Below are 228,525 nucleotides of genomic sequence, written 5' to 3' on the forward strand. Positions count from 1 at the left end.
CATACCCCCCCTGCTTTCACCCCGCCGCGCAGCCGCGGCCCCCGCCGCCCCGGCGGAAGCCCCTGCCCCCAAGGTCGAGGCGCCCGCTCCCGCGGCGCCCGTGGTGGAGGCCCCCGCCGCCCCGGCGCCTTCGCCCGCAGCCGCCCCCGTGGCGGCCGCGCCTGCCGCTGCCAAGCCCGCGCCGACCGCTTCAACCCCGCCGCGCGCCTCCGCGCCGGCCGCATCCCAGTCCCGTCCGATGGATAATCGCACCACATCCTCGGGCGCGTCGTCGCGCCCTGCCGGCTCGTCTTCATCGGGTCCGGCCCGCACGGCATCCGGTGGCGCCTCGCGTCCCGGCGCCGGCCAGGGCCAGCAGCGGCCTGGGCAGGGCAATAACCGCCCCGGCCAGGGTGGACCCAATGCCGACCGCCGCTCCGGCGGTCCCGGCGGCCGTCCCGGCACCCAGCGCCCCGGCGGATCGGGCGTGGTGCTGCGCACCCTGACCGAGGAAGAGCGCAACGCTCGCGCCAATGCGCTCGCTGATGCCCGCGTTCGCGCGGTCGAAGAGCAGCGGATGGCGGAAGAGCGCCGCGTCGCCGAGGAGGAGGCCCGTCGCCGCGCAGAGCGCGAGCGCGCCGAGCGCGCCGAGCGGGAAGCCGCCGAAGCGCGCAAGCGTGAGGAAGAAAGCCGCCGCGCCCTCGAGGACGAGAGCAAGCGCAAGGCCGAGCAGGAAGCCCGCAAGCGCTTCGGCGAGGAGCAGGGTGCCTCGCGCGGCACTTCTGCCACGCCGGCGGCCCGTCCGCTCACGCCCCGCCCGGCTGCCGCCACCACGCCCACGGAAGGTGGCGAGGACGAGGAACGCCGTCCCGCTCGCCGCGGCGCGACCCCGCCCCGGCCGGCCGCTCCGGTCAAGCTCCCCAAGAGCCCCGGCAGCGAGAAGAGCCGTGGCCGCCTGACCCTCACCAACGCCCTGTCCAGCGAGGAGGAGCGCCAGCGTTCCGTCGCCTCGTTCCGTCGGCGCACCCAGCGCATGACAGGCCATCGGGCGATGGAGAGCAAGGAGAAGATCTCCCGCGAGGTGATCCTGCCCGAAACCATCACCATCCAGGAACTGGCCAACCGCATGTCCGAGCGTGCGGTGGACGTGATCCGCATGCTGATGAAGCAGGGCCAGATGGTGAAGATCACCGACGTGATCGACGCCGACACCGCCGAGCTGATCGCCGAGGATTTGGGCCACACGGTGCGCCGCGTGTCCGAATCGGACGTGGAAGAAGGCCTGTTCGACGTGGCCGACGCGCCGGAGAAGCTGCAGCCGCGGCCCCCGGTGGTCACGATCATGGGCCATGTCGACCACGGCAAGACCTCGCTGCTTGACGCCATCCGCAAGGCCAACGTGGTGTCCGGCGAAGCCGGCGGCATCACCCAGCATATCGGCGCCTACCAGGTGACCTCGCCGCTCGGCGGCAAGATCACCTTCATCGACACCCCCGGCCACGCCGCCTTCACCGCCATGCGCGCCCGCGGCGCCAAGGTGACGGACATCGTGGTTCTGGTGGTGGCGGCCGATGACGGCGTGATGCCCCAGACCATCGAGGCCATCAATCACGCCCGCGCTGCCAAGGTGCCGCTGATCGTCGCGATCAATAAGATCGATAAGCCCGACGCCAAGCCGGAGCGCGTGCGCTCCGAGCTGCTCCAGTATGAGGTGCAGGTGGAAAGCATGGGCGGCGAGACCCTCGAAGTGGAGGTCTCCGCCACAAAGCAGATCAACCTGGACAAGCTGCTGGAAGCCATCTCCCTGCAGAGCGAAATCCTCAACCTGACGGCCAATCCCGACCGCGCCGCGGAAGGCACCGTCATCGAGGCCAAGCTCGACCGGGGTCGCGGTCCCGTGGCCACCGTGCTGATCCAGCGCGGCACCATGCATATCGGCGACATCGTCGTGGCCGGTGCCGAGTGGGGCCGCGTGCGCGCCCTCATTACCGACGTCGGCGCCAACACCGATGCAGCCGGCCCCTCCTTCCCCGTGGAAGTGCTGGGCTTCAACGGCACGCCGGAGGCCGGCGACCGTCTGGCGGTGGTGGAGAACGAAGCCCGCGCCCGCGAGATCACCGACTATCGCCAGCGCCAGAAGCGCGAGAAGGCAGCGGCCCGGTCCGCCACCGTCCGCGGTTCGCTGGAGCAGATGATGAGCCAGGTGCGGTCCTCGGGCCGCAAGGAATTCCCGCTCATCATCAAGGGCGACGTGCAGGGCTCGGTGGAAGCCATCATCGGTGCGCTGGAGAAGGTCGGCAACGACGAGGTTCAGGCCCGGGTGATCCATTCCGGTGCGGGCGGCATCAATGAGAGCGACGTGACGCTGGCGGAAACCTCCGGCGCGTCCATCATCGCCTTCAACGTGCGCGCCAACAAGGAAGCCCGCGAGGCGGCCGAGCGGGCGGGCATCGAGATCCGCTACTACAACATCATCTACGACCTGGTGGATGACGTGAAGCAGGCCATGAGCGGCCTGCTGGCGCCGATCAACCGCGAGACCATGCTGGGCAATGCGCTCATCAAGGAAATCTTCGCGGTCTCCAAGGTGGGCAAGGTGGCGGGTTGCACCGTCACCGATGGCATCGTGGAACGTGGCCAGCATGTCCGCCTCATTCGCGACAACGTGGTGATCCACGAGGGCAAGCTGTCGACCCTGAACCGCTACAAGGACGCTGTGAACACCGTCCATGCGGGCCAGGATTGCGGCATGTCCTTCGAGAACTACCAGGACATGCGCGCCGGCGACGTCATCGAGTGCTACCGCGTGGAAGTGGTGCGCCGCTCGCTCTGAGCCGCGGCGTCGGCGCCCTCCGGGGCGCTCTGGATGGAGATGGCGCGGGGCCAAGGCCCCGCCGCTTTCCCGAATGACCCTCCCTCGCCCCGGGCCATCCGCCCGGCGGCGGGGGCGTTTTTTTGAGACGCGGCGGTCCGATTCCGCCCGGTCTCGCGTGAGGAGCGACGGGCGCGACGCGCAGTCGAGTGAAGGACCATGAAACAACAGAACAAGACCGGCGCCGGCCCCAGCCAGCGCATGCTGCGCGTGGGCGAACTGGTGCGCCACGCTCTGGCCGACGTGCTTTCGCGCGGCGACCATATCGACCCCGTGCTTTCCGGGCACATCATCACGGTGCCCGAAGTGCGCATGTCGCCGGACCTGAAGATCGCCACCTGCTTCGTCATGCCGCTGGGCGGCAAGGACATTGCGCCGGTGCTGAAGGCCCTGAGCGACAATGCCCGCTTCCTGCGCACGGAGCTGGCGCGTCGCGTGGAGCTGAAGTCCGTGCCGGAGCTGCGGTTCCGGAAGGACACCTCGTTCGACGAGGGTGCGCGGATCGACGCCTTGCTGCGTTCGCCCGACGTGGCTCGAGACCTTGAGACCGATGGCGAGAACGAAACGGATCAATGATGCCCATCGTGGATGACCGCTCCGAGGAGCAAGTTGCCGGCAACGACGCCGCTCACGACACCGCTGTTTTGACCCCGGCCGCACCGCCGTCGTCGGACTATGACCGTCCGCGCTACAAGCGCGCCGGCGAGCCGCCGCGCCGCCCCCAGCGCGACCCCAACAAGCCGCGCGAGCCCAAGCGCGACATTGATGGCTGGGTGCTGCTGGACAAGCCCATCGGCATGACGTCCACCCAGGCGGTGACGGTCGTGAAGCGCCTGTTCGGCGCCAAGAAGGCCGGCCATGCGGGCACGCTCGATCCGCTGGCCTCCGGCTGCCTGCCCATCGCCTTCGGCGAGGCCACCAAGACCGTCCCCTATGTGATGGACGGCCGCAAGACCTACCGCTTCACCGTCTCCTTCGGCACCGAGATGGACACAGACGACGCCGAAGGCTCGCCGATCGCGACTTCGGATGTTCGGCCCGCCGATGCCGAGATCGAGGCCGCCCTCGACCAGTTCCGCGGCGAGATCATGCAGGTGCCGCCGGTCTATTCGGCACTGAAGATCCAGGGCGAGCGCGCCTATGATCTTGCCCGCGAAGGCGAGACCGTGGTGCTGGAGGCCCGCCCGGTCGTGATCCATCGGCTGGAAATGGTATCCCGGCCCGACGCCGACCACGCGGTGATCGAGGCCGAGTGCGGCAAGGGCACCTATGTGCGCTCCATCGCCCGCGACCTCGGCCGGGCGCTCGGCACGTGCGGCCATGTCTCGACCCTGCGCCGCACGGCCGTCGGCCCGTTCCTGGAGGAAGACCTCGTTCCCCTGGACGAGCTGCGCGACCGCGCCGATGCCGGCATGCCCGCTTTGTCGGAAGCCATGGCAGATGTGGGATGCGCCCTTGAGGAGCTGCCCGAGATCGCTGTCAGTCCGTCGGACGCCCACCGCATGCGCTGCGGCCAGAACGTGATCCTGCGCGGCCGCGACGCCCCGATCTATGAGGGGCATGTGGCCGTATCCTGCCAGGGCTCGCTGATCGCCATCGGAGATATGGCGGGCGGCGAGGTGCGGCCCCACCGTGTATTCAATTGGGCGAAATCGGCGCCCAAGCCCTTGCGCCGCTCCGCCTAGAACAGCGGACGGAAGGCACCGGGGCTTTAGCGCGAGCGCTCCCAGACCGAAAGAAGAGGCCGCAGGAACCCTGTTTCTGCGGCCTTTCGCTTTGGAGGCGCATGCGCATCAGGCCACGACCGACGGGATCTATCGGAACGCACTCGACGAAAGTTGTATACAAAAACGTGACCGAAGCAGGCGACTGCATCCCGAATACGGCATGCAACTTGCGAGGGGCGAGCCTTCCTTAACCCTGGAAAGCGAGCCCATGCGCTTCGGATTTTCCTTTCTCTCCTCCGCCCTCGTCTCGCTGGCCCTTGCGGCCGGCGCTCCCCTGGCCGCACAGGCCGAGAACGTGGTCCGGTATGGCATCTCGATGGCCGACATTCCCCAGACCACCGGCCAGCCCGATCGAGGAGCAGGTGCCTATCAATTCACCGGCTATACCCTCTACGACCCCCTGGTCGCCTGGGAGATGAACGTGGCCGACCGGCCGGGCAAGCTGGTGCCGGGCCTCGCCACCGAATGGAAGGTAGATTCGACAGACCAGAAGAAGTGGATCTTCACCCTGCGGAAAGGCGTCAAGTTCCATGACGGCTCGGACTTCACAGCCGATGCGGTGATCTGGAACCTGGACAAGGTGCTGGACGAGAAGTCCCCACAGTTCGACAAGCGCCAGTCCGCGCAGGTGAAGACCCGCCTACCCTCCGTCGCCTCCTATCGCAAGCTGGACGACTATACGGTGGAGATCACCACCAAGGACGTGGACAGCTTCTTCCCCTACCAGATGCTCTGGTTCCTGGTGTCGAGCCCCGCGCAATACGAGAAGCTGGGCAAGGACTGGGACAAGTTCGCGGCCAGCCCGTCCGGCACCGGCCCGTTCAAGATGGACAAACTGGTCCCGCGCGAACGCCTGGAACTGGTGCGGAACCCCGATTATTGGGACAAGAGCCGCCTGCCCAAGGCAGACCGGATGATCCTCATCCCCATCCCCGAGGCCGTCACGCGCACCAACGCCCTGCTTGCGGGTCAGGTGGACCTGATTGAGACCCCCGCCCCCGACGCCGTGCCGCAATTGAAGGCAGCGGGCATCAAGATCGTCGACAATGTCACCCCGCATGTGTGGAACTACCACCTCTCGGTCCTGCCCGGCTCGCCCTGGACGGACGTGCGCCTGCGCAAGGCGCTCAATCTGGCGGTGGACCGTGACGGCATCGTCGCCCTCATGAACGGCCTCGCCAAGCCCGCCAAGGGCCAGGTGGACCCACAGAGCCCGTGGTTCGGCAAGCCCACCTTCGACCTGAAATACGACCCGGCCGAAGCCGCCCGCCTGGTGAAGGAAGCGGGCTATTCCAAGGAAAAGCCGGTCAAGGCCACCTTCATCATTGCCACCGGCGGCACCGGCCAGATGCTCTCCTTGCCCATGAACGAATATCTCCAGGCCTCCTTCAAGGAGATCGGGGTGGACGTGGAGTTCAAGGTGGTGGAGCTGGAGGCGCTCTATACCCATTGGCGCAAGGGGGCGAAGGATCCCATCAATGCGGGCATCACCGCGAACAACATCGCCTATGTGACGTCCGACCCGCTCTATGCGCTCATCCGCTTCTTCGATTCCCGGCAAGTGGCGCCGGTGGGCGTGAACTGGGGCTTCTATTCCAACCCGAAGGTGGATGCGCTGATCGATGAGGCCAAGCGCACGTTCGATGTGACCAAGCAGGACGAGCTGATGGCCAAGGTGCACGAGCAGGTCGTTGATGATGCTGCCCTCGTCTGGGTGGTGCACGACACCAACCCCCATGCCCTCTCCCCCAAGGTGAAGGACTTCGTGCAGGCCCAGCACTGGTTCCAGGACCTGACCACCATCGGCATGAAGTGAACGCGGCGCTCCGCGACGCATTGCAACCAACGGGCGCACGACCCGGCGGGCCTCGAAGGCCCGCCGGACTTTGCGCTGGCTCGCACCCGGATTTTGTGTATAGTTCAGCCGCGCTTCCGAAAGGTGGCGCAACCCTTCCGTTCGACCTGGACCGCGCTGGACGACATCCCGGCCCGGCCCGTCGACGGTCTGGCAATCCCGGTTCCGCCTGAGATGGCGCTCGCGATTGCCGCCCTTCTCAACCGAAAGGACGATCCGATGTCGATCACTGCAGAGCGCAAGCAGGCGCTCATCAAGGACTATGGGGCCAAGGACGGCGACACCGGTTCGCCCGAGGTGCAGGTTGCGATCCTCTCCGAGCGCATCTCCAACCTGACCGAGCACTTCAAGTCCCATAACAAGGACAACCATTCCCGTCGCGGCCTGCTGAAGCTGGTGTCCCAGCGCCGCAGCCTCCTCGACTACCTGAAGCGCAAGGACGAAGGTCGCTACAAGTCGCTGATCGAGCGGCTCGGCCTGCGTCGCTGACAGGGCTCCTGGCCCTTCGGGCATCGGCGTGATGGCCGGCCTGAAGGGTCAAGGGTCCCAAGGGCTCGGAACGGTGCGGTGGCCCTCATCGCACCGGAACGCACCCAAGCGCGCCGCATGACGCGGCGACGCATCGTGGCGGACATGGGGTCCGCCGCGCGCCCGCGAAGTCTAGGGAAAGTCATGGCAGGATCGCCGGACGCTACCGTCGTGCATCGCCCCACACCGGGGACGATGAACGGGCGGCGCGTCCGGCCGTCTTGCACATGGCTCTCCCGCTTCGCGCAATAGAGAGAGACATTCCATGTTCGACATCCATCGCGAGGAGCTGGACTGGGGCGGCCGCACGCTGGTCCTCGAGACGGGCAAGATGGCCCGCCAGGCCGACGGTGCGGTGCTCGCCAGCTATGGCGACACCACCGTTCTGGCCACCGTGGTTTCCGCCCGTGAGCCCAAGCCCGGCCAGGACTTCTTCCCCCTGACCGTCAATTATCAGGAAAAGACCTACGCGGCTGGCCGCATTCCCGGTGGCTATTTCAAGCGCGAGGGCCGTCCGTCGGAGAAGGAGACCCTGGTCTCCCGGCTTATCGACCGTCCCATCCGCCCCCTCTTCGCCGAGGGCTACAAGAACGACACCCAGGTGGTGGTCACCGTTCTCGCCCATGACCTCGAGAACGATCCCGACGTCGTCTCCATGGTCGCCGCCTCCGCGGCCCTGACGCTCTCCGGCGTGCCCTTCATGGGCCCCATCGGCGGCGCCCGCGTCGGCTTCATCGACGATGAATATGTGCTCAACCCCACCCTGGAAGAGGTGAAGGAAAGCGCCCTCGACCTCGTGGTCGCCGGCACCTCCGACGCCGTGCTCATGGTGGAGTCCGAGGCCAAGGAACTGCCCGAAGAGATCATGCTCGGCGCGGTCATGTTCGGCCATCGTCACTTCCAGCCGGTGATCGAGGCCATCATCCGCCTCGCCGAGAAGGCCGCCAAGGAACCCCGCGCCTTCGAGCCCGAGGATCACTCCGCCCTTGAAGCCAAGATCCGCGAGATCGCCGAGGCGGACCTGCGCGCCGCCTACAAGATCGTGCAGAAGCAGGCCCGCTACGAAGCCGTCGCCCAGGCCAAGGCCAAGGTGAAGAAGTATTTCGAAGGCCTCGCCGTGGAGGGCCAGCAGGCCCCCGCCCCGCAGGTCCTGTCCGAAGTGCTCAAGGGCCTCGAAGCCAAGATCGTGCGCTGGAACATCCTCGACGAGGGCGTGCGCATCGACGGCCGCGACGTGCGCACCGTGCGCCCCATCGTCTCCGAAGTGGGCATTCTGCCCCGGGCCCATGGCTCGGCGCTGTTCACCCGCGGCGAGACGCAGGCCCTCGTGGTCGCGACGCTCGGCACCGGCGAGGACGAGCAGTTCATCGACAGCCTGGAAGGCACCTACAAGGAGCACTTCCTGCTGCACTACAACTTCCCGCCCTTCTCCGTGGGCGAGACCGGCCGCATGGGCTCTCCCGGCCGCCGCGAGATCGGCCACGGCAAGCTCGCCTGGCGCGCCATCCATCCCATGCTGCCCGCCAAGCATGAGTTCCCCTACACCCTGCGCGTGGTCTCGGAGATCCTGGAGTCCAATGGCTCCTCCTCCATGGCCACCGTCTGCGGCACCTCGCTGGCTCTGATGGATGCGGGCGTCCCCCTGCGCCGTCCCGTGGCCGGCATCGCCATGGGCCTGATCCTGGAAGGCGAGAAGTTCGCCGTCCTCTCGGACATCCTGGGCGACGAGGATCACCTCGGCGACATGGACTTCAAGGTGGCAGGCACCGAGAAGGGCGTGACCTCGCTCCAGATGGACATCAAGATCGCCGGCATCACCGAGGAGATCATGAAGGTCGCCCTCGGCCAGGCGAAGGATGGCCGCGCGCACATCCTCAACGAGATGTCCAAGGCCCTCACCTCGGCCCGTGCGGAACTCGGCGAGCACGCCCCCCGCATCGAGGTGATGCAGATCCCCGTGGACAAGATCCGCGAAGTGATCGGCTCCGGCGGCAAGGTGATCCGCGAGATCGTCGAGAAGACCGGCGCCAAGATCAACATCGAGGACGACGGCACCATCAAGATCGCCTCGGCCGCCGCCGAGAGCATCAAGGCCGCCATCAACTGGATCAAGTCCATCGCTTCCGAGCCGGAAGTCGGCCAGATCTATGACGGCACGGTCGTGAAGGTGGTTGATTTCGGCGCCTTCGTGAACTTCTTCGGTTCCAAGGACGGCCTCGTCCACATCTCTCAGCTCGCCAAGGATCGCGTCGCCAAGACCTCGGATGTGGTCAAGGAAGGCGACAAGGTGAAGGTGAAGCTCATGGGCTTCGACGAGCGCGGCAAGACCCGCCTGTCCATGAAGGTGGTCGACCAGACCACGGGCGAGGACCTTGAGGCCAAGGAAAAGGCCGAGCGGGAAGCTGCCAAAGAAGCCGCTGCCAAGGACGAGGCAGGCGCTGCCGAGTGAGGCGGCCCGCTCTCCCCTGAAATGAGAAGGGCGGCCGCGCGGCCGCCCTTTTTCTTTGCTCTTGCGCCTCCCTTGTCAGGCAGCGCGCACCGTCTGGACGAAGTCTCGCACCTGGCGGCGCAGGTGCTCCGCCTGTTGGGACAGGTCGCGGGAGGAGGACAGCACCTGCTGGGCGGCAGCCGAAGAGGCCTGGGCCGCACGTTCCACCGCCGCGATGCTGGCGGTGACCTCGGTGGTGCCGTTCGCCGCGCTCTGAATGCTGCGGGCCACTTCGCCCGTGGTGGCATTCTGTTCCTCCATGGCAGCCGCAATGGCAGCCGCTGCCGCGCGCAGCTCGGCGATGGTCTGGCTGAAGCCGGAGATGGACACCACCACGTCGCCGGTGGAGTCCTGGATCCCCGTAATCCGTGAGGCAATGTCAGCCGTCGCCTTGGCCGTCTGTCCCGCCAGTTCCTTCACCTCCTGGGCCACGACGGCAAAGCCGCGCCCGGCCTCGCCCGCACGGGCAGATTCAATGGTGGCATTGAGCGCCAGGAGATTGGTCTGGCCTGCAATGGTGTCGATCAGGCTGACGATGGTGCCGATCTGGTCGGCCGACACACGCAGGCCGTTGATCTGGCCGTTGGTGGTCTCCACCTCGGTCACGGCCTGCTCGGTCATCTGCGAGGAATGCTGGAGGCGGTCGCCGATCTCACGAGCGGAGGTCGACAATTCCTCGATGGCCGCCGCGACGGACTGCACGTTCGTGGTGGCAAGGCTTGCTGCCGCTGCAACGGTTGCGGCCTCGTTCGTGGCTTCGTCGGCCGTCGCATTCAGGCTTTCGGCGGCCTGCTGGAGCTCGGTGGCCGCGTTGGCCACAAGGTCCACAACCGCGCCCACCGCCGCCTCGAACGACTGCGCAAGAGCGTTCATCTCCTCCTTGCGCCGAGCCTGGGCGGCGACCTCCGCCTCCTGGCGTTCATGGCGCAGACGCTCCGCCTCCATGAGGCTATCCCTGAAGAAAGAGAGCGCGCGGGCTTGGTCGCCGATTTCGTCCAAGCGGGCGGAGTGGGGAATGTCGATATCGAGCTCACCGCTCGAGACGCGTTCCATGGCACCGGCCACATGCCTCAAGGGACGGGCGACGCCAGCGATGGAATAGGCACCTGCGGCGATGGATGCGAGAATCGCAACGATCGAAAGCAGCATGATCTGGGTCATGCCGGCGTCCAGCGCCTCGTTGGCAATGGACTGCGCCTCGACTGCCTGGTCTGCGCTTTCTTTGGTCACCGTGGCCAGAAGCTTGGCGGCCTCGCGGGAGGCCGGAAGGAAGCTATCCTGCACCAGCTTGTCCCGCGCCTGGATCTCGGCCAGGCCCTCGCGGACGGCATCCACATAGCCGTCGAACAGAGATTTCGCCGAGGCGAGCTCGGGGGACTTGCCCAAGGCATCCTGGAGGTCGTCGAGAAGACGCATCCCACGATCCTGCATAGCCGAGATCAGCACCAGCTGCTTGCGATCCTCCTCCAGCGTGAACGTCGCGGCAGCAAGGCTGATGCCTTCCAGCAATTGTTCAAGCTGATGGGCTGCGCTGACCGAATCCGGCTTGCCGGCAGCGGACGCCGTGCTGGCGAGCATGGCGAAACTGCCCCGGGCGCGGGTTCCAAGGGCCGTACGGCTGTCGACGGCCTGAAGCTGGGTGGTCTGGGTTTCCCGGATGTCCGCGACCGTCCGGGCGACCTTGGCGAGCCGCTCCTTCAATTGGCGGAAGGTCTCAAGATCGTCCTCGTGGGTCTCCAGCTCCATGAGGCGATTGAGGTCGCCTTGGGCGGAAGCGACGTCCACCTTTACCTTGCGCAGCAGATCGTCATTGTCGAGGCTGGCGAAGGACTGGCGCATCTCAGCCGCGTTGAGGCGGATACTGCCGAGGAGAAGTCCCACCTCCTCCGTCATCTTCAGGATATCGGCCTGGCGGCGGGAATCTGCGAGGGCGGCATCGATCCGGCCAATGGCAATCTGCCGGCTGACGATCACGCCCGCGGACATGAGGACCAGGAAGCCGGCAACCAGGCCAAGCTTCAGTCCGATACCCAACCGCACGCCGCGCATGCCACCTCTCCCGATGTCCAGATGCGCGGCAGCAAAACCTGCCAGACTTGCCTGGACCTTGCGGCGGGAAGCGGCAGGGACTCAGCCGGGCGGGGCGCAGCCTTGCAGCGCCAGGACATCCAGCACCCGCATCAGGGGCTTGGGCTGAACGAGGATAATGCCTTCGAACGGCCCGGACATTTCCATGATGATGAAGAGGGCGCAAGAAATGGAGAGGGAACACAGGAGCAAGGCGCCCACCACCACGATGTTCGAGGGGGCAAAAAGGCCGAAGCTGATGAAGATCAGGGTCAGCCAGATGAGCAGCACCAGCACGAACACGCCCGGTATGTTGGTGACCGCTTCCTGGCTGATGGTCCAGCGGCTGGCCAGCAGGGTTTGAAGCCGTTCGGCGACAGACGCGCGGATCGCCCGCTGATCCTCGCTCTGCGGCGTCCAACTGCGGACCGCTCCATCCAGATCCAGCAGAATCTTACCCGTCTTCAGGTTCGGGGTCCCACTGTCATCCCCGCCAGACCACGCCTCCTCGATCACACCTTCCGTGTATCTCCTGAGAAGGTCCCGCGCCCCGCAGGCGTCTGGCCCGTAATGGCGCATGTAGGAGTCCACGGTCAGGATGTTCAGGGCATAGGTGTGCACATCCTTGTCTGTGGTGTCGAAGCCGCCCTTCACCGACGCCGTCATCAGGCCGAGAATGAGCGAGGCCATGGCCGCAATCATACCAACCCCCAGCTTTACCGTGTCCTGCGTCTCCTTGGAGACGTGGTGCTCGGGAAGCCGGCGGGCCACGAACATGGCGCCAAGCGCGCCGCCAAACATGCAGATGAAGGCGATGAGCGACGTCTGCCAGGGCGCCATGCCTCTCCCACTCCCCTGTCGGCGGGCCGGACCGTCCACCCCGCTTTCGATTCTGGCCGCGCCCGCCGCGGGCGGGCAGATGGCGCGCCGCCCCTAGGCGCGCCGCGTGAAATGTTCACCCCGGGCAGCGCTGCCCATCCATGTAGGTGATGACCTCGGTCAGCGCGTCCGGCGCGACCTGGATGGTCCCGTCGAACGGGCCCGCCATCTCCACGATCAGGAACAGGGCCCCGGCGATGGAGATGGAGCACAGGAACAGCGATCCCACCACCACCGCATTCAGCGGTGCAAACAGGCCGAAGCTTGAGAAGATCAGGGCGAGCCAGAGAATGACCACCACGATGAAGGCGGTCGGGATCTGGGAGCTGTTGTCGCCCGACACCTTCCAGCGCTCGGTGAGCACCGTGCGCATCTCGCCCAAGATGGTGTCCTTCAAGGATTTCAGACTGTCCGTCTCCGGTGTCAGATCGCGCACCGCATTGTCCAGCTGCGCCAAGGTGACTTGCGCCGGCGTGCCGCTTTTGGGCTTGAAGGCGGCCGGGGCATCCGCCCAAGTCTGCACAAGGACGCCGCGCGCATATTCGCCGAGCAGAACATGGGCCGGGCAGGCGTCTTTCCCATAGTGCCGCAGGTCCACGTCCACCGAGAGCAACGAGAGCGCGTAGCTGCGCACATCGGAGCCCGTGGAACTGAAAGAGCTCTGAACCGAGGCCACCATCAGTCCCAGGATCAGCGAGGCCACGGCTGCGATCATGCCCACGCCCAGCTTCACCGTGTCCTGGGTCGCCGGTGACAGATGATGATCGGGAAGCCGGGACGCCAGCGCCAGTGCACCCAACGCGCCACCGAACATGCAGGCAAAGGAGAGAACCGCGACGGTCCAGGAAGTCATCTGCGGAGCTTGATAAGAGAGAGGACAACGGGGGCACCGCAACCGCGGCGGCCCGCACTCTAGTGAGGAGAGGAACGGCTGGGCAACTTAAAACGCGGCAATATGATGCCTGGCGCAAGGGCAATTCCGGCGCCAGTTCAAGCGGGGCAGCCCCCTCCCGCGGGATCGCAGGAAGCGTCCCGCCCAAGCCCCGCTGAGAGGAGCCGCGCGGCCGATCGGCTATTCCGCCGCGTCGGCCGGCACTTCGCTGGCGAGCTTGGCTTCCGCATCCTCTTGGGTCTTGAGGACATCGGGATGCGGCATGGAAATGATGTTGTAGCCGCTGTCCACGAAATGGACCTCGCCCGTCACGCCGGTCGACAGTTCGGACAGGAGGTAGAGGGCGGAACCGCCCACCTCCTCGATGGTGACCGTGCGGCGCAGGGGGGCATGGCGACGCTGATAATTGAACATCAGCCGCGCATCAGCGATGCCCGCGCCCGCCAAAGTCCGGACCGGGCCGGCCGAAATGGCGTTCACGCGAATGCCCACCGGGCCGTAGTCCGCCGCCAGATAGCGCACCGAGGCCTCAAGCGCCGCCTTGGCCACGCCCATGACGTTGTAATTGGGCATGACGCGCGTAGAGCCGCCATAGGTCAAGGTGATGATGGACCCGCCATTGGGCATCAGCGCCGCGGCCCGCTTGGCCACCTCTGTGAAGGAGAAGCAGGAAATCACCATGGTGCGGGAGAAATTTTCCCGCGTGGTGTCCGCATAGCGGCCCTTCAGCTCGGACTTGTCGGAGAAGGCGACCGCGTGAACGAGGAAGTCGATGCTGCCCCACTCATCCTTGAGCCGGCTGAAGGCCTCGTCCACGCTGGCAAGGTTCTCAACGTCACATGGCAGGATCAGGCTGGAGCCGAGGCTCTGGGCCAGCGGGCGCACCCGCTTGGCCATGCCGTCGCCCTGATAGGTGAAGGCGAGCTGGGCTCCCTGACCCGCGAGGGCCTTCGCGATTCCCCATGCGATGGAGTGGTCGTTGGCCACTCCCATCACCACGCCGCGCTTGCCCTTCATCAGGTCCTGCATCGCTGGCTATCCTTCGTCACACACTGCCAGGGGCGATAGCAGACCTTACAGGCCGGCGCCACCTGCGCACGCGCGCTGGGCCGTGCTTTCCGCACAATCGGCCCAAGGCTCTTAACGATTTTGCACCAATCCGCCGTCAGGCGTTGGGATGCTTGAGCACCAGGCAGGCATTGGCGCCGCCGAAGCCGAAGCCGTTGGACAGCACATGGCCGAGCGCCACATCATCCATCCGCTCGCGCAGGATTGGCATGTCCGCGAACGCCGGGTCGATCTCGTCGATATTGGCGCTCTTGGCGATGAAACCGTTCTGCATCATCAGGATGGAATAGATGGCCTCGTGCACGCCGGTGGCGCCCTGGGAATGGCCGGTCAGAGACTTGGTGGCCGAGATGGGCGGCGACTTGTCTCCGAACACGGCCCGGATCGCCTCGATTTCCTTGAGGTCACCGATGGGCGTGGAGGTGGCGTGGGGGTTGATATAGTCGATGGGCGCCTTGATGTCGGCGATGGCAAGCCGCATGGCCCGCTCCGCGCCCTCGCCCGAGGGGGCGACCATGTCGGCGCCGTCCGAGGACACGCCGTAGCCGACGATCTCGGCATAGATGCGCGCGCCGCGGGCCTTGGCGACCTCCAGATCCTCAAGCACCAGCACGCCGGCGCCACCGGAGATCACAAAGCCGTCCCGGTCCTTGTCATATGCACGGGAGGCGACCGCCGGGCGGTCATTATAATTGGAGGACATGGCGCCCATGCCGTCGAACAGGACGGAGAGCGTCCAGTCCAGGTCCTCGCAGCCGCCAGCGAACATCCGATCCTGCTTGCCGTAGGCGATCTGCTCATAGGCATTGCCGATGCAGATGTTGGTGGTGGCGCAGGCGGCCGAGATGGAATAGCTCGGCCCCTTGATCTTGAACCAGGTGGACAGCGTCGCGGAAGCAGTGGAGGCCATGGCCTTCGGCACCGCGAACGGGCCGACGCGCTTCGGGCCCTTGGTGCGGGCGGTGTCGGCGGCCTCGACGATGGTGCGGGTGGACGAGCCGCCTGAACCCATCACCATGCCGGTGCGCTCGTTGGAAATTTCGTGGGCTTCCAGGCCCGCATCGCGGATCGCCTGGTCCATGGCCACATGATTCCAGGCCGTGCCGCCGCCATGGAAACGCATGGCGCGCCGGTCCACGACCTCTTCCGCATTCAGGCTGGGCGCACCGTGCACGTGCGAGCGAAAGCCCAGATCGGCATAGTCCTTCGCAAAGGAGATCCCGCTCTTGGCCTCGCGCAGGCTGGCGAGCACCTCCTGCGTAGAATTTCCAATGGACGAGACAATGCCCATCCCGGTGACGACCACGCGCCGCATGTCACTTCCTCAGGTGGAAAACCGCACCCTGCCCCGCAAAGATGGCGATGCCTTGTTCAGCCGCCAACGGCCGGCGCCGCATCCTGCTGGAACAGTCCGACTTTCAGATCCTTGGCCCGATAGATGATCTCGCCATCGGCGGACAGCCAGCCGTCCGCAATGCCGAGAACGAGCTTGGAGCGCATCACGCGCTTGAAATCCACGCCATAGACCACCTTCTGCATGCTCGGCAGAACCTGGCCGGAAAATTTCAACTCCCCGAGCCCCAGCGCGCGACCACGGCCAGGCTCGCCCAGCCAGCCCAGGAAGAAGCCGACCATCTGCCAGAGGGCGTCAAGGCCGAGGCAGCCGGGCATCACCGGGTCGCCCTTGAAATGGCAGGGAAAGAACCAGAGGTCCGGCTTCACCGCCAACTCGGCGCGCACGAAACCCTTGCCGAACTCGCCACCGGTCTCGGAAATCTCCGAGATGCGGTCGAACATGAGCATGGGAGGCAGCGGCAGCTGGGCGTTGCCGGGGCCGAAAAGCTCGCCACGCCCGCAGGCGAGGAGGTCTTCATACTCGAAACTGGTCTGCCGGTCCGCCATTCTCGCTGGTATCGCCATGCTGCCCACGAAGGGATGATTCGTTGCGGCTCAAAGCGCGGCGCGATCACATCGCCACCGGCACCCCTCGCCGACCGGCGCACTCCCTAACATAGGCGCCGCCGCGCTCAAAGTCATGAAAGCGTCACGCCGGCTCTTTGGAGGGGCAAAAATATCACGCAGCCGAAAAGAAGCGGCGTGAGGCGACAATTGGCGCCATACAGGCCAAGCTGACGTTGGCACCAGAGCGGGGCGGGTGCGTTGTCATCGGGGATCATCGGCACTGGGAAGGGAGAGCCATGCTCAAACAATTCCGCGAATTCGCAATGAAGGGCAATGTGGTGGACCTGGCGGTCGGCGTCATCATCGGCGCCGCCTTCGGTAACATCGTGAGCTCTCTCGTGGCCGATATCTTCATGCCGATCATTGGCGCGATCACCGGCGGCCTCGACTTCACCAACTACTTCATTCCCCTCGCGTCCAACGTGACGGCGGACAATCTGGAGGAGGCGCGGCGCCAGGGCGCGGTTGTGGCGTATGGCCGCTTCATCACCCTGGCCATCAATTTCGTGATCGTTGCCTTCATCCTGTTCTTCGTGGTCCGCGCCATGAACGCGATGAAGAAGCAGGAGGCCGTTAAGCCGTCCGTGGCACCGACCCGCACGGAGGTCCTTCTGGAGGAGATTCGCGACCAGCTGGCCAAGCGTCAGGTCTGACGCGCCCGTCACCGCAGGTCCGCGCCAACCGCCTGCGTCAGCGACGTGAAGCCGTCCGCCTTCAGGCGGGCGGCAAGCTCGGTCTTGATGCGGCCGACCAAGCCAGGTCCCTGGAACACCAGGGCAGAGTAAAGCTGCACCAGGCTCGCGCCGGCTCGGATCTTGGCATAGGCGTCCGCACCCGAGGCAATGCCACCGCAGCCGATCAGGGGCACGCGGCCCTCAACCAGGCGCGCGAAAGCCGCCAGGCGTTCCGTGGACAGGCTCATCAGCGGCCGGCCCGAAAGGCCGCCCGCCTCGCCCTTATGGGCGCTCTTCAGGCTGGCGGGGCGCGATAGGGTGGTATTGCCGATGATGACACCGTCCACCTTTTCCTCCAGCACCACCTCCGCAATGTCGGCAAGCGCCGCGTCGTCAAGGTCCGGGGCGATCTTCACCAGCAAGGGGGGGCGCTTGGCCGATTCCGCGAGGGTCTCGTCGCGCGCGGTGCGAGCGGTGGCGATCACCGCCGCCATTTCGCTGCGCGCCTGCAGTGCCCGAAGTCCCGGTGTATTTGGCGAGGACAGGTTGCAAACCAGATAATCGGCAAGCCCGCAGGTCGCCCGGATGCCGGCGTCATAGTCGTCAGCCGCGTTGACGGTTTCCTTGTTCTTGCCGAGGTTCGCCCCGACGATCCCCCCGGCGCCTGCCGCCCGGCGCCTGGCGAGGCGCTCCACGAAGGGGCCAAGGCCCTCCGAATTGAAGCCGAAGCGGTTGATGACCGCCTCGTCCTCGTCGAGCCGGAAGAGACGCGGCTTGGGATTGCCCGCCTGGGGTCGGGGCGTCACCGATCCCGCCTCCACATAGCCAAAGCCCAGCCCCAGCACCTCGTCCACCACTTCGGCATGCTTGTCGAAGCCGGCCGCCAGCCCCACGGGATTGGGGAATGTCATTCCCCACAGCGTGGAGGCCAGCACCGGATCATCGGGTCCGGGACGCACCGGGCGCAGGCCGGCGGCAAGCGCGCGCACGGTCAGCCCGTGCGCCGTCTCCGGCGAGACGAGGGGCAGGAAGGGGCGGGCGAGGCCGTAGAGATCCATGATGCCGCCATCACTCGCTGGCGTGGGAGGCCCCGCCATGGGCCTTGGACCAGCCATGGGGATCGTGCAGGAAGGCTTCGATCTCGGCGATCTGCTGGGGCGGGAAGCGGTCCATCTTCTTCACCGCCGCCAGGATGTCCCACCAGGTGCACAGGCGATGCAGGGACAGTCCCGCATCATCCAGGATGCCCTGCGCCTCGGCGAAGATGTCGTAGTAGAAGAAGACGAAGCAGTGGCCGCATTCGCCGCCTGCATTGCGCAGGGCCTGGACGAAATTCACCTTGCTGCGGCCATCGGTGGTCAGGTCCTCCACCAGCAGCACGCGCTTGCCGGGCTCAAGGAAGCCCTCGATCTGCGCGTTGCGGCCGAAGCCCTTGGGCTTCTTGCGCACATACTGCATGGGCAACATCATCCGGTCGGCGATCCAGGCGGCAAAGGGAATGCCCGCCGTCTCGCCGCCCGCCACCGTGTCCACCTGCTCGAAGCCGATGTCGCGATAGATGGTGGAGACGCCAAAATCCACCAGCGTCTGCCGCACGCGCGGGAAGGAGATGAGCCGGCGGCAATCGATATAGACGGGGCTCGCCCAGCCGGACGTGAAGATGAAGGGCTCGCCGGTCGAGAAGCCAACCGCCCCCACCTCGATGATCATCTTCGCGGTCAGTTCCGCGATGGTGGCCTTGTCCGGAAAAGCTGTGACACTGGTCATGGGCGGTTTCCCCTCGTTCGACCCCGATCGGTTGGGCATATATCAGAGGCCGCGCGCGGCGCCATGGGAAATGACCCCGTGGGGTCTGGCTTGGGGCCTGCCTTGGGCATGGCAGTCCTGCGCAAAAGGCACGGCGGGCGCGGAGGAGGCACAGGCGTGGCGGGCGAGATCTGGCAGCTTCTGGACGCACGGGGGATCGGCGGCATCGAGCGGCATGTCATCGTGCTTGCGCAAGCGCTGGGCGAAGCGGGCTTTCCCTGCCGCGTGGTGCTGCTGGCCGACCATGGCGAAAGCCCCTTTCTCACCCGTCTGAAGACGGAAAAGGTCGCCTTCACGGTGCTGGAGGGAGGCTTCGGCACCCTGCTCGGCCGCCTCAAGGCGGAGCGACCGAGGCTGCTGCACACCCATGGTTATAAGGCCGGCATCCTCGGGCGCCTCGCGGCGCGCCTCGCCGGCATCCCCTGCGCCTCCACTTTTCATGCGGGCGAGCGAGCGCCCTTCCCCGTCTCGCTCTATCAGCGTCTCGACGAGATGACCGCGCGCCTCGCCACCCGTATCGCGGTGAGCGCCCCCATCGCGGCCCGTCTCCCCCCACCTGTCAGCATCCTCACGAATTTCATCCCTGTTCCCCCGGCGCCACCTCCCCCGCCCACATCGGGGGTGGTGGGCTTCGTCGGCCGGCTCAGCCCCGAAAAGGGTCCCGACCTGTTCTGCGCCCTCGCCCGCCGCTTCTGCGACAGCGGCGCTGCGTCCGATATGGCGTTCGAAATGTTCGGCGACGGGCCCCTGCGGGGTGAGCTGGAACGAGACTATGGGGACGTGGTGCATTTCCACGGCCTGGTGACCGATCCCACCGCCATCTGGCCGCGCATCGGCCTGCTGCTGATGCCCTCGCGCGCCGAGGGGCTCCCCTATGCCGCCATCGAGGCCATGGCGGCGGGGCGCCCGGTGGCCGCAAGCGCGCTCGGTGCCCTGCCGGACCTGATCCGGCCCGGCGAAAATGGGTGGCTGTTTCCCGCGGGCGACCTCGAACGGGCCCGGGCCGCCGTCGCGGCCTGGCGCGACGGCGACGCAGCAGACCGTGCGGCTTGGTCCCAGGCCGCCTGGCGCACGGCGCGGGACGGCTACGGCACCGAGGCGCGCCTTGGCGATCTCCTCGCCATCTATGCCCGCATCGCACCGCTCTGACCGGTGACAGGCGCTTGTCAGGTGCGCCGCCCCGGAGGCTGTGCTTTCCTCGAAAGCCGTGTGCGGTTATCCAAGGGGGCGAACCGCCTTCTTGGATGAGGCCCATTCACGGCAGGTGCACGCCCGAGACGATCGGGCGCGACACATCTGGCCCGTGCCCGCCGGCGACGAGACAATCACGCGATGGAAGGCCTTTACCAGCCGCCGCCCCTGAAACGCACCACCAGCCACTGGCGGGACATCCTGATCGCGCTCGCCGCCACGGGAACCATGTTCTACCTGTGGATTGGCGTGGAGGGCGTGGAGTATCCCGTGCTCCTCGGCTGCCTGGCCATCGTGGTGGTGATGGGCTTCGACCGGCCCGCCATCCCCGTCATCCTGTTCGTGATCTTCTCCTTCCTGCGGGTGCATGAGGCATTCGAGATCCTCAATCCCTGGAAAATCCCGCAGACCCTCGCCCAGGTGTCCATCATCCTGGTGTTCTGGCACCTGGTTCTGGCGCGGACCATGAAGCCGTTCTGGACCCGCGAACTCACCATCTTCGCCATCTTCTTCCTGATCGCCAGCGCGACGGTCGCCACCGCCGTGTCGCGGGAGCTGGCCTACAAGCAGTGGTCCGACCTGTTTTCGAAAGTGGGCCTCATCACGGTGATCGTCGCCTGGACCACGCGGACGCCGGGCGACTTCCACCTCATCAACCGCATGTTCGTGATCTTCGGCTCGGCGGTGGCGAGTGTCGCCATCTATAACAAGCTCAATGGCATCGGCCTGGTGGAGGGCACCCGCGTCACCATCGGGCGGGCCACCGGATCGGTACTGGGCGATCCCAACGACCTGGCGCTGGCGCTGCTCTTCCCCTTGAGCTTTGCCGGCTCGCTCATCATCGGGCGCGTCAACATCTTCGACCGGCTGCTGGGGCTGGCAGGATTTGCCACCATCTTTTCCGGCATCATCTGCACCCAGAGCCGAGGCGGCCTCCTGGGGATCACGGCGGTCCTCGCCGTGCTGGGCAGCCGGTTCATCAAAAGCCGGGCGCTGCTCATCACCATCGGGGTGGTGGGGGTCATCGGGCTATTCGCCGTGGCGGGCATTTCCGGCCGGCAATCGGGCGGCGCGGCGGAAGAGGGAATCGACGAGTCCTCCCAGGGCCGCCTCAATGCCTGGGAGACCGCCTGGAACATGGCCAAGGCCCGTCCCCTCACGGGCGTGGGGCTGGCCAATTTTGCGCCCAACTACTTCTTCTTCACCAATGACTGGGACGGAAAGCCCCATGCGGTCCACTCCACTTGGTTCGGCATCCTGGCGGAGACGGGCTTTCCCGGCGTGGCAGTTTTCCTGACGATGGTGGGGGCGACGGCCCTGGTGGCGCGGCGCTCCTTGAAGGTGGTGGACAGCCGTGAGGTGGATCCGCGCCTGAAGACCGCCGCCGTTGCGCTGGCAAGCGGGCTGGCGAGCTTTTGCGTCTCCGGGACCTTCCTAACCCAAGGCTTTTCCTGGCCCTTCTACATGATCTTTGCCATGACCGTGGCGCTGTCGCGGGTGCTGTCCCTGGAGCAGCAACAGGCGCCCCCCCTGGCGGACGACTTGCCGCCTCTTCCCCGGAGGACGCCTGAGCCCGACCCGCGCACCGGCGCCAGGGAAGAGGGTCTCGGCCCGCCGCCGGGGCTTCCGCCACGCCGGCCGACCTCCCTCAGTGCGGGAGCATCGCCCTCGTGAGCTCGGATCTGGTTGTCTTTGGCGAGGATTGGGGTGGTCACCCCTCCTCCACCCAGCATCTGGTCAGCCGCCTTCTGGCGCACCATCGCGTGCTCTGGGTCAACTCACTCGGCCTGCGCCGCCCCCGGTTGAGCGCGCACGATCTGGCGCGGGTCGCCCGGAAGGTGCGCGCCATGCTGGGACAGGGCGCCCCGCCTTCCGTGCCCGGGCAAGGCCGTGCTTTGCCAGACGGCCTCCAGGTGCTCTCGCCGCGTGTCGCCTCCTGGCCAGGCAATCCGCTGGTGGAATGGCTGAACCACGCGTCTCTCGCGCGGCAGCTGGGTGCCGCCCTCCCCGCCGCCGGCATCAGCCGCCCGATCCTGTGGGCCTCCCTGCCGAGCGCGGTGGCCGCCCTCGGCACCGCGGGAGAGCGCGCGGTGGTCTATTATTGCGGTGATGATTTCGGCGCCCTGTCCGGTGTGGACCATGCACCCGTGCTGGAGATGGAGCGGCGCCTGGTGGCGCGGGCGGACCTGGTGATTGCCGCAAGCCCCACACTCGCCGCGCGCTTTCCCTCCGCCAAGACACACCTCGTCCCCCACGGCGTCGACTACGAGCTGTTCGCCACGCCTGTCGCGCGCCCCGCCGATCTGCCTGACGGGCCGGTGGCGGGCTTTTACGGCAGTATTTCCGACTGGCTGGACATGGGGATGATCGTGCGGGCGGCGCAGGCGCTGCCCGGCTGGCGCTTCGTCTTCGTCGGCACCGTGCACACCGATGTGTCAGCCCTGGCCCGCCTGCCGAACGTGGACTTCCTCGGACCCAGGCCCCACCGCGACTTGGCCGGCTATGTGCAAAACTGGACGGTGTCCCTGATCCCGTTTCGGGACACGCCTCAGATCCGCGCCTGTAATCCACTGAAATTACGAGAGTATCTGGCAAGTGGGACGCCCATTGCCGCAACCCGCTTTCCCGCCCTTGAACCCTATGCGAACCACGTGAGCGCCATCGACCCCGGGGACGACCTGGCCCCTGTCATCCTGGCCGCGGCCGCCTGCGCCACGCCCCAAGCCGCGGCCGCCCGCCGCGCGGCGGTGGTCGCGGAGAGCTGGGATGTGCGGGCGCTTGAGGTGGATCGCCTGCTCTGCGGCCTGTGACCGCGCGGGCTATTGCCCCTTGCCAAGCACCATTGTGGTGAAGGTGCGCAGGATGATCCAGAGGTCGGTCTTGATCCAGTCCACGGGATCCAGCAACCGCATGGCGTAGGCGTGGTCGTAGGAGACCTTGGAGCGGACATCCTCGATGGAGGCATCATAGCCCTGATTCACCTGGGCAAGGCCGGTAATGCCCGGCTTCAGGCCGAAGGTGCGCTCCACATAGAAGGGGATCTCTGTCTCTAGCTTCTGGAAGAAGACCGGCCGCTCCGGCCGCGGGCCGACGATGGACATCTCCCCCTTCAGCACATTGATGGCCTGGGGCAACTCATCGATGCGGGTCTTGCGCATGAAACGGCCGATGGGCGTCACCCGTGGATCGTTTGCAGAGGCCCAGACCGCGCCGGTGCCCGCCTCGGCGTCCACGCGCATGGTCCGGAATTTGTAGAGATAGAAGAGGTGCGTACAGGTGGGCGTCGACTGGCCAACGCGGATCTGGCGATAGAAGATCGGCCCCTTGGAGGTGAGCTTGATGGCGAGCGCCACGGGCACGAAGGCGATGATCAGCACCACCATGGCGATGGAGCCGACGACGATGTCGAAGGCCCGCTTCCCCACGCGCACCAGGGGATGGGTGAAGTCTTCCCCGTCCAGATCCAACTTGCTCTCCCCGGCCCGCGCCCAGCGGCCCTTGTCCCGCCCTGTCAGTTGGCGGAACGCTCCGACCAGCCCCGCCGCATGGCCTTCCACGAAATAGGCCGCCAGCCGCGCCGGCCTCGGCAGCGCTTGGGGCCGCACCATGGCGGCCGCCGCGAGCCCATAGAAGGCAACCTGACAGGCCAAGGTGAGCACATACAGGGCAGGGCCTGTGAAGGCGAGCACGAGATTGGTCGCAAACGCAACCGCCAACAGGATCGGCGCCAGCGCCCGCAAAGCTTTGCCGGAGAGGAAGACGAAGGCGAGGCCGGGGCGGCGGGGATCGGCGAGGGCCGCGAGGCGCAGGGCCTGCTGCACATTGCCGGAGGCGATGCGCACCCGGCGGCGGAATTCCTGGCCGCGCTCGGTGCGCTCCTCCTCATAGGCCACCATGCCGCGGTCATAGATGGCGCGCGCCCCAGCGGCGACCATGCGCATGGGCAGGATCACATCGTCATTGATCGTATCGGCGGGAAGCGGGGTGAAGAGTTCGCGGCGAAACAAATAGAAGGCGCCGTGGACCCCGATGGGCGCCGCCAGCGCGGCCTCGTCCGCCTTGATCGCCGTCTGGTAGGCCCAATAGCGCGCTTCGCCGGCGCTCCCGGCTTGCCGCAGCGCATAGGTGGCGGCGACCACCCCAATACCGGGGTCGGCAAAATGCGCTGCGGCCCGCTTCAGGGAATCGGGCGAGAGGTGCGCGGACACATCGGAAAGTGCGACGATGCCAGGCGGAAGGCTGCCGATCACGTCGTTCAGCACCGCCACCTTGCCGCGATTAAGAACGAACGCCCGGATCTCCGCGTGCAGACCGGCACAGGCGGGGGAAGCGAGCGCGGCACGGGCGGCCTCCTCCGTCCCGTCGGTACAGCCGTCGCAGGCGACGATGACGGTGAGGAGGTGGCGGGGATAGTCGAGGCGGGCGCAGTCCTCCAGTTTCCCCGCGATGAAGCGGGCTTCCTGGTAGGCCGGGATTACCAGCGTGATGGGCGGCAGGTTCGCTTCCGCCAACGGAGCGGGGGCATTGGGCGGCGGGCGCCGGCGGGCCAGGGCCCGCAGCAGAAGCGGGTAGGCGGCGTGGTGATAGACCACACCGATCACGCTGGCCCAGAACAGGATTTCGAGGATCAGCCTCATGGGCGGGAGAGGTCCGTCAGCTCGGCATAGGCCGCAACCATGCGGTCCCAGGAAAAATGGTCGAGAACAAATGCCCGCAGACCAGCCGGGCGCGGCGCGGCCAGGGTGACATGCAGCGCGCCGGCGAGCGCGCCTGCATCTCCGGGCGGAACGAGGCCGCCCGTGTCCGGGCAGATGCCCTCCTCCACCGAACCCACCCGGCTCGCCACCACCGGCACCCCGCAGGCCTGCGCCTCCAGGACCGAAAGCGGCAAGCCCTCATTGCGGGAAGGCAGGCACATGACGTCGAAAGCGGGGTAGACGGCCGGCATGTCACCGCGATGACCAAGGAAGGTCACGCGATCAGAAAGGCCAAGCGCCGCCGCCTGCGCCTTCAGGGCCTCCTCGCGGCTGCCGTGACCCACCAGGGCCAGATGCGCGCCAGGAAGATCCGCCATGGCAGCGATCAGGACATCATGACCCTTCACCTCTTCCATGCGTCCCGCCGACCCCACCAGGGGGACCCTCGGAGGCAGGCCGAGGCGGGCGCGGGCGGCATCCTGATCGGCCGGTTGGAAGCGATCCGTGTCCACCGCATTGCGGATGACCAGCACCCGGCAGGCGGGCATAACCTCCCGCACAACCCGCGCCACCCCCTCCGACACCGCGACGACCCGGGGCCGGACCAGGCGGGACAGCATCCGCGCCAGCTGGCGGCGGCGCGGTGCGCCGTAATGCCAGACATCGTGCTCCACATAGGCGACCACCGGCACGCCCGCGAAGCGGGCGGCCAGCCCGCCATAAAGCAGGGGGCCGATATGATGGGTGACGACGGCGCGGGGTTTCAGCTCCCGCAGGCGGCGCGCGAGGCTGAAGACGAAGGTCGGCTGCAGGCCCTCCGGCTTCTGAAGCCCCTCGACCATATGGGCCGCGGTCGCGGGCCAATGGGCACGGATTTCGGTGGTGCTCCAGTCCAGGCTGAGCACCGGGTTTTCCCCCGGCAGCCGAGCGGCCAGATCGAGCGCCAGCGTCTCGATACCTCCCGGGCTAAGGCGTTGAACGATTTGCACCATTCCGCCCGCCACGGCCGTCTCCACCGGTTGCCGATCGCGGCCAAATCAGCCGATCTTTACCAGCTATTAAGGTAAATCATTTGTTGTTGCGAGAGCGAGAGCGCTGCGTCGCAGCGCTCAGGCGACGGCGCACCGGGACGCCGTTCGGGGGAGTGTCATGGCAAGGCTGGTGGAGATCACGGAAGACATGGACGCCGCGGCCATGACCCGCCTGAAGCCCCTCTTCGAGGAACTGGGCGGCGGCGCGGACGACGTGACGCTGGATCTGTCCGCCGTGGAGTTCATCGATTCGTCTGGCATCGGGGGAATCGTTTTTCTCTACAAGCGCCTGCGCATCGCCGGCCGCAAGCTCCGCCTGCGCGGGGCAAGTGGCCAGCCGCTCCAGCTCATCACCCATCTGCGGCTTTCGGATCTCGTCGAGAACGGGCGCAAGGCATGATCTCGCGCGCCACCACGCTCCTCCTGCTCCTGGTCGGCCTTGCCGTATCGGGCTGCGCCAACGTCTCCTTCACGCCCTGGCCGCCGGAAGGCACGGGAGGGCTCGCGGAGCGGCGACCCTCCAACGATGCGCGCATCGATGCGCTCCAGCAGCGTCTGTTCCGGCTCGCCGAGCGCAACGCCCGCTATTATGCCGCCGCGGCCTTCCAGGACGCCGAATTGATGATGATCCAGGTGCGCCGGCTTTCAGACGGCGGATTTCCAGAGGATGCGGAAATCGAGATCGCCAAGCTGAAGCAGCAATTGAACAAGGTCGAACGCCAGGTGGCGGAATCCTCTGGCTCTGGGAAGGGCCCGTGACCATGCAGGTGACTCGCCTCCCCCTGACCACATCCCGGCCGTGGCTCGCGCTGCGGCTTCTGGCCTTTGCCTGGTCGCTGCTCGTTCTCCTTCTCGCCGCGCCCAGTGGGGCCCTTGCACAAACCCCCGCCGCGGACGACGACGCACGTCTGCGCGTGGGCGACATCCTGGCCATCGCCTTGCCAGGCGAGGCGGCGCTCAACACCGACCTGCCCATCGATCGGCGCGGCCGCGTCACCCTGCCCGAGGTGGGGCAAGTGGAAGTGGCCGGCCGCACCGTGGCGGAAGCCGGGACCCTGATCCGCAACGCCCTCTCCAAGGCCTATCGCGACATCGGCCGCCTGGCCGTCACCCTAAAGGAGCGCCGGCTCTACATCACGGTGCTCGGCTATGTGGGCAAGCCCGGCGAGGTGGACCTGCCTGCCAACGCCACCGTGCAGGAAGCCATCACGGCTGCTGGCGGGCTGCTGCAGGGCGCCCAGCTGGACAAGCTGCAGGTGCGGCGCGGCAACCGGGTCACGGTCTTCGACTACAAGAAGTACCTGGACACCGGAAATCCCAAGGACATTCCCCAGCTCCAGCCCCTCGACGTGATTTTCGTGCCCGCCTCGCCCGCCACCGGCAACGTGCAGATCAATTTTGACGGCAGGACCCTGGCGGAGCAGGGCGATGCCGCCGAGAGCACGCAGGCCGTGAAGGTCTTCGGAGAGGTCAACCGTCCCGGCTCCTTCGCCTATAAGGACGGCCTGACCGTGGTCGACATGATCATGCGCGCCGGTGGCATCACCCGCTACGCCTCCATCGACCAGATCCGCGTCATCGAGGGCGGCGAGCCCGCCGTGTTCAACCTGCGCCGCTTCCTGGACACGGGCGACGCCAAGCTCATGCCGCCGCTGCGCCCCGGCGCCACCATCTTCATCCCCCGCCAGGAGGAGGAGATCCGCCGTTCCGTGCGCACCGTCTATGTGATCGGCGAAGTGAACCGCCCGGGCTCGCTGGAGGCCCCGCCGGATTCCAAGCTGCTGGAAATCATCGCCAATGCCGGCGGACCGACCCGCTATGCGGAGACCACGCGCCTGCGCATCCTGAAGGCGGACGGCACTGTCGTGCCGTTCAACCTGTCAGCCTATACCGAGGGCGACAAGAAGCCCTTGCCGGAGATCATGCCCGGCGATGCCATCTACGTGCCGGAGAAGATCGAATCGGCGGACCGTCCCTCCTGGCTGAAGATTCCTCCCACCCGGGCGGTGGAGGTGATCGGCGCCGTCAACAAGCCCTCGCGCTATGAATGGTCGTCGGAAATGAGCCTGATGGATCTGCTGGGCGAAGCCGGCGGTCCCAACCAGCGCGGCGACATCGCCCACATCCAGATCGTGCGGGCGCGGGGCGATGGCAAGCCGATGATCTTCGACCTGGGCGCCTTCCTGTCCAATGGCGGCAATGTCAACGACCTGCCGAAGATCCAGGCGGGCGACGTCATCCGGGTGCCCGAGCTGCCGGAATCGCCGGTCGACAACAAGGGCAAGTGGGTGCAGATGGCGAAGGAAGACGTCATCTACATCATGGGCCAGGTGGCGGTGCCCGGTCGCTATGCCTTCAACAAGAGCATGACGTTCCTGGACATCCTGACCGCCGCGAACGGCCCAACCTCGACGGCCGACCTGCGCAATGTCCGCGTCTCCCATCGCGGCCTGCCGGGCTCCAAGGTGACCCAGGTCAATCTGGCCCAGTATTTCGCCACTGGCGACGAGCGCCTCCTGCCAAAGGTCCGCAACGGCGACGTGATCTTCGTGCCCGACCGGACCAACAAGGACTGGTTCGAGGATCCCAAGGAAACCACGGTGCGCGTGCTTGGGGCTGTCAACAAGCCGGGTCGCTACCGTTTCATTGCCGACATGACCTTGCTCGACCTCTTGGCCGAAGCCGGCGGGCCCAGCAACGACGCCTATGCTCAGAAGATCGTGGTGGTGAATCTGGGCTGCTGCCGCGAGCAGGCACGGGTCTTCAACCTGATCGAATTTGCCCGCACCGGTGACATTACAAAGCTGCCTGTGGTGCGCCCCGGCGACACGGTCTATGTACCCAACATCAACCAGAGCGAATGGAAGATCTTCGTCGACGCTCTGCAGAACATCATACCTGTCGTCGCTCTGATCGCGGCCTTTGGCGGTTGACCGTCCGAAGAAGGAAACGGACACCATGTGGGGTAGAGGCCTGCGAGAGGTCGAATCGGTCTATCTCGCGACCTTCGGGCAAGGCTCGCGAGTGGTGGGCATTACCAGCGTGCGCAGCGGCAGCGGCGTCAGCGTGCTGGCCGGCGCCCTCGCGGAGCGGTGCCAGCGCCAGAACCGGGCCTTGCTGGTGGGGCTTGCCGATCCCACCGCGGCCGTACCCGCTCAGGCGACGCAATGGATTCCCACGGACGAGGCCATCGAAAGCTATACCACGGCCGATCTTCGCGGCTTCGACAGCCTGATTGCCGCGCCGACCCCCGAGCAGAGCTTCTCGTTCCGCAATGCCGGGGCGATGCGCGCCATGTTTGATCGGCTGCTTGCCACCTATGACATGATCGTGGTGGATCTGGCGGCGGTGGATCCACGCGAGCGTGTGGCGGTGCCCGTCACCACGGTGGCCGCCGCCTGCGAGAGCGTCATCGTGGTCTGCCTTGCCGGGCAGGACACGCGCCCCGCCATCACCCGCGCCGCCAACCTGCTGCGCCAGGCGGGTGCTCCGCTTCAGGGCGTGGTGGTGAATGACCGGTTCAACCAGACGGTCGGCGAAGAACTGATCTCGGGGGCCAATCACTTCTCGCGATTTGCCCCGGGACTCGTCCACAAATTCATCGACTTCGTGGAACGCACCAAGATCCTGAACACCAAGCCCTGACAGATCGCCCGGCGCCCGCTTATTGCATGACCGGCCGGCCCACCTGCTGGATGCGGGGAATGCGGGCGATCACGGGAACGCCGAACAGGCGCGAAAAGTCAGAGGGCCGGCGCAAGCGGTTGTCCAGCAGCTCTGCCGCCCCTGCCAACGCACCGCCCAGCGCGAAGCCCGCGATGATACCGGCCAGCAAGTAGAGCACATAGCCGGGTGTGACCTTGGGCGCCGGATTGCTCGGCGGCTCCAGGACCTTGACGCGCTCCGGCGCCTCGAATTGGCCGAGCGCCCCGGTCACGCGCGCCATCTCATAGCGCTTCGCCAGGGATTCATAGTTGTCACGCGCGGAATTGACCGCCCGCTCCAGGGTCTGCTGTTGCTGCTCGATGGGGCCGAAGGCGGCAATGTCCCGCTGGAGCAGGACTGCCTGCTCCTTCATCTGCTCCACTTCCTTCTGCAGCGCCACGCGCCGGGCCTGCACCTCCTGGAGGCGCTGGAGCTGGGAGACCAGGAGGGGCGCATTCTTGGGCTCGGTGCCGTCCTGGTTCTGGGTCACGCCCGCCGCCATGTTCCAGAGCCGGTCCAGGTCGCTGGACTCGATGTCCCGCGCCGAGGCGAGCAGATGCTGGCGCTCCTCCTCCAGCCGCGTCAGCTTGCGCATGGCCGCCTGCACTTCCGAATGCTGGTCCGTATAGCGCGCGCGGAGCGAGGCCAGCTCCGCGGACACCTGGACGATGGCTTCCTCAATGCGACCGACCAGAGGATTGGTGGTGGCGAGGCGCTTGCGGAAATCCTGGGCCGTGGCGTCGGCGCTGCCGAGGTCCATCTCCTTGGCCTCGATCTGCTGCTGCAGCGTGGCGAGGCGCCCGACGGTGGAATTGTAGATGGCCGGCAGCTTGTCGGCATTGGCGGTCTTGAAGTCGGAAAAGGCCTTTTCCGCCTGGTCCAGCGCCTTCTTGCGCAGGTCCATCTGCTCCTTCAGGAACCGCTCGCTGTCCTCCACGGCTGTGCGCTCGGGCGACACCAGACGCTCGATGAAGCGGCGGGACAGAGCTTGCAGCACAGCCGAAGGAGATGTGGGATCGAGCGCACGGTAACGCATCTCGATGATGTCAGTACCCAAGAGCTGGATGTTCACCGAGCCTGAGAGGGCGCGGACCATATTGTCCCGCTCCTTCGGGTCGGTCTTGGGGCCGATCCGCCCCAGGTCCTCCAGCACACGGCCCAGCACCACTTCGGAGTGGGCAAGCGCGATCAGGGCCGACATGCGCTCCTTGAGATTGGGGCTCACGGCGATGTCGTTCAGGATCGGATTGAGCTTGGCATTTTCCTGCACCAGCAGGGTCATGCGCGCCTCGTAGCGCTGTGGGGCCACGCTCGCGGCAATGATGGCCAGCGGCGGCAGGAGCAGAATCGGAATGAAGGCCAGGAACCGCCGGCGCCATGCCACCTGGACGATGTAGGCAATGGTATCAGCCGTATTGTCCAACATTCCGTCTTAATTCCTCGCACCGACGACGATGCTTACCGTGTCCGGTTCGCCGGCGGGGTCATAAACCTGGGTGCTCGACCAGTCTGCCGGCAACAGCGACTTTACCGCACGGGCCCGCTTGTTCGCCAGAAGGGCCTGATCAAAAGGCGTTGCGCCGCCGCCGGGCCCGGCGATTAGGGTTACTCCCGTCTTAGCAGGGAGCCGTGCCGCCTTCAGCGCCTTGGACAGTGCGGCGGCCTGGGCGGCCGAAGGCTGATCGTCTCCGCCCTCAAAGCCCACCTCGAATCTCTTTCCGGAGGCGCCAGGCGTTGTCACGGAGCCCGTGGACACAGGCCCCGCATCGCCCTGCGGCCCCTTGGGCAAACCGGCGACCATGGCAGCCGCTGCCTGCTGGCTGGAGCGGCCCGCTTCGCCGCCCCCGGGAGCGGGTGTTGAGCCTGCAACAGTTCCCGGCGGCCCCATGGCCGCAGGTGCGGCGGCGGGCGCACCCACTTCTGACGACGCGGCGTTCCGGGCGGCGGCGAGCATCTCGTCCACCGACACGGCGCCGCTCCCGCCATTGGGTCCCGCCATCCGGTCCTCGGTGACCACAGAGGCCTGGATGGTGGACGGGATAAGGGCAACAGGATCGGGATTGGTCGCGCAGCCGGTGAGCAGAAGGCTGCACAGGGCAGCCAGAACCACCCCATGGGCCCGGCTTCGGATGGAGGTCCGCCGGCTTCGGCGCGGCGGGTTCGGCATCGCGCGAATCATGGCGGCGAGCATAATGCCAGCGGGAAAAAATTGCGCCCCGGGCGCTTCATAGCGTGGTCCAGGGACGCGGCCCGACAAATTCACATCCTTCCGCTTCACCTCGCGGCGAACCCGCTTTAGACCTGGGGCCGAGGGCCGGCGAGCCACGAGGCGGGGCCGGTACGGCGGCTTCGTGGGCGCGCTTCCGGCTCTTCTTTGGGGCGGCGGCGCGAACCGGCACGGGCAGAAATCTGCCCCAGCGCCAGGTCATGCCAGAGGCTGCGGACTGGGGATGGGCATGGCGACGGGTGAAGCGGAACGTTGGACCGGCGCGGGGCGCCCGTTGCCGGCCTCGATGATGTGGGTGCTGGCGGCGTTCCTGGTGAGTTCCTTCGCCGTAAAGGTTCTCGTCTTCGCCCTCTGGCCCAACACCTCCTATGCCGACGTCACCATGCAATACCTGGAGCAGGCGCACCGCCTGCTCTACGGGCAAGGCCTGGTGCCTTGGGAATTCGCGGTGGGCGCCCGCTCCTGGCTGGTTCCCGGCCTCATCGCCCCCGCGATGAAGGTGGCGGAACTGATCGGCGGCGGTCCCCAGGCGCAGGTGCTGGCGGCCGCGATGGTGTGCTCGCTGTTCTCGCTGCTGATGGTCGTCCCGAGTTTCCTGTGGGGGTGGCGCTTCGTGGGCACGCTGGGCGCAGTGTTCTGCGGCGCGCTGGGGGCCTTCTGGTTCGAGACCATCTATTATTCCGGCCATCCGCTTCAGGATACGTTCGGCACCTTCTTCCTCATCCCGGGCGTGTACCTGGCCTATCCCAACGGCCCGGAGCGCGATTTCCGCCGCCTTCTCTGGGCCGGCGTTTTCCTGGGCCTCGCCGTAGCCTTCCGCATGCAGCTCGGCCCCATGGCGGCCGTGGCCGCCATCGGCGTTGCTCGCCTCCACATCCGCAGCTATGTGGCCCTGGCGCTGGGCGGAATAGCCTCCATGGCGATGCTGGGCGTGCTGGATTGGGCGACCTGGGGGGTGCCGTTCAATTCCATCCTCCAATATGTGAAGTACCAGGGCTCCAGCATCGGCGAGACCGGCTCGGGCAAGTTCGGCTACATTCCCTGGTATTCTTATCCCGCCTGGATCCTGGCCTATTATTCCGGGGCCTTCGCCTTGATGGTCGTGACCGCGCTGGTCGGCATGCGCCGCCTGCCGCTGCTCCTGGTTATCGCGGTGGCCAATGTGCTGGTGCTGGAACTCGTGGCCATGAAGTTCCCGCGCTACATGTATCCGGGCATTCCCCTCGTGCTTGTCCTGTGCGGCATCGGCGGGGCGGAACTGACCTTGCGGCTGTGGGGCGGAAAGGTGCGCACCGGCCTCCTGGCCACCTATGGCGTGCTCTTCATCCTGGTCACTTCGGGCCTGCTGGGTGCGTTCGGCTACTTCTCGTCCCACTTCGTGCTCGGCCGGGGCACCATCCTGGCGACACGCGCGGTGAACGCGGACCCCAATGCCTGTGGCCTTGCCATCGCACCGGCAAGCGCCTGGTGGCTGAGTGGCGGCTATGTCTTCCTGGATCGCCGCGTTCCGCTCTATGGGACCGATGCGGAGGATCCTGCGAGCCGGCAGCAGAACGCGGCCTTCAACTACATCCTCGCCACCCGTGAGAGCCCGGGCGAGACACTTCAAACCTTCTCGGACCAGGGCTACACCCTGGTGGAGTGCTTCGCCAACGGCACCCGCGGCCCCGCCTGCCTCTGGCGCCGGCCAGGCACCTGCACACCGGGCGCCGCCTCCGCTTTGAAGGCGTCTCTGCCCGACTGGCTTGAGGTTCCGAAAGGCGGCGCCAAATGAACCGCGCCAAATGAACCGCAAAGGGTGCGGCCGCCCATGCTGATCGTCACCAACTACAAGGAGATGCCCCTCCGCTGGCGGGCCGCCAACGGCGTGGAGGGCCGCACCGTGATTGCCCGCGAGGTGCAAGACTTCAAGGAAGAGGGCGAGGCCAAGGACGCGGTGTTCCTGGTCAATTGCGATCCAGACCTCACCATGAAGCTGGCGCTTGCCCGCATGACATTACCGGGCTATCGCCGCCCCCTCATCGCCTCCGACCTGGTGCTGCGGCGACCCGGCCCAGGACTGAAGGCCAAGCTGGTCTTCGCCGCCAAGCGCGTCCTGCTCTCACGGGCGGACCTCTATCTCAACCTGTTCAAGGACACGACAGGGCTCAGCGAGGCCTATAGCATTCCCGCCGAGCGCTGCGCCTATGTCCCCTTCAAGGTGAATCTCGACCCGGCGGCAGTCGCCGCGGTGGAAAAGCACGAAGACTATGTGCTCTGCTTTGGCCGCTCGCTGCGCGACTTCGACACCTTCTTCGCCGCCATGGAGCGCCTGCCCTATCCCGGCGCCATCGCGGCTGTGAAACCATCCGACCTCGTCGGCCATGGCGCGCGATTCTCCCGCACGCTGGAGCAACTGCCACCGAATGTGGTCCAGCTTTCCGATGACGGCAGCGCTCAAGCCCAGCTGCGCATGCTGGCAGGTGCCAAGCTGGTGGTGATCCCGGTGCTGAAGACCAGCATCGTCGCCTCCGGCATCAGCACGGCACTCAACGCCATGGCAGTCGGCAAGTGCGTAATCGGCTCGGAAGGGCCGGGCATGTCCGACATCTTCAAGGAAGAAGCGCTGTGCGTCCCGCCGGAGGACCCCGACGCGCTGGCCGCCATGATCGACCGCGCCTGGCGGGACGATCTGCTGCGGGTGCGGACCGCCCGCGCCGGCCGACGCCTCGCCGCGAGCCTGGGCGGGGAGGCCGAGCTGATCCAGCGCATCATCGACAAGGTGGCGCAGACCTATGGCTGAGGACAGCCGCCCCCGCCTCAGCGTCATCATCCCGACCCGGGATTGCCTGGCCTACCTTCCGGAAGCCATTGCCAGCATCCGCGCCCAGGAGGACGGATCCGCCATCGGGCCGGGCGAGATCGAGATCGTGGTGGTGGACGACGGCTCCACCGACGGCACAGGCCCCTGGCTTGCGGCCGAGGCGGCCCGCGATTCACGGCTCGTCGCCCTGGTCCACCAGCCGGCTGGCGTCGCAGCGGCGCGCAATGCCGGCATCGCCGCCGCCACGGCCGAGATCATCGCCTTCCTGGATGCCGACGACCAATACCTGCCAGGGGCCCTTGCGGAGCGTCTCCAGCTGATGGAGCGGGACCCCGCCATCTCGCTCACCTTCGCCGACGTCATGTCGGTGGATCCGGACGGCAAGCTGGTGGGCTATCAGTTCGATTATTGGCCCCTGTTCCGCGCCTTCATCGGCGGCCGCTCGGGCCTGCTGCCGCTGGGGCCGAGCGCCTTCGCCATGCTGCTGGCGGAAATGGTGTGCGGCACTTCCTCCGTCATCACCCGTCGGCGCGCGCTGGAGGCGGTCGGCGGATTCAACGCGGATCTGCGCATCAGCGAGGACTGGGACCTCTGGCTCAAGCTGGCCCAGGCGGGCGCGGTGTGGTGCTCCACCCGCCGCTCCACGCGCTATCTGGTGCGGCCCGGCTCCACCAGCCGGAACATGGAGGTGCTGGTGGATACTGTGGAGCGGGTGTTCCGCGCCCGTGTGCCGGATCCCTCAACCGTTCCCCAGCCCTGGCGGGGGGTGGCGCTGGCCCGCCTGCATGATGCGCGGGCCGAGCTTGCCCGCAGCCGGGGCGACTGGCTCGGGGCTCTGCGCGAGCATCTGGTTGCGCTCGCCAAGGCCCCCTCGCGGCGTCTCGCGCGGGAAGCGGCCTATGACGCGGCCCGCCTGCTCAAGCTGAAATGAGCCCTGAGGGGCGAGCGCCCGTCAGTCCTTGTCGCCGCCCAGCACCACCAACGCTCCGGCGCGGTCCGGCTCGCGCGCCTTGAAGGCACCGAGCCCGCCGAGGCACAGGGGCATGGTCTCCCGGCGGAAGAAGAGGTTCCGCCTCAGAAGGGCGCCGGCCTGCGGATCATTGGTGAACAGGAAGACCGAACTGCATCCGCGCCGCGATGCGAGCGCCACCACCGCCTTCAGCGCGGCGGTCTGAGCACGGGAACTGGTTGCCATCCACTCGGAAATGCGCAGGAGCGACGGGGCATCCCCCTCCCCCGCGACCTGATCGAAGATGACGAGGGCATCCGGCCGGTCCGGCGCCCCGAGCGTGAGCATCTCGTAATGGCCACCCGGCTCCGCGCCATAGCGCCACGCAAACCACTGCGCCGACTTGTCCACCACGCAGCGCGCCCGCGGCGGAGGGATGTCCGGCAGCACGACATGCGTTTCTGGTCTCACCGGCACGACCCGCGCCCGAGGTCCGAGCAAAGCCGCTGCCCCGGCGTGAAGCCCCAGCGCCAGATCCAGCGGCCCCGCCAGCAGGCGCGGCACGCGTTTTGGCACACAGAGCGGTCGCACATGGCGCACCACGTCATCGATATGGCGCCAATCCAGCTTCTTCATGAACATGGGGTACGAGTTCTCGTTGGGAACCCCATACACCAGCGTGAAACCGCGCCGCTCGGCCTCGGCATAGCAGAAGCGCGCGAGCGTCACCGACATGTTCTGCCGGCGGTAGTCCGGGTGGGTCATGGTGTCGACGGACTGGGCGCCCATGACCTTTGCCCCGTCCAGGATCAAGGGCGTGGAGATAACCGCATAGACGCCCGCGCACCGCTCTCCATCCATGGCCAGCATGGGCGGGATGGGATCGAACGGGGCGTCGAAGAGCTTCCACGCCAGGTGCTCCACGCTCCGTCCCACGCCCCAGACTGTCCGGTAGAGGTCATGGATAGCGGGCAAATCGGCCCGTGTGGCGAGCCGGGGGACCCAGCGCGGTGCGGTACCTTCTTCAGCCATCTCCGCCTCCCGCAGCTCTCACCGCCGGCCGAACCAGCGCGGCAGCGGCCAATTGGCTCGCAGGCGCCCGAGGGCCAGTTGGTAATGCCGCCCGTCCACCACCTCGAAGCGGCCGGCGGAATCATAAGCGTGGACGCCGTTCATGGCGAAGTCGAAGCTGTCGAGCACAGCCACCGGCTCCTGCCGATAGGCCCCCTCGGCGTCGCGTGTCACTTCGAACAGGCCGAGCCCTGAGCCGTAGCGGCCGGCGGAATCCTGCGCCAGCCGGAACAGGCGGCCGTCCTTCTCCCACATCCGCCCGCCCGGTCGCGCGGTGCGCACATCGGAGACCACGGGATTGTCAGGGTCCGGCGTCCAGGGACCGCACAAGGCATCGGCGCGGAAGACATGCAGCTCGTCCCAGCCAAGGCCGCCCTCATAGGCGACGGACGCCAGCATCAGCCAGCCGGCCGATGTGCGCAGAACGCAGGCGTCGGCAATGTCGAGACCGGTCAATGGCGTGCAGGCCAGCTCCCATCGCCCCGGAAATTCAAGGCAGCGATAGACCTCCACCTGCCGCGCCGCCATGGTCTCCGGAATCAGATAAATTTCCCCGCCGTCGGCGAAAACCAGTGGATTCGACAAGTGGTAGGGCCGCTCCAGAACCGGCACCATGGCACCGAGCGTGCCGTCCTCCGCCAGTGGCGCGGCGCTGATGATGGCCTTTCCCACCCCCCAGTCCCAGTCCTCCACGAACAGCCATGTCCGGCCCTCATGCACGAACAGGAAGGGATCGGCATAGAAGCGATCGAAAGGCGCCTCCAGGAAGCGGAAACCCCGCGCCCAGGCCGCGCTGCCCCACGGCGCGTCCGGCGCGCCGGCGGGCGGGCGCACGCGCACCCCCACACGCCATTGCTCCCGCACCACGCGATAGGGCGCCAGCAGGCGGCGGAACAGAAGCTTCGCCCGGAGGCACCGCACGCCCATGACCGAAACGGCAGCCGGCGGCGGCGGCACATCCCGGCCCTGGCGGGCAAGCGCACGGGCAAGGAAGGCGTCGGCCCCCAGACGCGCGAGGTCTGACAGGGTGCGCAGGGCAATGGCGCGGGCCTTCCAGAGAGTGGGCGCCCGGGTGCGCCAGAGGGAGGCGTCGTTCACAGGGCCGAAGCTCCGCGAGAGGACGAGGGTGCCCTCATCCCCCCGTTCAGAGATCAGGTCGAGCTGGCAAAAGGTGGCGCCACGCAAAAGCTCGGTTACGCCATATTCCCCGGTCTCATTCAGCCGCGCTCCGCCGAGCCGGAACGACCAGGTCCCCAGACGCGCGGCAGGAGATGCCCCCCCGCTGCCGAAGTCCAGGACCACGTCGAGCCCCTCCGCAGGCCCGTCGCCGCCCCCGGACACCCGGCCCGACAAAGCCGGATAACGCTGCAGCAAGCGCTCGAACGTCACATGGCCCAGCGGATCCGGTGAGCTCGCCACCCGGTCTCGATCCCAGGCGGCATAGCCGGCGACGTGAGAAAGAAGGGGCGGATTGTTCTCCCGCCCGATCCAGGTCACCTCGAACCGGCCGTCGGCGACGACATCGCCCAGAAGGCGCGCCACCCATTCCGGACAGCCGCCGTGCTCCAGGCGAAAACCAATCCGCCAGCGGGCAGCGGGAGTGAAGGGCGCCGTGCTCATGGACAACCGATCAAGACCAGAACGGCGCAGGAAGCAGGGGGCCGAACCGACGGCCAAGCCTCGTGGCGAACACGTTAAGCATTTGCCCCGCCCGCATTTTTCGTGATCGATATTGGCGATGGCGGCATCGGCAAGTCAAGACATGGCGCCCTGGGTCCGCCTGCGCGCAAATGCCACCAGCGCAACAATGCTTTGATCTTGGGCCGTTGTGGGTCTACAGGAGCCATCCGGCTTCGTGATCCCCATGACATCACCTTCTTCCATCCCCTCCCTCGCCGACCTGCGCGCCGAGATCGATCGCATCGACGAACAGATGCACCGCCTCCTCATGGAGCGCGGCGAGATCATTGACCGCCTGGTGGCCGTCAAGCGCAACCAGACCGAGGGCTCGGCTTTCCGGCCCGCGCGCGAGGCCGCCATGATGCGGCGCCTGGTGGAGCGTCATCACGGCCTCCTGCCGCTCGACACGGTCGAGAGCATCTGGCGGGTGATCATCTCCACCTTCACCTATGTGCAGGCGCCCTATGCCGTGCACGCGGACCTCTCCGTGGGCGAGCCGCTGATGCGCGACAGCGCGCGGTTCCACTTCGGCTTCACCACGCCCTTCGTCCCCCACATGGGCCCGCGCGGCGTGATCGAAGCGGTAGCGGCGTCCAAGGGCGATCTCGGCCTGCTGCCGGCGGCGGCGCCGTATGGCGGCGAAGCGTGGTGGACAGCCCTCGAACCGGAAAACGCCCCCAAGATCATCGCCCGCCTGCCTTTCGTGGACCGGGCGGACCATCCGGCGGCGCTGCCGGTGTTCGTGGTGTCCCACCCCATCAATGACGCGGCCGTCACCGAAGTGGAGGTGTGGAGCGTGCGGGTGTCCGAATGGAGCCCAAAGGCCGCCGGCGCAGTGTCCGCGACGGCCGAGGTGGTGGCCGCTTCCGACGGCTCTCTGTCGGGCGCCGCCTTGTTGATCAGCGTGCCGGCCGGTACGCGCGACCGGGCGTTGTCCGCCCTCACGGAGGCGGGGGCCGGAGTGCGCGGGGCGGTGCTCGCCGGCAGCCACGCCGTCCCCTACCGACATTGCGCGGACACGTCCGCCCGCCCGTGATTCCGGAGTGTTTCCATGACCGCTCGCGCACATAATCTGCGTGACACCTCCCGTCCCCTGCCCCGCCCCGGCGTGCTGGCCATCGACGCCTATGTGCCCGGCAAGAGCCAGGCGCCCGGCGTGGAAAAGGTGTTCAAGCTCTCCTCCAACGAGACGCCGCTCGGGCCGAGCCCCAAGGCCCGCGCCGCCTTCCTCGCCACGGCCGACTATCTCCAGGATTATCCCGACGGCGCCGCCACGGCGCTGCGCGAGGCCATCGGCGCGGCACACGGTATCGATCCCGCCCGCATCGTCTGCGGTGCTGGCTCCGACGAGCTGCTGGCCCTCGCCGCCAAGGCCTATGTGGGTCCGGGCGATGAGGCGGTGTTCACCCAATATGGCTTCCTGGTCTATCGCATCGCGACGCTTGCGGCGGGCGGCACGCCCGTGGTGGCTGAGGAGACCCAGCACACCGCCAACGTCGATGCGATCTTGGCGGCCGTCAGCCCCCGCACGCGCCTGGTGTTTCTGGCCAATCCAAACAATCCGACCGGCACTTGCCTGCCCTTCTCGGAGGTGCAGAGGCTGCACGCCGCCTTGCCGGCCAACGTCCTGCTGGTGCTGGACGCGGCCTATGCGGAATATGTGCGCCGGCCGGGCTTCGATTCCGGCCTCGATCTCGCTCTGTCGGCGCCCAATGTGCTGATGACGCGCACCTTTTCCAAGATCTACGGTCTCGCCGCCTTGCGCCTTGGCTGGGCGGTGGGATCCGCCGAGGTGATCGACGCGCTCAACCGGGTGCGCGGACCATTCAATGTGTGCGCCCCGGCGCTGGCCGCCGGCATCGCCGCCATCGGCGACCAGGCGCACGTGGACAAGGCGGTAAAGCACAACGACCACTGGCTGGCCTGGCTCACGCAGAAGATCGGCGCGCTCGGCTTGAAGGTGACGCCGTCGGTCGCGAACTTCGTGCTGATCCATTTCGACGCCGAAGGCCCGCACAGTTCGCGGGCCGCCGATGCCTTCCTCACCCGGCGGGGCCTGATCCTGCGCCCCGTGGGCGCCTATGGGTTGCCCCATGCCCTGCGCATGACGGTGGGTTCGGAAGAAGCGAACATCCTCGCCGTCCGCGCCCTGTCGGACTTCCTGGCGGGAGCGGAGCAGTGAGCAAGGTGGTGGAGAGGCTCGCGGTCATCGGAGCAGGCCTGATCGGCTCGTCTGTCGCCCGCGCCGCACGCGAGAAGGGCCTGGCGCACACTGTTGTCGTCACCGACCAGTCTCCAGCCGTGCGCGAGCGCGTGCGCCAGCTTGGTTTCGCGCATCTGGTCCCGAACAGCACGGCCGAGGCCGCGGACGATGCCGACCTCATCATCGCCTGCGTACCTGTAGGAGCTTCCGGCGCTGTGGCGGCGGAAATCGCCCCAGCGCTGAAGCCCGGGGCCATCGTGTCCGACGTGGGATCGGTGAAGGCGGCCGTCATGGAATTCATGGCGCCGCACATCCCCTCCCACGCCCATCTGGTGCCGGCCCATCCGGTGGCCGGAACGGAGTTCTCTGGACCGGACGCTGGCTTTGCCACACTCTTCGAGGATCGGTGGTGCATCGTGACACCACCAGCCGACGCAGACCCGGCCGCCGTAGAGCGGGTCACCGCGCTGTGGCGGGGGTTCGGCTCCAATGTTGAGACCATGTCTGCCCAGCATCACGACCTGGTGCTGGCCATCACCAGTCATGTGCCGCACCTGATCGCCTACAATATCGTGGGAACGGCTGCCCACCTGGAGCAGACCCTCACGTCGGAGGTCATCAAGTTCTCGGCCGGCGGGTTCCGCGACTTCACCCGCATCGCATCCTCCGACCCCACCATGTGGCGCGACGTGTTTCTCTACAATCGTGAAGCGGTGCTAGAGATGCTGGGACGGTTCACCGAAGACCTGTCGGCGCTTCAGCGGGCCATACGCTACGGGGACGGCGAAGCCCTGTTCGACCACTTCACCCGCACCCGCGCCATCCGCCGCTCCATCATCGAGCAGGGCCAGGAAACCGCCGCGCCGGACTTCGGCCGCCGGCCCGGCGCACCGCCGAGCCAGTAAGCGCCGGGCGCGGCCTCAGCGGCGTTCAAACCGCAGGTAGGTGGGCACCCGGCCAGCCTTCAAGGCCTTGGCCTCGTAGCGCGTGCCAGGCCAACCCTCATAGGGTGTGCGCCAATCCTGCGCCGTCTCTGCCAGCCAGCGGAAGGCGGGGTGAGCGCGCACCTCGCGCAGTGTCCAGTCGACATAATCGGGCACGTCGCTGGCGAAGCGGAACACGCCATGAGGCCGCAGGACGCGTGCGATCAGGTCCAGATTGTCCGGTCGAACGAAACGGCGCTTCCAGTGGCGGCGCTTCGGCCAGGGATCGGGATAGAGCAGGTCCACGCGCCCGAACGCCCCCTCCGGCAAGCGTGCCAGCAGAAGCGCGGCGTCCTTGTCGAACACCCGGACATTGCGCGCGCCGGACGTGGAAAGGTCCATCAAGCCCCGCGCCATGCCGTTGACGAACGGCTCAACCCCAATGAAGCCCACGTCCGGCGCGGCTCGCGCGCAGGAAATCAGATGCTCGCCACCGCCAAAGCCAATCTCCAGGCGAAGGTCGCTGACAGGCCCCTCGAACAAGGCTTCCGGCGCCGCGGCCGCCTCCAGCTCCATGCCGTAGACCGGCAGCAAGCGGGCCAGCGCCTCGGCAGGAATGGACCGCAAGGTCTTGCCGACCCGTCGCCCATAGAAGGAGCCTTTTTCAGCCCGATCAAAGGGCGCAGCGGAAGACGGATCGGTGGGCACGTCAAACCCGGAAAGTTCTGGTGGATCAGGCCGCACGGCGGCCGGCGGCGCCAGCCATCGGCCGGAAAGGTGTGCGGACACGCCCCATAACGCAAATGGCCGGACGAACGCAAATGGTTCGTCCGGCCATTCAAAGGGTTGCGAGGAGATCAGGCCAGCGCGGTCTTCAAGGTGTCAGCCAGATCCGTCCGTTCCCAAGAGAAGCCGCCATCAGCCTCCGGGGCGCGGCCGAAATGGCCATAGGATGCGGTGCGCGCATAGATGGGCTTATTGAGGCCCAGATGCTCGCGAATGCCGCGCGGACGCAGGTTCACAACCTCACGCAGGGCTTTCTCGAGCTTGGCCTCTTCCACCTGGCCGGTTCCGTGGAGGTCCACATAGACGGCCAGCGGATCCGACACGCCAATAGCGTAGGCGAGCTGGATCGTGGCGCGATCAGCGAGGCCGGCGGCCACCACGTTCTTGGCCAGGTAGCGGGCCGCATAGGCTGCGGACCGATCCACCTTGGTCGGATCCTTGCCAGAGAAGGCGCCGCCGCCATGGGGCGCCGCGCCGCCATAGGTGTCGACGATGATCTTGCGGCCCGTGAGGCCGCAATCGCCATCCGGACCACCGATCACGAACTTGCCGGTGGGATTGACGTGCCAGATGGTCTCGTCGGAGATCCAGCCGTCGGGCAGGGCCTGACGGATATAGGGCTCGACGATGTGGCGGACATCCAGCGAAGACAGGTTCTCGTCCAGGTGCTGGGTCGAGAGCACGATCTGGGTCACACCGACGGGCTTGCCCTTCTCGTAGCGCACGGTCACCTGGCTCTTGGCGTCGGGGCCCAGAACCTTGGTCTCGCCGGTCCGGCGAGCTTCGGAGAGGACCTTCAGGATGCGGTGCGCGTAATAGATGGGCGCCGGCATGAGCTCGGGCGTCTCACGGACGGCATAGCCGAACATGATACCCTGGTCGCCCGCACCTTCGTCCTTGTTGCCGGCGATATCGACACCCTGCGCGATGTCCGCCGACTGCGCATGCAACAGGACCTCAACCTCGGCATTTTCCCAATGGAAGCCGTCCTGCTCATAGCCGATATCGCGAATGGCGAGCCGGGCGAGATGAGTAACGAGGTCCTTCGTGATGACCGACGGACCGCGCGTCTCGCCCGCAATCACCACCCGGTTCGTGGTGGCGAGGGTCTCGGCCGCGACCCGGACTTGCGTCGGGTCGAAGCCATGTTCGAGGGAGGCGCGGAAAAAGGCGTCAACCACTTCGTCGGAAATCCGATCGCACACCTTGTCGGGATGTCCTTCGGAGACGGATTCACTGGTGAAGAGATAGGATGAGCGCACCATCAGCCCTTTTCCGCTGCTAACCGATGCCAAGGTTTTACAGAGCACCAGAAGCCGGTCAAGACCTTCACGTCGGATTCGTTCTACAAATCGAACGCTACCCTTCCGCCTCTTCCCCGGCGATGGACGCCACGAGATCCACGATTCGGCGACGAACCTTGGCATCGGAAATCCGCATGAAGCTGCGGGTCAGCGCAAGACCGTCCGACGTGGCCAGGAAGTCGGAAACATAAGTTGGAGACGCAGTCTCGGAGAAGCCTTCCGCCTCCGGCCCAACAGTCGGGACACCCTCGAAAAAGAACGCAACGGGAACGCCAAGTACCACGGAAATCTGCTGAAGACGGCTTGCGCCGATCCGATTGGTACCTTTTTCGTATTTCTGGATCTGCTGGAATGTGATGCCGAGACTTTCGCCAAGTTTTTCCTGGCTCATGCCTACCATCATGCGTCGCATACGTACCCGGCTACCGACATGCTTGTCGATCGGGTTCGGCGCCTTCTTGGCCATGGTTTCTCCGGTGACTCGGAAATGAGTGTCTCACTTCGCGAAGCGAAGGCTGCCCTGACACACGCCAAGATAAGCATACAACGTATCAGCGTCGATCAACTTCTACGTGTTTTCGCGGATGCACGGAAAGAATTGTTTTGCTGAGGCAAACACCCAGCAGGGCCAGATAGATAAGCAGCGGGGGCAACGCACCATGACGGGACGAGAAGGGCGGATTCCCCAACGGCTGGGGCAAGTTTGTATCCAAGACCCCCCGCTCCCCTAGACCCAGGGTTGCGACAATTCGACCGAGCGGGTCGACGATCGCGGAGATCCCGGTATTGGCGGCACGCACGAGCGGCAGCCCCTCCTCGATGCTTCGCAACCGCGCTTGAAGGAAATGCTGATAGGGGCCGGGGGTCAATCCAAACCAGGCATCATTGGTCACGTTCAGCAGGAAGCCCGGCCGGCCACCCTCGGGCAGCACCGCGCCGGGAAAAATCACCTCGTAGCAGATGAGGGGACCGGCAGTGGGTGCCCCAGGGATGCGCAAGGCCTCCAGCCTGGACCCGGAAGAGAAGCCGCCGCGGACCCGAGTGAGCTGCTCCAGGCCCAGGCTCTCGAGGAAAGACTGGAAGGGCAGGTACTCGCCAAACGGCACCAAGTGCACCTTATCTGCATTCTGCAGGACCCGCCCGTCATGGTCCATGACACGAATGGAGTTGAAGAAACTGGAGGTCTGCCCCGGGGGCGGCGGGCCGCGACGTGCCGCTCCCGTCACCAGGGTCACATTCTCCGGCAACGTCGCGGCGATGCGCTGGCGCGCCCAGGGCTCATATTCATAAATGAAGGGAAAGGCGGATTCCGGAAAGATGAGAAGCGTGACATCGGCCAGCCCACGAGGATAGTGCGCACTGGGCTCGGCGCTTAGCTCCAGATACTCCTCCAGCACCGCCTCGCGCCGCGCATAGACGAACTTTTCGTTCTGCGGGATGGCGGGCTGAACCAGCCGGAGCCGGACGCCGGGAACCTCCCCGATCTGGGTCGTGGCGAGCCGCCATGCCCCCCAGCCCCAACCCGCGGCGAGGAGCGCAGCCGCAGACAGCACCACCACCATGGAGGCAGGCCGCCGAGGGCGGTCGAGCAGGAGGACAGGGGTCGAGAAAATCCCGATGGTGAGGAAGGTCAGACCCCAGAGCCCCACGAGCGCCGCGCCTTGCGCGAGCGGCAGCACCTCGGTGACCGCATAACCGAACGTGTTCCAGGGAAACCCGGTCAGGACGTGGCCGCGCAACCATTCCGCGCCGCCAAGGCCGACGCAGAGGGCGGCGATGCGCTCCGGCCCGCCGCGCCAGACCAGGCGTGCAACCGCAAGCCCAGCAGCGGAAAACAGCGCGAGGCCCGCTGGCATGGACACCACGGCAAAGGGCAAGAGCCAGGCAAAAACATCGGCCTCCACCAGGAAGGCATTGCCGATCCACCACAGGGAGGCGAGGAAATAGCCGAAGCCGAACCACCAGCCGACAGCGCCCGCGGCACGGACCCCGCGCCATCCAGGCGCAGTGGTGCCATCCATCAGCAGCACCAAGGCGGGAAAGGTGAGCGCCAGGACCGGCCACAAGTCGAAGGGCGCCGTGGAAGCCGCCGAGACGACACCCACCATAAAGGCGCAGCCCCATCGCCGCCATCCGGTCAGGGACCGCAACAGGTCCGTCGCGCGCCCCAGCCCGACCGCAATGCGCCTCACGCCGCTTCGCCGGTCTCTCGCGGGCCGTCCGTCTCCGGCGGGGAGGGCGGAATGATCCGCAGGCGTTTCACACGGCGAGGATCGGCCTCCAGGACTTCAACCGTGAAACCACCGGGGGTGAGAACTGTTTCACCCACCTTCGGCACCCGGGCGGCCAGAGTGACCACCAGCCCGCCGAGGCTGTCCACCTCGTCGACCAGCTCTGCCGGGGCGAAGTCGGGGCCGAGCACATCGATCACATCATCCACAGGGGTGCGGGCGTCAGCCAGGAAACTGCCATCGGCCTGCTTTTGGACGTCTGAATCCTCTTCGTCGTGCTCATCCTCGATCTCGCCGACGATCTCCTCCACCACGTCTTCCATGGAGACAAGGCCGTCGGTCCCGCCATATTCGTCGATCACCAGGGCGAGGTGGACGCGGGCGGCCTGCATCGAGACCAGAAGGTCAATGGCCGGCATGGACGGCGGCACGTAGAGGATGCGGCGGATGAGGTCCGTATCGGCCAGCGACTGGCCAAGGTCGAATGCACCAAGATTAAGGGCGGCGGGCTCCACCCCGTTGGCTTCCACCTCCGCGCGGGGCCGGCCGCCGGACGCGATGAAGGTCAGCAGATCGCGGATATGGACCATGCCCACCGGATCATCCAGGCCGTCATCATAGACCACCAGCCGGGAATGGCTGGCATTGGCGAACGCCACCATGAGTTCACCCAGGGTCACGTCCTTCTGGACCGCGACGATTTCCGCGCGCGGGACCATGATGTCCCCGATCCCCACCTCCTTGAGGTGCAGGATGTTGCGCAACATCTTGCGCTCGGACGGCGTGAATTCGCTTACCTCCTCGGCGGTGTCCTGCTCATCCAGGATTTCCTCCAGATCCGTGCGGAGGGAGCCCTGGGGCCGGAAGGTGCCGAGGAGGGCACGCAATCGATCGAGAAAACTCTGCGGCTCCGAAGAGGCGGGGTCGCTCGATGAATCGAGATTGGACATGGTCTCCCTTTAGGGTCTCAGTTCAGGTTTCGGCGGGCAGCGCGTAGGGGTCGGTGATTCCGAGGCCCGCCAGGATGCGCCGCTCCATGTCTTCCATTTCCTCGGCTTCGTCGTCCTGCTCGTGGTCATAGCCGAGCAGGTGCAGCGTGCCGTGCACCACCAAGTGGCTCAAATGATCAAGCGGCGCCTTGCCCTCGTCTGCCGCCTCCGCGAGCACCGTCTCCAGGGCGACGATCACATCGCCCAGCGGCTCGGGTGTTACGTCGTCAGGCACTTCCGCGGCGGGGAAGGACAGGACGTTGGTGGGCTTGTCCTTGTCCCGCCAGTCCCGGTTGAGCACCTGGATGCGGGCATCGTCCGTCAGGGTGATGGCCAACTCCACCGGACGGTCGAACGTTTCCGCATGGGCGGTCAGGACCGCCATCGCAGCAGCCTCGCAGCGCGCGCCGGCCTCCGGCAGAACGGCCCAGCCTTCCGCTTCCAGAAGGATGTCGATCTCTGCCGCAGGCCCGGGACTTCGCGCCGATGCCATGGCTCAGGCCCCCTTGCCGGACTTGGCCGCATCGTTGGCCTCATAGGCGGCGACGATACGGGCCACCAGTTCGTGGCGCACCACGTCCTGTGCCGTGAAGTAGGACAGGCCGACGCCTTCCACACCCTCCAGCAGCCGCACCGCCTCCGCAAGGCCAGACGTCTGGCCGCTGGGCAGGTCGGTCTGGCTCGGGTCTCCCGTGATGATCATGTGGGAGTTCTCGCCGAGGCGGGTCAGGAACATCTTCATCTGCATGGACGTGGCATTTTGCGCCTCGTCCAGGATCACCGCGGCGTTGGCCAGCGTACGCCCACGCATGAAGGCGAGCGGCGCGATCTCGATCTCGCCGGACTGGAGCGCCCGCTCCACGAAGGAGCGGTCCATGAGGTCGTAGAGCGCGTCATAGATGGGCCGCAGATAGGGGTCGACCTTCTCGCGCATGTCGCCGGGCAGGAAGCCGAGCCGCTCACCGGCCTCCACCGCCGGGCGGGACAGGATCAGGCGATCCACCATCCGCCGCTCCAGGAGGTGCACCGCATAGGCGACCGCCAGCCAGGTCTTTCCCGTGCCCGCAGGCCCGACGCCGAACACCAAGGTGTGGCGCTTCAGGGCGCGGATATAGGCGTCCTGCGCGGCCGTACGGGCGCGCACGGGACGACGACGCAGCTGGATCTCGTCGAAGCTCTGGCGGTCTTCGGCGGGGTCGAAATCGAACAGCGAACCCTGGGAGACGGCCTCGCGAATGGCACCTTCCACGTCGCCCACGCCCACGTCGCGGCCCCGCTTGAGGCCGTCATAGAGGTGCTCCAGGACGTGGCGCGCCTGCTCGCAGGCATCGCGCGGGCCTTCCAGCGTCACATGGTTCCCGCGTGAATCAGCCTTCACGCCCAGCTTGCGCTCAAGAAGCGCCAGGTTGCGGCCATAATGGCCGAACAGCAGCGTGGCGAGGCGGTTGTCGTCGAAGGCGAGCACCACCTGGGTGGGCGCGTCCACCCCCTGGATTGCCCAAGGGTCGGATATGGCTGCGCGGGCCGGGCCCTGGGGCACCGGCGGGCGGTCTCGATCGACGCCAGATCTGCGCAAGCTCAGGCCTCCATTGCCGCAAGAGGGCGGGCCTCCCCGGCCGCCGCGCCCGTTTCGGGCCGGCCGGAGAGAGAATTGGGACCCGCCTCCAGAATGGTGACGGGAATGACATCGCCGATCCGGGCGCCGGGCGCTTCCACGACCACCGACTGGAGGTAGGGCGAGCGCCCGATCAACTGGCCGGCATAGCGGCCGGGCTTTTCCAGGAGAATATCGAACGAGCGGCCCACGCAGGCGCGGTCAAAGGCGCGCTTGGAGCGCTCGAGGGCCGCCTGCAGGCGGGCGAGACGCTCGGTCTTCACCTCTTCCGCCACCTGGTTGGCATGGTCCGCCGCCGGGGTGCCCGGACGGGCGGAGTATTTGAACGAATAAGCGCTGGCAAAGCCCACCCGTTCCACGAGGTCCAGCGTCTCCTCGAATTCAGCCTCGGTCTCCCCGGGGAAGCCGACGATGAAATCGGACGACAGCGCCAGGTCCGGACGGGCCGCGCGCATGCGGTCGATGATGTCGAAGAACTCTGCCCGGCCATGCTTGCGGTTCATGGCCTGGAGGATCCGGTCGGAGCCGGACTGCACCGGCAGGTGCAGATAGGGCATCAACACCGGCAGGTCGCGATGGGCGGCGATCAGGTCGTCATCCATGTCGCGGGGATGGCTGGTGGTATAGCGCAGGCGCGCGACACCTGGGATCTCCGCGAGACGATGGAGGAGGCGGGCGAGCGACCACACCGTGCCATCCGGGCCGTCCCCGTGGAAGGCATTCACATTCTGGCCGATGAGCGTGATCTCGCGCACGCCCTGGCCGGCGAGGCGCTCCGCCTCGACCACGATCTTCGCCACCGGCCGCGACAGCTCGGCCCCACGGGTATAGGGAACCACGCAGAAGGTACAGAACTTGTCGCACCCTTCCTGGACGGTGACGAAGGCGGTGGGGCCGCGCTTGCGTGTCGCCTCAAGGCTTGGAGCGGGAAGATGGTCGAACTTGTCCTCGACAGGAAAGTCCGTATCCACCGCCTGACCACCGGCTTTGACCTTGGCGAGCAGCTCGGGCAGGCGGTGGTAGCTTTGAGGACCCACAACCAGGTCCACCACCGGCGCCCGGCGCATGATTTCTGCGCCTTCCGCCTGGGCGACGCAGCCGGCCACGGCGATGATGTTCTTGCGGCCCGTCTCAGCGCGCGCCTTGCGCATGCGACCGAGCTCCGAATAGACCTTTTCGGCGGCCTTTTCGCGAATATGGCAGGTGTTCAGGATGACGAGATCGGCCTCCGCCGGATCGCTCGTCTCCACATAGCCTTCCTTGGCCAGGGTGTCCGCCATACGATGGGAATCGTAGACGTTCATCTGGCACCCGAACGACTTCACATAAAGCTTGCGGGGCTCGTCCATTGCATCTCTGCCGTCGTCACCCTCGCGCCGCGACGCGACGCTGCTGTGACGCCGACGCTGTCTTCCCCGTGTCTGTAAGAACCATCCTCAGTCTTACCGGCAATTGCGCGATTTGGAAACTCACGTCGCTCCGCCACGGCCGGTCAGGCTGTCCTGCAGGAGGCGCTTGACCTCCTCCTCGCACAGACGCGTCACGGCCTTGCGGTCCAAAGGGCCATCCAGGGCCTTGGCTTCCCCGAAGGTCACCGTCACGTCGATGGCGCCCTGGCGCAGCACTTCCAGCAGGTGCGGAGCAAGATCCAAGTCGCCATACCAGGCGGCCAGGGGGCGGTGCTGGCGGCCCATGGGGATGCCTTGGACCTTCACATAGGCCACGGAGAGCGGCTGCACCCGCGCCTCGCTTCCCGCCGCCATCACGTCGCGCACGGCGCCCACCAGGGCCGAACGGAACGGAAGGACGCGATTGCCGTCGCTGGAGGTGCCCTCGGCGAACAGGACCACCGGATCACCCTGCGACAGGCGCTCGGCGATTTCCTGGTTCACCGCCCCGGTCTTGGCGCGGCGCTGGCGATCCACGAACACCGAGCGCTGGAGCTTGGCCAGAAGGCCGATCAGCGGCCAACCCGCCACCTCGGACTTGGCCACGAAGACCAGAGGCACCACCGATCCCAGGACGCAAATGTCCAGCCAGGTGGAATGATTGGACAGAAACAGAAGCGGCCGCTCAGCCACTGGGGCGCCCTTCACGGTGACCCGCACACCCATCAAGGCCAGCGCCGCGCGATGAAACAGCATGGGGATTTGACGGCGTACCGGCAGATTAAGCTTCAGTGCCACCCATTGCAGGGGAATGCCCACCGCCGTCACGCCGGCCAGGGCGACGAGCATGCCGCCCATGCGCAACCGGTCGAGGATCCGGGAGGCGGCCGGCCATTCGGGCCCGAGATTGGGCATGGGTTCCTTGTCGAAGGAATCCACCCACGGCGCAGGGCCCGGCACGTTCATGGTCACGCCGGCTTCTCCTCAAGGGGAACCACATAGAGTTCGAGCCGGTGGCCGACGATTCGATAACCCAGCCGCCGGGCGATCTCCTCCTGGAGGCGCTCAATCTCCTCGGACCGGAACTCCTTCACCTCCCCGCTGCGCAGGTCGATGAGATGGTCGTGATGCTCGTCCGGCACCGGCTCGTAGCGCGAACGGCCATCGCCGAATTCGTGGCGCTCCACGATGCCCGCATCCTCGAACATCTTGACGGTCCGATAGACTGTGGAGATGGAAATCTTGTCGTCGATGGCGCTGGCGCGGCGGTACAGCTCCTCCACGTCGGGATGATCCTCGGCGGCGGTGAGCACGCGGGCGATCACCCGGCGCTGGTCGGTCATGCGCATGCCCTTGGCGTGGCAGGCTTCCTCGATGGCGCTGATCTTGTCGCTCAAGGATACCCTCCTTCTTCGCCGAGCCGGTTCCTGCTTATGGCGTCGGTCCCCCGTCCGCAAGCGGGAGGCGCGGGACGGTTTGCCCTGGCCTTCAGAAGTCCAGGCGCATCACGAGGGCGTCGCCGGAGCCACCCGAGCCCGCATAATAGCCCTTGCGGCGCCCCACTTCCCCATAGCCGAGGCTACGATAGAGCTTGACCGCCGCGACATTCCCCGCCTCGACCTCCAAGTGCGAGGAGGTCACGCCAAGCCCGGCGAGGCGCTGGAGATGGTGGGTCAGAAGCAGACGGCCCAGCCCCTTGCCGCGAGCGGCGGGGGCGACCGCAATGGACAGGATCTCCGCTTCCGGCGCCACCAGGTGCGAGAGCACGAAACCCAGCACGTCCCCTGTTCCCCGCCACACCACGTGGGCCCGCGCCGCCTGACTGGCGAGCAATCGCTCCAGTTCGTCCGTGCCCCAGCCGCGATGGAAGGAGGCGGCGTGGATGCGCGCCATGGCCGGCATGTCGGCCGTCCATGCGTCGCGCACGACCGGTGCCTTGGGCGCGGAGAAGCCGGGGAACGAAATCACCGCCGGGCGATCCGCGCCGCATCCTGCGGCTTGGCGTCGGGAGCCTTCAGATAAAGTGGGCGCGGTTCCGCCTGGGCGGGGTCCGCCACCGCGCCGAGACGGGCGACCCACGCCACGTCGGGGGCGGCCATGACCTCCACCGTCTCCGGCGTCGCTTCCCCCGGCGGCCACATCTGCGCCACGAGGCCAGCCCCCGACCCCACAAGGCGCACCGCGCCGATGGCGACCGAGCGCGCCGCATCCTTCGCCGACATCACCCGCGGCGCGATCAGGGTGCGCCCTCCCGAGCCAAACATCTGCAGGAACACATGGTCGTGGCGGGCATCGATGGCGCTCACCACGGGCACGCTGTCATCCATGGCGAGGAAAGGGGCGGCCAGGGCCGCGAGCGTGGACACCCCCACCACCGGCCGCCGCGCCACCAGCGCGAAGCCGCGCGCGGCCGAGAGCCCGACGCGCAACCCGGTGAAGCTGCCGGGACCGACGGTCGCCACCACGCGGTCCAGCTCGGAAAAGTCCAGCCCGGCATCGCGCATGACCTGTTCGACGATGGGCACGAGCGCCTCCGCGTGCCCGCGCTCCATGTAAACGGAATCGCCGGCGACAATGGTGTCGCTTTCCCCGTTCAGCACCGCGACCGAGCAGGCGGTCAGTGCCGTATCAATGGCCAGAACATACATGTGGTGTGACAGCCCGAATCCCGGCTGCACAATCCCCCGAAACCGGCCTCAACGGAAGGGGGGCGGGAAAATCGCCCCGCCCAAGCCCGAACTGCGGCGCTGGAGCTTGCCTTTAGACCGGGCGAACCTCGACCACTTCCGGCACGAAATGTCGCAACAGGTTCTCGATGCCGTTCTTCAGCGTCGCCGTGGACGAGGGACACCCCGAGCAGGAGCCCTTCATATTAAGATAGACGATGCCTTCCTTGAAGCCGCGGAAGGTAATGTCGCCGCCATCATTGGCGACCGCCGGACGCACGCGCGTCTCGATCAGTTCCTTGATGGTGTCGACGATTTCCTCGTCCTCGGCGGCGAAGAACTCGTCGCCGTCCTCACTCGCGGCCACCCCCTCGGCCAGCACGGGCGCACCGGACATGAAGTGCTCCATGATGGCGCCGAGAATGGCGGGCTTCAGGTGCGCCCAGTCTCCCCCCGCCTTGGTCACCGTGATGAAGTCGGACCCCAGGAACACGCCGTTCACACCGTTCACCTCGAACAGGCGCTGGGCCAGGGGCGAACGCTCGGCTTCGCTCTCGCTGCGCAGTTCGAGGGTGCCATCGCCCAGGACAGTCCGTCCGGGCAGGAATTTCAGGGTCGCCGGATTGGGCGTCGCCTCGGTCTGGATGAACATTTTGATCTCACATCCTTCAAGGGGATGGCGGCAGAACCGCACGTCACCGGGAAGATAGGCATGGCCGGGCTTCAGGGAAAGGGTCGTCGCACCATCCCGATCTTGTGCCAGCGCGGGACACACGCCGAGAGAAGGCGAGATCGAAGGGGGAACGGGAGCAGTCCGAATCGCTGCTTGCCCAGCGATCTTCTTTTGTTCCCGCTCAAGGCGTGAAGCCTTGAACCGCAAGAATGCGATCCCCATCCTTAACGGCGCGGCATCCGCTTGAGCCTTTGCCGCCGAAGGAGAGAGGAATGAATTACGTACGGACGGCCATCCTGCTTGCGGGTTTGACCGCCCTTTTCATGGCCGTGGGGTTCGCTATCGGCGGCAAGGGCGGGATGATGATTGCGCTGGTCATCGCCGCGGGCATGAACCTGTTCAGCTACTGGAACTCGGACAAGATGGTCCTGCGCATGTATGGGGCGCAGGAAGTGGACGAGCGAACCGCCCCCGATCTTGTCGCCATGGTGCGCGAACTTGCGCAGCGGGCCGAACTGCCCATGCCGCGCGTCTACATCATCGACAATCCGCAACCCAACGCCTTTGCCACCGGGCGCAATCCGCAGAATGCTGCGGTCGCGGCCACGACAGGCCTGCTGCGCACCTTGTCGCGCGAGGAAGTGGCGGGCGTGATGGCGCACGAGCTGGCGCATATCAAGCATCACGACACCCTCACCATGACCATCACGGCGACCATTGCGGGCGCCATCTCCATGCTCGCCAATATCGGCCTGCTGTTCGGTGGCGGAAACCGGGAGAACGGCTCGCCCTTTGGCGCCATCGGGACCATCCTGATGGTCATCCTGGCCCCTCTCGCGGCCATGGTGGTCCAGATGGCCATCTCCCGCTCGCGGGAGTATGAGGCCGACCGCGGCGGAGCGGAGATTTGCGGCGAGCCGATGGCACTGGCCTCGGCGCTGGCCAAGATCGCCGGCATTGCCCACCAGGTGAACAATTACGAAGCCGAGGCGCACCCCGCCACCGCCCACATGTTCATCATCAATCCCCTGTCCGGCCAGCGCATGGACGGTCTGTTCTCGACCCACCCCGCCACGGAAAACCGCATCGCCGCCCTGCAGGAGTTGGCGCGGCAGATGGGCCGGGGCATGGGAGGCGGGATGGGCGGCGGCTTCGGGTCCGCTCCCCGTGCCGCCGGCCCCTGGAATGGTGGCGGTCGACGCGGCCCATGGGGATGATCCGACCCCGCGAACGCCGCCCGTTTTCCAGCCGGGACGGGGACGGGTTTCGTCGCTCGTCCCGGCGCACATTAGCCCCCGATTTGCAAAACGCTCCGGCCTGGCTTACCTGCCGCCCATGAAATCCCCCTCTGCCAACGCCTCGCGGCGTCCGCCGCCCTCTGGTCTGCCTGCGCGTCTCGTCGCCGCCGATGCGCTCGACCGCATTCTGCGCGCCAACCTGCCGCTCGAGGAAGCCCTGGAGGCCGCTGCCGGCCTCGACCCCCGCGACCGGGCGCTGGCCTATCGCATCGTTGCTACGGCCCTCCGTCGGCTGGGAACCCTGCGCGCCATCTTCGGCATGTTGCTGGAGCGTGGCACCCCGCGCTCCGCCCCCAAGGTGGAAACCGTCCTCCTGGTCGGCGCCGCCCAGATCCTGTTCATGGACGTGCCGGACCATGCGGCGGTGGGACTGAGCGTGGAAGTGGCCCGGCACGACAAGTCCACCGGCGGCTTTGCGGGCCTTATCAATGCGGTGCTCCGCCGCCTGACCCGGGAGGGACAGGATCTGCTGGCGCAGGTGGCGCCGCAGCTTCTCGACACGCCGGACTGGCTGCGCACCCGCTGGACCGCGACCTATGGTGCCGATGCGACCCGCGCCATTTGCGAGGCACTCTTGAATGAACCGCCGCTCGACCTGACGGTGAAGGCGGATCCCGAAGGCTGGGCGCAGACGCTCGGCGGCACATTGACACCCACCGGCACCGTTCGGCTTGCCAATGCCGGCCCCATTCGTGCCCTTCCGGGCTTTGAAGAGGGGGCGTGGTGGGTCCAGGACGCGGGCGCCGCCTTGCCGGCGCGCCTTCTGGGCGACGTGCGCGGGCGGCGGGTGGCCGATCTGTGCGCCGCACCGGGCGGCAAGACCGCCCAGCTCGCCGCCGCCGGAGCGGACGTGACGGCCGTGGACCGCTCCGCCGACCGCCTGACGCGCCTGAAAGAAAATCTGGCTCGCCTCGGCCTTGCCGCCAGCGTCATCCAGGCGGACGCCACCACCTTCAAGGCCGAGCCGTTTCACGCCATCCTGCTCGATGCGCCCTGCTCGGCCACGGGCACCTTGCGCCGCCATCCGGACGTGGCCTGGAGCAAGAGCCCGGCGGACATCGGCACGCTCGCCGCGCTTCAGAGCCGGCTCATCGACCACGCAGCCGAACTTTTGGCGCCGGGCGGCGTGCTGGTCTATTCCACCTGCTCCCTCGAGCCGGAGGAGGGGGAGGCGCAGATCGAGGCCCTGCTCGCCCGCAGGCCCGACATGGAGCGTGCGCCCATGGACAAGAATGAGCATCCGGGCCTCGAAAAATTCATCACTCCTCAAGGGGATTTGCGCACACTTCCCTCGGACTGGCCCGCGCCGAGGCCCGAGCTTTCGGGTATTGACGGCTTCTTCGCGGCCCGGTTGCGCAAGCGCGGCTGATCCGGCTTTGCCCATGTCGGGAGCGAGCGGTCCTCATTCTGGACCGACCTGCCACCCTCCCATGGCTGCCGCGAGGCTCGCCTTCCGAAGGACGGTCCGCGGGCAGGGGTGGCAGGACGCATGACACGGGGAGCCTTGGCAGAACGCGTGCGCCTGGCGGGCTATCTCGTCGGGCGTTCCTGGCGCTCGCTCTTGGCCCGCGCGCCCGCCGCGCCTTTGGCGCTGGGCCAGGTGAGCGTGCCGGTGCCGGAGCGCCTGCTCATCGCGCCCCAGGACCTGCGCACCGGCGACCCCACCCGCGCCAGCGAGATCTATGCAGGCCGCTTCGCCTTTGCCGGCAAGATCGCCATGCTGGAGGGGCACACGCCGTTTGAGATCGACCCGCCCTCCGAGGAATGGGCGGAAGTTCTGCACGGCTTCGGCTGGCTGCGCCACCTGCGTGCGGCCGGAACCACCATCGCCCGCGCCAATGCCCGCGCTCTGGTGGGAGACTGGATCCGCAATTCCGGCGTTGCGCGCAATGTGGCCGCGCGGCCGGACGTGACTGCGCGTCGCATCATCTCGTGGCTCACGCAGGCCCCTTTCATCCTCCAGGACGCGGACCACGATTTCTATCGCCGGTTCATGAAGAGCCTGGCGCGGCAAGTGCGGCATCTGCGGCGTGCCTCCGGCGAGGCGCCAGACGGCTATCCCCGCCTCATTGCTCTGATCGCGCTGGTCTTTGCGGGCCTGTGCATGTCCGACCAGTCTCGCCTGCTCCGCGCCGCCCAAAAGCGGCTTGTGGAGGAGTTGGACCGTCAGATTCTCCCGGATGGCGGCCCGCTCACGCGCAGCCCGGGCATGCTCATCGCGCTGCTGCTGGACCTCCTGCCGCTCCGTCATGCCTTTGCCGCCCGCAACCAGCCCGCCCCACCGGCGCTGATGAATGCCATCGACCGCATGATGCCCATGCTGCGCTTCTTCCGGCACGGGGACGGTGCTTTCTCCCTCTTTCACGGCATGAGCCACACGGCCGCCGATCAGCTCGCCACCATCCTGGCCTATGATGATGCGCGCGGCGCGCCGGTGGCCAATGCGCCCCATGCGGGCTTCCAGCGCATGGAAGCGCGGGGCGCGGTGGTGATCGTCGATACCGGCACGCCTCCCCCTCTCTCCGCCAGCGAGGAGGCGCATGCCAGCTGCCTCGCCTTCGAAATGTCGTCGGGGCGGCACCGCATCGTGGTCAATTGCGGGATGACGGAGATCAACCGCGAGCGCTGGCGCCAGGTGGCCCGGGCCACGGCCGCCCACTCCACGGTCGTGGTCGGCGATACCTCCTCCTGCCGCTTCTTCGCAGAGGGACGCCTTGCCCGCATGGTGGGCATCCCCATCGTCTCCGGCCCCAAGAGCGTGCCCGTGCAGCGGGGAAGCCGCGATGGCACCATCATGCTGCGGGCCAGCCATGACGGTTATGCAGAGCCGTTCGGCGTCATCCACCAGCGCTCCTGGCGCCTGGACGCGGATGGCGGCCGCCTGGATGGAGAGGACGTGTTCCGCTCCACGGCCGGGCCGGAAGCGGCGCTTCCGGCGGTCGGCTTCGTGGCCCGCTTCCACCTGCACCCGGCCATCACCGTGGAGCGCCTGGACGACCAAAGCACTGTTCTGCTTACAGTTCCTGGCGGGGAGGCGTGGGCCTTCGTCGCACCGAACCAGATGGTGCACGTGGACGAAAGCGTCTATCTCGCCGCGCCCGACGGCCCGCGTCGCACGCTCCAGCTGGTGCTCTCCGGCAATTTGGCCGAGACGCCCCGGCTGCTGTGGACCTTCGTGCGCACCCGCGAGGCGCCCTCCGTGCGACCCTCGCCCATCAGGGGCCCCGCCGCGCGAGCTTGATGACGAGGCACCGCCGGACGTGATAGGGCGAGCCCCGATCCCGTTCGGAGTGCCTCCATGACCGTCGATATCCGCCCCGTCACCCGCGCCCTCATCTCGGTGTCCGACAAGGCCGGATTGATCCCGTTCGCCACCGCGCTGGCGAAGACCGGCGTGCAACTCGTCTCCACCGGCGGCACCCGCAAGGCGCTGGCCGAGGCGGGACTTGAGGTGCTGGACGTGGCCGAGCTGACCGGCTTCCCCGAGATGATGGACGGCCGCGTGAAGACGCTGCACCCCAAGGTGCATGGCGGCATTCTGGCCATCCGGGCCGATGCCGGCCACCAGGCCTCCATGGCCGAGCACGCCATCGCTCCCATCGATCTGGTGGTGGTGAACCTCTATCCCTTCGAGGCCACGGTCGCGCGCGGGGCCGACTTCGACGAGACCATCGAGAATATCGACATTGGCGGGCCGGCGCTGATCCGCGGCGCGGCCAAGAACCACAATGACGTGGCCGTGGTGGTGGATGTGGCCGACTACGAGGCCGTCATCAAGGAGATCGAGCTGCATGGCGGCACCACGCTCGCCTTGCGCCGGCGCCTCGCCCAGACCGCCTATGCCCGCACCGCCGCTTATGACGCCGCCATCTCCAACTGGTTCGCCGGCCAGGTGGATGTCAGCGCGCCCAGCTACCGCGCCTTTGGCGGCAAGCTGCTGGAAGAGCTGCGCTATGGCGAAAACCCCCACCAGAAGGCCGCCTTCTATGCCACAGGAGAGCAGCGCCCCGGCGTCGCCACCGCCCGTCAGGTGCAGGGCAAGCAGCTCTCCTTCAACAACATCAATGACACCGACGCGGCCTTCGAGTGTGTGGGCGAGTTCCATCCCGCCCGCTCGGCGGCGGTGGTGATCGTCAAGCACGCCAATCCCTGTGGCGTGGCTGAGGGGGCGAGCCTGGAAGAGGCCTATCGCAAGGCGCTGGCTTGCGACCCCGTCTCCGCCTTCGGCGGCATCATCGCCGTCAACCGGACCCTGGACGCAGCCGCCGCCCGCCTGATGACCGAGATCTTCACCGAGGTGATCGTCGCCCCCGACGCCACCGAGGAGGCCATCGCCATCGTCGGCGCCAAGAAGAATCTGCGCCTGCTGGTGACCGGCGGCCTGCCTGACCCGCGCGCCGAGGGCCTCAATGTGCGCACGGTGGCCGGCGGACTGTTGGTGCAGAGCCGCGACAATGTGAGCGCCGACGACCTGGAGCTGAAGGTGGTTACGCGCCGCGCACCCACCGAGCAGGAGCTTCTCGACCTGCGCTTCGCGTTCCGGGTCGCCAAGCATGTGAAGTCCAACACCATCATCTATGCCAAGGACCTCGCCACCGTCGGCATCGGCGCGGGCCAGATGAGCCGCGTGGATTCCGCCCGCATCGCCGCCCGCAAGGCGCAGGATGCGGCCGAAGCCGCCGGGCTCGCCGTGCCGCTCACCAAGGGATCGGTTGTGGCCTCCGATGCCTTCTTCCCCTTCGCCGATGGCCTCCTGGCGGCGGTGGAGGCGGGCGCCACCGCCGTCATCCAGCCAGGCGGTTCCATGCGCGACGCCGAGGTGATCGCCGCCGCCGACGAGGCGGGCCTTGCCATGGTCTTCACCGGCGTGCGCCACTTCAAGCACTGAACCGGCGGTGCCGATCGGCACCGTCTTGTCCTGAATCAAGGCCCTGCATCGGCGGGCGCGGCATGAAGAATTCATGACCGCGCTCGCCTTTGCCCCCCGCTCCGCGCCCGCCCTGCCGTCCGCACAGGATCTCCTGGCCCGTTATGGCGGCCCGGTGCCACGTTATACGAGCTATCCCACCGCACCCCATTTTGGGCCGCAGGTGGATGCGGGCGTCTACGGGCAATGGCTCGCAGCGTTGCCAGCCGACGTGGACGTCTCCCTTTACCTGCATGTGCCGTTCTGTGCCGAGCTGTGTCTCTATTGCGGTTGCCAGACCAGCGTCGCGCGCACCTATACCCCCGTGGCAGCCTTCACCGACCGGCTGCTGGACGAGATCGCCCTGGTGGCCGAGCAGCTGCCGCACCGGCTGTCAGCCCGACACATTCATTTCGGGGGCGGCACGCCCACCATGCTGTCGGACGCGGACTTCACCCGCGTCATGACGCGCCTGCGGTCCGTCTTCGACATCAGGGATGGCGCCGAGATCGCCATCGAGATCGATCCTAGGGTCATGGATGAAGCCAAGGCCGCCTCGCTGGCGCGCAACGGCGTGAACCGTGTCAGCCTTGGCGTCCAGGATTTCGAGCTCGACGTGCAGAAGGCCATCCGGCGGATGCAGAGCTTCGAGGAGACGGCGCAGGTCACGGCGTGGCTGCGCGCCGCCGGCATACCGTCCATCAATCTGGACCTCATCTACGGCCTGCCGCACCAGACGCTGGAAACCGTGGCGCGCACCGTGCGGTCTGCATTGGAACTGGAGCCAGACCGCATCGCCGTGTTCGGTTATGCCCATGTGCCCTGGATGAAGCGCCACCAGGCCCTCATCCCGGAAGACTCGCTGCCCGGCCCCTCAGCGCGCCTGGACCAGGCGAGCCTGATCGCCCAAATGCTGAATGACGCCGGCTATGTGTCGGTTGGGCTTGACCATTTCGCGCAGCCCCACGACAGCCTTGCCGCCAAGGCGGTGGTCGGGGCTTTGAAGCGCAATTTCCAGGGCTACACCACCGACGACGCGCCGGTGCTTCTGGGCTTCGGGCCATCCTCCATCGGGGCGCTCCCCCAGGGCTATGTGCAGAACATCCCCGCCACCCCCGCCTGGCACAAGGCGGTAGCCGAAGGGATCCTGCCGGTGGCGCGCGGACGGCTTGTCACGGCCGAGGATCGGCTCCGGCGGGACGTGATCGAGCGCCTGATGTGTGACCTCTGCGTGGACCTTGCTGCGGTCTGCGCCCGCCACGATGTGCCGCTTGGTCATTTCGATGCGGAGCGCGCGGCTCTTGCCGCCTTGGAGGCCGACAGCCTGGTCGAACTCAGCGGCAATGTGATTCGCATCCCCGAAGCGGCGCGCAGCTTCACCCGTGTGGCCTGCGCCGTCTTCGACGCCTATCTGCCGCAGGCAAAAGAAAACGCCGCCGAGCCTCGACGGCATTCGGCGGCGGTGTGAGGTGGGGAGGAAGTTACGCAGATACGCGGGTACACAGGAAATGGATCGGCGCCTTCAGGAGTCGAGGCGCCGCAGGGCATGACGGTCACGCAGCATGACGCGGCGCGAGGAGGGCAGGGCGATGATCGCAGCCTCTTCCAGCGAGGTGAGGGTGCGCGAGACGGTCTCGATCGTCAGCCCGAGATAATCGGCAATGTCCTGGCGGGACATAGGGAGGACCACTTCGGTGGCCGGCTCGTGGCTGTTGGCCGAGCGGCGGGCAAGGTCCAGGAGGAACGCGGCCACCCGTTCCTGCGCGGTCTTGCGGCCGAGGAGGAGCAGATGGTCTTGCGCGCGGTGCAGCTCCGCAAAGGTCAGCGCCCAAAGGGCCTGGGCCAATTCGGCATCGTCGGAGGCGCGGGCGAAGAGGATGGAGCGCTTGACGCGGGCGAGGCGGCATTCATTGACGGCTTCAGCCGAAAAGCGATTGAGCGATCCGCGCTCCCAGCCAAAGGCATCGCCCGGCAGGCAGAACGCCTCGATCTGGCGGCGGCCATCGCCCAGAAGCTTGCAGATGCGCACCACTCCGGACAACACCACGTAGATATATTCCGCCGGCTCGTCCTCACCGAAGATTTCGGAGTTGCGGGCAAGCTGGACGACGGTTCCGAGGCTGCTGACCAGATCAGCAGCGCGGGAGACATCGACAGTCTCTCCCCACCGGACTTCGCCGCGGGCATTCAGCGCATTATGCGAGGACAGGGGGGCGACATGGACGTTCATCGGAGCGGTCTCCATCTGGACGTCGAAAGGGATAGTCCGTTGCCTGCACAGGCGAAATTCGGATTGAACCCTTACGTCTGCCTCCTTAAGTAATATCCCCTAGCCGAAAAGTGCGTGCTAACGTGAACGTCGAGCGCACGTTGCGATTCAGCCGGGGCCGCATGAGTTTCAGATCCAGTGACACTTCGGACCCGCCAAGAGCGTTCGGCGTGATGCCTCCGACCGTTCTGGGTGCCGTCGTCGGGGTAGGCGCGGCCACCGTGGTGACTGGACTCATCGGCTTCCTGAAAATGCCACCTTTCGGCTCGCACGCCGCCCTACTGTGCACTCTGGCTGTTGTGCTCGTGGGAACGCGCGGCCTCGCGGCGGGGATCGGGGCGCTCGTGGTCAGCGCGCTGGGGCTGCTGCTGCTCGCCAATACCGGCTCGGACCCTGTCCCAACCGACTGGTCGGTGCTTGCGCTTCTTCTGGTGGCCGGCCTCGGCACTGCCGTCCTGGGGGAGCGGCTGCGCCGGACCCGCGTCGACGCCGCCGCCCGCGACCGCGCCCTGCTAGCGAGGGAAGCGCATCTGTCGTCGATCCTCGACACGGTGCCCGACGCCATGATCGTCATCGATGAGCGGGGGATCATGCAGTCTTTCTCCACGGCTGCCGAGCGCCTGTTCGGCTTTTCATCGGCGGAGGCTGTGGGGCGCAATGTGGCGATCCTGATGCCCAATCCACACCGGGACGCGCACGATGCCTATCTGGGGCGCTATCTCACCACCGGCGAACGCCGCATCATCGGCATCGGTCGCGTGGTGGTAGGCCAGCGCAAGGACGGCACCACCTTTCCCATGGAACTGGCTGTGGGGGAGATGCGCTCCTCGTCCGGCCGCTTCTTCACCGGCTTCATCCGCGACCTGACCGAACGCCAGAAGACCGAGGCGCGCCTGCAGGAGCTGCAATCGGAACTCGTCCACATTTCTCGTCTGACCGCCATGGGCGAGATGGCCTCGACGCTGGCCCACGAGCTGAACCAGCCACTGTCCGCCATCGCCAACTATCTGAAAGGCTCGCGACGGCTCTTGGATGCCAGCGAGGACGCAACCTCCCAGATGCTCAAGGGTGCGCTGGACAAAGCTGCCGAGCAGGCGTTGCGCGCCGGGCAGATCATCCGCCGCCTGCGGGATTTCGTCTCACGGGGCGAGACGGAGCGGCGGGTGGAGAGCTTGGCAAAGCTGGTGGAAGAAGCCAGCGCGCTTGCCCTGGTGGGCGTTAAGGAATACGGCATCCAGGTGCGGTTCCACTTCGATCCGACCTGCGATCAGGTGCTCGCCGACAAGGTACAGGTGCAGCAGGTGCTCCTGAACCTCCTGCGCAATGCCGTGGAAGCCATGATGGAAACCCCCGTGCGCCGCTTGACCGTGCAAACGGCCCCAGCTGCTGATGACATGGTTTCCGTGACCGTGTCGGATACCGGGCACGGCTTGACCGAAGAGGTGGCGCAGCAGCTATTTACGCCGTTCGTCACGACAAAGCCCCAGGGCATGGGTGTGGGGCTCTCCATTTCGCGTACCATCATCGAGGCCCATGGGGGCCGCATCTGGGCGGAGCCCAATCCGGAAGGGGGAGCAGTCTTCTGCTTCACCCTGCGCGCCGTGCGGGAGGAAGGGGAGGACGATGCCTGATTCGCAGCTCATTCACGTCATCGACGATGACGATGCGGTAAGGCACTCGCTGGCCTTCCTTCTTGCGACCAACGGCTTCGACGTGAAGCAGCACGATTCGGCGGCCGCGTTCCTGGAAGCCGGCATTCCCGCCAAGGCGGGATGCATCATCACGGACGTCCGCATGCCCGGCCTCAGCGGCGTTGAGCTGCTTGAGAAGCTCGATCATGCCGGCTGCCGCGTGCCGGTCATCGTCGTCACCGGCCATGCAGATGTGCCCCTGGCCGTGGAGGCCATGAAGCTCGGGGCCTCCGATTTCCTGGAAAAGCCCTTCGACGACGAGGCGCTCCTGGCAGCCATCCGCACCTGCCTGTCGCGCGCGCAGGAAAATCAGAAGGTCGATGCGGTGCGCGAGGATGTGGAAGAGCGCATCGCCACGCTCTCCCACCGCGAACACCAGGTGCTCGAATATCTGGTGGCCGGGCACGCCAACAAGACCATCGCCTACGACCTCGGCATCAGCCCCCGGACGGTGGAAGTCTACCGCGCCAATGTGATGACCAAGATGAAGGCCGCGAGCCTGTCGGAGTTGGTGAGGATGGCGCTTCTGGCGGGGATCGGCACAGACGTCGCACCGAAAGGTTGACGTTTGGTCATACGCATTTGCCCCATGGTCACCGGCAAAGTCCCGTTGATCTAGCTCAAGGCTCCCCTTACCGTCAGAAGGGATACTTCCGGTAGCCCGACTGCGCGATCCCACGAGCAGCTCGTGGGAGATGTTTCAGATGCCTTTGGTTCACAGCGAGAGCAGCACATCAGGCGGGGGGGTCGTTCTCGTCATCGACGACGATCCCGCCGTTCGCGGCTCGCTGAAATTCTCGCTTGAGATTGAAGGCTTTGATGTCCGCACCTATGCCAATGCGGACGAACTGCTCCGGGCAAACGATCTTCCCAGCCGAGGCTGCCTCATCGTCGACTATTACCTTCCCGGCGTGAACGGCCTCGACCTGCTGCGCGAGCTCAGCGACCGCCATGTGTCCCTTCCTGCCATCCTCATCACTACGCAGCCGACCGCAAACGTGCGCCGCAGGGCACATTCGGCGGGCGTTGCCATCATCGAAAAGCCGCTCCTGAACAACGCGCTCAGCGAGGCCGTGCGCGACAGCTTTTCGCGTGGTGGCGAAGCTGCGAGCGGAATGCCGGCCTGACGCGAGCAACACCCGGGCGCAGCGGGTTCCGGTAAATTTCAGACATCCAGAAACCGACACGTGCATGGCGTGTTACCTTGGGGCACGCCTGAAGGACCGCGTTTTCAATCGCGCCTTGCGCGACACAGACCAAGCGAGGCCGGCGCATGACCACCCGCAATCTGGACGCCCTTTTCAATCCTTCCGCCATCGCCCTCGTCGGGGCCAGCAACCGGCCAGGCTCCATCGGAGCCGTCATTGCCCGAAACCTGTTTGAGGCCGGGTTCGAAGGGCCGATCCTGACCGTCAACCCCAGGGAGCGCGCCATCCGCTCCTCCCTGAACTACAGTTCAGTGGCCGAGCTCCCCATTCCCATCGATCTTGCCGTGGTGGCGACGCCTCCCGCCGACATCCCGCAGGTGATCGCCGATCTCGGCCAGAAGGGCTGCCGGGCAGCGGTTGTCATCACCGCCGGCTTCGGGGAAGGGGACCGCGCCTCAGGCAAGGAACTGCGCCAGCGCATGCTTGACGCGGCGCGCCCAAATCTCCTGCGCATCGTCGGCCCCAACTGCCTCGGCTTCATCTCCACCGGCCCGCGCATCAATGCCAGCTTCGCCCATCTCATGCCGCGCAAGGGCGACGTGGCCTTCGTCACCCAGTCCGGGGCCATGGCGACGACGGTGCTCGATTGGGCCAATGCCCGGTCGGTGGGCTTCTCTCACATCATATCGCTGGGCGACAAAGCGGACGTGGATTTCGGGGACCTGCTGGACCACCTGGCCCTCGACAACACCACCCGGGCCATCCTGCTTTATGTGGAGAGTGTCACCGACGCGCGCAAATTCATGTCGGCGGGGCGGATCGCGGCCCGCGCCAAGCCGGTCATCGTCATCAAGGCGGGCCGCAGCGCAGCCGGGGCCAAGGCCGCGCTCTCCCACACCGGCGCGCTGGCCGGCGCCGACATCGTCTATGACGCCGCCTTCCGCCGGGCAGGAATGCTGCGTGTGTACGAACTGCGGGAATTGTTCGAGGCGGTGACCACCCTGTCGTCGGGCATCCGCCTCCAGGGGGATCGCCTCACCATCCTCACCAATGGCGGCGGCGCCGGCGTTCTCGCCACCGATGCCATCGAGGGCACGCCCGGGCGGCTGGCGACGCTGGCCCCCGAGACCATCGCCAAGCTGAATGGCGTGCTGCCCTCCACCTGGTCGGGGGCCAACCCCGTGGACATTATCGGCGATGCCCCCGGCAAGCGGTACGAGGACGCGCTTTCCATCCTGTTGGAGGATCCAAATTCCGACGCCACCCTGGTGCTGAACTGTCCCACCGCAGTCGCCGACAGTTCGGACGCGGCCGATGCGGTGATCCGGGTGGTCTCGAAGCGTCGGCGGGCACCGGTGCTCACCTGCTGGCTGGGAGAGACGGCGGTCGCCGCCTCCCGCCAGAACTTTGCCGCCTGCCGGGTGCCCACCTACGAGACGCCGGACGAAGCGGTTCGCGCCTTCAACCATCTGGTCTCCTATCAGCGCAACCAGACGACCCTGATGGAAACCCCTCCGGCCCGCACCTTCGACGAACCGGACCGGGACCGGGCGCGGCAGGTGGTCCAGGCGGTGATCGACGCGGGGCGCAGTGCGCTGACGGAATACGAGGCCAAGCAGGTCCTTAGGGCCTATGACATCCCCACCGTCGACACCCGCATCGCCCGCACCCCCGAGGAAGCCGGCCGACTTGCAGCCGAGATCGGCAAGCCGGTGGCGCTGAAGATCCTTTCCCACGACGTGACCCATAAGTCCGACGTGGGCGGTGTGCGGCTTGACCTGCGCACGCCGGCCGGCGTCGAGGAAGCCGCGCGTGGCATGCTGCTCACGGTCGCCGAGCGCATGCCGGCCGCCCGCATCGAGGGCTTCACCGTCCAGGAAATGATCAACCGCCCCCACGCCCAGGAGCTGATCGCCGGCATCGCCAATGATCCCACCTTCGGCCCCGTGGTCCTGTTCGGGGAGGGGGGCATCGCGGTGGAGGTGATCGCCGACCGCGCCGTGGCCCTTCCGCCGCTCAACGGCGTTCTGGCCCGAGAGATGATCGAGCGCACCCGCATTGCGCGGCTCCTGGCGGGCTATCGGGACCGTCCGCCGGCCGACATGGAGGCCATCTCGTCAACCCTGGTGAAGATATCCGAGCTGATGGGAGACCTCCCCCAGATTTCCGAGCTGGACATCAACCCGCTCCTGGCGGACGCGCAAGGCGTGATCGCGCTCGATGCCCGGATCGTCGTGCACCCGACCAAGGGCATCGGGACGGAACGCTTCGCCATCCGCCCCTATCCCACCCGGCTGACCAGTACCATGACGCTCACGGACGGGAAGGTGCTGCTGGTGCGGCCCATCCGGCCGGAGGATGAGCCGCAGCTGGTGGACATTGTGCGCCGATCGGATCCCCGCGACGTGCGGATGCGCTTCCTCGGCTCGGTGAAGGACTTCCCCCACCTCATGGCCGCGCGCCTCTCCCAGATCGATTACGACCGGGAAATGGCGCTGGTGGCCGTGGACAAGGAGGGGGAGGTGCTGGGCGTGGTCCGCATCATCGCCGATCCGGACAACGAAGCGGCGGAATATGCGATCATGGTGAGGTCCGACAGCAAGGGGAAGGGCCTCGGCTTCCAGCTGATGACCCGCATCCTCGACTATGGGCGCCAGAGGGGCCTGAAGCGCATCTTCGGCGACGTGCTGCGCGAGAACATGCCCATGCTGCACATGGCGGAGGACCTGGGGTTCAAGATCACCGCCGGGAGCGACGATCCCACCGTCGTGAGGGTCAACCTGCCTCTGCAGTGAAGAAGAGAGCCACTGGCCTCAGCGGGCCGGCGCGGCATCCGGAATGGGGCTCATGGGCGGCGGGGTGGTTGCGATCAGCTCGCCCCAGGCCGCGAACGCGTCCTGGAACGCCTGGTCGCCGGTCGGCCCCTTCTCGAACGCGATGATGCCCCGCTTGTTGTTGGTATAGACCACCGGCACATCGATCCAGGGACGCGTCTGCAACAGCTGGATGTTGCGCTGCTTGTCGGTGGGCACGGCGGACAGGCCCACCAGGAAATAAGTGGGATTGACGCGCACGGAGAGGCCGGCGAGGGGGGCACCTTGGGCACTCTCGGTCTGCTTCATGCGGATGCCCGGAACGTTGCTGATGCCGCCATAGGCAAAATCGGGAGGCAGGCCGAAACCGATCTCGATGGTATGGGAGGCTGGCAGGGCCTGGTCCAGGTTGCGACGGAGCGTGAAGCTGATGGAAATCCGCCGCTCGGGAATCTGGATGTCGCCGCGAATGCCGATGTCCGGGGGAAGGCCCGGCCCGGCATTATAGGTCTCGGTTTTCCAGGTGACCGTGCCTTCGTAGGATTGCAGGCCCTGCGAAGCGCCGGTGGTCTCTTCGAAGAGCACGGCGCGCTGGGCGGCCGCATTCACCGGACGCATCGGCGGGGGCACCGCACGCTTATTGGCATCGCCCGAAGCCTGCGCGATCCGGTCATTGGACTTGGGCTGCTCGGCAGCCTTGGCCGGCTCAGCGGGCGCCGGGGCCGGCGCCGGGGCCTGAGCAGGCGCGCCGGAAACCAGCGCCATCAAACGCTCGCGCTCCACGGCCGCAAACACAGCACCGACGACCAGAATGGCCACCAGGATCGTGATGAGAAGGCTGCGGGTCCAGCGCGGGGATCCGGACGCCTGCTTCTCTGCCGGAAGCCGGGGCCGCGCGGTCTTGGCCGCGACGGGCGCCTTGCCGAGGATCGGCCGGCGGTCCGTCAGGGTCTTTTCATCGTCGCTGGCGGCCGGCGTCTCCGGCGCATCATCAGCGGCCTCGGACACGTCTGGGGCGGGGTCTGAGGTCGCTCCGCTCGAAGCAGGCGCCTCGCTCTCCATTGCGACCTTGCCCGCCTCTGGCCCCACGGGTTCAGAGGCAGGGGCAGGCTTGGACGGCGCTGGAGGCGGGGGCGCCTCTGTCGATGCCGGCACGGAAGCCCCGGCGCCGGCCGGCGCAGTGGGCCGGACGGTCGGCTCAGCCACCGCAGGAGGCTCGGGGTATTCGGCCGCGATGCGCCGGATCGCGTCTTCCAGCGACTGCCGCTCGCGGCCGATCTCGCCCTCGGGCAAGGGGGGCTCGACGCTGCGCAATTGCTTGAGCAGGGCTGCCCGCGCGCGGTCGAATACGATCTTCCGGGTCTCGGCCGTGTTCTGGCTCAAACCGGAGATCGCGCGAACCAGGAGCGGATAATAGTCAGCCATCGGTCGCGAGCTTGGTCCCTGTCCGCAGGATTGAGATTAGGCCTGGAACGGATTTTGAACCAGGATCGTGTCGTTTCTTTCCGGGCTCGTGGAAAGCACCGCCACCGGGCAGCCGATCAGTTCCTCGATCCAGCGCACATACTTGACCGCCTCGGCGGGCAGGTCCGCCCAGGAGCGCGCGCCAGCCGTGGACTCCTTCCAGCCCGGGATGGTCTCGTAGATGGGCGTGGCCCGCGCCTGGGCGCCGCTCTCGGCGGGGAGATAATCGATCTCCTCGCCATCCAGCATGTAGCCAACGCACACCTTGATCTCTTCAAACCCGTCGAGCACGTCGAGCTTGGTCAGGGCGATGCCGTGAATGCCGCAGGTGCGCACGGTCTGGCGCACCAGGACCGCATCGAACCAGCCGCAGCGACGCGGACGACCGGTGACGACGCCGAATTCACGCCCCCGCGTTCCCAGCGCCTGTCCAACCTCGTCGGTGAGCTCGGTGGGGAAGGGACCTTCGCCGACGCGCGTCGTATAGGCCTTGGTGATGCCCAGCACGTAGTCGAGCGAGCCCGGGCCGACACCCGACCCACTCGCCGCCGAGGACGCCACCGTGTTGGAGGACGTCACATAGGGATAGGTGCCGTGGTCGATATCGAGAAGCGCGCCCTGCGCACCCTCGAACAGGATCTTCTTGCCCTCGCGGCGGGCGCGGTCCAGCAGGTCCCACACCCGGTCCATGAAGGGCAGGACCTTCGGAGCCACCTCTTCGAGCTCGGCAATGAGCGCGCCCGCATCCACCTCCGGCAGGCCGAGGCCACGCCGCAGAAGATTGTGGTGGCTCAGCAGCCGCTCGACCTTGGCCGGCAGGGACGCGGTGTCCGCAAGATCCACGAGGCGGATGGCGCGACGGCCGACCTTGTCCTCATAGGCGGGGCCGATGCCACGGCGCGTGGTGCCGATGCGCGTGCCGGCATTGGCATTCTCGCGCAGGGCATCCAGTTCGCGATGCAGCGGCAGGATGAGAGGGGTTGTCTCGGCAATGCGCAGACGCTCCGGGCCAACCACAACACCCTGCGCCGCCAGCCGCTCCAGCTCGGCCACAAGGGCCTGCGGATCCAGCACGACGCCGTTGCCGATCACCGACAGCTTGCCCGAGCGTACGACGCCGGAGGGCAAGAGGGAGAGTTTATAGGTCACGCCGTCCACCACCAGGGTGTGGCCGGCATTGTGCCCACCCTGGAATCGAACGACCACGTCGGCCTGCTCCGAGAGCCAGTCGACGATCTTGCCCTTACCTTCGTCGCCCCATTGCGAGCCGACCACGACCACGTTGGTCACGGTGTGGGGTCCTCCGCGAAGCGCCCTCCCGAAAAGGAGGCGCGAACAAAGCAAAGCCCCGGCTTTGGACCGGGGCGTCCCTGTGCCTCTTAAGGGATCGGCGTCCCGGAAGCAAGGCGCCGCATGTGCTTGCCTCTCACCGCGGGGCGTCCGCCACGCTCAAATCAAGGTGGTCCTTTGCCGGGAACGCAGCGGTTCCAAGGGGCGCCGCCTCCCGAGGACGCCTTCCCCTCTGTGCAGAAACATCAGCCGCTGTTCCGCAAGCCCGCGGAAATGCCATTGATGGTCAGCTGGATCCCGTGCAGCACATTCTCATCCGGCACCTCGGCCGCCTCGTTGCGCCGATGCAGCTTGAGGAGCTGGATCTGGACGTGGTTCAGCGGATCCAGATAGGGAAAGCGGTTCCGGATGGAACGGCTCAGGAGGGGATTGCCCTCCAGCAGCTTGGCCTGACCGGTAATGGCCAGGAGGTGTGAGATGGTGCTCTGATACTCGGCGTTGATACGGCCGAAGATGCGCTCCCGCAGGTCCTCGTCCTCCACCAGCTCGGCATAGCGGGAGGCCACCGCAAGGGAACTCTTCGACAGCACCATGTCCATGTTTGACAGCAAGGTGCGGAAGAAGGGCCAGTCGCGGTACATGGCCCGCAACTGGTCGAGCCCGTCTTGCGGATGGGCGGCCACATAGGCCTCGATGGCCGCGCCGAACCCGTACCAGCCCGGCAGCATCAGCCGGCACTGGGCCCAGCTGAACACCCAGGGGATGGCGCGCAGGGCGTTGATGGAGCGGGTTTTCTTCCGCGAGGCCGGGCGGGAGCCGATGTTCAGGGTGGCGATCTCGTTGATCACGGTGGAGGACCAGAAATAGTCCTCAAAGCCCTCGGTCTCATAGACGAGGTTGCGGTAGGCGGCGAAGGCGGTCTGGGACAGCTCCTCCATGGTGGTGAGGAAGTCGGCCCGGGGCGCGTTTTCCTTCGGCTGGAGGAGGCTCGCCTCCAGCGTCGCCGCCACCAGGATTTCCAGGTTCCGGCGCCCCACGTCGGGGGTCGAATACTTGGAGGCGATGATCTCGCCCTGCTCGGTCACGCGGATCTGACCGTTCACGGCGCCGCCGGGCTGAGCCAGGATGGCGTCGTAGCTCGGCCCGCCGCCGCGTCCCACCGAGCCGCCGCGCCCATGGAACAGGCGCAGCTTGATACCGTGGCGGCGAAACACATCGATGAGCCCGATCTCGGCCTTGTACAATTCCCAGCCCGAGGTGACGAAGCCGCCATCCTTGTTGCTGTCGGAATAGCCCAGCATCACCTCCTGGACGCCCCCGCGGCTGTCGACCAGTGCCCGATAGGCGGGAATGGAGAACAAGCGATCCATCACCTCGGCGCAGGCGCGCAGGTCCTCGATGGTCTCGAAGAGGGGGATGATGTTGATGTCGCTTGTGCCATCGGCCCGCACGAGGCCCACCTCCTTCAGCAGCAACGCAAGCTCAAGAAGGTCGGACACCCCTTCGGCCTTTGAGATGATGGCATTGGGGATCACGGCTGGCCCGAGGCGCGCATGGGCGTCGGCAGCCGTGCGCAGGATATCCAGCTCCGACTGGGTTTCCTCCCCATAGCCCAGATAGGGCGAGGTCAGCGGCCGGGCATTCGCCAGTTCGCGGGTCAGCAGGGTGATCCGGGCGGCTTCGTCGAGGGCGAGATAGCCGGTGCCGGGCGCCACCTTCTCAAGCAGCTCTGCGACCGTGCGCTCATGCACGTCGGAATTCTGGCGCAGGTCGAGACTGGTCAGGTGGAAGCCGAAACAATCCGCCGCCCGCCTGAGGTGGCGCAGGCGGCCGCGGGCCAGGATGCGCGAACCATTCTGCACCAGGGAGTGGTGGATCAGGTCGAGATCGGCCTTGAAAGCAGAAGCGGTCGGGTACGGCGCCACGTCGGTCGGGGCTGAGATCCCCTTCAGCTGGGCGGACGTGGCGCGAAGACGCGCGGCGACGAGGGACAAAGCGAGCCGATAGGGCTCCTCCCGACGGGTGAGACTGCGGTCCGGAGACGCGTCCATCAGCGACACAAGGCCCGGCGAGACCTTAACCAGGCGTCCAGCGAGAGAGAGTTCGCCGGCCAGCGCCTCTACCTGCTCTTCATAGAAGCGCAGCACCCGATCCCGCTGGAGCGCCACCGTTTCGCGCAGCACGCTGGCGGTCACGAAGGGATTGCCGTCACGGTCGCCCCCAATCCAGCTGCCGATGCGCAGGAAGGAGGGCACCTCGGCCTCTGCGGCCTTCGGGTCAACTTTCGCCAGCTGGTCCTCGATGGTGCAGAAGAGACGCGGCACTTCTTGCAGGAAGGTATAATCGTAATAGGAAAGGCCGTTCACCACTTCGTCGATGACCGTCAGCTTGATCCGGCGCAGAAGTGCGGTCTGCCAGAGCGTAAGAACCGCCCGCCGCAAGGTCTCTTCCTCGAGCTCGCGCTCTTCGGGCGTGGCGGACACCTGCTCCCGGCGGTCCAAAAGGTCCGAGATTTCCATTTCCCGGTTCAGGGTACTCTTGCGCCGCACTTCAGTGGGATGGGCGGTCAGGACAGGGCTCACCAGGGCGCCGGCGAAGAAATCCTTCAGGTCGGAGGCGGTGAGACCGGCGTCCACGGCTTTCGACAGTGCGTTGGAGAGGGTACCGCGACGGGGAGCGGAACCGGCAATGGCATGGGCCCGGTTGCGCCGAATGTGGTGCTGGTCCTCGGCGATATTGGCAAGGTGCGAGAAATAGGAAAAAGCGCGCACGATCTGGACCGCCACCTCAGGCGAGAGCTGGCCGAGGATGGTTTCCAACTCCTGTCGGGCCCCCTCGTCCGCGTCGCGGTGGAAGCGGATGGAAGTGCGCCGGATAATCTCCACCAGGTGATAAACGGGCTCTCCCTCCTGGGCGCGCACGGTATCGCCGAGCAGGCGGCCGAGGAGGCGGATGTCGTCCCGAAGGGGCCGGTCCTTCTCGCTGCCGTCTTCCTCGCTGTCCCCCACCACGGCCCACACGGCGCTCGACATGCCAGCACTCCCCCCTGCTTTCGTCTAAGGACGGCAGTTTAGACACGTTTTTTCGCAGCCGCGAAGAGCACATGCACCCAACGCGACGCCAAGGGCGGCCTCTGCGGGCCTGGCGCCTGAGGAAACGGCGGGCAAGCAGGGCGAGCGTCGTAAGTTTGAAGCAAGCCAAGGTCATTAGGAGTTCGCTTCATTAAAGTTCGCTCATCTCTCCGAGCGTCCTTGCGCGGCAGCGGTTTTAACGTCAAAACCGTTGCTGGAACTTATCTTCGGCGCCTCGCGGGGGGCGGCATCGAAACCGGTGATTCATGACCCAGACGCATTCCACAGCGCGTCCGACACCCAGCCTTGCGCCGACCGCCCTCGACCTCGCCCTGCAGGCCGCCAAGCCGGCCATGTGGAGCGTGATTGCGTTCAGCTTCTTCATCAACCTGCTGGGCCTCTCCGGCTCCATCTACATGATGCAGGTCTATGATCGGGTTCTGGCCAGCCGGAACATCCAGACGCTGATCGTCCTGACCCTCATCATCGCCTTCCTCTATATGATCTCGGCCGGCCTTGAGGCGTTGCGCACGCAGTTGCTCGTCCGCGCCGGGGTCAAGTTCGACGAGAGCATCAAGGAACATGCGTTTGACGCGGTGCAGCGCGCCTCCTTGCGCCGCCCGTCCGCGAACCACGTCCAGGCGCTCCGCGACGTGGACACGGTGCGCGACTTTTTCACCGGCGCCGGCCTCGTGTCGCTGTGCGACGTGCCCTGGGTGCCGATCTACATCGCCTTTGCGACCTTGCTCCACCCCTGGTATGGCATCCTCGCGGTGGTCAGCTGCATCATTTCCGGCGTGCTCGCAGTGGCCAATGACCGCGTGAACCGTCCGATCCTTGATCGCGCCACCAAGGCCAATATCAACGCCAACAACCAGGCGGTGACCACGTTCCGCAATGCCGAGGTGCTCCAGGCGATGGGCATGGTGCGCCAATTGCGCGAGCGGTGGCTGGCGCACCGGGCCCAGGCGCTGGGCTGGCAGGGCCTTGCCTCCGACCGTGCCGCATTCCTGGTGGCCGCCACCAAGTTCAACCGCATGTTCATGCAAAGCCTGGTGCTCGGGCTTGGGGCCTATCTCGCCATCAACCGCGAGATCACGCCCGGCATGATGATCGCCGCTTCCATCGTGGTCGGCCGCGCCATCCAGCCCATCGAGATGGCCATCGGCAACTGGAAGGGCATCGTTTCCATGCGCTCCGCCTATCGGCGGGTCCAGGAGATGCTGCGCCTCAGCCCGCCCCAGCCACAGCGCATGCGCCTGCCCGACCCCACCGGGGTGGTGCATGTGGAGAATGTGTTCGTCACCGCCCCGGGCCGCGAGGTGCCCGTGTTGCGTGACGTGACTTTCGCCCTGCCGGCGGGAACCACGCTCGGCATCATCGGGCCGAGCGCGGCAGGCAAGTCCACCCTCGCCCGCGCCCTCGTCGGCGTCTGGCCGACATCCGCGGGCTCCATCCGCCTCGACGGGTCGGACCTGACCCACTGGGATCCGGAGCAGCTGGGACGTTCCATCGGCTACCTGCCGCAAGACGTGGAACTGTTCGCGGGAACCGTGGCGGAAAACATTGCCCGCTTCGGCGCAAGGGACGAGGCCAAGGTGGTGGAGGCCGCCCAGATGGCCGGCGTCCATGACATGATCCAGCGCCTGCCCCAAGGCTACAATACGGAGATCGGCGACGGCGGCGCCTCCCTGTCCGGCGGTCAGCGCCAACGGATCGCGCTTGCCCGCGCCGTCTATGGTCGCCCTGCGCTCATCGTGCTGGACGAACCCAATGCCAGCCTCGACGCCGCCGGCGAACAGGCCCTTGCCCAGGCCGTGCAGGCCCTCAAGGCGGGGGGATCCACCGTCGTCCTCGTCACCCACAAGACCAACAGCCTCGGACTGTGCGACCTGATCCTGCTGATGAGCGAGGGCACGGTGCACAGCTTCGGCCCGCGAGACGAGGTGCTGGCCAAGATGCTCGGCCCCCGTCTGGTCCGCCCGCGAGATCCCGCCGGCGAGCCGCCCAAGGTCGATGCCGGCGCGAAGAAGGGCTGAGCCATGATGAACCATCTCCACACGGGCTTTGTCCGCCTGAAGGATTTCATGCTGCGCCTGAAGAGCCGCCTGCTCGGTTCCGTGCTCGGCATCCAGCTGCTGCAACGCATGCCACTAAAAGGCACCAGTGTCGCGGCCGCACCCAAGTCGGGGCCCCTGCCAGTCCCGGCGTCGGCTATCGCTGGCCTCCCCGGCACCGAGTTGGAAGCGCCCGTCCCCTCCAGCGACTATCGGCGCGTGGCCCTGATCGGCTACGCCGTGATCATCGGTGCGTTCGGCGTCTGCGGCGGCTGGGCGGCCATGGCCAGCATCGACAGCGCCGTGATCGCTTCGGGTGTCGTCTCGGTGGAAAGCAAGCGTCAGGTGGTGCAGCACCTGGAGGGCGGCATCGTCTCTGAAATCCTGGTGAAGGACGGCCAGGAGGTGAAGCAGGGCCAAGTCCTGTTCCGGCTCGATTCCACCACCTCCCGCGCCAATTTCGAATCGGTCCGCGCACAGCTCGACACCCTGGTGGCGATGGAGGCGCGCCTTGAGGCCGAGCGCGGCCAGGCCAGCGCCATCACCTTCCCGCCCGAACTGCTCTCCCGCGCCGGCGAGCCGACGGTGAAGGCCGCCCTTGCCGACCAGCAGGCTCAGTTCCGGGATCGCAAGGCTTCCATGGACGGCCAGATCGACATTCTCAACAGCCGCATCCGCCAGGGGCAGCGCGAGCTGGAGGGCCTGGCCCGTGAGCGGGATTCCGCCGACCAGCAATTGTACTTCATCGATGACGAGCTGGCCGGCATCCGCGCGCTCAACGACAAGGGCCTTGTCTCGAAGCCCCGCCTTGCCCAGTTGCAGCGGGAGAAGGCGCGGCTCGAAGGGACGGTCGGCCGCAACATGGCCGATGCCGCCAAGGCGGAGACCAATATCGGCGAGATGAGCCTCCAAATCCAGCAACTGCGCCAAAAGCAGCAGGAAGAAGTGGCCGCCCAGATCGCCGACACCCGCCAGAAGATCGCCGACCTGCGCGAGAAGCTTTCCGTTGCGCAGAACGTGCTGAAGCGCATTGACATCCGCGCGCCGCGGGACGGCGTGGTGCAGAACATCAACCAGAAGATCTACACGGTTGGCGCCGTGGTGCGGCCGGGCGACACCATGCTTGAGATCGTGCCGCAGAATGACGAGCTCATCGTAGACGCCCAGGTGCCCACCACCGACATCGATCGCCTCCACAATGGCGTGACCGGCGTGGAGGTGCGTTTCCCGGCCTTCCACTCCCGCACCACGCCACTCATTCTCGGCGAACTGCGTACGGTATCGCCTGATCGGCTGGTGAACGAGAGCACCCACGAACCCTATTACCAGGCGGTGGTTGCGGTGAACTCCACCGATTTGCCGGACGACATGAAGGCGCGCCTGCGCCCTGGTATGCCGGCGGAAGTGGTGTTCACCACCGGGGAGCGGACCGTGATGAGCTATCTGACGCGGCCTCTGACAGACGCGCTGCTGAAGTCTTTCCGTGAACGTTGACGCAAGCCTGCTGGATTGAGCTGCGTTGACTTAACGGCACAAGACGGCGAGGGTCGCCCGGCCATTACGGTGAGGCGTCCCTCGTGCCAGATATCCACCCGCCCGCCTTCGAGCCAACCATCTATCGCAACGCGAACGCGGATCTCCAGGCCTTCGACGATGCGGCGCTCCTGCGCCATTTTGTCGACCATGGCCGGGCCGAGGGTCGCGTTGCTTCGCGGATTTGTCAGCGGAGCGACTTCCTCGCCCTCGTCCCACCCCGGGATGATGTCCTTGAGATCGGTCCCTTCCTCAATCCGTGCCTGCGCAGGGACGACCGTAACGTATTCTATTTCGACGTACTGGACCGCGAGCAACTGATCGCGCGGGCGCAGACCCTCGTTGCTGCCGGAGCCTTCGATCCCGCGCAAGGCGCAGATTTTATCGCCGGAGCGCCGTTTATCGACTTCGTCCATCCCCAGGGGGACCTGTCAGGGATAGAGCGCACCTTCAGCCACATCCTCAGCAGCCATTGCGCCGAGCACCAGCCGGACCTCGTCGGCCATCTACAGAGCGTCTCGCGCCTGCTCGAGCCCGGTGGCAGCTATTTCCTGATCCTTCCAGACCACCGGTACTGCTTCGATCACTTCCTGCCGGAGACCCGCCTGGTGGACGTCCTTGCGGCCCATATCGAGGGCCGGAAGCTTCATACGCCCTTGGAGGTGCTGGAGCATCGTCTTCTGACCACGCACAGCGATCCGATCCGCCACTGGAACGGGGATCATGGCCGGCCGCTGATCGAGACTGACCCGCCGCCAGCCATTTCGCATATTGTCGAAGAAGCCCGGCTGGCGAGGACCGCCTATGTGGACGTACACAGCTGGAAGTTCACGCCCGACGGCTTCCAGGCGATCGTGACCGGGCTGAAGGCGTTGGGGCTCGTGGATCTCGATGTCGTCGAAATCTACCCGACCCTGCGCAATGCGCTGGAGTTCTTCGTGCTGCTGCGCAAGCCGTGAGGGCGCGCGGTTTGCCGCAGATGTTGCGTCGCCACAGGGGTTCCGTTCGACATTGACAGCTTTCCAGGCCACTCCTACGTTGCCGCCCCCAAGGTATGCTGCGCTGCGGACACCGCTGCGTCAGCGTCAAACGCGGGACATTGTCCCGCGGCCATACTTCAAGTGTCGGTCTGGGGGAGCGCGCGGTAATGAAAATTCTCGTCCCCGTTAAGCGTGTCGTCGATTACAACGTGAAGGTTCGCGTCAAGTCGGACGGCACGGGGGTTGAGCTCGCCAACGTCAAGATGTCCATGAACCCCTTCGACGAGATAGCCGTCGAGGAGGCGCTGCGCCTCAAGGAGGCGGGAAAGGCCACCGAGGTGGTGGTTGTGTCGGTCGGCCCCGCGCAGGCGTCTGAGACCCTGCGTACCGCTCTCGCCATGGGCGCGGACCGCGGCATCCTGGTGAAGACCGACGTGACCACCGAGCCGCTGGCTGTGGCCAAGATCCTCAAGGCCGTCGTGGGCGAAGAAGCGCCCGGCTTGGTGATTCTGGGCAAGCAGGCCATCGACGATGATTGCAACCAGACCGGCCAGATGCTCGCTGCCCTGCTGGGCTGGGGCCAGGGCACGTTTGCATCCAAGGTGGTCGTCGAAGACGGCGCGACCCTTGTGACCCGCGAGATTGACGGCGGCTTGCAGACGGTGAAGCTGACCCTTCCGGCCATAGTGACCACCGACCTTCGCCTCAACGAGCCGCGCTATGCTTCGCTGCCCAACATCATGAAGGCGAAGAAGAAGCCCATCGACGAGAAGAGCCCCGAGGCGTACGGCGTTGACGTGACGCCGCGCCTCAAGGTGCTCAAGACCGCCGAGCCCGCGGGCCGCAAGGCCGGCGTGAAGGTCGGCTCGGTGGCTGAACTGGTGGCGAAGCTCAAGGACGAGGCGGGGGTGATCTGATGACGACGTTGCTGCTCGCCGAACACGACAATTCCACCCTGAACGGCGCCACTGCCAAGGCCCTGACCGCCGCCGCCGCTCTAGGGGGCCCGGTCCATGTGCTGGTAGCCGGCCAGAATGCCGGCGCCGTCGCCGAGGCGGCTGCCAAGCTGGCGGGCGTCGAGAAGGTGCTGGTGGCGGATGACGCCGCCTACGCGCATCGCCTCGCCGAACCCTATGCGGACTTGATCGTCTCGCTGGCCGGTGGATATGACGCCATCGTCGGCCCCTCCACCACGGCGGCCAAGAACGTCCTGCCCCGCGTCGCCGCGCTGCTGGACGTGATGCAGATCTCCGATATTACCAAGGTGGCCGCGCCCGATACGTTCGAGCGTCCCATCTATGCCGGCAATGCCGTGCAGACGGTGCAGTCGGGCGATGCCAAGAAGGTCATCACCGTGCGCACGGCCTCGTTCGCAGCCACAGGCGAGGGTGGCTCCGCCGCCATTGAGGCGGTGTCCAAGGCCGGCGATCCCGGCGTGTCCACCTTCGTGGAGGAGAGCCTCTCGGCCTCCGACCGCCCCGAGCTCACCGCTGCCCGCATCATCGTGTCCGGCGGTCGCGCCGTCGGTTCGAAGGAGAAGTTCGCGGAAGTGATCGAGCCGCTGGCCGACGTTCTCGGCGCCGCGGTCGGCGCGTCCCGCGCGGCGGTGGATGCCGGATACGCGCCCAACGACTGGCAGGTGGGCCAGACCGGCAAGGTGGTCGCGCCCGAGCTTTACGTCGCGCTGGGCATCTCCGGCGCCATTCAGCATCTCGCCGGCATGAAGGACTCCAAGGTCATTGTCGCCGTCAACAAGGACGAGGAGGCGCCTATTTTCCAGGTTGCCGATTACGGCCTGGTGGGTGATCTCTTTGCCGTGGTGCCCGAGCTGAAGGCCGAGTTGCAGAAGGCCAAGGGCTGACGGGCCCGCACTGACGGAACCGGTCGGGCCCTCCGGCCGGGACCCCACGGGGTCGGACACCCGGTCCGGCCTCGTCAACCAAGTGAAAGACGAGAGCAAAATGCCGCTCGAGATCAAGAAGGTGGGTGTCATTGGTGCCGGGCAGATGGGCAACGGCATCGCCCATGTCTGCGCCATCGCCGGCTACGACGTCGCCTTGCACGACGCCGATGCGGACCGCATCCGCTCGGGCCTCGCCACGATCAACGGCAATATGGCAAAGCAGGTCTCGAAGGCCACCATCTCCGAGGAAGAGCGCCAGGCGGCCCTGGCCCGCATCCTCGCTGCGCCCGCCATTGAGGATCTGGCGGAATGCGATCTCGTGATCGAGTCCGCCACCGAGAAGGAAGAGACCAAGCGGAAGATCTTCGCCTCGGTCTGTCCGGTTCTGCGGCCCGATGCGCTGGTGGCCAGCAACACCTCGTCCATCTCGATCACCCGCCTCGCCGCCTCCACCGACCGGCCTGAGCGGTTCATCGGCATCCATTTCATGAACCCGGTTCCGCTGATGGAGCTGGTGGAACTGGTCCGCGGCATCGCCACCGACGATGACACGTTCGAAAGCTCAAAGCAGTTCGTCACCCGCCTGCACAAGACCTATGCGGTGGCTGAGGACTTCCCGGCCTTCATCGTCAACCGCATCCTGCTGCCGATGATCAACGAGGCCATCTACACCCTCTATGAGGGCGTCGGCTCCGTGGACGCCATCGACCGCGCCATGAAGCTGGGCGCCAACCATCCCATGGGCCCCCTGCAACTGGCCGATTTCATCGGCCTCGACACCTGCCTGGCCATCATGCAGGTGCTCCATGAGGGGCTCGCCGACAGCAAGTATCGCCCCTGCCCGCTTCTCGTGAAATACGTGGAAGCCGGTTGGCTCGGGCGGAAGACCAAGCGCGGCTTCTACGACTATCGCGGCGAGAAGCCGGTTCCCACGCGCTGAGCGCCGGCGGGGACGCCGGGCGTCCCCGCGCAAGTGTCGGATGCGGTTGATCCGGCTATGAGCCGGGCTGCAGCGCCGCCTTGATGAGCGCCTGCGCATCCGGGCTCGCCCATTCGGCGGGGCCTGCCAGGAAGCCAATCTCGCAGCCTTTTGAGTCCACCAGCAAGGTGGTCGGCAGACCAAAGCCGCGACCGGCGGCGCGCAGCGCCTGGAAGCTCTTGGTGCCGGAATCCGCGAAGAAGCCGAGGGAGGTCACGCCGATCTCATTAAGGAAGGCCTTGGGCTTTTCCGGGTCGCGCGTGTCCAGGTTGATGGCCACCACCTCGAAGCGGTCCCCGCCCAGGTCCTTCTGAAGCGTGTCGAGCGCCGGCATTTCCTTCCGGCACGGCACGCACCAGGTGGCCCAGAGGTTCACCAGCAGCAGCTTGCCCTCGAAGTCCTTGAGGCTCATGGGCTTGCCCTCGCCATTGGCGAAGGTGAGCGGGGGAATGCGCCGCGGCTCCTGGGCCAGCGAAAGGGCTGCGATCTCGCCTTTCGCATAGGGCTTCAAGCGCTCGGCCAGGGAGACGGCACCAGCGCAATTGGGATCCTTGACGGGGGCGGAGGCCTCGGCCGGAGCAGCGGAGGACTTGGCCGACGGCGGCAGCGGTGCATTGCCCGGAAGGCCATTCATCCCGTATAGGGCAAGCGCGCCGACGAGGGCGCCGGCCAGCATCGCCCCGCCCACCAGGAGCACGGCCCCTGCCTTGCCTTTCTTGGGGGCCTCGGCATCTGGGGTGTGCGGCGCGGTCGGTTCTGTCATCAGTGGAAGGTCCGATATGAGCAACAAGATGTGGGGCGGTCGGTTCTCTACCGGCCCGGACGCCATCATGGAGGAAATCAACGCCTCCATCGGCTTCGATCAGCGTCTTTACGCTCAGGACATTGCCGGCTCCAAGGCCCATGCCGCCATGCTGGCCGCCCAGGGGATTGTCGGCGCGGAGGATGTCGAGAAGATCACGCAGGGTCTAGACACGATCCTGTCAGAGATCGAGGCCGGCGGCTTTACCTTCCGGCGCGACCTGGAAGACATTCATATGAATGTGGAGCAGCGCCTCGCTGACCTGATCGGCCCCAGCGCCGGGCGCCTGCATACCGCCCGCTCGCGCAATGACCAGGTGGCCACGGACTTCCGCCTCTATGTGCGCGACACCATCGACGCGCTGGATGCCCAGATCGCCGACCTTCAGCTGGCGCTCGCCGAGAAGGCGCTGGCCCATGCGGCCACTGTGATGCCCGGTTTCACCCATCTCCAGACCGCACAGCCGGTGACCTTTGGCCATCACCTCATGGCCTATGTGGAGATGCTCGGGCGCGATCGCGGCCGCCTCCAGGACGCTCGCGCTCGCCTGAACGAATGCCCGCTGGGCGCGGCGGCCCTGGCCGGCACCTCTTTCCCCATCGACCGGGAGGCCACGGCCCGGGCGCTCGGCTTCGACCGGCCCACCGCCAATTCGCTGGATTCGGTTTCCGACCGCGACTTCGTGCTGGAGACGCTCTCTGCCGCCTCCATCTGTGCCGTGCATTTGTCCCGGTTCGCCGAGGAGGTGGTGATCTGGACCTCGCCCTCCTTCGGTCTGATCAAGCTGTCGGACAAGTTCACCACCGGCTCCTCCATCATGCCGCAGAAGCGCAATCCGGACGCCGCCGAGCTGGTGCGCGCCAAGGCCGGGCGCATCATCGGCGCGCTGACCGGTCTGCTGGTGGTGATGAAGGGTCTGCCGCTCGCCTATGCCAAGGACATGCAGGAGGACAAGGAAGGCGCATTCGATGCCTTCTCAGCCCTTTCCCTGGTGGTGGCGGCCAGCGCCGGCATGGTGCGTGACCTGGAGCCCGACGTGAAGCGCATGAAAGCGGCGGCAGGCCAGGGCTATTCCACCGCCACGGACCTCGCCGACTGGCTGGTGCGGGGCCTGGGCATGCCCTTCCGCGAGGCGCACCATGTGACAGGCCGCATCGTTGCGCTGGCCTCCGCGCGCAACATTCCGCTGGAGCGCCTCAGCCTGGAAGACATGCAAAGCGTGGACGGGCGCATCACCAAGGATGTGTTCGGCGTGCTCTCGGTGACCAAGTCCGTGGCGAGCCGCGTCAGCTATGGCGGGACGGCACCCTCCCGCGTGCGGGCGCAAGCGCGTCGCTGGCTGAAGAAGCTGGAGCCCAAGGGCGCCTGAGAGCGCCACCACGTCCCGGGCGCCTGAGGGCGCCTGAACCGCTGGAGGCGCCTGTGGCCGAGCCGCCCGACTTCGATTCGGCCTTTCAAGCCCGGCTGCGAGACCTCCTGGTCTGGCGGCGGGACGTGCGCGCCTTCAGGACCAAGGCCTTGCCTGCCGGCACATTGGAGCGGCTCGTGGACGTGGCGGCACTCGCCCCGTCCGTCGGCCTCAGCCAGCCCTGGCGCTTCGTGGCGGTGGATGATCCGGCCCGCCGGGCCGCCATTCGCACCTGCTTCGAAGCCTGCAACGCGGAGGCGCTGCGGCAGCAGGATCCGGAGCGGGCGCCCTCCTATGCGCGGTTGAAGCTCGCGGGGCTCGACGATGCGCCCTGCCATCTGGCGGTGTTTGCGGATCGCGACACCGTGCAGGGCCACAGGCTCGGCCGCTTGACCATGCCGGAGACCATTGATTATTCCGCGGTGATGGCGGTGCACACCTTGTGGCTCGCGGCGCGGGCGGAGGGCATTGGGGTGGGCTGGGTATCCATCCTCGATCCCGGCCAGATCGCCGGCATTCTCGGTGTGCCCGAAGCCTGGCGCTTCATCGGCTATTTCTGCATCGGCTACCCGCTGGAGGAGAGCGACACACCGGCGCTGGAGCGGCTCGAATGGGAGCGGCGACGGACGCAAGCGGGCCTGCTCCTGCGTCGTTGAAGGACTTTTCCCGCACGCAGACTGGGTCAGGACGGCGGCAAGGGGCTACCCGGTGCGGCGCGGATGCATCGCCCGGGCTTCTCTTGCAGTGCGGGGCTCGCCTTTGGCGGCGCCGTCGCTATATTGGGCCGTGAATTTCGCAGGATCATCGGACGTGCCATTGCGCCTTACCCTTCCCATGGTCGCCGCTCTCGCGCTCGCGCTTGCCGCATGCGGCGTGAAGGGCCCGCTGGAGCCGCCGCCCAATCCGCAGGCGGGAAGCAGCCAGACTGGCAGCGCCCAGGGCACCACAGGCCAGGCGACGCCGACCACGCCAGCCCGTCCCACCGCCACCAACATGCCCAATTCCCCCACCAGCGAGGCCAAGGAAGTCACGCAGGAGGGCGAGGTGGCCTGGGGTTCCAACCCGGCCGCCACCTACACCTATGTGCCGCCGAACACGCCTGGGGATTCGGTCTCCCGTCCTGCTCCGAAGGATGGCGCCACCAACCCGGCCACCGCCAAGAAGCCATTCTTTCTCGATTTCCTGCTCTGAGGGCGGGTTCGCTCCATGCACCATTTTGATTATCGCGACGGCCGGCTCCATGCCGAGGACGTCGACCTGACCGCGCTTGCAACGCAGGTGGGCACGCCCTTCTATTGCTATTCCACGGCGACCCTGGAGCGGCACTACCGGGTGTTCACGCAGGCCTTCGCCGGCCGCGACGTGCTGCTGTGCTATGCGCTGAAGGCCAATTCCAACCAGTCGGTGATCTCGACGCTGGCGCGCCTTGGCGCGGGCGCGGACATCGTCTCGGGCGGCGAGCTGAAGCGGGCGCTGTCCGCGGGGGTGAAGGCCGACCGCATCGTCTTTTCCGGCGTCGGAAAGACACGGCAGGAAATGGCGGATGCGCTCGATGCCGGCATCCTGTGCTTCAATGTGGAGAGCGAGCCGGAACTGGAGGCCCTCTCGGAGGTCGCCACCAGCCTCGGGGCCATGGCGCGGGTGTCGTTGCGGGTCAACCCCGACGTGGATGCCCGCACCCACGCCAAGATTTCGACGGGCAAGTCAGAGACCAAGTTCGGCATCCCCATTTCCCGCGCCCGGGAGGTCTATGCCGATGCCGCGCGTCTGCCGGGCATTCTGGTTGCCGGCATCGACATGCATATTGGCAGCCAGATCACCGACCTCGCCCCGTTCGAGAACGCCACCTTGCTGATGGCGGAGCTGGCGCGCGATCTGATGGGCAACGGCCACAAGCTGCACCATCTGGACCTCGGCGGCGGCCTGGGCGTGCCCTATGCGCCCGAAGACCCCCTCCCCCCGACACCCGATGCCTATGCGGCCGTGGTGAACCGGGCGCTGGGCGACATCAAGCTGCCCCTCATCTTCGAGATGGGCCGCATGATCGTGGCCAATGCGGGCATCCTCGTCACCCGGGTCCTCTATGTGAAGAAGGGCGAGGGCAAGACCTTCGTCATCGTGGACGCGGCCATGAACGACCTCATCCGGCCGACCCTTTACGAGGCCTATCACGACCTCGTTCCCGTTGAGGCCGCCTCCGAAGGCGCGCCGAAGGCGGTGGTGGATGTGGTGGGGCCGGTGTGCGAGACCGGTGATTATCTGGCCCTGGCCCGCGCCCTCCCCGAGCTGAAGTCGGGCGACCTGGTGGCGGTGATGACCGCAGGCGCCTATGGCGCGGTGCAGGCGGGCACGTACAACACCCGCCCGCTGGTGCCGGAGGTGTTGGTGCGCGGCAAGGATGCGGCGGTGGTGCGTCCCCGACTCAGTGCAGAGGACATCATCGCCCTCGACCGCACGGCGCCCTGGCTCGGCTGATCCCCGGCCCCCTCCCCTTCCTCGCGTCTGCCTCGTCATGGAACCCCGGCGGCTACCACCGTGTTGGGGTTTCAAAGGAGAGCGCGATGAACCATTCTGACGCGCAGCGCGAGCGCCGCCGGTCTGGCCCGTCCCTATCGCCAGCTCAGGGCGAGCAGGCCTATGGGCGGGGCAGTCCGGAGGGACGGCTTGAAAGCTACGGGTCTCTTGAGACCGACAGCTCCACCTCGGAGTTCGAGCCGTCCTGGCACCTGTGGTGTCTCATCGTGGCGGCCATGACGGTGTCGGCCATGATCCTGGCCGTCCTGACCTTCCAGGCCGCCTGATCCTCACCCCGCGCCCTGGCGCCGCAGTGCCTTGAGCCGATAGAGCGCGTCCAGCGCCTCCCGGGGCGTGAGGCCATCGGGATCGAGCGCGTCCAGTGCCTCATCCACCGCATCATCCTCGGCCACCGGCACGGTCGCCACCGAAACCGGACGCCGGGCGGCAGCGAACAAGGGCAGCTCATCCACCAGCTTCTGGGCCGGCGAAGCCCGGTCCGCCGCTTCAAGCTCAGCCAGCACCGCCTTCGCTCGGGCGATGACCGCTGGCGGCAGGCCGGCAAGCTTGGCCACCTGGATGCCGTAGGAGCGATCCGCCGCGCCGGGTACGACCTCGTGCAGGAACACCACATCGCCTTGCCATTCCGTCACCTTCACGGTGGCGTTGGCGAGGCGCCGGCAGCGCTGGGACAGCGCGGTCAGCTCATGGAAATGGGTGGCGAACAGGGCCCGGCAGCCATTGACCTCATGGAGATGCTCCAGGCTCGCCCAGGCGATGGACATGCCGTCGAACGTGGCGGTGCCGCGCCCGATCTCGTCCAGGATCACAAGGGAGCGGGGCGTCGCCTGGTTCAGGATGGCGGCGGTTTCCACCATTTCCACCATGAAGGTGGACCGCCCCCGCGCCAGGTCGTCAGCAGCCCCCACCCGAGAGAACAGCCGGTCGACGATGCCGAGGCGGGCTGCGCGCGCAGGCACGAAAGCGCCGGCCTGGGCGAGCACCGCGATGAGGGCGTTCTGGCGCAGGAAGGTGGACTTGCCGGCCATGTTTGGCCCGGTGACCAGCACGATGCGGCCCCGCGCGTCGCCCTCCACGGGGGGCGAGAGGTCGCAATCATTGGCCACGAACGGCCCGCCGGAGCGGGAGAGCGCCTGCTCCACCACCGGATGACGGCCGCCCTCCACCTGGAAGTCCACCGCCTCGCTCATGTGCGGGCGCACATAGCGCTCATCCACGGCCAGCTTCGCGAGACCCGCGATCACATCCAGTTCCGCCAGCGCCTCGGCGGCGGCGCGGATGGCGTCGGTCTGCTCAACCACGGCGGCGGCGAGGCGGTCGAAGATCTGCTGCTCCAGGGCCAGCGCCCGTTCCCCGGCGCTGGCGATTCGGCTTTCCAGTTCGCCCAGTTCCACGGACGTGAAGCGCACCGCCCCGGCCAGCGTCTGGCGATGCACGAAGGTGCCGGCGAAAGGGTCCTCCCGCAGCCGGTCGGCATTCTGGGCGGTTACCTCGACAAAATAGCCCAGCACCGCATTGTGCCGGATCTTGAGGGAGCGGACCCCCGTTTCCTCGCAATAGCGCTTCTCCAGCGCCGCGACCACGCGCCGGCTCTCATCCCGCAGGGCCCGGGTCTGGTCGAGGTCGATGTCATAGCCGGGGCGGACGAAGCCGCCGTCGCGCCGGTTGGGCGGGGGCTCGTCGACGATGGCGGAAGCCAGTTCCCCCGCGAGGCCCGAATCGCCCTTGGCGAGGCGGGCGGCGCAGGCGCGCAGGTCTGCGGGCGCGTCTGGCGGAAAGGCGGCGGCGAGGGCGAAGCCCTCTTCGAGCCCCTGGCCGATGGCGGCGAGATCGCGCGGGCTCCCGCGGCCCAGGGAAAGGCGCGACAAGGCGCGGGCGAGATCGGGCGCGCGGGCGAGGCGCTGGCGCAGCGCCGCCGTGAGGCCGGTATCCTCCACCAGGGCCTCCACCGCATCGTGCCGGGCGCGGATGGCGGCGATGTCGGTGAGCGGCTCGCCGATCCGCCGGGCGAGCAGGCGGGCGCCGGCGGCCGTGACGGTGCGGTCGACCGCCGCCAGCAGGGAGCCGCGCCGCTCTCCGGACGTGGTGCGGGTCAGTTCCAGGTTGGTGCGGGTGCCCGCATCGATGAGCATGGACCCGCCATCGGCTTCGCGACTGGGCGGGGCGAGGGCCGGGCGGGCCCCCAGCTGGGTACGCTCCACATAGGCGACAATGGCGGCGGCGGCGATCAGTTCGGCGCGGGTGAAGGTGCCGAAGGCCTCCAGCGTCTTGACCGCGAAGAAGGCGGCGAGGCGATGCTCGGCGCCGGCCCCCTCGAAGCTCTGGCGCGGAAGCGGGGTGACCGCTGGCAGCTCCCGCCACAGCTCCCGCAGATCCCCATCCTCGAACAGGGCATCCGAGACCAGCACCTCGGCCGGGTCGATGCGGGCGATGTCGGCGGCCAGTTGCTCCTTGCGGCTCGCCGCCACGCGGAAGCTGCCGGTGGAGACGTCGGTGAAGGCGAGGCCATAGGCATGCTCGTCCTCCCCGCCGGCACGGGTGCGGGCCACTGCCAGGAGGACATTCTCGCGCTTGGCATCCAGCAGCGCGTCCTCGGTGAGGGTGCCGGGGGTGACAAGGCGCGTCACGTCGCGGCGCACCACCGCCTTGGCGCCGCGCTTGCGCGCTTCGGCGGGGTCTTCCAGCTGCTCGCAGACCGCCACCCGGAAGCCCAGCGCGATGAGCTTGTGGAGATATTCCTCGGAGCGGGAGATGGGCACGCCGCACATGGGGATGTCCTCCCCCATGTGCTTGCCGCGCTTGGTGAGCACGATGCCGAGCGCCTGGGAGGCCTTCTCGGCATCCTCGAAGAACAGCTCGTAGAAGTCGCCCATCCGGTAGAAGAGGAGGCAGTCCGGATTGGCCGCCTTGATCTCGATAAACTGGGCCATGACCGGCGTGACGCGGCCCTCCTCGGCCCGGGCGGCGGCGGGAGGGGCTTCGTCCGGTGGGGTGTCCGGGGCGTCGGTGAGGTCGGCGGCCTGTGGGATCATGGCCGAAAGCTAACGGGGCGGGAGCGCCCTGTCAGCGCCGCCCGCCCCGTGTTCGACAGGAAAGTGCGACGGCCCGCTCGGCCGCCGCCTGGCCAGGTCAGAAAATCTGGAGCAGCAGGATGTAGATGCCGCCCGCCAGGACGATGGCCGCCGGCAGGGTGAGCACCCAGGCCATGGCGAGGTTGCGCACGGTCGACCATTGCAGGCCCGAATGGTTGGCCGCCATGGTGCCGGCCACGCCCGAAGACAGCACATGGGTGGTGGACACCGGCAGGCCGTAATGGTCCGCCGCCAGGATGGTGCCCATGGCCACCAGCTCCGCCGCGCCGCCCTGGGCATAGGTCAAATGGGACTTGCCGATCTTCTCGCCCACGGTGACCACGATGCGCTTCCAGCCCACCATGGTGCCCAGGCCCAGCGCGATGGCCACCGCCACCTTCACCCAGATGGGGATGAACTTGGTGGCCTCGTCCAGCGAGCGCTTGAAGGCCGCCAAATTCTCCGTGGTCTGTGCATCGAAGCTGGGGGCGTGGGTCCGCTGCATGATGGCGATGGTCTCGGACGCCAGATACATGTCGTTGCGCATGTTCGGCACCGCCGCCGCCGGCACCTGCGAGAGCGAATTGTGTGTCGCCACCAGCTGCGCGATCTCGCCGGCCACGGCGGCCAGGGCCGGAACGGTGTCCGGCTGAACCTTGCGGTCACGGACGAAGACCGTGAGGCTGGCGCGGGGATCGGCGACGGGCGCGGCGCCAGGCTGATAGGCGATCAGGGAGGCCTGGGTGGCCTGCGCCAAGGCGCGGAACTGAGCCACGTCCGCTGGGTCAACGGCGCGGTTGAGCGCATAGGCGGTGGGCACGATGCCGATCAGGATCAGCATGATCAGGCCCATGCCCTTTTGCCCGTCATTGGAGCCGTGGGCGAACGACACGCCGGTGCAGGTGACCACAAGCAGGCCGCGAATCCACCACGGCGGGGCATGGTTTTCCTTCGGCGCGCGATAAAGCGCGGGGTTCTTCACCAGCACCTTCATGGAGAGCAGCAGCAGGCCCGCGGCCACGAAGCCCACCACCGGCGACAGCAGAAGGGAATAGCCCACATTGGCGGCCTGCCCCCAATCCACGCCGGCCGTCCCATCGGCCGTGTGCATCAGCTGATTGGCGAGGCCCACGCCAATGATGGAGCCGATGAGGGTGTGGGAGGAGGACGCCGGCAGGCCCAGATACCAGGTGCCGAGATTCCACAGGATGGCCGCCACCAGAAGGGCGAACACCATGGCCATGCCGGCGCTGGAACCAACATTCAGGATCAGCTCCACCGGCAGCAGCGAGATGATGCCGAAGGCCACGGCCCCGGAGGAGACCAGCACGCCGATGAAGTTCCAGCAGCCCGACCAGACCACGGCAAAATGGGCCGGCAGGCTGTTGGTATAGATGACGGTGGCCACCGCATTGGCGGTGTCGTGGAAGCCGTTCACGAACTCGAAGCCGAGCGCGATGAGGAGGGCAACGAACAGCAGCAGGAAGGGCGCAAACGTCAGGACGCCCACGTCCGCGCGCTGCATGTCCGACCAGATGGACCAGCCCACATAGGCCAGGCCACCCAGCAGGATGGCAAAGAAGATGAAGACCTCGCGCAGGCTCTTTTCCCGCTCGAAGCGGGCGCCCGGTTTGGCTTTATGGGCGTGAGACTTGTGACCCGTCCCCTGGGTTGCAATATGCGCCACGCGGCCCCCCTCGGCACCTGACTTGCCTTATAGGCGCAGCATGCTTGGCTCAAGGTGGTGACGCGCGAATGACGCAGCGCACCATGTCGCGGCGGCGTGGCGGGCAAGGTGGCGCGAGGCGCACACGGCGCCCCGCGCGACAGGTTGAGGGCTGAAAGGCGCTGCCTTCAGGCCGCGCCCGTCACTCCGCCCCGAGCTTGCGGCAGAGGAGGTCCAGCTGGTCGAGGTCGGAATAGCGGATGCGCAATTCGCCGCCCTCCCCCTTGGTCTGGAGCTGCACCTTCAGCCCCAGGGCCTCGGCGATGCGACGTTCCACCGCGCGGGTGTCGGCATCCTTCTCGGCGGGACGGGACGAGCCGGCCACGGCGGTCTTCACCTTGGCGAGGGCCTCCACGTCGCGGACATTGAGGCCCTTCTCCACCACCTCGCGGGCGATCCGCGCCGGGTCGTCATGGGTCAGCAGCGCGCGGGCATGGCCGGCGGTGAGGCGGCCGTCCGCCACATAGGTCTTCACCTGCTCCGGCAGCTTCATGAGGCGCAGTGTGTTGGCGATGTGGCTGCGGCTCTTGCCGATGACCTTGGAGAGGTCCTGCTGGGTGTAGGAAAACTCGGCCATCAGGGCCTCGTAGCCCTGGGCCTCTTCCAGCGGGTTGAGGTCGGAGCGCTGGACATTCTCGATGATGGCGACTTCCAGCGCCTCCCGGTCGTTCAGCTCCACCACCACCACGGGCACCTCGTGGAGCGCGGCGCGCTGGGCGGCGCGCCAGCGGCGCTCGCCGGCCACGATCTCGAACGCGTTCGGGCCGATGGTGCGCACCACGATGGGCTGGATGATGCCCTTTTCCTTCACCGAGGCGGTCAGGTCCTCCAGCCCCTCTTCCAGGAAGGTGCGGCGCGGATTGCGCGGGCTGGGGCGGACGAACTCGATCGGCACCTTGCGCACGCCGGCGCCCTTCTGCACCGGGGCGGGACGGGCATCGTCCCCGCCCATGTCGCCGATCAGCGCCGCCAATCCCCGCCCGAGCCGCGAGCGGCCTTCTTCCGCCATGTTGAGGGTCCCTCTCCTGCCGCGGCCGAAACCGCCGCCGTCCCATTCACATCAAAGAGCGAGGCGGCCTCAGGCCGCCACCGCCCGCGCCGACCGTTCCCGCTGGATCACTTCCGAGGCGAGCCGCAGATAGGCCTGCGAACCCGCGCATTTCAGGTCATAGAGCAAGACCGGCTTGCCATAAGAGGGCGCCTCCGAGACGCGCACATTGCGCGGGATCACCGTCTGGTAGACCTTGTCGCCCATGAATTGCCGGACATCCTGCATCACCTGGTCGGACAGGTTGTTGCGGGCATCATACATGGTCAGCACGATGCCGTGGATGATCAGGTCCGGATTGAGCGCGCCGCGCACCTGCTCCACGGTCTTCAGCAATTGGGACAGGCCCTCCAGGGCGAAGAATTCGCACTGGAGCGGCACCAATATGGCGTGCGCCGCCGCCATGGCGTTCACCGTGATGAGCGACAAGGAGGGCGGGCAGTCGATCAGCACATAGGAAAAGCGCGGACCGTTGGCATCCTCGGCCAGCGCCTTGAGGGCATTGCGCAGGCGGAAGGCGCGGTCGCGCTCGCTGGCGATTTCCAGTTCGAGGCCGGACAGGTCCAGCGTGGAGGGCGCCACATAAAGCGAGGGCACGCCGGTTTCCTGCACCGTCTCGCGCAAGGTGGCTTCGCCGCACAAGACATCATAGGTGGACAGGCGCCGGCGCGAGCGCTCGATGCCGAGGCCCGTGGAGGCGTTGCCCTGGGGGTCCAGGTCCACCACCAGCACGGTCTCGCCGATGGCGGCAAGGGCGGTGCCCAGATTGATGGCGGTTGTCGTCTTGCCCACCCCGCCCTTCTGGTTGGCGAGGGCGAGAATGCGCGGCGTGACGCCTCCGGTGATGGGGGCGGTGGACGGATGATCAGTCATGTGGCGCGTTTCCGCGTGATGCCGCCCCGGCGGCCGAACTGGCGGATGGGGGCGTAGAGGCCGCTTTCTCCAGATGCCGGACCAGGAGGATTCGTCCCTCGGACTCGACCCGGCTCGGCTGGAGCTCGACGTCGAGTGTCCAGTCTTTGCGCGCCTCGGTCAATTCACGCTCCCAATCCCGGCCCTTGGGAAACAAGCCCACGGCCCCAGCGGCAAAAAAGGGCTCGGACAGGTCCAACAGCTTGGGCAAGGGGGCGAGCGCGCGGGCGGAGACCACCTGGCAGCCGGGCGCAAGCGCCTGCGCCACCTTCTCAATCCGCTGCGGATGGACGGTGACGGGCAGGTCCGCCTGGCGGCTGGCTTCCCGCAGGAAGGCGGCCTTGCGAGTGTCGCTCTCCACCAGCTCCACATGGGCATTGACCCGCTCGGCGAGCACCGCTGCGACCACAAGGCCGGGGAATCCGCCCCCCGAACCCAGGTCCGTCCAGGCGGAAATGGAGGACGGAACAAGGGAAACGAGCTGGAGCGAATCGGCGATGTGGCGGCGCCACAGGTCCGGCAGCGAGGCGGGCGCGACCAGATTTATCGTTTTCTGCCATTTGGTTAGCAGGTCGGCGAGGATGTCGAGCCGGGCCAATGTTTCACGTGAAACGCTCCCCGCCACCTCGTCCCGCCCGCTCAAAACCCGCTCTTTGGCCACCATGACATGCTCCGAACTGGGTCGGAGGATCGCAGATCACGGCTTAAAGATCGACCCTCCGCGCCCTTGTTCCTCCGCGCTGCCGCGCGGAGGCCAGCTAACGGTTACCGTCCCCAGGATTCACACAAGAGGTCCTACCCCTCCACCGCCCGGGCGCCCGCGCCTTGGCGGCGGGCATAAGTGACGAGCAGAGCGAGCGCCGCCGGCGTCATGCCTTCCATGCGCCCCGCCTGCCCCACCGTGCGGGGGCGGACGCGGGCGAGCTTCTGCTTCAGCTCGTTGGAAAGGCCCGGCAGGTCGGCATAGGTCAGGTCATCGGGCAGGATCAGGCTCTCGTCGCGGCGCAGCGTGGCGATGTCCGCCGCCTGCCGGTCCAGATAAACCGCATATTTGGCGTCGGTCTCCAATTGCGCGGCGATGGGCGCGGGGATGGCGGCGAGTTCCGGCCAGATGCGGGCCAGGCGCGCCAGATCCGTGTCGGGATAGGCGAGCAGGTCGAAGGCGGTGCGCCGCTGGCCGTCCTTGTTGAGGACGAGGCCATGGGCCGCCGCTTCGTTGGGGGTGAGCGACAAGGAAAGGGCCTGCGCCCGCGCCGCCTCCAGCGCCGCCATGCGGGCCTCGAACACCGCGCGGCGCTTTTCCCCCACCAGACCCAGCGCCAGCCCGCGCGGGGTGAGGCGCTGATCCGCATTGTCGGCGCGGAGCGTCAGGCGATATTCGGCCCGCGAGGTGAACATGCGATAGGGCTCGGTCACGCCGCGGGTGACGAGATCATCCACCATAACGCCCAGATACCCTTCCGCCCGGTCGATCACGATCCCCTCCCCGCCCCCGGCGCGGCGGGCGGCGTTGAGGCCGGCGATGAGCCCCTGGGCGGCGGCTTCCTCATAGCCGGTGGTGCCGTTGATCTGCCCGGCCAGGAACAGGCCGGGCGCGCGCTTCACCTCCAGGGTGGCGGCAAGCTCGCGCGGGTCCACATGGTCATATTCGATGGCATAGCCAGGCCGCTTCACCCGCACCTTTTCCAGGCCCGGAATGGTGGCGAGGAACAGATGCTGTACCTCCTCTGGCAAGGAGGTGGACATGCCGTTGGGATAGATGGTGTCGTCGTCCAGGCCCTCCGGCTCCAGGAAGATCTGGTGGCCGTCCCGATCGCCGAAGCGCACCACCTTGTCCTCGATGGAGGGGCAATAACGGGGCCCGGTGCTTTCGATGCGGCCGGAATACATGGCCGAGCGGGAAAGATTGGCGCGGATCACGTCATGGGTGGCGGTGGTGGTGCGGGTGATGCCGCATTCCACCTGGGGATTGGGCAGATGGGTTGTGAGAGCGGAGAAGGGCTCCGGGTCTTCGTCCCCCGGCTGCATGTCCAGGCTCGCCCAGTCGATGGTCGTGCCGTCGAGACGGGGCGGCGTGCCGGTCTTGAGCCGGCCAAGGGTTAAGCCCAGCCGCGCCAGAGCGTGGGACAGACCCAGCGCCGGCTTCTCGCCGATGCGGCCAGCGGGAATCTGCACCTCGCCCATATGAATGAGGCCATTGAGGAAGGTGCCGGTGGTCAGCACCACCGCCCCGCAGGAATAGCTGCGTCCATCCCCCAGGATGAGGCCGGTGACGCGGCCCTCGGTGACAACGAGGTCGTCCGCCTCCCCTTCCAGGATGGTGAGGTTCGCTTCCTCGGCGAGCGCCGCCTGCATGGCGCGGGCGTAGAGCTTGCGGTCCGCCTGGGCGCGGGGGCCGCGCACGGCCGGGCCCTTGCGGCGGTTCAACAGGCGGAATTGGATGCCGCCTTGGTCTGCCACCCGGCCCATCAGGCCGTCCAGCGCATCCACCTCGCGCACCAGATGCCCCTTGCCGAGGCCGCCAATGGCCGGATTGCAGGACATGGCGCCGATGGTGGCGGCGGTATGGGTGACCAGTGCCGTGCGCGCGCCGAGCCGCGCGGCCGCCGCCGCTGCCTCGCACCCCGCATGGCCGCCGCCCACCACCATCACGTCGAACATCATCGCAGCTCCCATGGAGCGCCGTCCCTTCCGCCATCCGCCACGCGCCGCGCCTTGGGGCGCATGGCTTTTCATCGCTTGCGGGAGGAGGAAACCCAGTTTCGCGGCGGGGTCAAGGCAGCATTCGCCATTGGGGGTGCGGGAGGAACTCGTTGGGCGCCCCCCCAACGCATGGGCAGAGCACCACTGAAAGATTTCATAACAAACATAGGTGGTGAACAAGATGAGCCGATTAGGTCATCGCCGGCTTCCTAACCGAACCTTCTACCAGACGGTTCATTTTGGCGAAATCGTAAGTCTCCGAAAGAAGACTTCTTGCCTTCTCCATGCTTTTGTCTTGAGAGCGTTGGGAAGTTGCCGCATTCTGGCGCGACAAGACCGGCCATTCGATCAGGCGCCAGCGAACCGGCGCCCCAAGCTGGAGACGGCGACCATGACCACCGATCCCGATCCCAAGGCCCTCTCCGCGCAGGGCGCCCCGGATGCTCAGACAGACACCGAAGCTGCGTCCGACGCCCGCCCCCTCACCACCGAGGAAGGGGCGGACGTGGCCGGTGGCTTTCCCATCAACCCGAAGGTTTTTCCCGAGGCCCAGCGCGCCACCATCATGCGCCTGAATGGGTGGGACGCGGACCACGGGAAGAAGAAATAGCCGCCTCATGACCGGGCTCTTCAGCTGAGCCATCCCTCGTGCCGGACACGCGATCGCAATCGCCCGCCTAGTTCTGAAGGAAACAGCCATGACCGAACCTGCACAGGCCCGCCCTCCCTTCCCCGGGGGACCCAACGCGGCAGCCCACGCGACCCCACTCTCGTCAGAGCAGCAGGAACGTGTGTTCGCCGGCAACGTCATTTGGGGCTGGACCGCCGAGCAGGCCCAGAAGGCGGCGCGCGAGCGCGAAGAGAGATGGCAGAACATCAAGAACTGGTTCAGCAACCTGTTCTGAGCCCGATCCCCCCTGCGCCGTCGACCGCTGCACCGCAAGCCCTGGCGCGCGCCTCATGCCCCGGAGACATTCCATGACCAACTCCCCCAACCGCGCCTCCAGCCCCTCCCCCGCCCGGCCCTTGACCTCCAGCCAGGAGGAACAGGTGGCGGGCGGCGTGCTCATCAATCACGGCCCCCGCACCCCCGAGCAGCGGGAGCGCGACAAGGAAAACCGGCAGGAGATGCAGGGCACCTGGCAAGGCATCAAGACCTGGTTCGGCAACCTGTTCTGAGAATCGGCCTCACAGCTTGCGCATCGACCCGCGATTTGCCCCCCATAGCAAAGGACGACGTGGCATGGCCAAGGCGACATCTACCCCAAATGAGACCGGACAGAATTATCCGCTGACCGCCGAGCAGGAGGACCAGGTGTCCGGCGGGCACCGACCGGCCAATCCGGTGGTGCTGGAGCAATGGAAGAAAGACCAACGCCGGAAGCAGGAGAATTGGGAGAGCGTCAAGAACTGGTTCAAGAATCTTTTCTGATTATCGGCATCACAGCCTGCGCCCCACCCCGCGCCGAGAGCGCCTGCCCCGTTCCTGAAGCGCGCCTGCCCACACGGTGGCCGCGCCGTGGACGGCTGCCCCTTACCGCCCTAGAGTCCGGCCAGCCGGACCTGCGGGTCGGTGATGGGGGCAAATGATGAAGAGCGGCATGGATTTGCGCGTGCGGAGCCTACCGCGCGCGGGGGGAGAGAGGGTTCCGGCCCGACAGACGTCACGCGGCACGGCGCCCGCCACACGGTCGGCTGCGTACCTGGCGCTCGGCGCGCTCCTGGCGCTGGGCCCCGCGGCCAACGTCCTCTGCAGCGGGACGGCGGCCGCGCAGGAAAAAGCAGCCCCTCCCCCCGCCACGTCCCCCATCAGCGCGCGCGGCATCTTCCTGCCTGACGCGCCCTTGCGCGATCTGGTGCGCCCCATCTTCGCCATCGACACCGGCCTCGTGGACGAGATCCGCGTGGAAATGGACGATATGGTGAAGAAGGACCAGGTGCTGCTGACCCTGCGCTCACCCGATCTGGAGCGCAGGATTTCCGCCGCCCGCAGCATCGTCAGCCAGCGGCAGGCGCATCTGCGCATCATCACGCAGGCGGTGGAGGAACTGGACGCCGCAGTCCGCCAGGCGGAAAGCACGCGCCGCACCCAGGTGGAAGAGGCGCTTGCCATCCTGCGCAAGCAGAAGGAGGAGTTCGCGGCCTTCGTGGACGCGCGCAACAAGCTGCTCGCCAAGGGCCACGAGACCAACCTCTCCAATTATGAGTTCCGCTCCCGCTACGACCAGATGATCCTGGACATCAACCGCCTCCAGGTGGATCTGGCGGATAGCCAGATGAAGACGGCGGATGCCCGGGAGGGCCATGTGCTCGACCTGGTGCGCGCCCGCGACCAGGTGGACGAGCAAGCCTCCCGCCTCGCGACGCTGGAGCGGCAGTATGAGGAGATGAAGGAGGTCCGCGCGCCGCGTGATGGGCAGGTGAACTCTATCTATGTGTCCATTGGGGCTTCGATCACCCCCCGCGACGTGCTGATGACCCTCTCCAACACAGCGCCCACCTTGAATGTCTTTGCACTGGTGGATGCGCAGGACGCCCCCCTCGTGCGCCCCGGCATGACCGCCCAGATCACCCCTGCCCACGCCCACCTGCCCGCCCCGCTCAAGGCAACGGTGAGCTATGTCTCGACCACGCCCGTGGCCCGCAAGGAGATCGAGGCGATCCTCTTCGATCCGGACCTCACCGCTTTTCTCACCGAGGGCCGCACCGTCTTTCTGGTGGTGCTGCGACCTGAACCGGCGGTGACGCCGACGGCCAATGACGCTATTCGGTCCGGCGTCGTGGCGCGGGTGACATTTAGCCGGTAAGCGGTCGGCATGCTCGGTGGCCGAGCCTCGCAGTGCGGGGCGGATGTTTCACGTGAAACATTGGCGCGCCAGCGCGCAAAAAAAGGGCCGGTCCCAGCCGGCCCTTTTCTGCAGTCCTTCGGCACCTCTATTCGGCTGGCACCACCCGCGACCGACCGAAGGTGAACCGTCGCCCGAACCGCTGGCCGGGCTGCTCCACCAGGAAGAAGGTCAGGCTCGCCAGCGCCACCGTCCCGGCGAGGATGAGCGCCGCCTTGGGCAGCGCCGCCGCCGGCAGGAGACCAGACGCCCCCAGCACCCCGATCACGGCGGGATGGCCGAGATAGATGGAAAAGCTGATGAGGCCCAGATACTGCGCCACCGCATTCCCCAGCAGCGCATTCATCACCACGGACCGCCGGCTGCCCAGCGTGACCCAGGCGAAAGCCGCCAGCGAATAGGCCAGGAACTCGGCCTTCAGCGCGCCGGCCTGCACGCCGGGAATGAAGGCCACGGCCACCAGGGCTGCCAGGCCGCCCACCAGCGCCGCATCCCCCGCCCAGCCCGGGGCCTTCACCACCTCCCGCAGGCGGAAGGCGGCCAGGCCCAGCGCGAAGCAGAAGGCATAAGGGATCGGACTCCAGATGAAGGCGAGGCCCGCATAGTCCCGCGGCACCGGCAGCCAATTCAAGTGCGACAGACCCAGCCGATAGAGGGCGAACCCCGCTCCCACCACCAGCGCCACCCGCAGCAGGGTCCGCGCCCAGACAAGCACCAAGGGCAGGACGAGGTAATAGACCATCTCGATGGGCAGCGACCATTCCGCCTCGATGAGCGAATTGGCGATGCGATAGTCGAGGAAGCTCAGGAAGCTCACATGCATGAGCACGTTGTAGAGATTGGCCGGGGCGTGAAACACCGCCGCCCATCCTGACGGCGGCACGAGCCCCGCCGCAACGATGGCGATCCAGGCGTAATAAAGCGGCGCGATGCGCCAGAAGCGCCGGCCGAGATAATCGCCATAGGAGCGCGCCGTCAGATAGGAGGCGCTGACGCTGAAGCCGGAAATGACGAAGAAGACATAGACGCCCCCGCGCCCCGCCATCTCCACCCACGCCGCCCCCGCGGGCCCCAACTCCTTCAGCCCGGCACCGCCCGCATGGAGCAGCACCACGGCCAGGGCCGCGAAGGCCCGCAGACCCGTAATGAAACGGGTCTCTCCGTAATCCTTGATCATGTCACTCTTCCCACACCGGGGAAGAGCTTAGACCGAAACACTTCAGAAACAGAAATCAACGTTGGGAAACGGATGTGTCATCCGCCCGCACGCGGATGTTTCACGTGAAACATTCCCGGCGGCGGGAGCGAGAGGGTGCCGGATGTTTCACGTGAAACACGCACCCTGCGCTGTCACTTCCCAATGCAGAAGGTGCGGAACAGCGCGTCCAGCACATCCTCCACATCCACCCGCCCCACCACGCCATCCAGCGCACGCGCCGCGAGCCGCAATTCCTCGGCCAGGATTTCCTCGGAGGCACCCTGCCCGCCCCACAGCAGCGCTCGGTCCAGATGCGCCACCGCACCGCGCACCCCCGCCACTTGCCGCGCCCGCACCAGAAGCGCCGGCTCGCCACCGGCCAGTGCAGATGCCCGCTCCGCGATGTCAGTCACGAGATCCTCGATCCCCTGCCCCGTGGTGGCGGAGATGGCCAGCGCCTGCCCCTCGGTCCGCTCGGGCAGAAGGTCCGCCTTGGTGCGCACCCGGAGCGCATCGGAAAGGTCCGCCGGCGGCTCTTCGTCATCGGAGGAGAGCCACAGCACCAGATCCGCGCTCCCCGCACGGGCCCGGGCGCGGCGGACGCCTTCGGCCTCCACCACATCCTGCGTCTCGCGGATGCCGGCCGTGTCCACCAGCGTCACCGCCTGCCCGGCGAGATCCAGATGCACCTCGATGGCATCACGCGTGGTGCCCGGCACGGGTGAGACGATCGCGGCCTCACGCCCGGCGAGGCGGTTCAGAAGGGTCGACTTGCCCGCATTGGGCGGACCGGCAATGGCCACCACCAGCCCGTCCCGCACCCGCTCACCCCGCCCCGCATCGGCGAGCGCCAAGGCCAGTTCGGCGCGCAGCGCGGCCGCCTCGCGCACGGCGGGGCCGGCCAGGTCCTCCGGCACGTCGCCTTCGTCGGTGAAGTCGACGCTCGCCTCCACAAGCGCCAGCGCCCGGATGAGCCGCGCCCGCCAGCCCTCCACCGCGCGGGAGAGCAGCCCGCCCGCCTGGGCGAGCGCCTGCCGGCGCTGGGCGTCCGTCTCGGCGGCGATGAGATCGGCAAGGCCCTCGGCCTCGGCCAGATCCATCTTGCCATTGGCATGGGCGCGGCGGGTGAACTCGCCGGCCTCGGCGGGGCGGAACCCATCGAGCCGCCCAAGGGTTTCCAGGAAGCGGGCCACCACCGCCCGTCCGCCATGAAGATGGAATTCCGCCGTGTCCTCTCCGGTGGCGCTGGCGGGGCCGGGAAAGACCAGCACCAGCCCCCGGTCCAGCACGCTTCCGTCGGCGGGATCGCGCAGCACCCCATAGCGGGCCATGCGCGGCGGGGGCACGATGCCCAGCAGCGCCTGCGGCGCGGACAAGGCGGCCGGCCCGCTGACACGCACCACCGCGACCCCGCTCGGCAAACGACCGCTGGACAGGGCGAAGATGGTGTCCGATGACCGTGACATATGTTCTCCTTCCGGCCGCAGCGCCGGCCAACCCCGGAGCCGACCATGAGCGAAAACCGCCTGGCCGCCGAAACCAGCCCCTATCTTCTCCAACACAAGGACAATCCCGTCCACTGGTGGGCCTGGGGTCCGGAGGCTTTCGCCGAGGCCCGCCGCACCGGCAAGCCCGTCCTGCTATCGGTCGGCTATGCCGCCTGCCACTGGTGCCATGTGATGGCCCATGAGAGCTTCGAGGATGAGGGCGTCGCGGCGGTGATGAACCGCCTGTTCGTGAACATCAAGGTGGATCGGGAAGAGCGCCCGGACGTGGACCAGATCTATATGTCCGCGCTCCACCAACTGGGCGAGCAGGGCGGCTGGCCGCTGACCATGTTCCTGGATGGCGAAGGCGCCCCCTTCTGGGGTGGCACCTATTTCCCCAAGACCGCCAAATATGGCCGCCCCGGCTTCACCGATGTGCTCACCCAGGTGGCGCAGGTCTATGCCGAGAGCCCAGACAAGGTGCAGCACAATCGCGACGCCATTCTCGGTCGCCTGGAGGCCTCCGCCCGCCCCAAGGAGGCAGTGACCATCGGCCTGAAGGACCTGGACAAGGCGGCGGGCCAGATCGCGGATCTGTTCGACCGGGCCCATGGCGGCCTGCGCGGCGCGCCCAAATTCCCCCAGTGCGGGCTGATGGAATTGCTGTGGCGCGCGGGGGATCGGACCGGCACGGAACGCTTGAAGGCGGTGGCCGCCTTCACCCTCAACCGCATGTGCGAGGGTGGCATCTATGATCATCTGGGCGGCGGCTTTGCCCGCTATGCGGTGGATGAGGCCTGGCTCGTCCCCCATTTCGAAAAGATGCTCTACGACAATGCCCAGCTCCTGGAGCTGCTGGCGCTGGCCTATCAGGAGACCGGGGACCCCCTCTTCCGTGCCCGCGCCACTGAGACGGTGGGCTGGCTGCGGCGGGAAATGACTACGGCGGAGGGTGCCTTTTCCGCCTCGCTGGATGCGGACAGCGAGGGCCATGAAGGCAAGTTCTATGTCTGGACGGCGGACGAGATCCGGCAGGTCCTGGGCGATGCGGACGCGGAATATTTCGCCGGCTTCTATGACGTGACGCCCGAAGGGAATTGGGAAGGCACCACGATTCTCAACCGCACCCGCGTCGGCGATGTGGAGGCGGAGGACGAGGCGCGCCTTGCCCCCCTGCGGGAAAAGCTCCTCGCGGCCCGCGCGCACCGCGTGCGGCCGGGGCTCGATGACAAGGTTCTGGCGGACTGGAACGGCCTCATGATCGCGGCGCTCGCCCGCGCCGGCGCGCTGCTGGGTGAGGCTGATTGGGTCGCCATGGCCGAGCGTGCCTTTGAGGCAGTGTGCCGCCTCATGGGCCAGGCCAATGGCGGGCTGCGGCTCGGCCATTCCTGGCGGGCGGGCAAGCTCGTCGGTCCCGGCCTTGCCACCGACCTTGCCGCCATGGCGCGAGCGGGGATCGCGCTGCATGAGGCCACCGGTCGCCCGGAGCCGCTGGCCACCGCCGCCGCGCTTCTGGAGGCGCTGGAAGCGCACCATCTGGACCCCGCCACCGGCACCTATTTCCTCACCGCCGATGACGCGGACGGGCTCATTCTGCGCCCCTCCTCCAGCCATGACGAAGCGCTCCCCAACCACAATGGGGTCGCGGCTGATGCCCTGGTGCGGCTGGCTGCGCTGACCGGATCGGACCAATTGCGCGAGCGGGCGGACCGCATCCTCATCGCGCTGTCGGGTGCGGCAGCGGCCAATCCGCTCGCCCATGGCGCCCTGCTCAATGCGCTGGATACGCGCTTGCGGCTGATGGAGGTGGTGGCGGTGGGCGCGGCGCGCGACGACTTCGCCCGCGCCGCGCTTGGCCAGCCCTTCCTCGACCGGGTGGTGATGCGCCTCGCCGCGGGGGCGGATGCGCCGCCCAACAGCCTCGCCCGCGCCCAGGCGGAGGCCGCACCCGCCACCGGAGCCGCCTTCGTGTGCGCGGAGGGGCGCTGCTCCCTCCCGGTCACCGACCCGGACGCCCTCCCCGCCGCCATGGCGGCAGCACAGGTCAAAACGGCCCGTCCGAGCGGACGCTGAAACGCCATAGCCCGCCAGATGGCCAGAAATGGCCGCTGGCGGGCGTTTGTGTTCGGATGAAGAATGGATCGGAAGACCACCGACTTTGCCGCTGGTGACCTTCCTATTTCATCAACTTTTCGGAGAGTCGCGGTTGTAATACGACTTTCAGATGTGACCCGCGGCGACCGGTGCCACGGCAGCCCCCGGGGCCTGCTGTACCGACCCCGTGCCATTGCCCACCGTCTCACGGGGCGCGCCGGCGAGCAGAGTTGCACCTTCCGCCCGGTGACCCTGCCCGCGCAGGATGTCGAGGGTCACCCGCTCCACCACCGTGGCCCAGCGGTACCATTTCAGCGCGGCCATGCGCGCCCGCTCCGCTTCCCGACGGCCGGGCACTTCGAGCGCCTCGATGCCGGCGGCCAGATCGATCCGGTCGGTGAAATAAAACCCGTCCTCGCCGAGAATCTCCCGCGCCACCGCCGTGTCGCGGGCCAGCACGGCCATGTGGTGGGAGGCGGCCTCCAGCACCGGCAGGCCGAAGCCCTCCGCCAGAGAGCCGAACAGCAAGGCGTGGCTGCGATCATAGAAGGCGGCCAGTCCGGCATCATCGATGTCGTCCAGCCAGAACAGCTTGCGGCCATACCAGGGCGAGGCGCGGATCACGTCCACCGGCTCCTCGCTCATCCAGCCGCGCCGGCCGATGACCACGAGAGGCCGCTCATAGCCGGCGTCCCACAGCATCTCGAAGGTGCCCACCGCATCCCGATGGCCCTTCTTCGGCTCCAGCGTGCCCACCATCAGCCATGGCTGTTGCGCCAGCAGGGTGGCCGCGTGCTCCTCCAGCCGGGCGAGCCTGGAGCCCACGCGCACGGGCGCTGGGTCGAAACCATTATAGGCGATGGAGCCGGTGACGGCCTTGCGGTGCCAGGCGGCGAAGGTGCTCACCTCGGCCAGGGTATAGGCGGAAATGCAGTAATAATGGCTGACGATGTCGAAGGAGCGGGCGAGCCGCTTCGCGAAGTCCCAGCGCCAGGGATATTCGTAGAAGGTGGGCAACGTCACCGGCAGGATGTCGTGGACCAGGAACACCACTTCGGCGCCGGCATCGCGGGCGGCCGCGTAGACCTCCATGTCCATCTCGTGCCAGTAGCCGGGAGCGAACAGCACGTCGCCCCGGCCGGGCACCACGGCCTCGCCCAGTTCGCGCTGGCGTTCAAAACTCTTGCGAGTGTTCGGCACCAGCTCGGCGCACCAGGTGGAAAAACGCTGGACGGCGCGCTTCACGGCCTTGGTGGGCACCAGGGCCGCCAGCAGGCCAGCCGCCTCCTTGAGCACCCGCGACACATAGCGCAGCACTTCCAGGAGAATCTTGCCGCGCTTGGGAATGTCCTGGCGAACCGGAACGGCCTGCGCGGGGTCTTCCTTGCGCACATGGAAGATCCCATCGGGCGCGACTTCCACGGCGAGGATCTCGACGCCGGCGGCGGCCGCCACGGCCCGTCCATGGGTCACGTATTTCTCGACCACGCGGGGAATGCCGGTGGGCGTGGGATCAGGGGAAATGTGCGAGCAATCGACGATGATGCGCCGGATCGTCGTTCCGGGCCCGTCACTCACGGCTCGCAGCGGCGACACATCCATCGATCGCACATCTCTCTCGATCAATAAGGTCACCCGCCCGCTGCATCCAAGCCGGCCCCCCGCCCGCCGAATGCCTCAGCTGCATTGCACTGCAACCCTCATCAGGGCTTACAGGAGCCGCTACATGCGGTCAAATGACCATGTCTTCACACAAGGGCCCACCAGAAGATTGAAATTGCCTTTCCGCACCAATGGCCGGCAGGCCGGTACAAAAAAGTCGGGGCAAGACCCGTAGGACTATACCCCGACCTGGGCTTTCAACTGGACAAGGCGCGCCTTCCCTTTCGGGAGGCCCTCAGGTGTTCATGGAATCGAAGAAGTCCTGGTTGGTCTTCGTCTGCCGCAGCTTGTCGAGCAGGAACTCGATGGCGTCCACGGTGCCCATGGGATTGAGGATACGCCGCAGCACATACATCTTCTTGAGCACGTCGGCCGGAACCAGCAGCTCTTCCTTGCGGGTGCCGGAGCGGGTGATGTCGATGGCCGGGAAGACGCGCTTGTCGGAGACCTTGCGGTCCAGGATCACCTCGGAATTGCCGGTGCCCTTGAACTCTTCGAAGATCACCTCGTCCATGCGCGAGCCGGTCTCGATGAGCGCGGTGGCGATGATGGTGAGCGAGCCGCCTTCCTCGATATTGCGCGCCGCGCCGAAGAAGCGCTTGGGCCGCTGGAGGGCATTGGCGTCCACGCCGCCGGTCAGCACCTTGCCGGAAGAGGGCACAACCGTGTTGTAGGCGCGGCCCAGGCGGGTGATGGAATCCAGGAGGATGACCACGTCGCGGCCATGCTCCACCAGGCGCTTGGCCTTCTCGATGACCATCTCGGCCACCTGCACGTGGCGGGAGGCGGGCTCGTCGAAGGTGGAGGAGACCACCTCGCCCTTCACCGAGCGCTGCATGTCGGTGACTTCCTCGGGGCGCTCGTCAATGAGCAGCACGATCAGGAAGCACTCGGGATGGTTGGCGGTGATAGACTTGGCGATATTCTGGAGCAGAACCGTCTTGCCGGTGCGCGGCGGGGCGACGATGAGGCCGCGCTGACCCTTGCCGATGGGCGAGACGATGTCGATGATCCGCGCCGAGAAATCCTTCTTGTTGGAATCCTCGAATTCCAGCTTCAGGCGTTCGTCTGGATAGAGCGGCGTCAGATTGTCGAAATTGATCTTGTGCCGGGTCTTTTCCGGGTCCTCGAAATTGATGGTGTTCACCTTCAGAAGGGCGAAATAGCGCTCACCTTCCTTGGGAGACCGGATCTGGCCGTTCACCGTGTCGCCGGTGCGCAGGCCGAAGCGGCGGATCTGCGAGGGCGAGACATAGATGTCGTCGGGACCGGGGAGATAATTGGCATCCGGCGAGCGCAGGAAGCCGAAGCCGTCCTGGAGCACCTCGACCACGCCTTCGCCGATGATTTCGGTTTCGCTGGCGGCCAATTGCTTGAGGATGGCGAACATGAGCTCCTGCTTGCGCAGGGTGCTGGCGTTCTCCACCTGGTTTTCCTCGGCGAAGGCCAGCAGCTCGACAGGGGTTTTGGACTTGAGATCCTGGAGTTTCACTTCCCGCATAAGGGAAAGCCTCGAAATCTTGAATTGCGCCGATGGCACCGCGCGGAGCGCCGTGGCGTGAGGGAAGGGACGGGGGATCGCAGGTCTTCAGGAAGGCCTTATGGCGTGGCCTTGCCTTGCGTACGGTCCAACTCTGTCGGTCCAGGTCTCATGACGTGACCGAAGGACGGATTGCACGTTTCGCCTGCGTTGGGGAAAGCGATCTCACAATACCGGATTGCCGGGCTCCTGCGCAAGTCCTCCGAAAGGCGCACATCTCATCCGAGTGGTCACAGATTGACGCAGCCAGGACGGGTAAGCCGAAAATCCAGCTTTTCGCTGTATTCTCAATACATTAGCCCATGCGCCCCAGGCGTTCGCCGGGCCTCGGCCCAGACGGGACCCCTTCCACGCCCCGCCCCGCATGGCCTCAAAACGGCTTCAGCACCACCAGGAGAACGATACCGATCATCAGGAGGGTCGGTACCTCGTTGGCGATTCGGTAGAAGCGCGGCGTGTGCTTGCGCTCGTCATTGGCGAATTCCCGCACCCAGCGGGCCAGCATGCCGTGAAAGCCGGAGAGGATGAGCACCAAGGTCAGCTTGGCGTGCATCCAGCCATCCGTGATCCAGCCGCCGTCCCACAGGAGATAGAGCCCGGCGAGCCAGGTGGCGATCATGGCGGGGTTGCAGATGGCTTTCAGCAGCCGCCGTTCCATGACCTTGAACGTCTCGGACTGCTGCGAGCCCACCGGCGCGTCGCAATGATAGACCATCAGGCGCGGCAGGTAGAACATGGCCGCCATCCAGGAGATGACCGCCATGATGTGGAAGGCCTTGATGGACAGATAGAGCATGGCGCGTGTCCCCTCCCCTGCCGAAGTCGGGGGGAGAGGCCTCCCTTGTTCACAGGCTTTGACGGACCTTTTCCACAAGCTTTTCCACATGGGCGACCGGGGTCTCCGGGCGGATGCCGTGGCCCAGGTTGAAAATGTGCCGCGCGCCCGCGAAATCCTTGCGAATATTCAAGATTTCATCCTCCAGCGCGGCCCCGCCGGCAATCATGCGCAGGGGATCAAGATTGCCCTGGACAGCGACCTTATCCACAAGACGCGCGCGCACCGCCTTGCGATCGGCCGTCCAGTCCAGCCCCACCGCATTCACGCCCAAAGCCGCCATGGCCTCCAGGCCCTCCAGGGACGCACCCTTGGGGAAGGCGATGATGCGGGCGCCGGGATGATCGGCCCGCACGCCGGCGACGATCTTGCGCAACGGCTCCACGCACCAGCGCTGGAAAGAGGCGGGATCCAGCACGCCAGACCAGGTGTCGAACACCTGCACCGCATCCGCGCCGGCCGTGATCTGGGCGGACAGATGGGTGATGGAGGCCTCCACCAGCCGGTCGATCAAGGTCTGGAACAGGTCCGGCTGGCGCAAGGCCAGCAGGCGCGCCGGCCCCTGGTCGTCGGTGCCTTGCCCGGCCACCATATAGGTCGCCACCGTCCAGGGAGCCCCGCAGAAGCCGATCAGGGCCGTCTCCCGTGGCAGGCTCGCCCGAACCTGCGAGATGGCCGCGTAGACCGGTCCCACGCGATTTTCATCGAGCCGGCCGGCAAGCCCGGAAATGCCCGCCGCATCCGTGACCGGCTCCAGGCGCGGGCCTTCGCCCACCGCAAAGCGCAGCGGCACGCCCAGCGCATGGGGCACCACCAGGATGTCGGAAAAGATGATGGCCGCATCGAAGGCGAAGCGGCGGATGGGCTGCAGCGTCACCTCGGCGGCCAGAGCCGGATTGTAGCAGAGGGTGAGGAAGTCGCCCGCCTTGGCGCGCACCTCGCGATATTCAGGCAGGTAGCGTCCCGCCTGGCGCATCATCCAGAGCGGCGGCGGGTTGCGGGGTTCGCCATCCAGCACCGCCAGGAAAGGCGAAGAGGGGGACGCCAGCTTCTGGGACGCAGGCTTGTGGCTCTCGGTCATCCAACCCCACTTAAGAAAACAAGATTCTTTTTTAAAAGAGAGAGTCTGTTGGGTATTAACGGTTGATTAACTATTCGCGCGCCGATCGACAACCGCTCCACAGGAAGACACGTCCGCGCACCCCGTTTCGCACCGCCCGCGAACGGCCTCCAAAGCCGGTTAACAAAACACTAACGGCCCGGGTGCGGCGCGGAAATCCCCACTCCTCAACAGGAGGGGGTCTCAAACTGTCCCATGAAGCTGAAATGTGGATGACGATGCCCGCTATCCTGATAGGACGCTTGCGTGGGCCTGAACGGCGTGCCTTCCTGCACCGGCTGTCCACAGGGCCGGGAGGGCCACCGCCGTGGTGAATGCATCCAAGGCTCCCAATCCGAACTATTTCCACCTGCACCTGGTTTCCGACTCCACGGGCGAAACGCTCATCAATGTGGGGCGGGCCGCCTGTGCCCAATATGCGAACGTGCTGCCGATCGAGCACGTCTATCCCCTCGTGCGCTCCATGAAGCAGCTTGAACGGGTGATGGCGGAGATCGACAGCCATCCGGGCATTGTCCTCTACACCATGGTGGACAAGGAGCTGCGGGACCGTCTCAAGCAGGAATGCCAGAATCTGGGCGTGCCCTATCTGTCGGTGCTCGCGCCCGTGGTGCAGCTGTTCCAGGCCTATCTGGGCGGCGAGCCGCAGCCGCGCGTGGGCGGCCAGCACGCGCTGGACGCCACCTATTTCAAGCGCATCGACGCCTTGAACTTCACCGTCATGCATGATGACGGGCACATGACCGACGATTTGGAGCAGGCGGACGTGGTGCTGCTGGGCGTGTCGCGCACCTCCAAGACCCCCACTTCCATTTATCTCGCCAATCGCGGCATCAAGACCGCCAATATCCCGCTGGTGCCCAAGGTGCCGATCCCCCCCAACCTGGAAAAGCTGAAGAAGCCGCTGGTGGTGGGGCTGGTGGCCAGTCCCGAGCGGATCGTGGAAATCCGCCAGAACAGGCTGCTGGGCCTCAACGCCACCTCCGCCAGCCCGTCTTATGTGGACCGCGAGGCGGTGGCGGAGGAGATCGCCTTCTCCCGCCGCCTGTGCGGACGCAATGGCTGGCCGCTGATCGATGTGAGCCGCCGCTCCATCGAGGAAACCGCCGCCGCCATTATCGGCCTCGTCAGCGAACGCCGCCGCCGGAGCATCGTGGAGACATGAATCTGTGGATGGGCGCCGCGCCCTTGGCGCTGGCCTCCAAGAGTGCCGCCCGCCGGGCGGTGCTGGAAGCGGCCGGCATTCCCGTCGAGCCCATCGCGGTCGCGGTGGATGAGCGGGCGGTGGAATGCGCCGCCCCCGCCGCCGAGGCAGCCCCTGACGATGTGGCCCGCCTCCTGGCGCGCACCAAGGCATTGGCCGGCAGCGCGCTGGCGCCCGGCCGGCTGGTGCTGGGCGCCGACCAGACCCTGGCGCTCGGCCCGGTGGCCTTTCACAAGGCGCCGGACATGGCGGCGGCCCGCCTCCAGCTCTCCCGCCTCGCCGGCCGCACCCACGCCCTCCATTCGGCCATCGCGCTGGTGAAGGATGAAGAGGTGCTGTTCGAAACGGTGGAGACCGCCTGCCTCACCATGCGGCCTTTGTCGGATGAGGCGCTCGACGCCTATCTGGAAGCGGCCGGGCCGGCCATCTTGTCCTCCGTGGGCTGCTATCAGCTGGAGGGCCTCGGCGTGCATCTGTTCGAGGCCATTGAGGGCGATCACTTCACCATATTGGGGCTGCCGCTTCTGCCCCTGCTCGGCTTCCTGCGTTCCGAGGGCCTTCTGCCGTGACCTCTCCCAAGCTGTGCATCATCGGCCAGCCCGTGGCCTATTCCCGCTCGCCCTTGCTCCATGGCTATTGGATGGAAAAGCACGGGCTGGCCGGCAGCTATGGCCGCGAGGAGGTGCCGCTGGATGGCGCGGCGGATTTCTTCGCCGGCTTCATTGCGCGCGGTTACACGGGCGGCAACGTTACCGCCCCGGACAAGGAAGTGGCCTTCCGCGCGGTGGCCCATGCGGACGAGACCGCCCGCGCGCTGGGCGCGGTGAACACCCTTTGGGTGGAAGACGGCCGCCTCATGGGGGGCAATACGGATGTCTATGGCTTCATCGCCAATCTCGACGCCAATGCCCCCGGCTGGCGGCAGGCGGACCGGCCGGTGGTGGTGCTGGGGGCGGGCGGGGCTTCGCGCGCCATTCTGTTCGGGCTCCTGAAGGCGGGGGTGGAGCGCATTCACCTCGCCAACCGGACGCTGGAAAAGGCCGAAACGCTGGCCGGCTTGTTTGGCCCCAAGGTCACCGCCCTCCCCCTCGCCGACGTGACGCGGCCCATGGCGGAGGCCGGGGTCCTGGTGAACACCACCTCGCTGGGCATGAAGGGCCATCCGCCGTTGGATCTCGACCTCTCTGTCCTGCCGGACGATGCGGTGGTGACCGATGCGGTCTATGTGCCCTTGGAAACACCGCTCCTGAAGGCCGCGCGGGCACGGGGGCTCAGGGTGGTGGATGGGCTCGGCATGCTCCTCCACCAGGGTGTGCCCGGCTTCGAGCGCTGGTTCGGCGTGCGGCCGGAGGTGGACGAGGCCTTGCGCGCCCGCCTGGTGGAAGACCTGCGCGCCAAGGGCCAGTTGGAGGCCTGATCATGTGGGTGCTCGGGCTCACCGGCTCCATCGGCATGGGCAAGTCCGCCACCGCCGGCATGTTCCGCGCGCTGGGCGTGCCCGTTCATGACGCGGATGCCACCGTGCACGACCTTTATGCCAAGGAAGCGGTGGCCCCCGTGGAGGCCGCCTTTCCCGGCGTGGTGAAGGACGGACGGGTGGACCGCCCGGCCCTCTCCGCGCGTGTGCTGGGTGATGCCGATGCCATGAAGCGGCTGGAGGCCATCGTTCATCCTTTGGTGCGGGCGCGGGAAGAGGCGTTTCTCGCCAAGGCGCGGGCCGCCGGGGCGCGGCTGGTGGTGCTGGACATCCCCCTTCTCCTGGAAACGGGTTCGGCGGGCCGGGTGGATGCGGTGGCGGTGGTGAGCGCTCCGGCAGAGGTGCAGAAGTCCCGCGTGCTGGCGCGCCCCGGCATGAGCGAGGAGCGCTTCGCCCTCATCCTCGCCAAGCAGGTGCCCGACGCCGAGAAGCGCCGCCGTGCCCATTTCCTGATCGATACCGGACGCGGCTTCGACGCCGCCCGGCATCAGGTGGCCGGCGTGGTGCGCGCCTTGAGCGGGCCGGGGCGGCGGGCTTAGGGAGAGACCGGGATTTCTGCCAAGCAACGGGCGGCCAGAAGACGTGCCGCTTCGTCTGTCATGGCCGGGCTTGTCCCGGCCATCCACGCGTGGCGCGCGCGGCGACCCAGGCTTCCGTCAGTCGGTTGGCCGTGGATGCCCGGGACGAGCCCGGGCATGACGGGCGTCCATGTGATATGGACGGCGTGATCCTCAAAGCCGCCCTCAGGAGGCCCCATGCGCGAGATCGTGCTCGACACCGAAACCACGGGCCTGGAAGCCAACAATGGCGACCGGGTGGTGGAGATCGGCTGCGTGGAGATGGTCAACCGCATCCTCACGGGCAATGTCTTCCACGTCTATCTGAACCCCGAGCGGGACATGCCGGTGGAGGCGTTCAACGTCCATGGCCTGTCCAGCGAGTTCCTGGCCGACAAGCCCAAGTTCGCCGAGAAGGCGGACGAGTTCCTTGCCTTCATCGCCGATGACACGCTGGTCATCCACAATGCGGCGTTCGATATTGGCTTCCTGAATGCGGAGCTGGAGCGGGCCGGGCGGCCGGTCATCGCCCGCGACCGGGTGATCGACACGCTGGCGCTCGCCCGCCGCAAGCATCCCGGCGGCCCCAATTCCCTCGACGTGCTGATGAGCCGCTATGGCATTGACAGCTCCAAGCGGGTGAAGCACGGGGCGCTGCTCGACGCGGAATTGCTGGCGGAGGTGTACAGCGAATTGCTGGGCGGCCGGCAGGCCATGCTGGTGGGCCTGGTGGACGAGGAGAATGCCGCGCCCCGCCTCATGTCCGCCGAGAAAATCATCGCCCGCCAGCGACCGGTCCCCCTGCCCCCGCTTTTGACCGCCGACGAACTGGCCGCCCATGCCGCCTTCGTCGCCGAGATGGGCGAAAAGGCCATCTGGGCCACCTATGCCGAGCCCACCGCCGAGGCGCCGCCGGCAGCCTGAAGCTACTCCTCCACCGGCGCGCGGATGTCCTTCAGGCGCGCCGCCAGTTCGGTGAGGTTCTCCAAAAGATGCTCGCAGGCAGCCACCGCCGCCGAGAGTTGGACGAGGCTTGCCCCATCTCCTGAAAAGGCGCCGGACTGGGCGAGACGGTCCATCTGGGCATCGAGCGCGGTGACCGCGCCGCTGGCGGTTTCCAGCGTGGCATCGATGTCGGTGCCCGTCTCGCCCCGCATGCTGGCGGCCAGCGCCCGCGCGACGGTGGCCAGTGCGGCGGCGGCGGCGGTGAGCGCCGGGCCGGCATCGCGGCCCAGCTCCTTGTCCATGGGGTGGGCCGACCCGCGCAGCAGCATGATGACCGTGTGCCAGAGCCGCCGGCCCCCGCGCACCAGGGGGGTCATGTCCCGGCTCTGGCTGAAGAAGAATCCGATCCTCTCGCGCTTGGCCTCCCCCGCTCGTGTGTCGGCGGCGCGCAGGGCGATGCGCACGCGGGTGTTGGTGGCATCGAGCGCGGAGGGGTCAAGCGTGCCCTCCACCAGCCCGCGCGCGCCGAGATCGATCAGTTCCGCGCACCCGTCCAGCACATCCGCCACATGGGGATAGAGATATTCCCGCGCCTTCGAGGGCAGCACCAGCAGCGCGCAGGCCAGCCCCACGGCGCCACCCAGCGAAATTTCCAGGATCCGCTCCAGCCCGGAAATCCAGGGATTCACATGGGAGGGATCCGCCAGCATGACCACGCAGACGGTCACGGGCGCCAGCTTGTAGCTGGCGCTGCGGGCGGCGAGCATAGCCGCCAGGAAGGTGCCCAGCACCAGGAAGCCCAACGTGAGGGAAAAGGACGGGCCGGCCAGGATGGCGAAGCCCACCCCGATAACGCCGCCGGCCAGGGTGCCCAGGCATCGGTCGATGGCGATGGCCAGGCTCGCCCCCAGCGAGGACTGCACCACCAAGATGGCGCTCAGCACCGCCCAATAGCCCTTGGGCAAATCGAGCCACTCGGCCAGCAGATAGGCGAGGAACGCCGCCACCGTGGCCCGCAGCGCGAGGCGGGCATCGGCCAGGGTGAAGCGGGGAAGGGCGGGCAGGCGCATGGGGCGGGGTCTCGCGCGGGGCCATTGGAGATCCTGTCTCAGAATGGGTCTACACTGGATTGCCCCGTCCGACCGGAGTGAATTTTTCCGTTCGCACGAAGACCGGCTATAGGAAAGCCGGCCCGCCCTGCGGGAACCTTCGCCGCGCCTGGGCCTTCACCGGGATGGATGGGTTCCCGGCGGGCCGGGATGACAAAGGCGGGGCTCGGGTCGAAGGTGAAGATCATCGTCAGATGCTATCGCGTCGTCATGGATGCCTTCTGGAGCTTCGTGGCCGATGACGGCTGGGCCATCGCCAGCCACATCGCCCTTTCCGCGCTCATGTCGCTGTTCCCGTTCCTGATCTTCGTCACGTCGCTGGCCGCCTTCCTGGATCTGCGGCCGCTGGCCAACGAGACCATCCAGCTCATCCTGGACACCTGGCCCCAGCAGGTGGCCGAGCCCATCGCCCGCGAGATTTACAACGTGGTCAACCATGTGCGCACGGACCTGCTGACCTTCGGCGTGGCGCTGGCGCTCTATTTCTCCTCCAACGGCATTGAGAGCCTGCGCATCGGCCTCAACCGGGCCTATCAGGTGGCCGAGCGGCGGACCTGGTACCAGCTGCGGCTGGAATCCATCGCCTTCGTGGTGATCGGGGCGGCCGGCATGCTCGCTCTGTCCTTCTTCGTCGTGCTCGGCCCCCTGCTCTGGGAAAAGACGGTGCAGCATGTGCCGGCCCTCAAGCCGTTCGGCAACGTCGTCACCCTCATCCGCATCGCCAGCACCAGTGTGATCCTGATCATCGGCCTGCTGGTGGCCCATCTGTGGCTGCCGGCGGGACGGCGCAGCCTGTTGCAGGTGGCGCCGGGCATCCTGCTCACTTTGATCCTGTGGCTGGTGGCGGCCACCGTGTTCGGCATGTACCTGGCCGAGTTCGCGGGCAATTATGTCACCACCTATGCGGGCCTCGCCTCGGTGATGGTGGCCCTGGTCTTCCTCTATCTCAGCGCCACCATCTTCATCTTCGGCGGCGAGTTCAACGCTGCCATCGCCCGGGCACGCGAAGCGGCGACCCAGCGGCATCTGGCCGCCCTCGCCAAGGCCCGCGAGTGACCATGACGGCCCCTCCGAACCTGCCTGTCCCAAAGCCCGACGGACGCCAATCCCCCACCGCCTTGGCGCTCCAGCGCGGCGTGCTGCGCCATTTCGCGGCGCTGGGGCTCATGGGCATTCCTGAATTCTGCCTGGCGTCGGGCCGGCGGGCGGACATCGCGGCCCTTGATGGCAAGGGCGAGATCACCATCGTGGAGATCAAGTCGTCGGTGGCCGATTTCCGCGCCGATGCCAAATGGCCGGACTACCGGGCCTATTGCGACCGGCTCCTGTTCGCGGTGACCGTGGATTTCCCGGTCGAGATCCTGCCCGAGGAGGTGGGCATCCTGGTGGGCGACGCCTTTGGCGCCCATGTGCTGCGCCCGCCGCCGCTTCATGCGCTGCCGGCGGCCACCCGCAAGACCCTGCTCATCCGCCTCGCCCGCGCCGCCGCCGCTCGCCTTGCCGCGCTGCATGATCCGGATCTGCGGCCTTATGCGGATCTGTGAGCGGTGCAGTGGACAAAGGGCGACGGCTAAGCCAGGCGCGGGGCCCGTTGGGCGCTCGCCCACGCTTTCCCGCTGACCCCCTCCCCAACCCTCCCCCGCTTCGCGGGAGAGGGAGTGGGACCCGCGAGCGGAACGGGTTGTTTGAACCTGACGGACGCTGCCGCTCCCGGCGCAACGAACGCCCTCTCCCGCGAAGCGGGGGAGGGTTGGGGAGGGGGCGAACCGGGAGCGTCGGGATGGACGCAGGGTGAGGAGCGGGCCTGCACCCTCATGCCGGGACAAGCCCGGCCATGACGGATGAAGTGGCCATGAAACAGCCTCAGCGCGGGGCGCGCTTGGCCAGGATGCGCTGGAGCGTGCGGCGGTGCATGGAAAGGCGGCGGGCCGTCTCGGAGACGTTGCGGCCGCACAATTCATAGACCCGCTGGATGTGCTCCCATCGCACCCGGTCCGCCGACATGGGGTTTTCCGGCGGCGAGGGCTTGTGATCCGCGTTCGCCATGAGGGCGGCGACCACGTCGTCCGCATCGGCCGGCTTGGCCAGATAGTCCACCGCGCCCAGCTTCACCGCCGTCACCGCGGTGGCGATGTTGCCATAGCCGGTGAGCACGATGGCGCGGGCTTCGGGCTTCGCCTTCTGCAAGGCGGAGATGACGTCGAGCCCGCTGCCGTCGCCGAGCCGCATGTCCACCACCGCATAGGCCGGGGCAGCAGTCTCCACCTTGGCGAGGCCATCGGCCACGCTCTCGGCGGTGCTGACGGTGAAGCCGCGCGTTTCCATGGCGCGGGCGAGGCGCTGGAGGAAGGAGCGGTCGTCATCGACGATGAGAACGGACGGGTCTCCCTCTGGGGCCATCTGGACGGGTTCAGTCATGGTCAAATTCCTTCGGACTCGGCTTTCTTTGCAGCGTCCCGTCACTTCAAACCATGCGCCGGATCAAAGGTTCATGGTCGGACGTACACCGGCTGTCCCTGGAGTGCGGGACCGCCGCCGTGCCGTTGCGGGCACGGCACCTACGCGAAGCCTTAAACGTTCCTCCGCAGCGACCATGACCCATTGGCGTCGATTTGTCGCGTGATGGCGCGCACAAACCGCCGTTTTCCCGCCGAAAAAGCCGGGAAGCGTCATCTAAGCCATTCAAATGTCGAGGGGAGCGCGGATCGGCCCGCGCGCCTCAGCTCTCCAGGGCCACGGCATTGCGCATCCAGGAGATGCGCACCTGCGCGCCATGGGCGGGGGCAGGGCGGTTTTCCACCCACAGGCTTGCGCCGGTGCGCTCCAGCAGGGTCTTGGCGATGAAAAATCCAAGGCCGAGCCCACTTTCCTCGTCCGCCGCCTCGCGGTCGCGGGCCCGGCTCGTCACATAGGGCTGGCCGATGCGATCGGAGACCTCCGGCGAAAAGCCCGGCCCGTCGTCGGAGACTGTGATCTCCATGCGGGTGGTGGTCCAGCGCGCTTCCAGCTCCACGCGGCTGTCGGCGAAGTCCACCGCATTCTCCACCAGATTGCCGAGGCCGTAGATGAGGCCGGGATTGCGGTCCATCACCGGCTCGTCGGTGCGGTCCTCCGGCAGGTGAACGGTGATGGTGATGCCGAAATCCCGATGGGGACCGACCACCTCCTCCAGAAGGAGCGAGAGGGGCATGCGGTCGAAGGGGGCATCGCCAGAGCCCAGCGAGGTCAGCTTCTGGAGGATGTCCCGGCACCGGCGCACCTGGTCGCGCAGGAGCACGATGTCTTCCGCATGGGGATCGTCGGGCGTGCAGGAGCGCTCCATCTCCTTCACCACCAGGGCGATGGTGGCGAGCGGCGTGCCCAGCTCATGGGCGGCGGCGGCGGCGAGGCCGTCGAGCTGGGAGAGGTGCTGCTCGCGGGCGAGCACCAGTTCGGTGGCGGCGAGCGCATCGGCCAGCTCCCGCGCCTCCTCCGCCACCCGCCAGGAATGCAGGCCGATGAAGCCGATGGCCACCGACAGCGCCACCCAGGTGCCGGCCAGGAACAGGTTCGGCAGTTCCGGCTCGCTCGGCCCCATCCAGGGGAGCGGCTGGTGCCAGAGCCCCACGATGCCGGCGCAGAACACCGCGAAGACGCCCAGAAGCACGGTGGTGGTCCAGGACAGGGCGGTGGCCGAGATCATCACCGGCGCCAGGAACAGAAGCGCGAACGGATTGTTCAATCCCCCCGTGAGGTACAAGAGGGCGGTGAGTTGCAGCACGTCATAGGCGAGGAGGGGTCCCGCGGCCACGTCCGAGAGCCGTCGCGCCACCGGAAAGCGCACCCGCAGCAGGATGTTGAGCACCACCGAGAGGCCCACCACCGCAAGGCACGGGGCGAGCGGCAAGGGAAAGCCCAGCAGCAGATAGACCACCAGGATGGAGAGCGTCTGCCCGGCCACCGCCAGCCAGCGCAGGCGGATCAGCGTGTCGAGCCGAAGACCGAGAGATCTTCCGTTGGGGAAGCTTGCAAAAGCCGATGGCATGGCGCGTGCGGGCCGTTTCACTCAGTGGTTGGTTAGTTTCAGGAAAGCAATCTTGTGCATCATGACGTGTCACGTCTGAGGGATCTTTGGCGGAGATTGACGGTTTGACACTTTGACGACACCTTCGACGGAACAACACAATCGAGGAACGACCATGGCCATCGGTGAGTTCAGCGGCCCGGCCCGTCTGCCCGGAAGTGGCAGCGCAGCGCTCTCGTCACCCCTGTACTGGATGTACGAGATGACGCACGCCGCGCTCAATCCATCGCGCGCCCTGGCGGATGCGAGCCGTCTCATTTTCGAGAACCCCCTCAATCCGGCCGCCCACACCACCATGGGCAAGTCCATGGCGGCTGCCATCGAGCTGTTCGAGCGCACGACGCGGCGCTATGCCAAGCCCGACTGGCGCCTCACCCATACCGTGGTGGGCGGGGAGCGGATACCCGTTCACGTCAATACCGTATGGTCCCGGCCGTTTTGTCGCCTGCTGCATTTCGAGCGCGCCTTTTCCCAGCCGCCGCGCCGCCCGCAGCCGCGCCTGGTGGTGGTGGCGCCCATGTCCGGCCATCACGCCACGCTCCTGCGCGGCACGGTGGAAGCCTTCCTGCCCACCCACGACGTCTATGTGACCGACTGGATCGACGCCAAGCTGGTACCCCTCTCGGAAGGCCATTTCAGCCTGTCGGACTATGTGGACTACCTCATCTCCATCTTCCACCGCATGGGCGGCGACTGTCATGTGCTGGCGGTCTGCCAGCCGGCGGTGCCCGTTCTCATGGCCATCGCGCGCATGGAAGAAGAGGGTGACCCGCTGGCCCCCAAGTCCATGGTGCTCATGGGCGGCCCCATCGACACCCGGCAGGCGCCCACCGCCGTGAACCGGCTCGCCGAGAGCAAGGGCATCGATTTCTTCCGCCGCAATGTCATCACCACCGTGCCCTGGCCCCATGCGGGCGCCATGCGGCAGGTCTATCCGGGCTTCCTGCAGCTGAACGGCTTCATGAGCATGAACCTGGATCGCCATCTCCAGGCTCATTACGACCTGTTCCGCCATCTCATCCAGGGCGACGGCGATTCCGCCGAGAAGCACCGCGAATTCTATGACGAGTATCTGGCGGTGATGGACCTGTCCGCCGAGTTCTATCTGGAGACGGTGGAGCAGGTGTTCATCCGCCATGCCCTTCCCAAGGGCGAGATGTTCCATCACGGCGCCCGCGTGCGGCCGGAGACCATCCGCAACGTGGCGCTCATGACCGTGGAAGGCGAGAAGGACGACATTTCCGGCGTCGGCCAGACCTATGCCGCCCACACCTTGTGCCCGCTGATCCCGGACGAGAAGCGCGCCCATTGGGTGCAGCCGGGCGTCGGCCATTATGGCGTCTTCAACGGCTCGCGCTTCCGCTCGGAAATCGCGCCGCGCATTTCCGATTTCATCCTGTCGAACAACTGGCCGCGCAACCGCGACAACGTGGTCACGCCCCGGTTCGGCGATCGGGCCGCGCCCGGCGCGGAATGAAAGCGGCCCGCGAAGTCTCGCGGGCGTCTTTCACAATCTTTCGCTGTTCTTCCCGCTTAAGCCGGTAAGGGCTGGAACCTTTTGGCCGATCCCCAGCCAATTGGCATCGAGGACTAGCGCATCTGAGCGAATTCCCCCACATTTCCTGAAATGGAAAGCGAGACGTCCCCGTCATGGGGGCGTGCAAGGTGGGGAATGCTGTTTCGGCGGCGCGACAGGCATCCGCCCCCGCCTCCCGGCGGAGAGTGGATCGAGCTGCGGCTGGACGATGAGGTGGTGAAGGTGGCGGTGCGCCGTCATCCCTCCGCCCGTCGCCTGACGCTGCGCGTGCGCACGGCCACCCGCGACGTGGCGCTCACCGCGCCGCCCCATGTCTCCTTCGCCACCGCCAGTGATTTCGTCGCCCGCCACGTGGACTGGGTCCGCGCCCGCCTGGTGCGCCTGCCGGAAACGGTGCCATTCGTGCCAGGCGAGACCATCCCGCTGCGCGGCGTGCCCCATCTCATTGTCCATCGGCCGGGTGCCCGTGGCACCTGCTGGGAGGAGGAGGGGGCGGACGGGATGCGGCTTCTGTGCGTGGCTGGCGAGGAGCCCCATGTGGCGCGCCGGGTCCTCGATCACCTGAAGCGGCTTGCCCGCGCCGAATTGAAGGCGGCGGTGGCCCGTCATGCGGTGTCCCTGAAGGTGACGGTGGGCCCGATCACACTCCGCGACACCTCCAGCCGCTGGGGCTCGTGCTCGGCGGACGGCAAGCTTTCCTTTTCGTGGCGGCTGATCCTCGCCCCACCCTTCGTGCTGGACTATCTGGCCGCCCATGAGGTGGCCCATCGGCTGGAGATGAATCACGGCCCCCATTTCTGGCGGCATGTGGAGCGCGTCTATCCCGACCGGCGCACGGCGGAAGCCTGGCTGCGCGCCCATGGCGCCGGCCTCCACCGCTTCGGCGCGGCGGGCTGAGACCCCCCATCGGGCGGCCCGGGACGCGCCCGGGCTCGCCTTCTTTCTGCAAGGATCAGCGCTTTCCGCCCAGCGCGAAACGGCCGGCGCCGGAGACGAAATAGAACATGGTGCCGCCGACGATGGCCATGTTCTTCAGGAACTGGATCTGCTGGCCCATGGCCATGGCCGGGTCGGCGATTTCCCAGAAACGGTGCGAGGTGAGCGTCGCCACCAGCACGAAGCCGCCGGCGAGCACCGCTGTCACACGCGGCACCAGGCCCAGCACGAGGAGGATGGGCGCCGCGGTCTCGGCAACGCCGGCCGCAATGGCCAGGATTTCGGGCATGGGCAGTCCCTTGGCGGCCAGCATCTGGGTGGTGCCGCCAATGTCCATCAGCTTCTTCACGCCCGAGGGCAGAAGCAGGGCGGCCATCAGGATACGGCCGGTCAGAAGGGCGAGATCGTCCAGGAAGCGCATGAAATCCTCGTCAGCAGGCTGAATCGAGGTCTTCTTCATGCTGCACCGCAAAATCTCAATGCGGGAGGGGCGCACGATGACGTGAGGACGGCGGGGTCCGCCCCCTCCTCGCCCCCATGTCCGCACACAAGCCCGTGAGCGCCTACCAGTGCCGGCCGAGGGAGAGCGAGAAGCGCCCCGGCCCGGTGACCAGATAGAACATCAACCCGCCCACGATGCCGAGATTCTTCAGGAACTGGATGAATTGCAGGTCCCACTGGGCAGCGGGAAAGGTCCAGAATTTGTGCGAGACGAAGGTCGCCACCAAGGTGAAGGCGATCAGCCCGAGGGCGGAGAGGCGCGGAAAGACGCCGAGCAGGATGGCCAGCGGGCCGGCAATCTCCACCGCAATGCCGAGCACGGTGAGCACTTCCGGATAGGGCAGGCCGCTCTTCACCAGGCTTTGGGTCAGCAGCGCATCGGGATTGGTGAGCTTGTGGACCCCCACCGGCAGGAACAAGGCGGTGATCAGAAGCCGCCCCAGAAGCAGAATGACATCGTTCAGCCGGTCCATGCGCCCCTCCCCGTCCGCCTCCGGGCGGAACGGGGAAAGCTTAGGCGTCGCCTTTGCGGGCCGGAAGCCCCGGGCGGGTGTTCTGTCCCTAGCGCCCGCCCTTGCGCCCGCGCCCCGCGCTGAACAGGAGATGCGCCGCCAGGGGCATGGCGATGGACAGGCTCGCGAAGCGGAAAATGTGGTGGGCGCTCATGAAGGCGGGATCGAAGCCCAGGGCAAAGCCCAGGACGCTCATGGTCTCCAGCGCCCCCGGCGCAAACGCCATGACCAGCTTGCCGATCTCGTCTCCGGTCAGCCAGGCGGCCAGCAGGGCGAACGCGCCGGAAATGGCCAGTGCGACGAGCACCGCCGCCAGCGCCGCCAGGGCACTTGCCCGAAGGTCGGCAAGCCGCGTGCCCTCGAACCGCATGCCGACGCCGGCCCCCAGGATGATGAAGCTGGGCACCAGCAGGGCGTCGGGCAGTTGCGCGTCCACGAGCCCGGTGCCGTGCAGCACGGCGCTTCCCGCCAGCGCGCCCACCAGCAGGCCGCCGGGCACCCGCGCCCGCGCCGCCGCCATGCCGGTGGCAAGGCTGACCGCCAGCATCAGCGCCACCTGCGGCCAGTCGGTCTCATGGGCGGGGACCGCGATGGTGCCATGCCCCACCCCGGATGCCCCGATGAGATGGGGCAGGGCGGCCACCAGTACGAACAGGCGCAGCGACTGGCCGAGCGCCACCTTGCGCATGTCGGCGCCGGAGGTGGCGGCCATGGCCATCACCGCCGAGAGCGCCCCGGGAATGGAGGCATAGAAGGCGGTCTCGAAGGGCCAGCGGGCGATCCAGCACAGGAAGGCGGTCACCCCCAGCACGACGGCCACCACGCTCAGCGCCAGGAGCGCCATGGAGACGGGCCAGGTGGCGGCGCGGGCCAGCATGTCCGGGGAGATGGCCGTCCCCATGGAGCAGCCGAGCACCAGGAAGGCGCAGAAGCGGATGGGGTCCGGCACGCGCGTCGGCGCCCCGCAGAGCGCGAGGACCGTGACCGCGATGAGGGCGCCGGAGATCCAGGGCGCGGGAATGCCGAGCGCGTGGCAGGCGAGCCCGCCGAGCGTGCCGGCCACCAGAGTGAGGGTGGCCGGAAGGGCGGCGGCCCGCGCGTCACGGCGCAGGCGATGGAGGGCGTTGGCCGGAAAGACGAACCGCATGAAAGATCAGGCGCGCCCCTTGATCCAGCGGGCGAGGCGCTGGGCGGCCTCGTCCAACTGATGGGCGCCGCGGGCGAAGCACAGGCGCAGGAAGCCCTCGCCGCCGGCGCCGAAGGCGGTGCCGGGCGCAAGGCCCACATTGGCCTCGTCCACCAGCTTCAGGCCGAGCTTGCGCACGTCGCTTTCGCCGGCGATGCCGAAGAAGAGGTAGAAGGCGCCGGGCGGCTTCACCAGGTCCACCTTGCCGGTGGCCAGCAGCGTGTCGGCGACCAGGTCGCGGCCGAGGCGGGCGCGGGCGATCTGCTCCTTCACGAAGGGCTCGCCTTCCTCCAGCGCCGCGATCGCCCCGCGCTGCATGAAGGCGGCGACCCCCGAGGTGGAATATTGCACGAGATTTTCGATCACCTGACCCAAAGCGGGGGGCGCCTCGATCCAGCCGATGCGCCAGCCGGTCATGGCCCAGTTCTTTGAGAAGGTCTGCACGAAGAGGATGTGGTCGTCGGGCGCCATCACGTCATGGAAGGAGGGGGCCCGCTCGCCCCCCTCATAATAGAAGCGCCCATAGATCTCGTCGGCGATGATCCACAGCCCCTTGGCGCGGGCCAGCGCCAGCAGGGCTTTCAGGTCGTCATGGGTGGCGACGAAGCCGGTGGGGTTAGCGGGCGTGTTGATGAAGAGGGCGCGGGTGCGCGGCGTCACGGCGGCGGCGATGCGGTCGATGTCCAGGGTGAAGCCCTCCGGCCCATAGGCCAGCGGCACCTCCACCGCAGTGGCGCCTGCCTTCTGGGCGGCCGCCGCCGCATTGGGCCAGGCGGGGGTGGGCAGGATCATCTCGTCGCCCGCGCCCAGCGCCAGGGCCACCGCCACATGGATGGCCTGCATGCCCGAGCCGGTGACGAAATAGCGGGTGGGATCCGCCGGCACGCCATAGAGCTCCGCATGATAGCGGGCCAGCGCATCGCGCAGCTCGGGAATGCCGCGCTGCCAGGTGTAGAAGGTCTCGCCCCCATGGAGCGCCTTGGCGGCGGCCTCGCAGATGAAAGCGGGGGTGGGCACGTCGCCCTCGCCGGCCCAGAGCGGGATCATGCCGGGGCGGTTGCGGCCGTAATTCATCACCTCGACGATGCCGCTCTCCGGCAAGGCGCGCACATGGTCGCGCACGCGGTCGAGGAAGGGGTCGGAGGCGGATTCGAGCGGCAAGGCAGGGGAGGGGGAGGCAGTCATGGCGGGTTCCGGGCGGGGCGGCGCGCACCCCTGGTCGGCGGGTGGACGGACCATACAGGCAGACGGGCGCGCCTTCTCATCAAAACCCGTGATCCAGAAATCAGGACCATTGATGCATTCCCCATGGGAAGCGCGATTTTTTGCATTCCTGCAACGGACTATTGCAAAGACGAGGCTTCCCGAATGCCCTGCGCCTGCCTACCTCTGGCGCCATAAGCCCATCCCTGCTTCGGAGGAAGCGCATGCCCTACACGATCGACCAGGCGGCCCTCGACACCCTCTTTCTCAAGGCCCGGTCCCAGAATGGCTGGACCGACAAGCCGGTGAGCGAGGAGGAGCTGCGCGAGCTCTATCATCTCCTGGTCCATGCCCCGACCTCGGCCAACACCCAGCCGGCGCGCTTCGTGTTCCTGCGTTCGGAAGAGGCCAAGCAGCGCCTCGCCCCGGCCTTGTCGCCCGGCAATGTGAAGGCGCTGGCCGCCCCGGTGATCGTGCTGATCGGCTACGACCTGGAATTCTACGAGAAGATCCCGCAGGTGTTCCCGCACAATCCCGGCTTCAAGGACCTGTTCCTGAACAATCCGGGCATGGTTGAGCCCCACGCCTTCCGCAATTCCTCCCTCCAGGGCGCCTATCTCATCCTCGCCGCCCGCGCGGTGGGCCTGGATGTGGGTCCCATGTCGGGCTTCGACGCGGCCAAGGTGGATGCGGAATTCTTCCCCGGCGGCAAGGTGAAGACCAATTTCATCGCGGCGCTCGGCCATGGCGACCCCACCAAGGTGATGGACCGCCTGCCGCGCCTCGCCTTCGACGAGGTGGCGCAGGTCCTCTGATCCCTCTTTCGGGATAGCGGGTGAAGGAGAGGCGGCCGGAAATTTCCGGTCGCCTTTTCTTTGTCTTCCGTGGCAGCATCCCGCCATTGCCCTGACGCCGGAGGAGGACCTGTGAATCCGAAGCGCCAGATCCATGAGGCCGGCCATCGGCGCAAATTCCTCGTCATCATCGACGAGACGCCGGAATGCGACCGCGCGCTCTATTATGCCAGCCGCCGCGCCGCGCGCACCGGCGCGGGCGTGGTCATGCTCGGCATCCTGGAGCTGGAGGGCGTGGCCCAGCAATGGTTCGGGGTGGGCGATCTCATGCGCGCCGAGGCGACCGAGGCCATGCAGGAGCGGCTCGACCATTTCGCCGCCCGGGCCAAGCGCGTCTCCGGCATCGAGCCCGAGCCCGCCATCCGGGAAGGCAGCCGCGCCGAGGCCATCCTCTCCTTGATTGCCGATGACCGCGACATTGCCGTCCTGGTGCTCGCCTCCGGCACCGGCAGCGAAGGGCCGGGACCGCTGGTGACCTTGCTGGCCGGTCCCGCCTCCGCCCGCTTCCCCATCCCCGTGACCATCGTGCCCGGCGCGCTCTCCGACGAGGAGCTGGACGCGCTGGCTTGACGGGGCGCCGGCCGCCCGCCCACCTTGCGCAAGGGGCCGGGCTGGTTCCTTTCAGCGGGGCGGGATGCGGTGAGACTGTTCGAGGCGCGGCGTCCGGCGACGCTGGAAGAAGTGTCCTGGCTGCGCAAGGCGCTGCGGCGGCAATTGCTGCAATTGCGGGTGGGGGCCGACATTACCGACGAGGTGGTGCTGGCCATCGCGGAACTGGCCGCCAATGCGGTGCGCCACGCCTGGCCGCGCCCCAGCGAGATCGCGCTCTCCGCCGAGCTGGACGGCATCGTCCTCACCTTGACCCTGGAAGAGGATGGGGGCCCCTTCGAGGCCTTTCCCAAGCGCTGGGCCGGGGCAACGCTGGCCGGCACCGGGGCGGACGGCACATCGGGCCGGGGCCTGGCGCTCGCCCGCAGCGCGCTGGACCGCGCCGACTATGTGCCCGGAACGCCCAACCGGCTCGTGGCAAGGCGCCAGCTTGCCCGCCGGCGGCCGCTGGTGCTGGTGGTGGAGGACGAGGAGATCCTCCTCGACACCTATCTCAACCTGCTGGAGCCCCATTATCGCGTGCTGGCGGCCGCGACATTGAAGGAAGCCCTGGCCCTGGCGCGCGAGACTCGCGTTGATCTCATCCTCACCGACTTCCATCTGGCCGGGGAGCCCGGCACCGCCTTGGTGGAGGCGCTGGAGGACGACACCGCCCGCCCGCCCATCCCCATTGTCATGATCACGGGCGATCCCAGCGTGCGGGTGCGGGCGCTGGAATTGGGGGTGGACACCTTCCTCACCAAGCCGGTGCAACCGGAGGCGCTGCTGGAGACGGTGAAGCTGGCCCTGGTGCGGGCCATGCGCCAGCGGGCGCGGCTGTTCCGCTATTTCGGCTCGGCGCTGGAGGAACTGGTGCGGCCCGCACTGCCGGAGCGGCTCGGCCCCTTCCGCGCCACCCTGCGCACGGACACCGCCGACATTGGCGGGGGCGATCTGGTGGTGCACCTGCCGCTGGAGGGGCGCGACCGGGTGGTGCTGGTGGACGTGATGGGCCACGGCATCAATGCCAAGGCCGGCGCGGTGGCGCAGGCGGCCATGCTGCGGGGGCTGAACGCCGCCGCCCTTCTGCCGCCGGCCGAACTGCTGGCGCGCTGGTCTGGCGTGATCTTTTCCGAGCCGGCCTTCGACGCGGCGCTCGCCACGGCGCTGGTGGCGGACCTTCATCACGACGGCACCATCGAGATCGCCTCCGCCGGCCATCCCCATCCCATGGTGGTGGGCGCGTCCGGCGCGCGCAGCCTTGCCGCTGACGGGCCTCTGCTCGGCTTCACCGATGCGGCCACCTATGAATCGGTCACGCTCCGCCTCGCTCCCGGCGAACGGCTGGTGCTGGCCACCGACGGGCTCGACCCGGCCGAACTGGCCAGCGGCGGGCCGTGTCCCGATTGGCTGATCGAGATCCTCGCCGCCCAGGCCGCCGCCCCGCTGGAGCGCGCCGCCAACCGGGCGGCGGGGCGCATCGCGGCGCGGCTGGGGCCAAGCCCCGAGGACGATTGGCTGCTCATCCTCATCGAGGCGGAGGCCGACGCCGTCCTGCCGGAGGAGGGGGGCGAGGGGGACGATGTCGGTCGCCCAGCAGATATGGCCGCGCCCGCGCCCGCGTCTCCGCCCGAGATAAGGGAGCCGGTGGGCGCGATCCCGGCGCCGGTGTTGCCGGCGTCGGCGGACACGGACGTGGATTTTTCCGGGGTCGCGGCGCTGCGTCGGGCCGTGGGCGAGGAGAATTTCCAGCGCCTTGCCGGCCGTTTCGTGGACGGGACGGCGCAGCGCTTCGCCGATTGGGGGGAATTGGTGGCGCGCGAGGATGCGGACGCGCTTATTGCGCCGGCCCATGCGCTGGCCGGGCTGCTCGGCCAGTTCGGTCTGAACGGCGCGGCTGCCCTGGCGCGGTCGGCGGAGCGGGACCCGGAGGCGGATGCGCGGCTTTCGGCGGCGCGCCGTGTGGTCGCCCAGGCCGAGCGGGAAGTGGCGCTGCTCAAGGCCTGGCTTGCGGTGCCGCTGGATTAAGAATGCCGGCTAAATATCTCAGATAGCCGGCAATTCAGCGTCCTTCGCCCTCCCGCAACAGCCCGGCGAGGCCCTCCCGGAAGGTGGGATAGGCGAGCGCGACGCCCAATTCGTTGCGCAGCCGGTCGTTGCGCACCCGCTTGCTGCTGGCCCAGAAGCTCAGCGCCATCGGGCTCATGGTGGCGGCCGCCTCCTCGAACGGCACCACGCGCGGCGCCGGCAGGCCAAGCAGGCGGGCGGCCTCCAGGATCGGCTCGGCGGGGGAGGCGGGCAGGTCGTCGGTGACGTTCACGATGCCATCGAATCGCCGGTCCAGGGCAGCGCGGATGGTGGTCACGATGTCATCCACATGGATGCGGTTGAACACCTGCCCCTCCTTGTGGATGGGCCGCGCCTCGCCGGCCGCGAGCGCCGCCAGGGCATTGCGGCCGGGACCATAGATGCCGGCGAGGCGCAGCACGGCCACGGGAATGCCCCTCAATTCCCCAAAGGCCCGCCACTGTGCTTCCGCATCCAGCCGACGCTTCAGGCGGGCGACGCCGGAGGCGGGGGGTGTGAACTCGTCCACCCAGCCGCCCTTGTGGTCGCCATAGACGCCGAGCGTGGTGAGATAGATGACCTGCCTCAGACGGGGCGCATCTTCCAGCGCCTGGAGCGCGACGGCCATCACCGGGTCGCCGTCCTCGCCGGGCGGGGCGGAGAGCAGAAGCACGTTGGCGGCTTCGATGGCGTCGAGGAACGCCTGGGTCAGATGGGCGCCGTCAAAGACCAGACCGTCCACCTTCAGGTCGGGCCGCGACAGGCCGGCGAGGCGCGCCGCGCCCTCCGCCGTGCGGCTGGTTCCGATGATGCGCGTGATGCCGCTGCCGCCCGTCTGCGCGAGGCGGCGGGCGCAATAGCCCATACCGATGGCGAGGATCGTGGTCATGCTTCTCCCTTCGGCTGCCATTTCCTTCGCCTACCATTTCCTGGCTTGGGCGTCCTTCAGCATCCCCGGCGCGGGGCCGGTCGCCCGCTCACGCGGGTGGCCGTGATAGAGCGTTCCCGCCCCGCGCGTCGAAGGCGACGGGGACGGCACCGCCGGTCAAATGGGGTTGCGCGCCGACGGTGCCAAGGCCGGCGCGTGGTCGCACGCTCCGCCAAGCTGCCATTCCAGGCGCACCTCCTCGTCGGCTTCGCTGCGCACATGCTGCGCAGCAAGATCTGCAAAATGGCGCGCCTCCAGAAGACGCGACAAGGCCCAGACCGCCGCCCCGCGCACCACCGGCTCGGCATGGGAGAGATGGCGCGCCGCGCTTTCCGACAGCGCCGGATCGCCGGAATTGCCCATGGCGATGAGGATGTTGCGCAGCATGCGCGTGCGCCCCGTGCGCTTGATGGGGCTGCGGGCGAAGCGGGCGCGGAAGCCCTCTTCATCCAGCGCGGCGAGGCCCGCAAGGTCTGGCGCCCGGTTCTCGTCGCGGGCGGCGAGCTTCGCCTCCCGGCCCATTTGGGCGAACTTGTTCCAGGGGCAGGCGGCGAGGCAATCGTCGCAGCCATAGATGCGGTTGCCCATGAGCGGGCGCAAATCGCGCGGGATCGGCCCTTTGTGCTCGATGGTCAGGTAGGAGACGCAGCGCCGGGCATCAATCTGGTAGGGCGCCGGGAAAGCCGCCGTGGGGCAGGCGTCGAGGCAGGCCCGGCAGGCGCCGCAATGGTCGCGGGCGGGAGCGTCGGCGGGCAGGTCCAGCGTGGTGGCGATGGCGCCCAGGAACAGCCAGGAGCCGCGTTCGCGGGAGACGAGATTGGTGTGCTTGCCCTGCCAGCCCAGCCCCGCCGCCATGGCCAGCGGCTTTTCCATGAGCGGGGCGGTATCCACGAACACCTTCACGTCGCCCTTCATCCCCTCCCGGGTCGCGGCGGCCAGCAGCGCGCGGGCGAGGCGCTTCAGCTTGGCCTTGATGAGGTCGTGATAATCCTCCGCCTGGGCATAGACCGAGATGGCGCCGCGGCTGCGGGCGGCAAGCACCGCCCGGGGGTCTTCGTCGGGGCCGTAATTCAGGCCCAGCATCACCACGCGCTTCACGTCCGGCCACATGGCGCGGGCATGGACCCGGCGATCCAGCGTGTCAGCCATCCAGCCCATGTCGCCCTGCCGGCCTTCCGCCACCCATTGGCGCAGGCGCGCCCCGGCGGGGCCGATGGCATCGGGATCGGCGACGCCGAACGCGTCGAATCCCTCGTCCTGCGCCAAGTCGCGCAGGTGGTCCTTGAGGGTGAAAAGGGCAGAGGGGGGCGCGTCGGCGGCGGCCGGAGTGCTCAGAAGTCCAGGTCCGTATAGGTCTTGGACGGCGGCATGCCCGGCATGGAATCCGCCAGCAGGCCGCGGAAGGTCGGCCGCGACTTCATCCGCGCATACCAGGCCTTCGCGTCCTCGTCCTCTTCCCACGGCACATCGCCCAGATAGTCGGCCACCGAAAGATGGGCGGCGGCGGCAAGGTCGGCATGGCTGAGGCGGGATCCGCCGAGCCAGTTCCGCGCCCGCGCCAGCCACCCGATATATTTCAGATGATAGCGGATATTGGAGCGCGCCGCGCGCAGCGCCGTGGCATCGGGCGGCCCGCCGCCCTGGTCGGCCTTCATGTAGCGCTTGTAGATGCGCTCGCGCACCAGATGCTCGGTGGATTCCAGGAACATCTTTTCGTTGAACCAGGCCACCAGCCGCCGCACCTCCACGCGCGAAAGCGGGTCCTCGGGCAGGAGGCGCCGATCGGCGAGCGCGAGGCCCCGCGTCTCGTCCATATATTCAGCGATGATGGAGGCGCCGGGCACGGATGGGGCCTGCTGTTCAACCAGGACGGGGGTCTCACCAGCGGGATTGAGCACCAGGAAGTCCGCGCGCCGTTCCCATGTCCGCTCCTCCACCAGGACCGGCTCGATGCCGTATTCGGCGAGCACCAGCCGCACGAAGCGGGAATGGGGGCAGAAGGGGTGGTGGTAAAGTTCCATGAGGGAAGGTGCGGACCTGAAGCCTGTTGCCGGGGGCGGGCCCTGGAGCGGAGTGCCGGAAATGCAAGCCCCAAAGGAAGGTGGCCGTGCTCCCCTCGAAGCGGCGATCGCACGCTTTTCGCCTTGCGGACGATGATCGGTCCCGATCGCTGCCCCCGGTCTAGAGATGTTCTCGCACTGCCGCAAGACACAAAGGGCGGCGTCCTGTGGCCAGCCCGCCACATGGTGAACCATTGATCCACATGACCCTGGGGAGGGCGAAGCGCCCCCCGATTGCGCCCGCAGCGCCGACGCCGCAGGATGCCCGGGCCCCCTGGCCGGTCGGTCGGATCTCACCTTTCTGGACGCTGTCACATGACGCTCGGCACCATGATCGAGGCGCTGTTCCTCGGTCTCATCGAAGGCCTGACGGAATTCATCCCGGTCTCCTCCACCGCCCATATGCTGCTGGTCGGCCACTTCCTCGGCTTCGAGAGCAACGGCAAGACCTTCGAGGTGCTGATCCAGCTGGGCGCGGTGCTCGCAATCCTGGTGGTCTATTTCCAGCGCTTCCTGCGCATCGCGCTGATGCTACCCACCAGCGCCGGCGCGCGGCGCTTCGTCATCGGCGTGCTGCTGGCCTTCCTGCCGGCGGCGGTGATCGGGGCGGCGCTGCACGGCTTCATCAAGACGGTGCTGTTCGAATCGCCCATGCTGATCTGCGGCACGCTGATCTTCGGCGGCGTCGTGCTCCTGGTGATCGACAAGGTGGCGCCCAAGCCGAAATACAACAATGCCATGGGCTTTCCGCCCATGCTGGCGCTCAAGATCGGCTTCTGCCAATGCCTGGCGCTCATTCCCGGCATGTCGCGGTCGGGCTCCACCATCGTGGGTGCCATGCTGATGGGGGTCGACAAGAAGGCGGCGGCGGAATTCTCCTTCTTCCTCGCCTTGCCCACCATGCTGGGCGCCTTCGTCTATGACCTCTACAAGAATCGCGGCGTGCTGACGCTGGATGACGGCGTGCTGATCGCCATCGGCTTCGCGGCCGCCTTCTGTGCGGCGCTGGTGGTGGTGCGCAGCCTTCTGGATTTCGTCAGCCGCCATGGCTATGCGCCGTTCGGCTGGTGGCGCATCGCGGTGGGCGTGGCGGGCCTGGTGGGGCTCTATCTCACCCGCTGACCGGGCACGGGGAGGCCGGGCGCCTCCCCTTGTTTTTAGAAATCGCTGGCGATGCCGCCCACTTCCCAATCGCCATAGCGCACCGGCTCAGCGCCGCCGCGGCCATTGATTTCCTTGGGCATGGACTTGGCCACCGCATCAATGGCGGCGCGGCGCTCCGCCGCCTCGGCAAGGGCGCGCTTGGCCGCCTCGCTCAGAGGCGGGCGGCCCTCGGGCACCAGGGTGGCCGCTTCGAATTCAGACTTGTCCGTCATCGCATCGCTTCCATCAGGCGGCCGGACCACATCGCGGCCGGCCATCACGCTTGGGGCTTTCCGTATGGGGGCTTTCTAGCACAGCCCGCCCGCCGTGCCGAGGGATGCCTGCGCCGCGCCTTGCCCGCGCGCCGCAGGCATGCTAGCGACCCGCCACCGCAAGGGGGGCAGGTCCCCGCACAGGATGGAGACGAGCATGGCGACGCAGAACGGCACCCCGGACCCCAAGGCGCCCTCGCTCAATGTCCTCGCGCAATATGTGAAGGACCTCTCCTTCGAGAATCCCAACGCTCCCAACTCGCTGGGCGCCCCCCAGGGCCAGCCCGACGTGAACCTGCAGATCAACGTCAATGCCCGTCCCCTCCAGGGCCCGGACTTCGAGGTCGAGCTGAAGGTGGAAGGCAGCGCCACGGTGAACGGCTCCACCCTGTTCGCCTTCGACCTGACCTATGGCGGCATCTTCCGCGTGCAGAACGTGCCCGAGCAGAGCCTCCAGCCGGTGGTTCTCATCGAGTGCCCCCGCCTCCTCTTCCCCTTCGCCCGCCAGATCGTCGCGGACTCCGTGCGCAATGGCGGCTTCCCGCCCCTCATGATCGACCCGGTGGACTTCGCCGCCCTGTTCCAGCAGCGCATGGCCGCCGAAGCCCAGCGCATGGGCACTGTCGGCCAGGCGTGAAGGCCGCGCTCGCAGCCTTTGCCCTGATCCTGGGGGTGGCCGGTGCCCGCGCCGAGCCACCTGCTAGCCTGTCCTGCGAGGGCGTGTTTGCCCGCGACACCGACAAGGGCCGCCTCGTTGCCGCCTTCGGCGCCCCCCATGTGCGCGACGGGGAGATCCCTGGCGCCGAAGGGTCGACCGAGCGTGGCACCCTGGTCTTCGCCGACGATCCCGCCCGCCGCATCGAGATCCTCTGGCAGGACGAGAAGAAAAGCCGCATCCCCGCCATGGTGCGGGTGGGACCCGAAAGCACCTGGACCTTCGCGGTGCCGGGCGGCACCCTGAAACCCGGCCAAACCCTCGCCGAGGTCCGCGCCTTGAATGGCGGCCCCTTCGCCCTCTCCGGCTTCGAATGGGACTATGGCGGCACCGTCACTGATTGGAAGACGGGGCGGCTTGCCCGCATTCCCGGCGGCTGCACCCTCTCGCTCATCTTCGCCCCCGATCCCGACGCCCCTGAAAAGGCCCGCCTGAAAGTGTCGGGAGACGCCACCTTTTCCTCCGACGGCGCCGCCATGAAGGCCGTGCGCCCGAAGGTGGAGGTCCTCTCCTTCGGCTGGCCGGCCACGCCCTGAGAGGTGCGCGCATCGCCGCAGCGCGGCGTGTGCGGTGCGGTTCGCCTAAAGGCCGAAAAATCCCCCGTTGCGTCCGGCCCCGCCGTCGATAAGGATTGGCGGAATATCGCAACGCACAACATTCGGGGGAGTTGAATGACCAGCAGCGCCGCGCTTGCCGTCGACGAGGGCACTTTCGATGCCGTGGGCCTCGGCCGCGAAGCCACCACCACGCTGGAAAAGCTGCTGGCCGAAGTCACCTCCGAAATCCGCGCGCGGGTGAGCGAGGGCGGCAAGCTCTCCGCCCGCCTGCTGGACGGGGAGCAGCGCGCTACCCATGGCCTTGCCTGGCTCGCCACTTACGTGTTCGGCGTGCGCGAGCTGGTCCACTATGCCGATCGCCTCACCGAGATGGGCAGGTTCGGCGAGACCGAGCGGCTTCTCGTCCAGATCGGCCTCGGCGAATATGTTTCCCAGATCCTGGGCGGCATCCCCATGAGCCAGGGCGAGGTGGTCCGGCTCGACGATCTCTATGTCTCCGACGGCGCGCTGGCGGGCCTCCATGCGGACCTCGCCATCCGGTCGCTGGCCAAGAATGGCAATACTTCTGCGGCGCGTGCCGCGCTCGCCGCCCGCATCCGCGAGGCCCATGGCGCCACCACCATCGGCGATGCCGGCCTCGACGAGACCATGGAGGCCATGCGCACCGAGATCCGCCGCTTCGTGGAGGCGGAGGTGGCCCCCCACGCCCATGAGTGGCATCTGGAAAACGCCTATATCCCGCTGGAGATCATCCAGGGCCTCGCCGATCTCGGCGTGTTCGGGCTCACCATCCCGGAGGAGTATGGCGGTCTGGGCCTTCCCAAGGAGGCCATGTGCCTTGTCACCGAGGAACTCTCGCGCGGCTATATCGGCGTCGGTTCGCTCGGCACCCGCTCGGAGATCGCGGCCGAGCTGATCCTGGGCGGTGGCACGGACGCGCAGAAGGACAAGTACCTCCCGAAGATCGCCTCGGGCGAGATCCTGCCCACCGCCGTCTTCACCGAACCCAATACGGGCTCGGACCTCGCCTCCCTGCGCACCCGCGCGGTGAAGGAGGGCGATGTCTACAAGGTGAACGGCAACAAGACCTGGATCACCCATCCGGTCCGCGCCGACCTCATGACGCTGCTGGTGCGCACCAATCCGGCCGAGCCCGGCTATAAGGGCCTGTCCATGCTGCTGGCGGAAAAGCCCCGCGGCACCGACGAGGACCCCTTCCCCGCCAAGGGCATGACCGGCGGCGAGATCGAGGTGCTCGGCTATCGCGGCATGAAGGAGTTCGAGATCGGCTTCGACGGCTTCGAGGTGCCGGCCGAGCAATTGCTCGGCGGGGTGGAGGGCCAGGGCTTCAAGCAGCTCATGAACACCTTCGAGGCGGCCCGCATCCAGACCGCCGCCCGCGCCGTGGGCGTTGCCCAGGCGGCCATGGAGAGCGGTCTGCGCTATGCCGAGGAGCGCATTCAGTTCGGCAAGCCGCTCATCGCCTTCCCCCGCGTCGCCGACAAGATCGTGATGATGGCGGTGGAGATCGCCATTGCCCGGCAGATCACCTATTTCGCCGCCCGCGCCAAGGATGAGGGCCGCCGCACGGACCTCGAGGCCGGCATGTCCAAGCTGCTGGGCGCCCGCGTCGCCTGGGCGGCGGCGGACAATGCGCTCCAGATCCACGGCGGCAACGGCTTCGCGCTGGAATATCCGGTCTCCCGCCTCCTGTGCGATGCCCGCATCCTCAACATCTTCGAGGGCGCGGCCGAGATCCAGGCCCAGGTCATCGCCCGCCGCCTGCTGGAGAGCGGCGGCAACTGAGCGTGCGCGCGGGGCGGCACCCGCCGCCCCGTATCTCAGGGCTTCGAGGCGGGCGCCGGCTCGGCGCTGCGCAGCAGCGCCTCAAGGCCCAGCTTCTCCACCAGCCTCGCTCGCGCGGCGGGGCTGATGGTGCGGCGGAAATGGTCGCGGTCCAAATACAGGAACTCGCCATTGACGTGGGAGGCGCAGCCCGACGCATCGCAGAGCGCATCGGCGGGAACCGCCACAACCACATCGTCCCGCGCCCCTTTGAGGGAGCGGAAGGCCGCGCTCACCCCGTCCTGGACGGCGCTGATTTCCGAGCGGTCGATGCGGCCCACCTCCCGGTCGCAGGGCGCGCGCAGCAGCGCGCCGTCGCGCGCGGCAAGGCACGGCATGGGGTCGGTGTCCCAATGGGGAATGTCGCCGAACAGCACGATCTTGCGCCCCGGTGAGGCGAGGTCGGTGGACACCCGCAGCAATTCCTCCGCCAGCAGCCGATAGCCCGTCTCCATGCTCTCCGGCTTGCCGCCGGCGCGGTAGATGGCGTCGGGCATGAAGTTCCAGGCGGAGGCCAGGATCACCAGGCGGATGTCCGGGGCGGCCTTCAGCATCGCCCGCGTGCTGTCATAGGTGTCCGCGCAGATGGCCGGCAGGCCGGCGGGCGCCCGCCGCAGGCCCTCTCGCGAGAAGACGGCGGGGCAGGCGCGCACCAGGGCGATGGCGGTGTTGGTGCGCCGGCCGGCCTCGTCCAGCAGGTGCATCAGATGCTCGGCATGGCTGTCGCCCCAGACGATTCCGCGCGTGGTGGCGGTGCGCCAGTCCGCGCCAGCGACACAGAGCACCTTGCCTTCCCCAACGGCCGCCCGTTGCGGGCAGGGCCAGTTCCACATGCGCTCGAAGGAGCCGAGGGCGGCCAGCTGCGGCGACACGCGGTTCGCGACGCCCTCGGCCAGATAGATGGAAAAGCCCAGCGCCGCGACACCAAGGCCGGCCAGCGTGCCCGAGAGCACCACGCGCCGCGCCGGCATGGCCCGGTAGCGCCGCACCGGCTGCTCCACGAACCGCCAGGACAAGACCGCAAGCCCGAAGGCCACCGCCAGCGCGCCAATGGCCTGGAGATCGGTCAGGTGCGCGCCGTTCACATAATGGCGGGTGAAGGCCAGGACCGGCCAATGCCAGAGATAGAGCGAATAGGAGATCTGCCCCACGAACCGCACGGGCCGCAAGGACAGGGCGGCGGCGACCAGAGTGGGCGCGCGCGTGGGCAGCAGGAGGAGCGCTGTTCCCAGCACGGGCGAGACCGCATTGGGGCCCGGAAAGGGGCTGGTGGGGTCCAGCAGCAGCGCGGGCACCAGGATGGCCGCGACGCCCGCGAACTTCAGTCCCTCGGCGGCGCCGCGCGGCAGCCCGGCGAGGCGGTCGCGCACCAGCACCAGGGCGCCGCCAATGGCGAACTCCCAGGCGCGTCCGAAGGGCTGGTAGAAGGCGCTCTTGGCCCCTTCCGCCACCTTCACCACCGCGAGCGCGAAGCTGAGCCCGATCACCAGCACGAACAGGGCCGCCACCGCGTGCGGCCACTTGCGTGCGAGGCGCACCGCGCCCAGCAGCAGAAGCGGCCAGGCGAGGTAGAATTGCTCCTCCACCGCCAGCGACCACATGTTCAGGAGCGGCATCAGCTCGGCCGCGCCGTCGAAATAGCCGGTGTGGCGGAAGAAGAAGAAGTTGGCGAGGCCCACCGCCGTATAGGCAGCGCTGCGCCCGAGCACCGCGAAGTCGCCGGGCATCAGGATCAAGGCGCCCGCCGCCAGGCTCGCCACGAGCACCACCAGCAGCGCCGGAAGGATGCGGCGGACGCGGCGGTCGTAGAAACCGAAAAAGGTGAAGGTTCCCGCCCGCGCCTCGTTCAAGATGAGGTCGGTAATCAGGTAACCGGAGATCACGAAGAAGACATCGACGCCGATGAATCCACCGCTGGGCGGAAACCCGGCGTGAAACAACAGCACCAGGCAAACCGCTACCGCCCGAAGACCGTCAATATCGGTCCTGTACGTGCCCCCAACCATGCCAGAAACGCTCCGCAACAAAGCGGCCGGACCCTAGCCAGTCGCGGCGGGGGGATCAATGCGGGAGGGGGCGACATAAGCGACGCGGCGTTGTCCTTCTGGCGGGTCAGGTGCGCCGGGCGGTCACCGGGTCTCGGGCCGCTCCAGGAACCCGCCGGCCACCTTCAGCCCCAATGCGATGCCCATGGCTTCCAGGCCGAACAGATAGAGGCCGGGAATGGAGGGGATGGCAGGCAGCAGGGCCGCGATGAAAATGGGGGTCAGGCCCGCCATCACGCCGAAGCCGAAATTATAAGCGAGCGACACCCCCGAAAAGGCGACGGCCGGCGGGAAGCTCTTCACCATCAGCAAGGGCATGGCGGTCATGAGCCCGGTGCCAGCCGCCGCCAGGCAATAGCCCACCACCAGCAGCATGCCGCCGTGCCCGGCGGCGACGCCGAAGAAGAATTGGGCGGAAAGCCCCGCCGCCAATGCACCCACCGCCAGGGCGCGTCCAGGTCCCAGCCGGTCGAACAGCAGGCCCGAGGGGATGCAAGCCAGCGCCGTGCAGAAGGTGCCGAGTGACCCGATGCGCAGCGCCTCCGCCGCCGGGATGTGGAACTGGCTCTGCAGCAAGGTTGGGCCCATCAGCACCAGCACGGCGAAATGGCCCACCAGCACCCACAGCGAGAGGCCGGACACGATCAGCGGCCGTTGATAGGATGACACCACCAGCTTCAGCGGCAATTGCACCGCCAGGGCGCGGCGGCGCTGGAGGTCGCGGAAGACCGGCGTTTCCTCCAGCCAGCGGCGCAGGAACAAGGTGAGGAGCCCCAGCCCGCTGCCCATGAGGAAGGGCAGGCGCCAGGCATAGGCGAGGATCTGCGCATCGCTGGCGAGGCTGTGGACGAGGGTCGCCACGAACACTCCGAGGAGCGTCCCGCAGGTCATGCCCATGGCCATCACTCCGCAGGCCAGGCCCCGTCGGTCCTCCGGCACATGCTCGCTGGCGAACACATAGGAGCCGGCCACCTCACCCCCCACCGCACCGCCTTGGATGAGCCGCAGCAACGCCAGGAGGAGCGGCGCCCAGATGCCGAGCACCGCATAGCCCGGCAGGCAGGCCATGGCGAGGGTGGCTGCCGCCATCAGCAGGACGGAAAAGGTGAAGGTGCGCTTGCGGCCGATGCGGTCGCCGAAATGCCCGAACACCACCCCGCCCAGCGGCCGGGCCAGGAAGCCCACGGCGAAGACGGTGAAGGTCTGGAGCTGGGCCAGCCAGTGGGGAATGTCGGGCGGGAAGAAGACCCGGGACAGGACCGGCACGAAGAAGACGAACACCATGAAGTCATAGAGTTCGAGCCCGCCGCCCAGCGCGGTGAGGCCGAGCGTCAGCCAGTGCTTGCGGCGGAGCGGTGTTGCCGGGGCCGTCATGGCGTGCCTTTCGGGCTCAGGGGGAGGCGGTGCGAGGATCCCCCTGAGGTATCATCGCGGCGGCACGCCTGTCATGCCGGCTATGCCCGGCTCAGGGTCGTTCCACCTGTCCGGTGCGCCACAGATAGAGGCCGATGAGCGCCCCCATGAGGCTCAGCGCCAGGATGTAGTGGGCATGGGCGAACGGGTCCGCCTGCAGCGCCAGTGTCACCACCAGAGGCGTGATGCCGCCGAACACCGCATAGGCCACGTTGTAGGAGAAGGACACGCCGGAAAAGGCGATGGCCGGGGGGAAGATGCGCACCATCACATAGGGGGTGACCGCGATCACGCCCACGCACAGGCCGGCCAGCCCATAGAGCGGGAAGAGGGCGGACGGGTCCACGCCCACCGTGCGGTAGAGCAAATAGGTGCTGGCCCCGAGCGCCACCGAGCCCAGCAGCAGCACCCGCCCGGCGCCGAACCGGTCGCACAGGGCGCCCACGGCGACGCAGCTCACGCACAACAGCGCGGTGGCGAGGCTGTTGGCGGTCAGCGTGGTGGCGCTGTCGATGTGATAGAGCGAATGGAAGAGGGTGGGCGTCATGAGGATGACCACCACCACGCCCCCCGTCAGGAGCCAGGTCAGGAGCGCCGAGAGCAGCACTTCGCGCCAGTGATGCTGCACCACGAGCCGCACCGGCAGGCCGGAGGCAAGCGCCTTGCGCGCCTTCATCTCCTTGAAGACCGGGGTCTCTTCCAGCCAGGAGCGCAGATAGACCGCGCACAGGCCGAACACCGCCCCCAGCAGGAAGGGCACGCGCCAGGCCCAGTCATGGATGACTTCGGGCGTGAAGCTGCGATTGATGGCGGTGGCCACCAGCGAGCCGAGCAGGATGCCGGAGACCAGGCCCGCGGTGAGCACGCCGCAGGCAAGCCCCACCTTGCGCTGCGGCACATGCTCGGACACGAACACCCAGGCGCCGGGCACCTCGCCGCCAATGGCCGCGCCCTGCAGCACCCGCATGAGCAGCAGGAGCACCGGGGCCAGATGGCCGATGGTGGCGAAGGTGGGCATCACCGCCATGCCCAGCGTCGAGAGCGCCATGAGCAGGATGGAGAGCGTGAACATGCGCTTGCGGCCCAGCCGGTCGCCGAAATGGGCGAGCACGATGCCCCCCAGCGGGCGCGCCAGATAGCCGGCGGCGAAAATCCCGAAGGCCTGGAGCTGTACCAGCCAGTCGGGAATGCCGGGCGGAAAGAACAGCGTGCCCAGCACCGACACGAAGAAGACGAAGATGATGAAGTCGTAGAATTCCAGCGCCCCGCCGAGGGCGGAGAGGAACAGCGTGCGGGCATCGGCGGAGGTGAGCCGATGGCCGGCGCCGGACGTAGAAGAAGTGGTATTGCTCATGGGGGCGATGCAATGCCGTTAAAGTTTTTGCGGTGCAAGAGAAATGAATGGAACCCGCGGGGATGCCTGCCTTGCGGAAAATGAGCGGCGGAACCGGCCTTGCGCCAGAGCGTCGTCCATGAGGAGCGTGACATCATGAATGCAACCAGCTCGGCCTCGGGCACTTCGACGTCAGGCCCGCGTGGCGGTCCCGGCACATCCTTCCTGCGCGCGGCCACGTGCGCGCTGCTGATGGTCGCCGTGGCGGCCATCGGCGGGGCGGTGACATCGAGCCAGATCCCCACCTGGTACGCCACCTTGCCCAAGCCCTCCTTCACGCCGCCCAACGCGGTGTTCCCGGTGGCGTGGACCATCCTCTATTTCATGATGGGCATCTGCCTCTGGCGGCTGTGGGACCGCGCGCCCGACAGCCCGGCGCGACGGCCGGCCATCGCGCTGTTCCTGGTCCAGCTGGCGCTCAATTTCGCCTGGTCGCCGGTCTTCTTCGCCCTCCATGCGGTGTGGGCGGCCTTTGCCATTATCGTGGTGCTGATCTTGGTGCTGGCGGCGACCATGCGTTTCGCTTTCCGGGCCGATGCGCTGGCGGGCTGGCTTCTGGTGCCCTATCTGTTGTGGGTGTGCTTCGCCTCCCTGCTGAACGGCTCCATCGCCTTCGCGCTGGGCTGACCGGCGCAGGCGTCGTCGCCGGCCAGGGCGTCCGCCGCGCGAAGCGGATGCCCCTTCGCCCGAAAATGCTCTAACACTTCCCATCCAGACGCCGGCTCACTTCCGGCCGGGGATCGCCATGCTGCATTGGACCATCTATCTCCTCATCCCCCTCGCGCTCGCCGTGGTGGCGGGCGTGCTGCTGCTCGGCCTGTTCAACTTCGCGGCGGGTGGCTCGCCCAAGCGCTCGCAGAAGCTGATGCAGATGCGCGTGCTGTTCCAGTTCGTGGCGATCGTCATCGTCATGATCACCATTTTCGCCATGGGCCGCTGACACATGGTCAAGCTGAACAAGATCTACACCCGCACGGGGGACGACGGCACCACCGGGCTCGGCACGGGCGAGCGGGTGCGCAAGGACGATTTGCGGGTGGAAGCCTATGGCACCGTGGACGAGGCCAATGCGGCGCTGGGGCTCGCCCGGCTGCACCTGGCCAGCGCGCCGGAGGTGGAGGCCATTCTCCTGCGGGTGCAGAACGACCTGTTCGACTTGGGTGCCGACCTGTGCACGCCCGAGCGGGCGGGCGCGGCACCTCTGCCCTACGAGCCGCTGCGCATCGTGGAGAGCCAGGTGGCGCGGCTGGAAGTGGACATCGATGCGCTGAACGCCGACCTGCCGGCCCTGAAATCCTTCGTGCTGCCGGCGGGCGAGCCCGCTGCCGCCTATTTGCACCTCGCCCGCACCATTGCCCGGCGGGCGGAGCGCCTCATGGTGGCTTTGGCGCGGGAGGAGGGGGAAATCGTCAATCCGGCGGCGGTGCGCTACATGAACCGCCTCTCGGACCTGCTCTTCGTCGCCAGCCGCTACGTCAATGCGCGCGGCGCCGGCGACGTGCTGTGGGTGCCCGGGGCCAATCGCTGACCGGCCCCGGAGGGTCTGAAGCTCAGGCCGACAAGGCGCGCAGGGGCGAGTCCTGCGTCTCGGCGCGGGAGGGGACCTTCACCCAGGCTTCCCCTTCCAGCACCAGTTCGTCCTTCACCTTGCAGGTGCAGGCGAGGCGGGCCCGGCGGCGCTCGGGGATGAGCTCGGCCACTTCCACCCGCACCACCACCTCGTCACCGATTTTCACCGGCGCCTTGAAGTTGAGGGTCTGGGAGATATAGACCGCGCCCGGCCCCGGCAGGCGGGTGCCCAGCACCGCCGAGATCAGGCTCGCGGTATAGAGGCCGTGCGCGATGCGGGTGCCGAACGGGGTCTTGGCCGCGAAATGCTCGGACAGGTGGATCGGATTGCGATCGCCCGTGATCTCGGCGAAGCCTACCACGTCCGAGGAGGCGATGGTCTTGCGCAATTCTTCCGTCACGCCGACGGACAGATCCTCGAAGCAGAGAAGGCGAAGCTCGGGGAACATGGTCGCTCCTGATGGGTCGCGGGCGTCGGGCCCGCCGGCATGAAGGTCGGTTTCGCGCCGGAATTCAAGCCCGACCAATGTCAGGCCGGGTGGTCCGGTTCCGCGGGTCTGTGCTTTTGCCGGCCTGGGCCGCTTTCCCTTGCCGTTTCCCTTGGTGGTGCCCTTGGTACTGCCCTTGGGTCAAAAATTTGCCGGCGGGGCTGCCCCCCCTCGCATTGGCTTCGCGGTGTGCCTGTGGTTACCTGCGCCCCGGGCTGGGGCGATCGATGCCGGCTTCCGGCAGGCGCGGTGGCGGGGGCCATGCCTGCCAGCCCAAACCGTCTGTTGTGAGGAACATCATCATGTCGGGCATCATCCAGAAGGCCACGCTCGCGGACCTCGAGACCGCGTTGAAGGAGCGCGGCTTCCGGGCCGAGACCATCGATTGGCCGGGTGAGCGTAAGGCCGTGCGCAGCGCCAGCGGCGGCGTCGGCTTCAACATCGTCCCCGGCAATGCGGTGGACGGCGGCTTCATGGACTTCACCTATTTCGCCAGTTTCCGCGTGGAGGGGCTTCCGGTGGAGGACATCGCCGCCAACTGGAACCGCGCCCGCCGCTTCAGCCGCGCTTATACCCGCGACGGATTCCTGAATTTCGAAATGGACGTGGTCATTGGCCCCGGCGTGGCGCCGGGCTATCTCGCCGTGACGCTGGACCTGTGGGACCGCCTCCTGAACGAACTGCTGGCCGCCTTGCGCGAGCAGGCCGCGCAGCTCCAGCAGGCTGCTCCGGCGGAAGCAATGGCCGGCGCCACCTGAGCGCGGGCCCAGGCACCGACCAAAGAAAAAGGCCGGCGGATGCGCTCCGCCGGCCTTTTTCGTTCCCGTCAGGCCGCTTGGGCGGCCGCAGGCTTCACTGCTTGCCGGTGCGGCCCACGGTGAAGATCTGCACGCGGCGATTGATGGCGCCGGTGGGGTTCTTCGGATCGAGCAGCACTTCCTCGCCCAGGCCCACCGCTTCCAGGCGGCTGGCATTGACGTTGAAGGTGGTCACGAGTGCATTCACCACCGCGTCGGCGCGGGCCTGGCTGAGCTTCAGGTTGATCTGCCGGGTGCCGGTCACGTCAGTGTTGCCGGTGACGATGAACTTGTAGCCGTGCAGGATCGGATTGTGCATGGCGTCGGCGATGGCGCCGAGCGTCGCATAGGACGACGGCTCGATGATCGCGGAGCCCAGGCGGAACTGGATCTGCACGTTGATCTGCGGCAGCTTGTCCAGGTTCAGCGCCAGCGAGGGGCGGGTCAGCTCCTCGCCGGGATACTGGACCATGTGCTGCTTCACCTGGTCCCGCAGCTGCTGGGCAGTGATGACCGGCGCATTGTCGGTGAGGCCCTGGAGCCCCTGCAGGATCTGGCCGTCGGAAAGCGCGGTCTGGGCGCTGACGGGAGCGGAGAGGAGCGCGGCGAGCGAAGCTGCCAGCGCGAAACGGATCAGAGGCGACGTCATGGCTGTCGTCCTTCCTTCAGGCGTTCGGGTTGGCGGGATCAGCGGTAGCCGGCATCGGTGATCGCCTGGTTGCAGGCGGCCGAAACGACATTGGTGGCCTTCAGCAGGCAGGAAAGCAGGTTGCCGTCCTGCGGCACCATGCCCGGGCAGAGCTGGGCGGCGTCGCGGCCGCACACCTGCGCGATGGAATCCTGCGCCGCATCGCGCTTGGCGATGGAGGCGGTGGCCGTGGCGTAGTCAGCCTTGCACTGGGGGCTGACCTTGGTGATCTGCTTTTCCATGCAGTCCACCAGCTTGCCGTCGCCGAGATTCACGTTCGGGCAAAGCTTCGTAATGTCCTTGCCGCAGCTCTTGGCCAGAAGGCCGGCGGCCTGCGCGTAGCTCATGGTCTGCGCCTGCGCGCCAGCCACGGATCCAGCCAGCAGCGCCGCTGCCAGCATTACTCCAAAGCCCCTCATCTCATCTCTCCCTTTCCCAGCGGAGTGCCAGAGGCTTAGCAGAGGGCGAAACTTCGTCAAAGCGCTAAGAACGCAAGGGTTTTTGCTGCGCCGCACCTCGGCCCGACGCGCGGCCCGCGCAGTGGGCGTCCTGTCGCGCCCAACATGGCCGTTGCGGAACCCCCCAACGGATGCCGCTACGTCGCCCAACTGATTGCAACTGCGAAGTTTTAAGGGGCGCCGCCGACACGGCACGCGGCTCCTCTCAAAATCAGTCTTGACAGTTTCGCTATATAGTATTTTTCTTAAACTACATACCTAAAAAGGCGTGCCGACCTTCGGGCCGCGCTCGCCCAGCCCCGGCTGAACCGGGTCCAGATGAAAGGGAACGTAATGGAACCCACGCCCGGTGCGGGCGCGGCGGCGCGCGTGCGCCCGCCGGACGCCACCGTCATGTCCGCGTCCTTGCCGGCGCCCCTGCTGGCGGTCACGGACGTGACGCTGCAATACAAGACCCGCGACACTGAGGTGACCGCCACGCGCGGGGTCGGCTTCGATGTCTATCCGGCGGACCGCTTCGTGCTGCTGGGTCCGTCCGGCTGCGGCAAGTCGAGCCTCCTGAAGGCCGTGGCCGGCTTCCTGCGCCCGGCCGCCGGCGCCATCCGCCTCAATGGCGCGCCCGTCCGTGGGCCGGGGCCGGACCGGATGATGGTGTTCCAGGATTTCGACCAGCTCATGCCCTGGAAGACGGTGGCGCAGAACGTGATGTTCCCCATCCTGGCCAGTGGCCGCTTCCCCCGGGCCGAGGCGCGCGACCGGGCACTGGCCGCCATCGGCAAGGTGAAGCTCGCCAAGTTCGCCGATGCCTATCCCCACATGCTTTCGGGCGGCATGAAGCAGCGCGTGGCCATCGCCCGGGCCATGGCCATGGAGCCGGCCATCCTGCTCATGGACGAGCCCTTTGCCGCCCTCGACGCGCTTACCCGCCGCCAGATGCAGGATGAGCTTCTCACGCTCTGGGACGACACCCGCTTCACCGTGCTGTTCGTCACCCATTCCATCGAGGAGGCGGTGGTGGTGGGCTCGCGCATCCTGGTGCTCTCCCCCCATCCCGGCCGGGTGAAGGCGGAGCTGAATGCCCATGCCTTCGGCCACCAGCATCATGCCGACGCCGCGTTCGGCGCTCTCACCCACCGCATCCACACCATGCTGTTCGCGGAGGCCGGTCATGGCTGACACCCTCGCCTCCCTTGCCGCTCAGCCGCGCGTCCCCCCGGTCCGCCCCGAATTCGAGCGCGATTTGCCGCCCGTGGAGGAGCCGGGGGAGATTGTCCACCCGCTCTCCCTGTGGGAGCGCCTTGCCAATGTGGACGGGGTGCGGCGGGGGCTGATCCTCATCGCCCTCATGGCGCTCTGGCAGGCCTATGCGGTGATGCTGGGCAACCCGCTGATGTTTCCCACCCTCACCGACACGCTGGCGGCGCTGGTGGAGGGGGTGCGGGAAGGCACGCTGATCCTGCGCATCCTCTCCTCCCTGCAGGTGCTGCTCATCGGCTATGCCATCGGCATTGCGCTCGCCGCCGTCCTCACCTCGCTGGCGGTCTCGTTCCGCCTGGGGGCGGACCTGCTGGCGACGTTGACCGCCATGTTCAACCCGCTCCCCGCCATCGCGCTCCTGCCGTTGGCGCTGCTCTGGTTCGGGCTGGGCACGGCGAGCCTTGTCTTCGTCATCGTCCATTCGGTGACCTGGGCGGTGGCGCTCAACACCCAGACCGGCTTCCATTCCGTGCCCGACACCCAGCGCCTCGCCGGCCAGAATTATGGGCTGAAGGGGCTGCGCTATGTGGGCCTCATCCTGATCCCCGCCGCCTTCCCCTCCATCCTGGCGGGCCTGAAAATCGGTTGGGCCTTCGCCTGGCGCACCCTGATCGCGGCCGAGCTGGTGTTCGGCGCCTCGTCCCGCTCCGGCGGCCTCGGCTGGTACCTGTTCGAGAAGCGCAACCAGCTGGAGACGCCGGCCGTCTTCGCCGGGCTCACCTGCGTCATCATCATCGGCCTCGTGGTGGAAGGCTTGGTCTTCCGCACCCTCGAAGCGCGCACCGTGCACCGCTGGGGCATGAGCCGCGCCGGCTGATCCTCCCCCATTCCATTCAAGCACCAAGACTTTCCAAGCACTGAGACTTTCCAAGCACCAGGAAGAGGCACCCATGCGTATCCGTCTGTTGGGCACCGGCACGCCGACCCCGTCGCTGCGCCGGATGAGTTCCGGCTATGTGGTGGAGACCGGCGAGGACGTCATCGTCTTCGACCACGGGTTTGGCGCCCACCACCGCCTGCTGGAACTGGGCATCCCGGCCACCCGCGTCACCCATCTGTTCTTCACCCACCTGCATTACGACCATTGCGGCGACTATGGCCGCCTGCTGCTGACCCGCTGGGACCAGGGCGCCAACCGCATTCCCGACCTCAAGGTCTATGGCCCGCCGCCCATCGCCGAGATCACGGAGCGCCTGTTCGGCAAGGACGGGGTCTATGACGTGGACCTCATCGCCCGCACCTCCCACGGCTCCAGCCTGGACCTGTTTGTGGCGCGCGGCGGCACGCTGCCCCGTCCGCGTCCCGCGCCGCAAGTCCAGGTGCTCCATCCCGGCGACATGGTGCGCGAGGGCGGCTGGAGCGTGGAAACCACCAACGTCAACCATTTCCAGCCCTACCTCAACACCTACGGCTATCGCATGGAGACGGCCGAGGGCAGCTTCGTCTATTCCGGCGACAGCGGCCCGGCGGAAACCATGCTCAAGCTGGCTGAGGGCTGCGACGTGCTGGTGCACATGTGCCACTATCTCACCGGCACCCACTATTCTCCGGCCTTCTCCCACAGCTGCATGGGCCATATGGAACTGGCCGAGCTCGCCCATGCGGCGGGGGTCAAGAACCTGGTGCTCACCCACATCACCGAGCAGTTCGACTTTCCCGGCCTGCGCGAGCGGGTGGTGAGCGAGATGTCGCGCGTCTATGGCGGCAACATCTTCTTCGGCGAGGACAAGATGGAGATCCCGATCAAGGGACCCGTGCGCGACCGTTTGCTGTGACCGACCGCCCGCCGCCTCCGGGCGGCGGGTCCTTCCGCCTTCCAGACAAGACAATAAGGGGAACAGACCATGAAACGATCGACCCGATGGCTCGGCGCCTTCGCTTTCGCCGCGCTTTCCCTGTCCGCCGGGGCCGCCCGCGCCGCAGAGGTGCGGCTCGTGAGCGGGTTCGGCCTGTGCTACCTGCCGGCCTATGTGGCGGTGGAGAAGAAGCTGATCGAAAAGCACGCCGCCGCCCTCGGCGTGCCCGACGTGACGGTCAGCTACCAGCACCTCGCCAGCGGCCCCGCCATCACCGACGCCCTCATATCCGGTAGTGCGGACGTGGCCATGGCCGGCACCTCGGTGCTGCTGAATGTCTGGGACAAGACGGCGAAGTTCGCGCCCATCAAGGGGATGATGGCGATCTGCGATTCCCCCATCTATTTCAACACCATCGACCCGAACATCAAATCCATCCGCGATTTCAAGGACAGCGACCGCATCGCCATGGCCTCCGGCAAGGGCACCCAGCATGCTCTCGTGCTGGAGATGGCCACCGCCCAGGCCTATGGCTTCGACCAGCGCAACCGGTTCGACACGCTGGCGGTCTCCATGTCCCATCCCGACGGGGTGGCGGCGCTGCTCTCCGGCGGGGCGGGGGTGAAGACCCATGTGACCACCGTGCCCTTCATCCAGATGGAGCTGGCCAATCCCAATGTGCGCACCATCCTGTCGTCCTATGACGTGACCGGCGGGCCGAACACGCTCATCGTCGCCTACGCGGCGGACAAATGGCGCAAGGACAATCCGAAGCTCTACCAGGCCACTTTCGAGGCGCTCAAGGAGGCCATGGAGGTCATTGCGGCGGACAAGGGCGCTGCGGTGGACCTTTATCTGAAGGCGGAGAACTCCAAGCTCACCCGCGACCAGGTCCTGGCCATCGTCACCGATCCGGCGATGATGACCTTCTCGCCCACCCCCAAGAAGGTCATGGTGTTCGCCGACTATATGGCCAAGGCCGGCCTCTTGAAGACCCGTCCCGCCTCCTGGAAGGAGGTGTTCTTCGCCAATATCCACGATGCGCCGGGGGATTGATCCGGCCACCCCGTTGCCCCCGGCCTCCGTTCCCCTCAGATTGCTCGGCGCGCCGGCCGGCGTGGTGCCTCTCGGGGGCGTCGCGCATGCCGGCCGTCATCCTGAACGGCCCGCCACAAGGGCCGCCGGCTGGGAGCAGGCATGGACCAGAGGCGGGGCGCGCGTCCCTCGACGACCCTGAAGACGGCCCCCGGCGGCGCTCCGGCGGAGGCCGACACCGTCCGCGAGACGTCGGCGCAGGTGGGGGCGGAGGCATTCTGGGAGCGCTTCGGGCGGGCGGCGGCGGGCGGGCCCAAATATATCTTCCTGCGCGACCGCCTGTTGGCGGCCATGCGTGAAGGCTTCTGGCAGGAGGGCGACCGCCTGCCGCCGGAAAAGGATCTGGCGCTCGCCACTGGCCTCAGCCTGGGCACGGTGCAGAAGGCCTATGGGGAACTGGCCCAGGACGGCACCATCGAGCGTCGCCAGGGCCGCGCCGGCAGCGTGGTGAGCCGCCAGCCCCGCAGCGTCGACACCGTCTGGCACTTCCTGTTTTCCGACGACCGGCACGAGCGCTTCTTCTCGGTCTTCCCGCGCGTCGACCGCGTCCACCGCCACCGCGATCGCGGCTCCTGGAGCCTGCACCTTCACTGGGTGGAGGACGAGGTGGTCGAGATCGACCGCGTGGTGGACATCGGCCAGGAATTCCTGGTCTTCAGCCAGTTCTTCATTGATGCGCGGGTCTATGACCAGGCGCGCCGGGGCAAGAGCGAGCCGCTGGAGGGCATCAACCTGCGGCGTGAACTGAACCTCAACGTCCAGGGCCTGTGCTACGACATGCGCCTGGAGCGCCTGCCCCGCGAGGTGTGCGGCAAGATCGGGGTGAAGGCGGGCACGCTCGGCCTGGTGGTGGAAGTGCGCATGACGGCGAGCCCCCAGCAGCAGGGTTATTTCCAGCGCATCTTCATTCCCGAGACGCGGTTCTGGCTGCGCATCGCGGCCCAGCCCTTCCCGCGCGGCGGCTGACCCGCATCAGGCGCGCAGCGTCACCGGCGCGGGCGACCATTGCACCGGCCGCGCCAAGGCGATCACACCGGAGCCATGCATGCGCCGCTCGCCCTGCACCATGTCCGCCGGGGTGAGGGCGCCGGGATGGTGGGCGAGGCAATCCACGTCCCGATCCGGCAGCAGGATGCGCAATGGCTCCAGTGCCGCTTCCGGCATGCGCACGGGCAAGGCGTGGCGCCACATGCGCAGCGCGATGAGCCCGGCTTCCAGCACCGAAAGGCCCAGCGCCGCGGCAAACGCCACCATCGCGGCGGGCAGGCGCTCGGCCAGATCGAGCTGGGCCAGTTCCTGGCGCAGGAAGCCCGAGGCGCGCGCCTGCTGTGCGGCATGGGTCTGCGACACCGCCTGCGGCGAGACGGTGTATTCGTAGAGCACCTTTTCCACCATGCGGGGGCGGAAGAAGCGGATCCACAGCGACCACAGGGCGAAATCCTCGCAATGGTCGTAGCTGGCCAGGTGCGGATAGCCGCCCAGCGCCAGATAGACATCGCGCCGCGCCACCACCGAGCCGTGCGGGAAGGGGCAGCCCACATCCACGGCAAACCGCAGGATCGGACCCCATTCCGCCGGCCGCACATGCTCGGACAGGCGCTTGCCCTCGGGCGTCACCAGCACCATGCCGGTGGCACACAGGCTGAGGTCCGGGTCGGCGGCGAACAGCTCCATCTGCGCCGCCATCTTGCCGGGACGCCAGATGTCATCGGCATCGAGCCGGGCGATCAGGCCATGGCGGGCAGCAGCGAGGCCGCAATTGAGGGCATGGGTGACGCCGCGATTGGTGGGCGAACGCAGAATGCGCGCCGCCTGTCCAGCCGGGCCCAGGTCCTGGCGATGGCTCTCCACCGGGACGGGGCTGCCATCGTCCACCAGCAAGAGCTCCACCGCGCCGGGAAAGGCCTGGTCCTGGACGCTCTCCAGCGCGCGCCGCAGGAGGCGGACGCGCTCGGGCGCGGCATCGCGGAAGAAGACGGGGAGGAGGACGGTGACGTCCTTTGGACCGGTCTCGGTCGCGCTCATGCCCCGGCCCTCATGCGTCACCGAAGGCGCGCAGGAACTGCTTCTTGGCCAGCATCAGGTGGCCGAGCGGGGCAGGGTGGCGTGCGGCACCGGCGCCGAAGTCGAAATCCAGCAGATCCCGGTAGAATTGCGCCATGCCGAGCTTGCGAGCGGTTTCCTCGCCCCGCGCCAGCGCGCGGCGCAGGCATTGGGCATGGTGCACCGGGTCGCGCTTGCTGAGGGTATTGCCATCGCCGATGAGCAGGAACTCGCCCACCGCCTCCGGGATGAGGTGGAAGCGTCCGCCCGCCGCCAGCAGGGAGACGAGCAGGTCCCAATCCTCGAAATAATCCATGTCCTGCGCCACCAGGACCTCAGCCTCCACAAGCAGTTCCGTACGCACCGCATAGGAATTGGTGGGCATGAAATTGCCCGCCACCAGGCAGGCGGTCGGCAGCGGCATGTGGGAGGGCTCCGCGGCGGCGGCGCCCGGCAGTCTCTTATTGGTCAGGCCGAAGACCACGTCCGCCTCGGCGAGGCGGAAGCCCTCCAGCATGCGCCGGGCGAAGAGCGGGTAATAGACGTCGTCATCGTCCAGGAAGCAGACATAGTGATAGGTGTCCGCACGGGCGCGGGCATAGGCCAGTCCCACATTCCACGGATAGCCGCGCCGCTGGCCAGATGCATCCGCATGGAGGAAGACGGTGCGCCCCTGAAGGACCGGAGCGGTCGTCCGCACTTGCTCGAAGGCAGCGGCATCGCCATGGACGATGACGGCCGCCACCAGCGGCTCGCTCTGGGCATAGATGGACTGGAGGGCCGCCGCCAGCAATTCCGGCCGCCGCCCCTGGGTGCGCACCAGGCACAGGCCCTGTTCAACCCGGCCCCGGCGCGGGGGGCGCAGCGCGGGGGCGGGCCAGGCCACCTCCAGCAGGCGGCGCATGGCCGCCATCCGCACGCCGGCCATGCGCTGCTCCCGCCGCTCGCCCGGCTCGATCCGGCGCGGGGCGGAGCCGATGAGACTATCGGGCACCACCAGGATGGGCTCTTCCAGCGCGACGCGCAGCAGCAGGTCGTAGTCCTCCAGGCCTGCAAAGCGCGGCTCGAAGCCGCCGAGATCGGCGAGGAGGTCGCGCCGGAGCGCCAGCAGCGGTCCGGTGACCATGCCGAGCGCCAGGAGCTTGGAGGAATCGAAGGGCAAGGCGGTGCGGCGCAGCACCCGGCCGCGCTCGTCCACGTCCGCCGCACCACAGCCCACCGCGCGGGCGCGGGGGAAGATGCCGGCATAATGGGCGAGGATGCGCGTGGCATCGAGGCCGATCAGGTCGCCCGCTTCCAGGAAGAGCACGAAGTCGCCACCGGCCGCCTGGGCCCCTTGCGTCTTGCGCGCCGGCCGGCCCATCTGCCGTCCGTCGGACAGGATCGTCACGGCATGCCGGATCTGCGGGGGAATGTGGGCGGCCAGGTCCCCTGGCTCGCAGGCGGGATCGTCATTGAGCACGATCCAGTCGGCGCGCGGGCGTTCGGTCTCCTGGGCCATCAAGGCGGCTACGCAGGCCGCCGAGCGGCTCAGCGCCGGCCCGTCGCCTTCGAACACGGTGACAAGGGTGAAGGAGGGGTCCCTCGGGCTCTCCGGCACATGGGTGGGCGGCCTGCGGGAGGCGACACGTTGCTGGAACTCGTCCAGCGGGCCGAACCGCATGAACCACTGCCCGGCCTCGGCGCCCGCCGTGACGGGCTCGGCCGGCGCGCTGGGAGCGGCGGCGAGGCAACAATCGGGGGACCGCGGCCCGTCATAAAGCTGGTCCGGCGTCAGCGACATGATGCCGTACCAGCCGACCGGCGTGCTCTCGGAGCCGGTCAGGGCGCTTTCCGTTGCCTGCCCCCCGCCATAAAGCAGGTAATGGGTGAAGGGCTCGATGCCGCTCTCGGCCACGTCGGGGTTGGCCGCCAGATAGCGCAGGGGGTCGAAGTCCGGACGGGGGCGGCGGCCTTCCCAGGCACCCTTGCGCACATAATGGGTGAGCGGGCTGAGGCCCGAGCGGATCATGTCCGGGTAGGCGGCCGCATACCAGCGCGCGTCGAAGGCGCGGGTGCGCCGCAGGCGTTCAATGTCGCGCAAGGCGGACATGCGCCGGTCGAGCTTGCCCAGTGCCGGGAAGCGGGCGCACAGGTCGCGCCAGAGCCGGTTGGCCGGGCGCATCGGCTGCGGCCGACCGAGGGGCGCCAGGCCACCGGATGCGGCAGCACCGGCGGACGGCTCATTCGAGCGCATCCCCCGCAATGCTCCGGGATCTGGCGGTTCCGACGTCATCTCCCCCGGATCCTCACCTTCACTCTCAGGCTACTGTTTTAACGGCTATTGTGGCGGAACACCGGCGACGTTCAAGCTGTGGTCGCGCGGGGCGCGGCTTTGCCGCGCTTGGCGCCTCAGGCGGCCACGCGATGAAGCTGGCCTTCGGCTTCCAGGTCCGCGTCCACCATGATCTTGACCAGCTCGTCGAACGAGGTGCGGGGCTCCCAGCCCAGCTGGCGCTTGGCCTTGGAGGCGTCGCCGATGAGCAGGTCCACCTCGGAGGGACGCAGATAGCGCGGGTCGAACTCCACGAAGTCGGCCCAGTCGAGGCCGACGCGCTGGAAGGCGCGGTCGAGAAAGTCGCGCACGCTCCAGGTCTCGCCGGTGGCCACCACATAGTCGTCCGGCTGGTCCTGCTGGAGCATCAGCCACATGGCTTCTACATAATCCTTGGCGTAGCCCCAGTCGCGCTTGGCGTCGAGATTGCCGAGATAGAGCTTCTTGTCCTTGCCGGCCAGGATGCGGGCGAGGCCCCGCGTGATCTTGCGGGTGACGAAGGTCTCGCCGCGGCGCGGGCTCTCATGGTTGAACAGGATGCCGTTGGAAGCGTGCATCCCATAGGCCTCGCGATAATTGAGGACCTGGTAGTGGCCATAGACCTTGGCGCAGGCATAGGGGCTGCGCGGATGGAAGGGCGTGGTCTCCGACTGCGGGATGGCATGCACCGCGCCGTACATTTCCGAGCTGGAGGCCTGGTAGAAGCGGATCTTCTGCGCCGCGTTGCCGGCCACGGTGCGGATGGCCTCCAGGAGGCGCATCACCGACACGCCGCTCACATCGGCGGTATAGACCGGCTGGTCGAAGGAGACGCGGACGTGGCTCTGGGCGGCCAGGTTATAGACCTCGTCCGGCTCCACGATGTCGATGATCTTCTCCAGCCGGCTCCCGTCGGCGATGTCACCGTAATGGAGCCGCATGGGCGCGCCTTCCTCATGGAAGTCGCGGTAGAGATGCTCGATGCGGCCGGTATTGAAGGAGGAGGAGCGGCGGATGATGCCGTGGACCTCATAGCCCTTGGCGATCAGCAATTCCGCCAGGTACGAACCATCCTGGCCAGTGATGCCTGTAATGAGGGCCTTCTTCATGGGCGTCGCTCCTCGACGGCGGCGCGCGCAAGGGGGCGTCCGGTCTGCGATGGGGAGACGCGACGGACAAGAGCCCCACCGGCCGGCCCGGAACCGCGCCGCACGGGCGGACGGTAGGGGGCTGGGGCGGGGCGGGGCCAAGCCTGCCGCGCGGCGTTTGCGCGGCACATAAGCCCATCCCGCAGTCCCCGGCAAGCCGGGTGCGACGCTTTTAGGACAGTGCGAAAAAGGCGGCTCAGCGGCTCCGGCGGGCGTGGACACGCACGGGCTGGAGGACCATCTGCGCGGGAAGCTGCCGCGCCGCGCGTCGACCGCCGCGTCCGTCATCCTCGCCCTCCGACATGAGCATCACCGCGAAGCCCATCTGGGCGCTGGCGAAGGTCAGGCCCATGGCGAAGGCCAGGATGCCCAGCGCGAGCGGGCCGTCAGCGGAGGACTGGAGCAGGCTGCCGAGCCCATGGATGTCGAAGGCGACCAGCGCGCCGACAAAGACCGCCGCTACGGCAAAGCCGATGGCAGCGTGACGGGCCAGGAAGACCACCAGACGGGGCATGACATTCCTCCTCACAGGCGGGGGGATCTCCTCACAGACGCGAGCCTTGGCCGCGCGCAAGTGAAACGACAGGAAGAATGGTGCGCCGTCCGCGCACCCCTGTCCATGGTCCTTTCGCAGCGTAGCAGGACAACCTGATCCGCTTTGGGGCCAAATCCCGCCATTGTGAACCCTGCGGCAAGCCGTGCAGGCTGTCCTGCGGGCAAGGGAACCGGGGGGCTGCTATGCTAATGACTGACGAGTCAGTCAGTGAAGGTGCCGGGATGCCGCGAACGGAGGAAGAAGCCGGCAAGGGGATGCGCCGCGCGCGTCCGGCACTGGGGCCGGAACAGCGGGCCGCGCGCCGACAGGACATATTGAAGGCGGCTCTGGAGGAATTCTCCCGCTGTGGCTTCGGCGCGGCGCGGCTGGAGGATGTCGCTCGCGCGGCGGGCGTCGCCAAGGGCACCCTCTATCTCTACTTCCCCAACAAGCAGGCCCTCTTCGAAGGACTGGTGAAGGAGAATATCGCCCCGGTCATGGCCGATGCGGCCGATCTCGTCCCGCATTTCTCCGGTCCGACGCGTGATCTCGTCCGCCTCCTGGCCGACCTCCTGGTGGACCGCGTGCTGCACGGCCCGGCGGCGGGCGTTCTGCGCCTGATGATCGCGGAGGGCGCGCGCTTCCCCGAGCTGGCGGCCTTCCATCACCGCGAAGTGGTGTCCCAGACCATGCCCCTGGTGCGCGCCGTCATGGAGCGCGGGCTTGCCCGCGGCGAAATCACCTCCGATGCCGCAGTGCGCTTCCCGCAGATGGTGTTCGCCCCGGCCCTGACGGCGCTGGTGTGGAATTCCCTGTTCGGCGCCTTCGATCCCTTGGACACGCGCGCCTTCGTGGATGCCAGCGTGGACACGCTGCTGCGTGGCCTCGGCGAGCGGGGCCCGTCATGAGCGCCCGTCGCTTCGGCCTTCCCGCCGCCCTCGCTCTTGCCGTCGTCGCGGCCCTGGCGCTGGAGGGCTGCGCACGGACGCCGGAGGGGGAGTTTTCCGGCTATGTGGAAGGCGACCTTCTCTTTATCGGGCCGCAGGAGGCGGGCCGCGTGCTGCGTCTGCCGGTGGCGGAGGGCACCGCCGTCGCCCCGGGAGCCGTGCTGGCGGAACTGGAGCCGGACATCCAGGCGGCCGACCTTGCCGCCGCCGCCGCCATGCTGGCGGAAGCGCAGGCCAAGCTCGCGCGCCTGAAGGCCGCCGCCCAGCGCCCTGAGGAGGTTGCCATCCTGGAGGCGAGCGAGCGACGGTTGACCACGGCGCTCGATCTGTCGCGCATCGAATTGAACCGCCAGAAGACCCTGGTGCCCAAGGGCGCGTCCTCCCAGGCCAATCTCGACACCGCCCAGCACAGCTATGACCAGGCGCAGGCGAGCCTTGACGAGGTGCGCCGGCAGATCGATGTGGCCCGCATCGCCGGCCGCGACGAGGACATTGCCGCCGCAGAGGCCGCCGTGCGCAGCGCGTCTGCCAACAGGGACGCGGCGCAGGTTCGCCTCGACCGCCGCATATTGAAGGCGCCGCGCGCGGGCACGGTGCAGACCCTCTATTTCCGGCCCGGCGAGCTGGTGCCCGAGGGCAAGCCGGTGGTGTCCGTGCTGCCGCCGGACCTCATCAAGGTGCGCTTCTTCGTGCCGGAAGCCCAATTGCCCAAGGTGGCGCTGGGGGCGAACGTGGCCGTCCAGTGCGACGGCTGCCCGCCCTTGAGCGCGCAGGTGACCTTCATTGCCAGCAGCGCGGAATATACCCCGCCCGTCATCTATAGCCGCGAGGAGCGGGCCAAGCTCGTCTATCTGGTGGAGGCGCGGCCCTCCGATCCCGCCGCCGCGCGGCCCGGCCAGCCGGTTACGGTGCGGCTTGCGGGGGGCACGCCGTGAGCGCGCCGGACCCCATCGCCATCGAGGTGGAGGGGCTGTCCAAAAGCTTTGGCGGGCGCCGCGTGGTGGATGACCTGACCATGCGGGTGCGGCGAGGCCAGATCTACGGCTTCCTCGGCCCTAACGGCTCGGGCAAGACCACCACCATCCGCATGCTGTGCGGCTTGCTGACCCCCGATGCCGGACGCGGCACGTGCCTTGGCTATGACATTCTCACCCAGGCGCGGGAGATCCGCAGCCATGTGGGCTACATGACCCAGCGCTTCTCCCTCTATGCGGACCTGTCCGTACGGGAGAATCTGGAATTCGTCGCCCGCCTTTATGGCGTGCCCCGCCCCGAGGCGGCGGCGCGGGCGGCCTTGGAGCGGCTCGGGCTGGAAGGGCGGGGTCGCCAATTGGCGGGGGAATTGTCGGGGGGCTGGAAGCAGCGGCTCGCGCTCGGTGCCTGCATCCTCCCGCAGCCGCAGCTGCTCCTCCTGGACGAGCCCACCGCCGGCGTCGACCCCAAGGCGCGGCGGGAATTCTGGGCGCAGATCCATGCCCTGGCGGCGGAAGGCCTCACCGTGCTGGTCTCCACCCATTACATGGACGAGGCGGAGCGCTGCCACGAGATCGCCTATGTGGCCTATGGGCGCCTGCTGGCCCAGGGGCGGGTGTCTGACGTGATCGCCGCCTCGGGCCTTGCCACCTTCACCGTGGAGGCCACTGGCGCGCAGGTGGACAGCGCGGCGCTTGCCGCTCTCGCGCGGGAGCTGGAGGCGGCGCCCGGCATCGGCATGGTCGCCCCCTTTGGCACCTCCCTCCATGTCTCCGGCCATGACCTTTCGGCGCTGGAGGCGGCCATCGCGCCGTTCCGGGAGCGGCCGGGCCTCGCCTGGCGGGCGGATCAGCCCACCCTGGAGGACGTATTCATCGACCTGATGGGTCAGGCTTCCGACAACATGGCCGCCCCGCCGTCCGGGGGCGCGGCGCCATGAGGGAGACGCTCGGCTTCCTGCGGCGGGTCGCCGCCATGGTGCGCAAGGAGTTCATCCAGCTGCGGCGGGACCGGGTGACGTTCGCCACCATGATCTCCATCCCGCTGCTGCAACTGGTGCTGTTCGGCTATGCCATCAACACCACGCCGCGCAACCTGCCCACCGCCGTGCTGGTGCACGAGAACAACGAGGTCACCCGCTCCATCCTCGCCGCCATCCGCAACACCGCCTTCTTCGCCTTCACCCGCGAGGCGGCGAGCGAGGCGGATGCCGAGCACATGATCCGCTCGGGCGAGGTGCTGTTCCTGGTGGAGATCCCCTCCGGCTTCGAGCGCGCGCTGCGCCGGGGCGAGACGCCCCAGCTCCTGGTGGCCGCGGATGCCACCGATCCCGTGGCCTCGGCGAACGCGCTCGGCGCCTTGTCCGGCCTCGTCTCCACCGCGCTCATCCGCGCGCGCTTCGTGGAGGGGCAGGATGCCGCGCCCTTCGAGATCGTCCAGCACCGGCGCTACAATCCGGCCGGCGACAGCCAGCTGAACATCGTGCCGGGGCTGCTGGGCACCATTCTCACCATGACCATGCTCATCTTCACCGCCCTCTCGGTGACCCGGGAGGTGGAGCGCGGAACGATGGAGAGCCTGCTCTCCATGCCCATCCATCCGGTGGAGATCATGCTGGGCAAGATCATCCCCTATGTGCTGGTGGGGGTGATGCAGGCGGTGCTGATCCTGGCGGCGGGGATGGTGCTGTTCGGCGTGCCGGTGGAGGGCTCGCTCTTCCTGCTGACGGGGGTGACGCTCATCTTCATCACCGCCAACCTGTCCATCGGCTACACCTTCTCCACCCTGGCGCAGAACCAGCTCCAGGCGGTGCAGATGACCTTCATGTTCTTCCTGCCCAACATCCTCCTGTCCGGCTTCATGTTTCCCTTCGCGGGCATGCCGGTCTGGGCGCAATGGATCGCCGAGGGGCTGCCGCTCACCCATTATCTGCGCATGGTGCGCGGCATCCTGCTGAAGGGCTCCACGGCCGCCGACCTGACCTTCGACACCGGCATGCTGGTGGTGCTCATGGGGGTGGCCATGGCCATCGCGGTGGCCCGCTTCCGCCAGACCCTGGACTGACCGCGGCCGGGCCCTCGCCCGGGCCCTCGCCCGGGCCGTTCCCCCGCGCCCCGCCACGCTTTCGCTTGGCGCGCGCCATGCTTTCGCCACGCCTGCGCGGCCCCCCGCGACATTCCTGCGCACCTGACGTGCCGGGGAAGGCAAACCTCTTGGCGCGTCTGGAAACCCAGGCCTCCGCAACGTCCCGGGTGCGGCAAAGCCGCCACATCCGGGGCTTCCCTACCTTTGATTTGCATCAAAGCCAAAGAATGGCGCGGCCCCAATTTGGCCCAAAGCCAGCAGAGCGGTCGGTGCCGCTCCGCGAACGGGGTTGACCAATGTCCATCGTGCAGACACCGATCAAGAGGATGACGGCCGGCGAATTCGGCCTGCTGATCGTCTTTGCGGCGCTCGGCTTCCTGTCCATCGTGGTGGCGGCAAAGGCCCATACGACGGCCTATTCGTTCCACGCCTTCCTTTTCGCGGCGGCCTCCGTCGCGGCGGTGTTTGCCATCGGCAACCGCTACATGGACCGCCCGGCGGAATTGCCGCCGCAGACCATCAACGGCAAGCCCAATTACAATATGGGCCCGGTGAAGGTGGCGACCCTCGCCGCCGTGTTCTGGGGGCTGGCCGGCTTCACGGTGGGCGTGGTGATCGCGCTCCAGCTGGCCTATCCGTTCCTGAATTTCGACCTGCCGTGGATCTCCTTCGGCCGCATGCGGCCGCTGCACACCTCGGCGGTGATCTTCGCCTTCGGCGGCAACGTGCTTCTCGCCACGTCCTTCTACGTGGTCCAGCGCACCAGCCGCGCGCGCCTTGCCGGTGACCTGGCGCCCTGGTTCGTGATCCTCGGCTACAATTTCTTCATCGTCGTCGCGGGCACGGGCTATCTGCTGGGCATCACCCAGGGCAAGGAATATGCGGAGCCGGAATGGTATTCCGACCTGTTCCTGACCGTGGTGTGGGTGACCTATTTCGCGGTCTTCCTGCTGACCATCCTGAAGCGCGAAGAGCCGCACATCTATGTGGCCAACTGGTTCTATCTCGCCTTCATCGTCACCATCGCGGTGCTGCATCTCGGCAACAACACCACCATTCCGGTGTCGCTGTTCTCGCCCAAGTCCTACATCGTCTGGTCGGGCGTGCAGGATGCCATGGTCCAGTGGTGGTACGGCCACAATGCGGTGGGCTTCTTCCTGACCGCCGGCTTCCTGGCGCTGATGTACTATTTCATCCCCAAGCGCGCGGAGCGGCCGGTCTATTCCTACCGCCTGTCCATCGTGCACTTCTGGGCGCTGATCTTCCTCTACATCTGGGCCGGCCCCCACCACCTGCACTATACGGCCCTGCCAGACTGGGCGCAGACGCTGGGCATGACCTTCTCCATCATGCTGTGGATGCCCTCCTGGGGCGGCATGATCAACGGCCTGATGACGCTCTCGGGCGCCTGGGACAAGCTGCGCACCGACCCGGTCATCCGCATGATGGTGGTCTCGGTCGCCTTCTACGGCATGTCCACCTTCGAAGGCCCGATGATGTCGGTGAAGGCGGTCAACTCGCTCAGCCACTACACCGAATGGACCATCGGCCACGTGCATTCCGGCGCGCTGGGCTGGGTCGCCTACATCTCCTTCGGCGCCATCTACTGCCTGGTGCCCTGGCTCTGGAACAAGCGTGAGATGTATTCCGTGAAGGCCATCAACTGGCACTTCTGGGTCTCCACGCTCGGCATCGTGCTGTACATCTGCTCCATGTGGGTGGCGGGCATCCTGCAGGGCCTGATGTGGCGTGCCTATACGGCGCTCGGCTTCCTCGAATACTCGTTCATCGAGACCGTCGAGGCCATGCACCCGCTCTACGTGATCCGGGCGCTTGGCGGCATCCTCTTCCTGGCCGGCGCCGTGATCATGGCCTGGAACGTGATCATGACCATCCGCAGCCCCGAACTCGCCACCGAGGCGAACACGGCGGCGCTCGCCCCCGCCGAATGACGGAGACCTCCATGTCGACCAAATCTGCTTCGATCTGGAGCAAGCATGCCATCTTCGAGAAGCACAGCTACTGGCTGCTTCTCGGCGTGCTCCTGGTGATCTCCGTGGGTGGCCTCGTGGAGATCGTGCCCCTCTTCTACCTGAAGAGCACCATCGAGAAGGTGTCGGGGGTCCGCCCCTACACCCCGCTGGAGCTGGCCGGGCGCAACATCTATGTGCGCGAGGGCTGCTACAACTGCCACAGCCAGATGATCCGCCCGCTGCGCGACGAGGTGGAGCGCTACGGCCACTATTCGCTGGCGGCCGAGAGCATGTACGACCACCCCTTCCAGTGGGGCTCCAAGCGCACCGGCCCGGACCTTGCCCGCGTGGGCGGCAAGTATTCGGACCAGTGGCAGCTGGACCATCTGAGCAATCCCCGCTCGGTGGTGCCCGCCTCCATCATGCCCGGCTACCCCTTCCTGGCCCGCACCCCGCTGGATGCCAAGCACATTGCCGACGACATGAAGGTGCTGCGCATCGAGGGCGTCCCCTACACGGACGACATGATCGCCAATGCCCAGGACGACCTGCGCACCCAGTCCACCACGGACGCCGACGGCGCGGATGCCCTCCAGGCCCGCTATCCCAAGGCGCAGGTGCGTGACTTCGACGGCAACCCCGCCGAGCTGACCGAGGCCGACGCGCTCATCGCCTATCTGCAGATGCTGGGCACGCTGGTCGACTTCAAGCTCTACGACAACAAAGCCAACGTGAGGTAGCCCCCATGCGCGACCTCTATATGAGCCTTGCGAGCTTCGCACAGACCTGGGGCCTGCTGCTGTTCTTCTTCGGCTTCCTCGGTGTCATCGCCTATGCCTACTGGCCCTCGAAGAAGCAGAAGAAGAACTTCGACGAAGCGGCCCAGATCCCGCTGAAAGAGGATTGATCCCGTGAGCACCGCGCACGACAGCCATGACGGAGCCGTGGACAACGCAACGGGCGTCTCCACCACCGGCCACGAATGGGACGGCATCCGTGAACTGAACAACCCCCTGCCGCGCTGGTGGCTGTGGGTGTTCTACGCCACCATCGTGTGGGCCTTCGGCTATTGGGTCCTGTACCCGGCCTGGCCCCTCATCTCCAGCCACACCACCGGCCTCTTGGGCTGGAACTCCCGGTCGGCGGTGGCGCTGCAGCTGCAGGATCTCCAGGCGCTCCGCGCCGAGACCAGCACGCGCCTGACCAATGCCTCGCTGGAGGAGATCGAGAAGACCCCCGACCTGCTGGCGCTCGCCCGCGCCGAGGGGCGTGTGGCCTTCGCCGACAATTGCGCGCCTTGCCACGGGGCGGGCGGCGGCGGCGCCAAGGGCTTCCCCAACCTCAACGACGACGATTGGCTGTGGGGCGGCACGCTGGCCGACATCCAGCAGACCATCACCCACGGCATCCGCTCCGGCGACGAGGAAGGCCACCAGGGCAACATGACCCCGTTCGGCGGCGTCCTGTCCAAGGCGGACATCTCGGCGGCGGCGGACTATGTGCTCTCTTTGTCGGGGGCAGGTCCCGCCGACACGCCGAGCGCCAAGAAGGGGGCGGCCGTGTTCGCCGCCAATTGCGCGGTCTGTCACGGTGCCGATGGCAAGGGCAAGCAGGAGCTGGGGTCCAAGAACCTCACCGACGGCATCTGGCTCTATGGCGGCGACAAGGCCACCATCATGCAGACCATCACCAATGGCCGCGGCGGCGTGATGCCCGCCTGGGCCGGGCGCCTCTCGCCCACCACCATCAAGGCGCTCACCGTCTACGTGCACACGCTCGGCGGCGGCCAGTAGGCCACCGCTCCAGCCTCGCGCCAGCCAGGTGTGAGATACGGGCGCGCCCCGGCTGGTCGGCCGGGGCGGCCTGTTCCGCGAAGGGGGCCCGCCGGCTCCCCGGTCGCGGGTCCGAAGGGCGGCGCCGCAGGTGGCGCCCCCCGATCATCCCGCCCTTCAAAGGGTGGGAAAGGGTTTTGAACCATGACCGCTCCCGCCGTGAAGACGAAGACCCCGCCCGCCGCAGCGGCCAGCGCCGATGACGCGCCGCTCTACGAGGCGCGGCGCCAGATCTATCCCCAGAGCGTGCGCGGTCGCCTGCGCACCATCAAGTGGGTCGTCCTCGCGATCACGCTCGGCATCTATTACTTCCTGCCCTTCGTGCGCTGGAACCGCGGCCCCGGCGCCCCCGACCAGGCGGTGCTGATCGATTTCCCCGCTCGCCGCTTCTATTTCTTCTTCATCGAGATCTGGCCGCAGGAATTCTATTACGTCGCCGGCCTCCTGATTCTCGCCGCCCTCATCCTGTTCCTCATGAACGCGGTGGCCGGGCGGGTGTGGTGCGGCTATCTGTGCCCGCAGACGGTGTGGACCGACCTCTTCATGGCCGTGGAGCGCCTCATCGAGGGCGACCGGCGCCAGCGCATGGTGGAGGATGCCGGCCCCTGGACCCTCGACAAGTTCGCCCACAAGCTGATGAAGCATTCCGTGTGGCTGCTGATCGCCTGGTGGACGGGCGGCGCCTGGGTGCTCTATTTCGCCGACGCCCCCACCCTGGTCTACGAACTGGCCACCTTCCAGGCGCCGACCGTCGCCTATGTGGCCATCTTCACCTTGACCTTCACCACCTATTCGCTGGCCGGCCACATGCGCGAGCAGGTGTGCACCTATATGTGCCCCTGGCCCCGCATCCAGGCGGCGCTGACCGACGAATATGCCCTCAACGTCACCTATCGCTATGACCGCGGCGAGCCGCGCGGCTCGGTGAAGAAGGCGGCCGCCGCCCGCGCCGAGGGCAAGCCCGCCGGCGACTGCATCGACTGCCACCAGTGCGTGAATGTCTGCCCCACCGGCGTCGACATCCGCCAGGGCCTGCAGCTGGCCTGCATCCAGTGCGGCCTGTGCATCGACGCCTGCAACAACATCATGGACAAGGTGGACCGCCCGCGCGGCCTCATCGCCTATGAATCGGAGGCCAATCTCGAGGCGCGGGTGGCCGGCAAGCCGGCGGTGCGCCGCATCGTGCGCCCGCGCACCATCCTTTACACCGCCCTCATCGTGTTCGCGGGGGGGCTGATGCTGTTCACCCTCATGAACCGCGCCACCGAGGGCCTCAACGCCATCCATGATCGCAACCCGCTGTTCGTGAAGCTCTCGGACGGGTCGCTGCGCAATGCCTATACGCTGCGCCTCATCAACAAGGACCTGGCCGAACGGGCCTTCGTGCTCACCGTCACCGGCGTGCCGGGCGCCACCTTGTCGGTGGTGGGCACGGATGCCGGGCCGGATGGGGAAGTGGTCACGGTGGGGCCGGACCAGACCCGCGAAGTGCGGGTGCTGCTGACCACCAAGGACCGCCTCGCGCCCGGTGCGTCCCTGCCGGTGACGTTCCAGATCCGCGACCAGAAGAGCGGGGCGACCGCCACCGCCGCTGACCACTTCATCGGCCCGTGACGGGCGGAGGACAGGCCATGGCCAAGACCGCATCTCCCCACGCCGCTCTCCAAGCCTCCCGCCCCGCCGGGCGGCGCCCGGGCGAACTGACCGGCCGCATGGTCCTGGCCATGTTCCTGGGCTTTTTCGGCGTCGTCATCGCCGTCAATGTGGTGATGGCGCGCTATGCGGTCAGCACCTTCGGCGGCGTGGAGACGGAAAGCTCCTACAAGGCGGGGCTTGCGTTCCGCTCGGAGGAGGACGCCGCCGCCCGCCAGGGCGCGCTGGACTGGGCGGTGAACGTGGCCATCGCCCCCTCCGACACATCCGACCGCCGCCTGACGGTGGAGGTGAAGGACGCCGCCGGCCGGCCGCTCAACGGCCTTGAGGTGCGGGCCGAGTTCAGCCATCCCACCGATGCCCGCCAGGATGTGGAGACCACCCTCGTCTCCCTCGGACAGGGCCGCTACGGCGCCGAGGTGCAGGCCCATCGCGGCCAATGGGACCTTGTGCTTGATCTCTCGCAAGGCGGGCAGCGCCAGTTCCGGTCCAAGAACAGGATTGTCATGAAATAGCCGCCGGCCCCGCCCGGCCCGGCAAGATCGAAGCGAACATGTCCGAGGCAGTCGACTATTCCATCTTCCTGGCGCGCGATGCGCAGGGCCATGCCGAGATGAGCCTCGCGGTGGATGGAATCGACTGCGCCGCCTGCATCGGCGACATCGAAACCGGCATTCGCGCCCTGCCGGGCGTGGTGAAGGCCCGGCTCAACTACACCACCCATCGCCTCACCGTCGCCTGGGACGGGGAGGGGGCGCCGGCTGAGGTGGTGGATCGCCTCCAGGCGCTCGGCTATCGCGCCCATCCCTTTGCCGGCCGCGCCGAGGAGAGCGAGGCGCGCCACGCCCAGTGGCTGCTGCGGTGCCTGGGGGTGGCGGGCTTTGCGGCCATGAATGTGATGCTGCTGTCGGTGTCGGTCTGGTCCGGCAACGTCACCGACATCACGCCCGAGACCCGCGATCTCTTCCACTGGCTTTCTGCCTTGATCGCGCTGCCCGCCGCGGCCTATGCCGGCCAGCCCTTCTTCCAGAGCGCCTATCGCGCCGTGCGCACGCGGCGCCTCAACATGGACGTGCCGATCACCATCGGCGTGATCCTGGCGCTCGGCATGTCGGTGGTGGAGACGGCGCTCCACCAGGAGCACGCTTATTTCGACAGCGCGGTGATGCTGCTCTTCTTCCTGCTGGCGGGGCGCTATCTGGACCATGAGGCGCGCCGGCGCACCCGCGCGGTGGCCGGCAACGTGGCCGCGCTTCGGGGCGAGATGGCCCATCGCCTCGGCCCCGACGGGGTGCCCGTGCGCGTGCCGGTGCAGGCCTTGGCGGCTGGCGACCATATTCTGGTGGCTTCCGGCGAGCGGATCGGCGCCGATGGCGTGGTGGCCGCCGGCGTCTCGGCGGTGGACGAGGCGCTGGTCACGGGGGAGACCTTGCCCCGCCCGGTGGGTCCCGGCGCGCCCGTCTATGCCGGCAGCCTCAACGGGGCCGGCGCACTGACAGTGACGGTGACGGCCGGCGGCGAGGGCACGCTCATCGACGATGTGCAGCGCCTCCTGGATGGGGCCACCAGCGCCCGCAATTTCTATGTGCGCCTCGCCGACCGGGTGTCGCGCCTCTATGCCCCCATGGTGCACCTGACCGCGCTGCTCGCCGCCATTGGCTGGCTCCTGCTGGGCGCCAGGCTCCACCATTCGGTGATGATCGCCGTGGCGGTGCTCATCATCACCTGTCCTTGCGCCCTGGCGCTGGCGGTGCCGGTGGTGCAGGTGGTGGCCACCGGGCGCCTGTTCCGCGCCGGCCTGCTCATCAATGCCGGCGACATGGTGGAGCGCCTCGCCACGGTGGACACGGTGGTGTTCGACAAGACCGGCACCCTGACCTTACCGGAGCCGGAACTGCGCTTGCCCTGCGGGGCCGATCCCGTGCTGGTGGCTGCGGCCGCGCGCCTTGCGCTGTCGAGCCGCCATCCTCTTGCGGTGGTGCTCGCCCGCCGTGCCGCCGCCGCGCCCTTGGGCGAGGTGACGGAATGGCCGGGCCAGGGCATCAGCGCGATGATGGACGGGCAGGAGGCGCGCCTCGGCAGCCTCGCCTTTTGCGGTGCGCCGGCACCGGCGGACCTGCCGGCCACCGCGTCCCTCATCGCCTTTCGCCTGGGCGCGCGCACCCTGGTGGTGGGCATCGACCAGGACGTGCGGCCCGATGCGGCCGACGTGGTGGCGGGCCTGAAGGCGCGTGGCCTCGACGTGCGCATCCTTTCCGGGGACCGGCCCGAGGCCGTGGCCCCCGTGGCGGCGCAACTCGGCATCACGGATTTCGAAGCCGGGCTGAAGCCGGCGGACAAGATCGCGGCGCTGGACGCCCTGAAGGCCGCCGGCCGCAAGGTGCTGATGGTGGGCGACGGGCTCAATGACGCCCCCGCCCTCGCGGCGGCGGATGTCTCTCTGTCCCCCGCCACCGGCGCGGCGGTGACACAGGCGCAGGCCGACGCGGTGTTCCTGGGCACCAACCTCTCCCCCGTGGAAGCGGCCGTCGACGGGTCCCGCGTGGCCCGTCGCCTGATGCGGCAAAACCTGGCCCTGGCCGTGCTCTACAACCTCATCGCCGTTCCCCTGGCGGTGCTCGGCCACGTGACGCCCCTGGTGGCGGCGCTGGCCATGTCCGGCTCCTCCATCCTGGTCACGCTCAACGCCCTGCGCGCCGCGCGCTTCGGACGGCCGGTGATCGCCGTGCCGCAAGAGAGCCAGGAGAGGGCGCTCCCGGCGGGCGCGGAGGAGGCTGCCGCATGAATGTCCTGCTTTATCTCGTCCCGCTTGCCCTCGGCCTTGGCCTCGCCGGCCTGTTCGCTTTCCTGTGGAGCCTGAAGAGCGGGCAATATGAGGATCTGGACGGGGCTGCATTGCGGGTCCTGTCGGATGACGATCTGCGCGAGGAGCCCCGCAAATGAGGCGGGCGGCCCGCATCGGCGAACCGCGGGCCGGCATGCTCGTCTGCGTGTGCGATCCCCAACTGGACGTGCCGGCCAATGACAACCGGTCCCGCCCGGTGCCGCGCCTCGCTTTGGTGCTGGGCTTCGCCTTTGCCGTGCTGGCCCAGACGCTGGCCTCCGGCCTCCTGCCCATGGCGGGCGCGCTGCTGGCGCCGACGCCCGCCCTGATCCCCGTGCCGTTCGCCGCCATGATGGCCGGCGCCCTCCTCGCCTCTTTCCCCGCCTCCTTTCTCGGCGATGCGTTCGGCCGGCGCACCGGCTTTGCCCTGGGCGCTTCGCTGGGCATCGCCGGCGGCCTTCTCCTGGCGCTCGGGCTGATGCAGCGTCAGTTCGTCTGGGTCAGCTTGGCGGCTCTGTGGCTGGGCATGGCGCAGGGATTTTCCTTCTTCTACCGACACGAGGCGGCCGCTTCCGCCGGTCGGCCCGCGGCGGCCGCCGCCGGCGTGCTGGCGGGCGGAATGCTCGCTGCGCTGGCGGGTCCCACGCTGGCGGGCGCGGCGGAATGGCTGTTCGCGCCCTTTTTCCTCGTGGGTTCCGCCCTGCTGGCGGCCCTGGCCCATACCTGCGGCCTCGCGGTGGCGGTGTGGTATGCGCCCAATGCGGCGCCCCGCCTCTCGCCGGCCCGGCCCGCGCCGCTCAAGGCCATCGCTCTGCCCACCTTGGTGGGCGCCCTCGCCTGGGGCGGCATGAGCTTCGTCATGGCCGATGCGCCCCTGGCGCTGATGGGCTGCGGCATTGGCGAGGGGGCCGTGTTCGGCTTCCTGGCGCTGCATGTGGCGGCCATGTATGCCCCCGCCGCCGGCATCGCCTTCATCGCGCACCGGCTGCCTGCCATTCCCCTGGCCATCGGCGGCCTCCTCCTGGTGACCATCGCCATCCCCTTGATGCGCAGCGGCGACACCCTCGTCCTGACCGCCGCCCTGATCCTGGTGGGGGCTGGCTGGTCGGTGGCGACGGTGGGGTGCACCGGCTGGCTCTATGCAGGCCGGCCTCCGGCGCGCCTGGCTTTGGCGCTGCATGATGGCGCGCTGTTCGGCGCCGCCATTCTCGGAGCGCTGGCCTCCGGGCGCCTGCTCTGAGGCTGGCGCTCTCCCGTTTCGCGCCTGTTTTCCGTAAGTTGGGTGCCCATCCTGCCGGCGAGGGCGCCATGACTTCCATCTTTTCCCTGTCGGGGCGCACGGCGCTGGTGACCGGCGGCGCCGCGGGCCTGGGCTTCGAGATAGCCCGAGGCCTGGCGCAAGCTGGCGCGCGCGTGGTGCTGAACGGGCGCCGCGCGGAACCGCTCGCCGCCGCCCGTGCCGCCTTGCTGGCGGACCACATCCCCCCTGACCTCGTGCAGATCGCCGCCTTCGACATCTGCGACGAGGCGGCGGTGGCCCGCTTTGTGGCCGAGGGACCGATGGTCCACATCCTCATCAACAATGTGGGCCTCAGGGACCGCAGGCCCCTGTCCGATCTCGACGGCTCCGCCTTCCGCGCCATGCTGGAGGCCAATCTGGTGGCGCCGGCGCTTCTCGCCCGCGCGCTCGGCCCCGCCATGGCGCAGGCGGGATATGGGCGGATCGTCAACATCACGTCCATTGCCGGCCCCATCGCGCGGGCGGGGGATGCCGCCTACACGGCCGCGAAAGGTGGGCTCTCCGCTTTGACCCACGCTTTGGCGGCGGAGCTTGGAGCCTCCGGCATTACCGTGAACGCCATCGCGCCAGGTTTCTTTGCCACCGAGCCCAATGCCGCCATGGTCGCCGATCCTGAAATCGGCGCCTGGCTGGAGCGCCGCACCTCGCTTGGGCGCTGGGGCCGGCCGGAGGAAATCGCCGGGGCGGCTGTCTTCCTGGCGTCGCCAGCCGCGAGCTATGTGACGGGCCACACGCTCAGCGTCGATGGCGGTTATCTGGCTCATTTCTAAAGCGGTTCAGGGACTTGAGCATGAGATGGCCGGTCAGATCGGTCGCTTCGGCACAGGTGGCGAGGTTTCATGATACAGGTCATGGTCAGGCCTTGGCGACGGACGGCCCCGGGGCCTGCCGGGCAGACCCCCGGCGTCAGGCCGGGGGGCAGGAGGATTGGTGTGGTTCGGGGCGTTGAGCGAAAGCCATTGTAACGCCGTTGCTTTCTCACATATCCATGAAGGGGACGCAGGCTTGGGGGCGCCGGTGAAGGACACGCGGCTCAATCCGTGGACGGGCGAGTTCCTCTCCGAGGAGGAGGAGCTGTCCTATCGGGCCGCCTGCGCGCCCGAGGTGGAGCGCCAGGCCCGGCTGCTTTTCCTTCTGAGCATCGCCCTGAATGCCATCTTCCTGGTGACCGACTGGCAGCTGGCCATGCCGGGGCTTGGCACATCCGCTTTCGGGCCGTCTTCCCTCGCCACCTCGATTCTGTGCCGCGTGGGCCTCATGGGGGTGGCGCTGGCGGGGATCGTCGCGCTGCGCCTGCGGTGGGGCCATCGGCATGTGGAAGGCGTGCTCATCGCCTGGCAGTGGCTGAGCGCGCTTGGCGGCGCGCTCCTCTTGCGCCCCGGCACGGACATTTCGCTGTTCGTGGTGCTGGCCTTGCCCACCATCTATTATTTGGCGGTCCCCGTCCCTTTCCGCTGGTGCGTCATCAATGGGGTGGGCGCCTCGCTGCTGCTTCTGGCCGCCGCCATCGGGCTGCCCCCCGTGGGGGGGCGGGGCCTGGGTCTCCTGGTCGCGGTCCTGGCACTTAATGTGGGCCTGGCCCTGGCGGTCCAGCGCATGAATCGGCAGGCCCGCCTCGCCAGCACCGCGCTGGCCGCCGAGAGGGAGGCACGCGAAACCCTTCTGCAGAGCCAGCACCTCCTGGAACACACGTTCGCCGCCGTCCCCATCCCGCTGCTGATCACCGAAATCGAGAGCGGTCGCATCCTGCGCTACAACGAAGCTGGTGTCCGCTATTTCGGTGGCGATCCGGAGACGTTCGGCATCTCCTCGGTCACCCAGATCTATGCCGACCCCCGGGTCCGGCGGGCGTTCCTCGATCGCATCTCGAAGACCGGCCGCATCACCAATTTCGAGACCAAGATCCGCCTCGCCCATGGCGAGATCCGCTCGGTTCTGCTGGCGGCCGCTTTTTCCGAGATGGAAGGCCGCGCCTGCCTCATTTCGGGCGTGGTGGACATCACCGACCGGCTGGCGGCGGAGCAGAAGATCCGTTTCGCCGCCACCCATGATTCCCTCACCGGCCTGATGAATCGCTCCGCCTTCCTCACCCTGTTGGAAGCGGTGCTGGGCCAATCCGGGTCCAGTCCCGCCAGCGCAGCCCTTCTCATGGTGGACCTCGACGGCCTGAAGGACGTGAACGACACGCTGGGCCATGATGCCGGCGACATGCTGCTGGTGGAGACCGCCCGCCGGCTTGAGCGCCTGACCAAGGATGTGGGGCGGGTGGCCCGGCTCGGCGGCGACGAATTCGTGGTGCTGCTGCCGTCCCAGTCGTCGGTTCAGCCCGCCATGGATCTGGCCAGTGCGATCCTTGGCGAGTTCCGCACCCCCCTGGCGCTCGGTGAGCGGCACATGACCAGCCGCGCCAGCATCGGCATCGCGCTCAGCCCTGCGCCCGGTTATGCGGCGGGGGAGCTGATGAAGGACGCGGACCTTGCCCTCTATGCCGCCAAGGCCCAGGGCCGGAACCGGGCGGTGACCTATTCCCCCGCCATGCGCCGCTCCATGAACGAGCGCATCCTGCTGAGCCGGGAGCTGGCGCGGGCCGTCGCGAACGATCTCATCGTGCCCTACTACCAGCCGAAATTCTCGCTTGCCACCGGCCGGCTGGTGGGGCTGGAGGCGCTCATGCGCTGGCAGCAGGGACCGGGCCTGGTGGCGGGGCCGGACCGGTTCGCCCTCGCCTTCGAGGATGCCGAGCTGGCGCTGGCCATGGGAGACGCCATGCTGCGCGCCATTGCGGTGGATGCGCGGACCTGGCTCTCGCGCGGCCTGTCCTTCGGGCGCATCGCCTTCAACCTCGCTCCCGCCCAGTTCACCCAGCCGCGCCTGGCGGGCCAGCTTCTGGCCATCCTTGGGCAGGAGGGGGTGGAGCCCAACCATTTCGACGTGGAAGTGACCGAGACGGTGGTCATGGGCAAGGATGCGGACTTCGTGGCGCCGATCCTGGACGAGCTTTATGCCGCCGGCATGCGCATCGCGCTCGACGACTTCGGCACCGGCTATGCGGCGCTGAGCCATCTCAAGCAATTCCCCATCGACGCCCTGAAGATCGATCGCAGCTTCGTGGCCGATATCGAGACCGACACGTTCGACGCCGCCATCGTGTGCGCGGTGATCGAGCTCGGCCGCAATCTCGGCCTCAGGGTCATCGCCGAAGGGGTGGAAACGGTGGGGCAAGCGCGGTTCCTGAAGGACCGCGGCTGCGAATATGCCCAGGGCTATCTCTATGCCCGGCCCATGCCCGCGCCCCTGTTCGCGGATTTCCTTGCCGCCGAGCGGCACGGCCGCGCCAGCGAGCGGCTCGCCCGCCTTGGCGCATAGCGCGCCCCGCTTCGCCCGGAAAGGCGCGGGGGCGACGGCTCCCTCGCGCCTCAGTGGTGCAGGATCTGGCCGAGGAAGGTGCGGGTGCGCTCGTTCTTCGGATTGGCGAAGAACACGTCGGGCGCGCCCTCCTCCACGATCTCGCCCTTGTCCATGAAGATGACCCGGTCCGCCACCTGCCGGGCAAAGCCCATTTCGTGGGTGACGCAGATCATGGTCATCCCCTCGCTGGCCAGCGAGATCATGGTGTCCAGCACCTCCTTGACCATTTCCGGGTCCAGAGCGGAGGTGGGCTCGTCGAACAGCATGATCTTCGGCGTCATGCACAAAGCCCGCGCGATGGCGACCCGCTGCTGCTGCCCGCCGGAGAGCTGGCCGGGATATTTGTTGGCCTGCTCGGGGATTCGCACCCGCTCCAGATAGGTCATCGCCACCGCCTCGGCCTCGGCCTGGGACATGCCGCGCACCTTGCGGGGGGCGAGCGTGCAGTTCTGGAGCACGGTCAAATGCGGGAACAGGTTGAAGGACTGGAACACCATGCCCACTTCGCTGCGCACCTTGTCGAGGTTGCGCGTGGAGGAGCCCACTTCCACCCCGCCCACCTCGATGCGCCCACCTTGGTGATGCTCCAGCGCGTTGATGCAGCGGATGAGCGTGGACTTGCCGGAACCGGAGGGCCCGCACACCACGATGCGTTCGCCGAGGCGGACCGTGAGGTTGATGTTCCGCAGCGCGTGATAGGTGCCGTAATGCTTCTCGACGCCGTCCATGCGGATCATGACCGGCGCCTCGCCGGCGGCGGCGCGCGGGGCTTCGGGCGCGGAGGTCGGAGGGGTGGTCATGGGCGGTCTCCCGGCGGCGGCAAAAGGGATCAGCAACGGATGAGGGGCCGCGGGCGCAAGGCCCGCGGCCGTTTGGTCATCAGAAGGTGGGCAGGGTCGGAAGGGGGGTCTTGAACCACTTCTGATTGATGGCGTCGAGTTCGCCATTGTTCTTCACGAAATACAGGAAGGTGTTGATCCACTGGAGGAAATCCGTGGAGCCACGGCGCACGGTGATGCCGTTATACTGGCTGCGCAGCACCAGCTTGCGCTCAATCCCCATGTCCGGATAGGTGCTGGCGAGCTGGGCCCCCACAATGTTGTTGGCGCCGAGCAGGTCCACCTGGCCGGAGATGAAGGCCTGGGCGGCGGTGGCGTCATCGTCGAAGCGCATGATGGTCGCGCCCTTGGGCACCGAGGCGGTGAGCGCGGTGTCCTGGGTGGAGGCGCGGGCGACGCCGATCTTCTTGCCGGCGGTCTGCTCGATGGCGGAGACGTCCAGCTTCTTGGGGCCGATCAGCTGGATCTCGATGGCCGAATAGGGGATCGAGAACTGCACCTGCTTGGCGCGCTCCGGCGTGATGCCGAAGGTGGCCACCAGCACGTCCACCTTGTTGGTGAGCAGATAGGGAATGCGGTTCGGGCCGGTGACCGGGACGATATCCACCTCGACGCCGAGATACTTGCCCATGAGCTTGGCCACGTCGGCATCATAGCCTTCCGGCTTGCCCTCGGTGTTGAGGAGGCCGAAGGGCGGCAGGTCCACCAGCATGCCCACCGACAGCTTCTTCTTGGAGATGATGTCGTCGAGGGACTGGGCGGCGGCGGGGCCGTTGGCCAGGCTGAGTGCGCCGGCGGCAAGCGCCGCGACGCCGAGCGCGGCGAAGGTGCGCCGCGTGAGGGTGGCGAGGGACTTCAGGGACATCTGCTTTCCTCCGATTGGCCCTTGGCGGGCGGTGCTTTCACGGGTCCGGGGCCGTCTCAGCGCGAGACGGTGCCGAATTTCTTTTCCAGGTGGCGGGAATAGAGGGAGAGCGGCCAGCACAGCAGGAAGTAGATGCCGGCCACGATGCCGAACACCAGGAAGGGGCTGAACGTGGCGTTGTTGACGATCTGCCCGGCGCGGGTCAGCTCCACGAAGCCGATGATGGAGGCGAGCGACGTGCTCTTCATCAGCAGCACCAGGAAGCCCACGGTGGGCGCCACCGCGATCTTGGCGGCCTGGGGCAGGATCACCTCCTTCAGGCGGGTGAAATAATGCAGGCCGAGCGCGGTGGAGGCCTCCCACTGGCCCTTGGGCACCGCCTGGATGCAGCCGCGCCAGATCTCGCCCAGGAACGCGGAGGCATTCAGCGTCAGGCCGATGGCGGCAGCCAGAAGCGGGTCCACGGCGGCACCCAGGAGCGTGATGCCGAAGAAGACCAGGAAGAGCTGCATCAGCAGCGGCGTGCCCTGGAACAGCTGGATATAGGCGATGGCGATGGCCCGCAGCCATGGCCAGGGGGAGGTGCGCGCCAGGGCGACGCCGATGCCGCCGATCGCCCCGCCCACGAAGGCGATGGCCGAGAGCAGCAGCGTCCAGCGCACCGCCATGAGCAGGAAGATGAATTCAGCGGAGGTGAAGGGACGGATCATGGTTTCCTCCTCACCGGGCCGCGTCGGTGCGCGCGAACACCATCTTGTAGATGAGTGCGAAGGCACCGGAGAACATGAGGGACATGGCGAGATACATGGCGGTGACCACGATGTAGATCTCGAACGAGCGGAAGGTCTGGGACTGAAGATTGTTGGCAATCGCCGTCAATTCTTCCGCCGAGATGGCCGAGACCACGCTGGAGGTCAGCATCAACAGGATGAACTGGCTGGTGAGCGCCGGATAGATGGCTTTCAGCGCCGGGAAGATGACCACATAGGAGAAGACCTGGAGCGGCTTCAGCCCCAAGGCGAGCCCCGCCTCGATCTGCCCCTTATGGATGGTCTCGATGCCCGCCCGCACGATCTCGGTGGCATAGGCGCCCACATTGACCACCATGGCGAGGAGCGCCGCCTCATTGGCATCGAGCCGGATGCCGACCCGCGGCAGGCCGAAGAAGATGAGGAAGATCTGCACCAGGAAGGGCGTGTTGCGGATCACCTCCACATAGACGTCCACCAGCCAGCGCACCGGGCGGGGGCCGGCGGTCTTGCCGAGCGCGCAGACGATGGCCACCACGAGGCCGATGCCCATGGCCATGGCGGACAGGCGGATGGTGAGCCAGGCGCCGAGGAGAAGCTCGGGCCAATAATTGAAGACTTCGCCGAACTGGAACACATAGGTCATGGCCGAGAGCGGTCCTTGGCGCTTTCCGTGCTGCGGCCTTTTCCGTTTCCCTTGCCGGTGGCGCGGGGAGCGGGGCGGGACGGGGCGTGGGAGAGGGACGGGGCGGCACGCGCCCCGCAGGACTGGCGGATGATGAGCCGCGGGGGGACGATGATCTCTTCGCTGGGCAGGTCCGGCGCCGCCACACGGCGCAGCAGCAGGCGCGCCGCCTCCCGGCCCACGAGGCGCGGATCGGTGGTGAAGGTGGTGAGCGCGGGGCGATGAAGGGCGGCCTCGGTGACGTCGTCGCAGCCCACCACCGCCACGTCGACGCCGGGCTCGAGGCCCCGTTCGGTCAAGGCGAGCATGACGCCCAGCGCCACGATGTCGTTGTAGCAGACCACGGCGGTGGGGTGATCGGGGCCGGCGAACAGGTCGCGGGCCACCGCATAGCCCGACAGGCGGTCCAGCACCGCGCAGGGCACGATGGGGCCGGCCTTCAGCTTGTGTCGCTTCAGCGCCCGGCGGAAGCCGGCAAGGCGCTCGGAGAGCGGCGCGATGCGGCGCACGCCGCCGATGAAGCCGATATGGGTATGACCGAGGCCGATCAGGTGCTCGGTCACCATCTCCATGCCGGCGGCATAATCGGGGCCCACATAATCGCCCTGGAAGCCATCCACCCGCCGCTGCGCCATGACGCAGGGCAGACCGGCGCAATGGGCCTCCTCCAGCACCTCGGCGGTGGTGTTTTCCGCAGGCACCAGGATGAGGCCGTCGACACCGTGCTCCTGCATGCGGACCAGCACCCGGCGCTGGCGGTTCGCGTCCTCGGCGGTGTTGGTGATGAAGGCCACATAGCCTTCCGCGTCCAGCACCTCGTCGATGCCGGCGGTGAGCTGGGAATAATTGGGGGTGATGATTTCGCACAGGACGAGGCCGAGCGTGCAGGAGGCACCCGAGCGCAGGTTCGCCGCACGGCGATTATAGACATAGCCGAGCTCGGCCATGGCCGCGTCCACCTTGCGGCGGGTCTCGTCCTTCACCAGCGGACTCTTGCGCAGGACCAGCGAAACGGTGGCGCGGGAGACGCCCGCAAAGGCGGCGATGTCATTGAGCGTGACGCGCGGGGGATGGCCGCCGGGGCCGGCGCGCAAGACCGTCGCTCCACCCACCGGATCGTGTGTGGCGGGCGCAGGCAAGGCATTGGTCGTGCTACGCTTTTTGGGCGGCACGGGCGGCTCCTCGGTCGGGTTTCCGAACGCCGCGTTGTTCTGTTCTGGTGCGGCGGGACCGTCTTTAGGAAGGCCGGCCGGGGTCGTCAACGGAAAAATTAGATCGATCTAAAGCAGGGCAGGGCGATCCGGTCACGCTGCGATGCGGGAAGTGTTCGAAAAGGCGTAGGAATTGCCTAATTTAAAGCGGGTTGACATTTTTAAGGGGGCGCAGGGCTGGTTTCCCGCGCTCAGGGCGCCGACGGATCGGCCGCGAATCCGCCATTCCTTGGATCGATCCATACGGTGAGCCCCGCCTTCGGCCACCTGCGAAAAAGCCGCGCGCCCAGACAGCTCGCCCATGCCGCTCGCCAAGGTCGCTCGCCCAGGTCGCTTGCGGCCAGGCGGCGTCAATTCCCGTGGGACCCCGCCTTTCGGCGCAAGGTCGCGGGCCGGCGTCTTGGGGGGCGAGAAGGCGGACCGCTGCCGCCCTCTCGCGTCGGCCCAAGGCCCAAGGGGACGGGATTCAGCCCGCCCGGCCGGTCACATAAGCCCGCCAGCCGCCAAGCGCCGTGATCTCCAGCGCGCCATCCACGGCATAGGCTTCGCACAGGAAGCCGGGCACTTGCGTCCCGTCTTCCAAGGTCAGCTTGCCGATGCCAAGCGGCGCCGGGATGCGCTCAACGAAGCGGCCGAAGGCATCCGGCGGCAGGGCCCACACCTCCACGTCGAGGCCAGGCCCGGAAAAGCCCGGCGTGCGCACGAGGCCGGGCTTGGGCGGAGTGGTGTCGGGCAGCACATAGAGCCGGTAGTCCGGCGCCGTGCGGCAGCGGCGCAGCAGTTCGCCGCCCGATCCCGTCAGTTCGCCATTGAGCGGCATGCCGGTCAGATGGGCGCCCACCACCGCGAGGGGCAGGCGATCGGCCGTTTGGGTGTGCGTCGTCGCGCTCATGCCAGACCCTCCAGGACAGCGACCACGTCGCCTGTGCGCACGGTGCGGCCGGGCTGGATGCGGATGTCCCGCACGCGGCCCGGTGCATGGGCGGTGATGGAGATTTCCATTTTCATGGATTCGATGATCGCCAGCGTCTGCCCCGCCGCCACGGCGGCGCCGGGCTCCACCAGCACTTTCCACACATTGCCGGGCACATTGGCGCTGACCCCGAAGCAGCCCTCGGGGATCTCGCCCTTCTCTCCGCCCAGCACGCCTTCGTCGGCCACGAAGCTGTCGAGCCCCTGCTCCTTCCAATGGGCGCGCTCCGCATCGAAGGCCGCTTGCTGGCGGGTCTTGAAGGCGGAGATGTCGCCGGCATTGGCGGCCAGCATGGCGGCATAGTCGCCATAGGAGAAGGCGGTCTCCTCGATGGAGACCGGATAGGCCCCATGGGGGAAGGCGGCGCGGGCCTCCTTCAATTCCCGATGGTCCACGGGGAAGAAGCGGATCTGGTCGAAGAAGCGCAGCAGCCAGGGGGTGCCCGGCGCGAACTCCCGCGTCGCCCGCCAGGTGTTCCAGACCTGGATGGTGCGGCCGAACAGCTGGTAGCCGCCCGGCCCCTCCATGCCGTAGATGCACATATAGGCGCCGCCGATGCCCACCGCGTTTTCCGGGGTCCAGGTGCGGGCCGGATTGTACTTGGTGGTCACCAGTCGATGGCGCGGGTCCACGGGGGTGGCGACCGGCGCGCCGAGATACACATCGCCGAGGCCCAGCACCAGATAGGCGGCGTCGAACACCACCTTGCGCACCGCCGCCTCGTCCTCCAGCCCGTTGATGCGGCGGATGAACTCGATGTTGGAGGGGCACCAGGGCGCATTGGGGCGCACCAGCTCCTGATACTTGCGCATGGCCAGCTGCGCGTCCTCGTCATTCCAGGACAGGGGCAGGTGCACGATGCGGCTCGGCACCACCACGTCCTCGGCGCGGGGCAGGGACCGCTCGATTTCGTCCAGAAGCCCGATGAGCCGGGTGCGCGTCATGGCGCGGCCGTCATAATGGAGCTGGAGCGAGCGGATGCCGGGCGTGAGGTCGATCAGGCCCGGCACCTTCTCCCGCGCCACCGCCTCCGCCAGCAGATGGGCGCGCAGGCGAAGGGCGATGTCCAGCTTCATGTCGCCGAACTCGACCAGCAAATTGTCGTCGCCCTGCCGGCGATAGACCACCTCCACAGGCCCGTCGGTGCGGCGCGCGAGGATGGGCGAGCCCACCTCTTCGCCCGCCCGCTTCACCGCCGGCCCGGCCACGGGATCGTCGCGACGGGGGAGGGGATGGAAGCGGACCCGGTCGCCGGGCTTCAGCTGGCCCATCTTCCATTGCTCGTCCCGGGCAATCACCGCCGGGCAGACGAAGCCGCCCAGCGAGGGGCCGTCCGGGCCGAGGATTATGGGCATGTCGCCGGTAAAGTCGATGGCGCCCACCGCATAGGCATTGTCATGGAGGTTGGAGGGGTGGAGCCCCGCCTCCCCGCCATCGGTCCGCGCCCAGCGGGGCGTCGGGCCGATGAGACGCACACCCGTGCGGGCACTGTTGAAATGCACCTCGTAGGCGGCGCTGAAGAGGTCGTCGATGTCTTCGTCCTGGAAGAAGTCCGGGGCGCCGTGGGGGCCGTAGAGGACGCCGATCTCCCAGTCCGATGTCAGCGCCGCCGCCGGCGACGCCACCGTCGCAGGCAGAGGCGGCCGGCGGCTCTCCGCCACCAGATGGAGGACGTCACCGCCCTTCAGCGTGCCGGTGGCGTGGCCGCCAAACTGGCCCAGCGCAAAGGTGGCGCGCGAGCCTAGCACTTCCGGCACGTCGAAGCCGCCGCGCACCGCGAGATAGGTGCGCTGGCCCGGCCCTGAGATGGCACCCACCGCCAGCACCTGCCCCGCTTTCACCGGGAAGGCGGCATCATGGGGCACGGGCACGCCATCGAGGGTCGCCGGCATATGTGCGCCCGCCAGCGCCACGTCCGCGCCCGTGTGGAAGCGCAAGGTGGGGCCGTTGACGGTCAGTTCCAGCGCCGGCAGCGTCTCGCCATTGCCAACCAATGCATTGGCGCGGGCGAAGGAGCGCGGGTCCATGGGGCCGGAGGGCGGCACGCCCACATGCCAGAGGGTGAGCCGCCCCGGCAATTCCTGGATGGAGGATTGGGCGCCGGGGGTGAGCACCTCGATGCTTTCGGGCGCGAAGGCAAAATCCTTCAGCGCGGTGGTGGCCACATCGCCGGAGGCGAGCAGGTCCGAGGCGGCAATGGCTTTCAGATAGGCCAGATTCGTCTCGATGCCGCAGACGGAGGTCGCCTCCAGCGCCGCCTTGAGGGCCGCGATCGCGGCCGGCCGGTCGGTGCCGGAAACGATGATCTTGGCCAGCATCGGGTCGTAGAAGGGGGTGACCTCCGTGCCCGTCTCCACCCAGGTGTCGATGCGCGCCGCGTCGGGGAAACGCACCTGCGTCAGGAGGCCGGCGCTCGGCTGGAAATTGGCGTGGGGGATCTCCGCATAGAGGCGCACCTCCATGGCGGCGCCCTTGGGCACCAGCGGGGTGGCGGGGATCGCATCCTCTCCCGCCGCCTGCCGGATCATCCATTCCACGAGATCAATGCCGAACACCGCCTCGGTGACGGGATGCTCCACCTGGAGGCGGGTGTTCACCTCCAGGAAATAGAAATCGTCCCGCGCCGGATCATAGATGAACTCCACCGTGCCGGCGGAGGCATAGGACACCGCCTCCCCGAGCCGCACCGCCGCCGCATGGAGCCGGGCGCGGGTGGCGTCGGGCAGAAGGGGGGCGGGGGTCTCCTCCACCACCTTCTGGTTTCGCCGCTGGAGCGAGCAGTCGCGCTCGCCGAGCGCCACCACCCGGCCTTTGCCGTCGCCGAAAATCTGCACTTCCACATGCCGCGCCTTGGCGACGAAGCGCTCCAGATAGACGCGGGCATCGCCGAAGCTCGCCCGGGCCGTGCGCTGGACGCGGGCGAAGGTCTCGGCCAGCTCCTCCGGCGTGGCGCAGAGCTGCATGCCGATGCCGCCGCCGCCCGCCGTGCTCTTGAGCATCACCGGATAGGTGATGGCCTCGGCCCCCGCGAGGGCCGCCTCCACGTCCTCCAGCAGCCCGGTGCCCGGCAGAAGCGGCACGCCGCTTTGCTGCGCGATCTCACGGGCGGTGTGCTTGAGGCCGAAGGCGGTCAGGTGCGCGGGCTTGGGGCCGATGAAGGTGATGCCGGCCGCGGCGAGCTTCTCCGCGAAGCCCACATTCTCTGACAGGAAGCCATAGCCGGGATGCACCGCCTCCGCCCCCGTGGCGCGGCAGGCGGCGATCACTGCCTCCACGTCAAGATAGGACTGGGCGGCGGGCGCCGGGCCGAGGCGCACCGCCTCGTCCGCATCGAGCACGGGCCGCGTGAAGCGGTCCGCGTCGGAATAGACGGCGACGGATGAAATGCCCATCCGGCGCAAGGTTCGGGTGATCCGGCCGGCGATTTCGCCCCGGTTGGCAATCAGGACCTTCTTGAACATGGCTCAGCCCTTGTCCGCCGCAAACACCAGGACGCGGATGGGGGTGGGGTTGAAGCCATTGCAGGGATTGTTGATCTGCGGGCAGTTGGAGATGACGCACAAGACGTCCATCTCGGCTTTGAGCTCCACATAGTCGCCGGGCTTCGACACGCCGTCGACAATGGCGAGGTTCCCCGAGGACTCCACCGGGACATTCATGAAGAAGTTGATGTTCGGCACGATGTCCCGCTTGGACATGCCGTGCTTGGCCACCTCAATGGCGAAGTTTTCCCGGCAGGCATGGAGATAGCGGGTGTGCTGGCCGAAGCGCACCGTGTTGCTCTCGCACGAGCAGGCGCCCGCCGAGGTGTCGTGGCGCCCGCAGGTGTCGGCGGTCACGGTAAGCATGAGGCGGCCCTCATTGGATATGAGGCGGGTGCCGGTGCTCACATAGGCCGAGCCCTGGACCCGCAGCGTATCCTGGGAGGAATAGCGCTCGGCGAAATTGTCGGCGCGGTAGAACAGGGTGTCCACCGCCTGCTGGCCTTCCAGGTCGATGATGCGAATGGACTGGCCGCGCTTGACGAGGCCCGACCAGGGCGCCTCGGCGGGAATGTCATGCACCTGGACGGCATCCTTGGGATCGCGCACCGGGGCGGCGAAGAAGCCGGAGAGACGGTTCGACATGTTGGCCTCCTCAGCGCTTCAGGTTCTGGAAGCCGCGCCGGGCTTCGGGCGTGGCGGTGCGGCACAGATCGTCCGGGCCGGGCTTGTCGAGGGCGAAGCGGATCACTTCCACGGGCTTGGGGTCGTAGATGGGGTTGGGGTCCAGCGGATGGGGGCAGTTGGAGAGCGCGATCATCACCGGCATCTCGGCCCTCAGGTCCACGAAGTCGCCGGCCACGCGCGGCGTGCCCGCCCACACGAAGGTGCCGGCTTCGTCCGTGCGCACGGGAGCGAAGAAGGAGATGCACGGCGGCACGTCACGCTTTTCCAGGCCCAGCTTGAGGGCGGCGAGGGTGAAGTTGTCCCGCGTGTTGCGCAGCGTCTCCTTGCCATAGCGCTTGCGGTTGGAGGCTGGCGTCGAGCCCCCCATCAGCGCGTCATGGGCGCATGTGGTGTCCTCGGTGAGAGAGAACATCACCCGCCCCATGTCCGAGAACAGCACGCGCCCCTTGCCGAGCGCCGCGGTCCACTGGACCTTGATGGTGTCGGCATAGTTCAGCCGCTCGGACGTGTCGCCCGCGTTCCAGGCGATCATGGAGACGCAGCTCTCCCCTTCCAGGAGGGAGATGCGCAGCGTCTCGCCGGCTCTCAGGGTAGCGGTCCAGTACCAGCCGCCGGGAATGGTCTCCCGCCGGAGCTTTCCGGGGGGCAGCAGGGCGGTTCCCCGCTCGGTGGGTGGGGGAAGTTCCAGCGGGGCCTTGCCCTGGCCGGCGGCTTTGAGGGCCTCGTAATTGCGCCGGTTCTGCTCGATCCGGGCCAGGCTGTCTTCGCGCGCGGTCATGTCGTCTCTCCTCAGACCGTCATGAGCGCCGGGTCGTCCCGGCCATCGGTGAGAAGGGCAGTCGGGTCGTCCCGGTGCCCGTGGGGGGAAGGCTGGCCGGCGATGCGGCGGGGCCAGACCTCAATGTCGTGGGCGACGGTGGCCCCATAGCGGCCCTCTTCCTCGGGCCGGCGGCGCTTGCGCTCGAAGGCGATCACGCGGGTGGCCAGCGTGAAGGCCTCCTTCAAATCGTGGGTCACCATCACCACGCTCATCTCGCAAGAGTGCCACAGGCGCAGCATGAGGGCATGGATGTCGGCGCGGATGCCTGGGTCCAGGGCGCCGAAGGGCTCGTCCAGCAGCAGGATCTTGGGCTTGCGCATGATCGCCTGCGCCAATGCGAGGCGCTGCTGCATGCCGCCCGACAGGGCCGAGGGATACTTGTCCTCCGCGCCGGCCAGGCCAACCTCGGCGATGAGGGCGCGGGCTTCCTCCTGCGCCCGCCGCCGGGCGGCGCCGAACAGGCGGCCGGTGAAGGGCGCGGCAGGCAGTTCCGCCGCCAGCAGCACATTGCCCAGCACGGTCAGATGCGGGAACACCGAATAGCGCTGGAACACCACGCCCCGGTCGGCGCCCGGCTCGGGGGCGATGGGCTTGCCGTCGATGAGGATGGTGCCGCGGGTGGCGGTCTCTTCCGACAGCAGGATGCGCAGAAAGGTGGTCTTGCCGCAGCCGGAGGGGCCGACCAAAGCGATGAAGGAGCGGGGCGCGAAATCGAGGCTGATGTTTTCCAGCACGATCTGCTCGCCATATTCCTTCCAGAGATGCTCGACGCGGATGGCGGTCATTTCGCAGCTCCGAACCAGGGGAAGAGGCCGTCGCGCAGCCGCGCGAGGGCATAGTCCATGGCCACCGACAGGAGCGTGATCCAGGCGACGTAGGGCAGGATCACGTCCATGGCGAGATACCGGCGCACCAGGAAGATGCGGTAGCCGAGGCCCGAGTCAGCCGCGATGGCCTCGGCGGCGATGAGGAACAGGAAGGCCGGCCCCAGCGACAGGCGCAGCGCGTCGATGAGGCGGGGCAGGATCTGCGGCAGCACCATGCGCAAGGCGATCTGCCAGGTGGAGGCGCCCAGCGTCTGCGCCTTGATGAGCTGCTCGCGCGGCAGTTCCAGCACCCGCATGGCGAGGTCGCGGATGAGGAAGGGGGTGACGCCGATGGTGATCAGCGCCACCTTGGAGGCCTCGCCCAAGCCCATGACGATGAACAGGATGGGCAGGAGCGCCAGCGGCGGCACCATGGAGACCATGGCCACGAAGGGTGCGAGAAGCGCCCGCACCGCCGGCAGGAGCCCCACAGCCATGCCCACCACGAGGGCGATGGCGGTGGAGAGGGCGAGCGCCTCCCAGAGTCGGGAGAGGCTGGCCAGCGTATCGGACAGGAGCAGATAGTCCCCGGTGCGGGCATCGGCCACGAAGGCCACCCGCACCACCGCATCGCCCAGCGTGGCCAGGCTCGGCAGCAGCTTGTCGGCGGGGTTTTCCGCCAGCCGCGCCGCCGAGCCCAGCACATAGGCCAGCACCACCAGCACGAAGGGCAAGGCCGCCAGGATGACGCGCGTGCCGGCATCCGGCTTGGCGTTGATGAGGCGCATGGGGGTCTCCCGCTCCGGTCCGAAGGCGCGTCAGAGCTTGCCGTCGGCGGCGGCGGCCATGTAGGTGTCGGTGAAGCGGAACTTCACGTTCTTCGCATCCCCCAGCACCTTGCCGTCGGCCAGCTCGATGCCCACCGCGTCCGCCGACTTGGCGTTGTCGCCGAGCAGCTTCTTGGCGAACAGGAACTTGCGCACCCGGTCCATGGTGGTGCCCACGTCGCCGGACTTCACGAAGGCCACCGCCTCCGGCGCCTTGGCGAACAGCTTGGTGGCCGCGAGCTGGGAATCGAAGCCGGCGAGATCCGTGCCGGAGGCCTTGCCCATGGCGGTGCGGGCAGCGATGCCCTTCTCGCCGGGATCGGTCATGATGGCCATGGTCTCGTACCAGATGCCGGCCAGCGCCTTGCCGAAGTCCGGATTGTCCTTCAGCACGGCGGTGTTGGCGACCATCAGGTCCATGATCTCGCCGGGGATCTTGGAGCTGTCGAAGACGTTGTGGGCGCTCTTTTCCGTCAGGATTTCGGAGACCAGCGGGTTCCAGGTGACCACCGAGGTCACGGCCTTGGTCTTGTAGGCCGCCACCATGTCGGCGTCGGAGGTGTTGACCACCTTCACGTCGCGCTCGGACAGGTTGATGCTCTCCAGCGCCCGGGCCAGCAGATAGTGGGAGACCGAGAACTCCACCAGATTGACCTTCTGCCCCTTGATCTCGGAGAGCTTGGTCTTGTTCTTCAGGATCACGGCGTCATTGCCGTTGGAGAAGTCGCCCACGATGACGGCGGTGGTGTCGACGCCGCCGGCGGCCGGCACGGAGAGGGCATCCATGTTGGTCACCGTCAGCGCGTCGAAGGCGCCGGCGGTGTACTGGTTGATGCTCTCCACATAGTCGTTGAACTGGGTGACCTCGATGTTGAGGCCATACTTGTCCGCCCATTTCTTGACGATGCCCGTATCGGCGGCATAGCCCCAGGGCATCCAGCCCACATAGATGGACCAGGCCACCTTGAAGTCCTTCTTCGGGGCGGCAAGGGCCGGGGAGGCGCCGGCCAGGAGCGCGGCCGCGCCGGCCGCAAAGGCGAGCTTCGAAAGGCCGCGCCGGGTGACGGCAAGGCTGGGCAGGTTGAATTCGGAGAGGCTGAATTTGGAAAGGCTGAACACGGGAAGGCGTGAGCGCATAGATATTCCCCTTCGTTGTCTTCAAACGATGAGGAATTGGCGAGACTCCAGTGCCGCCAATTCCTTGGCCACCGAGGTCTCCCGGGCTTTTATCCCGCCGTGCGCCCGGCCGGATGTCTCCCGGACCGGCGGCAGCTCTCGGACCAGCGCACCCAAACGGTGCCGGAACCCTAGCCACCAACTCTGACCCCTTCAAAGCAAAGGGCGTGCCAGAAAAAGATCCTTTCGAATCAAGGGGCGATGTCGCAGCTCTCCCCGAAGAGTGGCCTGGATTCGATCAAGGTGCCGCGAAACTGGGCAGAATGGCGCACTCACTGTCGTCTTGCATGCAGAAGCCTTACGTCACCGCGTAAAACGCCGCCTGAAGCGCGAGGGGATCCCGCACCCCGTTCGCCAGCAGCAGCTGGAGCAGAACACGAGCCTTGGCGGGGTTGAGGAAATGGGCCGCGACAAAGCCGTGGCCGTCGTCGCTCACCTCGATATTGCGCAGCACCGGACCGGTCCCGACCCGGCTGGAGCGCACCACCGGGATGCCCGCCTGCACGGCCCGGCCCAGCGCCGCAATGGCCGCGCCGGACGCATTGCCGTCGCCGACGCCAGCCAGCACCAGCCCCCTGGCGCCACCCGCCACGGCGGCCTCGATCTCCAACCCATCCATGCCCGCATGGGCATAGGTGATGGCGACCCGCGGCAGCGGGGGCGCCGCGGGCAGGGCCAGCGCCAGCGAAGGCGGCACCGGGGGGGAGAAGAAGTGGACGCCATGTGGCGTCACATGGCCGAGGGGGCCGAAATTGGGTGAGACGAAGGTCTGCACGGCGGTGGTGCTGGTCTTGGTCACGTCGGCCGCGCCATGGATCGTGTCGTTGAGCACCACCAGCGCGCCCCGCCCGGCCGCCCGCGCATCGCTCGCCAGCTGAACAGCCGCGAAGAGGTTCATGGGGCCGTCGGCGCTGATGGCTGTGGAGGGTCGCATGGCGCCCACCACCACCAGCGGCTTGGCATGCGGCAGCACGAGATGGAGGAACAAAGCGGTCTCCTCCAGCGTGTCCGTCCCATGGGTGACCACGATGCCGTCCACGTCCTCATCCGCCTGCAGCGCCGCGATGCGCCGCGCCAAGGCGAACCAGACCTCGTCATTCATGTCCTGGCTGCCGATGGCCGCCACCTGCTGGGCGCTGATCCGGGCAAGACCCGCCACCTGCGGAACGGCGGCCAGCAACTGCTCCGGCGTCACCTGTCCCGCATTGTAGCCGCCCTCGGAGCGGGTATCGGCGGTTCCGGCAATGGTGCCGCCGGTGGCGAGTATGACAATATGGGTCACGGGCGCGGCTCCGGCAGGCGGGACAAGAGACAACAATAAGAGGCTGACCGAACATGCAATATGCGTCGCGTGTCCATCAAGCCGGGTGGCGCTGCGGCCTGCCCGCGCCCGCCAGCGCGTGTGAGGCGGGACTTGCGTGCGAGGCCGAGGCCGCATCCCCATGTGAGACGGCAAACAATGGCGCCCGCGGGAGGAGCCCCATCCATGTTTGATTCCATGAAAATCGAGCGCCACCTCACCAAGGAAGCGTTCAAGGAGATGGAGCCCAAGATCCGCGAGGGCCTTCTCGACCTGCAGTCCGAGCTGATCGCGCAGAAGAAGCGCTCCATCCTCATCCTGCTGAACGGCGCCGATGGCGCTGGCAAGGGTGCGGTGCTCAACCAGCTCTATGGCTGGCTCGACGCCCGCAAGCTGCGCACGCTGACCTATGGCGCGCCCACCGACGAGGAGCGGGCACGGCCCGCCATCTGGCGCTATTGGCGGGACATGCCGGCGGCCGGCGAAATCGGCATCGTGCTGGGGTCCTGGTATCACGCCGCCCTCGCCCGTCATGTGCTGGAAGCGCCCGATGGCGCCCGCTTCACCGAGACGCTCCATGCCATCAACCGGTTCGAGCAGATGCTGGCCTCCGAGGGCGTGATCGTCCTGAAGCTATGGCTCTATCTTGAACCCAAGGAGGCGCAGGAGCGCCTCAAGGCCTTGAATGAAGGTCCGGCGGACCGCCCGGTGGTGCGCGAATGGGATGAGGTGGCCAGCAAGAAGCTGCGGCGGCAATTGGAGGAATCCGCCACCGAGGCGTTCCGCATCACCTCCACGGTCGCCGCGCCCTGGGTGGTCATCTCCGCAGAGGACAAGCATTATCGGGATGCCATGGTGGGCTCGGTTCTGATGGATACGCTCGCCCGCGCCATCGCACCCGAGGCTCCGCCCGAGCCGCCACCCGTGCCGCTCAAGGCCACCGCGCCGCAATTGCCGGAGGTCAGCATCCTGTCCGCCCTGGATTTGACCAAGGCGTTGAGCGAGGACGAGTACAAGGTTCAGATCAAGGCCGAGCAGGTCCGCATCACTCGACTTGCTGCCTCCGATGCGTTCCGCAAGCGGGGCCTGGTCTGCGTGTTCGAAGGCTCGGATGCGGCCGGCAAGAGCTCCACCATCATGCGGCTGCGCGAGGCGCTGGACCCCCGCTGCTTCCGCGTGGTGCCCATCGGCGCACCCACCGACGAGGAACGGGCCCGGCCCTATCTGTGGCGGTTCTGGCGCCAGGTGCCGGCGCGCGGCCACACCACCATCTTCGACCGCTCCTGGTACGGCCGCGTGCTGGTTGAGCGGGTGGAGGGCCTGGCTTCGCCGGCGGCCTGGAACCGGGCCTATGGCGAGATCAATGATTTCGAGCGCCAGTTGCACGATGCCGGCTATGTGCTGGCCAAGTTCTGGCTCGCCATCAGCCCGGAGGAGCAGGCCCGCCGCTTCGAGGCGCGCGAGACCATCGCCTATAAGCGCTTCAAGCTGACGGAGGAGGACTGGCGGAACCGCGCCAAGTGGCCGCTTTATGAGCGCGCCGTCACCGACATGGTGGACCGGACCTCCACTTTTTTCGCACCCTGGACGTTGGTCGAGGCGGAAAACAAGCATTGGGGCCGGGTTAAGGTGCTACGCACCATCGCCGACCGGCTGGAGGAGGCGCTCGCCGAGGCGTGAGAGTCACTCCGCCCGGTTGCTGGCCCGGACCGCCGCCCAGAAGGCTTCGGCGGCTGGCGCGAGGCGGGCACGAGGGCGCAGCAGGCGCACCTCCATGGGCACGTCCCAGTCCGGTCCGCCGGCGCGGATCAGCCGCCCGCCGGGGGCAAGCTCCTCGGCGACGAGGCTCAGGGGGCACCAGGCAAGGCCCCGCCCCTCCAGCGCCATGGCCTTGAGCGCCACGGCGAGGTGCGAGGCGAACACCGGCTTCAGGGCGGCTAGCCGGCCGTCCCGGGCCCGGGCCGCTTCCAGAATGCGACCCATGCCCGACTGGGGGCTGTAGGTGAGCGCGGGAAGTGGGGCCTCCGCCGTGCCTGGCAGGGCAAAGAGCGGCGCGCCGCTGGCGTCCCGCGCGCTCACCGGGACGAGCACATCCGTGCCCAGGGGCATGGCGACGAAGTCCGGTTCGTCCAGGGATGGGGCGGCGGGGTGGTGGTGGCAGAGCAGGAACTGGCCGAGCCCGTCGCGCATCATGCGCTCGCAGGCCACCATGTGGTCGGCCAGCAACTGGATGGGGCCGCCGGCATGGTGGCCCTCCAGCCGTCCCAGCCAGGCGGGAAAGAAGGTCAGCGAAAGGGCATGGGTGGCGATGAAGCGCAGGCCCGCCTCGTCCTCGGCGGCGGCCTCGCGCGCCTCCTGCCGCCCCCGCTCCAGACGATGCAACACCTCGCGGGTGGCGGGCAGGAAGGCCTCGCCCGCCGGGGTCAAGGCAAGGCGGTGGCTGGCGCGATCCACCAGGGCGGCGCCCACCCAGCCCTCCAAGGCGCGGATGCGGCGGCTGAAGGCGGGCTGCGTGACGTTGCGCCGTTCGGCGGCCCGGGAAAAATTCAGGGTCTCCGCCAGGGCCAAGAAATCCTCCAGCCAGGCCGCTTCCATTCGTCCGATCCCCTGTCCTGTCCCTTGTCCATGCCGTCGTCACATGGATCGACGCCGCTTCGGCATTTGAGCCTTCCCGGTCCGGCCGTCTAGTGTCTGCGCCGACCCCCGCCGTTCGCCGGCGCAACAGGCCCAAGCCTTAAGGAAACCGCCCATGACGCAGTATCGCATCGCCGCCATCCCCGGAGACGGCATCGGCAAGGAAGTGGTGCCGGAGGGCATCAAGGTGCTGGATGCGGTGGGCCGGCGCTTCGGCCTGGCCTTCACATGGGATCAGTTCGACTGGAGTTGCGAATATTATGCCCGCCACGGCCGCATGATGCCGGAGGATGGCCTCGACCGGATCAAGGGTCACGACGCCATCTATCTGGGTGCTGTTGGCTTTCCCGGCGTGCCCGACCACGTGTCGCTGTGGGGGCTGCTCATCCCCATCCGCCGCCAGTTCCGCCAATATGTGGCGCTGCGCCCCGTGCGCCTGTTGCGCGGCATGACCAGCCCGCTCGCCGGCCGCACCGCCGCCGATATCGATTTCTTCGTGGTGCGCGAGAACAATGAGGGCGAATACTCGGAAGTGGGCGGACGCATGTTCCGTGGCACGGCCGACGAGATGGCCATGCAGGAATCCATCTTCACCCGCAAGGGCACCGACGCCATCCTGCGCTATGCCTTCGAGCTGGCCCGCACGCGGCCCAAGAAGCACGTGACCTCGGCCACCAAGTCCAACGGCATCGTCCACACCATGCCGTTCTGGGACGAGCGCTTCGCGGCCATGAAGGCTGAATATCCCGACATCCGGGCGGACCAGTATCACATCGACATCCTGGCGGCCCATTTCGTCATGAATCCCGACCGGTTCGACGTGGTGGTTGGCTCCAACCTGTTCGGCGACATCCTCTCCGACCTCGGCCCGGCGGTGGCCGGCTCCATCGGCATCGCGCCGGCGGGCAACATCAATCCGGAGCGGGACTTCCCCTCCATGTTCGAGCCGGTGCATGGCTCGGCGCCCGACATTGCCGGCCAGGGCATCGCCAATCCCATCGGGCAGATCTGGTCGGGGGCCATGATGCTGGAGCATCTGGGCCACAAGGATGCGGCGGACGCGGTGGTTGAGGCCATCGAGATCGTTTTGGCCGACCCCGCCGGTCGCACCCGGGACCTCGGCGGCACCGCCACCACGGTGGAATGCGGCACCGCCATTGCTGAGGCGGTGGCTGGCTGAGGCGCGCACCGGGCGGGTTCGCCCGGCCTGCCCTTTGACGCCGTGCCCGTTCGGGGCCACAAGGCGGTCGCGGCGCAGCCCCTCGCAGGAGGGAGCGCCGCGCCGTAGGGATCGAACGGGACCGCCGCCATGATCGTGACCCGCCTCATTGGCGGCCTGGGCAACCAGATGTTCCAATATGCCGCCGGCCGGGCGCTGGCGCTGCGGCGCGGCACCGAGCTGCGCATCGATCGGGGGGCGTTCGCCACCTATGACGTGCGCCCCTATGCGCTCGGCCCCATGGCGCTCAAGGCGGCGGATGCGCAGCCTTCCGATATTCCCCCGAGCCGGCCGCCCTCTTTGCTCAAGCGCCTGCTGCGCCCGCGTCCCCACACCTATCTGGTGAAGGAGGCCTCGCTCCGCTTCGATCCGGCGGTCTTTGCGGCCGTGGACGGCGCCTATCTGGACGGCTACTGGCAGTCCGAGCGCTATTTCGCCGACGCGCGTGACGCCATCCGCGCCGACTTCACCGTGGCCACCCCACCCGACGCGGCCAATGCGTCCATCCTCGCCCAAGCGGCGGGGGAGGGCAGCGTCTCCGTGCATGTGCGGCGGGGCGACTATGTGAGCAATCCCGACGCCCATGCGGTGCACGGCACCTGCACCCCGGACTATTACCGGCAGGCGGCGGAACTCCTCGCGGCACGGGTGGGGACGGGGCTCACCGCCTTCGTCTTTTCCGACGATCATGACTGGGCGCGGGCCAACATCCGCCTGCCCTTCCCGACCGTGCATGTGGATTTCAATGACGGCGACCATCCCCATGAGGACCTGCGCCTCATGAGCGCCTGCCGGCATCACATCGTCGCCAATTCCACCTTAAGCTGGTGGGGCGCCTGGCTCGACGGCAGGGACGGCCTCGTCATCGCGCCCAGCCGCTGGTTCGCCGCCGCCCATATGGACGCCACCGACATCGTGCCGGAGCGCTGGCTCAGGGTCTGACGCGGCGGGGGAACAGCGCCTCGCGCACCGGCCGCCAGGCCTCGCGCAGGGGGGAGGGCACGTAGTCGGCCAGAGTCTTGTGCTCGCCGCGGGGCGGATGGGCGAACAGGTGTCGGAAATAGGGCTTCAGTGGCGGCGGCACTTCCGCCTGCCGCTCCAGATGCTTCAGCGTCCGCATGCGCAGCCCCCGCAGGGTGCGCCACCAGAAGACGGCGACGTCCGGGTCGTCATGCAGCTGAGCGAACGCCTTCTCGAACATCAGAAGGCCCTCCCGCATGCGCAGCAGGCCATCATCGCGCACCTGCTCGGTCACCTGGTGGGCGACGCCCGTGGGGGTGATGATGAGCGGCTCCGCGGTGAAGGCGATGCGCGGCCGCTGGCGCAAAGCGCGCATGTAGAAATCGACGTCCACGTACCATTTCATCCGCGGGTCGAATTCCAGCCCCAGTGCGCGGCGGTGGATGGTGGCGCTTGGCGCGCCGATCACATTGCCCAGCAGCAGGCGCTCGGGCCGGCGGCGCAGGTCCGCCAATTGTGCCGCGTCGGCGCAATGGGTCCAGGTGCGGTCATTGACCATGTCTTCCACTTGGCTGGCGGAAAACCCCATCAGGCAGTCGGGATTGTCGTCCATGAGCGACACGAAGCGGCCGAGCGCGTCCGGGTGAGCGAAGCGGTCGTCGTGATGGAGGATCTTCACCAGCGGAGCGTGGGACTGGCGGATGGCCTCGTCCCAGTTGCGCGGGGACCCGAGGGAATGGGAGTTTCTGAAATAGCGCAGGCGGCCGCCGAAGTCGTAGGTGCGGATCAGGTCCTCCACCTCGCCATCGGGCGAATCATCGGTGATGACCACCTCATAGTCGGTGAAGCGCTGCTCCACGACCGAATCGAGTGCCAGCTCAAGATATTCGACCTGCCTATAGGCCGGGATGCAGATCGAAACGGCGGTCAAGGCTGAGCCTCTGCGTCAGGGAAGGGGGCGTATTCAACCGTTCGTTTCGCGCTGGATCAAGAGCATAGGGTGCATGGCGGCTTCCCAGCCGCTGCCCTTTTGCCTATGGCTGGGGGGAGACGGCGTGGGGTGGGTAATATCATGGCGGGCGCGGACGGATCGCGGGATGGAGGGCGGCTGTTCCAGCGCCCCGAGGCGAGCTATGTGGTGCCGGACAGCGTCATCGATGCGATCCTTGCGGATCGCGCGCAGCCGCTCGCCTGGATGGCCTCCCTGGTGCCGGACGGGGCGCAGGTGCTCGATGTGGGCGCCGGCAACGGAAACTTGGCGCGGACGCTGGCGCGCGCCGGGCGCAAGGTGACCATCGACGCCATCGAGCCCAATGCCTTCGCGGCGGATCTGGCGCGCCCCTTCTATCGCACCGTGCACACGGCCTTCGCGCAGGACCTGATCGCGCAAGGGGCCTTGCCGGCCTATGATGTGGTCACCATCGCCGACGTGATCGAGCATGTGAGCGACCCGTATGCCTTCCTCGCCTCGCTCGATCCCCTGGTGCGCTCAGGGACCACCGTGCTGCTCTCGGTGCCCAATGTGAGCTTCGGCGCGGTGCGCCTCGCGCTTCTCAACGGCGCCTTCGACTATGTGGATTCCGGTCTCCTGGAGCGCACCCACCTGCGCTTCATCACGCTGAAGACGGCTCTGGCCGTGTTCGACGCGCTGGGCTGGGCGGTGGAGCGGGTGATCCGTCTCCAGCGCAGTTTTGCCCGCGTGGAGTTCGCTCGCGCGGCGCTGAAGGCCCCGCCCAGCGTCCTGCGCCGCCTCGCCTTCGACGAGGAGGCGCGCACCTATCAGCATCTGTTCGTGCTGCGGGCCGGGCCCCAGACAACGCCCACCCGCTTCGAGAGCGCCGGGGCGAGCGCGCGGGACGTGCTCAGGGATCTGCGCCTCGACGGTCCCCGGGGCTGGCTGAAGGGCCTGATCGGCTGAGGCGCCGCGTCAGGCGAGGAAATCCAGCAGGGCCGCCAGCGTCTCGTCCGGCTGCTCCTCCTGAAGGAGATGGCCGCACGCCAGAGGTCCGCCGCGCACGTCCTCCGCCTTCTCCCGCCAGGTGGCCTGCACGTCATAAAGCTCGCCCACCACACCCTTGGCGCCCCACAGGGCCAGCAGCGGGGCGGTGATCCGTCGATCCCCATCCTCCGCGTCATGGATGAGGTCGATGCCAGCGGCGGCGCGATAATCCTCGCAGATGGCGTGGCGCGAGGCCGGGTCCATATAGCAGCGCAGATATTCCGCGAAGGCGGCCGGCTCGGTGGCGCCCGGCGTGCGGGTCTGGCCCGAGAGGTGCCGGGTCAGGAAATATTCCGGGTCCGCCGCAATGAGGCGCTCGGGCAACGGCTCCGGCTGGATCAGGAAGAACCACCAGAAATAGCGCGTGGCAAAGGCCTTGTCGGTGCGCGCATACATGGTCGCGGTGGGCGCGATGTCCATGACGCAGATCTTCTCCACCGCCTGCGGCCAGTCGAGGGCCATGCGGTGGGCCACCCGCGCGCCCCGGTCATGGCCCACCACCGCAAAATGCTCGAAACCCAGCGCCGCCATCAGGCGTACCTGGTCCCGTGCCATCTCGCGCTTGGAATAGGCCACATGGTCCGGCCCGCCCTCGGGCTTGGAACTGTCGCCATAGCCGCGCAGATCGGGTGCGATGACGGTGAAGTGGCGGGCGAGGCGAGGCGCGATCTTGCGCCACGTGATGTGAGTCTGCGGATGGCCGTGCAGCAGCAGGAGCGGGGGACCTTCGCCGGCCCTGGCAAAGCGCAGACCGAGGCCCGGCTCAAGCTCGGCATGATAGAGGCGGAAGCCGTCCATGAGGGGGGCGGAGCCCAGGTCTTCGATCCGCGCGGCCTGTGTGCTTGCCCCGGTCACCGGTGTCTCCCGTTCTCGTTCTTCTGTGCGCCCCTGCCGGAGCGGTGGGGAGACTGCCATGACCGGATGGCCGCGTCCCATGCCATTGCGGCATCAAACGATCCCTTCGCCGCAAACAAAAACGGCGCCGGTGGAGGCCACCGGCGCCGGATGCGGAAAAGGGGAGCCTGTCAGTGGCTGGCGGGCGCCTTCTTGGACTTCAGGAAGGCGATGGCCTCGCCGACGAAGCCGCGGCGGAACAGGGACACCACGATCACGAAGATCACGCCCTGGATCACCAGCACCCACTCGCCGAAGCCGGCGAGATAATTTTGCATGGTCACGATGACGGCAGCGCCGACCACCGGGCCCAGCACCGTGCCCATGCCGCCCACCAGCGTCATCAGGATCACCTCGCCCGACATGTGCCAGGACACGTCGGTGAGCGAGGCCAGCTGGAACACGATGGACTTGGTGGAGCCGGCAAGGCCCGCCAGCGCCGCCGAGAGCACGAAGGCCAGCAGCTTGTACTGGTTGACGCGATAGCCCAGCGAAATGGCGCGGGGCTCATTCTCGCGGATGGCCTTCAGCACCTGCCCGAAGGGCGAGTAGATGGTGCGGTAGATGATGGCGAAGCCGATCACGAAGATGGCCAGCACCACATAATAGAGGTTCAGGTCCTTGGTGATGTCGATGAAGCCGAACATCATCCGGCGGGGCACCGCCTGGAGACCGTCCTCGCCGCCGGTGAAGGGCGCCTGGAGGCAGAAGAAGAAGAACATCTGCGACAGGGCCAGCGTCACCATGGCGAAGTAGATGCCCTGGCGGCGGATGGCGAGCAGGCCGGTGATGAGGCCAAGCAGGGCGGCGGACGCGACGCCCGCCAGGATGCCCAGCTCGGGCGAGAAGCCCATGATCTTCACCGCATGGGCGCAGATATAGGCCGACCCGCCGAAGAACATGGCGTGTCCGAAGGAGAGCAGGCCCACATATCCCAGCAGCAGGTTGAAGGCGCACGCGAACAGCGCGAAGCACAGCACCTTCATCAGGAACACGGGATAGACCAGGAACGGCGCCACCAGCAGCGCGGCGAGCGCGACCACCACTAGGATGGTGCGGGTGGTCGAGGAGGTCGTGCCTTCGGCCGAGGCGAGGTTGGAGGAGGCGGAGGTCATTCTTTCCTCACTTCGCGGTGCCGAACAGCCCTGCGGGCTTGATCATGAGAACAATGGCCATGATGACGAAGATCACGGTGGAGGAGGCTTCCGGGTAGAAGACCTTGGTCAGGCCCTCGATCACGCCGAGGCCGAAGCCGGTGATGATGGCGCCCGCAATGGAGCCCATGCCGCCGATCACCACCACCGCGAACACCACGATGATGAGGTTGGAGCCCATGGTGGGGCTCACCTGGTAGGCGGGGGCGGCGAGCACGCCGGCGAGCGCGGCAAGGCCGACGCCGAAGCCATAGGTCAGCGTGATCATGCGCGGCACGTCGATGCCGAAGGCCTGCACCAGTTCCGGGCGCTCGGTGGCGGCGCGCAGGTAGGAGCCGAGCTTGGTGCGCTCGATCATGAACCAGGTGGCGAAGCACACCACGAGAGAGGCCACCACCACGAAGCCGCGATAGTTGGGCAGGAACATGAATCCGAGATTGGTGCCGCCCGGCAGGGGATTGTCGTAGGGCAGGCCCGAGGAGCCATACTGCCGGCGGAACAGGCCCTCAATGATGAGGGCGAGGCCGAAGGTCAGCAGCAGGCCGTAGAGATGGTCGAGATGATAGAGCCGCCGCAGCAGCGTGCGCTCGATGATCATGCCGATGATGGCGACCACGATGGGCGAGAGCACCAGCGCGCCCCAGAAGGGAATGCCAGCATAGTTCAGCAGCATCCAGGCGCCGAAGGCACCCATCATGTACTGCGCGCCATGCGTGAAGTTGATGACGTTCAGCAGGCCGAAGATCACCGCGAGCCCGAGGCTCAGCATGGCATAGAACGCGCCGTTGATCAGGCCGAGCAGAAGCTGGCCGAAGAGCGCCTGTGGGGCGACGCCGAGTAGCTCGAACATGGAGATGTCTCTGTCAAATGGCAGGCGGGCCGGCGTGACGCCGGCCCGCGGTTCGGCTGATCAGGTCTTCTTGACCAGCGGGCAATCGCCCTGGTCGAGCGGACGGAAGGCCTCGTTGGCGGGGATGGTCGCCTTGAGGCTGTAATAGTCGTACGGGCCCTTGGACTCGGACGGCTTCTTGACCTCGAAGAGGTACATGGGGTGGATCTGGCGGCCGTCGGCGCGGATCTCGCCCTTGCCGAACAGCTTGTCGTCGGTGGGCATCTTCTTCATCTCGGCCACGACGGCGGTGCCGTCCTTGGCCGACTTGAGGGCCGCCACGGCCTTCAGATAGTGCAGCACGCCCGAATACACGCCGGCCTGCACCATGGTCGGGTACTTGCCACCGTTGGCGGCCGCGAAGTCCTTGGTGAAGGCGCGGTTCGCGTCGGTCATGTCCCAGTACCAGGCGGAGGTCAGGTTCAGGCCCTGCGCCGTCTTGAGACCGATGGAGTGCACGTCGGTGAGGAAGATCAGCAGGCCGGCGAGCTTCTGGCCGCCGGAGACGATGCCGTATTCCGCCGACTGCTTGATGGAGTTGATGGTGTCGCCGCCGGCATTGGCGAGGCCGATGATCTTGGCCTTGGAGCCCTGCGCCTGCAGCAGGAAGGACGAGAAGTCGGAGGTGTTGAGCGGCACGCGCACCGAGCCGACCACCTTGCCGCCGTTGGCCTTCACAACTTCGGACGTGTCGCGCTCAAGCGCGTGGCCGAAGGCATAGTCCGCGGTCAGGAAGAACCAGGTGTCGCCGCCATTCTTGGTCACGGCCTTGCCGGTGCCGTTGGCGAGCGCCCAGGTGTCATAGGTCCAGTGCACGGTGTTGGGCGTGCAGGCCTTGCCGGTGAGGTCCGAGGTGGCCGCGCCGGAATTGATGAAGACCTTGTTCTTTTCCTTGGTCACGGTGTTGACCGCGAGGGCGACGCCGGAATTCGGCACGTCGATGATCGCGTCCACGCCGTCCACGTCGAACCACTGGCGGGCGATGGAGGTGCCCACGTCGGCCTTGTTCTGGTGGTCGGCGCCGACCACCTCGACCTGGAGGTCCTTATTGGTGGCGGCGAAATCCTCCACCGCCTTCTTGGCGGCCCACACGGAGCCCGTGCCGCCGAGGTCGGCATACAGGCCGGACTGGTCGTTGAGGACGCCGATCTTGACCTTGACCGGGGTCTGGGCGCTGGCGGCGCTGACAGCGAACACGCTGGCGGCCGCCATGAAAATGGCTGCGAGACGCATTGTTTCCTCCTGCCGGCATGCGCCGGCCGCGATGTCGAGATACTCTCGGTTCAGACGCCGAGCAGACTTTCGAGACGCGCCGCGTTCTCCGCGATCTTGTCGTTGGGCACCATGTCCACGACACGACCATGCTCGACCACGTAATGCCGGTCGGCCACGGTTGAGGCGAAATGGAAGTTCTGCTCCACCAGGAGAACGGTGAAGCCCTTCTTCTTCAGGTCCCGGATGATCTGGCCGATGTGCTGGACGATCACCGGGGCGAGCCCCTCGCTGGGCTCGTCCAGCAGAAGAAGCTTTGCGCCCGTGCGCAGGATGCGGGCAATGGCGAGCATCTGCTGTTCGCCGCCCGAAAGCTTGGTGCCCTGGCTGTACTTGCGCTCTTCCAGGCGCGGGAACAGCTCGTGCACCTCGTCCAGCGTCAGGCCGCCGGGGAGCACCACGGGCGGCAGCAGCAGGTTCTCGCGCACGTTCAGGCTAGAGAAGATGCCGCGCTCCTCCGGGCAATAGGCGATGCCGAGGCGGGCGATGTAGTTGGGCGCAAGGCCGATGGTCTCGGTGCCCTGGTAGGAAATGGAGCCGGACCGCTTGCGCAGAAGCCCCATGATGGCGCGCATGGTGGTGGTCTTGCCGGCACCATTGCGGCCGAGCAGCGTCACCACCTCGCCGGGATGGATGTCGAACGACATGCCGTGCAGCACATGGCTCTCGCCATAATGGCCGTGCAGATCCCGAACCTGGAGCAGGGGGGTGGAGGTCTCAGCCATGTCAGTGCGCTCCGTGCCCGGTGCCCATATAGGCCTCGACGACCTGCGGGTTCTTCGACACCTCGGAATAGGGACCTTCGGTCAGGATCTCGCCGCGGGCGAGCACGGTGATCATGTCCGACAGGTTGGCGACCACCGACAGATTGTGCTCCACCATGAGGATGGTGCGGTTCGCCGACACGCGCTTGATGAGGTCGGCGGTGCGGGCGATGTCCTCGCGGCCCATGCCGGAGGTGGGTTCGTCCAGCAGCAGCATCTCGGGATCGAGCGCCAGCGTGGTGGCGATCTCGAGGGCGCGCTTGCGACCATAAGGCAGTTCCACGGCCAGATGCCGGGCATAGGAGGTCAGGTCCACCTCCTTCAGCAGCTCCATCGCGCGGTCATTGAGGGCGTCGAGGGAGGTTTCCGACTTCCAGAAGTGGAAGGAGGTGCCGAGGGCGCGCTGCAGGGCGACGCGCACATTCTCAAGCACCGTCAGATGGGCGAAGGTGGCCGAGATCTGGAACGAACGCACCATGCCGAGCCGTGCCACGTCCGCAGGCTTCGTGCCGGTGATATCGCGGCCATTGAGGCTGATCGAACCGCGCGTCGGCTCCAGGAACTTGGTGATCAGGTTGAAGCAGGTGGTCTTGCCCGCGCCATTCGGCCCGATCAGGGCATGAATCGTATGGCGGCGGATTCGCAGGTCAACATTCTTGACCGCGGCGAAACCCTTGAATTCCTTGGTGAGGCCCTTTGCCTCAACGATGTAGGGCACGTCTGAGACGCTGACCATATCGCTACCAATGCCCTCGCTATTCCACTGGCCAGGGCGCCGCGCGCTCCCGACACTCCCAATTCCGCGCACCTTGGACAGTGCTTATGATCTTAACGCATAACTAGCATGCACGGATCGGCGGTCAATATGGGGAAATGAAGAATTTGAACGAGCGTCCGATTTATGTGGATGGCGGCGGCCTACCATTCCCCATGCGTCGGGCGCGGGGCTTGGCACCGCGCATGCGCTCAAGCCGCCAGGACCACAAGCGGCCGGCCGCTGCCGGCCGCCCGGGCTTTTCTTGCCCCACCAATCCCGCGCTCCTCCCTGCGGAGGTTCCCAGGGCGCAGGGGTCGGGGACCCCTCACTTTTTGGTGTCCGGCGCCATCCGCTTGGCAGGGGCCTTCGCACGGCCGCTCTTACCGGTCGGCGACGCTGCGGCGGCTTTCGGCCGGGCGGCCTTCGAGTGTGTGGGCGTGGCCTTGGCGCTCACGTGAGCGGCGGCCGCTGCATCAGGCGAGGCCGCAGCAGGAAGCGGGGCGGGCGCCGTCTGGCGGGGCGTGCGGGCCTGGCTGTGATAGGCTTCGTTCGGCCTCATGTCGGTGGCGGCGGCGATGCGGTTGGACATGTTGAAGAAGGCCGTCACCGCCGACACGTCCCAGATGTCCCGTTCGCTGAAGCCCACGGCGCGCAGCGTGGCGCGATCGGCATCCTCCACCTCCCACGGGCGCTCGGTGAGCTTGACGGCGAAATCGAGCATGGCGCGCTGGCGGGCATCGAGCCGGGCGGCGCGATAATTCATCACCATCTGCTCGCCCAGGATCGGGTCGCCGGACAATTGGCGCACCGCCGCGCCATGGGCGGTGAGGCAGTAATAGCAGCGGTTCACGCTGGAGACGGCCACCGCGATCATTTCCCGCTCCAGCTTGCTGAGGCCAGAGGGCGCCAGCATCAGGTCATTATACATGCCCGAGAATGCGCCGAGCTTGGCAAGATCAAAGGCATAAGCCTCCAGCACGTTCGGGACGAAACCGATCTTCTCCATGCACTTGTCGAAATAGGCGGCCGTCGGGGCGTCGAGTTCCGCCCGCGAAAGGCCCAGCGCAATGGCCGGATGATCGTCCCGAACCCGCGCTGGCGCGGCCTCTGCGGGGGCGCGCGCGGCCGAACCGGAATTGTGCGCTGCGGCAAGAACGGAGGCTGCCTTCGCCTTGGGCGCGCCTGTGCCTTCGGCAGATTTTCCCTGCGTCTTCTTCGGCTTGCCTGACTTACCAGGGAAGGTCATGGTGGGGCCCTTCTTGATGTTACGTCATCGTTCCATCGCGGCGGTGTGCCACATCGGGAGACGCAATGACGATGGGGGGCGGAGCGCCTTTGCTCCCGATCGCGCGGGGGGATAACGGGGAGTGCGTCATGAACGTCCAGGCCAATCAATCCGCCAACACGGTGTTCGGGACCAGCGAGCGTATTGCCGCAGCGGTGGCGCTGCTGGGTGAGAGCGTGCCGGAGTCCTTCGCCCGGGCGCTGCTCGTGGGCGCGGCGCCCGAAGACGTGGCGACCTTGCTGCCGGAAGCCCTCGCCTGCATGGTCCGCGAGGCTTATGCCCATCTGCGCCAGCGCCCGCCGGGCCGGCAGGACGTGAAGGTCTTCAATCCCGATTGGCCGGGCGCCCCCGCCATCACCGTCATCGAGGCGGTGAACGACGACATGGCCTTCCTGTTTGATTCGGTGGCCGGCGAATTGTCGGATCGGGGTCTCGAACTCAAGCTCGTCTCCCATCCCATCCTGGCGGTGGAACGGGATGCCGCCGGCACCCTCACCGCCCTCGACGGCAATCTGCACGAGGCCGAGGGGCGGCAGATGCCCCATGAGAGCTTCATCCACCTGCATGTCCAACGCATGGATGACGCGGCGGACCGTGCGGACCTGCAGGCCGCGCTCGACCAGACGCTTGATGACGTGCGCGCCACGAACCGCGACTTCGTGGCCATGCGCAATGCGGTGTACGAGGTGTCGAAGAGTTATCGCCGCGAGGCGCGTCCCTATGCGGAGGAGGAGCGCGAGGAAGCGGCCGATTTCGTCGAGTGGCTGGTTCTGGACAATTTCACCTTCATCGGGGTGCGCACCTATCGCTTCACGGCGGACGGCAACCTGGAAGCCGATGCGCAGAGCGGCCTCGGCATCCTGCAGGACCCGCAGGTGCGCGAGCTGCGGCTCGGCGAGGAGGCGGTGGGCGATTCGCCCGAGAGCCGGCAGTTCCTGAGCGACGCGGTGCCCCTCGTCATCACCAAGTCGAGCCTGCGCTCGCGCGTCCATCGCCGCGCCTATCTCGACTATGTGGGCGTGAAGCTGCATGACAGTCAGGGCAAGCTGGTGGGCGAGATGCGCATCATCGGCCTGTTCACCTCCAACGCCTACACCCACTCGGTGCGCCAGATCCCCTATCTGCGTCGCAAGGCCGAGACGGTGGTGGCCAAGGCGGACCTGGAGCGCGAGAGTCATTCCGGCAAGGCGCTTGCCACCGTGCTGGAGACCTATCCCCGCGACGACCTGTTCCAGATCGAGACCGAGCAGCTTCTCGGCTACGCCCTGGAAATCCTGTCGCTTTATGACCGGCCGCGCGTGCGCGTGCTGCCGCGCGTCGATCCCTTCGACCGCTTCGTCTCGGTGCTGGCCTTCGTGCCGCGCGACCGCTTCGACAGCGCGTTGCGCGAGCGGATCGGCGAGCGTCTCGCCAGCGCGTTTGGCGGGCATGTGGCGGCCTTCACGCCCACCTTCCTCGCCGACGTGCCGCTCACCCGCGTGCAATACATCATCGGCCGTCGCGAAGGGCGCACCCCCGTGGTGGACCGGGCGGAGCTGGAAGCCCAGGTGGCGAGCGACGTCCTGTCCTGGCCCGAGCGCCTGCGCGATGCGCTGCGCGACGCCCATGGCGATGCCGCCCCCGCCTTGATGGCCCGCTATTGCGCCGCCTTCGGCGCCGGCTATGTGGCCTCCACCTCCATTCCCACGGCCATTGCCGACATCGAGCTCCTGGAGCGCCTCTCGTCTGAGCGGCCCATCGCGCTCGACTTCTTCCGGCGCGAGGATGATCCGGCCACCCGCATCTCGCTGCGCCTGCTCTCCCTCGGCCAGCCGCTGCCGCTCTCGGTGCGCGTGCCCATGCTGGAAAACATGGGCCTCAAATCCATCAACGAGCGCACGTACCGCATCGTGCCGACCCGCGAGGGCGGCGACACGACGCCGGCCTGGCTGCACGAAATGTCGCTTGAGCGCACCGATGGCGGCACCATCGACGTGACCGGCGCCGCCGAGCGCATGGAGGACTTGCTCACCGCCGTGCTGCGCGACGAGGCGGAGAATGACGGCTTCAACGCCCTCGTGCTCGATACCGGCCTCGACTGGCGGGAAGTGGCGCTGGTGCGCGCGCTCGGCCGCTATCTGCGCCAGGCGGGAATCGCCTACAGCCAGGACTATCTGTGGACCACCTTGGTTGGCCACAAGGACGTTGCGGCGCAGATCGTCGCCCTGTTCCACGCCCGCTTCGACCCCGCGCTCGACCAGGAGCCCGAGGCCCGTGCCGCTCGCGAGGCCCCCATTCGCGAGGCCATCGAGGCGCGGCTCGCCGATGTGTCGTCCCTGGACGAGGACCGCATCCTGCGGCGCTTCGTGAATCTGGTGGATGCGGCGCTGCGCACCACCTTCTATCAGCGCGACGCCGAGGGCCGTGTGAAGCCGGTCATCGCCATCAAGTATTCCAGCCGCAAGGTGGAGGGGCTGCCCTTGCCGCGGCCACTCTACGAGGTGTTCGTCTATTCGCCCCGCGTGGAGGGCGTGCATCTGCGCTTCGGCAAGGTGGCGCGCGGCGGCCTGCGCTGGTCCGACCGGCCGCAGGATTTCCGCACCGAGGTGCTGGGCCTGGTGAAGGCGCAGCAGGTGAAGAATGCGGTCATCGTGCCGGTGGGCGCCAAGGGCGGCTTCGTCCCCAAGCGCCTGCCGGCCGGCGGCTCGCGCGATGCCATCCAAGCGGAAGGCATTGCCGCCTACCAGCTGTTCGTCTCCAGCCTCCTGGATATCACCGACAACCTGGCCGGCGGCACGGTGGTGCACCCGGCGCAGGTGACCATGCTCGATGGCGACGACCCCTATCTGGTGGTGGCCGCCGACAAGGGCACGGCCACCTTCTCCGACATCGCCAACGGCATTTCGCAGAAGCATGGCTTCTGGCTTGACGATGCCTTCGCCTCCGGCGGCTCGGTGGGATACGACCACAAGGCCATGGGCATCACCGCCCGCGGCGCCTGGGAGGCGGTGAAGCGCCATTTCCGCGAGATCAACGTGGACATCCAGACCACCCCCATCACGGTGGTGGGCGTGGGCGACATGTCGGGCGACGTGTTCGGCAACGGCATGCTGCTGTCCAAGGCGCTGAAGCTGGTGGCCGCGTTCGACCACCGCCACATCTTCATCGACCCCCATCCCGACCCGGCGCGGTCGTTCGCGGAGCGCCAGCGCCTGTTCAACCTTCCCCGCTCCAGCTGGGCGGACTATGACGCGAGCCTCCTTTCCGAGGGCGGCGGCATCTATCCGCGCAATGCAAAGAGCATCCCCCTTTCGCCCCAAGCCCGCACCACCATCGGCCTCGACAAGGCGGAAGCCACCCCGGCCGAGGTGATGAGCGCCATCCTGCGCGCCCAGGTGGACCTCTTGTGGTTCGGCGGCATCGGCACATACGTGCGGGCAGCCTCCGAAACGGACGCCCAGGTGGGCGACAAGGCCAATGACGCCATCCGCATCCCCGCCTCCGAATTGCGGGTGAAGGTGGTTGGCGAGGGGGCCAATCTCGGCATGACCCAGCGTGGGCGCATCGAGGCAGCGCGGCGCGGGGTGCGGCTCAATACCGACGCCATCGACAATTCGGCTGGCGTGAACACCTCCGACGTGGAGGTGAACATCAAGATCGCCTTGTCGCTGCCCGTGGCGGAAGGGGCGCTCTCCGCCCCCGACCGCGCCGCCCTGCTCGGCCAGATGACCAATGACGTGGGCAACCTGGTGCTGCGCAACAATTACGCGCAAACCCTCGCCCTCTCCCTCGCCGAGCGGGCGGGAACCTCGGACCTCGCCTTCCAGCAGCGCCTCATGCAGATGCTGGAATTGCGGGGCGAACTGGATCGCTCGGTGGAATACCTGCCCACCGACACCGAGATCCAGGAGCGCCGTTCGCGCGGGGAGGCCCTCACCCGGCCGGAACTGGCGGTTCTGCTGGCCTATGCCAAGCTCTCTCTCTATGACGAGCTGCTCACCTCCGACGTGCCGGACGATGCCTTCTTCGAGGGCGACCTGGTGCGCTACTTCCCCCAGGCGCTGCGCCAGCGCTTCCCCTCCGCCATCGACCATCACCGCCTGCGCCGCGAGATCATCGCCACCGGCCTTGCCAATGCGGTGATCAACCTGGGGGGGCCTGCGGCCATTGCCCGGGTGGCGGACCAGACCGGCGCGGATTCGGCTGCGATCGTGCGGGCCTTTGCCATCGTCAATCACAGCTTCGGCCTGCCCTGGCTCTATACGGCCATTGACGGGCTGGACAACAAGATCGACGGCAAGGTGCAGCTCGGCCTGTATGGCGCCCTGCAGGAACTGCTGCTCAGCCGCACCATCTGGATGCTGCGCAATGTGGGGGCCGGCGCGAGCCTTGCGGATGTGGTGAAGGAGTATGAAGCCGGCATCTCCGCCCTGTCCGGCGTGCTCGACGTGAGCTTGCCCACCGCTTGGCGCGCCTGGCGCGATCGGGAGGTGGCGGCGCTCATTGAGAAGCAGGTGCCGGATGCCCTCGCCCGGCAGGTCGTGTCGCTGCGGGCGCTGGGCGCCGGAACGGACATCGCGCTGCTCGCCCAGACGACGGGGCGCACCATTGCCGATGCGGCGCCCACCTTCTTCGCGGCGGGCCGCTACTTCGCGGTGGATGAGATCGGCCAGGCGGCACGGGGCATTGCCGCCCCCGATTATTATGACCGCCTCGCCCTCGACCGTGCCATGGGGCAGGTGGAGACCTTTGTCCGGCAGGTGACGGTGGAGATCCTGTCCACGGGCCTCTCCGGCGACGAGGCCCTGGAAGCCTGGGTCACCCGCCGCCGCAAGGAGGTGGAGCGCACCCGCGCCACCGTGCAGGACATCGTCGCGTCCGGCCTGACCTTGTCGAAGCTGACGCTGGCGGCAAACCTCCTGGCGGACCTCGCCCGGGCGTGACGACCTGGAGCCCTTCAGTTTTTCAATCCCTGAAGGGCTCTGTCTCCTTGTTTTCACGCATTTCCTTCACGCGAACCGGTTCCCCCTTCGCTCGGAAATGCTCCAGTCCAAAAGCCGAAGCCGAGCACGTGAACGCGCAAGGCGGTTCATGTGCTCGGAGACTCCGTTTCTCTTCAAGAGGCAAAAAGGTGATTGGCCGAACGGATGGACCGTCTCCCGGTCCATCCGTTCGGATCGCGCTCTTGTGGGCGCGTCCCCGCCGGGGACGCGCGCTTTCATAGGTCTGCCGTCAGGTGATGGCCTGGGCCGCATAGGACGGTGACAGGTGGCCCGTGCCGGCCGGTTGCCGTCGGGCCAGAGGGGCGCCGTGCGGCAAGAGTTGGCCTTCGGTGTCCAGCCCATAGCCAAGACGGGGCAAGGCAAAGTGAAGGGCGGCCGACCGCAGGAGCGCCTCTTCCGCCGGCCCCCAGTCCGCCGCGCCGTGCTGCGCCTGTCGTCCCGACGTCTTGCGGCCGATGGCCGTGGAGGGCAGCCAGCGCCGTGGCAGCACCGGCAAGCCGATAAACGCCGAGATGCGCTCCAGCTGGCCGGGCATGTCGAGGCACAGATCCTCATAGCGCAGATGGAGCACATCCGGTCGCCGGCTCCAGGCGGACACCTGGGCGCACCAATAGGCGGCGGGCGTCAGTTTCCCCTCCGGATCGCGGCGGCTGGGACATGCGAGATAGTCGATGAAGCTGAGGTCCGCCGGAATCTGGTAGCGCGGCTCGTGGCCCTTGCGGTCGAAATAATATTGCGACCGCAGCACGTCCCTGGGGTTCCGCACGATGTGCATGTGAAGAGCACTGGAATAGCAGGCGGTGGCGGCGACCCAGTGCAAATAGGAATGCCAAGGGTCGCGGCTGTGGGTCTTCTCGCCGAAATGGCGCTCATGGCTCTTCAGCACCACAGGCGAGTGGCCCAGGCGGGAGAAGAAATCCTCCTCCAGATGAAACCAGTCGCGGGCGACGGGGAAATTCTGCAGCAGCGTGTCGATCAGGAAATGGGTGCCCGAGCGCCGGTGGGAATGGACGATGATGGCGGACTGGAGCACCCCCTCTTCGCAGTCGCCGATGCCGCCGAGGAAAGCACCGTTATTGCCCGCCTCCTGCCGGCGGCTGTATCCCCATTTCACTGCTGACCATGCGCGATGCATCTTCCGCGTGAAGGATACCATGGCGTCATTCCAAGAAGAGGCTTCAACTGGAGCCGTACGCCCCCCGGCGTCGCTACATCAATGAGGCTAGCGCAAGCTCTCTCTTCTTGTAAGGATGAGGAAGGTAATGAAACAATTTGTTTCATGTCCCGTTTACAAGCGGGAAACATAAGGCACCTAGTGGCCGGCCCCAGAAGACTTCGCCCCCCCACCCGTCTCAAGGCGAGGGGGCAGCAATCGCTTCCCCCTTCAACCGAGTTTGGCTTATCCGTCTTTCAAACAGATGGGTGCCATGGGCAGAACCATGGGCGGCTCCATGGGCCGATGAGATTGAGTCCTCGCGCGTCAGAACAGCGGCGGAACGATCCCCACCGGGAACTTGCCCAGTTGCAGCACGCCCTGCCGGAACGTGATGGCGAAGGTGGACCCCTTGCGGCCCGCCACGTCGCCCGATTTTCCGGCGAGCGCCAGGGCGCCGACAATGGGTGCGATCTCGGGCGCAATGACGCCGGCGCGCGAGAGGTTCTTCAAGATGTCCTCCACCCCGGCAAAGCCCAGATTGACCGCGCCATTCAGGCGGCCTTGCGGGTCCACGGAAAGGCTGCCGCTGGCCGAGAGGGCCGCCTTGGGGGTCGTCACTTCGAACGTATCGAGACGGAAGGCGCCGCCCGCCTCCGCCCAGGCGCGGAGCCGGTCCGCGATCGGCATGGGGCGCATGTCGTCGGCCGCGCTCACATTGCCCTGGAGCTTCATGTCCAGTGGGCCGGGGGCCCCGGCTGCCGATAGGGTGGCGCTTTCCGCGCCGCGGACGCCGGCGGCAAAGTCCACCCCGTCGCGGCCTGCGCCGGTCGCGGGCGTGCGGCGGGCGTGGACTTCCAGATGGGTGGCGGAAAAGCCGGGCGTGGGCGCGGCGCCGGCCGCGAGCACCAAGTCGAGCTTGGGCTTTTCGATGACGATGGACATGCGCTGCGGACGGCCGCTGGTGTCGCCGACCCCGCTCATCTGGAGCAGCGACCAGGTGGCGTCGTAGACGCGGCCGGAGGCGAGGTCCTCCACCCGCGCGGGCGAGGCGAATTCGGCGACGATGTGATTGGGCGCCCAGACCTGCGCCACCGCATGGGCGCGCCCCGCCGTGATCTTGAGCGGATCTCCGCCCCGGGTTTCCAGCGAGGGGTTGCGGCAGATGAGCTCGAAGCGGAAGGGGAAGCCGGCGAGGCTGCGTTCCGCACAGGCCCAGGTGCGGCCCACAAGGGCCTCACGCTTGAGCCAGGCCTCGATTTCGGCTTCCGCCCGATGGGCCGCATAGAACCAGAGCCCGCACCAAACGGCCGCGAAGAGCAGGAGCAGCCCGAGCGGCACGGCAACGATCCAGGGCTTGCGGCGGCGGGGCGCGGCTTGCGTCGAGGTCATTCGCCTTCCTCTGTCATAGGCCGTATTGGCTTGGCCGTGTGTGCTTGGGACTTGCGGGCGGGGGAAGGCGCTGTTAGGCGACGGTGCGGCCCCTTTGTCAATGCACGCGATGGCGACTTCCCTTCAAACCGACCCGACCTGCGATGATCGCTGGGTGTTTGCCTATGGTTCCCTCATGTGGAATCCGGGCTTCCCGTTCGTGGAGCGGGCGGAGGCCCGCCTGCTCGGCGCGCACCGTTCGCTGTGCATCTATTCCACCCATCATCGCGGCACAGCCGAGCAGCCCGGATTGGTGCTCGGGCTGGATCTGGGAGGGTCGTGCCGGGGCATCGCCTACCGGGTCGCTGAGGAGCAGTGGGAAGAGACCCACGCCTATCTGATCGCCCGGGAACAGATCTCCGGGGTCTATCGGGAGGCCACCCGTCGGGTGATGATCCTGGATGGGTCCGCGCGGAACGCACCGGCGGTGGTCTATCTGGTGAACCGCGGGCATCCCCAATATGCCAAGGGCCTCGACCGTGAAGCCCAGCTTCACCTGGTGCGCCGCGCCCATGGCAAGTCCGGCCCCAACCGGGACTATGTGCTGGCCACGTGCGAGGCGCTGGAAGGCATGGGGCTCAGGGATGCGGGGCTGGAGTGGATCGCCCAGCATCTGCGCCATCAGGTGCCCGGCTGACGCCAGGGTCGGCGCACGGACAGGCGGCGCCGGGGGCGCTGCTTCTCATCCCCACGCATCGAGCTTACGGGCCTCATTCTCGGGGGAGGGCCCCAAGGTCGGCGGCCCATCGCATATGAAGCCGTCAGCTGGCCGCGCGATCCTCGCCCGGCGCGATGCCCCCGTCAGGCGGCATGGCGGCGGCTGAGTTCGCGGGGACGGGAGGCGGCAGCAGGCCGGAAATCGGGAAAGGCCGGCTGGGGAGACAGAAAGGGCTGAAGCCCCGCAGGCGGCGCCTCACCGAAGACGTGGATGTGGATTTCTTCCGCCAGGAAGCGGCGCGCGGCCTCGCGCGCGGGCTCGCCCGCCGGACCCGCCCACAGGGCGATGGGACCGGCCGGGGTGCGGCGCGCGACCACCGCGATGGCGTCCGGATAGTCCGGCGCCTCATGGGTCGCATAGACCGAAAACACGTGGCGCTGGCCGTCTGCGTCCCGCCAGAAACGGAAACGCGGACCAAGCGGTCCCTCCTTCAGTCCGGAGAGCCGACCGGCATCAACAAGAGGCACGAGGAGCGAATCAGTCGCGTTCATGAGAACGAAACTAGAACGACCCGATTCGCTGATCAAGACTTTTCCACAGGCCGGGAAAACGGGGATAATTTTGGCTTAAGCGGCGGGGTTTCCCCGTTCGAGCGGAGGCTCGGCCGTACCGCCGGACGGGTCCTCTCCCAGTTCCGCCCGGCCGAGCGCCACGATGCGGGCGGTGGCGGTTTCAATGTCGCGCTCGACGCGGGCCATGAACACCCCGCGCGGGAGATTGGCCGGGATGGCGGGCAGGATCTCCACCCGTACCGTGCCTGGGCGCAGCGGTCCTTTCCGGGGCCAATAGAGGCCGGAATTCAGCGCCACCGGCAGGCAGGGCACGCCGAGGCTGCCATAGAGGTGGGCGACACCGAACTTGTAGGAGGGCGGCGCCCCCACGGGGCGGCGCGTGCCTTCCGGGAAGATCAAGATCTGCCGGCCCTTGGCGATTTCCAGCTGGGCGCGGTCCGTCATGGCCTTGAGGGCGGCCGAGCGCGCGCCGCGGTCGATGGGGATGAAGCGGGCCTTCGCCACGTACCAGCCGAACAGCGGGATCCACATCAACTCGCGTTTCAGGATGAAGGCGGGATCCTCGAAAAGCGGCAGCAGCGCAATGGTCTCCCAGGCGGACTGGTGCTTGGCGGCAATGAGAAGCGGTCCAGGGGGAATGTTCTCGCGCCCCGTCACCTCCATGCGGACCCCTGCCACCGTGCGCAGCAGGAATGTGGTGGTGTGCGCCCAGACCAGCACGATCAGCTTCCACATGAAGCGGCGTGGCATCAGCGGCAGGAACGGCACCATCACCAGCATGTAGGTGAAGGTGCTGGTGAAAAACGCGAGGTGAAACAGGAACGACCGCAGACGGTTCAAGGCATGGGCCCCCGTGCCCGAAAGAGACGCTTCAGCGAGTGGCCGCGGCCTGCGGTCCTTCCGGATGCGGCGCAACGGCCGGCGCGACCGCCTGGGCGGGACGGATCTTCGCCTGCGCCATCATGTACTTCAAATATTCCTTGAGGAGGAGCTTCGCGGTCTGCGGCTCGGTCCACCATTGGGCGTCGAGCATGCGGTCGGTGACCACCGGGTAGGGGATCAGCTCCACCTCGGGCAGCATGCGGCCCATCTCGAACAGGGCGCGTGGCATGTGCCAGGTGGAGGTGACCACGAGCAGCGAGCGGAAGCTGCGCGCCCGCGCCCATTCGGCCGCCTCGATGGCGTTGCCCCAGGTGTTGAGCGCCTTGTGGCCGATATCGACGCAGCATTCCATCAGCGCCTGGCTCGCCGGCAAGGTGCGGCGCAGCTCCTCGGCGGTGGTGGTGCGGTTGACCCCGGTGATGAGCAGCCGCCCGCCGCGCCCCTCGGACAGCAGTTGAACCCCGTCATTGAGCCGCGAGGCGCCCCCCGTGAGCACGACGATGGCATCGGCGGAGCGCGAGGCCACCGGCTCGCGCGCGGAAATGCGGGTAACGAACACCATGAAGCCGACGACGAACGCCAAGGTGAGCACGCCCAGCAGCGAGCCGAGCGCCAGCGCCGCCACGCGCAGCCGGCGGTGCCGGTGGCGTGGCGCGCCGTGCGCGCTATTCGGGCCGGGTGCGGCAGGGTCTCCCTGGGTCGGTCTCATCAGCCGAAAATGGACACCGAATGCGGCAAAGCCGGGGAAAGACAGGCGCTTGCCTTCATTGAATGGCCCGCAAGGTGCGGTAGACCGTCACCCGCGAGGTCAGAGCGGTCACGGCCGCCACCAGCACCATGGCGAGGGCAATGCCCCCAAAGCCCCAGGGGCCGGGCGCCAGCCAGGTGAGAATGGACGGATTTTCCGGTTCCCCGCCGAGCCCGAGGCTGGGCAGGCTTGCAATGGCCAGGAACAGGAAGGTGGCGCCGAGCCCCCCGATCACGCCGCCCAGCGCGCCGATCTTCAGGAAGTGCCGCTGGAACTGGGCGGCGATGAAGCGATCGCGGGCGCCCACGAAGTGCAGCACCTCCACCACGGCCCGGTTGGTGGCCACCGCCGCGCGCGTGGCGAAGACCACGGACAGGACGGTGGCGGTTCCCACCAGCACCAGCAGGCCGAACCCGGTGATCATCACCCCCTCCGCCATGGCCGAGAGACGGCGCGACCAGGAGCGGTGGTCATCCAGCGTTGCGGTGGGAATGCGGTCGGTCAGCGTACGGCGCAGGCGGGTGAGATCGGGCGGGCTGGCGCTGTCGATGCGCAGGACGAGAATGCGCGGCACCGGCAGGTCGGCATAATCGAGGCCGGTGCCGAGCCACGGCTCCAACAGGCGGCTGGTCTCGTCGGGCGTGAGCACGTGTACGCTGGCGATGCCCGGCGTGCGCGACGCCAGGTCCTGGGCGGCCTTGACCTGGGCATCCACCATGGCCGGATCGCCGGCACGGATCTGGATGGTCACTTCCCGGCTGACATCGCCGCGCCAGGTCTGGGCGGTGGCGCGCACCGCCATCACGGTGCCCACGGTCAGGCTGGCGAGGAAGGTCATGATGGCCACCACCGCCACCAGCGCCCGCCCCGCCACGGTGGCGCGGGGCACGATGGAAGCCTGCGGCCGCGCCCGGTTGCCCCGGGCCCGCTCGGCGCCGTCCTCGGTCTCGGTGCGGGGTATGTCAGTCATAGACATAGAGCCGTCCGTCGGCGATCACGAGGCGGCGGGCGTCGAACTGGTCCATGAGCGCGATGTCGTGGGTGGCGAGCAAGACTGAGGTGCCCGACTTGTTCAGTTCCACGAACAGGCGCAGCAGCCGCCGCGCCAGGGTGGGGTCCACGTTGCCGGTGGGTTCGTCCGCCAGCAGGAATTCCGGCCGCCCGATGAGGGCACGTGCAATGGCGGCGCGCTGCTTCTCGCCGCCCGAGAGAACCGGGGGCAGCACATGCATGCGGTCGCCGAGGCCCACCCAGTGGAGCAGCTCGGTCACTTCACCCCGGTAGGATGATTCGTCCTTGCCCAGCACCCGCAAGGGCAGGGCCACGTTCTCGTATGTGGTCAGGTGGTCCAGCAGGCGGAAGTCCTGGAACACCACGCCGATGCGCCGGCGCAGCACCGCCACCTCGTCGGGATCGAGGGAGGAGACATCCCGCCCGAACAGGGTGATAAGGCCGCGCGTGGGCTTCAGCTGGAGGAAGAGCAGGCGCATGAGTGTGGTCTTGCCGGCGCCGGAGGGGCCGGTCAGGAACTGGAACGAGTTGGGCTCGATACCGAAGGTGACGTCCTTCAGCACTTCCGGGCCCATGCCGTATCTCAGGCCGACATTCTCGAAACGGACCAACGTCTCCACCTTCAGCGAATCGCGCCGCGCTCCATGCGGTGAAGCATAGCCCGAGTGCGCCCGCTTGAGGACATGGCTGCGCACGCCTTTGCCCGCAAAGCTTTACGCGGGCGGCGCCCCGGTCCATTCTCGCCCCCTATTCGAGGGAAGCCATGTCCTTGCCACCGGTCAAAGTTCTTTATGACGAGCACCGCATCGCCGCGCGCAACACGCAGTTGGCGCAGCAGATTGCGGGCCTGAACCTGGAGAAGATGCTCGCGGTCGCGATCCTGAAAGGATCGTTCATGTTCGCCGCCGATCTCATCCGGGCGATCCATAATGCCGGGCTCGCGCCGGAAATGGAGTTCATGCACCTGTCGTCCTACCGCAAGGCCACAGTCTCCTCCGGCCAGGTGGAGATCCTGCGCGACGTGGAAAGCGACGTGCGCGGCCGCGACGTGCTGCTGATCGACGACATCCTGGAATCTGGCCGCACGCTCGCCTTCGCCAAGGACCTGCTGATGGCGCGCGGCGCCAGCCGGGTCTTTGTGTGCGTGCTGCTGGAGAAGCCGGGCAAGCGCGCGGTGCAGATCGACGCGGACCTTGTGGGCTTCGAATGCCCGGACGTGTTCGTGGTCGGCTACGGCATGGATGTGGCCCATGCCTTCCGCCAATTGCCCTTCATCGGTCACATCGAGGGGCTGGAATAAGCCTCTAGAGCATGCGCCGATCAGCCTGCACCGCAGGCTGATCGGATCACGCATTCTCTATCAATAAGTTAGAGGGCGATTCACCGATCAGATTGGTTCAATCTGATCGGATCGCGCTCTACCGGCGGCCGGTAGGGTCGCAACAGGCCCAGCCCATAGGCAAGGAGCGTGGTGGCGGGCACCGTCACCACGCCGCCCAGCACCACGAAGGCCGGCGGCAGCAGCCAGAAGGACAAGGCGGTGCCGCCCGCCGCCATCAGCGCCACCAGCGCCAGCCGCCCCATCTGGTAGGGCAGGCGGATATAATATTGGGAGATCAGGTGGATGACGATGGTGCGCACGCTCTGCGCCACCAGCGTCGAGGCAATGGCGCCCGCCACACCGTAGCGGGGGATCAGCACCAGATAGAGCCCCACCACGATCGCGGCCCCCAGCAGATTCGTGAAAAGCGGGATGAAGCCGTCCTTGCGCAGGTAGGAGCCAAGCTCCAGCAGGCTCCCCATTTCCTGCACCACATAGACCATGGCGAGCCACGGCACGAAGAGCGCGGCCGCGTGATAGGCCGGCGGCGTCATCACATGGATGACCAGCGGCCCGCCAAGGCCCACGATGACCCCGCCCAGGATGGTGATGACGATGCCGATGCCCACCACATGGGCACTGCGTTCCACCCCGAAGGGTTCGCGCAGCACGATAAAGCGCTTTGGGAACCACCACATGTGGAAGGGCTGCAACAGCACCGCCGTGATCGCCCCAAGGCGAACGGCGACACCGTAGAGGGCGAGTTCCGCCGTACCCACGTCATCGGCCAGGAACCAGCGGTCGAGGCTGCCCAGGGCGAACATGGCCAGCGCCGAGACAAGGAGGGGGCCGGAATAAATGGTCAGCGGCCACCAGTCGATGCCGCGGATGCGCACGCCCGTCTCCCGCAGCACCACGAAGGCGGTGGCGAGGCCCTGGAACACCGCCGCGATCGCCATGGCGCTCAGAACGCCCATGAGGCCGTAGCCGGCCATGAGCAGCCCCACCGACAAGGTAGCGAAGATCACCGAGCGGCCCACGGACAACAGGAGGAAGGTGCCCGCCGCGCCCCGGATGCGCAACCAGGTGAGCGCCACGCCCAAAAGCCCCTCCATGGAGAGGGACACCACCAGGAGCCGCACCTCGTTGGCGCTGGGATTACCCGGCATGAGGCGCGCGATCTCACCGGCCAAGACGAGGCCGAGGACCCCCAGAAGCGCCGAGGTGAGGATGGCCACGGCGAAGATGTGGGCGCATACCTCCCGGCGCTTCTCCCAATCGTCATGGAGGCCCACAAAGCGCGACAAGGTGGTGGGCAAGGCCAGGGAGAAGACCACCCCGCCCACGTCCGCCAGCGCCATCAGCACTTCCAGCCGCCCATATTCGCTCAGCGGCAGGAAATGGGTGTTCACCGGCAGGAGCGCGAGCCCGATGGCGCGCATGGCGATGAGGCCGAGCGCATAATAGAGGCTTTCGCGCAAGGGCCCGGGTTTCCAGAACACACTGGCGCGGGCGATCAGGCGGGAGAGCATCGGCAAGGATCTCGCGAGGCGGGGGAGGCCGGGCAGAAGGCGCAAGGCATCAGGGCGGCCCGATCATGCGGCGGGCAAAATCGGCGGCCTGCCGTGCGAAGCGCTCGGGGCCGAAGCGGGTGAGGGCCTCGGCCCGCGCCGCCTCCCCCATGCGATGGCGCAGCGCGCCGCCATCCGCAAGGTGCGCGATGGCCGTCGCGAAGGCCGCGGCATCGCCGTCGGGGACCAGGAAGCCGGTGCGGCCGTCCTCCACCGCTTCGCTCACCCCGCCCACCGCGCTGGCGATGACCGGGAGGCCGGCGCCCATGGCCTCCAATATGCCCAGCGGAAAGCCCTCGGTGTGGCTCGCCAGCAGAGCCACATCGAGGGCGCCGTAGAAGCGGGCCATGTCTCCCTCGAAGCCGGGAAAGACGAACATGTCGCGCGTTCCGGTCTCCGCCATCAGCGCCTCCAATTGCGCGAAATGCGCGCGGTGGGAGGCCTCTTCGCTGAAATCTCCCACCATCAGGAAACGCAGGCCGGGATGGGTGCGGCGCAGGAGGCCGGCGGCGCGGATGAGGCTGGCATGGTCCTTCTGGGGATGGATGCGGGCCGCCATTCCCAGGACCACGGCGTCCCCGGGCAGGCCGTAATGGGTGCGCGCTTCGTGGCGGGGAACGAGGGCGGCCGGCGGCACCGCAGCGTCATAGAGCACCTCCGCCCGCTCCAGCGCGCAGGGAAAGTCCTGGTCGCCTTCCGTGGCCCGGGAGACGAACAGGAAGCGCTCCACCGGCTTCAGGAGCCAGCGGTCGATGTCGGTCATGTTGGGATGGGCGCAGCGCACATGACTGGTGGCGCGGGCGCCGGCTGCCCGGGCCGCCAGCGCCGTGAAGCACGCGCCCGCAATGTCCGCCCCGTGCACAAGGCCAACGCTCCTGCGGCGGAACCCGGCGGCGAGGCGCGCCACATTGGCAAGGAAGGGCAGGGGAAAGGCCCGGCGCGGCGCCACCTGGGCGTAGCGGGCGAGGGCGAAGCCGTGGTCGCGTACCAGATCCGCCACCTCGGCGGCACCAGGCAGGTCGGGCACATAGAGGATGTTGGCATAGCCATGGTCGCGCAGCGCGGCGGCAAGGCGCACGGTTGCCACCTCCGTGCCCCCCACATTGGCCCAGGGCAGGATATGGGCAATGACGCGTCTCGCCATACTGGCATCCGCCCCCGAAGTGGCCGCCGCATGCGGCGGTCAGGACATGCGGGAGGTCAAGCGCCGGACGAACCGAGCAACCGGGCTGGAAACCCCTCTGCGGCATCCAGCGGAATGCCGATCCCCCGCAATATCCCGACCTCGGCCGATTGCCAATCCGGAGGACGCCGATCAGGAGGACGCCGATCAGGAGGACGCCTTCCCGATGCGCGGCGTCGGCGCAGGCGGGACAGGCCGGGCCATAGCCGGTGTCCGGTTCCGCTGCTCAGAAGTTTTCCAGCAGCCGCTCGATATAGTCCAACTCCAGCTGGGGCCGGTTGGTCTGCTCCAGGCGGCGGCGTAGCTCTTCGAGGACCTGGCGGGCGCGCTGCACATCCACTTCGTTCGGGACCTTCACGGTGAAGTCGTCGCCATAATCCTGGTTGCGGAGCGGACGGCCCAGCGGGTCGGTGCGGGTTGCCTGCTCGGCGCCGGGACCACCGGGGCCGGGACCGTCTGAATTGCCCTGTTGCGCCTCCGCCATCGCCTGCGCGCCCTGGCGCAGGGCCTGGAGCGCACGGCCCTGGGAATCAAGGGCGCCTTGGCCGTTGCCCTGGCCGAGGGCGCCTTCGGCATCGCGCATGGCCTGCTCGGCCCGGCCGAACGCCTCGCCCGCCCGGCCCATGGCGCCTTCTCCGCCCTCGCCTTCCCCTTCTCCCTGCTGGCCTTCGCCTTGCTGGCCCTGTCCCTGCCCTTCCTGCATGCGGCGGAGGTCGTCGAGCATCTTGCCCAGGCGCCGGCGCAGCTCCTGCTGGCCCTGCTGCAGGTCGCCATACTCGCCGGGTTCGCCTTGCTGGCCCTGCTGTCCTTGCTGCCCCCTCTGGCCGCGTTGCCCTTGCTGGCCCTGTTGCCCCTGCTGGCCTTGACGGAAGGTGCGGTCGCGCAGCCTCTGCTGCTCCTGGATCATGTTGCCCAGTTCGCTCTGCTGGCCCTGCTGCCGGCCGGCCTGGCGATTGCCGGGCCGCAGATTGTCCATCATGGCCTGCAATTCATCGAGCATCTGGCGCGCCGCATCGCGCGAGCCCGAGCGCGCGAGATTCTCGATCTGGTCCATCATCCGCTGGAGATCCTGCGGGCGCAGGATGCGGGAGTTCTGGTCGAGGGGCCTGGCATCGGTGCCGCCGTCGCGCTTGGCCTCCTCGGCCAGTTGCCGCATCATCTTGTCCATGGCGGCGCGCAGGTCCTGCATCAGGCGCTGGATCTCTTCGTCGCTGGCGCCCCGCTCCAGGGCTTCGCGCAGCGCCTGCTGGGCGGCGCGCAGCTCGCGCTGGGCATCGGACAGATTGCCGTCCTCGATGGCGAGAGCCATTTCCCACAAATAGTCGACCACGCCGCGCAGGTCGTCCTCGGAGCGCGCATTTTGCAGCCGCCAATAGGCGGACCGCAGGCCGAGGAAGGTGCCCGCCTCCATGCCGAACTTGTCCGGGGCGAGGGTGAGGGCGGAGAGCACGGTCTCCACCCGGTTGCGGGCGCCGACATCAAGCGCCAGGGTCCGCCGCTCCTCAATGAGGGCGCGGGCCAGCGGATTGGAGAATGAGCGGGCCGGCAGGCGGAAGGTCTTGGTCTCGCTCGCGGCCTCGTGGCCGGCTTCGTCCTTGACCTTCAGCGTGATCATCACGTTGGCCCCGGCCCAGGGGTGGGTCACCAGGTCCTTGGTGGTCTGGGCACCGCTCTTGCCGCCCATCGGCAAGGCTAGCGGGAAGTCGGGCGCCGCGACCAGGGGCTTGCCGGGTGATGGAGTGGGGCGGTCCGGGCGGGCGAAGAAGGGCCGTTCGGGCGGGGCGGGCGCGAAATGGGCGGAGGCTTCCTTGGCTCCGTAATCGTCCTCAATGCGATAGGCCAGTACCAAGGCATTGCGCGCACCAGCTTGCGGGTCCTTCACGAAGCTGATGGTGGGCATGGTGTCCGGCTGGGCCTGGAAGCGCCAGACCACCGCGCGCTGGTCCGGCCCGGTGAAGGTCACGCCGCCCGACTGGGTGATGGTGAAGCGCCGCTCGGTTGCTGCGCCGGGACGCGCCGGTTCCGTCGGCTTGGCAGGCTGGCCCTCGGCGGTCGCCTCGGTCGCCTTCACCTCGACGATGCCCGGATCGGCCCGCAGGGCGGCCGCATCAAGGCCCACGGTGCGCACCACAAGCACGCTGCCGGCCGGCACCGATATGGCGGTGCCTTGCGTCTGCGTGACCTCGTCGGAACGCAGGCCCGGCAGGACGACGGGGGCGCGTCCCGTATAGCCGGGCGGATCCACCCAGGCATCCAGGCGATACGGGGCCTGCACCACCGCGCCCTTCCAGTTGAAGGCCGAGAGGATGCGCGACACGTGTTCCGAGCCGGCGAAGAAGAAGCTCGGCACGAGGACGAGGAGCGCGAGGGCACGGAAGGCGCGAGGATCGCGGGCCGCCATGCCGGGCGTGGGGATGCCCGCCTTCAGCCGGCGCACGCTCGCCAGCGTGCGCGCCATGTGCGCCCGCCACAAGGCGGCGCTCACCGGATCGTCCGGCCGGGTGGCGATGTCGTCCGCCATGGCGGTGGCGGGGCGGTGGGCGAGGGCGCTGGCGCGATCGAGCCGGGCGAGGGCTTCCGCCCGGGTGGCGGGGCGAACCTGAGCCAGTGGCCAGAGCCGCCAGGCCATCACAAGAGCGAACAGGCCCACGCCGATGATGCGGCCGAGGGGCGGCAGGGTGATCCAGAGGCCGGCCCAGGACACGGCGAGGAACAGGGCGGCAACGATGCCGGCACCCACCAAGGCGGGCCAGATCCGTTCCCAAAGGATGACGCGCCGTGCCCGAGCCACCGCCCGCGCCAGGTGCGCGCTCGCCTCCTGCTCCGCAGTGCGGATCTGATTTGATTCCGGTGTGGCGGCCACGAACCCTCCGAACACCAGCCCGTCCAAGCCATCAAGTCTAGCATGACGCACGGGCGACGCCAGCGGCGGCGGGGCCATTGCCGGTCACGACTGGTTCAGGTGAGCGCCCCCACGCCCGCGCCTTAGCCCCGCCGGCGCAGGATTTTCAGCCGGCCCAGCAATTCCGCCACGGCCTCCGGCGGAAGGAGGCCGATTTCCTTGGCCAGCAGGTTGGCAAGTTCGGTCGCTTCCGGCGTCAAGCCGGCCGTGTCCACCACCACGCGCGGATGGGAGACTTCGGCGAGGCGCTGGAGATCCTCAGCCTCGTCCCAGATGACGTTGAAATAGGCGATGATGCGCTGCACCATGGCCCATGTGGGCTGTCCGCGCTTTCCGTTCTCCAGTGCGGAGAGATAGGTGGGCGTCACGCCGATGGCCTCGGCCATGGCCGTCAGCGTGACGCCGCGCTCGGCGCGCAGGTCGCGGATGCGGCGGCCAAAGGGGGTCACGGCAGGTCGCCCCAGCCCCGGTCGGTCCCCTCGCGGCGGCGGCGCACACGCACATAGAGCGCGCCTTCCCCGCCATGGCGGCGGGTGGCGGTCTCAAACCCCACCACATAGGGGCGCAGGTTCGGCTCGGACAGCCAGAGCGGTACGGCCCGGCGCAGCACGCCGCGCCGCTCCTCCCCCGGCAGTGGCGCACCCTCCGCATCGCCCTTCCCGGTGATGACGAGCACCAGCCCGAAGCCGGCCGAATGGGCTTCCAGCAGGAACAGCGTCAGGCGCCGGTGGGCCGCCGCCTGGGTCATGCCATGAAGATCGAGGCGCGCATCCACCTCCGCTCCGCGATTGAGCCGCCGGCGCAGGCGGGGCTCCATGGGGGCGAGGGGGGTAACAGGCGCGGGTGGCGCGGGTCGGGTGGGAGTGCCCTTCGCGTCCGCCTTGCGCGCCGCGTTGGCCGGGGGATCCGCCGCTTCGGGCACGGGTGCCGGCAAAGGCGGGGCGATCTCAAGGGCGGTGCGGCCCTTCAGGGGCGTGACCTGGCGCATCACATGATGCCAGAGCGCCTTCTCCTCCGGATTGAGCAGCCGGATGCGGCGCCTGCGGCTCATCGGGACGCTCCGGCACTGGCAGGCACTTGGCGCGGTGCCAGCAGAAAGAAGTCGCCGGCATGACGAATGCCGCCCGCGATGCGCCCGGCTTCCGCTCCCGCCCCGAAAAAGAGGTCCGCCCGCGCTGGCCCGACAATCGCCGAGCCGGTGTCCTGTGCGATCATCAGGTGGCGGAACGGCGCCGGTGCAGGCCCGCCGAGAGGCAGTTCGGCGGAAATGAAGAAGGGGGTGCCATAGCCGTGTCGCGCCCGGTCCACCGCGATGGAGCGAAGCGGGGTGAGCGGCACGCCTTCCGCGCCCAGCGCACCAGCCTCTGCGGGCAGGTCCACCGCCTTGAAGAAGACGAAGGAGCGGTTCTCCCGCATCAGCGCGCGCCCGGCGGCGGGATCGGCCTCGATATAGGCGCGGATGCGCTCCATGCTCATCTCATTGCGTGGCACGAGGCCGCGCTGGATGAGCAGGCGGCCGACGGGCAGGTAGGGATAGCCGTTATGGCCATCATAATTGAGCCGGAGCACGCCGCCATCGGTGAGCCGGATGCGCCCAGACCCCTGGATCTGCATGAAGAACAGATCCACAGGATGGCGCAGATAGCAGATTTCCAGCCCCTGGTCCTTTAGCGCGCCATCCTCGATGGCCGCGCGGTCATGATAGGGGACGAGCCGGTCTCCCTCCTTGCGCAGGGCCCCGCCGCGATTGCTCTCGGAGGGTGGGGCGGTGGGGATGAGGTCCTTGGGGCGGGCATAGACGGGCACGGTGAACTCGGCGGTGGGCACCCGCGAGCCCTCCACTTCCACCTCGTAATAGCCCGTCAGGAAACCCGGCGGATTGGCCTCCGGCACAATGCGATAAGCGCGGAAATTCGCCTCGAAGAACAGGCGGGCCACCTGGTCCGACGGCTTGGAGGTGCCGAGCGCAAGTGCGGCTGCGCAGGCGTGCCGGAGCCCGGGCAGCAAGGCGGGATTCGATGTGGGGCCGCGTTCCGAAGGGGGCGCCGCAAGCGCGCCGCAGCTGGCCAGGAAGGCGCGGAAGGCCTCACCGGCGGCATCCTGCTGCCAGCCCGGGAGATGCGAATAGGCCACCGGGTCGAGGTGCGCGCCAGCCACCTCCGGTGCCCGAGCCAGGGGCGCGGGTGGCCCATGGCCAGCCATGCTTGTCGCCACGGAGGCCAGCAGCAGAAGGGCCGCCGCCAGCAGGGCAGACCGTGGAGCGCCCAGCGCGGATCCGACCTTCAGCGCTCCCGCGCGCCGCCGCTCGTCCCGCGCCATGGCCGTCCTCACTGCGCGGCTTCGGTCGCCACCAGCTTCCAATTGGGATCGCGGGCACCCAGCTCGCGGGCGAAGGTCCACACGTCCGTCACATCCGCCACGGTGTCCGGGCTGCCATCCACCACCGTGCCGTCCTTGGCGCGGGTGCAGGAAATGAGCTTGGAGACGAAGCGCACGGTCACCTGCGCCGTCGCGCCCTTCAGGCTGGCATCCAGCAGGTCCGCCTTCTCGATGGAGACAAAACGCGATTCCATGACCTCGCCGCGGCTTTCGCGATCGGAAATGGCCGCCACGAAGCCTTCATAGACGTCCTTGCCAAGCAGGTCCTTGAGCATGCGGCGGTCGCCATTGGCAAAGGCGAGCACGATCATCTCATAGGCGGACTTGGCACCGGTGAGGAAATGCTTGGCGTCGAAGTCCGGCTCGCGGGCGGCGATCTCGTCCAGGGTGTTGGCGAGCGCCGTGCCTTCCTCGGCGACGCCCTCCCAGCGATAGGCAGCGGGCTCGGCTTCTTCCACCGGCTCGATGCGTCCCGGGGCGTCCACGTTGCGCTCCGGCAGTTTCACCACCTTGTCGGAGGCGGGCGTCGGCCGCGCGGCGTCGCGTGAATAGGGGTCGTAAGGCGGCCGCTCCCGCCCGGTCCGCTGCCCGAGGACGCTGCGCAGGCGAATGAAGATGAACACCGCCAGGGCCAGGAAGATGATTGTGTAAATGTCGAGCACTGCGCTTCGCCATGCCTCCAGCGACACGGCAGGGCCGCGTGCGCCTCGATTGCGTTGATGCGGAACCCGGCTCCGCGCGGCGCAAGCGCCCTGCGGAACCCGATTCCCGTTTTCGTCCCCCGCGGTCCGGCGCGCCAGCCCCCGGCTTGCGCTTTTCCCGCACTTTGAACCTGTCGCGCATCACACCACAAGATCGTGGCGCAATACCGCCCGGCATTGCGGCGGGCTCCGGCTTTTTCCGGCGTCCCGCGCAGCGCCTGTCCCTAATGTACGGTGCGTTTTCCAGGATTCCAGACCGCGATGCGTCGCGCGAGTCTTTCAAGGCGACCTTACGTCATCCCGCGCCCGGGCGCCACACCGTCTCGCAGGGGCCGTCAATCCTGCGTTGACCAGGGGAGCGCGCTCGCCTAACGTCCACTCTAAACGATTAAATCGAACTGCCTCGAAGCAGTCATATGGGAGGACGACACCATGAAACGCCTGCTTCGCGCGGCGCTGGGGGCGGCTGCGTGCACCCTGGCCGCAATTGCTCCGGCCGCGCTCTCTCCGGCCCTTGCGGCTTATCCCGAGCGTCCCATCAGCCTGATCGTTCCGTGGGGCGCTGGCGGCGGCACGGATGCGGTGGCGCGGATCATCGCCTCTCTCCTGGAGCGGGACATCGGCCAGCCCGTGGCCGTGGTCAACCGCACCGGCGGCCAGGGCGTGGTGGGTCACCAGGCCATCGCGGATGCGACGCCGGACGGCTACACGATCGGCATTCTCACCGTCGAGATCGCCATGATGCACTGGCAGGGCCTGACCAAGCTCGACCCGGCCTCCTATACCCCCCTCGCCCTCATGAACGAGGATCCGGCCGGCATCCAGGTGAAGGCGGACGCGCCCTACAAGACCATCGACGACCTGCTGGCAGACGTGAAGGCCTCGCCCGGCAAGTTCAAGGCGTCCGGCACGGGCCAGGGCGGCATCTGGCACCTGGCGCTGGCCGGCATGCTGTCGTCCCTGAAGATGGAACCGGGCAGCGTGCCGTGGGTGCCGAGCCAGGGTGCGGCCTCGGGCCTGCAGGATCTCATGGCCGGCGGCGTCCAGGTCGTGGCCTGCTCGCAGCCGGAGGCACGCTCCCTGATCGATGCGGGACGCGTGAAGAGCCTCGTCATCATGGCCCCGGAGCGCTCCAAGCTCTTCCCCAACGTTCCCACCCTGAAGGAAGCGACCGGCTCCCCCTGGACCATCGGTGCCTGGCGCGGCATCGCGGCCCCCAAGGGCCTGCCCAAGGACGTCTCCGACAAGCTGCAAGCCGCCCTCAAGAAGATCTATGAGAGCAAGGAATATCAGGACTTCCTGACCAATCGCGGCTTTGGCGGGCGCTTTGCGGAGGGCGAGGCCTTCGCCACCTTCATGAGCAAGAGCGACGCCGATCTCGGCGCCGTGATGAAAGAGGTCGGTCTCGCCAAATAGGCACCCGTTCCCCGCGCGTCCCGCCTCCGCGGGGCGCGTCCGGCCGGTCGCTGCGAAACGGACGCGATGCCGCAGGCGCCGCGCTCGGGGAGCCATCCATGCGTGTGAATGACCTGATCCTGTCCCTTTTGGTCCTGGTGGCCGCCGCCGCTTTGGCTGCCGTGTCCCTCACCTTGCCGCCCATTCCCGGCCAGCGCTTCGGCGCTGCGGTCTTTCCGCTCACGGTGGCCTGTGGGGCTGCATTGTGCGGTGTCATCCTGGCCGTGGGGGCGCTGCGTGCCGGGGCGGGGCCGGCGGTATCGCTGTCCTGGGTGCAGGAACGGGGCGCCCTGCCCCGCGTGGCCGCCACTCTCGTCCTGGTGGTGTTCTACATCCTTGCGGCGCCGGTGCTGGGTTTCCTCGCCACCGCCATCCTGACCTTGCTGGCCCTGTTCCTGGTTTTGCGGGTGCCGATCGTGATTGCCGTCCCCGTGGCGGCGGTGACTGCGGCGGGAGTCTATTTCGCTTTCGCCAATCTGCTGCGCGTGCCGCTGCCCCGCGGCTTCATCGAGGGATGGCTGTGATGGGCGCGATCGAGACCGGCATCGGCATGGTGCTGCACTGGAACGTCATCCTCACCATCGTCGTCGCGTCGGCCTTCGGCCTGGTGGTGGGGGCCATACCGGGCCTCACCGCCACCATGGCCATTGCCCTCCTGGTGCCGATCACCTTCTTCATGGAGCCCATCCCGGCGGTCGGCGCCATGATCGCCTGCTCCGCCATGGCCATCTTCGCCGGCGACATTCCCAGCACGCTGATGCGCATGCCGGGCACGCCGGCTTCCGCCGCCTATACGGAGGAATGCTATGCCATGACGCGCAAGGGCGAGGCGCAGGTGGCGCTCGGCGCCAATGTGCTGTTCTCGGCCGTGGGCGGGCTGTTCGGCACGGCGGTACTCATCGTCTCGGCGCCGCTGCTGGCCGAGGTGGCGCTCGGCTTTTCCTCGTTCGAATATTTCTGGCTGGCCCTGCTGGGCCTGATGTGCGCCATATTCATCGGCACCGGCTCGCCGGTGAAGGGCCTTCTGTCGCTCTTCCTCGGCCTGTTCGTCGCCTCCATCGGCATCGACAATCCGGCCGGCGTGCCGCGCTTCACCTTCGGCAATGCGGAACTCCTGGGGGGCGTCGACTTCATCCCCGCCATGATCGGCCTGTTCGCAGTCTCCGAGGTGCTGCGCGCCATGGCCTCCGGCGCGCCGGACTGGGAGGTGAAGCAGACCTCCCTCGGCAATCCCTTGAAGGGCTGGGGACGCATGCTTGTGAAATACTGGCCCCAGCAGGTGCGCGGCAATGTCACGGGCACCGCCATCGGCATCCTGCCCGGCGCGGGCGCCGACATCGCGGCCTGGGTCTCCTATGCCATGAGCCGGAAATTCTCCAAGACGCCGGAGAAATTCGGCACCGGCCATGTGGAGGGCATCATCGAGAGCACCTCGGCCAACAATGCGGCGCTCGCTGGCGCCTGGGTGCCAGCGCTGGTGTTCGGCATTCCCGGCGACAGCATCACGGCGGTGGTGATCGGCGTGCTCTATCTGAAGGGCCTCAACCCCGGCCCGACCCTGTTTCTGAACAACCCCGAATCCATCTATGCGGTGTTCACCATCTTCATCCTGGCCAACCTTGCCATGATCCCGCTGGGGCTTGTGGCGGTAAAGGCGGGCACGGCCCTGCTGCGGGTGCCCCGGCGGCTGATGATGCCGATCATCCTGCTCTTCTGCATGGTCGGCTCCTATGCGGTGAACAATTCGGTCTATGGCATCGTGCTGATGCTGGTGTTCGGCGTGCTGGGCTTCCTGATGGAGGAGCACGAAGTGCCGATCGCGCCCTGCGTGCTGGGCATCGTGCTGGGCAAGCTCCTGGAAGATTCCTTCGTGACCTCCATGATCAAGGCGGACGGGAATCTCCTGGCTTTCTTTGAGCGGCCGGTGGCTGCGGGGCTGGGGGTGGTCACCTTGCTGGTGCTGGTGCTTCCGCTGGTCCAGGCGGCGCGTCGGCGGCGGGTGGTGGCGCCGGCGCCTTGATTCTTCCCGAAATCTCCGCGATTTCTGCCAGGGGTGCGGGATTCCTGCGCGCGCCGTCATGGGCGCGTGGAACGAATGGCGTACTCCGAGGTCTTAGTTAAGACCTTCCACGCCGCTGCGCGTTCCGCGCGGCATCGCCCCTCTCAGGACGAAAGTTCGGCGGACCCCCATGGCATCGACCATCCTGCTTGCGGACATCGGCGGAACCACCACGCGCGTCGCCCGCGCCGGGCCGGACGGGCGCCCGTTCGACGTGCGGGTGGAAGCCAATGACGGTTATGGCAGCCTGGAGGAGCTTCTGGGCGCCTACCTTGCGACCTTCGGCGCTCACAAGCCCCGTGCGGGCGTGCTGGCCATTGCCGGTCCGGTATCGGGAGACGAGATCCAGATGACCAACCGGTCCTGGAGCTTCTCCCGCCCGGCTCTGGCGCGGGCGCTTGGGCTTGATGCCCTCACCGTCCTGAACGATTTCGCCGCGCTCGCCCAAAGCGTCCCCATTCTCGGTCGCGCCGATTTGGTCCAGGTGGGTGCGGGCAAGGCCGCGCCGGGTTGCCCCATCCTGGTCTGCGGCCCAGGCACCGGGCTCGGCACGGCGGTGCTGGTGCCCAGGGCGGACGACGGCTTCGACGTGCTGCCCGGCGAGGGGGGCCATGTGCGGCTCGGCGCCGTGACCGCGGACGAGGCGCGGGTGGTGGCACACCTGGTGCGGGATCTCGGGCCGGTGAGCGTGGAACATGTGCTGTCCGGCCCCGGCCTGGTGCGGCTTCATCGCATCCTGTCGGGGGAGAGCCTGACCTCCCACGCCATCATCCAGGCGGCGCTGGGGGGACAGCGGGCGGAGCGGGACACCTGCCACGTCTTCCTGCGCCTGCTGGGCCGCATCGTGGGAGACTTCTGCCTGCTGGTCCAGGCCAAGGGCGGCGTCTATATCGCCGGCGGGGTGGGCGCTGCGCTGGCGCCTTTGTTCGCGGGATCTCCCTTCCGCACAGCCTTCGAGGAACATCCGCCCTATCACGATATCCTCGCCCAGGTGCCGGTGCAGGTGGTGGTGCATCCCACCCCCGGTTTGTCGGGCGCGGGAGAGGTGGGCCGCCGCCTGCTGGCGGCGCTCTGATCGCTCAGGCGGCGATGGTGTCGCGCGCCATGAGTTCCGAGCAGAAATGGGTCAGCGCGTCGGCCAGGTCCCGCGCCGCGCTGCTGGCGCCGTCCGCCAGTGCCAGCACCAGTTCCGTGGGCGGGACGGGAGGCAGTCCTTGGCGGGCATCGAGCACCCGATGCTCCGGCGTGACCACCCTCTGCTCCAGGAGCGCGATGCCGAGCCCGCAAGAGAGTGCTGCCTGGAGGCCGAGGATGTTGGGGCTTTCATAGGCGATGCGCCACGCCATTCCCGCCTGTTCCAGGCTGTGCACGGCGCGGTTGCGATAGATGCAGCCTTGGGGAAAGGCCACCAGCGGCACCGGGTCGCCCTCGGGCACGGGCTGGTTGGCGCCGGCGATCCAGACCGGCCGCTCCGGCCAACTGGCCCGCACCCCCCCAAGGCCCGGCTCGCGCTTGAACAAGGCGACGTCCAGTTCCCCTCGCGCAAGGTCCGAAGACAGGTCGCAGGACAAGCCACAGCGCACATGAAGCCGCACCCCCGGGCGTGTCGCGGCGAAGGCGGCGACTGTCTGGGTGAGGGGGATGAGGGCGAAGTCGTCGGGAATGCCCAGGCGCACCATGGCCGGGGCAGCATCGCCCGCCAGCGCCGCCTTGGCCTCGGCGCTCAAGGCGAGGATCCGCCGGGCATAGCCCAGAAGCCGTTCCCCTTCCTCCGTCAGCGCCACCTTGCGGCCGTCCCGGTTCAGGAGCGCGCAACCGGCCGCAGCCTCCAGCCGGCGGATCTGCTGGCTCACCGTGGATTGGGAACGATGGACGCGCTCGCCGGCGCGGGTGAAGCCCCCGGCATCCACCACGCTCACGAAGGCGCGCAACAGGTCGAGATCCAGCATGGGCGCAATCCTGCGGGCCGGCCGGCAGGGCGCAGGACCGATCCATTCATTTTTCCACTTTATCGCATCGAAACATCTCATTTTCAAATGCTGGCAAAATGTGGTTCTGAAGAGGAAAGGAAACCCCATGACCTCTTCGCCCACCGGAACCTCCTCCTCCCCCGGCCACCTCGCAGGTGATGTGACCGGCGATCCTGCTGTCGCGATCCCGGAGCGCCGCTTCGACTGGACGCTGGCGCTGCTGGTGGTGTTCTGCCTGCTGTGGAGCTCGGCCTTCGCCGTGTCCAAGATCGCAGTGGCCGAAGCGCCCCCGCTCCTTCTGCTGGCGACGCGCTTCCTTGCGGCGGGGGTGGCGATGCTGGTGCCGTGCGCCCTGTTTGGCGGCCTGGTGCGACTGCCGCCGCGGGACTTCCTGGCTCTGTGCCTCGCCGGTGTGCTGAACAATGCCCTTTATCTCGGGCTCGCTTATTGCGCGGTGGTGACCATCTCGTCGGGCTTCGTGGCGGTCATCATCAGCGCCAACCCGCTGATTACGGCCCTATTGGCCGGTCCGGTGCTGGGCGAGCGGCTCAAGCCCCTGAAGGTGGTGGGCCTGCTGCTGGGTCTTGCGGGGGTCGTCATCGTCCTGCGCTCGCGCCTTGCGGGCGGGCATGAGGACCTGTTTGGCACGCTGCTGGCGCTGGGCGGCCTGCTGGCCCTGTCCTGCGGAACGGTGCTGTTCAAGCGCCTGCGCACGCCCGCCAGCCTGTTCATGGCAAGCGGCGTGCAATCCCTGGCGGCGGGCCTTAGCCTCATGCCGGTGGCCCTGATGATGGAGCCCGTGCACGCGATCCAGATCACGCCCACGCTTGCCGCTTGCTTTGCCTATCTGACGTTGGGTGTGTCGGTGGGCGGTTATAGCCTGTGGTACGCCATCCTCTCCCGCAGCACCGCCACCAAGGCCAGCGCGCTGCACTTCCTGATGCCACCCTTGGGTCTGGCCTTCGGCTGGCTTCTCCTGGGCGAGGCGGTGCCGCCGCTGGATTTCCTCGGCATCATCCCCATCGCGCTGGGCATTCGCCTCGTCACCCGCTGACGGGGGGCTCCGAAAAGGCGGCATCGGCGGCGGCCTCCAGTAAGGCCAGGTCGCCTCCAAGGGCCGCCACCGTCGCCCGCATGTGCTCGGGGAACGGCGCGGACACCGTAACGGGCGGCCCGCTCTTGGCCAGCGGAACCACCACCCGCCTGGAATGGAGGTGCAGCAGCGGCCCGCCTGGCAGGCGGGAGGCGCCGCCATAGATGGCATCTCCCAGGATCGGATAGCCCAGATGCGCCAGATGGGCGCGCAATTGGTGGGTGCGGCCGGTAATGGGCGAAAGCGCCATCACCGTCAGTCCCTCGCCCCGATAGAGAACCTGCCAATCGGTGATCGCCTCCAGCGCGCCCGCCGTGCCCTTGGGCACCGCCTGCATCCACCAGCCCCGGTGGGGCGAGCGCTTGGCCAGCGGCTGGTCGATGCGCCCGCTTGTCTCCAGGGGCGCGCCGCGGGTCACCGCCACATAGGTCTTGTCCACCTTGCCCTCGGCGAACAGCCGGTTGAGCAAGGCCAGCGCCTTGGGATGGCGGCCCAGCACCAGGCAGCCGGACGTGTCCTTGTCCAGCCGGTGGGCCAGTTCCGGTCGCTTGGGCAGGCCGAAGCGCAGGTCGTCCAGATGGTCGTGCAGGGTCTCACCGCCCTTCGGCCCGGGATGGACCGGCAGGCCGGCGGGCTTATCGAGAACCAGCATCATCCCGTCGCGATGCAGCAGGCGGGCGGCGAGCGCCTCAGAGGAGGCCATGGGTGCGGAAGGCGTCATAGTGGTGGCGGGCGGAGGCATCCGAGAAACAGCAGAAGATCACATGCGCCACGCCGCCGGCGCCGTCCAGGGCCGCGCGCACGGCTTGAACCGCGATGGGCGCCGCCCGCTCCGCCGGAAAACCATACACACCCGTGGAAATGGCGGGAAAGGCGAGGGAGGCAAGGCCGGCGTCCGCCGCCAGCGCCATCGATCTTTCATAGCAAGCGGCGAGGAGCCGGTCCTCTCCCCAGCCGCCACCGCGCCAGACCGGACCGACCGTGTGGATGACATGGCGGGCGGGCAGGTCGTGGCCTTCGGTCATCTTCGCTTCGCCCGTCTGGCAGCCCCCCAGCGCGCGGCATTCGGCCAGCAATCCAGGACCCGCCGCCCGGTGGATGGCACCGTCCACGCCCCCGCCGCCCAACAGCGACGTGTTCGCGGCGTTCACGATGGCGTCGGTGGAAAGGGTGGTGATGTCGCCCACGCAGATGTCGAGGCGGGTCGCCCCCACTGTGGCACGATGGAGTGGAACCAAGGCCTCGTCCTTTCCCTGTGCTCGCCGAAGCGTGATCCCGGCGGCAGCGGCGCACGGCGCTGCGGAACCTATATGAAGCGTCATGCGCCTTGTCACAGTTCCTTCATCTGCTCGCCCCGCGTGTTGAAACTCCTGCTCCTCGGCTTTTGCGGGCTCTACCTGCTGCCCATTCTCGTCGCCGCGGGCCTCTGGGCGGCAGGGGATTCGCCGCGCGACTTCTGGTCAGCGGATCGCTCCAGCGCCGGCCTCCTGGCGCCGGCCGAGGCCCATAAGCCTGCCGTGGTGCGCGTCTTCGCCGCCCGGACCGTGCGCTGGCGGGGCATCTTCGCGGTCCATTCCTGGATTGTGATGAAGGAGGAGGGCGCCGACCGCTACCAGCGCTATGACTACACGGCGTGGGGTGAGCCCATTCGCGTCAACGGCTTCGTGGCCGACGGGCGCTGGTTCGGGCAGGTGCCGGACCTCGTCTTTGCCGCCGACGGGCCGGAGGCGGAGCGCCTCATTCCAGCGCTTCGCCGCGCCATCGCCGAGTATGGCCCCCGCCGTCTGGGCGATTATTCCGCCTGGCCGGGACCCAATTCCAACACCTTCGTGGCCGCCGTGCTGGCTGCGGTGCCTGGCACCGAAGTGGTGCTGCCGCCCACCGCCATCGGCAAGGACTTTCCGGTGGATGGACGCTGGCTCGCGCGCACGCCATCGGGGACGGGCGTGCGCGCGAGCCTCGGCGGATATGTGGGGATCACACTGGGGTGGGTGGAAGGCGTGGAATTGAATATTCTCGGCGCGGTGGCGGGCCTCGACCTGCGCCGCCCCGCCCTCAAGCTCCCGGCCTTGGGGCGCCTGGGCATGGCCTCGGCGGACTGATGGCCGGTCCTTTGCCGTCGTCACAACCCTGTCGCCTTGGGCGTGGCAGGGAGCAGGCGTGACGCCAAGCCCGGAGAGCCGCTTATGGCCCATACGCGAAAGACCGAACGCCGCCTGCTGACCGACACGGAAATGGAATTCGTGGAGCAGGCCCGCCATCCCGCTCTGGCGGGCATGACCCATGCGGATCTCGTGGCGCTCGTCCACCATCTGCGCGAGCGGCGGGACCGCGCCCAGACCATCGCCAACAACCAGCGCCGCAGCCTGCGCGGCAAGGGCGGCCGGGGCGAAGTGACCTATGACAAGGCCGAGTCCGGCAACCGCCAGAAGGCGGCGGTGCTCACCGACGCCCTCACCCGCGCCCGCCGCGAACTGAAGCGCCGCGATGACTTCGCCGCCCATCTGGAACTGGTGGCCAATGCCCGCCGCGCGCTGGAGATGAAGCGCGCCGCTGACGCGCCGCACCATCCCGACGCTGGCGACCATGCGAACCTTGGCATGCGCCCGAAGCAGAAG

202 protein-coding genes, 2 pseudogenes and 1 riboswitch (1 of these 205 only partly in view) are annotated in these 228,525 nt (G+C 67.6%); of the genes and pseudogenes, 100 read left to right on the forward strand and 104 right to left on the reverse strand.

Going from position 1 to position 228,525, the window contains the following annotated elements; translation table 11 throughout:
- The first annotated feature begins 1 nt into the window (after position 1).
- The 6 genes from infB to pnp all read left to right on the forward strand — a co-directional run bounded on the left by infB (position 2) and on the right by pnp (position 9,410).
- Complete coding sequence (infB, locus tag PV781_RS15275; protein WP_425532407.1) at positions 2–2,812, forward strand: translation initiation factor IF-2; 2,811 nt, start codon at positions 2–4, stop codon at positions 2,810–2,812.
- 198 nt (positions 2,813–3,010) lie between these two features.
- The gene (rbfA, locus tag PV781_RS15280) at positions 3,011–3,427 is read left to right on the forward strand and encodes a 30S ribosome-binding factor RbfA (RefSeq protein WP_274776498.1); all 417 of its coding nucleotides are present in this window, start codon (positions 3,011–3,013) and stop codon (positions 3,425–3,427) included.
- The gene (gene truB, locus PV781_RS15285; RefSeq protein WP_425532410.1) at positions 3,427–4,536 is read left to right on the forward strand and encodes a tRNA pseudouridine(55) synthase TruB; all 1,110 of its coding nucleotides are present in this window, start codon (positions 3,427–3,429) and stop codon (positions 4,534–4,536) included. The genes rbfA and truB overlap by 1 nt, the downstream gene beginning before the upstream one ends.
- 250 nt (positions 4,537–4,786) lie before the next feature.
- Positions 4,787–6,394 carry an ABC transporter substrate-binding protein gene (locus tag PV781_RS15290; protein ID WP_274776500.1) on the forward strand — a complete coding sequence of 536 codons (1,608 nt, stop codon included), beginning with the start codon at positions 4,787–4,789 and terminating at the stop codon, positions 6,392–6,394.
- Positions 6,395–6,652: 258 nt separating this feature from the next.
- A complete protein-coding gene (rpsO, locus tag PV781_RS15295; protein ID WP_209104276.1) occupies positions 6,653–6,922 on the forward strand; it encodes a 30S ribosomal protein S15 in 270 nt (89 codons plus the stop codon).
- A gap of 304 nt (positions 6,923–7,226) precedes the next feature.
- Positions 7,227–9,410 carry a polyribonucleotide nucleotidyltransferase gene (pnp, locus tag PV781_RS15300; protein ID WP_274776501.1) on the forward strand — a complete coding sequence of 728 codons (2,184 nt, stop codon included), beginning with the start codon at positions 7,227–7,229 and terminating at the stop codon, positions 9,408–9,410.
- Positions 9,411–9,485: 75 nt separating this feature from the next.
- On the opposite strand, the gene PV781_RS15305 is transcribed toward pnp, so the two are convergent.
- From PV781_RS15305 to fabA, 6 genes are all read right to left on the reverse strand, one after another.
- Positions 9,486–11,498: a methyl-accepting chemotaxis protein gene (locus tag PV781_RS15305; RefSeq protein ID WP_274776502.1), complete on the reverse strand. Its 2,013-nt coding sequence runs from the start codon at positions 11,496–11,498 to the stop codon at positions 9,486–9,488.
- Between the two features lie 81 nt (positions 11,499–11,579).
- Positions 11,580–12,356, reverse strand: coding sequence for a bestrophin-like domain (locus PV781_RS15310; RefSeq protein ID WP_274776503.1), 777 nt, complete (start codon positions 12,354–12,356; stop codon positions 11,580–11,582).
- 115 nt (positions 12,357–12,471) lie between these two features.
- On the reverse strand, positions 12,472–13,248 hold the full coding sequence (locus PV781_RS15315; RefSeq protein ID WP_274776504.1) for a bestrophin-like domain: 777 nt from the start codon (positions 13,246–13,248) through the stop codon (positions 12,472–12,474).
- 219 nt (positions 13,249–13,467) lie between these two features.
- Positions 13,468–14,316, reverse strand: a complete 849-nt coding sequence (fabI, locus tag PV781_RS15320) for an enoyl-ACP reductase FabI (RefSeq protein ID WP_274776505.1) — start codon at positions 14,314–14,316, stop codon at positions 13,468–13,470.
- Between the two features lie 136 nt (positions 14,317–14,452).
- Positions 14,453–15,670, reverse strand: coding sequence for a beta-ketoacyl-ACP synthase I (gene fabB, locus PV781_RS15325; protein ID WP_274776506.1), 1,218 nt, complete (start codon positions 15,668–15,670; stop codon positions 14,453–14,455).
- A gap of 56 nt (positions 15,671–15,726) precedes the next feature.
- Positions 15,727–16,257, reverse strand: a complete 531-nt coding sequence (gene fabA, locus PV781_RS15330; RefSeq protein ID WP_274776507.1) for a 3-hydroxyacyl-[acyl-carrier-protein] dehydratase FabA — start codon at positions 16,255–16,257, stop codon at positions 15,727–15,729.
- Between the two features lie 296 nt (positions 16,258–16,553).
- Here fabA and mscL point away from each other — a divergent pair, with 296 nt between their 5' ends.
- The gene (gene mscL / locus PV781_RS15335) at positions 16,554–16,970 is read left to right on the forward strand and encodes a large conductance mechanosensitive channel protein MscL (RefSeq protein ID WP_274776508.1); all 417 of its coding nucleotides are present in this window, start codon (positions 16,554–16,556) and stop codon (positions 16,968–16,970) included.
- Positions 16,971–16,978: 8 nt separating this feature from the next.
- Here the strand turns inward: mscL and PV781_RS15340 are convergent, their stop codons facing one another.
- Entirely contained in the window at positions 16,979–18,049 is a 1,071-nt protein-coding gene (locus PV781_RS15340) for a quinone-dependent dihydroorotate dehydrogenase (RefSeq protein WP_274776509.1), read from the reverse strand.
- 10 nt (positions 18,050–18,059) lie between these two features.
- On the reverse strand, positions 18,060–18,758 hold the full coding sequence (locus PV781_RS15345; protein WP_274776510.1) for an orotate phosphoribosyltransferase: 699 nt from the start codon (positions 18,756–18,758) through the stop codon (positions 18,060–18,062).
- 156 nt (positions 18,759–18,914) lie between these two features.
- On the opposite strand from PV781_RS15345, the gene PV781_RS15350 reads away from it, so the two are divergent.
- The 3 genes from PV781_RS15350 (at position 18,915) to PV781_RS15360 (ending at position 22,798) form a co-directional block, all read left to right on the forward strand.
- Positions 18,915–19,946 (forward strand): glycosyltransferase, encoded by a 1,032-nt coding sequence (locus PV781_RS15350; protein ID WP_274776511.1) that lies wholly within the window; start codon positions 18,915–18,917, stop codon positions 19,944–19,946.
- A 183-nt stretch (positions 19,947–20,129) separates the two neighbouring features.
- The gene (locus tag PV781_RS15355) at positions 20,130–21,662 is read left to right on the forward strand and encodes an O-antigen ligase family protein (protein ID WP_274776512.1); all 1,533 of its coding nucleotides are present in this window, start codon (positions 20,130–20,132) and stop codon (positions 21,660–21,662) included.
- Positions 21,659–22,798 (forward strand): glycosyltransferase, encoded by a 1,140-nt coding sequence (locus PV781_RS15360; protein WP_274776513.1) that lies wholly within the window; start codon positions 21,659–21,661, stop codon positions 22,796–22,798. Before PV781_RS15355 ends, PV781_RS15360 begins: the two co-directional genes overlap by 4 nt.
- Before the next feature lie 9 nt (positions 22,799–22,807).
- On the opposite strand, the gene PV781_RS15365 is transcribed toward PV781_RS15360, so the two are convergent.
- Both PV781_RS15365 and PV781_RS15370 read right to left on the reverse strand, forming a co-directional pair.
- On the reverse strand, positions 22,808–24,625 hold the full coding sequence (locus PV781_RS15365; protein WP_274776514.1) for a sugar transferase: 1,818 nt from the start codon (positions 24,623–24,625) through the stop codon (positions 22,808–22,810).
- Positions 24,622–25,677 carry a glycosyltransferase gene (locus PV781_RS15370; RefSeq protein WP_274776515.1) on the reverse strand — a complete coding sequence of 352 codons (1,056 nt, stop codon included), beginning with the start codon at positions 25,675–25,677 and terminating at the stop codon, positions 24,622–24,624. The genes PV781_RS15365 and PV781_RS15370 overlap by 4 nt, the downstream gene beginning before the upstream one ends.
- Positions 25,678–25,834: 157 nt before the next feature.
- Here PV781_RS15370 and PV781_RS15375 point away from each other — a divergent pair, with 157 nt between their 5' ends.
- The 4 genes from PV781_RS15375 to PV781_RS15390 are packed head-to-tail and all read left to right on the forward strand — an operon-like array spanning position 25,835 to position 29,361.
- Entirely contained in the window at positions 25,835–26,116 is a 282-nt protein-coding gene (locus PV781_RS15375) for an STAS domain-containing protein (RefSeq protein ID WP_274776516.1), read from the forward strand.
- Positions 26,113–26,475 carry a hypothetical protein gene (locus tag PV781_RS15380; RefSeq protein ID WP_274776517.1) on the forward strand — a complete coding sequence of 121 codons (363 nt, stop codon included), beginning with the start codon at positions 26,113–26,115 and terminating at the stop codon, positions 26,473–26,475. Before PV781_RS15375 ends, PV781_RS15380 begins: the two co-directional genes overlap by 4 nt.
- Positions 26,476–26,477: 2 nt before the next feature.
- Entirely contained in the window at positions 26,478–28,649 is a 2,172-nt protein-coding gene (locus PV781_RS15385; RefSeq protein ID WP_274776706.1) for an SLBB domain-containing protein, read from the forward strand.
- A 25-nt stretch (positions 28,650–28,674) separates the two neighbouring features.
- A complete protein-coding gene (locus tag PV781_RS15390; RefSeq protein WP_274776518.1) occupies positions 28,675–29,361 on the forward strand; it encodes a P-loop NTPase family protein in 687 nt (228 codons plus the stop codon).
- Between the two features lie 19 nt (positions 29,362–29,380).
- Here the strand turns inward: PV781_RS15390 and PV781_RS15395 are convergent, their stop codons facing one another.
- Together PV781_RS15395 and PV781_RS15400 are read right to left on the reverse strand one after the other, a co-directional pair.
- Complete coding sequence (locus PV781_RS15395) at positions 29,381–30,847, reverse strand: hypothetical protein (protein WP_274776519.1); 1,467 nt, start codon at positions 30,845–30,847, stop codon at positions 29,381–29,383.
- Between the two features lie 6 nt (positions 30,848–30,853).
- Complete coding sequence (locus PV781_RS15400; protein WP_274776520.1) at positions 30,854–31,588, reverse strand: hypothetical protein; 735 nt, start codon at positions 31,586–31,588, stop codon at positions 30,854–30,856.
- A 289-nt stretch (positions 31,589–31,877) separates the two neighbouring features.
- On the opposite strand from PV781_RS15400, the gene PV781_RS15405 reads away from it, so the two are divergent.
- Genes PV781_RS15405 through PV781_RS15415 form a run of 3 tightly spaced genes read left to right on the forward strand, consistent with a single transcriptional unit; the run spans position 31,878 to position 35,382 of the window.
- Positions 31,878–33,422 (forward strand): glycosyltransferase family protein, encoded by a 1,545-nt coding sequence (locus PV781_RS15405; RefSeq protein ID WP_274776521.1) that lies wholly within the window; start codon positions 31,878–31,880, stop codon positions 33,420–33,422.
- A 36-nt stretch (positions 33,423–33,458) separates the two neighbouring features.
- A complete protein-coding gene (locus PV781_RS15410; protein ID WP_274776522.1) occupies positions 33,459–34,430 on the forward strand; it encodes a glycosyltransferase in 972 nt (323 codons plus the stop codon).
- Positions 34,423–35,382, forward strand: a complete 960-nt coding sequence (locus tag PV781_RS15415) for a glycosyltransferase (RefSeq protein WP_274776523.1) — start codon at positions 34,423–34,425, stop codon at positions 35,380–35,382. The genes PV781_RS15410 and PV781_RS15415 overlap by 8 nt, the downstream gene beginning before the upstream one ends.
- Before the next feature lie 21 nt (positions 35,383–35,403).
- Here PV781_RS15415 and PV781_RS15420 read toward each other — a convergent pair whose 3' ends face one another.
- Both PV781_RS15420 and PV781_RS15425 read right to left on the reverse strand, forming a co-directional pair.
- Positions 35,404–36,432 (reverse strand): GNAT family N-acetyltransferase, encoded by a 1,029-nt coding sequence (locus tag PV781_RS15420; RefSeq protein WP_274776524.1) that lies wholly within the window; start codon positions 36,430–36,432, stop codon positions 35,404–35,406.
- An 18-nt stretch (positions 36,433–36,450) separates the two neighbouring features.
- Positions 36,451–38,091, reverse strand: a complete 1,641-nt coding sequence (locus PV781_RS15425; protein WP_274776525.1) for a glucosamine inositolphosphorylceramide transferase family protein — start codon at positions 38,089–38,091, stop codon at positions 36,451–36,453.
- 244 nt (positions 38,092–38,335) lie between these two features.
- Between PV781_RS15425 and PV781_RS15430 the strand changes: the two genes are divergently transcribed.
- The 3 genes from PV781_RS15430 to PV781_RS15440 are packed head-to-tail and all read left to right on the forward strand — an operon-like array spanning position 38,336 to position 41,259.
- Positions 38,336–39,187, forward strand: a complete 852-nt coding sequence (locus PV781_RS15430; protein ID WP_274776526.1) for a chorismate mutase — start codon at positions 38,336–38,338, stop codon at positions 39,185–39,187.
- A gap of 15 nt (positions 39,188–39,202) precedes the next feature.
- Complete coding sequence (hisC, locus tag PV781_RS15435) at positions 39,203–40,333, forward strand: histidinol-phosphate transaminase (protein ID WP_274776527.1); 1,131 nt, start codon at positions 39,203–39,205, stop codon at positions 40,331–40,333.
- Positions 40,330–41,259, forward strand: coding sequence for a prephenate/arogenate dehydrogenase family protein (locus PV781_RS15440; RefSeq protein ID WP_274776528.1), 930 nt, complete (start codon positions 40,330–40,332; stop codon positions 41,257–41,259). The genes hisC and PV781_RS15440 overlap by 4 nt, the downstream gene beginning before the upstream one ends.
- Before the next feature lie 15 nt (positions 41,260–41,274).
- On the opposite strand, the gene trmB is transcribed toward PV781_RS15440, so the two are convergent.
- From trmB to PV781_RS15505, 13 genes are all read right to left on the reverse strand, one after another.
- Positions 41,275–41,985 carry a tRNA (guanine(46)-N(7))-methyltransferase TrmB gene (gene trmB / locus PV781_RS15445; RefSeq protein WP_274776529.1) on the reverse strand — a complete coding sequence of 237 codons (711 nt, stop codon included), beginning with the start codon at positions 41,983–41,985 and terminating at the stop codon, positions 41,275–41,277.
- A 149-nt stretch (positions 41,986–42,134) separates the two neighbouring features.
- Positions 42,135–43,328, reverse strand: coding sequence for a methionine adenosyltransferase (gene metK, locus PV781_RS15450; RefSeq protein WP_274776530.1), 1,194 nt, complete (start codon positions 43,326–43,328; stop codon positions 42,135–42,137).
- 94 nt (positions 43,329–43,422) lie between these two features.
- Positions 43,423–43,833 (reverse strand): helix-turn-helix domain-containing protein, encoded by a 411-nt coding sequence (locus PV781_RS15455; protein ID WP_274776531.1) that lies wholly within the window; start codon positions 43,831–43,833, stop codon positions 43,423–43,425.
- Positions 43,834–43,918: 85 nt separating this feature from the next.
- Positions 43,919–45,475 (reverse strand): apolipoprotein N-acyltransferase, encoded by a 1,557-nt coding sequence (gene lnt, locus PV781_RS15460; RefSeq protein ID WP_425532408.1) that lies wholly within the window; start codon positions 45,473–45,475, stop codon positions 43,919–43,921.
- A gap of 80 nt (positions 45,476–45,555) precedes the next feature.
- Positions 45,556–46,548, reverse strand: a complete 993-nt coding sequence (locus PV781_RS15465; RefSeq protein WP_274776533.1) for a hemolysin family protein — start codon at positions 46,546–46,548, stop codon at positions 45,556–45,558.
- 22 nt (positions 46,549–46,570) lie between these two features.
- Entirely contained in the window at positions 46,571–47,080 is a 510-nt protein-coding gene (gene ybeY, locus PV781_RS15470; protein ID WP_274776534.1) for an rRNA maturation RNase YbeY, read from the reverse strand.
- Between the two features lie 3 nt (positions 47,081–47,083).
- Positions 47,084–48,073 (reverse strand): PhoH family protein, encoded by a 990-nt coding sequence (locus PV781_RS15475; RefSeq protein WP_342455452.1) that lies wholly within the window; start codon positions 48,071–48,073, stop codon positions 47,084–47,086.
- 92 nt (positions 48,074–48,165) lie between these two features.
- Positions 48,166–49,551, reverse strand: coding sequence for a tRNA (N6-isopentenyl adenosine(37)-C2)-methylthiotransferase MiaB (miaB, locus tag PV781_RS15480; protein WP_274776535.1), 1,386 nt, complete (start codon positions 49,549–49,551; stop codon positions 48,166–48,168).
- Positions 49,552–49,671: 120 nt separating this feature from the next.
- Entirely contained in the window at positions 49,672–50,556 is an 885-nt protein-coding gene (olsA, locus tag PV781_RS15485; protein WP_274776708.1) for a lyso-ornithine lipid O-acyltransferase, read from the reverse strand.
- 2 nt (positions 50,557–50,558) lie between these two features.
- Positions 50,559–50,939: a Fur family transcriptional regulator gene (locus PV781_RS15490; RefSeq protein ID WP_209105303.1), complete on the reverse strand. Its 381-nt coding sequence runs from the start codon at positions 50,937–50,939 to the stop codon at positions 50,559–50,561.
- 139 nt (positions 50,940–51,078) lie between these two features.
- Positions 51,079–51,558, reverse strand: coding sequence for a ribosomal protein S18-alanine N-acetyltransferase (gene rimI, locus PV781_RS15495; protein ID WP_274776536.1), 480 nt, complete (start codon positions 51,556–51,558; stop codon positions 51,079–51,081).
- The gene (tsaB, locus tag PV781_RS15500) at positions 51,555–52,238 is read right to left on the reverse strand and encodes a tRNA (adenosine(37)-N6)-threonylcarbamoyltransferase complex dimerization subunit type 1 TsaB (protein WP_274776537.1); all 684 of its coding nucleotides are present in this window, start codon (positions 52,236–52,238) and stop codon (positions 51,555–51,557) included. Before tsaB ends, rimI begins: the two co-directional genes overlap by 4 nt.
- A gap of 112 nt (positions 52,239–52,350) precedes the next feature.
- Positions 52,351–52,908, reverse strand: coding sequence for a NifU family protein (locus tag PV781_RS15505; protein ID WP_274776538.1), 558 nt, complete (start codon positions 52,906–52,908; stop codon positions 52,351–52,353).
- Positions 52,909–53,201: 293 nt separating this feature from the next.
- Between PV781_RS15505 and htpX the strand changes: the two genes are divergently transcribed.
- From htpX to hemN, 5 genes are all read left to right on the forward strand, one after another.
- On the forward strand, positions 53,202–54,146 hold the full coding sequence (htpX, locus tag PV781_RS15510) for a zinc metalloprotease HtpX (RefSeq protein WP_274776539.1): 945 nt from the start codon (positions 53,202–53,204) through the stop codon (positions 54,144–54,146).
- Between the two features lie 118 nt (positions 54,147–54,264).
- Entirely contained in the window at positions 54,265–55,596 is a 1,332-nt protein-coding gene (gene rsmB / locus PV781_RS15515; RefSeq protein ID WP_274776540.1) for a 16S rRNA (cytosine(967)-C(5))-methyltransferase RsmB, read from the forward strand.
- A gap of 120 nt (positions 55,597–55,716) precedes the next feature.
- Positions 55,717–57,468 carry a heparinase II/III family protein gene (locus tag PV781_RS15520; protein ID WP_274776541.1) on the forward strand — a complete coding sequence of 584 codons (1,752 nt, stop codon included), beginning with the start codon at positions 55,717–55,719 and terminating at the stop codon, positions 57,466–57,468.
- 57 nt (positions 57,469–57,525) lie between these two features.
- Positions 57,526–59,115, forward strand: coding sequence for a bifunctional phosphoribosylaminoimidazolecarboxamide formyltransferase/IMP cyclohydrolase (gene purH, locus PV781_RS15525; RefSeq protein WP_274776542.1), 1,590 nt, complete (start codon positions 57,526–57,528; stop codon positions 59,113–59,115).
- A 73-nt stretch (positions 59,116–59,188) separates the two neighbouring features.
- Positions 59,189–60,601, forward strand: a complete 1,413-nt coding sequence (gene hemN / locus PV781_RS15530; protein ID WP_274776543.1) for an oxygen-independent coproporphyrinogen III oxidase — start codon at positions 59,189–59,191, stop codon at positions 60,599–60,601.
- Between the two features lie 54 nt (positions 60,602–60,655).
- Here the strand turns inward: hemN and PV781_RS15535 are convergent, their stop codons facing one another.
- Entirely contained in the window at positions 60,656–61,363 is a 708-nt protein-coding gene (locus tag PV781_RS15535) for a helix-turn-helix domain-containing protein (RefSeq protein WP_274776544.1), read from the reverse strand.
- 212 nt (positions 61,364–61,575) lie between these two features.
- On the opposite strand from PV781_RS15535, the gene PV781_RS15540 reads away from it, so the two are divergent.
- From PV781_RS15540 to PV781_RS15555, 4 genes are all read left to right on the forward strand, one after another.
- Complete coding sequence (locus PV781_RS15540; RefSeq protein ID WP_274776545.1) at positions 61,576–63,033, forward strand: sensor histidine kinase; 1,458 nt, start codon at positions 61,576–61,578, stop codon at positions 63,031–63,033.
- Complete coding sequence (gene fixJ / locus PV781_RS15545) at positions 63,026–63,658, forward strand: response regulator FixJ (RefSeq protein WP_274776546.1); 633 nt, start codon at positions 63,026–63,028, stop codon at positions 63,656–63,658. Before PV781_RS15540 ends, fixJ begins: the two co-directional genes overlap by 8 nt.
- Before the next feature lie 139 nt (positions 63,659–63,797).
- Entirely contained in the window at positions 63,798–64,220 is a 423-nt protein-coding gene (locus PV781_RS15550) for a response regulator transcription factor (protein ID WP_274776547.1), read from the forward strand.
- 146 nt (positions 64,221–64,366) lie between these two features.
- Positions 64,367–67,036 (forward strand): bifunctional acetate--CoA ligase family protein/GNAT family N-acetyltransferase, encoded by a 2,670-nt coding sequence (locus tag PV781_RS15555; RefSeq protein ID WP_274776548.1) that lies wholly within the window; start codon positions 64,367–64,369, stop codon positions 67,034–67,036.
- Positions 67,037–67,054: 18 nt separating this feature from the next.
- Here the strand turns inward: PV781_RS15555 and PV781_RS15560 are convergent, their stop codons facing one another.
- From PV781_RS15560 to ppc, 3 genes are all read right to left on the reverse strand, one after another.
- Positions 67,055–68,479, reverse strand: coding sequence for a hypothetical protein (locus PV781_RS15560; protein ID WP_274776549.1), 1,425 nt, complete (start codon positions 68,477–68,479; stop codon positions 67,055–67,057).
- 36 nt (positions 68,480–68,515) lie between these two features.
- Entirely contained in the window at positions 68,516–69,808 is a 1,293-nt protein-coding gene (locus tag PV781_RS15565) for an adenylosuccinate synthase (RefSeq protein ID WP_274776550.1), read from the reverse strand.
- A gap of 245 nt (positions 69,809–70,053) precedes the next feature.
- Positions 70,054–72,840, reverse strand: coding sequence for a phosphoenolpyruvate carboxylase (gene ppc, locus PV781_RS15570; RefSeq protein ID WP_274776551.1), 2,787 nt, complete (start codon positions 72,838–72,840; stop codon positions 70,054–70,056).
- Positions 72,841–73,145: 305 nt separating this feature from the next.
- Here ppc and PV781_RS15575 point away from each other — a divergent pair, with 305 nt between their 5' ends.
- The 6 genes from PV781_RS15575 (at position 73,146) to PV781_RS15600 (ending at position 80,292) form a co-directional block, all read left to right on the forward strand.
- Complete coding sequence (locus PV781_RS15575) at positions 73,146–74,918, forward strand: type I secretion system permease/ATPase (RefSeq protein ID WP_274776552.1); 1,773 nt, start codon at positions 73,146–73,148, stop codon at positions 74,916–74,918.
- Between the two features lie 3 nt (positions 74,919–74,921).
- Positions 74,922–76,430: an HlyD family type I secretion periplasmic adaptor subunit gene (locus PV781_RS15580; protein WP_274776553.1), complete on the forward strand. Its 1,509-nt coding sequence runs from the start codon at positions 74,922–74,924 to the stop codon at positions 76,428–76,430.
- Positions 76,431–76,513: 83 nt separating this feature from the next.
- On the forward strand, positions 76,514–77,428 hold the full coding sequence (locus PV781_RS15585) for a class I SAM-dependent methyltransferase (protein ID WP_274776554.1): 915 nt from the start codon (positions 76,514–76,516) through the stop codon (positions 77,426–77,428).
- Positions 77,429–77,616: 188 nt separating this feature from the next.
- A complete protein-coding gene (locus PV781_RS15590) occupies positions 77,617–78,366 on the forward strand; it encodes an electron transfer flavoprotein subunit beta/FixA family protein (protein ID WP_274776555.1) in 750 nt (249 codons plus the stop codon).
- Entirely contained in the window at positions 78,366–79,310 is a 945-nt protein-coding gene (locus PV781_RS15595; RefSeq protein ID WP_274776556.1) for an electron transfer flavoprotein subunit alpha/FixB family protein, read from the forward strand. Before PV781_RS15590 ends, PV781_RS15595 begins: the two co-directional genes overlap by 1 nt.
- A 100-nt stretch (positions 79,311–79,410) precedes the next feature.
- Positions 79,411–80,292 (forward strand): 3-hydroxybutyryl-CoA dehydrogenase, encoded by an 882-nt coding sequence (locus tag PV781_RS15600; protein ID WP_274776557.1) that lies wholly within the window; start codon positions 79,411–79,413, stop codon positions 80,290–80,292.
- A gap of 55 nt (positions 80,293–80,347) precedes the next feature.
- Here the strand turns inward: PV781_RS15600 and tlpA are convergent, their stop codons facing one another.
- On the reverse strand, positions 80,348–81,094 hold the full coding sequence (gene tlpA, locus PV781_RS15605; RefSeq protein WP_274776558.1) for a thiol:disulfide interchange protein TlpA: 747 nt from the start codon (positions 81,092–81,094) through the stop codon (positions 80,348–80,350).
- Positions 81,095–81,110: 16 nt separating this feature from the next.
- Here tlpA and argH point away from each other — a divergent pair, with 16 nt between their 5' ends.
- From argH to PV781_RS15630, 5 genes are all read left to right on the forward strand, one after another.
- A complete protein-coding gene (argH, locus tag PV781_RS15610) occupies positions 81,111–82,502 on the forward strand; it encodes an argininosuccinate lyase (protein WP_274776559.1) in 1,392 nt (463 codons plus the stop codon).
- 53 nt (positions 82,503–82,555) lie between these two features.
- Positions 82,556–83,197, forward strand: a complete 642-nt coding sequence (gene bluB / locus PV781_RS15615; RefSeq protein ID WP_274776560.1) for a 5,6-dimethylbenzimidazole synthase — start codon at positions 82,556–82,558, stop codon at positions 83,195–83,197.
- A 154-nt stretch (positions 83,198–83,351) separates the two neighbouring features.
- On the forward strand, positions 83,352–83,732 hold the full coding sequence (lptM, locus tag PV781_RS15620) for an LPS translocon maturation chaperone LptM (RefSeq protein WP_274776561.1): 381 nt from the start codon (positions 83,352–83,354) through the stop codon (positions 83,730–83,732).
- Between the two features lie 15 nt (positions 83,733–83,747).
- Positions 83,748–85,016: a diaminopimelate decarboxylase gene (gene lysA / locus PV781_RS15625; protein ID WP_274776562.1), complete on the forward strand. Its 1,269-nt coding sequence runs from the start codon at positions 83,748–83,750 to the stop codon at positions 85,014–85,016.
- Between the two features lie 86 nt (positions 85,017–85,102).
- Positions 85,103–85,342: a hypothetical protein gene (locus PV781_RS15630; RefSeq protein WP_274776563.1), complete on the forward strand. Its 240-nt coding sequence runs from the start codon at positions 85,103–85,105 to the stop codon at positions 85,340–85,342.
- Between the two features lie 3 nt (positions 85,343–85,345).
- On the opposite strand, the gene mutS is transcribed toward PV781_RS15630, so the two are convergent.
- The 6 genes from mutS to mnmG form a co-directional block, all read right to left on the reverse strand.
- Positions 85,346–88,108 (reverse strand): DNA mismatch repair protein MutS, encoded by a 2,763-nt coding sequence (gene mutS / locus PV781_RS15635; RefSeq protein WP_274776564.1) that lies wholly within the window; start codon positions 88,106–88,108, stop codon positions 85,346–85,348.
- 97 nt (positions 88,109–88,205) lie between these two features.
- Positions 88,206–89,825, reverse strand: a complete 1,620-nt coding sequence (locus PV781_RS15640; RefSeq protein ID WP_425532411.1) for an inorganic phosphate transporter — start codon at positions 89,823–89,825, stop codon at positions 88,206–88,208.
- Positions 89,826–90,015: 190 nt separating this feature from the next.
- Positions 90,016–90,882, reverse strand: a complete 867-nt coding sequence (locus PV781_RS15645) for a ParB/RepB/Spo0J family partition protein (RefSeq protein ID WP_274776566.1) — start codon at positions 90,880–90,882, stop codon at positions 90,016–90,018.
- 69 nt (positions 90,883–90,951) lie between these two features.
- A complete protein-coding gene (locus PV781_RS15650; RefSeq protein ID WP_274776567.1) occupies positions 90,952–91,794 on the reverse strand; it encodes a ParA family protein in 843 nt (280 codons plus the stop codon).
- Positions 91,787–92,497 (reverse strand): 16S rRNA (guanine(527)-N(7))-methyltransferase RsmG, encoded by a 711-nt coding sequence (gene rsmG, locus PV781_RS15655; RefSeq protein WP_274776568.1) that lies wholly within the window; start codon positions 92,495–92,497, stop codon positions 91,787–91,789. Before rsmG ends, PV781_RS15650 begins: the two co-directional genes overlap by 8 nt.
- 131 nt (positions 92,498–92,628) lie before the next feature.
- A complete protein-coding gene (mnmG, locus tag PV781_RS15660; protein WP_274776569.1) occupies positions 92,629–94,509 on the reverse strand; it encodes a tRNA uridine-5-carboxymethylaminomethyl(34) synthesis enzyme MnmG in 1,881 nt (626 codons plus the stop codon).
- Positions 94,510–94,927: 418 nt separating this feature from the next.
- Here mnmG and PV781_RS15665 point away from each other — a divergent pair, with 418 nt between their 5' ends.
- The 5 genes from PV781_RS15665 (at position 94,928) to PV781_RS15685 (ending at position 97,343) form a co-directional block, all read left to right on the forward strand.
- Positions 94,928–95,146: a hypothetical protein gene (locus tag PV781_RS15665; RefSeq protein WP_274776570.1), complete on the forward strand. Its 219-nt coding sequence runs from the start codon at positions 94,928–94,930 to the stop codon at positions 95,144–95,146.
- Positions 95,147–95,234: 88 nt separating this feature from the next.
- Positions 95,235–95,441: a hypothetical protein gene (locus PV781_RS15670; RefSeq protein ID WP_274776571.1), complete on the forward strand. Its 207-nt coding sequence runs from the start codon at positions 95,235–95,237 to the stop codon at positions 95,439–95,441.
- Positions 95,442–95,514: 73 nt separating this feature from the next.
- Entirely contained in the window at positions 95,515–95,715 is a 201-nt protein-coding gene (locus PV781_RS15675) for a hypothetical protein (protein WP_274776572.1), read from the forward strand.
- Positions 95,716–95,779: 64 nt separating this feature from the next.
- Positions 95,780–95,968: a hypothetical protein gene (locus tag PV781_RS15680; RefSeq protein ID WP_274776573.1), complete on the forward strand. Its 189-nt coding sequence runs from the start codon at positions 95,780–95,782 to the stop codon at positions 95,966–95,968.
- Between the two features lie 412 nt (positions 95,969–96,380).
- Positions 96,381–97,343, forward strand: a complete 963-nt coding sequence (locus PV781_RS15685) for an HlyD family secretion protein (protein WP_274776574.1) — start codon at positions 96,381–96,383, stop codon at positions 97,341–97,343.
- A 127-nt stretch (positions 97,344–97,470) separates the two neighbouring features.
- On the opposite strand, the gene PV781_RS15690 is transcribed toward PV781_RS15685, so the two are convergent.
- Complete coding sequence (locus tag PV781_RS15690; RefSeq protein ID WP_274776575.1) at positions 97,471–98,559, reverse strand: acyltransferase family protein; 1,089 nt, start codon at positions 98,557–98,559, stop codon at positions 97,471–97,473.
- A 173-nt stretch (positions 98,560–98,732) separates the two neighbouring features.
- The gene (gene mnmE / locus PV781_RS15695) at positions 98,733–100,046 is read right to left on the reverse strand and encodes a tRNA uridine-5-carboxymethylaminomethyl(34) synthesis GTPase MnmE (protein ID WP_274776576.1); all 1,314 of its coding nucleotides are present in this window, start codon (positions 100,044–100,046) and stop codon (positions 98,733–98,735) included.
- A gap of 45 nt (positions 100,047–100,091) precedes the next feature.
- On the opposite strand from mnmE, the gene PV781_RS15700 reads away from it, so the two are divergent.
- Positions 100,092–102,140, forward strand: coding sequence for a thioredoxin domain-containing protein (locus PV781_RS15700; protein ID WP_274776577.1), 2,049 nt, complete (start codon positions 100,092–100,094; stop codon positions 102,138–102,140).
- 147 nt (positions 102,141–102,287) lie between these two features.
- Here the strand turns inward: PV781_RS15700 and PV781_RS15705 are convergent, their stop codons facing one another.
- The 4 genes from PV781_RS15705 to hemE all read right to left on the reverse strand — a co-directional run bounded on the left by PV781_RS15705 (position 102,288) and on the right by hemE (position 107,279).
- Positions 102,288–103,739 carry a glycosyltransferase gene (locus tag PV781_RS15705; RefSeq protein ID WP_274776578.1) on the reverse strand — a complete coding sequence of 484 codons (1,452 nt, stop codon included), beginning with the start codon at positions 103,737–103,739 and terminating at the stop codon, positions 102,288–102,290.
- Positions 103,740–104,058: 319 nt separating this feature from the next.
- The gene (gene rho, locus PV781_RS15710; protein WP_209104350.1) at positions 104,059–105,324 is read right to left on the reverse strand and encodes a transcription termination factor Rho; all 1,266 of its coding nucleotides are present in this window, start codon (positions 105,322–105,324) and stop codon (positions 104,059–104,061) included.
- A 409-nt stretch (positions 105,325–105,733) separates the two neighbouring features.
- Positions 105,734–106,159, reverse strand: coding sequence for a protoporphyrinogen oxidase HemJ (gene hemJ / locus PV781_RS15715; protein WP_274776579.1), 426 nt, complete (start codon positions 106,157–106,159; stop codon positions 105,734–105,736).
- Positions 106,160–106,208: 49 nt separating this feature from the next.
- Complete coding sequence (gene hemE, locus PV781_RS15720) at positions 106,209–107,279, reverse strand: uroporphyrinogen decarboxylase (RefSeq protein ID WP_274776580.1); 1,071 nt, start codon at positions 107,277–107,279, stop codon at positions 106,209–106,211.
- A gap of 349 nt (positions 107,280–107,628) precedes the next feature.
- On the opposite strand from hemE, the gene PV781_RS15725 reads away from it, so the two are divergent.
- The 5 genes from PV781_RS15725 (at position 107,629) to dnaQ (ending at position 111,480) form a co-directional block, all read left to right on the forward strand.
- Positions 107,629–108,483, forward strand: a complete 855-nt coding sequence (locus PV781_RS15725; protein ID WP_274776709.1) for a pyruvate, water dikinase regulatory protein — start codon at positions 107,629–107,631, stop codon at positions 108,481–108,483.
- The gene (locus tag PV781_RS15730; RefSeq protein ID WP_274776581.1) at positions 108,480–109,091 is read left to right on the forward strand and encodes a Maf family protein; all 612 of its coding nucleotides are present in this window, start codon (positions 108,480–108,482) and stop codon (positions 109,089–109,091) included. Before PV781_RS15725 ends, PV781_RS15730 begins: the two co-directional genes overlap by 4 nt.
- On the forward strand, positions 109,088–109,939 hold the full coding sequence (locus tag PV781_RS15735; RefSeq protein WP_274776582.1) for a shikimate dehydrogenase: 852 nt from the start codon (positions 109,088–109,090) through the stop codon (positions 109,937–109,939). The genes PV781_RS15730 and PV781_RS15735 overlap by 4 nt, the downstream gene beginning before the upstream one ends.
- 2 nt (positions 109,940–109,941) lie before the next feature.
- Positions 109,942–110,538 carry a dephospho-CoA kinase gene (gene coaE, locus PV781_RS15740; protein ID WP_274776583.1) on the forward strand — a complete coding sequence of 199 codons (597 nt, stop codon included), beginning with the start codon at positions 109,942–109,944 and terminating at the stop codon, positions 110,536–110,538.
- 216 nt (positions 110,539–110,754) lie between these two features.
- Positions 110,755–111,480: a DNA polymerase III subunit epsilon gene (gene dnaQ / locus PV781_RS15745; protein ID WP_274776584.1), complete on the forward strand. Its 726-nt coding sequence runs from the start codon at positions 110,755–110,757 to the stop codon at positions 111,478–111,480.
- A 2-nt stretch (positions 111,481–111,482) separates the two neighbouring features.
- Here the strand turns inward: dnaQ and PV781_RS15750 are convergent, their stop codons facing one another.
- Positions 111,483–112,571: an FUSC family protein gene (locus PV781_RS15750; protein WP_274776585.1), complete on the reverse strand. Its 1,089-nt coding sequence runs from the start codon at positions 112,569–112,571 to the stop codon at positions 111,483–111,485.
- Between the two features lie 189 nt (positions 112,572–112,760).
- Between PV781_RS15750 and PV781_RS15755 the strand changes: the two genes are divergently transcribed.
- Both PV781_RS15755 and PV781_RS15760 read left to right on the forward strand, forming a co-directional pair.
- On the forward strand, positions 112,761–113,666 hold the full coding sequence (locus PV781_RS15755; RefSeq protein ID WP_274776586.1) for a YihY/virulence factor BrkB family protein: 906 nt from the start codon (positions 112,761–112,763) through the stop codon (positions 113,664–113,666).
- Between the two features lie 2 nt (positions 113,667–113,668).
- Positions 113,669–114,154 carry an MmcB family DNA repair protein gene (locus PV781_RS15760; RefSeq protein ID WP_274776587.1) on the forward strand — a complete coding sequence of 162 codons (486 nt, stop codon included), beginning with the start codon at positions 113,669–113,671 and terminating at the stop codon, positions 114,152–114,154.
- Between the two features lie 319 nt (positions 114,155–114,473).
- On the opposite strand, the gene PV781_RS15765 is transcribed toward PV781_RS15760, so the two are convergent.
- Positions 114,474–115,028 carry an ActR/PrrA/RegA family redox response regulator transcription factor gene (locus PV781_RS15765; protein WP_274776588.1) on the reverse strand — a complete coding sequence of 185 codons (555 nt, stop codon included), beginning with the start codon at positions 115,026–115,028 and terminating at the stop codon, positions 114,474–114,476.
- Positions 115,029–115,329: 301 nt separating this feature from the next.
- Positions 115,330–116,634: an ActS/PrrB/RegB family redox-sensitive histidine kinase gene (locus PV781_RS15770; protein WP_274776589.1), complete on the reverse strand. Its 1,305-nt coding sequence runs from the start codon at positions 116,632–116,634 to the stop codon at positions 115,330–115,332.
- Positions 116,635–116,788: 154 nt separating this feature from the next.
- Here PV781_RS15770 and PV781_RS15775 point away from each other — a divergent pair, with 154 nt between their 5' ends.
- Both PV781_RS15775 and PV781_RS15780 read left to right on the forward strand, forming a co-directional pair.
- Positions 116,789–118,150, forward strand: coding sequence for a polyhydroxyalkanoate depolymerase (locus PV781_RS15775; RefSeq protein ID WP_274776590.1), 1,362 nt, complete (start codon positions 116,789–116,791; stop codon positions 118,148–118,150).
- Between the two features lie 195 nt (positions 118,151–118,345).
- Positions 118,346–119,107, forward strand: a complete 762-nt coding sequence (locus PV781_RS15780) for a M48 family metallopeptidase (RefSeq protein ID WP_274776591.1) — start codon at positions 118,346–118,348, stop codon at positions 119,105–119,107.
- A gap of 55 nt (positions 119,108–119,162) precedes the next feature.
- On the opposite strand, the gene PV781_RS15785 is transcribed toward PV781_RS15780, so the two are convergent.
- The 4 genes from PV781_RS15785 to PV781_RS15800 form a co-directional block, all read right to left on the reverse strand.
- Positions 119,163–119,606, reverse strand: a complete 444-nt coding sequence (locus PV781_RS15785) for a DoxX family protein (protein WP_274776592.1) — start codon at positions 119,604–119,606, stop codon at positions 119,163–119,165.
- A gap of 103 nt (positions 119,607–119,709) precedes the next feature.
- Positions 119,710–120,120, reverse strand: a complete 411-nt coding sequence (locus PV781_RS15790) for a DoxX family protein (protein ID WP_274776593.1) — start codon at positions 120,118–120,120, stop codon at positions 119,710–119,712.
- 88 nt (positions 120,121–120,208) lie between these two features.
- Positions 120,209–121,306 (reverse strand): AbrB family transcriptional regulator, encoded by a 1,098-nt coding sequence (locus tag PV781_RS15795; protein WP_274776594.1) that lies wholly within the window; start codon positions 121,304–121,306, stop codon positions 120,209–120,211.
- Positions 121,307–121,312: 6 nt separating this feature from the next.
- On the reverse strand, positions 121,313–122,530 hold the full coding sequence (locus PV781_RS15800) for a pyridoxal phosphate-dependent aminotransferase (RefSeq protein WP_274776595.1): 1,218 nt from the start codon (positions 122,528–122,530) through the stop codon (positions 121,313–121,315).
- Positions 122,531–122,772: 242 nt separating this feature from the next.
- Between PV781_RS15800 and PV781_RS15805 the strand changes: the two genes are divergently transcribed.
- The 3 genes from PV781_RS15805 (at position 122,773) to PV781_RS15815 (ending at position 126,018) form a co-directional block, all read left to right on the forward strand.
- Positions 122,773–123,363, forward strand: coding sequence for a malonic semialdehyde reductase (locus PV781_RS15805; RefSeq protein ID WP_274776596.1), 591 nt, complete (start codon positions 122,773–122,775; stop codon positions 123,361–123,363).
- Positions 123,364–123,474: 111 nt separating this feature from the next.
- Positions 123,475–123,972: a universal stress protein gene (locus PV781_RS15810; protein ID WP_274776597.1), complete on the forward strand. Its 498-nt coding sequence runs from the start codon at positions 123,475–123,477 to the stop codon at positions 123,970–123,972.
- Positions 123,973–124,041: 69 nt separating this feature from the next.
- Positions 124,042–126,018, forward strand: a complete 1,977-nt coding sequence (locus PV781_RS15815; protein ID WP_274776598.1) for a SpoIIE family protein phosphatase — start codon at positions 124,042–124,044, stop codon at positions 126,016–126,018.
- 34 nt (positions 126,019–126,052) lie between these two features.
- Here the strand turns inward: PV781_RS15815 and PV781_RS15820 are convergent, their stop codons facing one another.
- The 3 genes from PV781_RS15820 to PV781_RS15830 form a co-directional block, all read right to left on the reverse strand.
- Complete coding sequence (locus tag PV781_RS15820) at positions 126,053–126,946, reverse strand: SDR family oxidoreductase (protein ID WP_274776599.1); 894 nt, start codon at positions 126,944–126,946, stop codon at positions 126,053–126,055.
- Positions 126,947–127,102: 156 nt separating this feature from the next.
- The gene (queG, locus tag PV781_RS15825) at positions 127,103–128,320 is read right to left on the reverse strand and encodes a tRNA epoxyqueuosine(34) reductase QueG (RefSeq protein WP_274776710.1); all 1,218 of its coding nucleotides are present in this window, start codon (positions 128,318–128,320) and stop codon (positions 127,103–127,105) included.
- Positions 128,317–129,006, reverse strand: coding sequence for a glutathione S-transferase family protein (locus tag PV781_RS15830; RefSeq protein WP_209104371.1), 690 nt, complete (start codon positions 129,004–129,006; stop codon positions 128,317–128,319). The genes queG and PV781_RS15830 overlap by 4 nt, the downstream gene beginning before the upstream one ends.
- A gap of 354 nt (positions 129,007–129,360) precedes the next feature.
- Here PV781_RS15830 and PV781_RS15835 point away from each other — a divergent pair, with 354 nt between their 5' ends.
- A complete protein-coding gene (locus tag PV781_RS15835; RefSeq protein ID WP_274776600.1) occupies positions 129,361–130,167 on the forward strand; it encodes an undecaprenyl-diphosphate phosphatase in 807 nt (268 codons plus the stop codon).
- Between the two features lie 35 nt (positions 130,168–130,202).
- On the opposite strand, the gene PV781_RS15840 is transcribed toward PV781_RS15835, so the two are convergent.
- Entirely contained in the window at positions 130,203–130,421 is a 219-nt protein-coding gene (locus tag PV781_RS15840; RefSeq protein WP_274776601.1) for a DUF1674 domain-containing protein, read from the reverse strand.
- Positions 130,422–130,617: 196 nt separating this feature from the next.
- Here PV781_RS15840 and secB point away from each other — a divergent pair, with 196 nt between their 5' ends.
- From secB to PV781_RS15855, 3 genes are all read left to right on the forward strand, one after another.
- Positions 130,618–131,097, forward strand: coding sequence for a protein-export chaperone SecB (gene secB, locus PV781_RS15845; RefSeq protein WP_274776602.1), 480 nt, complete (start codon positions 130,618–130,620; stop codon positions 131,095–131,097).
- The gene (locus PV781_RS15850; protein WP_274776603.1) at positions 131,094–131,711 is read left to right on the forward strand and encodes a hypothetical protein; all 618 of its coding nucleotides are present in this window, start codon (positions 131,094–131,096) and stop codon (positions 131,709–131,711) included. Before secB ends, PV781_RS15850 begins: the two co-directional genes overlap by 4 nt.
- Positions 131,712–131,846: 135 nt before the next feature.
- The gene (locus PV781_RS15855; RefSeq protein WP_274776604.1) at positions 131,847–133,538 is read left to right on the forward strand and encodes an acyl-CoA dehydrogenase family protein; all 1,692 of its coding nucleotides are present in this window, start codon (positions 131,847–131,849) and stop codon (positions 133,536–133,538) included.
- Positions 133,539–133,573: 35 nt separating this feature from the next.
- Here PV781_RS15855 and PV781_RS15860 read toward each other — a convergent pair whose 3' ends face one another.
- From PV781_RS15860 to PV781_RS15870, 3 genes are all read right to left on the reverse strand, one after another.
- A complete protein-coding gene (locus PV781_RS15860) occupies positions 133,574–135,583 on the reverse strand; it encodes an acyltransferase family protein (RefSeq protein ID WP_274776605.1) in 2,010 nt (669 codons plus the stop codon).
- A 123-nt stretch (positions 135,584–135,706) separates the two neighbouring features.
- The gene (locus PV781_RS15865) at positions 135,707–136,996 is read right to left on the reverse strand and encodes an MFS transporter (protein ID WP_274776606.1); all 1,290 of its coding nucleotides are present in this window, start codon (positions 136,994–136,996) and stop codon (positions 135,707–135,709) included.
- Between the two features lie 91 nt (positions 136,997–137,087).
- On the reverse strand, positions 137,088–138,389 hold the full coding sequence (locus PV781_RS15870) for an MFS transporter (RefSeq protein WP_274776607.1): 1,302 nt from the start codon (positions 138,387–138,389) through the stop codon (positions 137,088–137,090).
- Between the two features lie 135 nt (positions 138,390–138,524).
- Here PV781_RS15870 and PV781_RS15875 point away from each other — a divergent pair, with 135 nt between their 5' ends.
- From PV781_RS15875 to PV781_RS15885, 3 genes are all read left to right on the forward strand, one after another.
- Positions 138,525–139,055 (forward strand): TspO/MBR family protein, encoded by a 531-nt coding sequence (locus PV781_RS15875; protein WP_342455453.1) that lies wholly within the window; start codon positions 138,525–138,527, stop codon positions 139,053–139,055.
- A 118-nt stretch (positions 139,056–139,173) separates the two neighbouring features.
- A complete protein-coding gene (locus PV781_RS15880) occupies positions 139,174–139,368 on the forward strand; it encodes a twin transmembrane helix small protein (RefSeq protein ID WP_209104380.1) in 195 nt (64 codons plus the stop codon).
- Between the two features lie 3 nt (positions 139,369–139,371).
- Positions 139,372–139,956 carry a cob(I)yrinic acid a,c-diamide adenosyltransferase gene (locus PV781_RS15885; protein WP_274776608.1) on the forward strand — a complete coding sequence of 195 codons (585 nt, stop codon included), beginning with the start codon at positions 139,372–139,374 and terminating at the stop codon, positions 139,954–139,956.
- Positions 139,957–139,978: 22 nt separating this feature from the next.
- Here the strand turns inward: PV781_RS15885 and croR are convergent, their stop codons facing one another.
- Positions 139,979–140,446 (reverse strand): 3-hydroxybutyryl-CoA dehydratase, encoded by a 468-nt coding sequence (gene croR, locus PV781_RS15890; RefSeq protein ID WP_274776609.1) that lies wholly within the window; start codon positions 140,444–140,446, stop codon positions 139,979–139,981.
- A 341-nt stretch (positions 140,447–140,787) separates the two neighbouring features.
- Here croR and PV781_RS15895 point away from each other — a divergent pair, with 341 nt between their 5' ends.
- Complete coding sequence (locus PV781_RS15895; RefSeq protein ID WP_274776610.1) at positions 140,788–141,243, forward strand: YbjN domain-containing protein; 456 nt, start codon at positions 140,788–140,790, stop codon at positions 141,241–141,243.
- A gap of 94 nt (positions 141,244–141,337) precedes the next feature.
- Here the strand turns inward: PV781_RS15895 and PV781_RS15900 are convergent, their stop codons facing one another.
- Both PV781_RS15900 and PV781_RS15905 read right to left on the reverse strand, forming a co-directional pair.
- Entirely contained in the window at positions 141,338–141,931 is a 594-nt protein-coding gene (locus PV781_RS15900) for an OmpA family protein (RefSeq protein WP_274776611.1), read from the reverse strand.
- Between the two features lie 38 nt (positions 141,932–141,969).
- Entirely contained in the window at positions 141,970–142,389 is a 420-nt protein-coding gene (locus PV781_RS15905) for a cysteine rich repeat-containing protein (protein WP_274776612.1), read from the reverse strand.
- Positions 142,390–142,821: 432 nt separating this feature from the next.
- Here PV781_RS15905 and PV781_RS15910 point away from each other — a divergent pair, with 432 nt between their 5' ends.
- From PV781_RS15910 to PV781_RS15930, 5 genes are all read left to right on the forward strand, one after another.
- A complete protein-coding gene (locus PV781_RS15910) occupies positions 142,822–143,604 on the forward strand; it encodes an ABC transporter ATP-binding protein (protein WP_274776712.1) in 783 nt (260 codons plus the stop codon).
- Positions 143,597–144,502 carry an ABC transporter permease gene (locus PV781_RS15915; RefSeq protein WP_274776613.1) on the forward strand — a complete coding sequence of 302 codons (906 nt, stop codon included), beginning with the start codon at positions 143,597–143,599 and terminating at the stop codon, positions 144,500–144,502. Before PV781_RS15910 ends, PV781_RS15915 begins: the two co-directional genes overlap by 8 nt.
- A 73-nt stretch (positions 144,503–144,575) precedes the next feature.
- Complete coding sequence (locus PV781_RS15920; protein ID WP_274776614.1) at positions 144,576–145,460, forward strand: MBL fold metallo-hydrolase; 885 nt, start codon at positions 144,576–144,578, stop codon at positions 145,458–145,460.
- 69 nt (positions 145,461–145,529) lie between these two features.
- Positions 145,530–146,537 (forward strand): ABC transporter substrate-binding protein, encoded by a 1,008-nt coding sequence (locus PV781_RS15925; protein ID WP_274776615.1) that lies wholly within the window; start codon positions 145,530–145,532, stop codon positions 146,535–146,537.
- 141 nt (positions 146,538–146,678) lie between these two features.
- Entirely contained in the window at positions 146,679–147,542 is an 864-nt protein-coding gene (locus PV781_RS15930) for a GntR family transcriptional regulator (RefSeq protein WP_274776616.1), read from the forward strand.
- A 6-nt stretch (positions 147,543–147,548) separates the two neighbouring features.
- Here the strand turns inward: PV781_RS15930 and PV781_RS15935 are convergent, their stop codons facing one another.
- From PV781_RS15935 to PV781_RS15950, 4 genes are all read right to left on the reverse strand, one after another.
- Complete coding sequence (locus PV781_RS15935; RefSeq protein WP_274776617.1) at positions 147,549–148,601, reverse strand: glycosyltransferase; 1,053 nt, start codon at positions 148,599–148,601, stop codon at positions 147,549–147,551.
- Between the two features lie 10 nt (positions 148,602–148,611).
- Positions 148,612–150,783, reverse strand: a complete 2,172-nt coding sequence (locus PV781_RS15940) for a glycosyltransferase family protein (RefSeq protein WP_274776618.1) — start codon at positions 150,781–150,783, stop codon at positions 148,612–148,614.
- 227 nt (positions 150,784–151,010) lie between these two features.
- Positions 151,011–152,021: a GDP-mannose 4,6-dehydratase gene (gene gmd, locus PV781_RS15945; RefSeq protein WP_274776619.1), complete on the reverse strand. Its 1,011-nt coding sequence runs from the start codon at positions 152,019–152,021 to the stop codon at positions 151,011–151,013.
- Between the two features lie 235 nt (positions 152,022–152,256).
- Positions 152,257–152,574, reverse strand: coding sequence for a hypothetical protein (locus tag PV781_RS15950; RefSeq protein WP_274776620.1), 318 nt, complete (start codon positions 152,572–152,574; stop codon positions 152,257–152,259).
- Positions 152,575–152,837: 263 nt separating this feature from the next.
- On the opposite strand from PV781_RS15950, the gene PV781_RS15955 reads away from it, so the two are divergent.
- The 15 genes from PV781_RS15955 (at position 152,838) to PV781_RS16025 (ending at position 169,547) form a co-directional block, all read left to right on the forward strand.
- Positions 152,838–153,503 (forward strand): TetR/AcrR family transcriptional regulator, encoded by a 666-nt coding sequence (locus PV781_RS15955; RefSeq protein WP_274776621.1) that lies wholly within the window; start codon positions 152,838–152,840, stop codon positions 153,501–153,503.
- On the forward strand, positions 153,500–154,477 hold the full coding sequence (locus PV781_RS15960) for an HlyD family secretion protein (protein ID WP_274776622.1): 978 nt from the start codon (positions 153,500–153,502) through the stop codon (positions 154,475–154,477). Before PV781_RS15955 ends, PV781_RS15960 begins: the two co-directional genes overlap by 4 nt.
- Positions 154,474–155,454, forward strand: coding sequence for an ABC transporter ATP-binding protein (locus PV781_RS15965; RefSeq protein WP_274776623.1), 981 nt, complete (start codon positions 154,474–154,476; stop codon positions 155,452–155,454). The genes PV781_RS15960 and PV781_RS15965 overlap by 4 nt, the downstream gene beginning before the upstream one ends.
- Positions 155,451–156,578 carry an ABC transporter permease gene (locus tag PV781_RS15970; protein WP_274776624.1) on the forward strand — a complete coding sequence of 376 codons (1,128 nt, stop codon included), beginning with the start codon at positions 155,451–155,453 and terminating at the stop codon, positions 156,576–156,578. The genes PV781_RS15965 and PV781_RS15970 overlap by 4 nt, the downstream gene beginning before the upstream one ends.
- 347 nt (positions 156,579–156,925) lie before the next feature.
- Positions 156,926–158,551 (forward strand): cytochrome-c oxidase, cbb3-type subunit I, encoded by a 1,626-nt coding sequence (gene ccoN, locus PV781_RS15975; protein WP_274776713.1) that lies wholly within the window; start codon positions 156,926–156,928, stop codon positions 158,549–158,551.
- A gap of 11 nt (positions 158,552–158,562) precedes the next feature.
- Positions 158,563–159,312, forward strand: coding sequence for a cytochrome-c oxidase, cbb3-type subunit II (ccoO, locus tag PV781_RS15980; protein ID WP_274776625.1), 750 nt, complete (start codon positions 158,563–158,565; stop codon positions 159,310–159,312).
- 5 nt (positions 159,313–159,317) lie between these two features.
- Positions 159,318–159,479 carry a cbb3-type cytochrome c oxidase subunit 3 gene (locus PV781_RS15985; protein ID WP_209104400.1) on the forward strand — a complete coding sequence of 54 codons (162 nt, stop codon included), beginning with the start codon at positions 159,318–159,320 and terminating at the stop codon, positions 159,477–159,479.
- A gap of 4 nt (positions 159,480–159,483) precedes the next feature.
- A complete protein-coding gene (gene ccoP / locus PV781_RS15990) occupies positions 159,484–160,365 on the forward strand; it encodes a cytochrome-c oxidase, cbb3-type subunit III (RefSeq protein ID WP_274776626.1) in 882 nt (293 codons plus the stop codon).
- 183 nt (positions 160,366–160,548) lie between these two features.
- Positions 160,549–162,018 carry a cytochrome c oxidase accessory protein CcoG gene (gene ccoG / locus PV781_RS15995; protein WP_274776627.1) on the forward strand — a complete coding sequence of 490 codons (1,470 nt, stop codon included), beginning with the start codon at positions 160,549–160,551 and terminating at the stop codon, positions 162,016–162,018.
- Between the two features lie 17 nt (positions 162,019–162,035).
- Positions 162,036–162,572 carry a FixH family protein gene (locus tag PV781_RS16000; protein ID WP_274776628.1) on the forward strand — a complete coding sequence of 179 codons (537 nt, stop codon included), beginning with the start codon at positions 162,036–162,038 and terminating at the stop codon, positions 162,570–162,572.
- Positions 162,573–162,610: 38 nt separating this feature from the next.
- Positions 162,611–164,842 (forward strand): heavy metal translocating P-type ATPase, encoded by a 2,232-nt coding sequence (locus tag PV781_RS16005; protein ID WP_274776629.1) that lies wholly within the window; start codon positions 162,611–162,613, stop codon positions 164,840–164,842.
- Entirely contained in the window at positions 164,839–165,000 is a 162-nt protein-coding gene (gene ccoS / locus PV781_RS16010; protein WP_274776630.1) for a cbb3-type cytochrome oxidase assembly protein CcoS, read from the forward strand. The genes PV781_RS16005 and ccoS overlap by 4 nt, the downstream gene beginning before the upstream one ends.
- The gene (locus PV781_RS16015; protein ID WP_274776631.1) at positions 164,997–166,121 is read left to right on the forward strand and encodes a hypothetical protein; all 1,125 of its coding nucleotides are present in this window, start codon (positions 164,997–164,999) and stop codon (positions 166,119–166,121) included. The genes ccoS and PV781_RS16015 overlap by 4 nt, the downstream gene beginning before the upstream one ends.
- A 68-nt stretch (positions 166,122–166,189) precedes the next feature.
- Complete coding sequence (locus PV781_RS16020; RefSeq protein WP_425532409.1) at positions 166,190–166,951, forward strand: SDR family oxidoreductase; 762 nt, start codon at positions 166,190–166,192, stop codon at positions 166,949–166,951.
- Between the two features lie 247 nt (positions 166,952–167,198).
- The gene (locus tag PV781_RS16025; RefSeq protein WP_274776632.1) at positions 167,199–169,547 is read left to right on the forward strand and encodes a putative bifunctional diguanylate cyclase/phosphodiesterase; all 2,349 of its coding nucleotides are present in this window, start codon (positions 167,199–167,201) and stop codon (positions 169,545–169,547) included.
- A gap of 50 nt (positions 169,548–169,597) precedes the next feature.
- On the opposite strand, the gene PV781_RS16030 is transcribed toward PV781_RS16025, so the two are convergent.
- From PV781_RS16030 to PV781_RS16090, 13 genes and pseudogenes are all read right to left on the reverse strand, one after another.
- Entirely contained in the window at positions 169,598–170,326 is a 729-nt protein-coding gene (locus tag PV781_RS16030; protein ID WP_274776715.1) for an amino acid ABC transporter ATP-binding protein, read from the reverse strand.
- A gap of 142 nt (positions 170,327–170,468) precedes the next feature.
- Positions 170,469–171,293 carry a transporter substrate-binding domain-containing protein gene (locus PV781_RS16035; RefSeq protein WP_274776633.1) on the reverse strand — a complete coding sequence of 275 codons (825 nt, stop codon included), beginning with the start codon at positions 171,291–171,293 and terminating at the stop codon, positions 170,469–170,471.
- A 56-nt stretch (positions 171,294–171,349) separates the two neighbouring features.
- Positions 171,350–172,003 carry an amino acid ABC transporter permease gene (locus PV781_RS16040; RefSeq protein WP_274776634.1) on the reverse strand — a complete coding sequence of 218 codons (654 nt, stop codon included), beginning with the start codon at positions 172,001–172,003 and terminating at the stop codon, positions 171,350–171,352.
- Positions 172,004–172,013: 10 nt separating this feature from the next.
- Positions 172,014–172,688: an amino acid ABC transporter permease gene (locus PV781_RS16045; protein ID WP_274776635.1), complete on the reverse strand. Its 675-nt coding sequence runs from the start codon at positions 172,686–172,688 to the stop codon at positions 172,014–172,016.
- Complete coding sequence (locus PV781_RS16050) at positions 172,685–173,899, reverse strand: LacI family DNA-binding transcriptional regulator (RefSeq protein ID WP_274776636.1); 1,215 nt, start codon at positions 173,897–173,899, stop codon at positions 172,685–172,687. The genes PV781_RS16045 and PV781_RS16050 overlap by 4 nt, the downstream gene beginning before the upstream one ends.
- 505 nt (positions 173,900–174,404) lie before the next feature.
- Positions 174,405–174,794, reverse strand: a pseudogene (locus tag PV781_RS16055) (allophanate hydrolase-related protein); the annotation flags it as partial.
- A gap of 32 nt (positions 174,795–174,826) precedes the next feature.
- A complete protein-coding gene (uca, locus tag PV781_RS16060) occupies positions 174,827–178,372 on the reverse strand; it encodes an urea carboxylase (protein WP_274776637.1) in 3,546 nt (1,181 codons plus the stop codon).
- Between the two features lie 3 nt (positions 178,373–178,375).
- Entirely contained in the window at positions 178,376–179,038 is a 663-nt protein-coding gene (locus PV781_RS16065; protein WP_274776638.1) for an urea amidolyase associated protein UAAP2, read from the reverse strand.
- 10 nt (positions 179,039–179,048) lie between these two features.
- On the reverse strand, positions 179,049–179,858 hold the full coding sequence (locus PV781_RS16070) for an urea amidolyase associated protein UAAP1 (RefSeq protein WP_274776639.1): 810 nt from the start codon (positions 179,856–179,858) through the stop codon (positions 179,049–179,051).
- Positions 179,859–179,869: 11 nt separating this feature from the next.
- Positions 179,870–180,685 (reverse strand): ABC transporter ATP-binding protein, encoded by an 816-nt coding sequence (locus tag PV781_RS16075; RefSeq protein ID WP_274776640.1) that lies wholly within the window; start codon positions 180,683–180,685, stop codon positions 179,870–179,872.
- Complete coding sequence (locus PV781_RS16080) at positions 180,682–181,494, reverse strand: ABC transporter permease (RefSeq protein ID WP_274776641.1); 813 nt, start codon at positions 181,492–181,494, stop codon at positions 180,682–180,684. The genes PV781_RS16075 and PV781_RS16080 overlap by 4 nt, the downstream gene beginning before the upstream one ends.
- A 30-nt stretch (positions 181,495–181,524) precedes the next feature.
- Positions 181,525–182,670 carry a putative urea ABC transporter substrate-binding protein gene (locus tag PV781_RS16085; RefSeq protein ID WP_274776642.1) on the reverse strand — a complete coding sequence of 382 codons (1,146 nt, stop codon included), beginning with the start codon at positions 182,668–182,670 and terminating at the stop codon, positions 181,525–181,527.
- A gap of 76 nt (positions 182,671–182,746) precedes the next feature.
- Positions 182,747–182,855: riboswitch (guanidine-I (ykkC/yxkD leader) on the reverse strand.
- A 152-nt stretch (positions 182,856–183,007) separates the two neighbouring features.
- The gene (locus PV781_RS16090) at positions 183,008–183,991 is read right to left on the reverse strand and encodes an asparaginase (protein WP_274776643.1); all 984 of its coding nucleotides are present in this window, start codon (positions 183,989–183,991) and stop codon (positions 183,008–183,010) included.
- A gap of 204 nt (positions 183,992–184,195) precedes the next feature.
- Between PV781_RS16090 and pap the strand changes: the two genes are divergently transcribed.
- A complete protein-coding gene (pap, locus tag PV781_RS16095) occupies positions 184,196–185,689 on the forward strand; it encodes a polyphosphate:AMP phosphotransferase (protein ID WP_274776644.1) in 1,494 nt (497 codons plus the stop codon).
- A 3-nt stretch (positions 185,690–185,692) separates the two neighbouring features.
- On the opposite strand, the gene PV781_RS16100 is transcribed toward pap, so the two are convergent.
- Positions 185,693–186,604: a LysR substrate-binding domain-containing protein gene (locus tag PV781_RS16100; RefSeq protein ID WP_274776645.1), complete on the reverse strand. Its 912-nt coding sequence runs from the start codon at positions 186,602–186,604 to the stop codon at positions 185,693–185,695.
- 154 nt (positions 186,605–186,758) lie between these two features.
- Here PV781_RS16100 and PV781_RS16105 point away from each other — a divergent pair, with 154 nt between their 5' ends.
- Together PV781_RS16105 and PV781_RS16110 are read left to right on the forward strand one after the other, a co-directional pair.
- Positions 186,759–187,823 carry a tartrate dehydrogenase gene (locus PV781_RS16105; RefSeq protein ID WP_274776646.1) on the forward strand — a complete coding sequence of 355 codons (1,065 nt, stop codon included), beginning with the start codon at positions 186,759–186,761 and terminating at the stop codon, positions 187,821–187,823.
- 129 nt (positions 187,824–187,952) lie between these two features.
- Positions 187,953–188,804, forward strand: coding sequence for an alpha-1,2-fucosyltransferase (locus PV781_RS16110; protein WP_274776647.1), 852 nt, complete (start codon positions 187,953–187,955; stop codon positions 188,802–188,804).
- On the opposite strand, the gene PV781_RS16115 is transcribed toward PV781_RS16110, so the two are convergent.
- Positions 188,794–189,753, reverse strand: coding sequence for a glycosyltransferase family 2 protein (locus tag PV781_RS16115; protein ID WP_274776648.1), 960 nt, complete (start codon positions 189,751–189,753; stop codon positions 188,794–188,796). The two genes, PV781_RS16110 and PV781_RS16115, sit on opposite strands and share 11 nt — an antisense overlap.
- A gap of 141 nt (positions 189,754–189,894) precedes the next feature.
- Here PV781_RS16115 and PV781_RS16120 point away from each other — a divergent pair, with 141 nt between their 5' ends.
- A complete protein-coding gene (locus PV781_RS16120; RefSeq protein ID WP_274776649.1) occupies positions 189,895–190,740 on the forward strand; it encodes a class I SAM-dependent methyltransferase in 846 nt (281 codons plus the stop codon).
- Positions 190,741–190,749: 9 nt separating this feature from the next.
- On the opposite strand, the gene PV781_RS16125 is transcribed toward PV781_RS16120, so the two are convergent.
- From PV781_RS16125 to PV781_RS16155, 7 genes and pseudogenes are all read right to left on the reverse strand, one after another.
- Positions 190,750–191,619 carry an alpha/beta fold hydrolase gene (locus PV781_RS16125; RefSeq protein WP_274776716.1) on the reverse strand — a complete coding sequence of 290 codons (870 nt, stop codon included), beginning with the start codon at positions 191,617–191,619 and terminating at the stop codon, positions 190,750–190,752.
- Between the two features lie 227 nt (positions 191,620–191,846).
- Positions 191,847–192,830 (reverse strand): branched-chain amino acid ABC transporter permease, encoded by a 984-nt coding sequence (locus PV781_RS16130; RefSeq protein WP_274776650.1) that lies wholly within the window; start codon positions 192,828–192,830, stop codon positions 191,847–191,849.
- 7 nt (positions 192,831–192,837) lie between these two features.
- Complete coding sequence (locus PV781_RS16135; protein WP_274776651.1) at positions 192,838–193,719, reverse strand: branched-chain amino acid ABC transporter permease; 882 nt, start codon at positions 193,717–193,719, stop codon at positions 192,838–192,840.
- 60 nt (positions 193,720–193,779) lie between these two features.
- Positions 193,780–194,991 (reverse strand): ABC transporter substrate-binding protein, encoded by a 1,212-nt coding sequence (locus PV781_RS16140; RefSeq protein ID WP_274776652.1) that lies wholly within the window; start codon positions 194,989–194,991, stop codon positions 193,780–193,782.
- Between the two features lie 50 nt (positions 194,992–195,041).
- Positions 195,042–195,755 carry an ABC transporter ATP-binding protein gene (locus PV781_RS16145; RefSeq protein ID WP_274776653.1) on the reverse strand — a complete coding sequence of 238 codons (714 nt, stop codon included), beginning with the start codon at positions 195,753–195,755 and terminating at the stop codon, positions 195,042–195,044.
- A gap of 1 nt (position 195,756) precedes the next feature.
- Entirely contained in the window at positions 195,757–196,530 is a 774-nt protein-coding gene (locus PV781_RS16150) for an ABC transporter ATP-binding protein (RefSeq protein ID WP_274776654.1), read from the reverse strand.
- A 544-nt stretch (positions 196,531–197,074) separates the two neighbouring features.
- Positions 197,075–197,620, reverse strand: a pseudogene (locus PV781_RS16155) (peroxidase-related enzyme); the annotation flags it as partial.
- A 305-nt stretch (positions 197,621–197,925) separates the two neighbouring features.
- Here PV781_RS16155 and PV781_RS16160 point away from each other — a divergent pair.
- Positions 197,926–202,758 carry an NAD-glutamate dehydrogenase gene (locus PV781_RS16160; protein ID WP_274776655.1) on the forward strand — a complete coding sequence of 1,611 codons (4,833 nt, stop codon included), beginning with the start codon at positions 197,926–197,928 and terminating at the stop codon, positions 202,756–202,758.
- A gap of 289 nt (positions 202,759–203,047) precedes the next feature.
- Here PV781_RS16160 and PV781_RS16165 read toward each other — a convergent pair whose 3' ends face one another.
- A complete protein-coding gene (locus tag PV781_RS16165; RefSeq protein ID WP_274776656.1) occupies positions 203,048–203,932 on the reverse strand; it encodes a sulfotransferase domain-containing protein in 885 nt (294 codons plus the stop codon).
- A gap of 366 nt (positions 203,933–204,298) precedes the next feature.
- On the reverse strand, positions 204,299–205,363 hold the full coding sequence (locus PV781_RS16170; protein WP_274776657.1) for a DUF2125 domain-containing protein: 1,065 nt from the start codon (positions 205,361–205,363) through the stop codon (positions 204,299–204,301).
- 109 nt (positions 205,364–205,472) lie between these two features.
- Between PV781_RS16170 and PV781_RS16175 the strand changes: the two genes are divergently transcribed.
- Positions 205,473–206,039 (forward strand): gamma-glutamylcyclotransferase, encoded by a 567-nt coding sequence (locus tag PV781_RS16175; RefSeq protein ID WP_274776658.1) that lies wholly within the window; start codon positions 205,473–205,475, stop codon positions 206,037–206,039.
- 164 nt (positions 206,040–206,203) lie between these two features.
- Here the strand turns inward: PV781_RS16175 and PV781_RS16180 are convergent, their stop codons facing one another.
- From PV781_RS16180 to ftsE, 5 genes are all read right to left on the reverse strand, one after another.
- Positions 206,204–206,611: a hypothetical protein gene (locus tag PV781_RS16180; protein WP_274776659.1), complete on the reverse strand. Its 408-nt coding sequence runs from the start codon at positions 206,609–206,611 to the stop codon at positions 206,204–206,206.
- Positions 206,612–206,686: 75 nt separating this feature from the next.
- Positions 206,687–207,472, reverse strand: a complete 786-nt coding sequence (locus tag PV781_RS16185; protein WP_274776660.1) for a lysophospholipid acyltransferase family protein — start codon at positions 207,470–207,472, stop codon at positions 206,687–206,689.
- A 31-nt stretch (positions 207,473–207,503) separates the two neighbouring features.
- Positions 207,504–208,139: a YdcF family protein gene (locus PV781_RS16190; protein ID WP_274776661.1), complete on the reverse strand. Its 636-nt coding sequence runs from the start codon at positions 208,137–208,139 to the stop codon at positions 207,504–207,506.
- Between the two features lie 139 nt (positions 208,140–208,278).
- Positions 208,279–209,232, reverse strand: a complete 954-nt coding sequence (locus tag PV781_RS16195; protein ID WP_274776662.1) for a cell division protein FtsX — start codon at positions 209,230–209,232, stop codon at positions 208,279–208,281.
- Positions 209,225–209,884, reverse strand: a complete 660-nt coding sequence (gene ftsE / locus PV781_RS16200; protein WP_209104438.1) for a cell division ATP-binding protein FtsE — start codon at positions 209,882–209,884, stop codon at positions 209,225–209,227. The genes PV781_RS16195 and ftsE overlap by 8 nt, the downstream gene beginning before the upstream one ends.
- Before the next feature lie 152 nt (positions 209,885–210,036).
- Between ftsE and hpt the strand changes: the two genes are divergently transcribed.
- Entirely contained in the window at positions 210,037–210,573 is a 537-nt protein-coding gene (hpt, locus tag PV781_RS16205; protein ID WP_274776663.1) for a hypoxanthine phosphoribosyltransferase, read from the forward strand.
- Between the two features lie 80 nt (positions 210,574–210,653).
- On the opposite strand, the gene PV781_RS16210 is transcribed toward hpt, so the two are convergent.
- The 7 genes from PV781_RS16210 to PV781_RS16240 all read right to left on the reverse strand — a co-directional run bounded on the left by PV781_RS16210 (position 210,654) and on the right by PV781_RS16240 (position 219,291).
- Positions 210,654–212,126 (reverse strand): oligosaccharide flippase family protein, encoded by a 1,473-nt coding sequence (locus PV781_RS16210; RefSeq protein ID WP_274776664.1) that lies wholly within the window; start codon positions 212,124–212,126, stop codon positions 210,654–210,656.
- A gap of 49 nt (positions 212,127–212,175) precedes the next feature.
- Positions 212,176–213,309: a glycosyltransferase gene (locus tag PV781_RS16215; RefSeq protein ID WP_274776665.1), complete on the reverse strand. Its 1,134-nt coding sequence runs from the start codon at positions 213,307–213,309 to the stop codon at positions 212,176–212,178.
- Positions 213,310–213,574: 265 nt separating this feature from the next.
- Entirely contained in the window at positions 213,575–216,211 is a 2,637-nt protein-coding gene (locus PV781_RS16220; protein WP_274776666.1) for a TIGR02302 family protein, read from the reverse strand.
- Positions 216,212–216,333: 122 nt separating this feature from the next.
- Positions 216,334–216,699 carry a helix-turn-helix domain-containing protein gene (locus tag PV781_RS16225; RefSeq protein ID WP_274776667.1) on the reverse strand — a complete coding sequence of 122 codons (366 nt, stop codon included), beginning with the start codon at positions 216,697–216,699 and terminating at the stop codon, positions 216,334–216,336.
- Complete coding sequence (locus PV781_RS16230; protein ID WP_274776668.1) at positions 216,696–217,301, reverse strand: Smr/MutS family protein; 606 nt, start codon at positions 217,299–217,301, stop codon at positions 216,696–216,698. The genes PV781_RS16225 and PV781_RS16230 overlap by 4 nt, the downstream gene beginning before the upstream one ends.
- Positions 217,298–218,569 carry a murein transglycosylase A gene (gene mltA, locus PV781_RS16235; protein ID WP_274776669.1) on the reverse strand — a complete coding sequence of 424 codons (1,272 nt, stop codon included), beginning with the start codon at positions 218,567–218,569 and terminating at the stop codon, positions 217,298–217,300. The genes PV781_RS16230 and mltA overlap by 4 nt, the downstream gene beginning before the upstream one ends.
- Before the next feature lie 8 nt (positions 218,570–218,577).
- Complete coding sequence (locus tag PV781_RS16240) at positions 218,578–219,291, reverse strand: Tim44/TimA family putative adaptor protein (RefSeq protein ID WP_274776670.1); 714 nt, start codon at positions 219,289–219,291, stop codon at positions 218,578–218,580.
- Between the two features lie 471 nt (positions 219,292–219,762).
- On the opposite strand from PV781_RS16240, the gene PV781_RS16245 reads away from it, so the two are divergent.
- The 4 genes from PV781_RS16245 to PV781_RS16260 all read left to right on the forward strand — a co-directional run bounded on the left by PV781_RS16245 (position 219,763) and on the right by PV781_RS16260 (position 223,919).
- Positions 219,763–220,746, forward strand: a complete 984-nt coding sequence (locus PV781_RS16245; protein ID WP_274776671.1) for a tripartite tricarboxylate transporter substrate binding protein — start codon at positions 219,763–219,765, stop codon at positions 220,744–220,746.
- A gap of 98 nt (positions 220,747–220,844) precedes the next feature.
- A complete protein-coding gene (locus tag PV781_RS16250; protein ID WP_274776672.1) occupies positions 220,845–221,309 on the forward strand; it encodes a tripartite tricarboxylate transporter TctB family protein in 465 nt (154 codons plus the stop codon).
- Entirely contained in the window at positions 221,309–222,805 is a 1,497-nt protein-coding gene (locus PV781_RS16255) for a tripartite tricarboxylate transporter permease (RefSeq protein ID WP_274776673.1), read from the forward strand. The genes PV781_RS16250 and PV781_RS16255 overlap by 1 nt, the downstream gene beginning before the upstream one ends.
- Before the next feature lie 169 nt (positions 222,806–222,974).
- On the forward strand, positions 222,975–223,919 hold the full coding sequence (locus PV781_RS16260; protein ID WP_274776674.1) for a glucokinase: 945 nt from the start codon (positions 222,975–222,977) through the stop codon (positions 223,917–223,919).
- A 4-nt stretch (positions 223,920–223,923) separates the two neighbouring features.
- Here PV781_RS16260 and PV781_RS16265 read toward each other — a convergent pair whose 3' ends face one another.
- Positions 223,924–224,793, reverse strand: a complete 870-nt coding sequence (locus tag PV781_RS16265) for a LysR substrate-binding domain-containing protein (RefSeq protein WP_274776675.1) — start codon at positions 224,791–224,793, stop codon at positions 223,924–223,926.
- A gap of 127 nt (positions 224,794–224,920) precedes the next feature.
- On the opposite strand from PV781_RS16265, the gene PV781_RS16270 reads away from it, so the two are divergent.
- Entirely contained in the window at positions 224,921–225,868 is a 948-nt protein-coding gene (locus PV781_RS16270; protein WP_274776676.1) for a DMT family transporter, read from the forward strand.
- On the opposite strand, the gene PV781_RS16275 is transcribed toward PV781_RS16270, so the two are convergent.
- Both PV781_RS16275 and PV781_RS16280 read right to left on the reverse strand, forming a co-directional pair.
- Positions 225,858–226,610, reverse strand: a complete 753-nt coding sequence (locus tag PV781_RS16275) for an RluA family pseudouridine synthase (RefSeq protein WP_274776677.1) — start codon at positions 226,608–226,610, stop codon at positions 225,858–225,860. The genes PV781_RS16270 and PV781_RS16275 overlap by 11 nt on opposite strands.
- A complete protein-coding gene (locus PV781_RS16280; RefSeq protein ID WP_274776678.1) occupies positions 226,597–227,145 on the reverse strand; it encodes an O-acetyl-ADP-ribose deacetylase in 549 nt (182 codons plus the stop codon). Before PV781_RS16280 ends, PV781_RS16275 begins: the two co-directional genes overlap by 14 nt.
- Before the next feature lie 72 nt (positions 227,146–227,217).
- On the opposite strand from PV781_RS16280, the gene PV781_RS16285 reads away from it, so the two are divergent.
- Positions 227,218–228,009, forward strand: coding sequence for a DUF3750 domain-containing protein (locus PV781_RS16285; RefSeq protein WP_274776679.1), 792 nt, complete (start codon positions 227,218–227,220; stop codon positions 228,007–228,009).
- Between the two features lie 84 nt (positions 228,010–228,093).
- Positions 228,094–228,525 carry the 5' portion of a hypothetical protein gene (locus tag PV781_RS16290; protein WP_274776680.1) on the forward strand. 93 nt of this gene lie beyond the right edge of the window, so the window shows 432 of its 525 coding nt (coding positions 1–432); it begins with the start codon at positions 228,094–228,096; its stop codon lies beyond the right edge, outside the window.

It is taken from the genome of Aquabacter sediminis, from assembly GCF_028863665.1.
In the GTDB taxonomy this organism is placed as follows: Bacteria; Pseudomonadota; Alphaproteobacteria; order Rhizobiales; family Xanthobacteraceae; genus L1I39.

Excerpts from the sequence above, each read along its gene's own strand:
- PV781_RS16125 (WP_274776716.1), bottom strand. The coding sequence starts at position 191,619 with ATGGACGGCTTCCGCCTCTATCATGCCGAGCTTGAGCCGGGCCTCGGT.
- PV781_RS15355 (WP_274776512.1), top strand. The coding sequence starts at position 20,130 with ATGGAAGGCCTTTACCAGCCGCCGCCCCTGAAACGCACCACCAGCCAC.
- PV781_RS16175 (WP_274776658.1), top strand. The coding sequence starts at position 205,473 with ATGGCGACTTCCCTTCAAACCGACCCGACCTGCGATGATCGCTGGGTG.
- PV781_RS15595 (WP_274776556.1), top strand. The coding sequence starts at position 78,366 with ATGACGACGTTGCTGCTCGCCGAACACGACAATTCCACCCTGAACGGC.
- mscL (WP_274776508.1), top strand. The coding sequence starts at position 16,554 with ATGCTCAAACAATTCCGCGAATTCGCAATGAAGGGCAATGTGGTGGAC.
- PV781_RS15885 (WP_274776608.1), top strand. The coding sequence starts at position 139,372 with ATGGTCAAGCTGAACAAGATCTACACCCGCACGGGGGACGACGGCACC.
- ccoN (WP_274776713.1), top strand. The coding sequence starts at position 156,926 with ATGACGGCCGGCGAATTCGGCCTGCTGATCGTCTTTGCGGCGCTCGGC.
- PV781_RS15410 (WP_274776522.1), top strand. The coding sequence starts at position 33,459 with ATGCTGATCGTCACCAACTACAAGGAGATGCCCCTCCGCTGGCGGGCC.
- secB (WP_274776602.1), top strand. The coding sequence starts at position 130,618 with ATGGCGACGCAGAACGGCACCCCGGACCCCAAGGCGCCCTCGCTCAAT.
- tlpA (WP_274776558.1), bottom strand. The coding sequence starts at position 81,094 with ATGACAGAACCGACCGCGCCGCACACCCCAGATGCCGAGGCCCCCAAG.
- PV781_RS15575 (WP_274776552.1), top strand. The coding sequence starts at position 73,146 with ATGACCCAGACGCATTCCACAGCGCGTCCGACACCCAGCCTTGCGCCG.
- PV781_RS15365 (WP_274776514.1), bottom strand. The coding sequence starts at position 24,625 with ATGAGGCTGATCCTCGAAATCCTGTTCTGGGCCAGCGTGATCGGTGTG.
- PV781_RS15895 (WP_274776610.1), top strand. The coding sequence starts at position 140,788 with ATGTCGGGCATCATCCAGAAGGCCACGCTCGCGGACCTCGAGACCGCG.
- ccoO (WP_274776625.1), top strand. The coding sequence starts at position 158,563 with ATGTCGACCAAATCTGCTTCGATCTGGAGCAAGCATGCCATCTTCGAG.
- PV781_RS15465 (WP_274776533.1), bottom strand. The coding sequence starts at position 46,548 with ATGTCCAATCTCGATTCATCGAGCGACCCCGCCTCTTCGGAGCCGCAG.
- mutS (WP_274776564.1), bottom strand. The coding sequence starts at position 88,108 with ATGATCCCACAGGCCGCCGACCTCACCGACGCCCCGGACACCCCACCG.
- PV781_RS16275 (WP_274776677.1), bottom strand. The coding sequence starts at position 226,610 with ATGGCCTCCTCTGAGGCGCTCGCCGCCCGCCTGCTGCATCGCGACGGG.
- olsA (WP_274776708.1), bottom strand. The coding sequence starts at position 50,556 with ATGAACGTGCCGGGCCCTGCGCCGTGGGTGGATTCCTTCGACAAGGAA.
- PV781_RS16000 (WP_274776628.1), top strand. The coding sequence starts at position 162,036 with ATGGCCAAGACCGCATCTCCCCACGCCGCTCTCCAAGCCTCCCGCCCC.
- PV781_RS15770 (WP_274776589.1), bottom strand. The coding sequence starts at position 116,634 with ATGCCATCGGCTTTTGCAAGCTTCCCCAACGGAAGATCTCTCGGTCTT.
- PV781_RS15425 (WP_274776525.1), bottom strand. The coding sequence starts at position 38,091 with ATGAGCACGGCGCCCTTCACTCCCGCTGCCCGCTGGCGGATTGGTTTT.
- PV781_RS15870 (WP_274776607.1), bottom strand. The coding sequence starts at position 138,389 with ATGAGCAATACCACTTCTTCTACGTCCGGCGCCGGCCATCGGCTCACC.
- hisC (WP_274776527.1), top strand. The coding sequence starts at position 39,203 with ATGACCGCTCGCGCACATAATCTGCGTGACACCTCCCGTCCCCTGCCC.
- PV781_RS16040 (WP_274776634.1), bottom strand. The coding sequence starts at position 172,003 with ATGATCCGTCCCTTCACCTCCGCTGAATTCATCTTCCTGCTCATGGCG.
- rsmB (WP_274776540.1), top strand. The coding sequence starts at position 54,265 with ATGAAATCCCCCTCTGCCAACGCCTCGCGGCGTCCGCCGCCCTCTGGT.
- PV781_RS15880 (WP_209104380.1), top strand. The coding sequence starts at position 139,174 with ATGCTGCATTGGACCATCTATCTCCTCATCCCCCTCGCGCTCGCCGTG.
- fixJ (WP_274776546.1), top strand. The coding sequence starts at position 63,026 with ATGCCTGATTCGCAGCTCATTCACGTCATCGACGATGACGATGCGGTA.
- PV781_RS15385 (WP_274776706.1), top strand. The coding sequence starts at position 26,478 with ATGCAGGTGACTCGCCTCCCCCTGACCACATCCCGGCCGTGGCTCGCG.
- metK (WP_274776530.1), bottom strand. The coding sequence starts at position 43,328 with ATGGTGCGCTCATCCTATCTCTTCACCAGTGAATCCGTCTCCGAAGGA.
- truB (WP_425532410.1), top strand. The coding sequence starts at position 3,427 with ATGCCCATCGTGGATGACCGCTCCGAGGAGCAAGTTGCCGGCAACGAC.
- PV781_RS15970 (WP_274776624.1), top strand. The coding sequence starts at position 155,451 with ATGAGGGAGACGCTCGGCTTCCTGCGGCGGGTCGCCGCCATGGTGCGC.
- PV781_RS16020 (WP_425532409.1), top strand. The coding sequence starts at position 166,190 with ATGACTTCCATCTTTTCCCTGTCGGGGCGCACGGCGCTGGTGACCGGC.
- PV781_RS15370 (WP_274776515.1), bottom strand. The coding sequence starts at position 25,677 with ATGGTGCAAATCGTTCAACGCCTTAGCCCGGGAGGTATCGAGACGCTG.
- PV781_RS15600 (WP_274776557.1), top strand. The coding sequence starts at position 79,411 with ATGCCGCTCGAGATCAAGAAGGTGGGTGTCATTGGTGCCGGGCAGATG.
- PV781_RS15760 (WP_274776587.1), top strand. The coding sequence starts at position 113,669 with ATGACGGCCCCTCCGAACCTGCCTGTCCCAAAGCCCGACGGACGCCAA.
- PV781_RS15865 (WP_274776606.1), bottom strand. The coding sequence starts at position 136,996 with ATGACGGCCCCGGCAACACCGCTCCGCCGCAAGCACTGGCTGACGCTC.
- PV781_RS15675 (WP_274776572.1), top strand. The coding sequence starts at position 95,515 with ATGACCAACTCCCCCAACCGCGCCTCCAGCCCCTCCCCCGCCCGGCCC.
- PV781_RS16150 (WP_274776654.1), bottom strand. The coding sequence starts at position 196,530 with ATGGTCAGCGTCTCAGACGTGCCCTACATCGTTGAGGCAAAGGGCCTC.
- fabI (WP_274776505.1), bottom strand. The coding sequence starts at position 14,316 with ATGCAGGACCTGATGAAGGGCAAGCGCGGCGTGGTGATGGGAGTGGCC.
- PV781_RS16210 (WP_274776664.1), bottom strand. The coding sequence starts at position 212,126 with ATGCTCTCCCGCCTGATCGCCCGCGCCAGTGTGTTCTGGAAACCCGGG.
- PV781_RS15400 (WP_274776520.1), bottom strand. The coding sequence starts at position 31,588 with ATGCCGAACCCGCCGCGCCGAAGCCGGCGGACCTCCATCCGAAGCCGG.
- PV781_RS15670 (WP_274776571.1), top strand. The coding sequence starts at position 95,235 with ATGACCGAACCTGCACAGGCCCGCCCTCCCTTCCCCGGGGGACCCAAC.
- PV781_RS15315 (WP_274776504.1), bottom strand. The coding sequence starts at position 13,248 with ATGACTTCCTGGACCGTCGCGGTTCTCTCCTTTGCCTGCATGTTCGGT.
- PV781_RS16080 (WP_274776641.1), bottom strand. The coding sequence starts at position 181,494 with ATGCGCCTCATCAACGCCAAGCCGGATGCCGGCACGCGCGTCATCCTG.
- PV781_RS15415 (WP_274776523.1), top strand. The coding sequence starts at position 34,423 with ATGGCTGAGGACAGCCGCCCCCGCCTCAGCGTCATCATCCCGACCCGG.
- pap (WP_274776644.1), top strand. The coding sequence starts at position 184,196 with ATGTTTGATTCCATGAAAATCGAGCGCCACCTCACCAAGGAAGCGTTC.
- rho (WP_209104350.1), bottom strand. The coding sequence starts at position 105,324 with ATGCGGGAAGTGAAACTCCAGGATCTCAAGTCCAAAACCCCTGTCGAG.
- PV781_RS15780 (WP_274776591.1), top strand. The coding sequence starts at position 118,346 with ATGCTGTTTCGGCGGCGCGACAGGCATCCGCCCCCGCCTCCCGGCGGA.
- PV781_RS15795 (WP_274776594.1), bottom strand. The coding sequence starts at position 121,306 with ATGCGGTTCGTCTTTCCGGCCAACGCCCTCCATCGCCTGCGCCGTGAC.
- PV781_RS15555 (WP_274776548.1), top strand. The coding sequence starts at position 64,367 with ATGACCACCCGCAATCTGGACGCCCTTTTCAATCCTTCCGCCATCGCC.
- PV781_RS16160 (WP_274776655.1), top strand. The coding sequence starts at position 197,926 with ATGAACGTCCAGGCCAATCAATCCGCCAACACGGTGTTCGGGACCAGC.
- PV781_RS15985 (WP_209104400.1), top strand. The coding sequence starts at position 159,318 with ATGCGCGACCTCTATATGAGCCTTGCGAGCTTCGCACAGACCTGGGGC.
- PV781_RS15665 (WP_274776570.1), top strand. The coding sequence starts at position 94,928 with ATGACCACCGATCCCGATCCCAAGGCCCTCTCCGCGCAGGGCGCCCCG.
- PV781_RS15455 (WP_274776531.1), bottom strand. The coding sequence starts at position 43,833 with ATGGCCAAGAAGGCGCCGAACCCGATCGACAAGCATGTCGGTAGCCGG.
- htpX (WP_274776539.1), top strand. The coding sequence starts at position 53,202 with ATGAATTACGTACGGACGGCCATCCTGCTTGCGGGTTTGACCGCCCTT.
- PV781_RS16245 (WP_274776671.1), top strand. The coding sequence starts at position 219,763 with ATGAAACGCCTGCTTCGCGCGGCGCTGGGGGCGGCTGCGTGCACCCTG.
- rbfA (WP_274776498.1), top strand. The coding sequence starts at position 3,011 with ATGAAACAACAGAACAAGACCGGCGCCGGCCCCAGCCAGCGCATGCTG.
- PV781_RS15520 (WP_274776541.1), top strand. The coding sequence starts at position 55,717 with ATGACACGGGGAGCCTTGGCAGAACGCGTGCGCCTGGCGGGCTATCTC.
- PV781_RS16265 (WP_274776675.1), bottom strand. The coding sequence starts at position 224,793 with ATGCTGGATCTCGACCTGTTGCGCGCCTTCGTGAGCGTGGTGGATGCC.
- ppc (WP_274776551.1), bottom strand. The coding sequence starts at position 72,840 with ATGTCGAGCGCCGTGTGGGCCGTGGTGGGGGACAGCGAGGAAGACGGC.
- PV781_RS15380 (WP_274776517.1), top strand. The coding sequence starts at position 26,113 with ATGATCTCGCGCGCCACCACGCTCCTCCTGCTCCTGGTCGGCCTTGCC.
- PV781_RS15505 (WP_274776538.1), bottom strand. The coding sequence starts at position 52,908 with ATGTTCATCCAGACCGAGGCGACGCCCAATCCGGCGACCCTGAAATTC.
- mltA (WP_274776669.1), bottom strand. The coding sequence starts at position 218,569 with ATGGCGCGGGACGAGCGGCGGCGCGCGGGAGCGCTGAAGGTCGGATCC.
- tsaB (WP_274776537.1), bottom strand. The coding sequence starts at position 52,238 with ATGTATGTTCTGGCCATTGATACGGCACTGACCGCCTGCTCGGTCGCG.
- PV781_RS16270 (WP_274776676.1), top strand. The coding sequence starts at position 224,921 with ATGACCTCTTCGCCCACCGGAACCTCCTCCTCCCCCGGCCACCTCGCA.
- PV781_RS15910 (WP_274776712.1), top strand. The coding sequence starts at position 142,822 with ATGTCCGCGTCCTTGCCGGCGCCCCTGCTGGCGGTCACGGACGTGACG.
- PV781_RS15750 (WP_274776585.1), bottom strand. The coding sequence starts at position 112,571 with ATGCGCCTGCCCGCCCTTCCCCGCTTCACCCTGGCCGATGCCCGCCTC.
- PV781_RS16110 (WP_274776647.1), top strand. The coding sequence starts at position 187,953 with ATGATCGTGACCCGCCTCATTGGCGGCCTGGGCAACCAGATGTTCCAA.
- PV781_RS16120 (WP_274776649.1), top strand. The coding sequence starts at position 189,895 with ATGGCGGGCGCGGACGGATCGCGGGATGGAGGGCGGCTGTTCCAGCGC.
- PV781_RS16005 (WP_274776629.1), top strand. The coding sequence starts at position 162,611 with ATGTCCGAGGCAGTCGACTATTCCATCTTCCTGGCGCGCGATGCGCAG.
- PV781_RS15820 (WP_274776599.1), bottom strand. The coding sequence starts at position 126,946 with ATGACCACGATCCTCGCCATCGGTATGGGCTATTGCGCCCGCCGCCTC.
- PV781_RS16215 (WP_274776665.1), bottom strand. The coding sequence starts at position 213,309 with ATGGCGAGACGCGTCATTGCCCATATCCTGCCCTGGGCCAATGTGGGG.
- PV781_RS15420 (WP_274776524.1), bottom strand. The coding sequence starts at position 36,432 with ATGGCTGAAGAAGGTACCGCACCGCGCTGGGTCCCCCGGCTCGCCACA.
- PV781_RS15390 (WP_274776518.1), top strand. The coding sequence starts at position 28,675 with ATGTGGGGTAGAGGCCTGCGAGAGGTCGAATCGGTCTATCTCGCGACC.
- PV781_RS16255 (WP_274776673.1), top strand. The coding sequence starts at position 221,309 with ATGGGCGCGATCGAGACCGGCATCGGCATGGTGCTGCACTGGAACGTC.
- PV781_RS15775 (WP_274776590.1), top strand. The coding sequence starts at position 116,789 with ATGGCCATCGGTGAGTTCAGCGGCCCGGCCCGTCTGCCCGGAAGTGGC.
- pnp (WP_274776501.1), top strand. The coding sequence starts at position 7,227 with ATGTTCGACATCCATCGCGAGGAGCTGGACTGGGGCGGCCGCACGCTG.
- PV781_RS16285 (WP_274776679.1), top strand. The coding sequence starts at position 227,218 with ATGAAGCGTCATGCGCCTTGTCACAGTTCCTTCATCTGCTCGCCCCGC.
- PV781_RS15805 (WP_274776596.1), top strand. The coding sequence starts at position 122,773 with ATGCCCTACACGATCGACCAGGCGGCCCTCGACACCCTCTTTCTCAAG.
- PV781_RS15560 (WP_274776549.1), bottom strand. The coding sequence starts at position 68,479 with ATGGCTGACTATTATCCGCTCCTGGTTCGCGCGATCTCCGGTTTGAGC.
- PV781_RS15915 (WP_274776613.1), top strand. The coding sequence starts at position 143,597 with ATGGCTGACACCCTCGCCTCCCTTGCCGCTCAGCCGCGCGTCCCCCCG.
- PV781_RS15765 (WP_274776588.1), bottom strand. The coding sequence starts at position 115,028 with ATGACTGAACCCGTCCAGATGGCCCCAGAGGGAGACCCGTCCGTTCTC.
- hemE (WP_274776580.1), bottom strand. The coding sequence starts at position 107,279 with ATGACCGAGAGCCACAAGCCTGCGTCCCAGAAGCTGGCGTCCCCCTCT.
- hpt (WP_274776663.1), top strand. The coding sequence starts at position 210,037 with ATGTCCTTGCCACCGGTCAAAGTTCTTTATGACGAGCACCGCATCGCC.
- PV781_RS15855 (WP_274776604.1), top strand. The coding sequence starts at position 131,847 with ATGACCAGCAGCGCCGCGCTTGCCGTCGACGAGGGCACTTTCGATGCC.
- PV781_RS16180 (WP_274776659.1), bottom strand. The coding sequence starts at position 206,611 with ATGAACGCGACTGATTCGCTCCTCGTGCCTCTTGTTGATGCCGGTCGG.
- PV781_RS15645 (WP_274776566.1), bottom strand. The coding sequence starts at position 90,882 with ATGGCGGAAGAAGGCCGCTCGCGGCTCGGGCGGGGATTGGCGGCGCTG.
- PV781_RS15550 (WP_274776547.1), top strand. The coding sequence starts at position 63,798 with ATGCCTTTGGTTCACAGCGAGAGCAGCACATCAGGCGGGGGGGTCGTT.
- PV781_RS15730 (WP_274776581.1), top strand. The coding sequence starts at position 108,480 with ATGAATCTGTGGATGGGCGCCGCGCCCTTGGCGCTGGCCTCCAAGAGT.
- PV781_RS15305 (WP_274776502.1), bottom strand. The coding sequence starts at position 11,498 with ATGCGCGGCGTGCGGTTGGGTATCGGACTGAAGCTTGGCCTGGTTGCC.
- PV781_RS16260 (WP_274776674.1), top strand. The coding sequence starts at position 222,975 with ATGGCATCGACCATCCTGCTTGCGGACATCGGCGGAACCACCACGCGC.
- PV781_RS15905 (WP_274776612.1), bottom strand. The coding sequence starts at position 142,389 with ATGAGGGGCTTTGGAGTAATGCTGGCAGCGGCGCTGCTGGCTGGATCC.
- PV781_RS15345 (WP_274776510.1), bottom strand. The coding sequence starts at position 18,758 with ATGACCAGTGTCACAGCTTTTCCGGACAAGGCCACCATCGCGGAACTG.
- PV781_RS15960 (WP_274776622.1), top strand. The coding sequence starts at position 153,500 with ATGAGCGCCCGTCGCTTCGGCCTTCCCGCCGCCCTCGCTCTTGCCGTC.
- PV781_RS16145 (WP_274776653.1), bottom strand. The coding sequence starts at position 195,755 with ATGGCTGAGACCTCCACCCCCCTGCTCCAGGTTCGGGATCTGCACGGC.
- PV781_RS15290 (WP_274776500.1), top strand. The coding sequence starts at position 4,787 with ATGCGCTTCGGATTTTCCTTTCTCTCCTCCGCCCTCGTCTCGCTGGCC.
- lnt (WP_425532408.1), bottom strand. The coding sequence starts at position 45,475 with ATGGTGGGTGTCGTCTCGGCGGCTTCCACGGCGCCCTTCGACTTGTGG.
- PV781_RS16105 (WP_274776646.1), top strand. The coding sequence starts at position 186,759 with ATGACGCAGTATCGCATCGCCGCCATCCCCGGAGACGGCATCGGCAAG.
- PV781_RS15830 (WP_209104371.1), bottom strand. The coding sequence starts at position 129,006 with ATGGAACTTTACCACCACCCCTTCTGCCCCCATTCCCGCTTCGTGCGG.
- PV781_RS16130 (WP_274776650.1), bottom strand. The coding sequence starts at position 192,830 with ATGACCTCCGCCTCCTCCAACCTCGCCTCGGCCGAAGGCACGACCTCC.
- PV781_RS15755 (WP_274776586.1), top strand. The coding sequence starts at position 112,761 with ATGACAAAGGCGGGGCTCGGGTCGAAGGTGAAGATCATCGTCAGATGC.
- rsmG (WP_274776568.1), bottom strand. The coding sequence starts at position 92,497 with ATGGTGGCCAAAGAGCGGGTTTTGAGCGGGCGGGACGAGGTGGCGGGG.
- PV781_RS16135 (WP_274776651.1), bottom strand. The coding sequence starts at position 193,719 with ATGTTCGAGCTACTCGGCGTCGCCCCACAGGCGCTCTTCGGCCAGCTT.
- PV781_RS15650 (WP_274776567.1), bottom strand. The coding sequence starts at position 91,794 with ATGACTGATCATCCGTCCACCGCCCCCATCACCGGAGGCGTCACGCCG.
- PV781_RS15925 (WP_274776615.1), top strand. The coding sequence starts at position 145,530 with ATGAAACGATCGACCCGATGGCTCGGCGCCTTCGCTTTCGCCGCGCTT.
- PV781_RS15955 (WP_274776621.1), top strand. The coding sequence starts at position 152,838 with ATGCCGCGAACGGAGGAAGAAGCCGGCAAGGGGATGCGCCGCGCGCGT.
- PV781_RS15835 (WP_274776600.1), top strand. The coding sequence starts at position 129,361 with ATGACGCTCGGCACCATGATCGAGGCGCTGTTCCTCGGTCTCATCGAA.
- PV781_RS15785 (WP_274776592.1), bottom strand. The coding sequence starts at position 119,606 with ATGAAGAAGACCTCGATTCAGCCTGCTGACGAGGATTTCATGCGCTTC.
- argH (WP_274776559.1), top strand. The coding sequence starts at position 81,111 with ATGAGCAACAAGATGTGGGGCGGTCGGTTCTCTACCGGCCCGGACGCC.
- PV781_RS15860 (WP_274776605.1), bottom strand. The coding sequence starts at position 135,583 with ATGGTTGGGGGCACGTACAGGACCGATATTGACGGTCTTCGGGCGGTA.
- PV781_RS16030 (WP_274776715.1), bottom strand. The coding sequence starts at position 170,326 with ATGATCCGCATGGACGGCGTCGAGAAGCATTACGGCACCTATCACGCG.
- PV781_RS16250 (WP_274776672.1), top strand. The coding sequence starts at position 220,845 with ATGCGTGTGAATGACCTGATCCTGTCCCTTTTGGTCCTGGTGGCCGCC.
- hemJ (WP_274776579.1), bottom strand. The coding sequence starts at position 106,159 with ATGCTCTATCTGTCCATCAAGGCCTTCCACATCATGGCGGTCATCTCC.
- PV781_RS16100 (WP_274776645.1), bottom strand. The coding sequence starts at position 186,604 with ATGGAAGCGGCCTGGCTGGAGGATTTCTTGGCCCTGGCGGAGACCCTG.
- PV781_RS15920 (WP_274776614.1), top strand. The coding sequence starts at position 144,576 with ATGCGTATCCGTCTGTTGGGCACCGGCACGCCGACCCCGTCGCTGCGC.
- PV781_RS16035 (WP_274776633.1), bottom strand. The coding sequence starts at position 171,293 with ATGTCCCTGAAGTCCCTCGCCACCCTCACGCGGCGCACCTTCGCCGCG.
- PV781_RS15540 (WP_274776545.1), top strand. The coding sequence starts at position 61,576 with ATGCCTCCGACCGTTCTGGGTGCCGTCGTCGGGGTAGGCGCGGCCACC.
- rpsO (WP_209104276.1), top strand. The coding sequence starts at position 6,653 with ATGTCGATCACTGCAGAGCGCAAGCAGGCGCTCATCAAGGACTATGGG.
- PV781_RS15590 (WP_274776555.1), top strand. The coding sequence starts at position 77,617 with ATGAAAATTCTCGTCCCCGTTAAGCGTGTCGTCGATTACAACGTGAAG.
- PV781_RS16015 (WP_274776631.1), top strand. The coding sequence starts at position 164,997 with ATGAGGCGGGCGGCCCGCATCGGCGAACCGCGGGCCGGCATGCTCGTC.
- uca (WP_274776637.1), bottom strand. The coding sequence starts at position 178,372 with ATGTTCAAGAAGGTCCTGATTGCCAACCGGGGCGAAATCGCCGGCCGG.
- PV781_RS15395 (WP_274776519.1), bottom strand. The coding sequence starts at position 30,847 with ATGTTGGACAATACGGCTGATACCATTGCCTACATCGTCCAGGTGGCA.
- PV781_RS15690 (WP_274776575.1), bottom strand. The coding sequence starts at position 98,559 with ATGATCAAGGATTACGGAGAGACCCGTTTCATTACGGGTCTGCGGGCC.
- PV781_RS15900 (WP_274776611.1), bottom strand. The coding sequence starts at position 141,931 with ATGACGTCGCCTCTGATCCGTTTCGCGCTGGCAGCTTCGCTCGCCGCG.
- PV781_RS15630 (WP_274776563.1), top strand. The coding sequence starts at position 85,103 with ATGAACCATTCTGACGCGCAGCGCGAGCGCCGCCGGTCTGGCCCGTCC.
- purH (WP_274776542.1), top strand. The coding sequence starts at position 57,526 with ATGACCGTCGATATCCGCCCCGTCACCCGCGCCCTCATCTCGGTGTCC.
- PV781_RS16230 (WP_274776668.1), bottom strand. The coding sequence starts at position 217,301 with ATGAGCCGCAGGCGCCGCATCCGGCTGCTCAATCCGGAGGAGAAGGCG.
- gmd (WP_274776619.1), bottom strand. The coding sequence starts at position 152,021 with ATGAAGAAGGCCCTCATTACAGGCATCACTGGCCAGGATGGTTCGTAC.
- PV781_RS15840 (WP_274776601.1), bottom strand. The coding sequence starts at position 130,421 with ATGACGGACAAGTCTGAATTCGAAGCGGCCACCCTGGTGCCCGAGGGC.
- mnmG (WP_274776569.1), bottom strand. The coding sequence starts at position 94,509 with ATGGGAGCTGCGATGATGTTCGACGTGATGGTGGTGGGCGGCGGCCAT.
- PV781_RS15535 (WP_274776544.1), bottom strand. The coding sequence starts at position 61,363 with ATGAACGTCCATGTCGCCCCCCTGTCCTCGCATAATGCGCTGAATGCC.
- PV781_RS15490 (WP_209105303.1), bottom strand. The coding sequence starts at position 50,939 with ATGCGCATGACCGACCAGCGCCGGGTGATCGCCCGCGTGCTCACCGCC.
- mnmE (WP_274776576.1), bottom strand. The coding sequence starts at position 100,046 with ATGTCACGGTCATCGGACACCATCTTCGCCCTGTCCAGCGGTCGTTTG.
- PV781_RS15375 (WP_274776516.1), top strand. The coding sequence starts at position 25,835 with ATGGCAAGGCTGGTGGAGATCACGGAAGACATGGACGCCGCGGCCATG.
- PV781_RS16140 (WP_274776652.1), bottom strand. The coding sequence starts at position 194,991 with ATGCGTCTCGCAGCCATTTTCATGGCGGCCGCCAGCGTGTTCGCTGTC.
- ccoS (WP_274776630.1), top strand. The coding sequence starts at position 164,839 with ATGAATGTCCTGCTTTATCTCGTCCCGCTTGCCCTCGGCCTTGGCCTC.
- miaB (WP_274776535.1), bottom strand. The coding sequence starts at position 49,551 with ATGGACGAGCCCCGCAAGCTTTATGTGAAGTCGTTCGGGTGCCAGATG.
- PV781_RS16065 (WP_274776638.1), bottom strand. The coding sequence starts at position 179,038 with ATGTCGAACCGTCTCTCCGGCTTCTTCGCCGCCCCGGTGCGCGATCCC.
- PV781_RS15790 (WP_274776593.1), bottom strand. The coding sequence starts at position 120,120 with ATGGACCGGCTGAACGATGTCATTCTGCTTCTGGGGCGGCTTCTGATC.
- PV781_RS15875 (WP_342455453.1), top strand. The coding sequence starts at position 138,525 with ATGAATGCAACCAGCTCGGCCTCGGGCACTTCGACGTCAGGCCCGCGT.
- coaE (WP_274776583.1), top strand. The coding sequence starts at position 109,942 with ATGTGGGTGCTCGGGCTCACCGGCTCCATCGGCATGGGCAAGTCCGCC.
- PV781_RS15580 (WP_274776553.1), top strand. The coding sequence starts at position 74,922 with ATGATGAACCATCTCCACACGGGCTTTGTCCGCCTGAAGGATTTCATG.
- fabA (WP_274776507.1), bottom strand. The coding sequence starts at position 16,257 with ATGGCGGACCGGCAGACCAGTTTCGAGTATGAAGACCTCCTCGCCTGC.
- croR (WP_274776609.1), bottom strand. The coding sequence starts at position 140,446 with ATGTTCCCCGAGCTTCGCCTTCTCTGCTTCGAGGATCTGTCCGTCGGC.
- PV781_RS15340 (WP_274776509.1), bottom strand. The coding sequence starts at position 18,049 with ATGGATCTCTACGGCCTCGCCCGCCCCTTCCTGCCCCTCGTCTCGCCG.
- PV781_RS15800 (WP_274776595.1), bottom strand. The coding sequence starts at position 122,530 with ATGACTGCCTCCCCCTCCCCTGCCTTGCCGCTCGAATCCGCCTCCGAC.
- PV781_RS16045 (WP_274776635.1), bottom strand. The coding sequence starts at position 172,688 with ATGACCTATGTGTTCCAGTTCGGCGAAGTCTTCAATTATTGGCCCGAG.
- ybeY (WP_274776534.1), bottom strand. The coding sequence starts at position 47,080 with ATGGCATCGGCGCGAAGTCCCGGGCCTGCGGCAGAGATCGACATCCTT.
- ccoG (WP_274776627.1), top strand. The coding sequence starts at position 160,549 with ATGACCGCTCCCGCCGTGAAGACGAAGACCCCGCCCGCCGCAGCGGCC.
- PV781_RS16075 (WP_274776640.1), bottom strand. The coding sequence starts at position 180,685 with ATGACCGCCATCCGCGTCGAGCATCTCTGGAAGGAATATGGCGAGCAG.
- PV781_RS16070 (WP_274776639.1), bottom strand. The coding sequence starts at position 179,858 with ATGACCGCGCGCGAAGACAGCCTGGCCCGGATCGAGCAGAACCGGCGC.
- lysA (WP_274776562.1), top strand. The coding sequence starts at position 83,748 with ATGCACCATTTTGATTATCGCGACGGCCGGCTCCATGCCGAGGACGTC.
- PV781_RS16170 (WP_274776657.1), bottom strand. The coding sequence starts at position 205,363 with ATGACCTCGACGCAAGCCGCGCCCCGCCGCCGCAAGCCCTGGATCGTT.
- PV781_RS16085 (WP_274776642.1), bottom strand. The coding sequence starts at position 182,670 with ATGCGCTCACGCCTTCCCGTGTTCAGCCTTTCCAAATTCAGCCTCTCC.
- PV781_RS16195 (WP_274776662.1), bottom strand. The coding sequence starts at position 209,232 with ATGACTGACATACCCCGCACCGAGACCGAGGACGGCGCCGAGCGGGCC.
- PV781_RS15930 (WP_274776616.1), top strand. The coding sequence starts at position 146,679 with ATGGACCAGAGGCGGGGCGCGCGTCCCTCGACGACCCTGAAGACGGCC.
- fabB (WP_274776506.1), bottom strand. The coding sequence starts at position 15,670 with ATGCGGCGCGTGGTCGTCACCGGGATGGGCATTGTCTCGTCCATTGGA.
- PV781_RS15950 (WP_274776620.1), bottom strand. The coding sequence starts at position 152,574 with ATGCCCCGTCTGGTGGTCTTCCTGGCCCGTCACGCTGCCATCGGCTTT.
- PV781_RS15940 (WP_274776618.1), bottom strand. The coding sequence starts at position 150,783 with ATGCGCCCGGCCAACCGGCTCTGGCGCGACCTGTGCGCCCGCTTCCCG.
- PV781_RS15935 (WP_274776617.1), bottom strand. The coding sequence starts at position 148,601 with ATGAGCGCGACCGAGACCGGTCCAAAGGACGTCACCGTCCTCCTCCCC.
- PV781_RS15430 (WP_274776526.1), top strand. The coding sequence starts at position 38,336 with ATGACATCACCTTCTTCCATCCCCTCCCTCGCCGACCTGCGCGCCGAG.
- PV781_RS15405 (WP_274776521.1), top strand. The coding sequence starts at position 31,878 with ATGGCGACGGGTGAAGCGGAACGTTGGACCGGCGCGGGGCGCCCGTTG.
- PV781_RS15310 (WP_274776503.1), bottom strand. The coding sequence starts at position 12,356 with ATGGCGCCCTGGCAGACGTCGCTCATCGCCTTCATCTGCATGTTTGGC.
- PV781_RS15700 (WP_274776577.1), top strand. The coding sequence starts at position 100,092 with ATGAGCGAAAACCGCCTGGCCGCCGAAACCAGCCCCTATCTTCTCCAA.
- hemN (WP_274776543.1), top strand. The coding sequence starts at position 59,189 with ATGACCGCGCTCGCCTTTGCCCCCCGCTCCGCGCCCGCCCTGCCGTCC.
- dnaQ (WP_274776584.1), top strand. The coding sequence starts at position 110,755 with ATGCGCGAGATCGTGCTCGACACCGAAACCACGGGCCTGGAAGCCAAC.
- PV781_RS15680 (WP_274776573.1), top strand. The coding sequence starts at position 95,780 with ATGGCCAAGGCGACATCTACCCCAAATGAGACCGGACAGAATTATCCG.